The sequence below is a fragment of the Bradyrhizobium tropiciagri genome, assembly GCF_018130545.1.
GTDB classification, from domain to species: Bacteria; Pseudomonadota; Alphaproteobacteria; order Rhizobiales; family Xanthobacteraceae; genus Bradyrhizobium; species Bradyrhizobium tropiciagri_A.
This window is the reverse complement of sequence record NZ_JAFCKF010000008.1, coordinates 170,692-396,809: the sequence shown is the minus strand read 5'-3', so window position 1 is coordinate 396,809 and position 226,118 is coordinate 170,692. Positions and strand designations below refer to the sequence as shown.

Sequence of the window (226,118 nt, the reverse complement as noted above, 5' to 3'; positions counted from 1 at the left end):
GTGCGGAGTGGCAGGAACTGGGCCTCCGGCCAGACCAGGAAATAGCTCAACCGCAACGCCGCGTGATCGGTCAGAACCGGCACCAGGCGACCAGCCTCCAGCCGATCCTCGACAATCCACCGCGGCAAACAGGCGAAGCCCATTCCGGCCTCGGTGGCGTCGACGATACTCTGGAGATCGTCGAGCAACAGCCGTTTGCGTGGCATGACCTCGAGCTCAGCCCCACCCTCGCGCGGGAAGCGCCACGGTCTTGGCCGGCCCGAGCGGCTGTAGAAGATGCCATGATGGTCGGCGAGCTGCGCCGGTTCCTGCAGCGGCCGCGTACTGGCGTAGTCAGGCGCGGCACACACGACCATCGGATATTCCGCAAGCTTCCGGCTGATCAGACCACCGCCGTCGGCCGGAAGTCCGCTTCGCACACTCAGATCGTAGCCCTCGCGGAGCAGATCGCTCGGCCGGTCGCTGAACGACAGCACGAGATCGAGCGTGGGATGTTTGGTCGCGAGCTGGACCAGCAACGGCGCGATCAGCATGCGCCCGTAGATCACGGGGAGCGTGATGCGCAGCGTTCCCCTGACCGCGCCGAGATGGTCCTTGACCATGGCATCGGCCGCATGCGCCTCCGAAAGCACCGCCTTGCAACGCTCGAAATAGGCGCGGCCGAGATCGCTGAGCGCCATCTTGCGGGTCGTACGATGCACGAGGGTCGCGCCCAGATGCGCCTCCAGGGAACGGATGTGTTTGCCGGCCATCGGCGCCGAGATGCCGCAGGCAGTGGCGGCGGCTGCGAACGAGCCGAGCTCGACGGCCTTGACGAACACTCCCATGCTGAGAAGGCGGTCCATTGCAAACCCCTGGTTCATTCTGACGTGCCGAACGGCGTGTTTTTCTCTCAATGAAGCGGGCTCATGAATGAGGCAATCGAATGCTCTGCGCCGGCGGACCGTCTCCAATGCGACAGAGCGGCGATCGCACCTCAACAGGAGATCCGCATGTCCAGCCGTCCAACCTCGCAGGCCCTGGGCCTCAACCGCCGCCGCGTCGGAGACACCGTCGTCACGGTGTTGAACGACGGCTACCTCGATCTCAGCTTCGAGCTGCTGGCCGACATCACCGTGGCGGAGACCGAGGCGATGCTGGCGGCCGCACATCGCCCGCCCGATCCGCGCTTCAGCGTCAGCGCATTCCTCGTGCAGGACGGCAGGCGCACCGTGCTGATCGACAGCGGCGGTGGCGGCTTCAACGGCTGGGGCGGCAGGCTGCCGGACGCACTCGCCGCCGCCGGCGTTGCTCCCGGCGAGATCGACGCGGTGCTGTTGACCCACGCGCATCCCGACCACATCGGCGGCCTTGTCGGCACAGACGGCGCGCCGGTGTTCGCGAATGCCGAACTGATCCTGTCGGACGTCGAGCTGGCTTTCTGGTCGGATATGGCCCGGGCCAATGCCGCGCCGGAAGCCATGCAACCGATGTTCGCGCTCGCCCGCGCAGCCTTCGCAACCCACGACAAGGCGCTGCGCCCCATCACAAGCGGCGACGTCGTGCCGGGCATCACGTTCGTCGCCCTCCCCGGCCACACGCCGGGCCATGGCGGCTACAGGATATCGTCGGGGCGCGATACGTTGCTGGTCTGGGGCGATATCACCCACGTGCCCGACGTGCAGATCAAGCGGCCGGACGTCACCATCGCGTTCGACGCCGACCCCGATCAGGCCCGCGCCACGCGCCTGAAGACGCTCGACATGGCGGCCGCAGAGCACATCCTGATCGCGGGGCCGCATCTCAACTTCCCTGGCCTGATCCGCGTCGTCCGGTCAGGCGCGGGGTTCGACTTTTATGAAGAGCCATGGTGTCCCGCGCTGATCTAGAGCTGCGTCACAAGATTGGTGTGTGACCTCAGACGGTCACTACCGTCAGACGGTCACCACCACCTTGCCGATTTGCGCATTCGCCTCCAGGAAGCGATGGGCTTCGACGATGCGCTCGAACGGAAAGGTCCGCGCGATCTTCGGACTGAACTGCCCGGAGGCGAGGCCTTCAAGCACGAACGCCTTCGCCTGGTTGAGCTTGTCATCCCGCGACGTGACCTCGAACAGCTCATAGCCGCGAATGGTGAGGTGACGACCGAGCACGGCCATCAAGGGCAGCGGCGTGGCGTCCGGGCTCAGCGCGCCATAGATGAAGATGATGCCGCCGACCGCGGTCGCTTGCGCCAGCTTCTGGAACGCCGGGCCGCCGACCGGATCGAACACGATGCGCGCGCCCTTGCCGTCGGTGATGCGCAGCAGTTCGGCCGTCACATCCTGCTCGGCGGTGGGGATGACATGCGCGGCGCCTGCGGCTTTCAATTCATCGGCCTTCGACGACGTCCGCGACAGCGCCACGGGCACGGCACCGACCGATCGCGCGACCTGGATGGCGGCGAGACCGACGCTGCTCGATGCCGCCGGGATCACGACGACGTCGCCCTTGGTGAGCCCTGCAATGTCGATCAATGCACCCCAGACGGTGACGAACGGCATCCAGATGGCCGCGGCCATCTCCCAGCTCAGCGAGCGCGGATGCTTCACGACTGCCCGGGCCGGCGCGATCACATCCTCACCGTACATGCCGTATTCGGCAAAGCTGAATGCCGGGATCACGCTCACGGCGTCACCGATCTCGAATCCGTCGACGCCATCGCCGACGGCGTCGATGATGCCGGCGGCTTCGTAGCCGAGCTGCGCGGGAAATACGGGGGCCGACACATAGGCACCGGACCGGTACATTACCTCTGCCCGGTTCAGCCCGATCGCCCTGGTCTTGATGCGCACCTCGCCGGCGCCGGGCACCGGGACCGGAATGGTTTCGATTGTCAGCACCTCCGGAACGCCGACCTGATGGAACCTGACGCTCTTCGACACACCTATCTCCTCATGGTCATGGCCGACTGACTGGAGGTCAGCGGCCTGATCCATCTGGAGAGCAGTACCCGGGTGCGCTATACTGTAAAAATTGGCCGGTACTATCCTAAAGCGTAGTGTCAACGATATGCAGAAGCAGAGGCGATACGATCTGGTTCCCGGCTGCTCGATGGAAGCAGCGGTCAACCTGATCAATGGCAAGTGGAAGTCGGTGATCCTCTATCACCTGCTCGACGGAACGCAGCGATTCAACGAACTGCACCGCCATCTGGCCGGATGCACGCCGCGCTTGCTGACCAAGCAATTGCGCGAGCTGGAGGAGGACGGGCTGATCCAGCGGACCGCCTATCCGGTGATTCCGCCGAAGGTGGAATACAGCCTGACCGACGAGGGCCGCTCGCTTGGTCCGCTCTTGCTGCAGCTCCGCGATTGGGGCCAGGGTTGGCTGAACCGGCGCGGCCGCAAGACGCTCGCCGATCAGGTTCACGAGCAATCCGGCGCGCTCACGAGCTGATGCAGTGAGCTAGTCGGGTCGCAGGACGTGCTTCAATGCGCCAGCAGCGCACCCGCCCCACCGATCATCAGCACGACGTAGAACGCGAACACACTGCCGACCCATTTCCAATCGATCTGTCCGTGTTCGGGGCTGAGGCTTTCGATGATGCCGTGCATGATGATTTCCTTGAGACGCATGCACGGCGTATAGACCGCACCCCGAGCACATCATGTGACTCACTTCACACTTCAAAAGTCGCGGAGCGGACCCAGGCGTGACCGGCCCAGAATTAAGAAAATTGCGCGAACATCTCGGCGAGGCGCTCGGCCTGAAGCTGACGGCGGCGGATATGGCGAAGCTGTGCGGACTGCCGGCGGCCGGCGGTGCCGAGAAGCTGCGCAAGTGGGAAGTCACCGGCCCGACCCCAAAGGTCGCCGGCCTGCTGCGCGTGCTGGCGATGGCGAGCGAGCACTATCCGATCCTGGAGAAGTTCGACGTGTTCGATCGCCACGACGTTCCGGTTGGGGATCGCGCCGCGCGCCGCGAGGCGTTCCGCCAACAGATGCGCGACGACGTGCGCAAGCGGCTCACCTAGCAGACGGCTTGGTCAGCGGGACATGCGTGTCGCACGCAGCGCATTAAGCCTTCCTTCATCCCGGCTTAAGCGTTCGTTAGGCACAACAAAACGTTTCGCCGCAAAGGGTGCGACTTAACGCTCCAAACCGCCTTTCGGTGAGAGATTTTATTCAAATGCGGGCTACCCCCTCGGCCATGGATGGCGCCATTCACGCTGCGCCTCATGACTTGTCCGGAGACTGCCCCATGAAGAAGTTCCTGCTCGCAACCGCAGCCGCAGCTGTTGCCGTCGCTGCCCTTGGCGCGACCGCTCACGCCGCCGACTTCAACCGCGGCTATTATCAGAAGGCGCCCGCGCCTGTTTACGCCGCGCCGCTCTACAACTGGACCGGCTTCTATCTCGGCGGCCATCTCGGCGGCGTGTTCTCGGGCAACAACAATTTCAACGGCCTCGCGCTGACCGATTCCGACGCCCGTTTCATGGGCGGCGTGCAGGCCGGCTACGACTGGCAGCTGTCGCCGATGTGGGTGATCGGCCTCGAAGGCCAGTATTCCTGGGTCGGCGGCCATCAGCTCAACGCGATCTTTCCGGGCGGCTATGTCTACAACAACAACCAGCGCGGCATCGGCTCGATCACCGGCCGCGTCGGCTACACCTGGGGTCCGGGCCTGATCTATGTGAAGGGCGGTTACGCCTATTCCGACAACAATGAGTCGGTGACCCTTGGCGGCGTGCCGGCGGGCTTCGCGCTCACCGACAACCACAGCAACGGCTGGACCATCGGCGGCGGCGCCGAATACATGTTCGCACCGAATTGGTCGGCCAAGGTCGAGTATCAGTACTACGACTTCGGCGACAGCCGCTTCACCGCGCCGGGCGCGCTGGCGCAGTACGGCAGCTTCCACAATGACGAGCACACGGTGAAGGCGGGCCTCAACTACCGCTTCAACCTCGGCAACCTTGGTGGCCCCGCTTACGGCCGCTACTGAGGTTACGGACGATCACAACCAAAAGTGGAAAGGCCGGCTCGCGCCGGCCTTTTTGCGTCCGATCGCGTGCATCGATTCCGCACAGCGAACCAGAACGGCGACTGTGCACGGCAGCCCCTAAAAATCCTGCAGATCGTCGCAATTTTCCCGATTTTGTTAACCCGCCGCACCGATACTCCCGCGCCGGGGAAACATCCAAGAGTAGTGGCCGGGGTAGTTGGCCAGGGGGTACAGGGGCAATGGCGTTTCGGTTCAAGCTCGGCAAACCAAATCTCAAGCGCATCCGCCTGCCGCAGATGGGCGTCAGGGGCAGCCTGTTCGCGGCCTTCGCCGTGATCGCAGGCATGGCGCTGGTGATCAGTGCAGGCGCCGGCATCGTACTGCATCAGCTCGGCGGCACCATGAGTGATCTCTCCGGCCGCGACATTCCGCGGCTTGCCGCCAGCCTGCAACTGTCCGCGCAGAGCGCCTCGCTCGCAGCCCAGGGGCCCGGCCTGCTCGCGGTGCAGAGCGAGGATGCGCTGAACGAGCGCACCAAGAAAGTGCAGGAGGTCGCGCAGCAGACCAATGCCAAGCTTGGCGAGATCATCGAGCTCGGCGCCGACAAATCCGTCGTCAGCGCGCTGCAGGAGAACGTCAAGAACACCGACGAGGCCACCAAGAGCCTGATCTCGGCGGCACATGAGCGGCTCGACATCGGCGCGCTGCGCGACAAGCAGTACAATGCGCTGCGCAAGGCGCAGAACGCCTTCGTCTCCGCCGCCGGTCCCGCAATGCTCGATGCGCAGACCCGGCTCAACGCCATCCTCGCCTCGGCCGAAGTCTCCGCCGACGATGCCACCGAAGCGGCTCGTACCGTCGGCCAGATCAGCAATGTGCTCTCCGTCGGCAATTTGATCGCCGCCGACATGACCGCGGCGCTGTCGGCCACATCCAGCGAGACGCTCGATGCGATCGAAGCCGAGTTCAAGAACGGCCGCGAGCGCGTCAAGTCGAACCTCGAGGACCTGCCGAACAATCCGGCGATCGTTGCCGTGCGCGACACCGCCGCGAAGCTGCTCGCGCTCGGCGAAGGCAAGACCGGCGTGTTCAAGGTCCGCCAGAAGGAACTCGACTCGATCGATTACGGCCAGACCATCCTGGAAGAGACCCGCAAGCTCAATGTCGGGCTCGGCATCAGCGTGCAGCAGCTGGTCGACGCCGTGCAGAAGGAGACCGATACGGCGACCTTCCAGGCACGGCAGCAGATCTCGCTCGCAACCACGGTCATGATCGGCCTCGGCGCGCTGACGCTGGTCGGCTCGTTCCTGTTCGTCTGGCTCTATGTCGGGCGCAACATCCTGCGCCGCATCCGTGGCCTGCAGCGCTCGATGCAGCTGCTGTCCGACGGCGACCTCGACACCGAGATCCCGCAGAGCCGCCAGCGCGACGAGATCGCCGTGATGGCCGATTCGCTACAGGTGTTCCGCGAGAGCATGATCGAAAGCCGCGAGCTCACCGACAACCAGAACAAGGACCGCTCCGCCAAAGCCGAGCGCGCCTCGCGCATGGAGACCCAGATCGCAGCGTTCGAGTCCAACGTCCAGAGCGCGCTCGGCAGCCTGCAGACCGCGGCGAACTCGATGCAGTCGACCGCGCAGAGCATGTCGGCGACCGCCGACCAGTCGAGCGCGTTGGTCAACGCGGTGGCCTCCGCCGCCGAGGAGACCTCGGTCAACGTCCAGACGGTGTCGGCCGGCACCGAGGAGCTGTCGTCGTCGATCTCCGAGATCGGCCGTCAGGTCGTCACCTCGGCGGAGATCGCCCGCAAGGCGGTCGAGGAGGCCAGCGCCACCGACACCACGATGCAGGGGCTCGCCGACAACGCTGCGCGCATCAGCGTCGTGGTCGATCTGATCCAGACCATCGCCTCGCAGACCAATCTCTTGGCGCTCAACGCCACCATCGAGGCGGCGCGCGCCGGCGAGGCCGGCCGCGGCTTTGCCGTCGTCGCCTCCGAGGTGAAGAACCTGGCGAGCCAGACCGCCAAGGCGACCGAGGAGATCCGCCAGCAGATCGTCAGCATGCAGGAGGTGACGACCACGGCCGTCTCCGCGATCCGCAACATCTCGAGCACGATCGGCGAGATCAACGACGTCACCACCGCGATCGCCGCCGCCGTCGAGGAACAGGGCGCGGCAACCCGCGAGATCGCCCGCAACATCCAGCATGCGGCGGGCGGCACCAGCGAGGTGTCGAGCAACATCGTCGGCGTCTCCACCGCTTCGGCCGAGGCCGGCGCGGCGGCCGGTGAGGTGCTGAGCGCCTCCGACGCGCTGCGCCGCGAGGCCGATGTGCTGCGCTCGGAGATCGACGGCTTCCTGTCGAACATCCGCGCCGCCTAGCAAGGCCCCCAAACGATCCGTAGCCCGGTTTGATCCGGGCTACGGAATTCGGGTGCCACGGCACCCATTCTCCGGACGACTATCTGATTTTTCGGCTGGCGCGGCGGGCAATGTGCCGCTAAGCCGGTAGCATGCATACGAAAACCGACAGCCTTCCCTCCTCCGCGGAAGCACTGCGATACCCGTGGGAAAATCATCCCGGCCACGACCAGGTCGTCGAGGTGGCGCCCGGCGTGCTGTGGGCGCGGCTGAAGCTGCCATTCCGCCTCAACCATGTGAACATCTACCTGCTCGCCGACGGCGACGGCTGGACCATGGTGGATGCCGGTTTCGGCAATGAGGAATCGATCGCGGCCTGGACCACGCTGTTCGAGGGACCGCTGAAGCACGTCAAGGTCAAGCGGCTGATCGTGACGCATTCGCACCCCGACCATGTCGGTCTCGCCGGCTGGATCACCGAGCGCTTCGACTGCCCGCTGTTCATGTCGCAGGTGGAATATCTGCAATCGGTCTATCACCAGAACCGCGGCACCGAAGAGCGGCGCAGCGCGCAGCGGTTGTTCTTCCGCCGCCACGGCATGGACGAGGATTTGACCGAGAAGCTGCTCGGCCGCGGCCAGGACTATTTGAAGCGCGTCTCGGTGCTGCCGCCGTCCTATCACCGCCTCACCCATGGCGACGAGGTCGTGATCGGCACGCGGCGCTTCAAGGTGATCACCGGCGGCGGGCATGCGCTCGACCAGGTGATGCTGTATTGCGCCGCCGACAAGCTGTTCCTGTCCGCCGACCAGGTGCTGAGCAAGATCTCGCCCAATGTCAGCGTCTGGGCGGTCGAGCCCGAGCAGAACTCGCTCGGCGAATATCTGGCCTCGCTGGCGAGCCTGACCACCACTTTGCCCTATGACGTGATGGTGCTGCCGGGCCACGGCGTGCCGTTCTACGGGCTGAAGACCCGGATCAAGCAGCTCGCCGATCACCATGAGGAGCGCTGCCGACTGATCGCCGATGCCTGCCGGCAAGTTCCGCAGACCTCGCGGCAGTTGGTGCCGGTGGTGTTCAACAAGTACCCGCTCGATGTGCACCAGATGGGCTTCGCGTCGGGCGAACTGATTGCCCACGTCAATTACATGCTGGTCGAGGGCCGCCTGACGGCCGAGATGGCCGACGACGGCGTGCTGCGCTTCAGGACCACCTGAGCCTGGCGGGGCGGCAGGCCCCCCGGCGATTTGAGCAAAAGCAGACCGATATGACCGGCTAGGGCAATTTGCCCAACTGAGCCGCATGCCCAGATGTGGGCCAATGCATAGACATTAGAGCTGGAAAAGCTCTAAGAAGAGGCAGTCGTTCCGGTCAGGTTCCGCTTTCTGGGTTTGCCGATGGATTACAACCAGTTTTTCAACACCGCCCTCAACCGCCTGCATGACGAGCGGCGCTACCGGGTGTTCGCCGACCTCGAGCGGATCGCGGGACGCTTCCCGCACGCGACCTGGCACTCGCCGAAGGGCAGCCGCAACGTCGTGATCTGGTGCTCCAACGACTATCTCGGCATGGGCCAGCACCCCAAGGTGGTCGGCGCCATGGTCGAGACCGCGACCCGGGTCGGCACCGGCGCCGGCGGCACCCGCAACATCGCGGGCACCCATCATCCGCTGGTGCAGCTCGAGGCCGAGCTCGCCGACCTGCACGGCAAGGAAGCCTCGCTGCTGTTCACCTCGGGCTATGTCTCGAACCAGACCGGCATCTCGACGCTCGCCAAGCTGATCCCGAACTGCCTGATCCTGTCGGACGCGCTGAACCACAATTCGATGATCGAAGGCGTGCGGCAGGCCGGCTGCGACCGCCAGATATTCCGCCACAACGACGTTGCCCATCTCGAAGAGCTCCTGATCGCCGCCGGTCCCGACCGGCCGAAGCTGATCGTTTGCGAGAGCCTCTATTCGATGGACGGCGACGTCGCGCCGCTCGCGAAAATCTGCGATCTCGCCGAGAAATACGGCGCCATGACCTATGTCGACGAGGTGCATGCGGTCGGCATGTACGGCCCGCGCGGCGGCGGCATTGCCGAGCGCGACGGCGTGATGCACCGGATCGATATCCTCGAAGGCACGCTGGCCAAGGCGTTCGGCTGCCTCGGCGGCTACATCGCGGGCAAGGCCGCCGTGATCGACGCTGTGCGCTCCTATGCGCCGGGCTTCATCTTCACGACCGCGCTGCCGCCGGCGATCTGCTCGGCCGCAACCGCCGCGATCCGCCACCTCAAGACCTCGAACTGGGAGCGCGAGCGCCACCAGGACCGCGCCGCCCGCACCAAGGCGATCCTCACCGCCGCCGGGCTGCCCGTGATGTCGAGCGACACCCATATCGTGCCGCTGTTCGTCGGCGACCCCGAGAAGTGCAAGCGCGCCTCCGACCTGCTGCTTGAGGACCACGGCATCTACATCCAGCCGATCAACTACCCGACGGTCGCCAAGGGCACCGAGCGGCTGCGCATCACGCCCTCGCCCTACCATGACGACGGCCTGATCGACGCGCTGGCGGAAGCCCTGCTCCAGGTCTGGGACCGCCTCGGCCTGCCGCTGCACCAGAAGACGCTGGCCGCCGAGTAACCTTATCCGTTTCCGACCCCGAATTCGGGCCGGCCGTGCATCGCGCGGCCGGCCCTTTGCGTTATAATCCTGACACCCGGCCCTCCCGGCGGCCGGGACAGGAGATGAGCAGCGATGCTGCACGACTGGGGCGTTATCGCCACGGCGTTCGCCTACATCGGATTGTTGTTCTTCATTGCCAGCCGCGGCGACCGGATGTCGCCGGGTGCGCGCGGCCGCGCCAGCCAGTGGATCTATCCGCTGTCGCTGGCGATCTACTGCACCTCCTGGACCTTCTTCGGCTCGGTCGGCTTCGCCACCCGCACCAGCATCGACTTCCTGGCGATCTATGTCGGCCCGATCGTGATGGTCGGGCTGTGCACGCCGCTGCTCCGCCGCGTGATCGCCCTGACCAAGTCGCAGAACATCACCTCGATCGCCGACTTCATCGCCGCGCGCTACGGCAAGAGCCAGGCGGTCGCGGCCACCGTGGCGCTGATCGCGATCATCGGATCGGTGCCCTATATCGCGCTCCAGCTGAAGGCGATGGCCTCCTCGCTCGAGACCATCTTGAGCGAGGATCAGGCGTTCTCGAAAATTCCGGTGATCGGCGACATCGCGTTGATGGTGACGCTGGCGATGGCGGTGTTCGCGGTGCTGTTCGGTACCCGCCACACCGACGCCACCGAACACCAGCACGGCCTGATCCTGGCGATCGCCGCTGAATCTATCGTCAAGCTGGTCGCCTTCATCGCCGCCGGCGCCTTCGTCACCTTCTGGATGTTCTCCCCGGTCGAGCTCTATGAGCGCGCCCTGAAGACGCCGGAGGCGGTGCGCGCGATCGAATACGTGCCGTCGATCGGCAATTTCCTGATCATGACGCTATTGTCGTTCTGCGCGATCATGCTGCTGCCGCGCCAGTTCCATGTCAGCGTGGTGGAGAACTCGACGCCCGCCGAGGTGACACGGGCGCGCTGGCTGTTCCCGCTCTATCTCGTCGTGATCAATATCTTCGTGATCCCGATCGCGATCGCGGGCCTCGTGATCTTCCCGTTCGGCGCCGTCGACGCCGACATGTTCGTGCTGGCGCTGCCGATCGAGGGCAATTCGCAATTGCTCAGCCTTGCGGTGTTCGTCGGCGGCCTGTCGGCGGCGACCGCGATGGTGATCGTCGAATGCGTCGCGCTGTCGATCATGGTCTCCAACGACATCGTGCTGCCGCTGGTGCTGCCGCGCAGCGACGACGCCCGCGCCGGCCAGAAGGATTTCGCCGACTTCCTGCTCAAGGCGCGCCGCTTCTCGATCTTCGCCATCATGGTGCTGGCGTATTTCTACTACCGCGCGCTCGGCAACACCCAGCTGGTCGCGATCGGCCTGTTGTCCTTTGCCGCGATCACCCAGCTCGCGCCGGCCTTTTTCGGCGGCCTGTTCTGGCGCAGGGCCACCGCACGCGGCGCCATGGCGGGCATGCTGGTCGGCTTCGCGATGTGGCTCTACACGCTGTTCATCCCGAGCTTCCTGGAGAACTCCACCGCCGGCCTGATGCTGCTGCAGCACGGGCCGTTCGGGATCGAGGCGCTGCGGCCGCAGGCGCTGTTCGGTGCCGACCTGCCGCCGCTGCTGCACGGCGTGCTGTGGAGCCTTGCGCTCAACATCCTCACCTATGTGCTGTTCTCGCTGGCGCGCGCGCCGTCCGCGATCGAGCTGTTGCAGGCCGACGTGTTCGTGCCCAACGCGCTGGCCCCGATCGCGCCGAGCTTCCGGCGCTGGCGCACCACGGTGACGGTGCAGGACATCCAGAGCACGGTGACGCAATATCTCGGCCCCGACCGCACCCGGGAGGCCTTCGCCTCGTTCGCCGCCGACCGCAACATCGTGCTGCAGACCGCAGCACCGGCCGATTTCGAGCTGCTGCAGCACGCCGAGCGGCTGATCGCCTCGTCGATCGGCGCGGCGTCCTCGCGCCTCGTGATGTCGCTGTTGCTGCAACGGCGGACGGTGTCGGCCAAGGCCGCGTTGAAACTGCTCGACGACTCCCACGCCGCGCTGCATTTCAACCGCGAGATCCTGCAGACCGCGCTCAACCATGTGCGCCAGGGCATCGCGGTGTTCGACGCCGATCTGCAGCTGATCTGCTCCAACCGCCAGTTCTCCGAATTGCTGGCGCTGCCGTCGCATCTGGTGCAGCTCGGCATCCCCTTGCCCGAGATCCTCGAATTCATGGGGGCGATCAGTCCGCCGGCGGCCGGCGACGGCGAAAGCCTGCTGCAGCTGCGGCTGCGTGCCTACACCACCGAGGGCGAGCCCTATCTGGAACGCTTCACCGACCGCCATCTGGTGATCGAGGTGCGCGCCAACCGGATGCCGGGCGGCGGCCTCGTCATCACTTTCTCCGACGTCACGCCGAGCTTCGAGGCCGCAGAGGCGCTGGAGCGCGCCAATGCGACACTGGAAAAGCGGGTGCGCGACCGCACCGAGGAGCTGACGCGACTGAACTCGGAGCTCGCGCTCGCCAAGGGCATCGCGGAAGACGCCAACGCCTCCAAGACGCGGTTCCTGGCGGCGGCCAGCCACGACATCCTGCAGCCGCTGAACGCGGCGCGGCTCTATGTCACGAGCCTGGTCGAGCGCCAGAACGGCGGCGAGGATTCGCGCCTGGTGGAGAACATCGACGACTCGCTCGAGGCGATCGAGGACATCCTGGGCGCGCTGCTCGATATCTCCAGACTCGATGCCGGCGCCATGACGCCGGCGATCACGAGCTTCCGGATGGCGGACCTGATGCGCTCGCTGGAGATCGAGTTCATGCCGATCGCCCGCGACAAGGGCCTCGACCTGCGCTTCGTCGCCTGCTCGCTGCCGGTCGAATCCGACCGCTCGCTGCTGCGCCGGCTGTTGCAGAACTTCATCTCCAACGCGATCAAATATACCCCGCGCGGCCGCGTGCTGATCGGCTGCCGCCGCCGCGGCGACACGCTGCAGATCAGCATCTTCGACACCGGCGTCGGCATTCCCGTGCAGAAGCGCGGCGAGATCTTCAAGGAGTTCCACCGCCTCGAACAGGGCGCCCGGATCGCCCGCGGCCTCGGCCTGGGCCTGTCGATCGTCGAGCGGCTGGCGCGCGTGCTCAATCACCGCATCGCAATCTCGGCCAATGTCAGCGGCGGCTCGGCGTTTTCGGTCACCGTGCCGGTCGCGACCGCGGTCAACCACACCGCGGCCGTCACCAGCGCCACCCCGCTGTCGAAGACGCCGATGAGCGGCTCGCTGATCGTCTGCATCGAGAACGACCCCGCCATTCTCGACGGCATGAAGACGCTGCTGACGGCGTGGGATGCCGAGGTGATCGCGGTGCTCGATGCCGACGGCGCGATCAGCGCGATCGAGGCCGCCGGCGGCCGCGTCACCGGCGTGCTGGTCGACTACCATCTCGACCGCGGCAACGGCGTCGCCGCGATCCGCGAGATCCGCCGCCGCTTCGGCGACGGCATCCCGGCGATCCTGATCACCGCCGACCGCAGCCCGGCGGTGCGCGCCGCCGCGCGCGAAGAAAACATCGCGGTGCTGAACAAGCCGGTGAAGCCCGCCTCGCTGCGTGCCCTGCTCGGGCAGTGGCGAACGCAGCAGATGGTGGCTGCGGAATAGGCTTACGACGGGCCGGCTTGAGGTCTGCGCAGCGCGCGCAGCCGGAGCCCGGCTGCAACGGCGAGCATGGCCGGCACCACGAAGCTCACCGGCACCCAGAACGCGGCACGCGCCATCGTCGCATCGGCAATCGCAGCCGACAGGCCGCTGGCATTGGCGATCAGCCCCGCGATCGCCGCGCCAAACGCAAAGCCCATCTGCTGGATGGTCGGCACCGATGACGCCGCAACCACTTCGTCGCCCGCCTTGGCGCTGTCCATGATGCGATGCGCGACCAGCGGCCAGCACTGACCGATGCCGGCGCCGAGCATGGCGATCGCCACGACCAGCAGGATGATGGACGCGGTGCCGTTCGGACCGAGCAGCCCGATCGCGACAAGGCTCGCCGCCATGATTGCCGGACCGATCAGCATCAGGCGGTCCGCCCGGCGGGCCGACACGCCGGCGGTCAGCAGCGAGGCGACGCTCCAGCCCAGCGAGGCGCAGGCGACGGTGAAACCAGCCGAAAGCGGATCGAAGCCATGCAGTTGCTGAAGGAACATCGGAACGTAGATCTGCAACGGACTGAAGCTGATGCAGAGCAAGAGGGCGAGCCACAGGCCGACACCCGTGCCGGTGCGCCAGGAGAATGCATCGCCGGGCAGCAGCCGGGGTGACGCCAGGCGATCAAGCCGCAACATCGCAGCGAACGAGACGATCGCGGTGACGATCAGACCGAGCTTCAGCAACGACGATCCGGCAGCGGAGGTGACCGACGTCGCGGCGATCGCAAGACAGATCAGCGCGACACGGCCGAGCGGCACGCGCGCCGACGATGCGGGCCGCGCCGCCGTGACCGGCGACAGGACGAAGAACGCTGCGATCGCCAGCATGACGGCGATCGCAGCGCTGGCGACAAAGGCGCCGCGCCAGCTCGCGAAATGCGCGAACATCCCGCCGACCAGCGGACCGACCAGCACCGACATGCTCCAGCTCGTCGACATCAGCGCGATGGTTCGCGACCACATGTGCTCGGGAAACGTGCCGCGCACCAGCACATAGGCGACCGCGGCCTCCAGGCCGCCGCCGAATCCCTGAATCAGCCGGCCGGCCACGATCCAGCCCATGGCGGGGGCCAGCGAACACAGCACGGCGCCGACGCCGAAGATCGCAACGCCCATGCAGTAGACCTGCCGAGCGCCGAGCGCCGTGGAGAGCACGCCGACACAGCTTGCCGCGACAATGGAAGATGCCAGATAGGCGGTGGTCGGCCAACTCAGCATGGCGACGCCGCCGAGTTCACCGACGATCGACGGCAGCACCGTCGTCAGCATCAGCACGTTCATGGATTGCAGCAGCACGCCGCCGAGCAGGATGGCCAGTGTCGGGATCCACTCGCGCTTGAGCAGCGATTGCCACCCCTCGCGAACTTCTTGTTGCTCCATGTCGGAGTTCTCCTTCCGGACTGGCGCCAAGGGCAGTTGCCTGCGGCCGCATCTCCGGTTATTTTAGATAGCATCTTGTTTCTAAAATAGGCCAATGAGTCAAGACGACACAAACAGCCAGGATCGCATCCTGTTCGAACTGAAGACGCGCGGCCGGCAGACCGCCGGCGAGGTCGGATCTCGCCTCGACATGACGCCCGCGGGTGCACGCCAGCACCTGCTCAAACTCGAAGCGGCTGGCCTTGTCGAAAGCAGCGACCAACGCGAAGGACGCGGACGGCCGCGGAAATATTGGCTTCTGACGGAACAAGGCCACGCGCGCTTCCCGGACCGCCACTCCGACCTCACGCTGGACCTTTTGCGGTCGATGCACGAGGTGTTCGGCGAGCGCGGTCTGGAGACCCTGATCGCGCATCGCGAACGCGCCAGCATTGCCGACTATCGCGAGGCGATCGGAACGGAGGGTTCACTCCGACAGAAGCTCACGGCACTCGCCCGGATCCGGAGCCGCGAAGGCTACATGGCAAGCGTGGTCAGGGATGCCGGCGGCTTCCTGCTGATCGAGAACCACTGCCCGATCTGCGCGGCGGCAACCGCCTGTCAGGGCCTCTGCCGCTCCGAGCTTGCCGTGTTTCGCGCCGTGCTCGGCAAGAATGTCATGGTCGAGCGCGTCGACCACATCCTGGCCGGTGCCCGGCGCTGTGCGTATCGGATCATGCCGGCCGCATAAGTCAGCTCGACGGCGTGCCCTGGCGCCACTGGCCGCCGGCGATCTTGGCGGCGGCGATCACGGCTTGCGTCCGGCTTTCGACGCCGAGCTTCTGCAGGATGGCCGAGACATGGGCCTTGATGGTCGCCTCGGAGACGCCGAGCTCATAGGCGATCTGCTTGTTCAGCAGCCCCTCGGACAACATCATCAGCACCCGCACCTGCTGCGGGGTCAGCGTCACCAGGCGGTCGCGCAACCGCGTCATGTCGGGATCGCCGGCCGCCGACAGGTCGGTATCCGGCGGAACCCAGACGTCGCCCTCCATCACCTTCATGATGGCATCGCGCAGCGTCTCGACGCCAAAGCGCTTGGGGATGAAACCGGAGGCACCGAAATCCAGCGAACGGCGGATGGTTCCGGCATCGTCACTGGCGGAGACGATGACCACCGGGATCGCCGGATATTGCGCCCGCAGATAGATCAGGCCGGAAAAGCCGCTGATCCCAGGCATGCTCAGATCGAGCAGGATCAGGTCGACCTCGGAGTCCCGTTCCAACAGCGCGGTCAGGTCCTCGAACGATCCGGCCTCGCTGATCGTGGCCGAGCTCACGACGCTTCCCACCGCCTGGCGCAACGCATCGCGGAACAGCGGATGGTCGTCGGCGATGACAAGATGAGTATTGGCAGCAGCAGTCATCTCAGTCCCACAAGCGGGTCTTGGCAAACCCGCGCCATTCGGTTGTCGCCCGCGCGGCAGTATCACGCAAGTGCTTGATAATGCCAGATGCCAACGCAGTTAACCCGCCGAGCTTGTGCGCCGCAACAGACGCACGCGGGGGCGTTCCATTCAATTCTCTCCCTTGAAGATAAGTTCAAGCGTGCAAAAGCCAAAAGTCTTATTGGGGCGGGTTTCGCAGCAATGTTACCTTGAAATGAAGCTTCGGGCTCATTCGAGCCTGGCCAGGCGGGGCTCGCGTGGCAGCAATAATTCGGGGGGAGCTATCCAGATGTCCACAATGACTGCAACTTCGGCGCGGCCCGCCGGCATGACCAAGGATGAGCGTTTCGTCATCCTCGCGTCGTCGCTCGGCACCGTGTTCGAGTGGTACGACTTCTATCTTTACGGTTCGCTGGCCGGCATCATCGGCGCGCAGTTCTTCTCCGACTATCCGCCGGCAACCCGCGATATCTTCGCACTGCTGGCCTTCGCCGCCGGCTTCCTGGTGCGTCCGTTCGGCGCGATCGTGTTCGGCCGGGTCGGCGACATCGTCGGCCGCAAATACACCTTCCTCGTCACCATCCTGATCATGGGCCTGTCGACCTTCATCGTCGGCCTGCTGCCCAACGCCAAGACCATCGGCATCGCGGCGCCGATCATCCTGATCTCGCTGCGCCTGCTGCAGGGCCTCGCGCTCGGCGGCGAATATGGCGGTGCCGCGACCTATGTCGCCGAGCATGCGCCGCAGGGCAAGCGCGGCTACTACACCTCGTTCATCCAGACCACGGCAACGCTCGGCCTGTTCCTGTCGCTGCTGGTGATCCTGTTCACCCGAAGCTTCACCGGTGAGAAGGACTTCGCGGAATGGGGCTGGCGCATTCCGTTCCTGGTGTCGGTGCTGCTGCTCGGCATCTCGGTCTGGATTCGTCTGCGGTTGAATGAATCGCCGGTGTTCCAGCGGATGAAGGACGAGGGCAAGACCTCCAAGGCGCCGCTGACCGAAGCCTTCGGGACCTGGAGCAACGCCAAGATCGTGATCCTCGCGCTGCTCGGCTTGACCATGGGCCAGGCGGTGATCTGGTACACGGGCCAGTTCTATGCGCTGTTCTTCCTGCAAGCGATCCTCAAGGTCGACGGCTACACCGCCAACCTCTTGATCGCCTGGTCGCTCCTGCTCGGCACCGGCTTCTTCCTGGTGTTCGGCGCGCTGTCGGACAAGATCGGCCGCAAGCCGATCATCCTGGCGGGCTGCCTGATCGGTGCACTCACGCTGTTCCCGATCTTCAAGATGATCACGACCAACGCCAATCCGGCGCTGGAAAAGGCCTATGAGACGGTCAAGGTGCAGGTCGTTGCGGATCCCGCCGGCTGCGGCGATCTGTTCAACCCGGTCGGCACCCGTGTCTTCACGGCGCCCTGCGACACCGCCCGCGCCTTCCTCGCCCAGTCGTCGGTGAAGTACTCCACCGTGCCTGGCCCGGCCGGCTCGCCGGTGAAGGTCATGGTCAACGACAAGGAGGTGCCGTACACGGACGCCAAGACGTCGAACCCCGCCATCCTCGCGGCGGTGCAGGCGGCGGGCTATCCGAAGCCGGGTGACGCCGGCATCGTGAAGATGTCGCATCCGTTCGACGTGTTCCGTCCGCAGGTGGCTGCGATCATCGGACTGCTGTTCATCCTGGTGCTCTACGTCACCATGGTCTACGGCCCGATCGCCGCCATGCTGGTCGAGCTGTTCCCGACCCGCATCCGCTACACCTCGATGTCGCTGCCCTATCATATCGGCAACGGCTGGTTCGGCGGCCTGCTCCCGGCGACCGCGTTCGCGATCACCGCCTCGACCGGCGATATCTACTCCGGTCTCTGGTATCCGATCATCTTCGCGGCAATCACCGTCGTGGTCGGCGCGCTGTTCATTCCGGAAACCAAGGACGTCGACATCACCAAGACCTGACCGTCGACATCTCGGTCAACATGCATCGGCCGCGGAGCGATCCGCGGCCGATGTCGTTTTTAAGCGACGACGCGACCGCGTCAGCGTGTGGCGCCGATGAATTGCAGCACGATCTCGCGCCGGTGCGGCCGGGCGCGATGTTCGATCAGATAGATGCCCTGCCAGGTGCCGAGCGCCATCTCGCCGCCGAGCACGGGGACCTGCAGCGAGGTCGCCGTCAGCATGGTCTTGATGTGCGCCGGCATGTCGTCGGGGCCTTCGGTGTCGTGACGCCAGCCGCCGTCTTCGGGGGCCGCGCGATCGAGCGCCGTCATCAGGTCGACCAGTACCGTCGGGTCGGCATTCTCCTGGATCGTCAGCGAAGCCGAGGTGTGACGGATGAACAGCGTCACCGCCCCCTCGCCGGCGCGCGCCTCGCGCAGGAATTTCGCGACCTCGCGCGTGATGTCGGTAAAGCCTGCGCCCGGGGTTTCGATCGTCAGGCGAGAGGAGACAACGCTTGTTGCCGCGACGGAGGATAGCGCCGAGCGGACCGTTTTTCTCGGTGAGTTCATCTGTACTTTCTCACGTCGTCCCGGCGAAGGCCGGGACCCATACGCCGCGGCCCTTCAAGTTCGAAGACTCGGAGTTGATATCTTTCGCAGTCAATGTGCATCGGTGGTTATGGGTCCCGGCCTTCGCCGGGACGACACTGCGCAAGCAGCCTCAAATCTTGCCGCCATTGACGTCACGCTGCACGCGGTTGGCCATCTCGATCAGCCGCCGCCATGCCCGCTCCACGAACGACATCATGCGGTCCATGTCGCGGTCGCTCGGCAGCGGGATCTCGATCTTGCGTTCGCCTTCGGCGACTTTCGGCTCCGGCTTCTTCAGCTGATCGGATTTCGGCAACGCCTCGTCGGCCTTGGCCGACGGTGCGCGCGCCGCAAGCTCGCCCTTCAGCTTTTCATTGTCGGCTTGCAGGCGCCCGATCTCGGCATCCAGCGCGGCGCGCTCGTCCGGCACCATGTAACAGGCCCAGCCGGCGCTGGAATTGGTGCAGGTCGACACTGCGCCGGTGCGCGTATCGAGCCGCAGGAATCCCTCGCCGGCCGGAGACAACGCGTAGCGGCCATTCTCGGTATCGGGCGCGGTTTGCGCGGAGCCCGCGCCGCTCGAGATCAGCAGGGCAACAATTGCGATGGACAATTTCGACGGCGACATCGCGATGGGCATGGCCTGCTCCGCCTCAACCTGAATTCCTGCCCTAGACCACAGAGCTATAGGGCTTGCGGCCTGACTTCAACGCGTCCTCGAGCAATTCGATCCGGTCCTGGCCCCAGAATACCTCGCCGTCGAGCACATATCCGGGCGAGCCAAAAACGTCGGTGTCCAGTGCATTCTGGCGATTCTGCTCATAGGCCGCGCCGATCGCATCGGAGCCCGAGCGCTCCACCAGTTGCCGGCCAGGCAGGCCCACATCGTCGGCGAGCTTCACCAGCGTCGCTGGATCGGCAAGGTTCAGCTCAAGCTCCCACACCGCGGGATAGGCGCGTTGCAAGAACGGCTCAGGATCAAGCCCGGCTTCGAGCATCGCGATCACCACGCCATCGGCGAGGCGCCCATTGAACGGCCAGTTGGCCGGCTGCAGGTGGAAATTCAGTCCGCGCTTGTCGCGCCAGCGCTGCAACTCGATCATCCGGTAGCGCTGCCGCACCGGATGGCGCTGGGCGAGCGGCAGCCCACCGGTCTCCGAGAACAAATCGACCAGCAGCACGGGCCGGTAATTTACCTTGAGATCGTAAGTGCTTACGAGCCGAGTGAAAGGCTTGTGGCCGATATAGGCCCAGGGTGATTGCAGCGAGAAGTAGTAGTCGATCTGGCGCGGCATGCGGAACCTTGACTGCATAAGAGGTTGGGACTTTCGCTGATCCCAGCAGAGCACGAGAAGCCAGGCAATATCGCTCAATGCCACGCAAGCTGTTGCACTGCGATCACTGCGTCACTCTGACATTGAATATCTTCAAATAAAATCAGCAAAATCAAAGCAATAACTGGTTACGACGCAATCTTGACTTGATTAGACGCGGTAAGTATGGTCCGCGCGGCTTTTGACGGGGACGGGCGCAATTTCCATCATCCGCGGCATCGGTTAGTGTTTGCAGCATGGCTGAGAACACCAACCACGGCGCAGGTGGAAGTCGCGATCAATCGCCTCCTGACGAAGCTGCGCTTTCCGCAAGGCTCGGAAGTCTCGATCATCGGTTGTCAGAAATTCGCGACAGCCGCAGGAGCAAGACTGATCAATCCGATAATGAAAGCGGGGACAGTGCGGCCAGAGCTTCGGCGATGGCGCTCGGTTTTCGTCTTTCCTCGGAGCTGATCGCGGGCGTTGCCGTCGGAGCGGCGCTTGGCTGGGGGGTCGACCGTTTGCTGTCGACGTCGCCATTCGGATTCATCGTGTTAACGCTGCTCGGCTTTGTCGCCGGCGTGGTCAACGTGGTGAGGTCCGCGGGCGTGGCCTCGGGTAAGCGTTGAGCGCTGACGGAAGTCACGACATTTGAAATTCGATTACCGGCACGATGGCCGGTGGACCAAGAGCCGCGCGGATGAAAATCGACCCGATCCACCAGTTCAATATCGAGCCCCTCTTCACGCTCGGCCACATCGGCAATCACACGATCGCCTTCACCAATTCGTCGCTCTACATGTTCATCGCGGTGCTCTTGATTGCGCTGCTGATGCTGGCGAGCGGCCGGGACCTGGTTCCGGGACGGCTGCAGTCGGTCGCCGAGATCTCCTACGAATTCGTGGCCACCACGATTCGCAGCACGGCCGGCGCGGAAGGCATGAAGTTCTTCCCGCTGATCTTCTCGATCTTCATGTTCCTTTGCGTCTCGAACCTCGTGGGTGTCATCCCCTACACCTTCACGATCTCGAGCCATCTGATCGTCACCGCAGCTCTTGCGCTGCTGGTGTTCTTCACCGTCCTGATCTACGGCCTCTACAAGAACGGTCTGAAATTCTTCAAGATCTTCGTCCCCTCCGGCGTTCCGATCTACATCCTGCCGCTGGTCATGTTCATCGAGGTCCTGTCGTTCTTCCTGCGGCCGGTTTCCCATAGCGTTCGTCTGTTCGCCAACATGCTGGCCGGCCACATCGCACTCAAGGTGTTCGCGGGCTTCGTCGCGATGCTCGGCTTCTCGCTGGGCGCGCTCGGCTGGGTCGGCGGCGTGCTGCCGCTGGCGCTCACGATTGCGCTGTATGCGCTCGAACTGCTGGTCGCGTTCCTGCAGGCCTACGTGTTCGCGATCCTGACCTGCATCTACCTCAACGACGCCATTCATCCGGGACACTAAGCGGTCCGGGGAATCTCCACCCACCAATCTGTCTATCTTTCTCAAGGAGCTACAAATGGAACCGGCAGCAGCAAAACTTATCGGCGCGGGCATCGCGTGCATCGGCATGGGCGGCGCGGGCGTCGGCGTCGGCATCATCTTCGGCAACTACCTCGCCGCTGCGGTGCGTAACCCCTCGGCCGCTCAGGGCCAGTTCGGCAACCTGATCTTCGGCTTCGCCGTGACCGAAGCGCTCGGCATCTTCTCGCTGCTGATCGCGCTGCTTCTGCTGTTCGTTCCGCTCTGAGCGGCACCCCGGTTCCGCTTTAGCGGTAACCTGTCGCGCCGCCCAAAGGTCATACCAAGGGCGGCGCGCATGACAGCAACAGGAGAACACCATGGCTGAGAGTCATGGCGAGGCAAAAGGCCAGGCGGCCGGCGCCCACACCGAGGCTGAAGGCGGACATCACGGCGGAGCCTTTCCGCCGTTCGACTCGTCCAACTACGCCTCGCAGCTGGTGTCGCTGGCGATTGCATTTGTCGCGCTCTATCTGATCGTGTCGCGTATCGCTTTGCCGCGGGTCGGCGGGACGATCGATGCACGCCAGAACAAGATCGAGGGCGATCTGGCCGAGGCGCAGAAGCTGAAGGACGAGTCCGACGCGGCGCTGAAGGCCTATGAAACCGAGCTGGCGAATGCGCGCGCCAACGCGCAGGCGATCGGCAACGAGACCCGCGAGAAGCTGAACGCGGCCTCGGAAGCCGAGCGCAAGGCGCTGGAAGAGAAGCTGGCGGCCAAGCTCGCCGACGCCGAGAAGCAGATCGCAACGACCCGGACCAATGCCATGAGCAACGTCCGCGGCATCGCGGCGGATGCGGCCGGCGCCATCGTCCAGCAACTTTCCGGCGTCACGCCGGACGCCAATGCGGTCAACAGCGCCGTCGACGCGTCGCTGAAGGGATAGACGGATGTTTTACGAACCGGAAACCTGGGTTGCGATCGCCTTCGTCATTCTGCTGGTCGTGTTCGGCTATCTCGGCGTCCATCGCACCCTGCTGACGGCGCTCGACCACCGTGCCGAGCGGATCAAGGCCGAACTCGAGGACGCCCGCCGTCTGAAGGACGAAGCCAACAAGCTGCTCGGCGAATACAAGGCGCGTCGCGCCAGCGCGGAACGCGAGGCCCAGGAGATCATCTCCGGCGCCAAGGCCGAAGCCGAGCGGATCGCGGCCGAGGCCAAGACCAAGATGGAAGATTTTGTCGCCCGGCGGACCAAGACCGCCGAGAGCAAGATCGCCCAGGCCGAGGCTCAGGCCGTGGCCGATGTCCGCGCCGCCGCGGCCAACGCCGCCGTGACCGCCGCCTCGACCATCCTGTCGCAGTCGGTCAAGGGCTCGGTCGCCGACGACCTCGTCGGCAAGGGCATCGCCGAAGTCCGCTCCAAGCTGAACTGACACGATCAACTGCTTCAAAAAAGGCCGGCGCGAGATCATCGCGCCGGCCTTTTTCTTTGTCCCAACCAGTTCTTTATTCCCGCGACCTCATCACGGCGGAGGCACTACTTCTTCTTGTGCGGCGCGCGGGGCTTGGGCTCCGGCTTCAGGGCCTGCGGGTCGAAGCCGATATAGAATACGTAATTGTCGTTGTCGGCCGGCGACGGCGCCGGATAGACCACATCCTCGGCGACCAGGCTGAACGGCACGCTGCCGCTGTCGTCCATCTGCACCGTGGTCGTGTAGGCCTTGGTCATGATGGTCTTCTCGCCGACGCCACCCTGCACCACGGCGACGCGGAGCGGCACCTGGATCGACGGCGGCGCGCCCTGGGGACCGACGATGATCCGCCCCTGGATTCCGATCTTGGCCGTGATCTGGCCGCTGTTCAGATTGCATTGCCGCGCCGTGCGCGTGATCGAGGCCAGGAACTTGACGTCGTTGCCGACCGCTTCCTTGCCGGTCGCAGCCACCGAATAGGTCGACGCGCCGGAGCGGATCTGCACCGGCGGACAGGTCAGTGCGGCGTCGGCGTCGTCGAGCTGCTGCGGCGCGGCGGGCGCGGCCGGCTTGTCCGAGTCCGACGAGCCGCCGCCGAACAGGCTCTTGAAGCGGTCGCTGAGCGACTGCGCGGAAGCCGCTGACGGCAGCATGGAGGCCCCGAGCCCGATCGATACCGCCGCCGCAAGCGCGAACCTGATCACCCTGTCACCCATGCGATATCCCTACACTCTCCAAATCCGGGTTCCCCGTTTCGCGGGCGTTATAGCAAGCCAATGGCGGCGAACCCAAGGCATCTAACAAGGCATCTGACAAGGCATCTCAGCGGCTCCGGGGGCGGCCTGTCATCAGCCAATGGGCTTACGATCTCAGCCGCGGAAATCCTCGTGCAGCAGGCCGAACAGGAGATGGTCCTGCCAGATGCCGTTGATGCAGAGATAGCGCCGCGCCAGGCCCTCGCGGCTGAAGCCGCACTTCTCCAGCACCCGGATCGACGACGCGTTGGACGGGATGCAGGCCGCTTCGATGCGATGCAGGTTGAGCTCGCCGAACAGCGAGGGCAGCAGCACCCGCAGCGCGGTGGTCATGTAGCCGCGATGGGCGTGCGGCAGGCCGACCCAATAGCCGATCGTGCCGGCCTGCACGATGCCACGGCGGACATTGGCGAGCGTGATACCGCCGATCATCACCCCATCCGATTCGCGGAAGATGATGAACGGATAGGACCGGTCGGCGGCGATATCCTCGGTGTAGCGGCGCAAACGGCGGCGGAAGCCGGCCCGGGTCAGGTCGTCGGACGGCCAGATCGGCTCCCATGGCGTCAGATAGGCGCGGCTGAATTCGCGCAATTGCGCCCATTGCGGGAAGTCCGACATTTGCGGCGCGCGCAGCAACAGCCCGTGACCGCGCGGCATCAATGCAGCGGGTCCACTAGACGGCAAACGAAACAGGGCCATGGCCCAACACTCCCCCGCCCATTCAGGGCGTGACGCCTGCCCGCGAGCCTTGCGGCTCCCTAGTGCAGCAGCGTCTTTGCCTTCGACTTCGTCAATCCTTCCGCAAAAGCCACCGCCGTGTCCAGACCTCTTCCGCTGCCGAGAGCGACAACGGCGGGCCGGCTGCGTGCCAGCAGGGCGCGGGCGGCGTTGCGGCTCGATTCGACGCTGACCGCGTCAATCCGTGCCACCAGCTCTTCCACCGTCTGCGGCCGTCCATAGGCTAGCACATGCCGTGCCAGTTGTTCGGCCCGGGATGAGCAGCTCTCCAGCGCCATCAACAGGCCGGCCTTCATCTGCGCCTTGGCGCGGGCGACCTCGGCCTCGGTCAGGGTTTCCACCGCGTCATTGATGACGTCGACGATGACTTCCATCATTTCCGGCGCGTCGGCCGGATCGGTCCCGGTGTAGAGGCCGAAGAAGCCGGTGTCGCTGTAGGGGGCGTGGAAAGTATAGATCGAGTAGCACAGCCCGCGCTTCTCACGGACCTCCTGGAACAGCCGCGACGACATCCCGCCGCCGAGCGTGTTGGTGAACACCTGCAGCGAGAACAGCGACAGATCGGTCTGCGGTACACCTTCGAGCGCCAGCGTCAGATGCGCCTGCTCGAGGTCGCGATGCACGACGCGGGAGCCGCCCTTGCCGAACATCGCAACTTGCGGCTTCGGCGCCGGCGTGGCGTCGAAGCTCGCAAATTTCTGCGTGACATCCTCGACGACGCGCTTGTGATCGACCGCGCCGGCCGCGGCGACCACCATGTCCGGCGCACGGTAATGCGTGCCGAGATAGCCGCGCAGCATGTCGCGGTCGAACGCCTTCAGTGTCTTGGCGGTGCCGAGCAGCGAGCGGCCCATCGGCTGGTCCGGATAGCAGAGCTCGTTGAGATGCTCGAACACGACGTCGTCGGGCGTATCCTGCGCCGCGCCGATCTCCTGCACGATGACGCTCTTCTCGCGCTCCAACTCATCCGGCACGAAGGACGGGTTGGCGAGGATGTCGGAGAGCACGTCGAGCGCCAGCGGCACATCCGCCTTCATCACCCGCGCATAATAGGCCGTGGTCTCGGTCGAGGTGCCGGCATTGAGGTCGCCGCCGACCGCCTCGATCTCCTCGACGATCTCGCGCGAAGAGCGCCGCGCGGTACCCTTGAACGCCATGTGTTCGAGCAGATGCGAGATGCCGTGCTCGTTCGGCTTCTCGTCGCGGCCGCCGACCCCGGCCCAGACCCCAAGCGCCGCAGTCTCCAGATGCGGCATGGTGTCGGTGACGACGGTCAGGCCGCTCGGCAGCTTGGTGATTTCAACGCTCATTCAGGCAACTCCCTGCTTGGCAGCACGGCTGACCGACAGCACGAAGCGCTCGACCTCGGCGGAATCATTCTTCATGACCGTCATGTGTTCGGACTTGGTCATCAACCCGCCGAGCCAGGCCGGCAGCTGCGGACGCACCCCGCAGGCGGCCTCGACCGCGTCGGGGAATTTGGCCGCATGGGCGGTCGACAACACGATATTGGGGATCTTGGAATCCGAGGTGTCGCGGTCGGCGACCGCAAGCGCCACCGCGGTGTGCGGATCGACCAGGTCGCCGGCCTCGCGCCAGGCGGCGCGGATCGCAGCCGCGGTCTCGGTCTCGTCGGCACGGCCGGCGTCGAAATCGCGGCGTACCGCGGCCAGCGTCGCATCGGGCAGCACGAAGCGGCCGGACTGCTTCAGCGAAGCCATCAGGCGGCGAACCTGATCGGCGTCGCGGCCGCTCGCCTCGAACAACAGCCGCTCGAAATTCGAGGACACCTGGATGTCCATCGACGGCGAGGTAGTCGAATGAACCTCGCGTACCTCGTAAATGCCGGTCTTCAGCGTGCGTGCCAGGATGTCGTTGACGTTGGCGGCAATCCGCAAGTTCCGGATCGGCAGTCCCATCCGCTTCGCGACATAGCCGGCGAAGATGTCGCCGAAATTGCCGGTCGGCACCGTGAAATCCACCGTGCGCTGCGGCGAACCGAGCGCGACGGCCGAGGTGAAATAATAGACCACCTGCGCCACGATGCGCGCCCAGTTGATCGAGTTGACGCCCGACAGCGCCACCTGATCGCGGAAGCGATGGTTGTTGAACATCTCCTTCACCAGCGCCTGGCAATCGTCGAAGGTGCCTTCGATCGCCAGCGCGTGGACGTTGGCGGCGCCCGCCGTCGTCATCATCCGGCGCTGCACCTCGGAGATGCGCCCGTTAGGGAACAGCACCACGAGGTCGACATTGTCGAGATTGGCAAACGCCTCGACCGCGGCGCCGCCCGTATCACCGGAGGTCGCGACCACGATGGTGGTGCGCTGCGCGCGCTTGGCCAGCACGTGATCCATCAGCCGCGAGATCAGCTGCATCGCGACGTCCTTGAACGCCAGCGTCGGCCCGTGGAACAGCTCGAGCAGGAACTGGTTCGGCCCGGCCTGGTCGAGCGGCACCACCGCGGGATGACGGAAGGTGGCATAGGCCTCGTTGGCCATGCGGCCGAGCTCGGCATCGGAAATCTCGCCGGCGACGAACGGGCGGATGATCTCGACCGCGACCTCCCAATAGGGACGGCCGAACAAGCCGGCGATGGTCTCGTGCGAAAGCTGCGGCCAGGTCTCGGGCACGTAGAGCCCGCCGTCACGGGCCAGCCCGGTCAGCATCACATCGCAGAAGCCAAGCACCGGGGCCTCGCCCCTGGTCGAAATATACCGCGTCAAACCGCCCTCCAAAGGCCTCGATCCGAGCCTTAAGCCTTTGATATCATGTATTTATCGAGTTCACCGCATGCGAACAGGATAGGCTCACCATAGAAGATCGGACCAGCAATGGGTAGCCCGTAGCATGCGCTGCGGGGCCGTGTGGCGTGACAGGGCTCGTGATGGAATGGACTACGCGGGCCACTCTCAGTTCGTCGTCCCGGCCTTCGCCGGGACGGCGGTGGGGATGGTGCGCGATACGCCCTACCCCTTCGGCGGCGCCAGCGGCTGCACGATCTCCTGGAACGGCGGCAGCGCTTCGCAGCGCGCGGCGTGGGCCTTGAGCGCCGGATAGCGCGCATCGAACAGATGCGGATGCGCCTCACCGGTGAAGCGCAGCGCGCAGGCCACCGCGATATCGGCATGGCCGATGCGATTCTCCAGCCAATACGGCGACGGCACCGCCGCGCGCTCCTGCTCCAGCACCGCGAGCACGCGGGAAATCTGCCCCTCGCAGCGCTCGACCCACAGCTTGAGCTGCTCCTTGCGCAGCACGCGCTCGTAGACCAAGCTGACCGCCTTGTCGGCGAGCCCGGTCGCCAGCGCCATGATGCGCAGATGCCGGCGCCGCTCGATGCCCGACCGCGCGATCATCGCCCGCTCCGGCCCGACCAGCTCGTCGAGATAATCCAGGATCGCGCTGCTCTCGATCAGCGCCTCGTCGTCATCGAGCACCAGCGTCGGCACCCGCTGCACCGGATTATAGGCCGCGACCTTCTCCGCATCGCCGAAGGTCGACCACGGCTTGTGCTCGAACGGCAATCCATAAAGCCGCATCGCGATCGCGGTGCGCCGGACAAAGGGCGAGTCGTACTGGCCGATCAAAAACATCCGTCATCTCGTCGGTCATGCCGCGGCAGGCCGCTACCCGCGAAAGCAGGGCTTTCGAGGTTGTGCGGCCAAGCCGGGGTCAAGGGTTGCGCTTTGCACCATCCTAGATGGCCTGCGTTGCGTTGCAACCGGATCATGATCCGATCTGCGTGATGAGCTATGCAATCACCGGCACATGCCTCGCCGCCTCGCGCGGCAATTTGCCGTCGAGCCTCGGATCATCGGCCACCTCGATCTGGCGCAGGAACGGGCGGAAGCCGGAGCGTTGGTAGAACGCGACCGCCTTGGGATGATCGAAGGTACAGGTGTGCACCCAGAAGCGGCCGATATCGCGCGACCAGGCGATCTCGAGCGCGCGGTTCATCAGGAAGCGCGCGGCGCCGGTGCCGATGAATTTTGCGGTGACACCAAAATAGAGCAGCTGGCATTCGCCGGGCTCGCTGAAATCGAGCTCGAGCAGACCTTCGTCCCGGCCGTCGACGACGAGCCCGTAGAGCTCGTTACCGGGCCCGTGGATCCTCGAGGCGAGATCGGCGTCGCCGAGCCCGGTGCGGGTGAACCACAGCCACTCCTCGCCGACGCGGCGGTAGAGATCGCGATACCAGTCGAGCGCCGGCGGATCGACCTTGCGCAGCCGCCACGCGCCGGGCGGATCGTCGCGCAGCGGCGGGCGTGCAGTCATTTCCAGATGTGTGACGATGGCAGCGATCTTGCCGTGGGGAACGTCGGAGGAGCCGTCAGGCAGCAGCATTCAGCGACCTTTGTTTCTGCGTGTCGGCCGGAGATATTCGCATGTCGCGGCAGATGCAATGCAACGCCGCGTAACAATGTTACCGATTTGTCAGTGGGTCTTTTGGCGAATCAGCGGCTCCATGTGCAGAGGCCACCGGAGCAACGACCGTGTCGCGCCATCACACACTGCCGCCGATCATCTATACGCCGCCACCGAAGCCAAAGCCCACGCGGCGGCGGCGCGGCGTGGGTTACGCTTATGGTGCGAGCGCGGCTGATGAGGCCGCCGACATCGAGGACGATGCACCAGTGCGCAGTGGTCCGGTCGTTCCGCAGCATGCGCAACTGGTCGAGACTGTTGCGCGGCGCACGCCGTCGCCGAACGGCAAGCTCAGCGACGACACGTTGCGCGCGATGCTTGAGATGCAGGAGAAGCAGACGGGGTAGCCAGCCACATCCGCTGTGGTTCATTCGAACGCCCGAGTCCAATGAGCGGGTGGCCAGGGTGATTTCGCGTTGAGGGAGGGCTCCCCATACCCTCCCGTATTCCGTTAATTGCCAACCCACACATTGCCGTAAGGATCGAAATCGTCCTTCGGCTTGTAGCCGGAATCGTGCAGGTTCCGCATATGCATCGCGTGGTCACTGACATCGCCGCTGAGACTGGCGTTGGCGTTGAGCACGGCAGGGCTCAGCGCGGTCCCCATCACGAGGTGGCGATGGTGAGTCCGGTGTCCTGCCGTTCGTGCATCAGCGAGGGCCGCTGTAGAGAGAGAAGCAACTGCGATCGAAACAAGAATGATTTTCGTCATGGTCAGCTCCTGTGAATTAACCAGCTGAGCTTTCAATCGCTTCCAGAAAATTCGCGCTCGCGCCGAATGTGAAAATCGCCACAGCCCGACGTCGATCACGATCGATCAGACTAGCAGACGAAGGCCATCGCTTCTTGGACCCCCGCGCACAGCGGGACGGAGGTCCATTCGCAAACCGCAAACACTCGTTGTGTGCCGCCGAGTTGGCGGCACAAAGTGAATAGTGGCTGACAAGCGCAACGCTCGTTGGCGTTCGCGCTGATGAGTCCCGGGTCGCGCTTCCGCCTTATCTCTTCCGAGCTTCGGCGAGACAGGTCGCAGCCCCGGGACGACCGTGGAGTTTGCGGCGCGCTCCCCTCACCTCGGCGTCAGCAAGATCGCCTCGGCGGTTGCTGCTTCCACGGCGCCGCGGCTGTAGAGCAGCGGCACATATTGGCCTGTCGCCCACAGCGGCGCGAGGTCGCGGTAGTGGCCGTTGAAGGGATCGCCGGATTGGCCTGGCGTGTTGATGGTGCGGCTCGCATCCCAATTGCCGACATCGAGCACCATGCGGAACGAGGCGCCCGCGGTGAGATGATAGTCGGAGCGGCGATAGGTGGCGGCGCGCGGCACGTTGGCGGCACCGCCATAGGCGAGCGGGCCGACCGACATCTGCGCCGCGGTCGCCTTGTCGGCGAGCGGCATCAGCGCGTGATCGAACTTCGCGACATGGAGGCGACCCCAACGCCAGGTCGAGGCATCGGGCCCGAGCTTGTCGGTGACGTCGGCGACGGCCGAACCGAGGCTGTCGCGCAGCACGCGGTCGCGTTCGCCCGAGGGATTGCTGCCGAGCGCGGCGTCGGGCTTTTCGAGATAGCCGACGATGGCGGAAATGCTCGAAGCCTCCGGCGCGATCAGCTCGGCTGCCTTCGGCACCGTGGTCTTGAGCAGCACCGGGCCGAGATGGTTGGCGATCCAGACCTCGTAGACCGCAGCCGCGGCGCTGTCCTCGGTGTCGCGGGCGTCCCATGCCTTGAGCAGATCGAGACCCTTCCTGACGTTGGCATCGTCAGACGTGAGCGGCTTCAGCAGCGCGACGAGGCGCCGCGCCAGCATGCCGGTGTCGTCGTTCTGCAGCGCCATTGCGTCCGCCAGCGTCACCTTGGTATTGGCCTGCAGCACCTCGGTGATACGCTGCCAGCGCGCGCTATCGGACCATTCGAAGCCGACCCGGCGCTCGTTGACCGGATAATCTGCCGGCAGGTTCATCTGGTTGGCGGTGGCGATGAAGCCCTGCTTCGGCTGGTAGAGCTTCGGCAACTCGTCGAGCGACAGAAAACCCTGCCACTCGTAGCGGCCGTCGCCGGGCACCGGCATCAGGCCGTCGAAGCTGGTACGGCGCGGCGTCTTGCCGGCGGCGACCCAGCCGATGTTGCCACTCACGTCAGCATAGACCTGGTTCTCCGACGGCGCGCCCCAGCGCCGCATCGCGCCGAGGAAGCCGTTCCAGCTTTTCGCGGTCATGTAGTCCGACGAGCCGAAATAGGCCGAGGTGCCCGGCTCGAACCAGATCGAGCGCACGGCGAAGGCGTGCTTCTTGTCGGCGTCGACGAAGATCACCGGACCGTGGCGGGTGAACTTCAGCTCGAAGTCGCGGTCGGCTTCGCCCTTGACCTGCTCCTTCTCGTGCACGATCCGCATGTCCTCCCAGCCGGTGCCGTAGCGGTACTGGTTCGGATTGTCGGGGTTGAGCTCGTAGACGTAGAGGTCTTCCTGGTCGACGTTGAAGATGGTGAGGCCGAAGGCGATGGTGTCGTTGTGGCCGATCGAGATGCCCGGCAGCGCCGGCTCGCCGGCGCCGATCACCGAGATGCCGGGCGCGTTGAGGCCGACGATGTAGCGCAACGACGGCACCGAGTGCTCGCGATGCGGATCGTTGGCGAGGATCGGGCGCCCAGTCGCGGTGCGCGAGGCCGCGATCACCCAGTTGTTGGAGCCGATGGTGTCGCGCTGCTGATCGGCCTCGGCAAGATACGTATCGGGATCATGCGCCAGCGCCGCCTTCTGGTCCTTCGGGCTTGCGAACTTGACCGGGCGGGTGGCGAGGTCGTAGGCCGCGAGCACGCCCTTCGGCACGCTGCACGGATCGAGGCCGTCCGGGATCTTCGTGGTCCAGTCCGGCTCCAGCTTGACGCGGAAGCGATCGGCATCGAGGCCGGCAGCGCAGGCCACCAGCGCGCGCTTCACCTCGGAGGCGACGTTGCGCGTCAGGCCATGGCTGCGGACGCGCACGACATCCTCAGCCGACCAGAGGTCCGGCTTCGTGCCCGCGATCCGAAACTCGATCGGCAGCGGACGCTTGCCCGCATTGACGTCGGCGACATAGGCGTTGACGCCGGCGACAAACGCCTCGGCATAGGTTTTCGCCTTCGGGCCATAGGCGGTCCATTCCGCGTTCATGTCGCCGCGATAGAGGAACAGGCGCAGCGCCTTGTCCTGCTCGGCATAAGCAGGGCCGAAGTCTTTCGCCAGCAGGCCGAGGCCGCGCTTGCGCCAGAGATCGATCTGCCAGAGCCGGTCGCGCGCGGCGTTGAAGCCCTGCAGGAAGAACAGGTCGTGCTCGTTGCCGGCATAGATGTGCGGGATGCCCCAGACATCGACCAGGATCTGGCCCGGCGCCTTCAGCCCGGCGACGTCGCTCTTGACCTCGCGCGCCGCGACCAGCGCGCTCGGCTTCTCGCGTGCGGCGGCGGGAGCTGCGAGCATCGCGGTGCAGAGTGCGGCGGTGAGTAGCTTGGTGACGCGGTTGAAATCCGTGTTCATGTTGTTCTCCGGTGGTTGTTGTTTTTAGTTGCGAGACTTGAGCCGGAATTTTCCTGCCCGCGCGCTACTCCCCCTCGTCGCTCGCCAGCACGCCCTTCACCGCGCGGGCCCAGCCGGCGAGCTTGCGATCGCGCGTCGCCTCGCTCATCGCCGGCCGGAAGCGATGCTCGAGCCGCCAATTGTCGGCGAATTTCGCGGGCTCCGGGTAGACGCCGGCCTCGAGACCGGCGAGATAGGCCGCGCCCAGCGCCGTCGTCTCCTGGATCATCGGGCGATCGACCGGCGCGTTGAGCAGATCGGCGAGCCGCTGCATGGTCCAGTCGGATGCGGTCATGCCGCCGTCGACGCGCAGCACGGTGTTGGCGGCATTCGCCTCCGGCCAGTCGGTGCGCATCGCGGCCCACAGATCGAAGGTCTGGTAGCAGACGCTCTCCAAGGTCGCATGCGCGAGCTCGGCCGGACCGGTGTTGCGGGTCAGCCCGAACAGCGCACCACGCACGCGCGGATTCCAGTACGGCGCGCCCATGCCGACGAAGGCCGGCACCAGATAGACGCTCTGCATCGAGTCGGATTTGTCGGCAAGCGGGCCGGTCTCGGCGGCGTGCTTGATGATGCCGAGCCCGTCGCGCAGCCACTGCACCGCAGAGCCGGCGACGAAGATCGAGCCTTCGAGCGCATAGGTGCGCTCACCGCCGAGCTGATAGGCGATGGTGGTCAGCAGCTTGTTCTTGGAGGCCACCGGCGTGGTGCCGGTGTTGAGCAGCGCGAAGCAGCCGGTGCCGTAGGTCGACTTCATCATGCCGGGCTCGAAGCAGGCCTGGCCGATGGTCGCGGCCTGCTGGTCGCCGGCGATGCCTGAGATCGCGATCGGGCCGCCGAACAGGTCCGCGGTGCTCTCGCCGAACCGGGCGGAGGAATCCTTCACCTCGGGGAGCATCGAGCGCGGCACGCGCAAGAGATTGATGAGGTCGTCGTCCCAGGCGCCGGTGTGGATGTTGAACAGCAGCGTGCGTGAGGCGTTGGTGGCGTCGGTCGCATGCACCCGGCCGCCGGTGAGCCGCCACAGCAGGTAGCAGTCGACGGTGCCGAACAAGAGCTCGCCGCGCTCGGCGCGTTCGCGCGCGCCGGGCACGTGGTCGAGGATCCAGGCAACCTTGGTGCCGGAGAAATAGGGATCGATGATCAGGCCCGTTTTCGCCGAGATCGCCGGCTCATGGCCCTCGGCCTTCAGCTTGGCGCAGATGTCGGCGGTGCGGCGGTCCTGCCAGACGATGGCGCGGTGCACGGCCTGGCCGGTGGCGCGGTCCCACACCACGGTGGTCTCGCGCTGGTTGGTGATGCCGATCGCGGCGATGTCTTTCGCCTTCAGGCCGGCCTTCTCCAGCGCCTCGCGGCACACCATCACGGTCGAGGTCCAGATGTCCTCCGGCTCATGCTCGACCCAGCCGGAGGCCGGGAAATGCTGCGGAAACTCCTGCTGCGCGACCGCGGCGATGGAAATGTCGCTGCGAAACACCATGGCGCGCGACGAAGTGGTGCCCTGATCAATGGCCAGCACGAAAGACATGAGCGTTTCCCTTGAGGCTTGGTAACAGGCGCCAAGGGAGCGGATTACCGCGGTGGCGTCAAGCTTGGGGTAACGCCGTTCGCGGCGAGGCTATCAATCCCGTCATCCTGAGGTGCGAGCGGAGCGAGCCTCGAAGGATGCACGGCCCGGCTAGTGGCCGTCGACCCTTCGAGGGCCGCTGAAGAAGCGGCCACCTCAGGGTGACGGTGATAGAGCTAACACACACGAGCGTAACAGAAGACCGCCCGATCACATCGGCCGATAGGTCCGCACGTCCGCCGGGACGTTGACGCCGATCTTGATCGCGCCGACCGAGCGGATGATGTCGTCGCCGAGCAGCTGGGCGAAGCAGGCATAGCCCCAGTCGTTCATGTGCAGGCCATCGGCGATGACGAAATCGTCGATCGGGATCGCCTGTTTCTCATGCCAGTCGCGCATCACCTCGAAGCGCGGGAAGATGCCGACATGGCGCAGCGCGGCGATGCGGCCGAGCAACTTCACCATGCCGCGCGCGCTCTCGGGACGCTCAGTGACACGCGGCGAATATTGCGGATCGACCAGCACGAGATCGGCACCGTCGGCCTGGATGCGCGCGACGCCGTCCTCGATCTCCTTGGCGGTCTCGGTGGGATCGAGGTTGCGCAGCACCGCATTGGTGCCGACCTGCCAGATCACCATGTCGGGATGCATGTCGATCACTTCGGTCTGCAGCCGCTTCATCATCTCGGGCGCGTCCTCGCCGCCCCTGCCGCGGTTGACCACGGTGATGTCGGCAGACGGGTATTGCCGGCGCAGCTGCGCAGCGAGGCGGTTCGGGTAGTTGAATTCCGGCGACGAGGACCCGTAGCCCTGGGTCGAGGACGAGCCGAACGCGATGATGACGACCGGCTTGCCGGCGGCGAGCTTGGCCGCGACGTGCGGCAGCGAGCCGGTGGTGTTCGGCACGCCGGTGGGTTGATGACAGGGCACGCGGTGGAAGATGTCCGAGGCCGACTTCGCGACCTGCTTCATCTTGTCGAACGCCTTGGCAGCGACGCCCGGTTGCTGACCAGAGGTATCGTCGGCGATCACGGCGGGCTTCGCGGAATCGGGCTTTGCGAGCTCAGCCTTGGCACCGGGCGACAGCGCCGCGTGCTGGTCGGCCTGGCCGGTCTGCGCGTGCGACAGCACGACCGCAAGCGGCGCGAGCAGCGCCAGCACTGCCGCGACGCACAGGCTCCGCGCTAGCGAAGCGCGAAAAGGGAAGGCAAAACGCTTCACAACTCTGCTTCCTCTAATTCTGCTGCACCGGGCCCAGATGGGCCGCATCGATCACGAATTTCGCAAGGGCACGGCCGAGACAGGCATGAACCTTCTTGGCCAGATCGACCCCATGCGAGGTGCTGAACAGGTCAAAATATCCGGCGTCGCTCCACTGCTTCATAATCGCGAACCGGTCGAACAGCGGAACGTCGTGCTGCTGCGCCACCACCTTCATGTTGTCGAGATATGGCGGTGCAGAGATCATCGTCTCCGTACGCGGGCTGTATTGCAGGTTGACCAGCACCACGTCGGTCCCGGCGCCCCGCAACGCAACAACGCCGTCGTTGATGGCGGTACGGAAATCGTCGGGATCGACTGCTCGCATAGCATCGACCGTTCCGGTCTGCCAGATAACCAAAGTAGGCTTTTTTGCTTCAACAAGCTTAACAAGGGTTCCTGCGGTCTCCTCCGCAGTGCTCTTTCCCTGTAATTCTACGGACAGATCGATCACAGCCGACGGAAATGCCTCTTTCAGCGCCGCCTGCATCGTCGCCGGATAGGCGCTCGCCTCGTTGCCCGGAATGGTCGAGGAACGGCTGCCGACGACGAGCACGCTCAGCGGCTGGTTGGCCTTCACCGCATCGGTGACCTTCGGCAGCAAGCTCTCGCTCGACAAGAGATAGGCGGGCACGTCGCAGGGCGGTGCCGGTGGTGCCGGCTCGGGGTTGTCGCCGGCGCGCGCGGGCGCCGCCGCCAAACAGGCGGCCAGCAGCAGCAGGCCCAGCGTCGTCCGCGCGGACTTCATGCTCCCCCTCCCGCCAGATCGGCGTTGCCGGCGGCACCTCTTTTCGAGGCGCCTTTGTCGGCGGAGTGCTTGTACCACGAGATAATCCACGCCATGCCGCACATGATGAGGATGCCGCAGACGCTGATCAAGGCGTGCAGTGCGGCACCGCCAGAGACTTCGGCAAGCACGAAGTGACCGGCAAAGGCAAGGAAAACCCCGAGACAGAATATCTCAAGCGAATGCTGGCCACACAGGATCAAAGGTCGCAGCCAGCGCGATTTCAAGCCCGGCCAATCCCGGGGCAGGAAGCGCACGGTGAGGGCTGCGAGCGCCAGGAAGTGCGCGAACCGCAACACGTCCAGGTCGGTCTTGTTGATCGGATACATCCATTGCTCGATGACCTTCGGCATGATGTGGCCGAGCTGCGGCACGTACCAGGTCAGCGTCACGAAGAACGCCGCGACCAGATAGACGATGCAGATCCACATCGTGATGTTCGACGACAGGATGCGCGACATCCGCCGCGCGCCGCCGAGCGCGCACCAGGCCCCGAACACGAACAGCAATTGCCAGGCGAACGGATTGAACGCCCAGAAGCCGTTCGGATAGGCCGAGAGATACAGGTCGAACTGCCATGTCAACGCGTAGAGCAAGACCGACAGGCCGAGCGTGACGTCGGGCTTCCACTTCATCAGCCACAGGATCAGCGGCAGGAACAGCATCAGCACGATATAAAGCGGCAGTACGTCCATATTGACCGGGCGGAAGCGCAGCAGCAGCGCCTGCACGATGGTGACGTCGGGCTGCTTGAGGAAATCCATGATCCCCATCTCTTCGCTATAGAGCGGGTTCTCGAACGAGGTCGCCACATAGGAGATCTCGGCCAGGAAGATCGTGAACAGGAAGACATGCGCGACATAGATCTGCCAGACCCGGCGCAGGATGCGCGCGGTCGCGATCACGAAGCCGCCCTCCAGCATCGCCCGGCCGTAGACGAAGGCCGCGGTGTAACCGGAGATGAAGATGAAGATCTCGGTGGCGTCGGAGAAGCCGTAATTGCGGATCGTCAGCCAGGTCAAAAGATTGGTCGGCAGGTGATCGATGAAGATCAGCCACAGCGCGAGCCCGCGGAACAGGTCGAGCCGGAGCTCGCGCTCGCCGGTCACCGGCAGCGTGATCGCGGGTGCGGCAACCTTCGCCTTGACCTCGCTCTTGGCCTCGGTTTTGGCGTCAGCCGCCGGCGAACCGGCTATGGGATCGGCAATCGAGCTCATCAAGCACCGTGTCGGCCGCGGACGCCCCGCCTGCCCAGCTGAAAAGATAATATCGGTCCGCGACTTGCTGAGAAAGCCTTGCCGACAAAGCGCGCGGCGACATGCCGCCGTGCTTTAGAGCGGAACTATGTTGAAACCGCGATGAACGGACGGCCCCAACTCCGGCTTTTCTCGGCCCCGGCTTTCAAGTCCTGCAGACGATTGGTTCCGGCTGACCAATTGGCTATGATAGGCACCTGTTTGCGCATCATCCGATCGAAAGCGGATCTTGCACTGAGACCCTTGGATTGAGCCGTATGTACCGCGCCGTTACCCGTCAGATCGAAGTCACCGTCGAACCCAACTTCATGCCGGAGCGCTCGTCGATCGACCGGCGCGAATATTTCTGGTCGTACAAGATCGTGATCGTCAATTCGGGAGCAGAAACGGTGCAGCTGCGGACGCGGCACTGGATCATCACCGACGCCACCGGCCGCCGCCAGGAGGTGCGTGGCGAGGGCGTGGTCGGCGAGCAGCCGGTGCTCGCGCCCGGCGAGCGCTTCGAATACACCTCCGGCGTGCCGCTGCCGACCGCCTCCGGCTTCATGACCGGCAGCTATCAGATGGTCACCGAGGGCGGCGAGCGTTTTGACATCGAGGTGCCGACGTTCTCGCTGGACAGCCCGAGCCCGGATGGGAAAAGGGTGCTGAACTGACGCGCACAATACGCGTCATCGCCGGGCCTGACCCGGCGATCCATCAAACGAAGTTTTCCTGAAGCGATGGATGGCCGGGTCGAGCCCGGCCATGACAGACCTGTTATTCGACGCCGGCTTCCTGTGGCGTGAACTCATACACCGACGAGCAGAACTCGCAGGTCACGACGACCTTGCCGTCCTTGACCATCTCGGCGCGATCGTTCGGCGCAAAACTCTTCAGCATCGAGGACACCGCATCGCGCGAACAGGAGCATTGCGCGCGCAGCGGTTGCGGGTTGAAGACGCGGACGCCGCGTTCGTGGAACAGGCGGTACAAGAGCCGCTCGCCGGAGAGGTCGGGATCGATCAGCTCGACATCCTCGACGGTCGAGATCAGCGACTGGCCCTCGACCCAGGCATCGTCGTCCGGCACGGAATGCGTGACCGTGCCCTCCGGCGCATCACCGGGATGCAGGTCGGCCTGCTTGGCCCGCTCGGGCGCCTTGGGCAGGAATTGCAGCAGGATGCCGCCGGCGCGCCAGTGCAGCTTGCCGCCCTCGCCGCCGCGCATCTCCTCGCCGACCGCAAGCCGCACCCGCGTCGGGATCTGCTCCGAGCGCAGGAAATATTCGTGCGCCGCCTCTTCGAGGCCGCCGCCGTCGAGCGCGACCAAGCCCTGGTAGCGGCTGGTGTTGGAGCCCTGATCGATCGTCATCGCAAGGTGGCCCTTGCCGAGCAGCTCGCCCGAGGTCTGCCCCGGCTTGAGCTGCGCCGCGTCGTAACGCGCATAGGCACGCAGCCGGTCGGGCGCCTGGAAATCGACGATCAGGAGCGACACCGGACCTTCGGTCCGGGTCTGCAGGATGAAGCGGCCCTCGAACTTGACGGACGAGCCAAGCAGCGTGGTCAGCACGATCGCCTCGCCGAGCAGCTTGCCCACCGCAGGCGGATAATCGTGCTTGTGCAGGATCTCGTCGAGCGCCGGGCCGAGCCGGGTCAGCCGGCCGCGCAGATCCAGCGCGCCGACCTCGAAGGCCAGCACGGCATCGTCGACAGGAACTGCTGACGGCGCGCGAACCGGCGCCTCGGTGGTGATTTTGATGTCGGGGGATTGTGAAACCATGGCGCTCTATCTGGGGTCTCGGACCGTGAAATAAAGGGGTTCACTCAACGAGCGATCGTCGTCCCGGCGAAGGCCGGGACCCATAACCACAGGACTTGTCGCAGCACAAGACGTCTCCCCTTGTGCCTTTTCATGGGCCACGGCGTATCGGTCCCGGCCTTCGCCGGGACGACGGCGTTAGTGGTTACGCGACTTCGTTAAAACACCAGGCCAGAATGCCCTTCTGCGCGTGCAGGCGGTTTTCCGCCTCGTCGAACACCACGGATTGCGGCCCGTCGATCACCTCGTCGGTGACCTCCTCGCCGCGATGCGCGGGCAGGCAGTGCATGAACAGGGCGTCCCGCTTGGCAAGCGACATCAGCTTGGCATTGACCTGATAGGGCCGCAGCACGTTGTGGCGGTGCTCGCCCTCCTTGTCGCCCATCGACACCCAGGTGTCGGTGACGACGCAGTCGGCGCCGCGCACGGCGGCTTCCGGATCGGTGCCGAGCATGATCGGGGCATTGGTCGCCTTGATCCAGTCGCGCATCGGCTTCTTCGGCGACAGCTCCGGCGGGGTCGCGACATTGAGCTGGAACTTGAACCGCTCGGCGGCATGCGCCCAGGACGCCAGCACGTTGTTGTCGTCGCCGGTCCAGGCCACCGTCTTGCCCTCGATCGAGCCGCGGTTTTCCTCGTAGGTCATGAGGTCCGCCATCACCTGGCAGGGATGCGAGCGCCGGGTCAGGCCGTTGATGACGGGAACGGTGGCGTGGGCGGCGAGCTCGAGCAGCGCGTCATGGTTGAGGATGCGGATCATGATCGCATCGACATAGCGCGACAGCACGCGCGCGGTGTCGGCGATGGTCTCGCCGCGACCAAGCTGCATCTCGGCGCCGGTCAGCATGATGGATTCACCGCCGAGCTGGCGCATGCCGACGTCGAACGACACCCGGGTGCGGGTCGACGGGCGCTCGAAGATCATCGCGAGCGTCTTGCCTTCGAGCGGCTTCTTGCCCTTCTCGTGCGCCTTCAGCTTCGCCTTCATGGCGGCGCCGGCTGAGAGCATGTTGCGCAGCTCGGCGAGCGGCAGTTCGTTGATGTCGAGGAAGTGACGGACAGGCTTGCTCATCACCCCGCCTTCTTAGGCTGTGCCGCCGACAGCGTCGCGCAGGCGCGCTCGAGCGCGGTGATCGACTGGTCGATCTCGGCCTCGGTGACGATCAGGGGCGCCAGGAACCGGACCACATTGTCGCCGGCACCGACGGTGAGCAGCTTCTCGTTGCGCAGCGTGGCGATCAGATCGCCCGACGGCACCACGGCCTTGACGCCGATCAGCAGCCCTTCGCCGCGCACTTCAGACAGCACCCCGGGATATCGGTCAACGACGGAGGCAAGCTTCTGCTTCAGCAGCAGCGACATCTTCTGCACATGCTCGAAGAAGCCGGGCTTCAGCATGACATCGAGCACGGCATTGGCGGCGGCGACCGCCAGCGGATTGCCGCCGAAGGTCGAACCGTGCGAGCCCGGCGCCATGCCGGCGGCAGCCTGCGCAGTCGCCAGCACCGCACCGATCGGGAAGCCGCCGCCGAGCGCCTTGGCCAGCGACATCACGTCCGGCGTCACGCCGGTGCGCTTGTAGGCGAACAGGTCACCGGTACGGCCCATGCCGGTCTGCACCTCGTCGAAGGCCAGCAGCAGGCCATGTTCGTCGCACAGCGCGCGCAGCGCCTTGAAGAACGCCTGCGGCGCCGAGCGCACGCCGCCCTCGCCCTGCACCGGCTCGATCAGGATGCCGGCGGTATGCGGGCCGATCGCCTTCTTCACCGCCTCGATGTCGCCATGCGGCACCTGGTCGAAGCCGTCCATCGGCGGGCCGAAGCCTTCGAGGTATTTCGCCGAGCCGGTCGCAGCCAGCGTACCCAGCGTGCGGCCGTGGAAGGCGCCTTCGAAGGTGATGATGCGGTAGCGCTCGGGATGGCCCTTGGAGAAGTGATAGTGGCGGACCAGCTTGATCACGCCCTCCATCGCTTCCGCGCCGGAATTGCAGAAGAACACGAAGTCGGCAAAGCTCTGCTGGCACAGCCGCGCGGCCAGCACCTCGCCGTCCGGGCTCTTGAACAGGTTGGACATGTGCCAGAGCTTGGTCGCCTGTTCCTGCAGCGCCTTCACCAGATGCGGATGCGCATGCCCGAGCGCGTTCACCGCGACTCCCGAGGTGAAATCGAGATAGCGGTCGCCGTTGGTTGCGATCAGCCAGGCGCCCTCACCGCGCTCGAAGCCGAGGTCGACCCTGGCGAAGACGGGGAGCAGATGCGACGAGGCATTGGTCATGGCGTTCACTGCCGGTTTGAAGCCGACAATTGCCGCGCGCCTTGACGCCAGCGCAGCAACGGCCAGCTTCGGAAAACAAAACGGCCGCCTTTGCGGGCGGCACGTGGGCAACATTCTATGCTGCGGCGGGTCCGTGTCAATCGCCAGGAGCCGGCCTTTGGCGGGCTTCCTGCGATGCGAAACGAGCGCAATCCGGAGCATTCCGGTGCGGTGGAAAAGCCTCACAACAATGCTTAACTTTGTGGGAACATGTGGACGCACGGCCGCGGACTCTTGCGCCTGAGTCACGCCATATTGTAGCGTTTGGCCTGTCGGGTACGACATCTCGTGCGGCAGTACTGGACCCTCTAAGTAGCCTTTGTGTCTCGCGTAAACGTTCGGGCGCAGCACCGCGCCCGGCGAGGGCTAAGGGATTCTGGCCGCAGGGATATTTGTCCAGATTTGGCTCGCAGCGCCGCTCCAATGACTGGCCGGCGCCATGCGAAAGGAAGAATGCGATGACGGTATTGACCTGGTCCGACGATCGCGTCGAGCAGCTGAAGAAGCTCTGGGAGTCTGGCCTTTCTGCCAGCCAGATCGCAGCGGAACTTGGCAATGTGACGCGAAACGCCGTGATCGGCAAAGTGCACCGGCTCGGCCTCTCCGGCCGCGCCAAGGCACCCTCCACGGCGGCGCCGCGGCAGCGCAAGGCGCGCCCCGCCCAGCACATGATGCGGGTGGCGCGGCCGGTCTCGCGCGGCAACACCGCGCTCGCGCATGCCTTCGAGGTCGAGATGGAGCCCGATCCGATCTCGTTCGACAATGTGGTGCCGATGAGCCAGCGGCTGTCGCTGCTCGAGCTCAACGAAGCGACCTGCCACTGGCCGGTCGGCGATCCCTCGAGCCCGGAATTCTTCTTCTGCGGCGGCAAGGCGCTCGCCGGCCTGCCCTATTGCGCACATCATTCGCGCGTCGCCTACCAGCCCGCCGCCGATCGGCGCCGGCCATCGGCGAAGCCACAGATCAAGTAGCACTCGGGAAAAACTAGCCTGGACTGCAAAAACAAATCCCCGCGGAAGCGGGGATTTTTTTGTGTGACGCGTAGCTCGCAATCATCCCCAGCGTCGTCCCGGCGAAGGCCGGGACCCATAACCACAAATGGGCGTTGTTAGAAAGCCGTCTGGCCGCTTGCCGATTACACTGGCCGCGGCGTATGGGTCCCGGCTCCCGTGCGCAATTGCGCACTAGGCCGGGACGACGCCGTGTTGTGGTGTGTGATCGCGACGCAGCCGTTACGGCTGCGGCTCGGCCTTGGCGAAGCGGTCGTCGAGCGCATAGCCGGCGCCGCGCACGGTGCGGATCGGATCCTGCTCGCGGCCTGGATTGAGCAGCTTGCGCAGGCGGCCGATATGCACGTCGACGGTGCGCTCATCGATGTAGATGTCGCGACCCCAGACGCTGTCGAGCAACTGCTCGCGGCTGAACACGCGGCCGGGATGCTCGAGGAAGAATTCGAGCAGCCGATACTCGGTCGGCCCGAGGTCGATCGGACGGCCGGAGCGCGCCACGCGGCGCTTCTCGCGGTCGAGCTCGATGTCGCCATAAGTCAGGACGGTGGCGAGCCGCTCCGGGCTGGCGCGGCGCAGCAGGCCCTTCACCCGCGCCAGCAATTCCGGCACCGAGAACGGCTTGACGATGTAGTCGTCGGCACCGGTGGCAAGCCCGCGCACGCGCTCGCTCTCCTCGCCGCGCGCGGTCAGCATGATGATCGGAAGCTGCTTGGTCTCGGGCCGCGCCCGCAGGCGGCGGCACAGCTCGATGCCGGACAGGCCCGGCAGCATCCAGTCGAGGACCACGAGGTCGGGAACGCGCTCCTTCAGGCGGGTATCGGCATCGTCGCCGCGTCCCACCGTTTCGACATCGTAGCCTTCGGCATCGAGGTTGTAGCGCAACAGCGTCGTCAGCGCTTCCTCGTCTTCGACTACCAGAATGCGTGCGCTCATCGGTCTAAGTTCTTTCTCTGTGGTGATCCGTTGCTCTGACGCAAACCGAAACGCCTGCTATCGTGCCCTTAGGTGCCCGGCACCGTGGTGGCAAAATTGGTCATGTCGCCCTTCGGGCGCTTGTCGGTGATCTGCTGGCCTTCGATCATGTAGAACACGGTCTCGGCGATGTTGGTGGCATGATCGCCGATCCGCTCGATGTTCTTGGCGCAGAACATCAGATGGATGCAGAACGAGATGTTGCGCGGATCTTCCATCATGTAGGTCAGCAGCTCGCGGAACAGCGAGGTGCAGATCGCATCGACCTCCTCGTCACCCTTCCAGACGTTCATCGCCGCCGGCAGATCGTGCGCAGCATAGGCGTCGAGCACCGACTTGACCTGCGACAGCACGAGATCGGTCATGTGCTCCAGGCCGCGGATCAGCTTCAGCGGCTGGAAATCGCTCTCCAGCGCTGCGACCCGCTTGCCCATATTCTTGGCGAGGTCGCCGATCCGCTCGAGGTCGGTGGCAACGCGCATCGCGCTGACGATCTCGCGCAAGTCGATCGCCATCGGCTGGCGGCGGGCGATCGTCAGCACCGCGCGCTCTTCGATAACGCGCTGCAGATTGTCGATCTCGATGTCGGCGGCGACCACGCGCTTGCCGAGCGCGACGTCGCGCCGGATCAGTGCGTCGACCGACTCGGTGATCATCCGCTCGACGAGGCCGCCCATCTCGGCGACCAGGCGGGTCAATTCCTGCAGGTCGCTGTCGAATGCCTTGGCGGTATGTTCAGAAGCCATCGTCCCTCTCCTCAGCCGAACCGGCCGGTGATGTAGTCCTGAGTCCGTCGATCGCTCGGCGAGGTGAAGATCTTGTTGGTGTCGTCAAACTCGATCAGTTCGCCGAGATACATGAAGGCGGTCTTGTCGGAGACGCGCGCCGCCTGCTGCATGTTGTGGGTGACGATCGCGATCGTGTAGTCCTCGGAGAGCTCCTGGATCAGCTCCTCGACCTTGGCGGTCGAGATCGGATCGAGCGCCGAGCACGGCTCGTCGAACAGGATCACTTCGGGACGCACTGCGACGGTGCGCGCGATGCACAGGCGCTGCTGCTGGCCACCGGACAGCGACAGGCCGGAGGCGTTCAGCTTGTCCTTGACCTCGTTCCACAGTGCGCCGCCGCGCAGTGCCTTCTCGACCCGGTCGTCCATCTCGGACTTCGAGATCTTCTCGTAGAGGCGGATACCGAAGGCGATATTCTCGTAGATCGTCATCGGGAACGGCGTCGGCTTCTGGAACACCATGCCGACCCGCGCGCGGAGCAGATTGAGGTCGAGCTTGGGATCGAGGATGTTGGTCTGGTCCAGCATCAGCTGGCCGACCGCGCGCTGGCCCGGATAGAGGTCGTACATCCGGTTGAAGATGCGCAGCAGGGTCGACTTGCCGCAGCCCGACGGGCCGATGAACGCCGTGACGCGGTTGGTACCCAGCGTCAGGTTGATGTTCTTCAGCGCGTGGTGCTCGCCGTAATAGAAGTTGAGGTTGCGCACCGTGACTTTCGGCGGCGCTTCCGGAAGCGGAACCTGGGGAACGTGGCCCGCGACAGTCGTGGAGACGGAAAGCTCGGTCATTTTGCGGCCCTTTCGGCACCAAGGATACGCGCGCCGATATTCAACGCGAGCACGGTGAAGGTGATGAGCAGCGCGCCGCTCCACGCCAGTTCTTTCCAGTAGGCGTAGGGGCTCTGCACGAAGTTGTTGATGGTCACCGGCAGGTTGGCCATCGTCTTGGTCAAGTCCCAGCTGAAGAACTGGTTCGACAGCGCGGTAAACAGCAGCGGCGCGGTTTCGCCGGCGACACGCGCGGTCGCCAGCAGCACGCCGGTGATCAGCCCCGATCGCGCGGCACGATAAGCGATCCGCTTGATCACCAGCGAACGCGGCAGGCCGAGCGCGGAGGCCGCCTCGCGCAGCGGATTGGGCACCAGCAGCAGCATGTCCTCGGTGGTGCGCAACACGACCGGGATCACGATCACGGCGAGCGCGAGCGCGCCGGCAATCGCCGAGAAGCCGCGCATCGGCACCACCACCGCACCGTAGATGAACAGGCCGATGATGATCGACGGCGCGCTGAGCAGGATGTCGTTGATGAAGCGGATCACCGAGGTGAGCTTGTCGTGCTTGCCGTATTCGGCGAGGTAGGTGCCGGCAAACAGGCCGAGCGGCGCGCCGATGCCGACGCCGATCACCGTCATGATCACCGAGCCGACGATGGCGTTGAGCAGGCCGCCATCGGTCGAGCCAGGCGGCGGCGTGTTCTGGGTGAACAGCTGCACGCTGAGGCCGGCAAGGCCGTTGTAGAGCAGCGTGAACAGGATCAGCGCCAGCCAGGTGACGCCGAACAGCGCGGCGCCTACGCAAAGTGCGCGGATGACGATGTCGCTGCGACGGCGGGATCTGTAAATCGGGTTCATGGCGTCACTTCCCCGCCTTCTTCTCGAGCCGCATCAGCATCAGCCGCGCGCCGGCCAGCACGAAGAAGGTCAGCACGAACAGCAAGAGGCCGAGCAGGATCAGGCCGGACTGGTGCAGGCCGTCGCTCTCGGCGAATTCGGACGCGATCGCGGCCGAGATCGTGGTGCCCGGCGCGAAGATCGACGACGAGATGCGGAACGAGTTGCCGATGATGAAGGTCACCGCCATGGTCTCGCCGAGCGCGCGGCCGAGCGCCAGCATGATGCCGCCGATCACGCCGACCCTTGTGTAGGGGATCACGACGTTGCGGACGACTTCCCAGGTGGTGCAGCCCATGCCGTAGGCGGCTTCCTTGAGCACCGACGGTACGGTCTTGAACACGTCGACCGAGATCGCGGTGATGAAGGGCAGCACCATGATGGCGAGGATCAGCGCCGCGTTGAACAGGCTGAGATAGGACGGCGGGCCGGCGAACACCGCGCCCAGCACCGGAACACCTTCGAAGATCCGGATCATGAACGGCTGGAAGGTGTTGGCCAGGAACGGGCCCAGCACGAAGAAGCCCCACATGCCGTAGATGATGGAGGGGATGCCGGCGAGCAGCTCGATGGCGATGCCGATGGGGCGGCGCAGCATCTGCGGGCACAGCTCGGTGAGGAACACGGCGATGCCGATGCCGACCGGGATCGCGATCAGCATGGCGATGATCGAGGTGATCAGCGTGCCGTAGATCGGGCCGAGCGCGCCGAGCACCGGCGGATCGGCTGAGGGCGCCCAGCGCTGGGTCCAGAGGAAGGCGAAGCCGTATTCCTTCATCGCCGGCCAGGCGCCGACGATCAGCGACAGGATGATGCCGCCGAGGATCAAGAGGACCGAGATCGCCGAGACGCGGGTGATCCAATAGAAGGTGAGATCACCGAGCTTGAAGGCACTGAGGGCCTTGGCGCGATCGTAAGGTCCCGCGGCTTCCATCACATCGCCCTGAACAGCCATGTCTGCCACGCCAATTCCCTCTTTACTATGTGAAAGCCACGCAAACCGCTACGCCCCGAAGCGATCCTCAGTGACGCCTGTGACCGGGCGCCGTTCCGGCCGCGCCTGCCGGAGGCGCGAACCCCGGGTCCCTCCCGCGCTTGTTGCCGCGGTGATTGGATGGAGCCCGGATTTAGTCGCTTAACGTCTTGATCGTTCAACCTGTGCCGCCTTGAGAGGCGGCACAGGCGTTGTTCGATGCGTCGGACTTAGCTCTTGATGTCCGAGGACCAGGTCTTCTCGATCAGCTTGACGACCGAGTCCGGCATCGGGATGTAGTCGAGCTCTTCGGCCGCCTTGCCACCCTTCTCGAAGGCGTACTTGAAGAACTTGATCGCTTCCTGCGAGGCCGCCTTGTCGGTCGAATCCTTGTGCATCAGGATGAAGGTCGCCGCGGTGATCGGCCAGGAGGCTTCGCCCGGCTGGTCGGTCAGGATCACGTAGTAGCCGGGAGCCTTGGACCAGTCGGCATTCGAGGCGGCAGCCTGGAAGGCGGCGATGGTCGGCTGCACGGTCTTGCCGGCCTTGTTGACCAGCGCGGTGTAGGTCAGCTTGTTCTGCTTGGCGTAGGCGTATTCGACGTAGCCGATCGCGTTCTTGGTCTGGCTGATGTTGCCGGCAACGCCTTCGTTGCCCTTGGCGCCAACGCCGACCGGCCACTCGACCGCGGTGCCGGAACCGACCTTGGACTTCCAGTCGGCGTTCGACTTGGAGAGGTAGTCGGTGAAGTTGAAGGTGGTGCCCGAACCATCCGAACGGCGCACGACGGTGATCGCGTCGGCCGGCAGGGTCAGCTTCGGATTGAGCTTGGCGATCGCCGCGTCATTCCACTTGGTGATCTTGCCGAGATAGATGTCGCCGAGCACTTCGCCCGAGAGCACGAGATCGCCCGACTTGATGCCTTCGACGTTCACGACCGGAACGATCGCGCCCATCACCATCGGCCACTGGACGAGGCCGTCCTTCTCGAGCTGCTCGGCCTTGAGCGGCGCGTCGGTGGCGCCGAAGGTCACGGTCTTGGCCTGGATCTGCTTGATGCCGGCGCCCGAACCGATCGACTGATAGTTCAGGCCATTGCCGGTGTCCTTCTTGTAGGCGTCAGCCCACTTGGAATAGATCGGGAACGGAAACGTCGCGCCCGCGCCGGTAATATCGGCAGCGAAGGCCGACGTCGAAGCGGCCACCATGCCGGCAACGACGATTGCTTTGATGAAATTCATGGGGTGGTCTCCATCTTGTGAGCGAAGCGCCGAATGCGCCCGATCGCGCTCACGCCGGTCCATCTAGGAGCGGTCGGTGCTGCTTTTACGAAGGTTGGATGACAGTTGGATGACAGAGCTAAGCGACTGAAAACGCTCAGCTATGGGTCGGCAACGGGGTCTTCGGCCGGGGAAAACAGGCGGTAAAAGTCGCGCCATTGTTCGGCACGCTCTCGATCACAAGACGCCCGCGATGACGGTTAAGAATATGTTTCACCAGCGATAATCCGAGGCCCGTTCCGCCCTGGTTCCGGCTGTCGCCGACGTCCACCCGGTAGAACCGCTCGGTCAGCCGCGGCAGGTGCTCCGGCGCGATGCCAGGGCCGAAATCCCGTACCATGACACGGATTTCGGGGGTCCCCTCGCCCGATGCGCCCGAAACGGCCTGATTGAGCGACACTATGACGCGCCCCCCGGAGGCGCCGTATTTGAGGGCGTTCTCGATCAGGTTCTCGAACAGGCGCAGCAGTTCCTCGCGGTCGCCGGCGATCGTGACCGGGGTCTGGGGCAGGTCGACGTCGATCTCGACCTGGCGCTCGCTGGCCAGCGCCTCGAGCCCGTCGGCCACCTGGCGGATGATCGGCACGATGTCGATCGAGGCCTCGGGCCGCACATGGGCCGACAGCTCGACCCGCGACAGCGACAACAGATCGTCGATCAGGCGGGCCATGCGGGTGGCCTGGGTGTGCATGATGCCGAGGAAGCGTTCGCGCGCTCGCGCGTCCTCGCGCGCCGGCCCCTGCAGCGTGTCGATGAAGCCGGACAGCGCGGCGAGCGGGGTACGCAGCTCGTGGCTGGCATTGGCGACGAAGTCGGCACGCATCTCCTCGACCCGGCGCAGCGGCGTCAGATCGTGGAACGTCATCAGCATGCACTTCTCGGTGCCGCCGAACTGGGTCGGCACCGGCACCGGCGTGATCACCAATTCCATCCAGCGATCGACCGGGACGTGGTCGGTGTAGGTGGCGCGGCGCGGCTCGGTGGTCGCGATCGCCTCGCGCAGCGCGGTGATAATCTCCGGCGAACGCAGGGCAAATTGCGCCAGTTCGTTCCGCCTCAGCGCCGGCGCTAGCTCGGCCGCGGCGGCGTTGAGATGGATGACGCGGCCGGCGCGATCGAGCAGCACGGCGGGGTCCGGCATGCCGGCGACGACGGCGCTGACGGCGGCGGCCTCCACCGGATTGACGCCGCGGACATCCTCGCGCGAGGTCCCGGCATCATGCAGCCGCCACGGCACCAGCGCTGCGGCCGCGATGCAGACAAACACCGCGCAGGCACGCACCAGCGACAATTCGCCGAGCGCGACCACCACGCTCAGCGCCAGCGCGGCGGCAAGCAGGATCAGCGCAGAATGGCGCAGCCGGTCGGGCCAGGGCGAGAAGATGGATTGCGGCGTATCGTCAATTGCCATCGCGGCGGCTTTCATCCCGTCGGTTCATGTCTCCCCCAGGCGCGGTCATAACGACCTTCCCTCGGGAGGCATCGGGCCGCTTCGTCAGACGCCGGAGTCACCACGCTTACGGACCAGAACCGCCTCATGATGCGGCTCGGCGCGGGGACCCGAATCAGCCTGCGGCAGCCGTTTGAGTCGGGCGCCGACGATAACCTCCCGAAACGTCAGCAAGATTACAGATATGACGAACGGCGCAATATAGTAGAGCAGGCGGAACAGCAGCATACCGCCGAGCAGGTCCTCGCGGTCCATCTGCCACAGGCCGACCAGCATGGCGGCATCGAACACCCCGAGCCCGCCGGGGGAGTGGCTGGCGAAGCCGAGCAGGGTCGCCGACACGAAGATGACCGCGACCACGACGAAGCCGAGATTGGGCTCATCCGGCACCAGCACGTACATCGCCAGCGCACAGAAGCCGAGGTCGACGATGCCGATCGCGATCTGCAGCAGCGTCAACGGACCGCCCGGCAGGGTCACCGTCCAGGGACCGCGGCCGACCACCCGCGGCTGGGTCCAGACCCAGACCACATAGGCGACCAGCGCGATGATGATCGCAAACGCCAGCACCCTGTTGAGCCAAGGCGGGAGCTGGTCGATGTTGGCGGCAGCCTCCGGATGATAGGCGATGCCGAGTCCAAGCACCGCGGCATTGCCGAGCCAGAAAGTAAGCCCGGCGAGAAAGCAGATCTTGGCGACGTCGATCGCGTTCAGTCCGCAGGCCGAATAGATCCGGTAGCGCACCGCGCCGCCGGTGAAGACGCTGGCGCCGACATTGTGGCCGATCGAATAGGAGGTGAACGCTGCGAGCGCGTTGACGCGGTAGGGCACGTGGGAGTGACCGATCGCGCGCACCGCGAACAGGTCGTAGAAGGTCAGCGTGAAATAGCCCGCTGCGACGAACAGTCCTGCCAGCGCGATTTGCCGCGGCTCGGTGCTCTTTATGGCCTCGAGCACCTCGTTGGTGTCGATGCCGCGCAGCATGTGATAGAGGACGTAGCAGGCGATGCCGATGACGGCGATGCTGATGACAACACCCAGCCGATGCAGGATTTGCTTCTGGCGCAGAAACGCCATCGCCCTGCCTGTTGCTTCCAGCATCTAGACCTCGAATTGCGATCCCGCGACGACGGCACCCGGGCGAACTCCGCCGGCGCTTCGCTGTACCCCGCCCCGTGTAGCGCGTTTTAGACCGGAGTGGAATTCGTCAAAAGACAATAAAACGCGCATCTTCAAGATATTAGGGATGATTCATGACAGCGGATGCACAAATATGCGCGTTTCTCGCCACCTTCGACAAGCCTGACGTGCAACGTGCGGCAGTTAGCCCAGTGAACGGCCCGCAGGGCCATCCGGTAAACTACGGGACGACTGCTCAACGCGCCGTGATGAAGCGCCATGTCAGCTCGCCGGCTTGCTGCGCGAGACCACCCAGTCGCGCAACCAGGAGCCGATCGCGCAGCCGACGAGATAGAGCGCGAACATGATCAGGAAGAGGTCGAGCCAGTAGCCGAAGCGGCCGGGCACGATCCGCGCGAACGACGCCGCGATCAGCGCAACCGCGAGCAACGCCAGCCAGCGCATCCAGACTTTCGAGACTCCCTGCGCCCGATGCACCACCGCGATCCAGCCCATACAAAAGCCGAGCAGCGCGGCGCCGAGCAGCCAACCCCAGAAGAATGTCGCGAGCACGGTCATCGCTACTTCACCACGAATTCGATGCGGCGGTTCTGCGCCTTGCCGTCTTCACTCTCGTTGCCGGCGAGCGGCTGCGTGCTTCCATAGCCGATCGGCGTGAAGCGGTTGGCAGGCAGACCGGCGCGCACCAGGTAATCGACCACGGCCTGCGCGCGCCGCTCCGACAGTGCCTGGTTGGCCGCCTCCTCGCCGTCGCTGTCGGTATGGCCGGCAACCTCGATCGTCGCATTGGGGCAGCGCATCGCGGTCTCGATCAGGCGGTCGAGCAGCCCGGCGGAATCCGGAACGATGTCAGCCTTCCCTGACTCGAAGCGGATCTTGCCCTTCGAGAGGATCTCGGAAAACAACTGCTGGCACACGGTCGGATCGACCGGCGCGGCGGCGGGCTTCACCGTGACCTCCGCCTTGTACTGCCAGCCCTGCGGAAAGTCCTTGCCGAGCCCGTCGCGGATCTGGCCGGCCGCGGCATCATAGAGCGCATCGCCGGACAGCTTCACCTCGCGGTCCGACACCACAAGCGTGCCGGTCGACAGCCGCGACAGCGCGCCCAGCGCCGGCACCACCGCTGCCGCAAACCCCGACGGCGCTCCGATGCTGGCCTTGAGATTGTCGACCACCTTCTCGCTGAAGAACTTGCGGCCGGCCGCGGCGACCAGCGCGGCGTGCACGTTGTTGTCGGGCACGTAGCCGGTCAGCGTCAGCGTCACCGCGACCGGGTCCTTGTAGGCCTGGAACACGTAAGGCGGCGCTTTGATGTCGTTGGCGGCGATCGAATAGCCGTCCGGCAGGTTCTTCAGCGCGGCGGCAACCGCTTCGCGTCCGCCGAGTTCGCGCGCCATGCCCGCGAGATTGACCTTGTTGTCGGTCAGCGTGATCTTGCCTTCCTTCAGCTTGCCGATCTGGTCGAGCAGCAACAGCGCCGCCGTGTCGAACCGCGGCGGCGCGCCGCGGGCGAGCGCCATCTGATCGGCCACCTCGACCCCGCCGAGACCGGCCTTGGCGGCCTCGGTCAGCTTGCTCTTGCTCGCCGGCAGCGGCGCGTTGCCGCCGAGCGTGACCCGCACCACGTCGCGTTCGGCGGACCAGACAAAGGGCTTGGCTTCGGGAACGAGGCGGGTCTCGTCATTGACCAGCCGCACGCCGGGCACGACCTCAACCGAGGCCACCGCGCTGAGCCGGCCGTCTTCGGAGAAGGCGTTGGCGGCAAAGGTCACGTCGCGGCCGTCGACGCTGATGCGGCGCTTGTCGAGGACGGTGTCCTTGAGTGCGGCATTAGAACGCGCGGCGAGATCCGCTTCGACCGTTGCCGTTGAGCTCCAGGCAGCGAGACCCCACAGGACGACCAGTGGAATCACCCCCGGCCACCACTTGCTACTCCACTTGAAAAGTCCGTGCATTCAGCGTCCTGCGGGTCGGGAACCAGAGAGAAAACAAACCCTTGGCCGACTGTCAAACCCCAAATCAGGCGCCCAAATCAAGTGCCATGGCGGGGGTGCCATGTCGGACCGGGATAACAGTTTCTTCAGTGGTCTTTCGCTAAGTTTGCGGCGGAATGCAAATCGGCCGGCCCGCGCCCTCATGAAACAACTCCGCAACACCGTGATCCGTGCCGGGCTCGAGGCGTTGTATTTCTCCGGCGCACACCATCTGTTGCGGCCGATTTTCGCCGGTGTCGGCGCCATCTTCATGCTGCACCACGTCCGGCCGCGGCGCGGCGACGTGTTCCAGCCCAACCATCATCTCGAGGTCACACCGGATTTCCTGCGTGCGATGCTGACGCATCTGCGCGCGCTCGACGTCGACGTCGTCAGCATGGACGAGGCGCATCGCCGCCTCACCGAACGGAATTTCGCGCGGCGCTTCGCCTGCTTCACCTGTGACGACGGCTATCGCGACAACCGCGACTTCGCGCTGCCCGTGATGCGCGAGTTCGGTGCGCCGTTCACCGTCTATGTCGCGAGCGACTTCGCCGAGGGCTGCGGCAAATTGTGGTGGATCGCGCTGGAGCGGGTGATCGCGAGCGCCTCCGCAATCGAGGTGCCGATCGATGGCACGACGACGATCGACACGTCGACGCCGCAGGCCAAGCGCGCCGCCTTCGGCCGCATGCATGACTGGCTCCGTTCGCTGCCGGGCGAGCAGGAGATGCAGGCCGCGATCTCCGCGCTGTGCGTCCGCCATGGCGTCGACGAGGCCGGCATCGCGCGCGAGCTCTGCATGTCATGGGACGAGCTGCGCGGCTTCGCCGACGATCCGCTGGTCACCATCGGCGCGCACACCATCAGCCATTGCAATCTCGCCAGGCAGACTGAGACCATCGCCTCGTTCGAGCTTGCCACCAGCCGGGCGCGGATCGAGGACGCGCTGCAGCGGCCGGTCGCGCACCTCGCCTATCCCTATGGCGACCGGATCGCCGCAGGCCAGCGCGAATTCGCGCTCGCGAGGTCGATCGGCTTCAAGACCGCGGTGACGACGCGGCCGGGCATGCTGTTTCCCGAAAGCGCCGACCACATGACCGCGCTGCAGCGGGTCTCGCTAAATGGCAACTACCAGGACGCGCGCCTGTTGCCGGTCTTGACCTCCGGCGCCGCCACCGCGGTGTGGAACGGTTTTCGCCGCATCGACGCGGCCTAGGCCAGCTGTTCGTAGCCCGGATTTTGCTACGCTCCATCCGGGCTACAGATTCCTTCCCTCTTCTTGACTCGGTCCTCCGCCGCGCCCAGAACCACGGGCAACGCAAATGGAGGAGCGCATGTTCAAGGATCTGTTCTCACTGAAGGGCCGCGTCGCCGTGGTGACCGGGGGATCGCGCGGCATCGGCAAGATGATCGCGGCCGGTTTCCTCGCGCAGGGCGCCGCCAGGGTCTACATCACCGCGCGCAAGGCAGGCCCCTGCGAGGCTACCGCCCAGGAGCTGTCAGCCGCCTATGACGGCGAATGCATCGCGCTGCCGATCGACATCTCGACCGTCGAGGGCTGCGACAAGCTCGCGGGCGAGATCATCAAGCGCGAGCCGAAGCTCGACATCCTGGTCAACAACGCCGGCGCGGCATGGGGCGCGGATTTCGACGAATTCCCGGAGAGCGGCTGGGATAAGGTGATGAACCTCAACGTCAAGTCGATCTTCTTCCTGACTAAGGCGCTGGCCAAGCCGCTGCGCGCCGCAGCGTCCCATGACAGACCGGGCAAGGTGATCAACATCGCCTCGATCGACGGCATCTTCGTCAACCCGATGGAGACCTACTCCTATGCCGCCAGCAAGGCTGCGGTGATTCATCTGACGCGGCGGATGGCGACGCGCCTGATCAAGGACAACATCAACGTCACCGCGATCGCGCCGGGCGCCTTCAAGTCGGACATGAACCGTGCCGCGCGCGATCACGCCGACGAAGTCGCGCAACGCGTACCGTCGCGGCGGGTCGGCACCGACGAAGACATGGCGGGCACCGCGATCTATCTCGCCTCGCGCGCCGGCGACTATGTGGTCGGCAACACCATTGCCGTCGATGGCGGCGTGGTCTACGCGACCGCGGGGCTTGAGATCGCGGGGTAAGCGCCGCATCTGGACAAAAGAAGGGGCGAGCCTTTGGGCTCACCCCTCTCCTTCCTCTCCCCAAAGGAGAGAAACGGTCAGAGCTCAGATACTCGACGCGAATGCGTCGACGAGGTGGTCGAACGTGTCGGCCTTTTCCCATTGCGTGGCATGACCGGCGCCGTCGACCACCTGAACCTGGCCGCGCCACAATGTCGGCGCGGACAGCCGTTGCAGATAGCCGAGATCGACCATCTGCTCCTCGCTGCCATGCACGATCGCGAGCGGGATCCTGAGGCCGCGCACGATCTCGGCCTCATCGGCGAAGCGGCCAGCCTGCACGCTGGCACCGAGATAGCCGCGCGCATTGCCGTCGGTGCGGCGGAAATCACCGTCGACGAACGGGGGCTGCGGCGTATAGTCCGGCGCGAACAGCGTTTTCAGCCACTCCGCGATCGCGGCATCATCCGGCGCCGGCGTGAAGGTGGTCGCCGACAGTCCCTTGAAGCCGGAAAATCCGTCCGGCGTCTTGGCGATCGGCGGCGTGCCGAAGATCATTAGCCCGGCCGCCATCGGCAATGACGGCGCGGCGTTGAGCACGGCGTGCCCGCCGAGGCTCCAGCCCACCACCACCGCGTCCTTCAGACCGAGTTCTCGTGCGGCGGCGGCAATGCAGCCGGCATAGCCTGCACCGGAATAGCCATGCTCAGGATCGGGCGCCGGCGATGAGTCGCCATGACCGGGAAGGTCGATCGCGATCAGCCGGTATTTGGCGCCGAGCGGTCCCTGAAGTTGCTTCTGCCAGATATGGGACGACGACGAATTGCCGTGGATCAGCAGGATGTCGCGGCCGGTGCCCGCGCTCTCGACGCCCGCAATCGCCTGCCCGCCGAGTTGGAGCTTGAACGAACGCAATGTCGGCCCCGGAAAAATCTCTTCACCCATGATAGCCCCGCCAAATTCCTGAACCGCGACAACAGATGCAAGCGAACATCGCGGTTCATGTGTTGAGTAGGTGAACTCCGCGCGAACCCATCGCACTTGTCAAGCGGGACGCGCGAGCGCTTGGCCACGCATGAGCGAACGCACTCCTCAAATAGAAAAGGGGCGAGCCAGGACCTTATCGGCTCACCCCTTTCCAGCCCCTCCGGGAGGAGAGGAACTTTCAGGTCACGATGCGAACCCGCATCATGACCTTCTTTGTTGACTGAGCATGATCTTTTCGGAGAACCGCTTCACACTTTTCCGGATCATGCTCAAGACAATCAGCTCTCGATCCTCACATATTCGAAGTCGCCGGGCTTGTTGTCGATGCCGACCTTGGGCGCCGAGATCCAGGAGGCGAACTCGCCGGGCTCGGTGACCGGCTTCATCAGCGAAGCGATGAAGTCGCCGTCCGCGGTCGAGGGCAGCCAGTCGTTCTTGCGCTTGGCCCAGGTGGCGTCGTCGATCAGCAGGCCATCGGGCGTCGCATGGATGTCCTTGAACTCGCCGATCTGGCGGTGGAAGGCGGTGTGCGGCACCGCGAGCTTGTAATCGATGCCCGCAGTCGAGATCACCTTGTTCCAGCGCAGCATGCCCTTGACGCAATCCTGCGTGTAGTCGTCGCGCAGCCGCATGTTGAGTGCGGTCAGCGCCGGCTCGTCGACCAGCTTGATCTGGCCGTCCACCATCTTCATGACCGGATAGGTCGAGCTCTTGAGTTGGTGATCGTCCTCGATCGTGGTTTCCTTGTAGCGGCCCTTGATGCCGGCGTTGAAGGCGTTGGCAGCGTTGGTCGACACTTCTGAGCCGAACAGATCAAGCGACAGCGAATAGTGCAGGTTCAGCTTCTTCTGGATCGTCGGCAGGTCGATCACGCCGAGCGCGCGGATCCTGGCGATATCGTTCGGATCGGTGATGCCGGCTTCGTTCATCGCATCGCAGGTGCGCTGCACGACGCGGGTGATGCCGGTCTCGCCGACGAACATGTGGTGGGCTTCTTCGGTCAGCATGAAGCGGCAGGTGCGCGACAGCGGGTCGAAGCCCGACTGCGCCAGCGAGTGCAGCTGCATCTTGCCGTCGCGATCGGTGAAGTAGGTGAACATGAAGAACGACAGCCAGTCCGGCGTCGCCTCGTTGAAGGCGCCGAGCATGCGCGGGCTATCCGCGTCACCCGAGCGGCGGCGCAGCAAATCATCGGCCTCCTCGCGGCCGTCGCGGCCGAAATATTTCTGCAACAAGTAAACCATCGCCCAGAGATGGCGGCCTTCCTCGACATTAACCTGGAACAGATTGCGCATGTCGTAGAGCGACGGCGCGGTCTTGCCGAGGTGGCGCTGTTGTTCGACCGAGGCCGGCTCGGTGTCGCCCTGGATCACGATCAGCCGGCGCAGCGTGGCGCGATGCTCACCGGGAACTTCCTGCCAGGCCGGCTTGCCGAAATCCTCGCCGAACGGAATGACACGGTTCTCTTCCTGCGGAGCAAGGAGAATGCCCCAACGATATTCCGGCATCCGCACGTAGTCGAACTTGGCCCAGCCGCGCGGATCGACCGAATAGGCGGTGCGCAGATAGACCAGCGACTCCTGGAAGCCGTCCGGCCCCATGTCCTTCCACCAGTCCATGTAGCCGGGATGCCAGCCCTCCAGCGCCTTCAGCACCTGGCGGTCCTCGGCGAGATTCACATTGTTCGGAATCTTGGTCGAGTAATCGACGTTCATGATGTTCATGTTCATGGCCGTGCTCCCTTAAACTCGCGTCATGTCGAATTGCGCCTTCTGGCCGGTGCCGTAGCGGCGCAGCGCGCCGTCCTCACCGACCGCGTTGGGCCGCTGGAAGATCCAGTTCTGCCACGCGGTGAGGCGCGAGAAGATCTTCGATTCCATGGTCTCCGGACCGACGAAGCGCAGATTGGCTTCCATGCCGGTGAGGCCGTCGGGCGAGAACGAGGTGCGCTCCTCGAAGAACACGCGGACCTCGTCGTCCCAGTCGATGTCGTCGAGCGCGAAGGTGACGAGGCCGAGCTCCTCGGCCTCCTCCGCATCGAGCGCCTTGCCGATCGAGGCTTGCGCGCGCTCCAGATCCGACCGATCGGCCTGGAAACGCGATTGCAGCCGGGTCAGGCCGTGGCTCATCGGATAGGGCCCGAAATTCATCGCCGTCAGCTCGATCGCCGGCGGCGGGCGGTTGTCGCCCTGCTTCTGGCCGATCAGCATGTAGGAGCGGTCGGCGGCGAACACGAGCTCGGCCAAAGTGCCGACGAAGCAGGAGCCCGGCTCGACCAGCGTCACCAGCGTGCGCGAGGTGACGTCGATGCGCTTGAGCACGCGTTTCCAGTAATGCCTGACCTCGTTGACCAGCCAGTGCGCCTTGTTGGCCTCCAGGAACGCGTCATAGGACACGACATTGGCGCGATCGCCGTGGCTCTTGAACACCAGCATCGCGATCTCGAGCTCGTTGATGCGCAGATGCAGGATCGCATCGTCGAGTTCGCGCGCGACCTGCAGCGGCCAGAACGACGCGCCCTGGGCGATCATGCCGTCGATGTCAGCGGGTGCGGTGGTTTCCGGCGCCTTGATCGAGATGGTCGCGATCCGCGCCGCGCGATCGATGTCGACGCTGACGAAGCCGTAGCGGATCGCGCTGTCGTCGATGGTGCGCGCGAGCGGCGTCAGTGCGAGGCCCTTGCCCGCGCCGTTGCGCTTCGACTTCGCGGCGAATTCCTTGACGCGCTCGGCAAGCTTGCCCTCGAGCTTGGAGTTCGGCGCGATCTCGTCGACCAGCCGCCACTGCACCGCGCGCTTGCCCTTGATGCCTTCCTCGATGGTGCAGAAGAAGTCGGCGTGGTCGCGGCGCACCTTGCGCTTGTCGACAACGCGCGTCAGCCCGCCGGTGCCCGGCAGCACCGCAAGCAGCGGCACTTCCGGCAACGCGACGGCGGCGGCGCCGTCATCGGCCATCATGATGTGATCGGTCGCGAGCGCCAACTCATAGCCGCCGCCGGCCGCGGTGCCGTTGACGACGGTGATGAAGCTCTGGCCGGAATTCTCGCTGGAGTCTTCCAGGCCGTTGCGGGTCTCGTTGGTGAACTTGCAGAAGTTGACCTTGTGGGCGTGGGTGGAGCCCGCCAGCATGCGGATGTTGGCGCCGGCGCAGAACACGCGGTTCTTGCCCGAGCGCATCACCACGACCTTCACCTCGGGATGCTCGAAGCGCAGCCGCTGCACGGCGTCCGCAAGCTCGATGTCGACGCCGAGGTCATAGGAATTGAGCTTGAGCTGATAGCCCTCGAACAGGCCGGCGTTCTCGTCGACGTCCATGGTCAGCGTCGCGACGTCGCCGGCGACGTCGATCTTCCAGTGCCGGTAACGCGACGGCTCGGTCTGGAAGTCGATGTACTTCGCCCCGCCCGCAAGGACGCGATCGTCACCAGCCATGGGCCACCCTTATCTGTTGTCTTGCTGTTGTTCGTTCGAAGGTTCGTCTTGTCTTTATGCACAATAATGCATGTTTTCGATCTAGTCCAGTTCAAAACGCAAAAACATGCATTTTGTTTCATGTTCGGGAAATTCACTCGCTCGGCCAATGACCTGGCACCGGCACCAAATGTCAGGCCGCCAGCACCGGGTCGTCGCGCAGCGCCGCCCGGGCGAATTCGGTGACGGCTTCCAGCGTCACCTCGGGCGCCTCGCGGTGCGGCGAGTGGCCGGCGCCGGGGACGATGGTGACATCGACCGGGCAGTAGCATTCGTCCTGTGCGATCTCGACCTGGCGCATCGTGCCGTATTGATCCTCCGCACCCTGCACGATCAGCACCGGCACGCGGATATAGGCGAGATAGTCCGAGATATCCCAATTGCGGAAGGCTGGGTCGAGCCAAGCCTTGTTCCAGCCATAGAAGGTGCTGTCGACATCCTTGTGCCAGCGCGCCAGCTTCTCTCTCAGATTGGTCGCCTCATAGGCCGTCTTGGTCTCGGCGATCGAGGCGACCGAGACGTCCTCGACGATGAAGTGTGGCGCGACCAGCGCGATGCCGTGCAGGCGATGATCCTGATGCGAACCGGCATAGATCGCCGCGATCGAGCCACCATCGGAATGTCCGAGCAGGAGACCGCGGCGCAAGCCGATCCTCTCCAGCACCTTCGGCAGCACGTCGAGCGCCTCGCGGTGCATGTAGTCGGGCTGACGCGGCAGAACAGCCGGCGACGAGGCGCCGTAGCCCGCACGCGAATAGGCGAACACGCCAGCGCCGGTGGCGGCTTGCAGCTTCTCGGGGAAATCACCCCACAGCCCGACGCAGCCGAGGCCTTCGTGCAGCATCACGATGGTCGGCGCCGTCTCGGGCGACGGGCCGATCATGCGATATTCGAGCTCGGCGCCATCGATGCTGAGGAAGCCTGTGGGATTCAAGTTCGTCATGGTCGGGCCTTCCTCACTCGTCGTCCCAGCGAAGGCCGGGACCCATACGCCGCGGCGCCTGTTTTGAGAGACGCTGTTCGACGGCTTTCGCGCAACAACTGACGCCTGTGGTTATGGGTCCCGGCTCCCGTGCGCAATTGCGCACTAGGCCGGGACGACGGAGAGCTAGTGCTCGTGTTCGCGCAATTTGAACCGCTGGATCTTGCCCGTCGCCGTCTTCGGCAGATTGTCGACCACGTCGATCCAGCGCGGATATTTCCACGGGCCGATCTTCTGCTTGACGTGCTCCTTCAGCGCCTCGTGCAAGCCTTCGGCCGAGCTCTCTGGCCGCAGCACCACATAGGCCTTCGGCTTCAGCAGCCCTTCCGGATCGGCTTCCGGCACGACGGCGGCTTCCAGCACCGAGGGATGGGTGATCAGCGCGCTCTCGACCTCGAACGGCGACACCCAGATGCCCGACACCTTGAACATGTCGTCAGCGCGGCCACAGAAGGTGTAACGGCCATCGCTGTCGCGTGTGTATTTGTCGCCGGTGCGGGTCCAGGCGCCTTCGAAGGTGGCGCGGCTCTTGGCGCGCTGATTCCAGTAGCTCTCGCCGGCCGAGGGTGCATCGACCAAGAGCTCGCCGACCTCGCCGTCGGCGACGTCGGCGCCGAGCTCGTTGACCAGCCGCACCTTGTAGCCCGGCACCGGACGGCCGGACGAGCCGTATTTGATGTCGCCGGGCGCATTCGACAGGAAGATGTGCAGCAGTTCGGTCGAGCCGACGCCGTCGAGAATGTCGACGCCGAACCGCGCGCGCCAGGCATTGCCGACCGATTCCGGCAGCGCCTCGCCGGCCGAGGTGCAGACCCGCAGGCGCTTGCCGCCGGACTGCGCCTTGGTCGCCTCGTCGTTCAGCATTGCCGCGAACAAGGTCGGCACGCCGAAGAAGATGCTGGGATGATATTTGTTCATCAGCGCGAACATCACCGCCGGCGTCGGACGCTCCGAATTCAGGATCGTCGATGCGCCGACCGACATCGGGAAGGTCAGCGCATTGCCGAGCCCATAGGCGAAGAACAGCTTTGCCGCCGACAGGCCGACATCGTCCTCGCGGATGCCGAGCACCTTGCTGGCATAGGTCTCCGCGGTCGCGGCGAGATTGGAATGCAGATGGCGCACGCCCTTCGGCATGCCGGTCGAGCCCGACGAATAGAGCCAGAATGCCGGCTCATCGGCATGGGTCGGTGCGGTCGCGAACACATCGCTCTCGCGTGCGATCTCATCCGACAGCTTGTTGTGACCGTGCGCATCCTTGCCGGAGACCACGACATGCTCGAGGTCGGGCATCCGCGCGATGATGTCCTTCACGATCGGCAGCAGCGCTTCGGAGACGAACAGCACGCGCGCGCGGCAATCGCTGAGGATGTAGGCGTACTGCTCGGCGGTCAGCAGCGTGTTGAGCGGCACCGGCACCACGCCGGCGCGGATCGCACCGAGGAACACGACCGGGAAATCGACCGTGTCCAGCATGATCATGGCGACCCGCTCCTCGCGGCGGACGCCGAGCCGGCGCAGCATGTTGCCGACCCGTCGGGTCTGCTGCTGCAACTGGCCATAGGTGATTTGCGACACCGTGTCGTCGAACACGACCTTGTCGCCGCGGCCTTCGTCGACGTTGCGGTCGAGCAGCCAGGAGACTGCGTTATAAGTCATGCTCCGTTCCTTGGACCTTCCTTGGGACCCAGACGCGCCACGCTTCCCTCTCCTGTGAATTTAAGAATTATAATTCATACAAAGCCACTCCATTGGCTTGCTGTCAATCCTTATCGGCACTATGTTTCCTAGACCTCGGTCTGATTCAGGCAGGACCGCGCGCGTCGCACAGGGATCATGACCACAGCCAACGATCCGGAAACCGACTTCCTCGAACAGCTCGGCCAGCGTGTGCGCACCATGCGCGCGCTGCGCGGCATGTCGCGCAAGGTGCTCGCCAAGGTCTCCGGCATTTCCGAACGCTACATCGCCCAGCTCGAGAGCGGCAAAGGCAATGTCTCGATCGTGCTGCTGCGCCGTGTCGCAGGCGCGATGGGCGCGCATCTCGAGGATCTGATCCCCACGAGCGAGCCCATCCCGGACTGGCCCGTGATCCGAGATCTGCTGCGGAAGGCGTCGCCGAGCCAGATCGCGCAGGCCAAGGACATGCTCGCCGGCAGCAGCCCGCTGGCGCCACGCCGCGCCTCGTTCTCCGGCATCGCGCTGATCGGCCTGCGCGGCGCCGGCAAGACCACGCTCGGGCGAATGCTGGCGAAGAAGATCGGCTGGAGTTTTGTCGAGCTCAACAAGGAGATCGAGGCGCAGAACGGCCTCTCGGTCGCCGAGATCATCGCGCTGTACGGCCAGGAAGGCTTTCGCCGCATGGAGCAGGCCGCGCTGACGCAGTTGCTCACGCGCAAGGAATTGATGGTGTTGGCGACCGGCGGCGGCATCGTCTCCGAGGCGCTGACCTTCGATTTGATCCTGTCGTCGTTCTACACGATCTGGCTGAAGGCCGAGCCTGAAGAGCACATGGCCCGCGTGCGCCGCCAGGGCGATCTGCGCCCGATGGCCGACGACCGCTCGGCGATGGCCGAACTGCGCAACATCCTGGTCAGCCGCGAGCCGCTTTACGCGCGCGCGTCCGCGGTGGTCGACACTGCAGGGCTTTCAGTCGATGCCGCCGCGGCACGGCTGATCGATTCGGTGCGGCCGGTGTTGCAGAACGAGGCGCGGAGCTTCGGGCTGCGCAGCGTGGCGCTTTAAAAACCGATCACGTCAGGTTCAGTCGATCCAACCGCGGGTCTCGCGGCACCTCTCCCGCTTGCGGGGGTGGTCGTCGCGCGCGGCGGGTGGGGGCTCTCTCCACGAAGCGACTCGTGGAGAGAACCCCCACCCTAACCCTCCCCCGCAAGCGGGAGAGGGGACCGCAATTCCGATGCCGCCGCTACTCGACCTACGTTACGCCGCAGACACGCTACAGCAACCGGCTCTTTACATCATCAGCCCCTTCCCGCAGCAACGGCAGGAAGCGGCCGATCAATTCCGTGACCGGCACGCGATCGACATGCGCGCCCATGTTGATGGCGGCGACGATGGTGCCGTCGTAGCGGCGCACCGGCACCGAGATCGAGCGGAAATGCGGCTCGGCCTCGCGATCGACCAGTGAATAGCCCTGCGCGCGATCGGCGATGATGGTAGCGAGCAGCTTCTTCGGATCGGTGATGGTCTGCGGCGTCACGGCTTCGCGACGCATCGCCTTGAGCCGCGCCGCGAGCTCGGCATCATCGAGCCGGCCGAGCATCGCGCGACCGACCGAGGTGCAGAACGCCGGCAGCCGGTAGCCGATGTCGAGACCGGCGGAGAACACCCGCGTCGGGCTCGAACGCGCGACGAACACGACGTCGTCGCCGTCGAGCAGCGCGAGCGAGGCGATCTCCTGTGCCGCGGTCGCGATGCGATCGAGCACCGGCTGCAGCACGGTCACCACCTGGTTCGATTGCAGGAACGAGCCGGCCAGCGTCAACACATGCGGCGTCAGCGTAAACAGCTTGCCGTCGGTCGCGACAAAACCGCCATGCGCCAGCGTGAACAGGATGCGGCGCGCGGTGGCGCGCGGCAGGTCGGCGGCGCGCGCGAGGTCGCTCAGCGTCGCGGGACCCGTCACGGTGCCGAACACCTGCAACAGGCGCAGGCCGCGATCGAGCGCCTCGACGAAGTCGGTGGCGCGTTCGTCCTGATCGGTCCGCTTGAGCTTGGGCATATGGGTTCGGCTTTGAACGGTTCAAAAATTGCGCTTGCTGTCCTGACCAGACATGGCATAATTCGCACATTCGTTCAATAGGCGAACAAATCCAAATCCGGGAGACGCCGCCATGATGAGCCAGGAAGCGAACGATCTGATCACCCGCACCAACCGCAAGGACCCCTGCGGGAAGCTGATGCGGATGTACTGGCAGCCGGCTGCGCTGGTCGACGAGCTCGAAGGACCGCGCCCGGTTCGACCCGTGCGCCTGCTCGGCGAGAACCTGGTGCTGTTCCGCGGCGAGGACGGCAGCTACGGGCTGATCGATCGCCACTGCGCGCATCGCGGCGCCGACCTCGCCTTCGGCCGGCTCGAGAATGGCGGCTTGCGCTGTGCCTTCCATGGCTGGCTGTTCGACACATCAGGTCAGTGCATCGAGACGCCGGCGGAGCCGGCCGGCTCGCAGCTCTGCAAGGGCATCAAGCAGCGCTCCTATCCGGTGGTGGAGAAGAGCGGCATCCTGTGGGCCTATCTCGGCGAAGGCGCCCCACCCGCCTTTCCGGAGCTCGACTGCTTCGTCGCGCCCGGTACGCATACGTTTGCGTTCAAGGGCCATATGAACTGCAACTGGCTGCAGGCGCTCGAGGTCGGCATCGATCCGGCGCACGCCTCCTTCCTGCATCGCTTCTTCGAGGACGAGGACACTTCGGCCGCTTACGGCAAGCAATTCCGCGGCGCCTCGGCCGGCAGCGACATGCCGATGACCAAGATCCTGCGTGAATATGATCGCCCGATCATCAACGTCGAGCACACCGAATACGGCCTGCGGCTGATCGCGCTGCGCCAGCTCGACGAGGAGCGCACCCATGTGCGCGTCACCAACCAGCTGTTTCCGCACGGCTTCGTGATTCCGATGTCGACCGAGATGACCATCACGCAGTGGCACGTGCCGGTCGATGACGAGAATTGCTACTGGTACGCGATCTTCACCAGCTACGCGGCGCCGGTCGACAAGCAAAAGATGCGCGACCAGCGGCTCGAGCTCTACACCCTGCCCGACTACAAGTCGCGCAAGAACAGGAGCAACGATTACGGCTTCGATCCGCACGAGCAGGCGACCGAGACCTATACCGGCATGGGCACCGACATCAACGTCCACGACCAGTGGGCGGTGGAATCGATGGGTGCGATCCAGGACCGCACCAACGAGCATCTCGGCCAGAGCGACAAGGCGATCGTGCAGTATCGCCGCCTGCTGCGGCAGGAGATCGAGAAGGTCGGCGGCGGCGAGAAGCCGATGCTGTTCCTCGACGAGGCCTCCGCGCGCAGCATTCAGGGCCCGGCGACGATGGACGGCATCGGGCCAACGCTGGGCTGGGAGCTCTACTGGATGGAAGTCGACGTCAAGCGCCGCCGCGGCGCGCCGTGGGCGGCTCCCGTGCCGCACGAGATCGCCGGCAAGGTGCATCATCTGACGGCGGCCGAGTGATGATGGCTTCGGTCGCGCAGCGTTCAAACAAGGAGTGACGCGGTGAGCTTTGTCGAGCGTCATGGCCTGTGGTCGGATGAGCAGAAGGAGGCGGCAAACCGCCTCCGCCGCATCGTCGAGGAGAAGAACCTCGAAGTCATCCGCCTGTCGTTTCCCGACCAGCACGGCATCCTGCGCGGCAAGACCCTGATCGCGAGCGAAGCGGTGCGCTCGCTCGAAGGCGGCTGCTCGATCACCACGACGATGCTCGCCAAGGATACCTCGCACAAGACGGTGTTTCCGGTGTTCACGTCAGGCGGCGGCTTCGGCATGAAGGAGATGGAGGGCGCGGCCGACGTGCTGATGGTCGCCGACCCCACCACATTCCGGGTGCTGCCCTGGGCCGAGAATACCGGCTGGCTGCTGTGCGATCTCTATTTCAGCGACGGCCGGCCGGTGCCGTTCGCGACCCGCAACCTCTATCGCAAGGTGCTCGATCAGCTCGCTGGCCGCGGCTACGATTTCGTCGCGGGCCTCGAGGTCGAATTCCATCTGTTCAAGCTCGATGACGCGCATATGGCGCCGGAGGATGCCGGCCAACCCGGGCGGCCGCCGTCGGTCAGCCTGCTGTCGCATGGCTATCAGTACCTCACCGAGCAGCGCTACGACCTGATGGAGCCGGCGCTCGAGATCATCCGCCGCGACATCATCGCGCTCGATTTGCCGCTGCGCTCGGTCGAGGTCGAGTTCGGTCCGAGCCAGTGCGAATTCACCTTCGCGCCGACCGTGGGGCTTGCGCCCGCCGACACCATGGTGCTGTTTCGCTCGGCAGTGAAGCAGATCGCGCGCCGCCATGGCTATCACGCCACCTTCATGTGCCGGCCGAAGCTGCCGAACGTGTTCGCGAGCGGCTGGCATTTGCATCAGTCTCTGGTGTCGCGCGCGAGTGGTGAGAACGTCTTCACGGCCAAGGAGAGCGGCGAGCCGCTCAGCCCGCTCGGCCGCGCCTGGCTGGCGGGCCTGATTGAGCATGCGCGGGCGTCGACCGTGTTTACGACGCCGACCATCAACGGCTACAAGCGCTACCGCTCCTATTCGCTGGCGCCGGATCGCGCGATCTGGGGCCGCGACAACCGCGGCGTGATGATCCGCGTGCTCGGCGGCACGAATGATCCGGCGACGCGGCTGGAGAACCGGATCGGCGAGCCGGCCGCCAATCCCTATCTCTACATGGCTTCGCAAATCCTCTCCGGCCTCGACGGCGTCGACCGCAAGCTCGATCCCGGCCCGTCCGCCGACACGCCCTACGAGACCAAGGCTGCGCTGCTGCCGAAATCGCTGCGCGAAGCGGTGTTCGCGCTCAACGACGATCCTTTCTTCCGCGGGGCGATGGGGCCTGAGTTCGTGGACTATTACGTCTTCATCAAGAACGCGGAGATCGAGCGTTTCCAGGCCGAGGTGTCGGACTGGGAGCAGCGCGAATATTTCGAGATGTTTTGACGGCCCCTTGTCGTCCCGGCGAAGGCCGGGACCGATTACCCCGAATATTGATTGTTGACTACGTCTGGGGCCACAGCCGGCCTTAACAACCGGACTCGGTGGTAATGGGTCGCGGCCTTCGCCGGGACGACGTTGGATATGGTGCGCACACGGCGCCCTGCCTCAAATCCCCAGATACTTGTGCTGCAAATCCGGCTCGGCGATCAGCTGCTCGCTGGTCCCGCTCCACACCGTCTTGCCGCGCTCGATGATGTAGTGGCGGTCGGCGATGCGGGCGAGGTTGCCGACGTTCTTGTCGATCACGAGCACCGATTGCCCGCGGCCCTTCAGCATCGACAGGCAACTCCAGATCTCGTCGCGGATCAGAGGCGCGAGGCCTTCAGTGGCCTCGTCGAGGATCAGGAGCTTCGGGTTGGTCATCAGCGCGCGGCCGATCGCCAGCATCTGCTGCTCGCCGCCGGACAGCGTGACGCCCATATTGCTGGTGCGTTCGGCGAGCCGCGGGAACAGTGCGTGGATCTTGTCGATCGTCCAGGGATCGGAAGCGCCGAGCCGATTGCCAGAGGCGGCGACGAGGTTTTCGCGCACCGTGAGGTTCGGAAAAATCTGGCGGCCCTCCGGCACCAGGCCGATGCCGAGTTTTGCGATTCGGTACGACGGCAGGCCGCGCACCGCCTCGCCGGCAAAACGGATCGCACCTGATCGCGCCGGCGTCAGACCCATGATCGAACGGATGGTCGTGGTCTTGCCCATGCCGTTGCGGCCCATCAGCGCGACCATCTCGCCCGACTTGATCTGCAATGACAGGCCGAACAGCACCTGGCTCAACCCGTAGCAGGTCTCGATGCCGTCGACTTCGAGCAATGTTTCAGCACTCTTCGATTCAGCCGATTTTACTTCAGCCATGGCGCGTCACCGCATGCTGCTCGCCGAGATAGGCGCGCTTGACCTCTTCATCCCTGCGGATCGCGTCCGGTACGTCGCAGGCGATGACCCGGCCATAGACCAGCACTGTGATGCGGTCGGCCAGCGCGAACACCGCTTCCATGTCGTGCTCGACCAGCACGATGGTGACTTCCTTGCGCAGCTCCTTCAGCAGCGCGACCATCCGCGCCGACTCGGTGACGCCGAGCCCGGCCATCGGCTCGTCGAGCAGCAGAAGCTGCGGCTTGGTGGCGAGCGCGACCGCGAGCTCGAGCTCGCGCTGCTCGCCATGGCTCAATTGCGACACCACGATATCGGCGCGCTTGCCGAGGCCGACGCGCTCCAGCGCCGCACACGCGGTGTCGCGCAGATGCCGTTCCTTGCGCGCATTGCCCCAGAACCGGAAGGAGTGGCCGTCATGCGCCTGCGCCGCCAGCGCGACATTGTCGATCGCGGAGAAATCCTTGAGCAGCGAGGTGATCTGGAACGAACGCGCCAGCCCGAGCCTGGAGCGCTTGTAGGATGGCAAGCCCGTGACGTCGCGGCCGGCGAAGCGGATGGTGCCGGAATTCGGCATCACCTGCCCGGTGAGCTGACTGATCAGCGTCGTCTTGCCGGCGCCGTTGGGGCCGATGATGGCGTGCAGCTCGCCCGGGATCACTTCCATCGAGAGGTTGTCGGTCGCGGTGATGCCGCCATAGCGGCGGACCAGATTGTCGACGCGCAGCAACGGCTCAGACACGGCGCATCCTCCCGAGCAGGCCCATGATGCCACCACGCGCGAACAGCACGATCAGCAGCAGCACCGGGCCGAGGATCAGTCCCGAGAACTCGGTGAACTGCGACAGCAGCTCCTCGAGCAAGAGATAGACGATCGCGCCGATAACGGGGCCGAACAACGAACCCATGCCGCCGAGGATCACCATCACCATCAGGTCACCGGAGCGGGTCCAGTACATCACCGCGGGGCTGACGAAATCGGTGTTGTTGGCCAGCAGTGCGCCGGCGAGGCCGCAGATCGTGCCTGATATCACGAAGCACACCAGGCGATAGCGGTTGGCGTGGAAGCCAATCGCCTGCATGCGCTGCTCGTTGGAGCGGACGCCCTGCACCACCAACCCGAAGCGCGAATTGACGATGCGCCAGATCAGATAGAGGCCGCCGAACAGGCAGGCGAGGCAGAGATAATAGAACTGGTTGCGGTCCGACAGGTTGATCAGGCCGGCGAAATCGCTGCGCTTGTAGACGGTGAGCCCGTCGTCGCCGCCGTAGCGCGACAGCGCGGACGCGACGTAGTAGGCCATCTGCGCAAAGGCCAGCGTGATCATGATGAAATAGACGCCGCGGGTGCGCAGGCTGAGCGAGCCGATCAACAGCGCAAACAGCGCGGAGACCGCGAGCGCCACCGGCCACTGGATGAAGCCGGAGCCGATGCCCTCGGCGGCGAGGATGCCGACGGCATAACCACCGATGCCGAGATAGGCGGCATGGCCGAAGCTCATCATGCCCCCATAGCCCATGATCAGATTGAGGCTCGCGGCGGCGAGCGCATAGATCGTGATGCGGGTGAACAGCGTGAGGATGAAGATGTTGCCCGTAGCCGCCGAATAGACCGGCAGCAGAATGAGCGCGGCGCAGATCAGCGCCGCGACCGCATTGGAGACGTTGAGCTTAGGCATCATCGTTTGGCCGCCGGGAACAGCCCCTCGGGCCGCAATACAAGGATGATCGCCATCAGGAGATAGATCAGCATCGAGGACAGCGCCGGCGCCGCGGTCGAGGCGGCAGCCCCGCTCAGCACCTTGCGCAGGAGGTCGGGCAGGAATGCGCGGCCCATCGTGTCGATGATGCCGACGAAGATCGCGGCCATGAAGGCGCCGCGGATCGATCCGATGCCGCCGATCACGATGATGACGAAAGCCAGGATCAGGATGTTCTCGCCCATGCCGATCTGCACGGTGAGGATCGGCGCCTGCATCAGCCCGGCGAGGCCGGCGAGCGCCGCGCCAAGGCCGAACACCAGCGTGAACAGCAGCTTGATGTTGATGCCGAGCGCCCCGATCATCTCGCGGTTGGAGGCACCGGCGCGGATCAGCATGCCGACGCGGGTGCGCATCACGACCAGATAGAGCATCGCGGCAACCGCCAGCGCAACCACGATGATCATCAGCCGGTAGGCCGGATAGTACACCCCGGGAATGATTTGCACCGGCACGGTGAGCCAGGTCGGCAGCGGCAGCGCGAGACCGGCCGGGCCCCAGATCAGCCGGACCGCGTCGTTGAAGAACAGGATCAGGCCGAACGTCGCCAGCACCTGGTCGAGATGGTCGCGGCCATAGAGATGCCTGAGCGCGACATATTCGAGCGCGATGCCGAGCAGCAGCGTGGCGCCCAGCGCCATCAGCGCACCAAGCACGAAGCTGCCGGTCCATGCCACGAAGGTCGCCGCGAAATAGGCGCCCATCATGTAGAGCGAGCCGTGCGCCAGGTTGACGAAATCCATGATGCCGAACACCAGCGTCAGTCCGGCTGCCAGCAGGAACAGCAGCAGGCCGAATTGCAGGCCGTTCAGCAGTTGTTCGACGACGAGATACATCGTGAGGCTATATCACCTTGAGCGAAGCGGGGATGGGCGCACGCCGACGCATTGCACGCTGCGTGTTCTCCCTCGCCCCGCTCTTGCGGGGAGAGGGTTGGGGTGAGGGGCTGCTTCCGCGAGTCGAATTCGCGGGAAGAGCCCCTCACCCAATCGCTTCGCGATTGACCTCTCCCCGCAAGAGCGGGGCGAGGTGAAACAAAAAGCAAGGCTCGGGCCAAGATTGCCCGAAGATCACTTCATCGAACACTTGTCGTGGAATTTGTCCTGGTCGTCCTTGACGATGGTCGCGACCGTCTTCAGCGAGAGCTGGCCGTCGGCGTCCTTGACCACGTCCTGAAGATAGAAGTTCTGGATCGGGATGTGGTTGTTGCCATACTTGAACGGGCCGCGCAGCGACTTGAAGTTGGCCTTCTCCATCTCCGCCTTCATCGCGTCCTTCTTGGTGAGGTCGCCCTTCACCGCGACGACGGCGCTGTTGATCAGTTGGGCGGCGTCATAGGCCTGGGCGCCGTAATAGGTCGGACGCAGGCCGGGATACTTCTTGCGGTAGTCCTCGACGAACTTCTTGTTCTCGGCGTTCGGCAGGTCGTTGACCCATTCCTGCGCGCCGGGAATGCCGATCGCGTTGTCCTTCTGCAGCGGCAGCGACAATTCGTCGATCGTGAAGGCGGTATAGAGCGGGATCTGCGCCTTGATGCCGGCCTGGGCGTACTGGTTCAGGAACTGGACGCCGGCGGCGCCCGGATAGAACACGAAGATCGACTCGGCCTTGGAGTTGCGTGCCTTGGTCAATTCGGCGGAGAAGTCGAGCTGGCTCGGCCACACCGTGTATTCCTCACCGACCACCTCGCCCTTGAAGGTGCTCTTCACACCCGCGAGCATGTCCTTGCCGGCGGCGTAGTTCGGGCCGATCAGGAACACCGACTTGACGCCCTTCTGGTTCATGTAGAGGCCCATCGCGGCGGGCGTCTGGTCGTTCTGCCAGGAGGTCGAGAACACGTAAGGCGAGCACAGTTCGCCGGCGAGCTGCGACGGACCGGCATTGGCCGAGATCAGGAAGGTTTTCGAATCGACCGCGGTCTTCAGCGACGCCAGCAGCACGTTCGACCAGATATAGCCGACGATGAAATCGACCTTGTCGGACTGCACCAGCTTCTCGGTCTTCTGCTTGCCGACATCGGGCTTCTGCTGGTCGTCCTCGTAGATCACCTCGACCGGCTTGCCGTCGATCTTGCGGCCGAGATGGTCGAGCGCGAGCTCGAACGAATTGCGCATGTCGTTGCCGATCACGGCGGTCGGACCGCTGAAGGTCGAGACGAATCCGATCTTGACGCTGTCAGCCGCCGTCGCGGGCTGCGCCAGCGCCAAAGCCATGGCGCCTGCCAGCCAAAATGCCTTTTTCATATTCACTCCCCTCCTCAACCAAAGATCCCGCCAGGCCCAATCGAGGCCGGGGGTCACGCTTTGCGCGCGCCGTTCTGTGACGTGTTTTGTGCGCGATATCGCAAGTCTGCAGCAAGCATGAACCGACAGCCCTCGATTAGAACCTTCGGCGCATACCCCAGCACCTTGCATCATAATTCGTCCAAATCAGCCATGGCAAGAAATATAATGCCGGTTGCGTAGGCAACGATTGTCGCAGGCCCGGGCTTCCTCCCGACAACCCGCCCCCCCGCAATGCAGCAGGCTTTAACGATCCGGTAAAGCCCGCGGAAACCACAGGCCGGCAGGCGCCCGCGGGCTTCATGGTCCGGAAAGCATCGCCGGGCGAGGCTGCCGCCAAAGGGGTGCGTCACATGCTGAATTACATCTTCGGCTTCAATGCCCGGATGGGCCGGTTGGCCTTCTTCTTCTGCGGCTTCGTGGCGGGCATCGGCTTCCTGTTGCTGGTCTACGGCATCACCGGCAATGCGCCGGCAAGTGGCAGGACCGACGTGCTGCTGGCGCAGGCGGCGAACAGCCCCGCGTTGATCTTTTCCTTCTATGGCATGCTCGTCGTCTGCTTCATGCTGCAGTCGATGCGGGTGCGCGACATCGGATGGGATCCGGTCTGCGTGATGGCGGCATGGATCGCACTCATGGTCCTCGACAGGGCCGTTGCCGGACGATTTCCCGAATACGCGCTGACCTATCAGCACACCACAACGGTGGTCGGAGCGGCCGTCAATGGCGTGATGAACCTGGTGTTGATGTTCTGGCCGGGCAACGGCCATTCCGATGAAGGGTCGCCAATGCCGCGCGAAAGCGGCGGCGACGGCATGTTTGAACGAAACAGCGCACCGGCCGCGGCCGGCAGCCGCGTCGCGCGGATCGCCAGCGGCGAATTCGGCGGCAAGACGCGGTAGGCACGCTGTCTCAGCATCGTCGTCCCTGCGAAAGCAGGGACCCATAACCACCGCTTTAATTTGTTGAAGTGCGCTGGGGCCCCAGCATCGCAAACCAATTCCCATTCGTGGTTATGGGTCCCGGATCGCGCTTCGCTTGTCCGGGACGACACTGAGTTTGTCGCGCGATCACGGTTCCACGACCACTACCCCTGATCCACCGCCCATTCGGCGCCATCGATCGCATAGGGCGCGTGGCGGAAATCCCTGATCGTCGCGACCTTGTCGACCGACCAGTCGAGCAGCATGAACGATCGCGGCGGCGCGTCCAACGCGTTCGGATCGAACACCAGGATCGCCGGACGTCCCTCGACCTGTCCGGTCACCAGGTGCCAGTCGTCGATCTTCGCATAATTGCCGAAGTAGCGCGACACCTCGGCCTTGCCATTCAGCCGCGTCCGGTTGACGAGCTCGAGCCTGATGTCATCGGCGATCATGGCGCGGATGGCATCGAAATCGCGGGCATTGAAGCGACTGACATAGGCGTTAAGCCTCATACGATCATCCGGCGACAGGCCGGGCGGCGGCGCATCGTCAGGCTCGCTGGCGAACGCGCGCAATTGCGTGCGTCCGCGATGCAGCGCCGCCTTCACTGCGGGCAGGCTGAAATCCATGATGCCGCAGACCTCCTGCAGCGAGCAGCCGAGCACGTCCATCAGGATCACGCTGGAGCGTTGCGCCACCGGCAGCCGCATGAAGGTGCGCAAACTGCTTGCCGCGATCTCGCGACGGCTGACATCATCGAGCTCTGCAGCCATCATGTCCACATCCTCCGAAGCGTGGAGCGCGTCCTGGCGGTTGCGCCGCCTGAGGAAATCGAGCGCGGTGTTGTGCGCGATCCGGAACAGCCAGGCTTCCGGGTTCTGGATCGGGGCTGCGGACGCGAAAGCCTGCATCGCCTTGATCAGCGCATCCTGCAGCACATCCTCGCCGTCGATCACGGAGCCGACCATGCGGGCGCAGTAGCGATGCAGCCTCGGCCGCATCGCCGCCAGCAGCGCCTCGACGTCGGTTGCGGCCGGCACTTGGGGTGGTGACGTCATGATGGCTCCGCCAGATCGATCCACTGCGCGCCGGTTCACGGCTCGTCCAGCATACGATAATTGCCGACAATCACCGCACTGCGAACCAGCGGCGGCTCGGCGCAACGATCCCGAATGCCGTCCTGGAAAGCCTGGAACGCGGCCAGCTTCGGGATCGGGCTCGAGCCGTCGTCGGCCGCGGTCTCGACCATGTGGATGAAGGTGTCGTCCTCCAGCCGCAAGGTCATGTAGCGCACGCCATCCGGGCTTGCCGCCTTCAGCTCGGCAAATACCGCAGCAACCAGCGCGGCATTCTTCTCGGCCAGCTCCGGCTTGGTCTTGTACCTGATCAGGGTCCGTCTCATCGCAACCTCCTTGGCTCGCTTCCCGCGGCCTGAGGCGGCCGCGTCAGACCCAAGGACGTTTGCGAACCGCCAAAGGATGCGGTCCGGCAAAAATAATTCTCCGACCGCATCCTTTGCCCATTCCGGTTCGTCCTTGCCGGCGAAGCGCCGCAGCCTGCGGCACGTCAACGGAGAACCACCATGCAAACCCCGGAACAGCGCACCGAGCAGCGCTGGGTGCTCGGCCTCACCGCGCTGGCATCCTTCATGATGGCGCTGGACGCCATGATCATGACCACGGCCTTCGCCACCATCCGCGCCGATTTCGGCAGCCGGGTGGAGACCCTGCAATGGACCGTCAACGCCTTCAACCTGACCTTCGCGGTGCTGCTCTTGACCGGTGCTGCGCTCGGCGACCGTTTCGGACGGCGCCGGATGTTCGCGGCCGGGATCGGCCTGTTCGTCGTGGCATCGGCGGCGTGTGCGCTGGCCGGCGACGCTGTTTCACTGATCGCCGCCCGCGCTTTGCAGGGCGCCGGTGCGGCGCTGGTGATGCCGCTGGCGATGGCGATCCTGAGCGGCGCATTCGGCCGCGAAGAGCGTGCCCGCGCGCTCGGCATCTTCAGCGGCATCACCGGCTGCGCCCTGATCATCGGTCCCGCAATCGGCGGCTTCATCACCGAGCATCTCGGCTGGCGCTGGATCTTCTGGATCAATCTGCCGATCGGCCTGATCGCGATTGCGCTCGTGATCGCGCGGCTGCGCGAAAGTTTTGGCCCGAGAGCGCCGCTCGACATCACAGGACTGTCGCTGGTCGCGCTTGCGGCGCTGGCCCTGGTCTGGGGGCTGCTGCGCGGCAACAGCGTCGGTTGGGCCAGTGCGGAAGTTACGAGCGCGTTGATCGCCGGCGTCGCGCTGACTGTCATGTTCGTGCTGTGGGAGCTGCGTGCGACGAACCCGATGGTGCCGATGCGGCTGTTCGCGGCAAGGCCTTTTGCGTCCGGCATGGCGGCGAGCGTGCTGTTCTACGCCGCGATGTATGGCGTGCTGTTCCTGCTGCCGCAGTTCCTGCAGATCGCGCTCGGCTTCGACGCCTTCGGTGCCGGGCTCCGCCTGATCCCGTGGACCGCGACATTGTTCGTCACCGCGCCGATCGCCGGCGCCGTCGTCAACCGGTTCGGCGAGCGCACGCTTGTCGTCACCGGCCTGCTGATGCAGGCAGTTGGGCTCGGCTGGATCAGCGAGATCGTCAGCCCCACGGTGGCCTATTCCGCGCTGGTCGCCCCGCTGGTGCTCGCCGGCGTCGGCGTGTCGATGGCAATGCCGGCCGCGCAGAACGCGGTGCTCAGCGCGGTTGCGATCAACGAGATGGGCAAGGCATCGGGCATCTTCAACATGGGCCGCTTCCTCGGCGGGATGTTCGGAATCGCCGCGCTGGTGGCGAGCTTTTCGGCCAATGGCGCGGCCGATTCATCCGGACATTTCAGCAGCGGATTCGCCGCGGCGATGAGCCTAGCGGCGACGCTGTCATTCGCCGGCGCGGTTGCGGGATTGTTCCTGCCGATGCGGCGACGGGTGGTCGCGACGGCGGCGCCACAAGACGCGTGAGACATGCAGCGATTGGGTTTCGCTATCGGGCGATCGGGCATTTCGTGTTGGAATGAGGCCGCGAATGATTACATAATCAGGCGACGAAGCCGTTCGAAACCGAGGGCGACATTAGATGACGCAAGCGCCGGCCAAACCTCATCGCGTGGTGATCGTCGGCGCCGGCTTCGGCGGGCTGGAAACGGCCTTCGGTCTCGCAGGCGCGCCGGTCGAAATCACGCTGATCGACCGCCGCAACCACCATCTGTTCCAGCCGCTGCTCTACCAGGTGGCGACCGCGTCGCTTGCGACCAGCGAGATCGCCTGGCCGATCCGCTATCTCCTGCGCGACCGGCCCGAGGTGACGACACTGTTCGCCAATGTCTGCGGCGTCGATGCGGCGGCGACGCAGGTCGAGCTCGATGACGGCGGCAGCATTCCCTACGACACGCTGGTCCTCGCCACCGGCGCGCGCCACGCCTATTTCGGCCATGACGAATGGGAGCCGTTCGCGCCCGGTCTGAAGACGCTGGAGGACGCCACCACCTTGCGGCGGCGCATCCTGGTCGCCTTCGAGCGCGCCGAGCGCGAGACCGATCCCGACAAGCGCGCGGCGCTGCTCACCTTCGTCATCATCGGCGCCGGGCCGACCGGCGTCGAGATGGCCGGCACCATCGCCGACCTCGCCAAGGACACATTGGCTCCGGACTTCCGCCACATCGACACGCGCAAGGCGCGGGTGGTGCTGATCGAGGCCGGGCCGCGCGTGCTGGCCGGCTTCCCCGACGATCTCTCGGCCTATGCGCAGGCGTCGCTGGAAAAAATCGGCGTCGAGGTGATGCTGGGCGAGCCGGTCACCGAATGCTCGGCCGATGGCGTGGTGTTCGGCGGCAAGCGGCTGGAGGCGCGCACCATCGTCTGGGCCGCCGGCGTGCGCGCCTCGCGTGCCGCCGAGTGGCTGAACGCGCCGGCCGATCGCGCCCACCGGCTGCAGGTCGAGCCGGATCTCACCGTGCCCGGCCATCCCGATGTCTTCGCGGTCGGCGACACCGTCACGATCAAGGGCCCCGACGGCAATCCGGTGCCCGGCATCGCGCCGGCCGCCAAGCAGGAAGGGCGCTACGTCGCCGCGCTGATCAAGGCCCGGCTCGACGGCAAGACGCTGCCGCCGTTCCGCTACAAGCATGCCGGCAGCCTTGCGCAGATCGGCAAGAAGAAAGCGGTGATCGATTTCGGCTGGCTCAAGCTGCGCGGCTCGCTGGCATGGTGGATCTGGGGCCTCGCCCACATCTACTTCCTGATCGGCGTGCGTCACCGGATTGCCGTGGCGATGAACTGGCTCTGGATCCACACCCGCGACCAGCGCGCCGCACGACTGATCACCCAAGGCAGCAGCAAGGTCGCGCAGTAGCGTTCACGCGACATCCGACCGTCACCTTGAGGTGGCCGCTTCTTCAGCGGCCCTCGAAGGGCGACGCCCGGTTGTGGCCGCGCATCCTTCGAGGCTCGCTCCGCTCGCACCTCAGGATGACGGAACTGCTGCACGCATACGCGGCCATTCGGTCGTTGTGTATCGACGCATCGCGTGAAATACTTGCCATAGCAACAATATGTGTATGGGAGGAAATGATGCGGATCCATGCGCGCGCATGGGCGATCGCGGCTTCGCTTGTCGCGCTGACGACATGCGCCCCGGCCGCATTCGCTGCGGGAATGACCGGCGATCCCGCGGCGACCTGCAGCAGCCTTGCCGGTCCCGCCGACGGCGCCGTCAAGATCGACACGGCCACGCTGCAGACCCCGACGCCGCTTTCTGTCGCAGAGAAGGGGCCGACACCTTCCGGCCGCATCATCCCGGCCAATCCTGCCTTCTGCAAGGTGCTCGGGCAGATCACGCCGACCGATCCTGCCGCGCCGCCGATCAAGTTCGAGGTCAACCTGCCGGTCGAATGGAACAACCGCTCGCTGCAGTATGGCGGCGGCGGCTTCAACGGCGTGCTGATATCAGGCCTCGGCCTGCCGCCGGCCTATCCATTCGACAAGGCTTCGCCGCTGGCGCTCGGCTTCGTGACCTATGGCACCGACTCCGGCCACGAGCAGAAGCCCGGCGAGCCGCCTCAGCTGTTCGCGCTGAACGACGAGGCGTTCGAGAATTTCTCGCACAAGGCCTACAAGAAGGTGCGCGACGCCGCGCGGGCGCTGATCGTGCGCGCCTACGGCAAGCCGCCGGCGAAGATGTATTTCATGGGATCGTCCGAAGGCGGCCGTGAAGCGCTGACCATGGCGCAGCGCTACCCCGACGATTTCGACGGCATTTTCGCGCGCGTGCCTGTCATCAACTGGGTCGGGTTGCAGCATGCCGGCACCCGTTCCGGGCTCGTGACGATGGGCGACGGCTGGATCAGGCCGGCGCAGGTCAAGCTGGTGGCCGACGCCGTGCTCAGGGCTTGCGACACCCAGGACGGCTCCGACGACGCGCTGGTGCAGGACCCCGTCGGCTGCAAGGCCGCGTTCAAGCCCGCCACGCTGGCATGTGCGGCGGGGAAGAGCGGCGACGACTGCCTGACCGAAAAGCAGATCGCCGCGATCGAAACGCTGCATTCGCCGTACAAATTTCCGTTTCCGCTCGCCAACGGCCTCGACGACTATCCGGGCTGGGGCGTGTCGGGCGAGAACACGCCGGCGTTCGGCCCGACCGGCGGCTGGAAGGCCTGGTGGCTCGGCAGCACGGCGCCGGCGCAGCCGCCGGCTCCGACCAACGGCATCGCCTGGATCTACGGCGCCGGCGGCATGCAATATGTCTTCGCCCGCGATCCGAAACTCGACGTCACCACCTACAAGCCCGAGGACCACAAGGCGCGCGTGCTGCAAGTCTCCGCACTGATGGATTCGACCGATCCGGATCTCAGCCGCTTCCACGCCCGCGGCGGCAAGCTCGTGATGCTCGAACACATGGCCGACTACGCGCAAAGCCCCTATGCCGGCATCCGCTACTTCGAGAACGTCGAGAAGAAACTCGGCAAGGACAAGGTCGCGGAATTCGCCCGGCTCTACACCGCGCCCGGCGTCGACCATGTCGGCTCCGGCGCCCCTGCCAATGTCGACATGCTGGCGGTGCTGGTCGACTGGGTTGAGAATGGCAAGGCGCCCGGCGATCTCGAGGTGCGTGAGCAGAAGACCGAGGCGCCCGCCTTCGACACCATCCGCGCGCTGCCATTGTGCCGCTGGCCGGCATGGCCGCACTACAAGTCAGGACCGGTCATCGCGGCGGCGAGTTTTGCCTGCGCGCCGTGAGGTGAGTTTCATTGCAACCTCGGATCATCTCTCCCTGCGTGGGGCGAGCGCAGCGGCGCATGCGGCGATCATGGAGCCGCGCGCCTCCGCCAGCGGAGCTACCCCCTCTTAGCCAACGGCATTGCCGTATCGCGACGCGCGCGCGGCTCTCACCGATGGCTGGTGTGCTACACCATCGCGGTCCCGGCTGACCGAGACAGATAGTCAACAATGATTTTAAGGAGGGAATGCAATGCGAATGTCTTCCGCCTTATGTCTGTTCATTGCGTTGCTCGCGATGCCTGCGGCCGCGACCGCTGGCGACGAAAACCTGAAGCAACAGGTCGAAAAGGTCGCGGCGGCCTACGCCGACAGCTTCAACAAGCAGAATGGCGCCGGTATCGCCGCGCTCTATGCGCCGGGCGGCATGATGGTCAATGCGACGGGGTCGCACACCGATATCGCGCAGACCTACGAAGGCGCCTTCAAGGCCGGGTTCAACCACAATGAAATAACGGTCCACGAGGCCATGCCGCTGGGCGCCGATACGGCTCTCGCGACCGGCGAATATCACATCACCGGCAAGAACCAGAATGGCGAGCCGCTTGATGTGACCGGGCGCTGGACCGGGGCATATATCAACCAGGGCGGAAACTGGAAGATCCGGATGGTGTCGGCCTTCCCGAAGGCGCCTCCGCCGAAATGACATCTTTGGTGCTGCACACGCAGCGTTGGTGCTGCCGAGCCCTGTTCGCCTCTCGCCTTGTGCGCGAGGCGGGCCGGATAGGCTGCACTCACGGATACAGCGTCAGCCGATCACCTGATGCGGCGAGCGGCCGAACGCGGCCTTGAAGGCGCGGCTGAAATGCGAGACGTCGCTGAAGCCGAAGCTCAGCGCGGCATCGGTCACATGGCTGACGCGCCGCTCAGCCAGCGCCTGGTAGGCACCGGCGAGGCGCTGCTGCCAGAGCCAGCGGATCGGCGTCGTGCCCTCGCGTGCGAACAGGCGATTGAGCGTGCGCGGCGCCATGTGCTGCGCGGTCGCGATCGCATCGAGATCGAGCTTGGGGTCGTCGAGCTTGGCCAGCATGTAGGCCTTCACCCGCGCCAGCCGTTCGTCGCCGCGCAATGGCGCATCGTCGGTCAGTTCGGTCTGGAGGGTGGTCGCGAAAATGTCGAGCGCTGCGGCGCCAAGCCTGATCGCAGCGGGACCGGCCGCGTCGTCGAGCCGGGTCAGCCGGCGGATCAGCGAGCCCGCCAGCGCGCCGACTTTCGACGCGTTGCCGACCCGCCGTGCGGTCAGGCGCTGCGCATCCGGCAGGCGCGCGAGCAGCAGCGGCCGCGGGATCGACACCATGATCGACCGCGCGCTAGGGGCGAATTCCAGCGTGAAGGGCTGCGCCTGGTCATGCAGCATGAGGTCGCCGCGGCGCATCCGCACCTCGCGTCCGCCCTGTGCGAAGCCGACCTCGCCGCGCAGCGTGAGCCACAGCATGAAATAGTCGCGCGGGTCCCTGCGGACGTCGCTCGCGCTGCGCATCACCCGGATGCGGTCGGCGGCCGGTGTCGACGACCAGATGTCGTTGATCGCGAGCGGGCCAAGATGGCGGATCGAGATCGACGCGGCAAATGCCTCGTCGGCGACGCGGCGGCATTCGGTCAGCGAGAATTCGCGGCAGGTGACGCGATGCCAGCGATCGAAACCGTCACCCGGCGCGACGAGCGTTTGCGCAACGACTGTGTGATCTGGGGTCTGCATCGGACCTTGCTCCTGCCCAACCCGACAGCGGGATAGTCTGCGTCGATCTCCCCGGTCTGGCAAGCAGAGCCCAGCGAATGGCCGGCCCAGCCAAGAACGGTTGCCGCGACGGATGTAGAAATGCCCCGCGTCAGGAGAGGAGACACCACATGGGCTATCAATGCGACATCATCGATCCCGCCCGCACGGTCATGATCGTTGTCGACATGCAGAACGATTTCGTGGCCGAGGGCGCCAAGCTGCGCTCCGCACAGGCTGCCGCCATGGTACCCCGGCTGGCGCAGACCCTGAAGGCTTGCCGCGACAAGGGCATCCGCGTCATCTACACCGCCCATGTGCATCGCCGCGACGGCAGCGATATGGGACTTTATGACGATCTTTACTCGCCGATCGCCGACCGCTCGTCGCTGGTCGACGGCACCGCTGGCGTCGAGATCTTCAACGACCTTGCGCCTGCACCGGGCGAGCACGTCATCAAGAAGCACCGCTACAGCGCTTTCTTCGCCACCGATCTCGACCTGATCCTGCGCGAATGGGGCATCACGACGGTGATCATCTCGGGAACGACGACCGAGAACTGCTGCCACGCCACCGCGCGGGACGCCATGTTCCACAATTACAAAGTGGTCTTCCTGTCGGACGCGACCGGCACCTTCGACTATCCCGATGTCGGCCAGGGCGCGCTGTCGGCCGAAGAGGTGCACCGCGCCACGCTGACGATCCTCGCGTTCTCCACAGCGCATGTGATGACGGCGGCCGAGATGCTGGGGCGGGTGAAGGCAACGAGTTCGAAGGCGGCGTAGCGAGTTCACCAGCAGCGCGCTACGAAACTCGATCCGCCTCTCCCCTTGTGGGAGAGGCGGATCGCATGAAGCAAAGCGCAATGCGATCCGGGTGAGGGGTTGCGGTCTATCCAGGCAGCACGCCGTATGGAGAGAGCCCCCTCACCCCAACCCTCTCCCACAAGGAGAGAGGGGCGCAGTAGTGCGCGCGGCGCCGTCCTCACTTCACCAGCGAGCACCCGCCATCGGCCAGCGGCCGGAACGCCTGGTCGGCCGGGATGGTCGCGATCAGCTTGTAATAGTCGTAGGGGTATTTCGACTCCTCCGGCTTCTTCACCTCGAACAGATACATCGGGTGGATGACGCGGCCGTCCTGGCGAATCGTGGTGTCGCCGAACAGCTTGTCCTTGCCCTTGAAGGTCTTCATCTGCGGCACCACCACCTTGGCATCGTCACTGCCGGTGGCAGCAACGGCCTTGAGGTAGGCGAGCGTCGAAGCGTAGACGCCGGCCTGGTTGCCGCTCGGCATCTTGCCGTTCATGCCGGGACGCGCGGCAAAGCGCTTGGCGAAGGCGCGGGTGTCGTCATTCATGTCCCAGTAGAAGGCTTCCAGCAATTGCAGGCCCTGCGCGACCTTCAGGCCCATGCCGTGGACGTCATTCACGAACAGCAGGAACGCGACCATGGTCTGGCCGCCCTCCTGGATACCGAACTCGGCCGCCTGCTTCACCGCGTTGATGGTGTCGCCACCGGCGTTGGCAAGGCCGATCACCTTTGCTTTCGAATTCTGCGCCTGCAGCAGGAAGGAGGCGAAGTCGGAGGTGCCGAGCGGATGCTTGCTCGATCCCAGTACCTTGCCGCCGTGCTTCTCGATGTAATTGGTCGCCTCGGCTTCAATGCCCTTGCCGAGTGCGTAGTCGACCGTCACAAAATACCAGTCCTTGCCGCCGCGCTGCATCATCGCGGCCGCGGTGGTGTTGCCGGTCGCCCAGGCATCGTTGACCCATTGGATGGTGTTGGGCGAACAGGCCTTGCCGGTGAGATCGGAACTCGCGGTCGAGGACGCCAGGAACGTCATCCTGGAATCGCGCAGCACGGTGTTGATGGCGAGGCCGACCGCCGAGTTCGGCACGTCGACGATGGCGTCGACCCCCTCGACATCGAGCCATTTGCGCGCGATCGCAGAGCCGACGTCGGCCTTGTTCTGGTGATCGGCATAGACGATCTCGACCTTGATGCCCTTGCCGCCGCCGTTGAAATCCTCCGCAGCCATCCGCGCGGCTTCCACCGACCCCATGCCGTTGGTGTCCTGGAAGATGCCGGAAATGTCGTTGAGCACGCCGACGCGCACGACATTGTCGGATATCTCCGCGCGTGCGCTGCCCGCGGCGCACGCCAATGCCAGCGCAAGTCCAATCCTTCGCCCAACCCCGAAGCCCTTCATCGATCGCATCCCCTGTTTTTCCTCAGCTAATCCGTTGCCGACCTCAAGCGTCCGGTCAGGCCGGCGTGATCTCGATCGGCAGGCTGTTCAGCCCGCGCAGCGTGTTGTTGAAGAGCCGCTTCGGCTCGCCAGTGATTTCGATCTTTGCGACGCGGCGCGCCAGCGCCGCCATCATCACCTCGCCTTCGAGGCGGGCGACCAACTGGCCGACGCACATGTGGATGCCCGAGCCGTAGCCGACATGCCCCGACGTGCGGCGCGTGATGTCGTAGCTGTCGGGGTTTTCCCAACGGCGCGGATCGCGGTTCGCCGCGGCCAGGAACATCAGCACCTTCTCGCCTTCGGGAATGCTTTCACCGCTGAGCTCGACGTCGCGGGTGGTGGTGCGGAAGAAGGTCTGGACCGGGCTTTCGAACCGCACCGCTTCCTCAAACGCGTTGCGCGCCAGCGTCGGATCGCCGCGCAGCTTCTCGAACTGGTCGGGGAAGCGCGCGAGGCAGTAGACCGCGGCGCCGATGCCGTTGACGGTGGTGTCGAGACCGGCCGACAGCAGCGAACGCACCAGCAGCGGCGCCTCGGTCGCTGTGATGACGCCGCTATCGACATGGGCGTGGATGCAGGCGCCGATGCCGCCCGGGGTAAGGTTGTCGCGCTGGCACTGCTCGGCGACATAGGCCTGATGCGGCGCCGAGCGCTCGATCGCCTCCTTGCGGAGCTCGTTCGGCGGGCCGAAGGCGTTGAACACCAGGCTCGCATAGGGCAGCAAATTCTCGCGGCCCTCGGGCCTCAGGCCCAGCGCATCCGGGAAGATCGACAACGGATAGGCTTCGGCAAGGTCCGCGATCGCGTCGAACCTGCGCTTCTCCAGCAGCACATCGAGGCGGGCCTCGGCGGCCGCGGCAAACTGCCCGCGAAGCTGCTTCATCACGGTCGCCGACAGCACCGTGCTCAGCACGGTGCGGGTCCGGGTATGGGCGGGCGGGTCGGCCTCCAGGATCAGGCTCGGCGGCCGCCACGGCTTCTCCTTGGAGAAGTCGCTGAGGCCGACGCCGCGACTGGAGCAGAAGGTCGCAGGATCATTCAGGACCGCGTGGACCTCGGCGTAGCGCGCCACGCCATAGACATTCCACTTGTCGAGATAGACCACCGGCCCGGCCTCGCGCAGCCGCTCATGGGTCGGGAATGGATTGGCGAAGAAGTCGAGCGCGAACGGATCGACGTCGAGATGCGGGACGGATGTCCCCACTGTTGCAGTCATCGGGACCTCCCGAGGTTTGATCTTGTCAATACGGGCCGCATGTCTATTGCTCCCGAGCAGTTTCGCAGCGATGATTTGAGAGATGAGCAGTCAGCCCCTCCCCCGAAAGCCCCGCCGGCCCAGACCGGCCGACCCCGCAGAAGCCACCGATGGCCCGCTGCTGGACCTCAATCGCTATGTGCCGGCGTTCATCACCTTCATCGGCAACAAGCTGTCGAACAGCGCCACCGCATTTTACCAGAAGAATTTCGGCGTCAACGTCACCGAGTGGCGAATCATCTCGCAACTGGCGATCGAGCCGGGGATTCCGGCCTCCCGGATCTGCCAGGTAATCGGCTTCGACAAGGGGCCGGTCAGCCGCAACCTCGCGGCGCTGCAGAAGCGCGGCCTGCTGACGATCCGCACCGCGCCGGACGACGGGCGCACCCATTCGATCACCCTCACCGCGCGCGGCCGCGCCATCCACGACAAGGTCATCGTCGCGGCGCTGGAGCGCGAACGGCGGCTGCTGTCGTGCCTGAAGAAGGATGAGCGCGAGGTGCTGATCGACCTGCTGCGCCGGCTGCACGAGAATCTCGGCGCCGTGACCGGGCAAGGCACGACCTGACGGCGCGGCCGGGCCACGGGCGGCGCCCTGCGCCACCGCGGTATTTGCCCAATCTTCCATGCGTGTCGTCCGCGCGCTGCTGCGCAACATCGTCCTCCCAAATGCGAGGCCGTTGACCGGCCCTGTCCCTATGGATGCAGAAACTCGCACAGCTTAGTTGCCATGGCAACTATAAAGGTGGGCGAGTGCGGCGTCAGGTCCCATGCCGAGACTTGTAACGTCGCCCTCAGGTCAGGTGAGCACGCCGCTCAGGCTCCCTCCCCCCCTTGCGGGGGAGGGTTGGGGAGAGGGGTAAGCCCCGGGCTCAACTCGCGACATTGCGCAACGTCGCATCAACGACCGCACTCACCGACCAGCGCGTGTTTTTGTGTTCAATCGACAGCGGAGCAAGTGGTACCCCTCTCCCTAACCCTCCCCCGCAAGGGGGGAGGGAACCCATCACCCCGTGCAGGCGATCGGCTCGGACGACGCGTCGTCCTCCAGTACCGCCACTGCTGCAGCGCGGCGGGTCAGCACGGCGCGCTGGTTGATGTAGCCCTTGTCGGTGATCTCCCCGCCGTCCACCGAGGCGGGCTCGGCCAGCAGCAGCGCCCGAGTGGCGTGGCCGGAGGAATGACCGCCCTGCGCCTTCAGCCGCGCTAGCCCCTGCCCGATCGCGGAACGGACCGCCGGATGCCCGATCACCTCGCGCACATCAGCACTCTCGGGCAACCCAGCCAGCGAACGGCAGGCCGCAAGGTTCGGGAACACCAGGAAGCGCACCTCGTCGCGGCCATGGCCCGCGACGACGATGTCCTGCGCGAGCGGCGCCAGCGCCGCGATTCCGGCGACACGCAAAGTGCCGACGCTGACCCAGGTGCCGGAATTGAGCTTGAAATCCTCCGCCACGCGGCCATCGAAGAACAGGCCGAGATCGGGCCGGTCGAGATCGGCAAAGGTGACGGCGTCGCCGATCCTGTAGAAGCCCTCGTCATCGAAAGCCTGCGCGGTCAGCTCGGGCGCTTTCCAGTAACCCGGCGTGACATTGGGTCCGCGCACGCGCACCTCGAGCTTGTCACCCGACGGCACGAGCTTGAGGTCGGTGCCCGGGATCGGCACGCCGATATTGCCGGAGCGCTTGGCAAGGAAGTGGCAATCGGTCGCCAGCGGCGAGGTCTCGGTCGAGCCCCAGGCCGACACCATCGGCAGCCGGCGGCCGACGGTGGCAAGCGACAATTCCTCCAGCGCGTCCCACAAATTCTGCGGCAGCGCCGCGCCGGCATAGAAGGCGAATTTGGTACCCTCGAAGAATTTGCGGCGCAGCTCGTCGTCGGTGCGCAGCGCTGCGATCAGCATGTCGAAGCCGCGCGGCACGTTGAAATAGACCGTCGGCACCACGCTGCGCAGATTGGCGAGCGAGGTCGAAAACAGCCCGGGTGCCGGCTTGCCGCCGTCGATGTAGAGCGTACCGCCGTTGCGCAGCACCAGGTTGAAATTGTGGTTGGCCCCGAAGGTGTGGCTCCATGGCAGCCAGTCGAGGATCACAAGATCATCACCGGCGGATTCGAGGAACGTCCAGGTTTGCGCCTTGGCCTGCTGGCTCGAGGTCAGCATGCGCTGGGTGTTGATCACGGCCTTCGGCGTGCCGGTCGAGCCCGAGGTGAACAGGAATTTTGCAATCGTGTCCGGCGTCACCGCGGCGAACGCCGTGGCGACCTCTGGCGATTCTGACGTCGCTGCGATGGTGCGAAACGCCAGTGCATCCGCATCATCGGGATTGCCGCTGACGATCGTCGCCCGATGCAGCGGCTCGATCGCGGCAAGCGCCGCCGCGAACGGCTTTGTACCCGCGACATAGATTGCGCCGGGATCGAGCAGGCTGATCATGCTCTTCAGCTTGTCGAAGTCTTTCGACATCAGGGAATAGGCCGGCGAGATGGCGGCCGAGGGCACACCGACATGCTGGGCGGCGAGCGCGAACAGCGCGTGGTCGATACCATTGTCGGAGAGGATGACGAGTGGCCGCTCGCTGCTCAGCCCTTGCGCCAGGACCCACGATGCGGCGCGGCGGACGATGCCGAGCGCATCGCGATAGTTCACGGTGCTCCAGGGCGCCTCCGTGCCGGCGCGCTCGCCGAGGAAGATGCGATCCGGCGCCTGCCGCGCCCAGTGCTCCAGCCAGTCGCCGACGCAGCGGGCGCTGTCTTGCAGCGGCGTGGTGGAACGGACCAGGATGCTGCCGTCGTCGCGCCTGATGGCAACGATCGCGGGCATCGCAAACAGGCTGTTCGGATTGTCACCGCTGGCGGTGGCGATCGTCATGGTCTCCTCCTTGCCCGCGTTTTGCGGGATCGCGCTGCAACATGGTGCGGCGGCGCGCTCCCGGCCGGGCTCTTGGCGATAATGTTGCGGACATCAATTGTTGTCGTCAACAACAATCTTTCCCTCCCGCCTCAATCGCGCTAGCCTTGCGTTCATGGCAACCCGTCAAAAGACCTCGCGCAAGGCAGCAGCGGCAATCCGACGCCCCCGCGCGCGGGCGATCAATGGCGCGGCGCATGCCGGCGATGACATCGGCCTCGATGCGCTGGTCGGCCACGCCGGCTATGCGGTGCGGCGCTTCCAGCTCTGGATCTTCCAGGACTTCATTAAGACGCTGGCAACCGTCGATATCCGCCCGACCCAATATTCGGTCATGACCGTGATCGGGGCCAATCCGGGCTTGAGCCAGATGGCGGTCGCCAAGCGGCTCGGGATCGAGCGCGCGCGGCTGGTGCATCTGCTCGACAGCCTGGAGGAACGTGACTTGGTCAGCCGCATCCCCTCGGCCACCGACCGCCGCTCCCACGCCCTGCATCTGACCGCGCGCGGCAAGACCGCACTGGCGCAGTTCAAGCGGCTCGCCGCCGAGCATGAGCGGCATGTCGCCGACAAGATCGGCAAGGACAACCGCGAGCGGTTGCTGCAAATCCTCGCCTGCTTCACCTGATCTGTCGGGTCGATTTTGACTTGGTCACACCTGCCTGAAGATTAGGCAGACACGTTCTCAAGCTGGCCTACGCCGGCTACCGACGACTATTTCAAGCAACTGATATTGTGTAATAATTTGACGCACTGCGGCTGCGGACGAATTGTACACAATGGCACATTGCTTGCTTCGATCGGGCTGCAATTCCCTCGCGGCGGTGCCGCACCAGAGACGAGGCCAACCACGTGACTGAAACTGTCGCCACGATCGTTGCCGCACACCGCGCCGGGACCATGACCCCCGCGCAAACCGTGGCACGCAGCTACCAGCGCATCCGCGAGCACAACGACCCCGCCATCTTCATCAGCCTGCGCGACGAGCAGGACGCGTTCGCCGAGGCTGGGCGGCTCGCGGATCCAACGCTGCCGCTCTATGGCGTGCCGGTCGCGGTGAAGGACAATATCGACGTCGCGGGGCTGCCGACCACCGCGGCCTGCCCGGCGTTCGCTTACACGCCGACGAAGGATTCCACCGCGGTCGCCAGGCTGCGTGCGGCCGGCGCGATCATCATCGGCAAGACCAATCTCGACCAGTTCGCCACCGGCCTGGTCGGCGTGCGCTCGCCCTACGGCATTCCCAAAAATCCGGTGCGCGGCGATCTGGTGCCGGGTGGATCGAGCTCGGGCTCCGCGGTCGCGGTCTCAGCAGGATTGGTGCCGCTGTCGCTCGGGACCGACACTGCCGGCAGCGGCCGCGTGCCGGCGATGCTCAACAACATCGTCGGGCTCAAGCCGAGCCTCGGACTGATCCCGAATACCGGGCTGGTGCCGGCCTGCCGCACGCTCGACTGCATCTCAGTGTTCTCGCTCACCGTCGACGACGCGCTGGCGGCGCTTGGCGTGATGGCCGGGCCGGATGACGCGGACCCGTATTCGCGCGACCGGCCGCTGGCGCCGCGCGCGACTTTCCCGGCGAAGCTGAAGCTCGGCATTCCCAAGAGCGGCCAACTGATCTTCTTCGGCGACCGCGAGGCCGAGAGGGCCTATGGCGAGGCATTAAAGCGCTGGCAGTCGCTCGGCGCCGAGCTCGTCGAATTCGATCTCGAGCCGTTCTATGAGACGGCGCGGCTGCTCTATGAAGGCCCCTGGGTCGCCGAGCGCTATCTCGTGATCCGCGACCTGCTGGCGTCGGCGCCGGACGCGATCCATCCGGTGACCCGCGAGATCACCATCGGTGGCGCGCGGCTCACGGCGGCCGATACGTTCTCGGCGCTGTACCGTCTGCAGGCGCTGCGTCGTGTCGCCGTGCGCACCTTCGCGCAGTGCGACGCGATCGTGCTGCCGACCGCGCCGACGGTCTATTCCACCGCCGACGTGCTGGCCAACCCTATCGAGCTCAACTCGCGGCTCGGCACCTACACCAATTTCGTCAACCTGCTCGATCTCTGCGGCCTGGCGCTGCCGGCGACGATGCGGCCTGACGGCGCGCCGTTCGGCATCACGCTGCTCGCGCCTGCCGGCCGCGACGCCGAACTTGCCGGCATCGGCCGCGTCTTCCACGCCGACACCGGACTTGGCCTCGGCGCCAAGGCGCTGCCGCAACCGTCACTCGCCGCCGTGCCGGCGCAGGCCGCATCCAGCGAGATCACGATCGCGGTGGTCGGCGCGCATCTCTCCGGCATGGCGCTGAACCACGAATTGACGACGCTCGATGCGCGCCTGCTGGAAGAGGCCGTCACCGCCGCGGACTACAAGCTCTATGCGCTCGACACCACGCCGCCGAAGCCCGGCATGCTGCGCATCGAAGCCGGCGCGGGCCATGCGATCAAGCTCGAGCTGTGGGCGATGTCGCCGTCTGCGTTCGGCACATTCGTCGCCGCGATCCCGCCGCCGCTGTCGATCGGCACCATCAGGCTCGCCGACGGGCGGCAAGCGAAAGGCTTCATCGTCGAGCCCGCCGCGATCACGAGCGCGAAGGATATCTCGGGCTATGGCGGCTGGCGGGCGTTCATGGCGGAGCGAGCGAAGGCGTAGCCGCAACGTCAGTGCGCTCCCTCGCCCCGCTCTTGCGGGGAGAGGTAAGAAGACTTACACCGACACCGCGTAGGTCTCGTATTCGCCGCGCACCTGCTCGATATGGGCGCGCATCGCGGCCGCAGCGCCTTGCTTGTCGCCGCGCAGGATGGCGACGACGACGCGGTCGTGCTCGGCGTGCGACTTCGCCAAACGCCCGAGGTTGCGGAACTGGGCGCGGCGGAACGGCTGCACCCGCACCCGCGTCGCCAGGGTGATCTCGGCGATATAGGCGTTCTGCGAGCCGGCATAGATCGCGTTGTGGAACCGCTCATTGACCTCGTGGAAGCGCTCGGGATTGCCGGTGTAGCTCAACACCCGCAGCTCCTCATGGATCGCTTCCAGCGCGTGACGCTCGGCCGGTGTCATCCGCTCGGCGGCAAGGCCGGCGCACATCGCTTCCAGCTCGGCCATCGCCTCGAACATGCCGGTGAGCCGCTCCAGCGAGGGCCGCGCCACCACCGCGCCACGATGCGCGCGGGCATCAATGAGCCCGCTGGCGGCAAGCTGTCGCAGCGCCTCCCGCACCGGCGTGCGCGACACATTGAACCGGCGCGCAAGATCGGTCTCGTCGAGGCCTGCACCGGGCGGCAGTGTGCCGCGCACGATCTCGTCGGCGAGTTGCAGGCGCAGCTCTTCGGCGCGGGTGATCTTGTCGACCAGCGACGACGGGCGATCGACGCGCGGCACCACCGGCTCGGACTCGGCCGGCTGTGGCGGGCGGGTCGGAAGATCGTCCAGGCTCATGGTTCAAGCGCTCGTGTTCAAACGCCTTTGGGCTCGTCGATGACGCTGACATGGGCCGCGACGATTCTCCAGCCCTCAGGGAAGCGAATCCAGGTCTGCATCTGCCGCCCCACCCTACCCGGAGTGCTGTCCCGGTAGAACAGCGTCGAGGCGATCGCGGTGTCGCGGCCATAGGCCGTGATCACGGTGCGGTCGATCTTGCGCATCAGACCGACCGGAGAGCGCCCGGCGCGAAACGCCATGATCTCGGCGTAGCCATAAAGGTTCTCGCCGATGCCGTAACGCAGCGTGCGGCTATCGTTGCGGAACAGCTCGTCGAGCACGGCGACGTCGTTCGACACCAGCGCCTTTTCATAGCGCTGGAACTGGGCGGTGACCTCGGCGACCACGTCGGGAAGATCGATTTCCATATCAGAGTCCTCTCGGCGCCGGCGCGGCCGCAACGCCCATCTGTTCCAGAGCATAGGCGACCCGCAGCGCGATGTCCTCACGCCAGGGCGCGGCGATGATCTGCACGCCGATCGGCAACGGCTCGAGCGGCACCGGCACGGCCACGACGGGCAGGCCGATGAAGGAGATCGGCTGGGTATGGATGCCGATATTGGCGCGCACCGGAAGCTCGACGCCATCGAGCGTGAAATTGACCTGACCGAGCTTCGGTGCCGTACACGGCGTCGCCGGCGCCAGGATCACGTCGACCGACTGGAACAGCTCCAGCATCCTGGTGCGGAACCAACGGCGAAATTTCTGCGCCTTGTCGACATAGACCGCCGGCACCATCGCGCCCGCAATGAAGCGATCACGCACCGCGGGATCGAAATCATTCGGACGCTTGCGCAACCGGTCGAGATGCAGCGCGGCGCCTTCGGTCGTGGTGATGATGTAGGCCGCAGCGCGGGCACGCGCGGCTTCCGGCAATTCGACGGTCCGCGTGGCACCGAGCGCCTTGGCGACGCGCGCGACCGCTTCGACCGCCTCCGGAAACAGGTTCTGCTGGAAATAGCCGCCGGCGATCGCGATCCGCAGCCCGCGGACATCATTCGCCAGCAACGGCACGGTCGGCTCGACCGACTGCACGATGCAGCCTGGATCATCGCCATCAGGTCCCTGCATCGCGTCATAGGCGAGCGCGAGATCCTTCACGCTGCGCGCCAGCGGACCGAGATGATCGAGGCTCGCGACGAACGGATAGGAGCGCGCGCGCGATAGCCTTCCATAGGTCGGCTTCAGGCCGAACGTGCCGCAGAACGACGACGGCACCCGGATCGAGCCGTTGGTGTCGGAGCCGAGCGCGATCGGCACCAGCGCGCCGCCGACGGCGCTGCCGGAGCCGCCCGACGAGCCTCCGGTCATCCGCGTCGGATCGTGCGGATTGCGCGACGGGCCGTCATGCACGTTCTCGCCCGTGAAGTCGTAGGCGTATTCGCCCATGTTGAGCGCGCCGACCAATACGGCGCCGGCCGCTTCCATCCGCTCGATCAGCGCGGCGTCGCGCGACGACGGCGGCAGGTCGCGGTTGATCTTCGAGCCGGCGCGGGTCGAGAGCCCCTGCACGTCGAACAGGTTCTTCACCGCGAAGGGCACGCCGGCGAGCGGGCCGACCGATTGCCCCGCCGCAATGGCGGCGTCGATCGCCTTCGCCTTGGCGCGCGCGCGATCGGCGGTGACGTCGGTGAAGGCGTTGAGCACCTTGTCGTGCGCCGCGATGCGCGCGAGCGCAGCCTCGGTCGCGGCAAGTGCTGACATTTTGCGGCTTGATACGGCCTGCGCGATCTCGGCGGCCGACATGAAAGCGGGAGTTTCAGGCATCGCGATCTCAGGTCGAATAGACGGCGGCCGAGACGACGTCATCGGGCAGCGGGAGGTCATCGACCAGCTTTGCCAGCCGCAGCGAGACCTCGAGATTGGCACGCACCGCGGGACGCCAGGCGTCTTCCAGCGGCAGCGCCATCGCGCGGGCAACCGCGTTCATGTAGTCGTCGAGATGATCCGTCATTTCGCTCCCAATGAGTTTCTCAGGCCACCGGCAACGGCGGATGCGGGATCGCCGTCAGCAGCTCCTTTGTATAGGCATCCTGCGGATTGCCCAAGACGTGTTCGGATGTGCCCTGCTCGACGATGCGGCCGGCGCGCATCACGATGACGCGATCACACAGCAGGCGCACCACGTTGAGATCGTGCGACACGAACAGATAGCTCATGCCCATCGACTGCTTGAGATCCTGCAACAGATTGAGCACCACCGCCTGCACCGACACATCGAGCGCCGCGGTCGGCTCGTCGAGGATCACGAGCTTCGGGTGCAGCGCGATCGCGCGTGCGATGCCGACGCGGGCCTTCTGGCCGCCGGACAGCTGATGCGGAAAGCGGTCGAGCAGATTGACCGGCAGGCCGACCAGCCGCGCCAGCTCCTCGCAGCGGTCGCGCAGCGCATCACGCCCCCTGATGTCGCCGAGCTGCATGATCGGGTCGGCGATGGCGCGCGCCGCGGTGAAGCGCGGGTTGAGGCTGTCTGTCGGATCCTGGAACACCATCTGGATTTGGCTGCGCCGCGGCAGCCGCGCAAAGGACTGCGGCAGGATGCCGCCGATGTCCTCGCCGTCGAACACGATGCGGCCGGAGGTCTGGTCCAACAGCCGCATCACCATCATCGACGTCGTCGACTTGCCGCAGCCGGATTCGCCGACCAGGCCGACGCTCTCGCCATGGTCGATCTGGAAACTGATGCGGTCGACGGCGCGGAAGAGCTCCTCTTCGACCGGCGGCTTGCGGCCGAACAGTTTTGTGAGCACCGAGCCGGCGCCCTGGCGAGGATATTCCTTGACGAGCTTTTCGACTGACAGGAGGGGTTGCCTCTTCTCGTCGCCCCCGGGGTCCATCGACGAAGATGCTTGTTGCGAAGATTGATGGATGGCCGGGTCAGGCCCGGCCATGACGGGTGTTTGCCGCGGAGAGTTTGACACCTCCTCCTCCGGCAGCAGATCCCTTAGCGACACCCCGAGCCGCGGCGTCGCGCGCATCAGTTTCTTCGTATAGTCGTGCTGTGGCGCGGCGAAGATGTCGGCCGACTTCGCGGTCTCGACCACGCGGCCCTTCTCCATCACCACCACGCGGTCGCAATAGGCGGCGGCGAGGCCGAGATCATGCGTGATCAGGATGGTCGACATCGACCGACGTTTCGTCAGCTCGACGATCAAATCCATCACCGCTTTCTGGGTAGTGACGTCGAGGCCGGTGGTCGGCTCGTCGGCGATCAGAAGCTGCGGATTGCAGGCGAGCGCGAGTGCGATGACGACGCGCTGGCACATGCCGCCGGACAATTCGAACGGATAGGCGTGATAGCGCTCGCGCGGGCGCGCGATCTTGACCTGCTCCAGCGCTTCGATCGCGGTCTCGCCGCGATCGGTGACGACAGCCTGCTGCACATGCTGGCGCAGCACGTCCTCGATCTGGTGCCCGACCTTGCGGATCGGATTGAGCGCGGCGCGCGGATTCTGGAAGATCATCGAGACTTCGCGGCCACGCAGATCGCGCATCTGGCTTTCGGTCGCCGCCTTGACGTCGATGCCGGAGAACATCACCGAGCCGTCGGCGATGCGGCCGGCGCGATCGAGGATGCGCATCACCGCGTAAGAGGTCACCGACTTGCCGGAGCCGGACTCGCCGACGATGCCGACGGTCTCGCCTTTGCCGACGGAGATGTTGACGTGCTGCACCGCCTTGACGATGCCGCGGCGGGTGGTGAATTCGACGGTGAGGTCCTGGACGTCGAGCAAGGGTTGGGCGGTCATGCACGCCTCCCCTGATGCGCGGCGTCATCGAAAAATCCGTAAAACAACCCCATGCAAAGTAGAAAAGAGGTAGCATGACACCGTAACGATCCAGCCATCACGTCCTCCGCTGCGGGTCGACGATGTCGCGCAGGCCGTCGCCGAGCAGGTTGAAGCAGAACACCGCGATCATCAGCGCGAGGCCGGGGAATAGCGCGATCCACCATTCGCCCGAGACCATGAAGCCCGCGCCCTCGGCGACCATGATGCCCCACTCCGCGGTCGGCGGCCGGACGCCGAGGCCGATGAAGGACAGGCCCGCGGCATTGAGGATCGCATAGCCCATGGTCAACGACATCTGCACGATCATGATCGGCATGATGTTCGGCAGGATGTGCCCGAGCAGGATGCGGTACTCGCCATTGCCGGAGAGCCGCGCCGCCTGCACGAAGCCGGCATTGCGACGAACATTGGCTTCTGCGCGCGCGACGCGGGCATAGAGCGGAAAGTTCACGATCGCGGTCGCGATGATGATGTTCTGCACGGTGTTGCCGAGCGCCGCGACGATGCCCATCGCCAGCACGAACAGCGGGAACGCCATGATGGTGTCGGCGATGCGGCCGACGATGCGGTCGGTCCAGCCGCCGAAATAACCGGCGGCGATGCCGGCGAGTCCGCCCATCAGGAACACCAGCACGACGGAGGCGACCGCGATGAAGGTGTCGAGCCTGGTTGCGACGATGACGCGGCTGAAGATGTCGCGGCCGAGCTGATCGGTGCCGAACCAGTGCGCGGCCGATGGCGGCTTCAATGCTGCCGCGGTGTCGGAGGCGAGCGGATCGTAGGGCACGACGTAGGGCCCGAACAGCGCGGCAAACAGAATCAGCAACAGCAGCGCGAAGGCAAAGCCGGTGACCTTGTTCTCGCCCAGCACATAGCGGGTCTGCTCCAGCACCGCGGCAAGCCCCGATGTGCGAGCGGGACCTGCGGGTTCAATTGTCGGCGCAACGCTGCTCATGGCTCTACCCTTCCAGCCTGACGCGCGGATCGATCACGCCGTAGAGGATGTCGATCAGGAGATTCAGCAGCACGTACATGACCGCCATGGTCAGCACGAAGCCCTGCACGGGCGCGAAGTCGGAGGCGATCAGCGCCTCGACCGCATAGGAGCCGATGCCGGGCCAGGCGAACACCTTCTCCACCAGCACGTTGGCCCCCAGCAGGAACGAGAACACCATGCTGAGCGTGGTGATCACAGGCAGCATCGCGTTGCGGAACGCGTAGGTGACGATCACCTTGCCGGGCGATAGGCCGCTGGCGCGCGCGGTGCGGACGAAATCGGACGCCAGCACGGCCAGCATCGAGGCCCGCGTCATGCGCGCGATCGGCGCCAGCGAGAAGATCGCAAGCGTCACCGCCGGCAGGATCAATTGACTCAGCGCAGAACGAAACGCCTCGAAGTCGCGCGCGATCAACGTGTCGATCAGATAGAAGCCGGTGACCGTCGGCGGCGCGCTGTAGAACACGTCGAGCCGGCCGAGCGGCGCGGGCGCCCAGCCGAGCCGGAAATAGAACACGTAAACCAGCACCAGCCCGGTGAAGAACACCGGCAGCGAGACGCCGGCCGTCGTGGTGACGCGGCAGAGATGATCGATCCAGGAGCCTGGCCGCGTCGCCGCCAGCACGCCGAGCGGGATCGCGATCACGATCGAGACGACGAGACCAAGCAGCGTGAGCTCGGCCGATGCGGGCAAGCGGTTGCGCAGTTCGGCGGCCACCGGCTGTCCCGTGGTCAGCGAGGTCCCGAGATCGCCATGGGCGAGATCGCCCGTGTAGCGGACGAACTGCTCGATCAGCGGCTTGTCGAAGCCGAGCTTCTTCCTGATCTGGTCGACGGCTTCCTTCGTCGCCGCCGGACCCGCGAAATACGCCGCCGGATCGCCCGGCAGCGCACGCGTCAAGAGGAACGTCACGATCACCACCCCGATCAGCGACGGAATCGCGAACAGCAGCCGCTTGCCGATCAGGGACAGCATGAGCGCCTCACCCCTTCGCCATCGCGCGATAGTCCAGCCGGCGGTGGAACCAGTACTGGTAGCCCGAGATGTTCTTCTGCATCGCGACGTTGACGAAGGGCTGATAGAGCGGGATGCGCGGGATGTCGGTAAACGCAAGGTCGACGAAGCCCTTGACGTCGGCGTCGTAGGCCGCAGTGTCGCCATTGGCGGCCGCGATGCGCGCGCCGTCGATGAGCTTGTCCATCTCGGGCGACTTGTAGCTCATCGTGTTGAAGATCGAATTGTTGCCGTGATAGCACCAGTAGAAGAAGTACTCGGGGTAATCGAGCCAGCCCGAGAACACGTTGGTGAACAGCGGCATTTCCTTCTTGGTGAGCTCGGTGCGCCAGTTGGCGCCGGGCACCTTGTTGATTGTGGTCTTGATGCCGAGCTGCGCCAGGCTCTCCTGCACCAACACGCAGAGCGGCTCATTAACGCCTGCGAAATTCAGGTCGAACGAGATCGTGGTCTCGAAGCCGTTGGCGTAGCCGGCTTCGGCGAGCAGCGCCTTGGCCTTCTCCATGTCGGTGAAATACTTCGTCGGCTGCGGCCAGGCGACCTCGGTCGGCTTGTCCTTCGGTGCGCCGAACATCGGGTTGGCGAGACCGAACAGCACCGCATCCATGATCTTCTGATACGGCATTGCGTAGGCCATCGCCTGCCGTACCTTCGGATTGTCGAACGGCGGCTTGGTGACGTTCATGCCGATATACTGGATGCCGTTGGAGAACGGCAGCGAGACCACGTTGAGCTTGCCGTTGGCCTTCATCTCCTGAAAATCCTTGAACGGCAGCTCGTAGGAGATGTCGGCATCACCGCGTTCGAGCAGCGCACGGCGATTGCCGGCCTGCGGGACCATGCGCCAGATCACGCGCCTGATCTTCGGCATCGGGCCCGAGACCCACTCGTCGTTGCGCTCCATGACGACTTCGGTGCCGGCGGTCCATTTGGTCACCTTGTAGGCGCCGGAGCCTGCGGTCTGCTGCTTGGTGAATTCGAGACCCCAGGGATCCTTCTCGCTGGCATTCTTCTTGACTAGCTCGGAGTTGACGACGCAGGGCACGATCACAGCGAGGTCGGGGATCGTCAGTCTGTCCTTCTTCAGGAAGTCGACCCGCACCGTATGGTCATCGACGACGACGAACTGCTCGGGCTTGGTCAGCGAGCCCGCGCTCATCTGGAAGGTCGGGAAGCCGCCGACGCTGACGGCGCGATCGAGCGACCATTTGACGTCCTTCGCCGTCACCGGTGCGCCGTCGTGGAATTTGGCGTTCTTGCGCAGTTTGAAGGTGACCGACATGTCGCCGATGTTGAAGTCCTCGGCGAGCTCGGGCTTGAACTTGTCGCGGTCGTAATAGGGCACGCCGCCCGGACCGCTCTTCATCTCGTGGCTGATCAGCCGGTCGTAGCAATTCCACGACACCTCATAGCCGGGCACGTTGGTGCCGACGCCGTGGATGTCGAGATTGTTGGGACCGCCTTCGGAGACGATCAGCAGCGTCTCGGAGCGGGCGTCGGCTTTGGCAGGCGACCAGATCGCCGGCGCGGTCGGCGCCAGCGCCCCCGCGGCCAGTCCGGACACCGATTTGAGGAAGTCTCGACGCTTCATGTGATGCTCCAACGCCCTGGGAACGGGCCTTGGAACTCAGTTCGCAAGGATTGTGCCAACCCTTAACGAAACCTTATGAGGCAGCTAACCAGCTGTAGAGATGGCAGAAATCGTCATAGGTATCTTGATCTGGCGCTGCCGACGACGTCAGCCATTGCATACAAAGGACAGCTTGTTGCTCAATCAATGAGCAGCTCAACGGTGCTGCTCGCTTTCTGGCCGACGCTCGATTCAGACCGCTAGTCCGGCCAGATCAGCTCCTGCAACTGGACGAGATCATCGACCCGGTCCGGCCAGCCCGCGATGCAGATGTGCCGGAGCGGATCGCTGGCCGAGTGCAGCATCATCAGCGCCATCAGCCGCCGCTTCAGCGTGAAATTCACCTCGCTGCGCGGGATGCCGAAGCCGTCGAACAGGCTCTGCACCCGACGCGGATGCCCGGCGGCCATGAAGGCGCTGGGGCCGAGCAGGTCGTACTCGCCCCATCCGGTTCGGACGTCACCGAAGTCGAACAGGCCGGCGACATGCCAGCCGTCGGCCCGGCGCCCGAGCAGGAAATTTTCCGGAATGTACTCGCCGGTCAGGATCACCGGCGGCGCTTTCATCGGGATCAGCTCAGTGGCGTCGCGCAGGAGATCGTCGAGCGAGGTGAGGAATTTCGCCGGTAGACCGAGCCGCTGGTGCCGCGCCCGGCACTGCGCGATCTGCCCGCGCAGGAAGGCCTCCCAGGGCTGCCCGAACGTCCGCAGGCTGCCGGGCGGCACGCGCTGCACGTCGGCGATCACGGCGCCGATCTCGGCCAGCACGCGCTCCCGCTCGGCTTCCGACAGCGATGGCCAGACCTCCGAGCCGACGGTGCCGCCGAGGTGCGTGATGACGAGATACGGCCAGCCGTCACGCTCGCCCTCCGCGACGAGGTCGGGAATCGGAATGCCGAGCCTTCCATGCAGCTCCGCCAGCGCACCGCGTTCGGAGATGAATTGCGGGCGCAGGAATGGCGGGAACAGCTTCAGGATCAGGTTGCCATCAAGCCCGACGACGAGATTGGTGCCGGTCGCGAACACATGCGGCGTGCCCCACGACAGCCCGTGGCCATCGGCGATCTCGCGCGCGACCGGCAGCCAGCGCGAGCTGTCGCCGCGCCAGGCGCGGTAGGTGTCGTAGTCGGTCAGCGGGGGAAGGTGCATGTGCGCGCGGCCTCTCAACGCTGTCGTCCTGGCGAAAGCCAGGACCCATAACCACCGAATTTGATTGTGAGCAGGATCGTGGCTCCAGCATCGCGCAACAACAAAGGGCTGGGGTAATGGGTCCTGGCATTCGCCAGGACGACGCTGAATGCTTGGCCCCGCGTATGAGTCACCGGTTCATATGCCGTCAGGACGATGGGGAAGCAGTTGAGCAAACCAGACGGCCCCCTCACCGGTCCGGATTGGCGCGCTCGAACTGGCGCAGCAGGCGGTTGCCGCGCTCGACGGCGTTGTCCATCGCGGCCTGCGCCGAGCGCTTGCCGGCGAACACCTGTTCGAGCTCCTCCTCGATCACGTCGCGAACCAGCACGAACGAGCCGAGGCGAATGCCCTTGGAATTGTCGGTCGGCGGCTTCAGCGTGACCTCCTCGATCGAGATCGAGGCGCCAGGATTGCCATCATAGAAGCCCTGCGCGCGGGTGAGATCGAACGCGGCGCGGGTGATCGGCAGATAGCCCGTGTTCTGGTGCCAGGCGGCCTGCACCTCGGGCCGCGACAGATAGGCGAAGAACTTTGCCACGCCGGCATATTCGGCGCGCGGCCGGTCGCGCAGCACCCACAGCGTCGCGCCGCCGATGATCGAGTTCTGCGGCGCGCCCTGGACGTCGGGATCGTACGGCATCATGCCGTAGCCGACTTCGAATTTGGAATTGGCCTTGATGTCGGCGCGCGTGCCCGACGAGCCGATGAAGATGCCGCACTCGCCCTTCTGGAAGCGCGGCTCGGCCGCCTGCCCGCGGCCGCTATAGTCGAAGGTCTTGTCGGCCTGCCATTGCGCGAGCTGCGCGATGTGGCGGATCACCAGCGGATTGTTGAAGATCAGCTGCGCATCGAGCCCGGCAAAGCCGTTGGCCTTGGTTGCGAGCGGCAGATTGTGGAACGCGGAAAAATTCTCGACATTGATCCAGGACGGCCATGACGTCGTCACGCCGCACATCGCACCGGCCGCGCGCAGCCGTTTCGCCATCGTGCCGAGCTCCGGCCAGGTCTTCGGCGGCTGGCTCGGATCGAGCCCGGCCGAGCGGAACATATCCTTGTTGTAGTACAGGATCGGCGTCGAGGCATTGAACGGGAACGACAGCATGTTGCCGTCGACATCGGCATAATAGCCGGCCACCGCGGGCAGATAGGCTTGTGGGTTGAACGCCTCCGATTGGTCGCGCATCAGCTCGTACACCGGATAGATCGCGCCACGCGCCGCCATCATGGTTGCGGTGGCAATCTCGTTGACCTGGACGATTGCCGGCTGGCTGCGCGAGCGGAAGGCGAAGATCGCCGCGGTGACGGTCTCGGTGTAATTGCCCTTGTAGGTGGGCACGATCCGGTAGTCCGATTGCGAGGCGTTGAAGTCGGCGGCGAGCTTCTCGAGCTGCTTGCCGAGCTCGCCCGACATCGCATGCCACCACATGATCTCGGTTGCCGCGCGCGCCGGCGAGATCAGCAGAAGGGCTGCGACGACGAGATGCAGGAGCTTGGAGGCGAGCTTGAAAGTGAATTTCACGACGAGCTGTTCCCGGGTGCCAACACGCCCTCATACGGCGCTACAACCACAGATTCAATCGACACCGCAGGTTGCAGGGCCAGATTAACGTTTTAGCCGATGGGCGAACCAGCGCCATTCTGCTAAAAAAGCGCTGAACCTTTTGCGCCCGCCCTGGACACACATCACAAGGGGAATTGTAGCCTGTGTACCGCCGCGCCGGCCTTTCGCGGATCGTCACGCTTGCCGTCGCGCTGTTGTGCACAGCGGTCTCGGCGAGCGCTTTGGCGCGCGAATTCCGCACCGCCGATACCCAGAATGAGGACTATCCGACCGTCCAGGCGCTGAACTACATGGGCCGCCTGATCACTGAGCGCACCGGCGGCAAGCACCGCGTCGTGGTCTTCCATTCCCGCCAGCTCGGCGAGGAAAAGGAGACGCTGGAACAGACCCGGGTCGGCGCGATCGATCTGAACCGGACCAATGTCGCGCTGATCGGAACCATGGTGCCCTCCGTGAACGTGCTGGCGATGCCGTTCCTGTTTCGATCGCTTGAGCACCTGCAACATGTGCTGGACGGACCGATCGGCAACGAGATCCTGAACAGCTTCGAGCCCTACGGCTTTGTCGGGCTGGCTTTCTACGATTCCGGCGCCCGCTCGATCTACAACAGCGTCCGCCCGGTGCGCTCGCTCGACGACCTCAAGGGATTGCGGATACGCGTGCAGCAATCGGCGCAGATGTCGGACATGATCCGCGCGCTCGGCGCCCAGCCGGTCGAGATGGCCTACGGCCAGGTGCTGACCGGCCTTGCCAACCGGTTGATCGACGGCGCGGAGAACAACTGGCCGTCTTTCGTCACCACCGGTCACTACAAATACGCCGGCTACTACACCCTGACCCAGCATACCGTGAGCCCGGAGGTGCTGGTGATGTCGCAGAAAGCCTGGGCCAGTCTCACGCCGGATGAGCAGACCATCTTCCGCGAAGCCGCGCAGCGCTCCAGCCTCTACATGCGCGAGAAATGGCGGGAGCTCGAGGAACGTTCGCGCAAGCAGGCCGAGCAGGCCGGCGTCAAGGTCGTGACCGATTTCGACCGCAAGCCGTTCGAGGCGGCGATGGCCGGCGTCTATGCCAAGGCGGAAAGCGATCCGGCGATGGCAGCACTGATCGAACGCATCCGCAACATGGAGTAACCGGATCTTGGACACACCAAAGCAGAACGGAACGATGCGACGGCGGGCGGCCTTCGGGCCGCAGGGCCGCTTCCGCATCGTCCAGTTGCTGCGTGCGGTGCCGATCCGCTGGCGTATCCTGTCGATCGCGCTGCTCAACTCCGCGGTCGTGATCGTGCTGGCGGTGCTGATCTGGAACGGCGCGAAGGTGCTCGGGTCGGCCTGGGAGGACGTCCGCCAGGTGCGGGAATCCGACAAGATCCTGGCCAAGCTGGAAAGCGAGACCAGTCGGCTGCAGAACCTGATCCACCGCTACATCAACCAGCCGAGCCCGGACCTGTTCGCGGAAATCCTGCTGCTGCGCGAGGCGGTGCTCGGCACCCTGACCAACCGGGCCTCGACCGACCCGATGCTGTCGGGCTCGGTCGAGCAGCTGGAGCGCGTCACCAGCCGCTTCCTCGACGGCTTCGGCGAATTGCGCACCGTGCAGACCCAGATCGCCAAGACCTATGACGAGCAGGTGCTGTCGCCGACCAAGGACATGGCCGGGCTGTATTCGATCATCGAGGGCGCCACCGGCCATCGCGACGCGCTGATCTGGCCCGCGCTCGGCAAATCGCGCGAAGCCTTCACCTCGCTCTTGGTTGCCGCCAACGCCTACTACCTCTCGCTTGCCTCGTCGTCGGCCGAGGAAGCCCGCCGCAACATCGATACGATCGAGCGGACGATTCCCGTCATGACCGATCTGGCCGAGAACGATTTGCAGCGCATGGCTCTGGCGCGGCTCAAGGTCAAGACCGCCGAGCTGCGCGACGGGCTCGGCAAGCTCAGCGACCAGCTCACCAACCGCACCGATCTGTTGCGCAACTCGATCGACGCCAGCCAGGCCGATGCGATCGGCGCGATCGACGATCTCTCGGTGAAGATGCGCCAGCGCGAGCAAAAGGCGCAGGAGACCTTCGACCGGACGCTGGCGTCGATCTCGCGCCGCGTGATGTCGATCGCCGTGATCTTCCTCGGCGTCATCATGTCGGCCGGCGTCATGATAGCGCTCTCGATCCGGCTGCCGCTGGCGCAGATCATGGCGGCGATGCGCAACATCACCTCGGGCGATCTCGACCGTCCCGTGCAGGGCACCTCGGCCAAGGACGAGGTCGGCGCCATGGCGCGCGCGGTGGAAGTCTTCCGCGAAAACGCGATCGCCAAGCGCAAGACCGAGGACGAGCTGCGCACCGCCAAGGAAAAGGCCGAGAGCGCGCTGCTCGAGCTCAACGCCGCGCAGCAGAACCTGATCGATGCCGAGCGCCTCGCCGCGCTCGGCGGCCTGGTCGCCGGCGTCGCCCACGAGGTCAACAACCCGATCGGCATCAGCCTGACGGTGGCCTCGAGCTTTGCCCGCCGCAGCGAGATCTTCGAGAGCGACCTCAGGACCGAGCCGCTGCGCCGCTCCAAGCTCGACGAATTCGTGCGCGCCTCGCGTGACGCATCGCAGCAACTGGTCTCCAACCTGCAGCGCGCCGGCGAGCTGATCCAGTCGTTCAAGCAGGTCGCGGTCGACCGCTCGCATGCCGAGCGGCGGCAGTTCGCCTTGAGTGAATCGACCGACCAGATCGTGGCGAGCCTGCGGCCGGTGCTGAAGAAGGCCTCGATCGCGCTGTCCGTCGACGTGCCCGAGGGGCTCATGATCGACGGCTATCCCGGCGCCTATGGCCAGATCTTAACCAATCTTTTCCTGAACGCCGTCAATCATGCCTTTGCCGATGGCCGCTCCGGCAACATCACGATCTCGGCGCGCGGGCGCGGCGCTGATGATGTCGAGATCATCTTCGCGGACGACGGGGCTGGCATGACGCCGGACGTGCAGCGACAGGCGTTCGACCCGTTCTTTACGACGCGGCGCAACGAAGGTGGTACGGGCCTCGGCCTGCATATCGTCTATAACCTGGTCACCCAGCAGCTCGGCGGACGCATGATGCTGGAGTCAAGGGTAGGACAAGGCACAACTTTTCGCATTATCATGCCCAGGATCGCCAAGGGGGCTGCCATCGGACAGCCCACGATCACTGACGCAGCAGCCGACGGAAGCAGTCAATGGCCGAACAGGACGATGTCCTCCAACTGATCGACGATACCGAGAGCCCCCCGGAGGACTCGTCGGCCCGCAAATGGAAGATCGCCGTCATCGACGACGATCATGCCGTCCATGAAGGCACCCGTTTCGCGCTCAGCGACTACAACCTGAACGGCGCGACGCTCGAAATCCTGTCGGCCTACTCCGCGGCCGAAGGCCGCACGCTGATGCGGGACAATCCCGACATCGCGGCCGTGCTGCTCGACGTCATCATGGAGACCGACGTCGCCGGCCTCGAGCTCGTCGAATACATCCGCAACGAGATCAGGAACGAGACCGTCCGCATCATCCTGCGCACCGGCCAGCCCGGCCAGGCGCCCGAGCGCCGCGTCATCGTGCAGTACGACATCAACGACTACAAGGCGAAGACCGAGCTCACCGCCGACAAGCTGTTCACCTCGCTGACCGCAGCGCTGCGCAGCTACCAGCAGCTCGAGCGCATGGTGCAGACGCGGCGCGGGCTCGAGATCATCATCGACGCCGCCTCGACGCTGTACGACTTCAAGTCGATGCAGCGGCTCGCCGAGGGCGTGCTGACCCAGCTCGCCTCGCTGCTCAACGTCGATTGCGCCGGCATCCTGGTGCTGCGCGACGACGGCAACGGCAACGCCGCCGCCTGCGATTTCTCGGTGCTGGCCTGTTCGGGCTGCTACAGCCGCTTCATCGGCACCACCTCGTCGAAGGCGCTCGATCCCGATCTGCGCCACATGGTGGAGGCCGCCTTCCAGGCCCGCAAGAACGAGTTCGCCGACCATCGCAGCGTGCTCTATTCGCGCACCGGCAGCGGCCGCGAGGTCGTGGTGCTGCTGCAGGCCGAGCGCCAGCTCTCCGACACCGACCGCGCGCTGGTCGAGATCTTCTCGAGCCGGCTGTCGATCGCGTTCGACAATGTGATCCTCTACCAGCAGCTGCACGAGGCCAACACCCAGCTCGAGGACCGCGTCGTGCAGCGTACCCGCGCGCTGATGCAGGCCAACCGGCGGCTGTCGGCGCAGTGGCTGCGGCTGCAACGCGCCAACGGCTTCAAGAACGAGATCCTCGGCACCGTCGCCCACGATCTGAAGAACCCACTCGGCGTGATCCTCGGCCGCACCGAGATGCTGACCGAACTGATCGGCGCCGGCTCGCCGAAGGAAAACGTCACCGCGCAGGTCGAGCACATCCGCGATGCCACCAAGCGGCTGACCTCGATGGTCGACCATCTGATCTCGGACGCGATGGCCGACGCGTTCGACATCACCATCCGCCGCGAGCCGGTCGATGTCGCGGCGCTGGTCAACGAGGTCACCGAGGCCAATCTGCCCTCGGCCGTCAACAAGCAGCAGAGCATCTCGGTCTCGGGGCCGCAGCAGTTCGTCACGATGTGCGACGCCGACCGGATCCGCGAGGCGATCGACAATCTGGTCAGCAACGCCATCAAATATTCGCCGATCGGCGGCAAGATCACGGTCTCGGTCAACCATGAGGGCGACGACACGGTGATCCGGATCGTCGATCAGGGCCCCGGCCTCAGCCCCGAGGATCTCAGCCGGCTGTTCGGCCGGTTCCAGCGGCTGTCGGCCAAGCCGACCGCGGGCGAGAGCTCGACCGGCCTCGGCCTCTCCATCGTCAAGCGCATCATCGACATGCATGGCGGCCATGTGACCGCAGAGAGCCCGGGCCCCGGACAGGGGTCGACCTTTACGGTTACACTGCCGGCGACAGAGACATGAACCAGAACCCGCATATCTTCATCGTCGACGACGAGGCGCCGGCCCGCGAGATGGTCGGCGATTACCTCAAGATGCACGGCTTCGGCGTGACGCTGTGCGACGGCGGCAAGAGCCTGCGCAAGGAGATCGAGAGCAGCACGCCCGATCTGGTGGTGCTGGACCTCAACATGCCCGAGGAAGACGGGCTGTCGATCATTCGCGACCTCAAGAGCAAGATCAACGTCCCCGTCATCATGCTGACAGCTACTGCCAGCCCGATCGACCGGGTGGTCGGGCTCGAGCTCGGCGCTGACGATTACGTCGCCAAGCCCTGCGAATTGCGGGAGCTGATGGCGCGGATCCGCTCGGTGCTGCGGCGGAGCGGGCCGGCCAAATCAGCCGCGCCGGAACCGGCTGGTAGCAAGGCCGAGAAGGAGCAGCTGGTGCGGTTCGGCACCAAATGGCTCGACCTCGAGGCCCAGGCGCTGCGCGACGACGAAGGCAACGAGCATCCGCTGACCGCCTCCGAATTCGGCCTGCTCAAGGTGTTCGCGGCCAACCCGAAGCGGGTGCTGTCGCGAGAGCGGCTTTTGGAACTCGCCAATGCGCGCGACGCTGAAGCCTTCGACCGCGCCGTCGACCTGCGCATCATGCGGATCCGCCGCAAGATCGAATTCGATCCGACCAAGCCATCCGTGATCCGCACCATCCGCGGCGGCGGCTATCTGTTCTCGCCGACCGGGGATAAGGCTTAATCATCCTCGATGTCGTCCTGGCGAAAGCCAGGACCCATAACCACGACCGCTCGGGTTGGAAAAGGCTGGGGCCACAGCGAGCTCAAACAATACCCATTTGGGGTAATGGGTCCTGGCTTTCGCCAGGACGACAAATGGCTGTGCGGCACACCCAGAATCCACACACCAAAGGCTGTCAATCCGCGCAAAAATCCCTAAGTTTCGGCCATGCCGAAAACAGCCTCCAAAGACCCCGCCAAGCCAGCTGAAAAGCCCGCTCCGAAGACCGAACCCAAACCCGTTGCCGCCAAGGCGGCGGCGAAGGGCGACCATATCTTCCTGGTCGACGGCTCGGGCTACATCTTCCGCGCCTATCACGCGCTGCCGCCGCTGAACCGCAAGTCCGACGGGCTGCAGGTCAATGCCGTGCTCGGCTTCTGCAACATGCTGTGGAAGCTGTTGCGCGACATGCCGGACGATAACCGGCCGACGCATCTGGCGATCGTGTTCGACAAGTCGGAGATCACCTTCCGCAACAAGCTCTATCCGGATTACAAGGCGCACCGGCCGCCGGCGCCCGACGATCTGATCCCGCAATTCGCGCTGATCCGCGAGGCGGTGCGCGCCTTCGATCTGCCGAGCCTCGAGCAGGCCGGTTTCGAGGCGGATGATCTGATCGCGACCTATGCGCGGCAGGCGACCGAGCGCGGCGCGACCACGACGATCGTGTCGTCCGACAAGGACCTGATGCAGCTCGTCAACGACAAGGTCGTGATGTTCGACACCATGAAGGATCGCCGCATCGGCCGCGACGAGGTGATCGAGAAATTCGGCGTGCCGCCGGAGAAGGTGGTCGAGGTGCAGGCGCTGGCCGGCGATTCCACCGACAACGTGCCCGGCGTGCCCGGCATCGGCATCAAGACCGCAGCCCAGCTGATCATCGAATATGGCGATCTCGACCAGCTGTTGTTCCGCGCCACCGAGATCAAGCAGCCGAAGCGGCGCGAGGCGCTGCTCGAGAATGCCGAGAAGGCGCGGATCTCGCGCCAGCTCGTGCTGCTCGACGACAAGGTCGATCTCGAAGTGCCGCTCGACGACCTCGCCGTGCATGAGCCCGATGCGCGCAAGCTGGTCGCCTTCCTCAAGGCGATGGAGTTCACCACCCTCACCCGCCGCGTCGCCGACTATGCGCAGATCGATCCCGCCAATGTCGACGCCGATCCCGGCAACAAGAGCGGCGCCAGCGTGTTCTCGCCGCTGCCGCCGTCCGTTGTGACGCCGGCACCGGGAGATGCAACCGCATCGTCCGCAGCACCGGCTGCGAAGGCCAAGCCGACCGGCGCGCGCGACGACAAGAATTCCAACCGCAGGGGCACTCCGGCCGCACTGGCCGAGGCCCGCGGCGAAGCCGTCCGCAAGACCGGCTTCGATCGCAAGGCCTACCAGGCGATCGGCAGTCTCGAACAGCTCAACGCCCTGCTCGCACGCGCGCACGACACCGGCTATCTCGCGATCGAAGCGATGTCGGAATCGATCGACCCGATGCAGGCCGAGCTGGCGGGACTGGCGCTCGCCGTGGCGCCGAACGACGCCGCCTACATCCCGCTCGGCCACCGCGAGCCCGGCGGCGGTGCCGGCCTGTTCGATGCCGGCCTCGCGCCCGGCCAGATCAAGACCGCCGATGCACTGAAGACGCTGAAGCCGCTGCTGGAGTCCGCCGGCATCCAGAAGGTCGGCTTCAACGTCAAATTTACCTCGGTGACCTTGGCGCAGCACGGCGTCACGCTGCGCAACATCGATGATGCGCAGTTGATGTCCTACGCGCTCGATGCCGGCCGCGGCTCGCATGCGATCGAGTCGCTCGCCGAGCGCTGGTTCGGCCATGCCGTCGTCAATTACGGCGGCCTCGTCGGCAGCGGCAAGGGCAAGCTGACCTTCGATCAGGTCACGATCGACAAGGCGACCGAATATGCCGCCGAAAGCGCCGACGTGATCCTGCGGCTGTGGCGGGTGCTGAAGCCGCGTCTCGTCGCCGAGCGGATGACGACGGTCTACGAGACGCTGGAGCGGCCGCTGGTCTCGGTGCTGGCGCGGATGGAGCGCCGCGGCATCTCGATCGACCGCCAGGTGTTGTCGCGGCTGTCGGGCGATTTCGCCCAGACCGCGGCGCGCGTCGAGGCCGAGATCCAGGAGATCGCCGGCGAGCCGGTCAATGTCGGCAGCCCAAAGCAGATCGGCGACATCATTTTCGGCAAGATGGGATTGCCCGGCGGCACCAAGACCAAGACCGGCGCATGGTCGACCACCGCGCAGGTGCTCGACGATCTCGCCGAGCAGGGCCACGACTTCCCGAAGAAGATTTTGGAATGGCGCCAGGTCTCGAAGCTGAAATCGACCTACACCGATGCGCTGCCGACCTACGTCAATCCGCAGACCCATCGCGTCCACACCACCTACGCGCTGGCCGCGACCACGACGGGCCGGCTGTCGTCGAACGAGCCGAATTTGCAGAACATCCCGGTTCGCACCGAGGACGGCCGCAAGATCCGCCGCGCCTTCATCGCGACGCCCGGCCACAAGCTGGTGTCGGCGGATTACTCGCAGATCGAATTGCGGCTGCTCGCGGAGATCGCCGACGTGCCGGTGCTGCGCCAGGCATTCCGCGACGGGCTCGACATTCACGCGATGACCGCGTCGGAAATGTTCGGCGTGCCGATCAAGGACATGCCGAGCGAGGTACGGCGCCGCGCCAAGGCGATCAATTTCGGCATCATCTACGGCATCTCGGCGTTCGGCCTCGCCAACCAGCTCGGCATCGCGCGCGAGGAAGCCTCGGCCTACATCAAGAAATACTTCGAGCGCTTCCCCGGCATCCGCGCCTACATGGACGAGACCAAGGATTCTTGCCGAAGGAACGGCTACGTCACCACGCTGTTCGGCCGAAAAATGTACTACCCCGACATCAAGGCCTCCAACGCCTCGGTGCGCGCGTTCAACGAACGCGCTGCGATCAATGCGCGCTTGCAGGGCACCGCCGCCGACATCATCCGCCGCGCCATGATCCGGGTCGAGGACGCGCTCGCCGAGAAAAAGCTCACCGCGCAGATGCTGCTGCAGGTGCATGACGAACTGATCTTCGAGGTGCCCGACGGCGAAGTCGCGGCGACGCTGCCAGTGGTGCAGAAGGTGATGCAGGACGCGCCGTTCCCGGCGGTGATCCTGTCGCTGCCGCTCCAGGTCGACGCCCGCGCCGCCAACAATTGGGACGAGGCGCATTGATTGTCCCTTCGCCTCTCCCGCTTGCGGGGGAGGGAGCCCTTCCACCGCCGCGACATCGACAATCGACATTGCTCCGAGAGCAATTCCAGCATGGCCGCGCCTTGGATCACACGCTAGAACTGCGTGCATCCCCTCGCGAGATCCGTCATGCCCCACACATCCGCTTTGCTCGGCTTTGCGCTCGTCTGCCTCGGCATGGTGCTGACGCCGGGACCGAACATGATGTACCTGATCTCGCGTTCGATCACGCAGGGGCCGGCGGCCGGCATCGTCTCGCTCGGCGGCGTCGCGCTCGGCTTCGTGTTCTACATGCTGTGCGCGGCGTTCGGCATCACCGCGCTGCTGTTCGCGATCCCCTACGCCTATGACGCGCTGCGCTTCGCCGGTGCCGGCTATCTGCTGTGGCTGGCGTGGCAGGCGTTGAAGCCGGGCGGCCGCTCACCGTTCCAGGTCAAGGCGCTGAAGGTCGACGGCCCGCGCAAGTTGTTCGCGATGGGCTTTCTCACCAACCTGCTGAACCCGAAGATCGCGATGCTCTATCTCGCGCTGCTGCCGCAGTTCATCGATCCCACCGGCGGCAGCGTGCTGACGCAGTCGCTCGCGCTCGGCTCGATCCAGATCGTGATCAGCGTCAGCGTCAACGCGATGATCGCGCTCGCCGCCGGCTCGATCGCCGTGTTTCTCGGCACCCGCCCGACCTGGCTCTTGGTACAGCGCTGGCTGATGGGCACGGTGCTAGCAGGACTTGCGATGAAGATGGCGCTCGAGGCGAGGAAGGCCTAGTGAGTACCCTCTCCCCTTGTGGGAGAGGGTGGCTTCGATGCAAAGCATCGAAGCCGGGTGAGGGGTCTCTCTCCACGAGCGCGTCTGCGGAGACACCCCCTCATCCGGCGCTGCGCGCCACCTTCTCCCACAAGGGGAGAAGGGAAGAAGGTGCGGACTGAATCTTCAATCCAGCTTCGCTTCCATACCGCGCTTCGTCGCGTGGCGGGCCATCAGCGTCTCGTACCAGCGTTTGACGTTGGGGAAGTCGGCGAGATCGACCTTGTGGCGCGGGTGGCGCCAGGCCCAGCCGAGGATGGCGAAATCGGCCACCGAGAGATCGCCGGCGACGAAATCGCGGCCATCGAGCCGGCGGTCCAGCACGCCGTAGAGCCGCCGCGTCTCGGCCATGTAGCGCTTCAGGCCGTAGGCGCGGTCCTGCTCGTTCTCCAGCGCGATGAAATGGTGCACCTGGCCCGGCATCGGGCCGAAACCGCCCATCTGCCACATCAGCCACTCATAGACCGGGATCCGTTCCGCCAGCGGCTGCGGCAGGAACTTGCCGGTCTTCTCGCCGAGATAGAGCAGGATCGCGCCGGACTCGAAGATGCTGACCGGCTTGCCGCCGGGGCCATCGGGATCGACGATCGCCGGGATCTTGTTGTTCGGGCTGATCGCGAGGAAGCCGGGCGCCATCTGCTCGCCCTTGCCGATATTCACCGGGATCACCTTGTAGGGCAGCCCCATTTCCTCCAGCGCCACCGAGATCTTGCGGCCATTGGGCGTGTTCCAGGTGTGCAGCTCGATGGTCATTTCCGCTTCCCGTGCAAATGTTTGGCGCTTGCTTTAGGGGGAAGCCGGGAGCCGCACAACCGCGCTTTCCGCACACCGCTGCGCTGAAATGGCGGCACGCCCACTGTTGACGGCGGGATTTACCCGCTGGAATGTGCCGGAAACCGCCGATAGATTGCCGGCCGCCTCGAAGCCCCCAAAGAACCCCCAGAGGGAAAACGCCTTGTCCAAATCAGCCTCCCGCGCCCGCCTCGCCGAGATCATCCGCAAGCGTTCGTTCGGCCGCGGCGAGATCACCTTGGCGTCGGGCCGCAAGAGCGATTTCTATTTCAACCTGAAGCCGACGATGCTCGATCCCGAGGGCGCAGCACTGCTCGCCGAGCTGACCTATGAGGCGCTGAAGGACGACAAGCTCGATCTCGTCGGCGGGCTCGAAATGGGCGCGGTGCCGCTCGCCGGTGCCATCGCGCAGCTGTCCTGGCTGAAGGGCCACCCGATCGCGGCGTTCTTCGTGCGCAAGAAGCCGAAGGAGCACGGCGCGCGACTCTCGGTCGAAGGGCTCGCCAAGGGCGAGACGCTGGCGGGCAAGCGCATCGTGATCGTCGAGGACGTCACCACGACGGGCGGCTCGGCGCTGAAGGCTGCGGAAGCCGTGCGCGAGGCCGGCGGCGAGATCGCGCTGGTCTTCACCATGGTCGACCGCGAGGAAGGCGCCACCGAGACGTTCGCCGAAGCCGGCTTGCCGTTCCGCGCGCTGTACAAGGCCGGCGAGTTCTTGAAGGACTGACGGTCTCTCTCTTCTCCCTCGCCCCGTTCTTACGGGGAGAGGGTCGGGGTGAGGGGCTGCTTCCACGAGCCGTGAGTGCGGTGCGACCTGTACCCCCTCACCCGGATCGCATTTCGCTGCGCTCCATGCGATCCGACCTCTCCCCGCAAGCGGGGCGAGGTGAAGAGAAGTCCGCGCGGCCGCGCCCGTTTCTTGTGACGCCGTCACGGTCAATCAATCGCTCGTTTACCATCCCATCCTATGGTGGATCCGCCGAGGCACCGTGTCGCCGCGGCGCGTCGGGTGGAGTTGGCGTTGCGTACAGAGTTGAGTGATCGGCGCATGCGGCGCCGCGTGGTGCTGGCCGCCGCGGCCTTTGCGGGTTCCATCCTGGTCGTGCCCGCTCCCGTCTCGGCCGAAGGGCTGTTCGATTTCTTCTTCGGCAGCGCCCAGAAGCAGCAGGGCCGGCAGGCCCCGCCGCAGGCCAATTTCTTCGCCGATCCGTTCGGCCTCAACCAGCAGCCGGAACGCCAGACATCCGCCCCCTCCTCGGCGCCGCGCGTCGCCGGTTCCGGACCGGCCTATTGCGTGCGCACCTGCGACGGCAAGTACTTTCCGCTGACGATGCGCGGCAATGCCACGCCGGCGCAGCTCTGCCAGGCATTCTGTCCGGCGAGCGCCACCAAGGTCTATTACGGCGGCCATATCGACAGCTCCGCCTCGAGCACCGGCGAGCGCTACGCCGACAGCGAGAACGCCTTCGCGTACCGCAAGGCGCTGCGCGCCGACTGCACCTGCAACGGCCGCGACCCGGCAGGCCTCGCGCCGGTCGACCTCGCGCTCGACGCCTCGCTGAAGGCCGGCGACGTGATCGCGACCACCGACGGCCTGGTCGCCTATACCGGCGTCCGGGTCGGCAACGAGCAGTCGTTCGACTTCACGCCGGTCGCCTCCTATCCCGGATTGACCGCGGCGGTCCGCGCGCGGCTCGGCGAAATGAAGGTTGCGCCGGTCAGCGCCGAGCTCGCAAGCGACGCGCCGCTGGCGGAAACCAGAAGCGATGTCGCGCCGTCTGCACCGGCCTCCGTTGTGCCGAAGAGCAATGCCGCAAAGCCCGCCAAGCGGGCCGAGGCGAACTGACCGCTTTGAGCGGGCGCGCCGGTCAGCGCGCCACGATCACGCCGATCACGTTCGGCGCGGCGAGGTATTTCTCCTCGATCGCAGCCCGCGCGGCGGCGCGGTTCTCCGGATTGAGGATGCCGCGCTTCTCGGCGAGGATCATCCAGCAATAGCCCCACCAGTCGGTCAGCATGCCCTGATCATCGACGAGATCGTAGCCCTGCTCGCCGGCGAAGATCCGCGCATGCGCTTCGTCGAGCGAGTCGAGCCAGGCGTGATCTTCGAGCGAGAACAGCTCGTCGCTGAAATCATCCGTGGTGTAGCCCCAGATCGACATGCAGACCGCATTGAACTCGCGATCGAGCTGGTCGTCGTCGATCGGCTGGCGCCGCGAGGCCTGGTGCAGCCGCGACAGCGAGCGGGCGAAATCCGCGATGCGGGTGAGAGCGAACTGATCGAAGGCGATGGTGGACATGTAGTCCTCGCAGAGGCTGGGAGACCCTAGATATTGTATCGGCGCAGCGCCGAATCATAATGATATATCAAAGACTTGCTAAAGTGTTCTTAATTCGTTCTAGCTGGTTTACAAGTCCTCATCCATGGACGTCGTCCCGGCGAAAGCCAGGACCCATTACCCCGACAGGCCGACATATCGCGAGCTTTGGCCACGCATGAGCACCGCCGGCAGCTACTACGTCTATATTCTCGCGAGCCAGCACCACGGCACGATCTACGTCGGCGTGACGAACGATGTTCGCCTGCGGCTCGAACTACATCGTTCGGGCCGAGGCTCCAGGTTTGTGTACAAATACCAAGTCTTCCGGCTCGTTCACGTCGAGGAATTCGCCACGCCGCAGGAAGCGATCGCCCGCGAGAAACAGCTGAAGTTCTGGAAGCGCGATTGGAAGATCAAGCTGATCGAAGCGGACAATCCGGATTGGAACGACCGGTCCGACCTCATCTGGCAGTTGGGGTAATGGGTCCTGGCTTACGCCAGGACGACGATGTGGCGCGAGCGAGCGCCGCCTCGCCACGCGCGCACGCTCCCCCTAAACGCAATTCGGGCCGCTGACTTAAGTCAGCGGCCCGTTGAAAATTGCTTCGGAATGAAATGCGTCGGAGCTAAAAAATGTGCCCGCCCCACGAGCGACAGGTGTGGTTGTAAAGGACTTGTTAAACCTTGCAAATCCGTATCACCACGGTGTTCCCAAACAGCGCATGAAGCTGCGTTGCGCGGCGTCCAATTCGCGGCCGACAGCAGTCTGTCGCCGCGTTGAACTTGCCGCGGCGCAGGCTCCGCTCGTCGCCGTGATGCACACCGCGCGCAACGCTGCGGCCGCGATCTCGATCAACGGTCTCATCGCGTTCGTTCCGGCAAAACTGCCGCAAAATCTCGGCGTTCGCAGCCGATGATGGCGCGGCAAGCGGCAGGCCCGAATGCCTGAAATCGGCCCGGTCCTTGCATAAAATCGCGGCAGGTACGGTGCGTAACGGCTCTCGACGGTTTCGGTTGCAGCGCAACGCGCGTATCATTGCGGTGAGTTTGAACGGCGGGGATTGGCGTTGCAGGAACAAACAAACTATCCGGCCCTGAATCAGCCGGTCGATGAGCTGGCGCTGACCGAGATCAAGGGCGCGATCCTGGCCAAGCTGCGGCTTGCGATCGGCAAGGACGCCACCGTTGCCACGCGGCGCGACTGGTACAAGGCGGCGGCGCTGGCGCTGCGCGACCGCATCGTGCACCACTGGCTGACCGCCGAGAAGCAGACCTACGACGCCGGCGCCAAGCGCGTCTATTATCTCTCGCTGGAGTTCCTGATCGGCCGCCTGTTCACTGATGCGCTGAACAATATGGGGCTGCTGCCGCTGTTCGAGGCGGCGCTCGGCGACCTCGGCGTCGATCTCTCCGACCTGCGCAAATGCGAGCCGGATGCGGCGCTCGGCAATGGCGGCCTCGGGCGGCTCGCGGCGTGCTTCATGGAGAGCATGGCGACGCTGGCGATCCCCGCGACCGGCTACGGCATCCGCTACGATTTCGGCCTGTTCCGCCAGATCATGAACCAGGGCTGGCAGCAGGAATATCCCGACGAGTGGCTGGCCTTCGGCAACCCCTGGGAATTCCAGCGGCCCGAGGTGGTCTACAACGTCCATTTCGGCGGCCATGTCGAGCATGTCGACGATCGCGGCCGTGACCGCGCCACCTGGCATCCGGCGGAAACCGTCGAGGCGATGGCCTATGACACGCCGATCGTCGGCTGGCGCGGCCAGCACGTCAACGCGCTGCGGCTGTGGTCGGCGCATGCGCCCGACCCACTCAAGCTCGACGTCTTCAACTCAGGCGACTACGTCTCGGCCAGCGCCGAGCAGGCGCGCGCGGAGGCGATCTGCAAATTCCTCTATCCGAACGACGAGAGCGCGGCGGGCCGCGAGCTGCGGCTGCGCCAGGAATATTTCTTCGTCTCGGCCTCGTTGCAGGATCTCATCAACCGCCATCTCGCCTCCGACGGCGGCCTGCGCAACCTCGCGCAGAAGGCGGCCGTTCAGCTCAACGACACCCATCCGAGCCTTGCGGTCACCGAGCTGATGCGCATCCTGGTCGACCTGCACAATTTCCGCTGGGACGAGGCCTGGAAGATCACGGTCGCGACGTTGTCCTACACCAACCACACGCTGCTGCCGGAAGCGCTCGAGACCTGGCCGGTCGAGCTGTTCGAGCGGCTGCTGCCGCGGCACCTCGAGATCATCTACCGCATCAATGTCGCGCATCTCGCGCTCGCCGAGGAGCGCTTCCCCGGCGACATCGAATATCGCGCCTCGGTGTCACTGATCGACGAGCGCAGCGGCCGCCGCGTGCGGATGGGCCAGCTCGCCTTCGTCGGCTCGCACCGCATCAACGGCGTCTCCGCGATGCACTCCGATTTGATGAAGGAGACCGTGTTCCACGACCTCCATCATCTCTATCCCCAGCGCATCACCAACAAGACCAACGGCATCACCTTCCGCCGCTGGCTGATGCTGGCCAACCCGCGACTGACCGCGCTGCTGCGCGAGACCTGCGGCGAGGCCGTGCTCGACGATTTCTCGCTGCTCGAACGGCTGGAGACCCATTCCAGCGACCTGGAATTCCAGAAGCGCTTCCGCGACGTCAAGCATCACAACAAGCTGGCGCTGGCGCGGCTGATCGGCGAGCGCAACAACATCAAGGTCGATCCGTCGGCGCTGTTCGACGTGCAGATCAAGCGCATCCACGAATACAAGCGGCAGCTGCTCAACATCCTGGAGACGATCGCGCTGTATCACGCGATGAAGGACGATCCGGGTGCGAACTGGGTGCCACGCGTGAAGATTTTCGCGGGCAAGGCGGCGGCGAGCTACCGCTACGCCAAGCTGATCATCAAGCTGATCAACGACGTCGCCGAGGTCGTCAACAATGACGCCTCGCTCGGCGGCAGGCTGAAGGTCGCCTTCCTCGCTGACTACAATGTCAGCCTCGCCGAGGTGATCATCCCGGCCGCCGATCTCTCCGAGCAGATTTCGACCGCCGGCATGGAGGCTTCCGGCACCGGCAACATGAAGCTGGCGCTGAACGGTGCGCTGACCATCGGCACGCTCGACGGCGCCAATATCGAGATCCGCGACGCGGTCGGACCCGAGAACATCGCGATCTTCGGCCTCGAGGCTGGCGACGTCATGGTCCGCCGCAAGCAGGGGCTCGACGCCAGCGACGTGATCCGCAAGTCGCCGCGGCTCGAGCGCGCGATCCGCGCCGTCGAGAGCGGCGAATTCTCGCCCGGCGATGCCGCGCGCTTCGCCTCGATCGGGCACGCGCTGCGCTATCTCGATCACTACATGGTCTCGACCGATTTCGATTCCTATTACGAGGCACAGCGCGGCATCGACGCACGCTGGCAGGTGGTCCCGGCCTGGACCCGCGCCTCGATCCTCAACGTGGCGCGGATGGCGTGGTTCTCCTCCGACCGCACCATCCGCGAATATGCCGAGGACATCTGGCACGTGCCGGTGCATCCGACCGCGCCGCCGCTGTTGGGCACCCAGCGCGAGGCGAAGGGCTGACGGAGGTAATTCCCGGGGCGCGGAAATCGATGACGTCCGACGTCATTGAATTCCGCCGCTTTGCCGGGATATTGCTTGTCCAGATAAGAGCGTCATTGCGAGGAGCAGAGCGACGAAGCAATCCAGACTTGCTTTGCGGCTTTGGATTGCTTCGCTTCGCTCGCAATGACGGAACCGAAGAACATGCTCACCAAGACGCCGCACCTCTTTGACGAAGCCACCGCCGTGACCGCCGGCGACAGCCGCTGGCAGGGACGGACCAGCCCGGACTACTGGGCCTTCGTCGGCCCGTTCGGCGGCTGCACCGCCGCGACCATCCTGCGCGCGCTGATGCAGCACCCGCAGCGCGCGGGCGATCCGCTGGCGCTGACGGTCAATTACTGCGCGCCGGTCGCAGAGGGTGTGTTCGATCTCGATGTCCGCCTGGTCAAGGCCAACCGCTCGAGCCAGCACTGGTCGGTCGAGATGACGCAAGGCGGTGGCGAGGTCGCGACCTTGGCAACCGCCGTGTTCGCCGAACGCCGGCCCTCGTGGTCGCACCAGCCGGCGGAGTTTCCCGGCGCCGCGCCGTTCGAGCAGCTCCGCTCCTTTCCGAAGCTCAAGATGACCTGGGCCAACCAGTACGACTTCCGCTTCGTCGAGGGCGAGCCGACATTCGGCGACGGCACGGCGAAGCAGCCCTCGAGCCCCTATTCGAAGCTCTGGATCGCCGATCGCGTGCCGCGCAAGCTCGATGCGCTGTCGCTGATGTCGATGTCGGATGCGTTCTTCGGCCGCGTCTTCCACGCGCGGGGTGAACTGGTGCCATTCGGCACGGTGTCGCTGACGACCTATTTCCATGCCGACGCGGCCGATCTCGACACCGAGGATACCACCCGCGTGTTGGCGACCGCCGACGCCAAGAACTTCCACAAGAGCTACGGCGACCAGCACGGCGAATTGTGGTCGCCGTCCGGCCGCCTGCTCGCCACCACGACGCAGATCGCCTATTTCAAGGCGTAGGCGTTTCGCGGCGTAGGGTGGGCAAAGCGAAAGCGTGCCCACCGTCAAGAGCACGGCTGGGAATGGTGGGCACGCGGAGCCTGTCATCGGGCGCGCGTTCGCGCGACCCGTTGGCTTTGCCCACCCTACGAGACCTACGAGGCCTCGCGTCAAGGCGTAGCCAAATATCCACATTGCTCTGCACCGACCGCATTGCCTATTTCAGGGGTTGAGGGAACATTGGCGCGTCGCTTCTGTTCCACACCTTTGGGAGCATTGCTGCATGTCCGAAGCCGACACTTCAAAGCCCGCGCGCATCGCGCTGCTCGGCGTTCCCATCGAGATCGGCGCCTCGCAGGCCGGCCCGCTGATGGGACCGGATGCGCTACGCACCGCGGGAATCGCCCGCCTGCTCGAGCAGCTCGACTTCCACGTTGACGACCACGGCAACCTTGCGATCCCGCAGGTCGTCGCCGACGGCCCGGTGCCGGCCAACACCAGATTCTACGACGAGGTGAAGACCTGGACCCGCGCGCTGTCCGAGCGCGCCTACTGGCTGGCGCATTCCGGCGCGATCCCGATCTTCATGGGCGGCGATCACTCGCTGTCGATGGGCTCGATCAACGGCGTCGCGCGCTACTGGAAGGAAAAAGGCCGGCCGTTGTTTGCGCTGTGGGTCGACGCGCATGCCGACTACAACACGCCGACCACCACCATCACCGGCAACATGCACGGCATGTCGGCGGCCTTCCTCTGCGGCGAGCCGGGCCTCGACGATCTGCTCGGCGGGCTGCCGCGCGCCTCGATCCCGCCCGATCAGCTCGACCTGATCGGCACGCGCTCGGTCGACCCGCTGGAGCGCAAGCTGCTGCGGCAACGCAACGTCTCGATCGCCGACATGCGCCAGATCGACGAGTTCGGCGTCGCCGTACTGACCCGCCGCGTCATCGACCGGGTGAGAGCGAAGAACGGCGTGCTGCATGTCTCGTTCGACGTCGACTTCCTCGATCCGGATATCGCGCCCGGCGTCGGCACCACGGTGCCCGGCGGCGCGACCTATCGGGAAGCCCATCTCATCATGGAGCTGCTGCACGATTCCGGGCTGGTGCGCTCGCTCGATATCGTCGAGCTCAATCCGTTCCTCGACGAGCGCGGCCGCACCGCGCGCGTCGCGGTGGAGTTGATCGGCAGCCTGTTCGGTTTGCAGATCACGGACCGGCAGACGCCGAGCAACGCGGTGCTGCCGGAGATGGGGGAGTAGCGACACGCGGACCACGCCAGTCCCGTCACCCTGAGGTGGCCGCTTCTTCAGCGGCCCTCGAAGGGTCGACGGCCACGGGCCGGGCCGCTCATCCTTCGAGGCTCGCAAGTGCTCGCACCTCAGGATGACGGGGAGAGATATCGCCGCGCGGCGATAGAGACATCGAAACAAAAAAGGCGGCCACGAGGGCCGCCTTTTCAAATCGCATACGTTGGCGCGGCTTACTCCGCCGCGAGCTTCACTTCCGGCGCGGCGGCGCGGACTTCGGCGTCGACCTGCGCTTCGAACTTGGCGAAGTTCTTCTGGAACATGCCGACGAGCGCACGCGCGGTCTTGTCGAACTCGGCCTTGTCGGCCCAGGTCTTGATCGGATCGAGGATGTGCGGCTCGACGCCCGGCAGCGAAGTCGGCACCGCGAAGCCGAAATACTTGTCGGTGCGGAAGTCGGCGTTGCGGAGCGAGCCGTTCAGCGCCGCGGTGAGCAGCGCGCGCGTCACCTTGATCGGCATGCGGCGACCGGTGCCGTACTTGCCGCCGGTCCAGCCGGTGTTGACCAGCCAGCAATCGACATTGTGCTTGGCGATCAGCTCGCGGAGCAGATTGCCATAGACCGACGGATCGCGCGGCAGGAACGGCGAACCGAAGCAGGTCGAGAATTCCGGCTGTGGCTCGTTGCCGAGACCACGCTCGGTGCCGGCGACCTTCGCGGTGTAGCCGGACAGGAAGTGATACATCGCCTGCGCCGGCGTCAGCTTGGCGATCGGCGGCATCACGCCGAAGGCGTCGGCGGCGAGCATCACCACGTTCTTCGGATGCGGCGCGCGGCCGGTGCGCGAGGCGTTCGGAATGAAATCGAGCGGATAGGCCGAGCGGGTGTTCTCGGTCTTCGAGCCGTCGTCGAAATCGGGCACACGGTCATTGGCGCCGAGCACGACGTTCTCCAGCACCGCGCCGAAGCGCTTGCTGGCGGCATAGATTTCCGGTTCGGCTTCGCCCGACAGCTTGATGCACTTGGCGTAGCAGCCGCCTTCGAAGTTGAAGACGCCGTCCTCGCTCCAGCCATGCTCGTCATCGCCGATCAGCGTGCGCTTGGGATCGGCGGAGAGCGTGGTCTTGCCGGTGCCGGACAGGCCGAAGAAGATCGCGGTGTCGCCGTCGGGACCGACGTTGGCCGAGCAATGCATCGGCATCACGCCCTTCTCGGGCAGATAGAAGTTCAGCGTAGTGAACACGCTCTTCTTCATTTCGCCGGCATAATAAGACCCGCCGATCAGGACGATCTTGCGGGCGAAATCGATCGCAACGACGTTCTCCGACTTGCAGCCGTGACGTTTGGGATCGGCGCGGAAGCTCGGCAGATCGATGATCGTGAGCTCGGGCACGAAGCCCGCGAGCTCCGAGGTCTCCGGGCGAATGAGCAGCGTGCGGATGAACAGCGAGTGCCAGGCGAGCTCGGTGAAGACGCGCGTCTTGATGCGATGCGTCGGATCGGCGCCGCCATAGAGATCCTGCGCGAACAGCGTCATGCCTTCGGCATGCTTGAGGAAGTCGGCATGCAGCGTCGCGAACTGCTCCGAGGTGATCGACTGGTTGCCGGCCCACCACATGCTCTTGTCGGTCAGGCCGTCGCGAACCGTGAACTTGTCCTTCGGGCTGCGGCCGGTGAACTCACCGGTGTCAGCGCAAAGCGCGCCATCGGCCGAGAGCACCGCTTCGCCATTGCGCAACGAATGCTCATAGAGCTGCGGCGCACCATAGTTCCAGTGCACGCCCTTGAGATTTTTTAAGCCGAATTTGTCGGCGCCGAAGGCACCGTTATGCACGCCCGTCTCTTGCACGAAGAACCTCCTCGAACCCGCGTATCCTTGTTCGCGCGAATGTCGCTAGTCGCGCCCCGCCGCGGTGACCGTTATCAGAATATAGCCTCTCGGCTCCGGTCCGGCGACCTAATAGTGGGGATCGCCGGGCTTGCCAAGCCAGTCGAACGGCTTTTGGTTTATTCCAAGACGGGCACATCATTGGGCGCGAATACCGCAGCGCGAAACGCTTTCGCTTTGCTTTCGTTTTCTCGTTCGTTTCACTGCGCTCAGGCGACGTTTCGCCGCCTTTCCCGTTGCGAACAAGCCATTGCGATGCACAAAGGGTGCCAGCGATCGAGGTGTGCCCCGCACCGTGCCGAGCAAAAGGCACCGAGAATGCCGGGTATGCATTTCGCGCTGAGGATGTGTCGTTGAGGGAGGCTGCCGCGAGTTGATGCAGCACTGCAAAGCGCCCGGCATATCGTCCACGATCGCGTTGCACGCGGCTAGCACCATTGTCGACGTTGAGCTGCAGACCAGCAGGTTCGATCGGGCTCGACATGCCATCGTCGAAGCTGGGTGCTTTCAATGCACGGCAGCGTCGAATGTTCCGCAACGACTTTCTCGTTCGTAGTCGACGCGATCGCTGAACCATCATGATCGATGGTAACGCAATCAGTGCATCGTGCCTGCGCATCATCGAGGCGCCAACGCGAAATGATCGCGCTATCAAACGCCCCCTACGCCGATCGACGCGTGATCGGATGACACCATCAGCAAATGCGCACGCAGCCGCAGCCATGCGACACCATGCCTCGTCGGGCACCGCGCCGTTAGTATCCCCTGGTCTATGCCTTGGCGTCCAAGCCTTGGCGTCTAAGCCCTGGTGTCTAAGCCCTGGCGTCTAGGACTTGGCGCGCGCCTCGCCGGCGAGCCGCACCAGCATCTTGCGCAGCTCGGTGCCGTTGGCCACCCGCTCGGGGAAATCGAGCCGCAGCGTGGCGCGGCCGGCCTGCATGTCCATGCCGTCGGGATCGCAGCCGGTGCAAAGCCACTCAGCACTGTCAACGCCAAGCAGCCGCGTGGCGTAGAGGTTCATGGCCTCGCGGTGGTCCTCATTCATATGCGCCACCGCGCCCGGCTCGGCCTCCAGCAGCGCCTCGGCCCCAGCGAGATCGGTCAGAACTTGCGCGGGCTTGAGGTCGACGATGCGGCCGAATCCGGCGACCAGATGGGCGCCACCCGGCCGGATCACGAAAAACGAGAAATCCTTAAATTCTACAAAGGCTTCTGCCGATGGCTGGGCGGCGAGATAGCGCCGTTGGACAAGCTCGCGCCCGGCGTCTGCGACCTCCTCTGCCCGTCCCGCCAGCATGATCCGGGCACCCTCCAGCGGATCGCCCTCGGCGCGCTCGTCCAGCATCAGCGACACCCGGCTGTCGGCCAGGATATTCCTGGTGTGCAGCGCCAGCCGGGAAATCAGCAGGATCGGCGAGCCGTCCGGATGGCTCGCCAGATTGACCAGCGAGCAATAGGGATCGCCGGAGCCCGCCATCAACGTGGCGAGCGCACCCTGCCGGCTGCGGCGCAGCAGCGAGCGGGCAAGGTGGGCAGGATCGAAGTCGACGGTCGGTTGCATGGGTCTATCGGGTCATTTTGAGGGCAAAACGGGCCGGTTCCGCATGAAAAAAGGGCCTGTTTTCATGGTCTCAGGGTGGTATATGGGGTCCATCGCATGGGTCGCAGAAGCGTATTTTTTGCGGAACTCGGTCACACTTCAGCCCAGCTTGCATTGCTCGTTGACCGCGTTCGAAGCCCATTTCCACGGCGCGTTGCCTGAGTGCCCGCCGTTTAAGCCACTCTCATTGTGAAAGCAGCTCATGCCCACAATCGCCTTGGTCGACGACGACCGCAACATTCTCACTTCGGTCTCGATCGCGCTCGAAGCCGAAGGCTACCGCATCATGACCTACACGGACGGTGCGTCGGCGCTGGATGGCTTTCGCACGTCGCCGCCCGATCTTGCGATCCTCGATATCAAGATGCCGCGCATGGACGGCATGGAAACGCTGCGCCGGCTGCGCCAGAAGTCCGATTTGCCGGTGATCTTCCTCACCTCGAAGGATGAAGAGATCGACGAATTGTTCGGCCTGAAAATGGGCGCGGACGATTTCATCCGCAAGCCGTTCTCGCAGCGCCTGCTGGTCGAACGCGTCAAGGCCGTGCTCCGCCGCGGCCAGCCGAAGGATCCGGCCGCCGCGCCGAAGGAGCCGGACGCCCGCGCGCTTGACCGCGGCCTGCTGCGGATGGATCCGGAGCGCCACACCTGCACCTGGAAGAACGAGCCGGTGACGCTGACCGTGACCGAATTCCTGATCCTGCAGGCACTCGCCACCCGCCCCGGCGTGGTGAAGAGCCGCAACGCGCTGATGGACGCGGCCTATGACGACCAGGTCTATGTCGACGACCGCACCATCGACAGCCACATCAAGCGGCTGCGCAAGAAGTTCAAGGTGGTCGACGACGACTTCGAAATGATCGAGACGCTTTACGGCGTCGGCTATCGCTTCAAGGAAGCCTGATCTGCACTTCCCGGGCGGCTTGTTAACTGACAGGCTCCGCACGGCTGGGGTAAGCTCGGGCAAACATCTGCTTCGCGGGACGACATCCATACCAACCGGCAGCTTTGCCAGTGCTTGATCGAACGCAGCTCGAGCAAGGCCAGAATGCCGAGGACGCCTCACAGCTCCTCGATCAAGAGGCCGTGGCCGACGATCTGGCGCAGGACAAGGGCTGGCGTCGGCCGCTCGGCTGGCTGCGCCGCGCCGGTCAGTTCTTCTTTGCGCTCTCGTTCTCGAGCCTGACGCGCCGCATCGTCTCGCTCAACCTCGCCGGCCTCGTCGCCCTCGTCGCAAGCATCCTCTATCTCTCGCAATTCCGCGCCGGCCTGATCGAGGCGCGCACGCAGAGCATGATGGTCTATGCCGAGATCATCTCGGAGGCGATCGCGGCATCCGCGACCGTCGAAGGCAACACCGTCACCATCGATCCCGACCGGCTGCTCGACCTCAAGCCGGGCGAGAGTTTTGGCCAGCCGGATGAATCGGCTGATTTCCCGATCAATCCCGAGCGGGTCGCGCCGATCCTGCGCCGCCTGATCGCGCCGACCAAGACGAGGGCTCGCATCTTCGACCGCGATGGCGGCCTAATCCTCGACAGCCGCAACCTGTTCGCGCGCGGCGACGTGCTGCGCATGGAGCTGCCGCCGCCGTCGGAAAAGCCGTCGCTCTATGAGAAGACCAAGGCCACCATCAAGACCTGGCTCAACCGCGGCGACCTGCCGATCTATCGCGAGCTCGGCCCCGAAGGCGGCAAGGGCTATTCCGAAGTCGCGCAATCGCTCGAGGGCATGAACAGCAGCGCCGTGCGCGTCACCGATCGCGGCGCGATCATCGTGTCGGTTGCCGTCCCGGTGCAGCACTTCCGCGCCGTGCGCGGCGCATTGATGCTGACCACGCAGGGCGACGACATCGATCAGCTCGTGATGTCCGAACGGCTCGCCATCCTGAAGATCGGCGGGGTGGCCTCCGCCGTCATGATCATGCTGTCGCTGCTCCTTGCGAGCACGATCGCAGGCCCGGTGCGGCGGCTCGCGGAAAGCGCCGAGCGGGTCCGTCATCGCATCCAGACCCGCGTCGAGATTCCCGACTTCACCGGGCGCCGCGACGAGATCGGCCATCTCTCCGGTGCGCTGCGCGACATGACCAACGCGCTCTACAGCCGCATCGAGGCGATCGAGATGTTCGCCGCCGATGTCGCCCACGAGCTGAAGAACCCGCTGACCTCGCTACGATCTGCGGTCGAGACGCTGCCGCTGGCGCGCAACGAGAACAGCCGCGCGCGGCTGCTCGCCGTGATCGAGCATGACGTCAGGCGGCTCGACCGCCTGATCTCCGACATATCAGATGCCAGCCGGCTCGATGCCGAATTGCAGCGGCAGGACATGGCGCCGGTCGACCTCCGGCGGCTGCTGACCACGCTGACCGGCGTCGCCAACGAGACCAGGCTCGGCCACGACGTCGCCGTCGAGGCCCGCTTCGAGGGCCGCGGACCGACCGACACGCTCTCGGTGCCCGGTCATGATTCCCGGCTCGGCCAGGTGATCTCGAACCTGCTGTCGAACGCGCAATCATTCTCCAAGCCGGGCGACAAGGTGCGCATCCTCTGCCGCCGCACCCGCGGCGAGGTCGAGATCGTGGTCGACGATGACGGCCCCGGCATCGGCGAGGACGCGCTGGAGCGGATCTTCGAGCGCTTCTACACCGACCGGCCGCACCAGGGCTTTGGCCAGAACTCCGGCCTCGGGCTTTCGATCTCCAAGCAGATCATCGAAGCGCATGGCGGGCGCATCTGGGCCGAGAACCGTCCGGGCCCCGCGGACGAAGATGGCAATCCCACCGTGGCCGGCGCACGTTTCGTGGTCAGGCTGCCGACACTATGAGCGACAATTCAAGCGTGCACGCCTCCGCCGTTTTGGTCGGCGAGCGTGCGGTGCTGATCCGCGGCCCGTCGGGCGCGGGCAAGTCGCGCCTCGCCTTCGATCTGATTCTCGCCGGGCGCACCGGGGCACTCCCGCCGGCCGTTTTGGTGGGGGATGACCGTGTCCATCTCGACACAGCCGGCGAACAATTGTGGGTTCGCCCGGCCCAGCAATTGGCCGGTCTGCTCGAGGTCCGAGGCCTCGGAATCCGCCATTGTCCGTTCGCAGGCGAGGCCGTGGTCGGCCTGATCGTCGACCTGGCCGCCGACGATGCCGAGCGGCTGCCGGCGCCCGAAGCGCTCACGACCCGCCTTAATGGTATTATACTGCCACGGATTCCTGTCCCGGTCGGCTTCCTACCCCTGCCGCTGGTTGTCGCTGCGCTGACGACAACCTGAAAGTTCATGGTCCCGTAATCTTGCGGCCAATTGTGGGAAGGGAATTGGTAACCATATCACATCCACAATCGCGCCGGATTTTGCCGGCGCAGCCTCCCCTCTCTACCGCCAGGAACCGGGAGACTAGCCAAGATGCCCCCTTGCGCGGGGGCTCTGGATGGTCAAAGTGGCGCGTTCGTGCGGTGCACCAAAGGGCGCCCGCGAGGAGTTTCCGATGATTGGTCTAGTGCTGGTGACCCATGGGCGCCTTGCCGACGAGTTCAGAGCGGCGCTCGAACACGTCATGGGTCCGCAGAAACAAATTGAAGCGATTACGATCGGGGCCGAGGACGATTCCGACCTCTGTCGAAGCGACATCATCGAGGCGGTGAACCGCGTCGATAGCGGCGATGGCGTTGCGATCCTCACCGACATGTTCGGCGGCACGCCGTCGAACCTCGCGATCTCCTGCATGAGCCGCCCGAAGGTGGAAGTGCTCGCGGGCATCAATCTTCCCATGCTGGTCAAGCTTGCCAAGGTTCGCGAGGAGCGTTCGCTGCCAGACGCGATCGCGATGGCGCAGGAAGCCGGCCGCAAATACGTCACCATCGCCAGCCGCGTTCTCGCAGGCAAATGAGCGACGAGGCCCCGGGCGCAAACCATGTCGGCCCGGGCGTGCCAGCGGGCGCCATCTCGCGCGAACTGCTGATCGTCAACAAGCGCGGCCTGCATGCGCGAGCCTCGGCGAAATTCGTCCAGCTGGTCGAGCGCTTCAACGCCGAAATCTGGGTGACGCGCGGCGGCGAGACGGTCGGCGGCACCTCGATCATGGGCCTGATGATGCTGGCCGCCGGGCCCGGCACCACGGTCGTGGTCTCCGCGAAGGGCGAGCAAGCGCAAGAGGCGCTGGATGCCATCGCCGAGCTTGTCGCGAGCAAGTTCAACGAGGAAGGCACGTAGGGCCATCACTCTCGCGAGCCGCAGAAGCGGCGCGCTCCCTCGCCCCGCTCTTGCGGGGAGAGGGCTGGGGTGAGGGGCTGCTTCCACGCGCGGTGAATGCGGTTACACCTGTACCCCCTCACCCGGATCGCATCTAGCGATGCAATCCGACCTCTCCCCGCAAGCGGGGCGAGGTAAGAGGAAACTACTTCGCAGGCGGCACCAGATAGACCTTCCACGCCGTCGACGGGCCGGGATGGCCGTTGAAGAAGCGCATGGTGGTCATCACCAGCGGCTCGGCATTCTTGGCATGCTCGGCCATCCACGCCTCGCAGGGCTGCAGGAACACCGGATCGGTGGTGTCGCAGACGCCGATGAAGCCGAGACGCTTGGCCTCGTCGAGCGACGTCAGCCCCGAGGTCCACGCCTCACCCGGCACCAGCGAGGCCGGATGATCCGGGCTGTAGAACGTCATCGGCTCGCCGATGTCGGAGCGTGCGACCACCACCGCCCAGCGCGAATGGAATTTCGCCTGCCAGGTCTCGGTCAGCTCGCGCGCCAGCTCGGAGCGCGCGGCGTAGGTTGAGCCGCCGACATGGTTGGACGCGATCTCCTGCGTCGCGATGCTGGGTGCTGCGATCAGCGTGACGATCGTGGCCACGAACCAGACCGCAATGACCGAGAACAGCGCCATGCGCGGGAAGCGCAGCGAGGGAATCGCAACCAGCGCAAGCGGCACCAGGAAGAACAGCGGGATGCCCCAATCGGTCTTGATATAGACGGTGAACGCCAGCGCACCGAGCGGCGGCCCGATCGCGACGATCGCCTGGATGATCCAGACGTTCAGCGCCTGCGGGAGGTTCACAGCGGGATTGGGTCCGCGCGACCAGATCCGCGCCAGCACGTCCGACGGCCGCCATGGCACCGACCCCAGCAGCAGCGCGACGAGGCCGAGCGCGGTCGGAATCGCGAGCAGCCCGAGATTGTGCACGACATAGCCGATCACGAGCTGCACGTTGAGCGCGCGGCTCGACAGCGCGTAGACGTCGCCGGCATAGGTGAACGGAACGAAGTTCACCTCCTCCAGCCAGACCAGATGCGGAATCATCGCCACGATCATGGTGCCGATCGCAACCCATGGCGCCGGCGAGCGCAGGAACTGGCTGCGCTGCGGATGGATCAGCGCGGCGAGCCCGATGGCGCCGATCATCGTCACCACCCAATATTTGGTCATCAGCGCCAGCATGCCGGCGAAGCCGAGCCACAGCCCCGATTTGAAGCTGCGCTTCTCGAACGCGTTCAGATAGGCCAGCACCAACAGCGGCAGCGGCACCAGCTGCGCAAGGTCGGCGTTGTATTTGAAGCCCTTGAAATTGAAGATCGGGTAGAGCGCGAGCATCACCACCATGAAGAACGCGCGGCGGCGATCGACCACGCGCAGCGCGATCAGCCAGCACACCACCAGCGCGAAGCTAACGGTCGCCATCGCGAGCGCATAGGTCGACCAGTTGGTGACGGGGAAGATCCTGAACCAGACGCCTGCGATCCAGCCCGACAGCGGCGGATGCTTGCCATAGCCGAGCAGGAAGCGCTGGCCCCAGGCATAGGCCTCCGCGACGTCCATATGGACGTCCTGCGCGGCCTTGAGCTTGACCAGGATCAGCGTCCACAGCACCGCGTGAACCAATGCGAAGCCGATCACGAACCACAGGCTGGTCTTGGGATCGATGGCGCGCGAGGCGATCCAGGCGGCGATCCGGCGGATCGTCAGTCTGCGGGTGGAGCGCCTTGCGGCGGGAAGCGTGGAAACGGTCGACATGGCCTGTGCCTGAAGCATGCCCCGGAAAAAGTCGAAGGTGGCTTTCCGGAGGGATCATGCCGAGTGGAAGCGGACGCGCGATGAGTGAATGCTCACCAGCACTTCAGCGCCCTTTAGCGCGTTTTTGTGGCCAGTGAAATCAGCTTGGCGTGAGAATGGCTCCAGAGCGGGATGACTTTTCTTCGAATCGCCATCCCGCTCTACCTCTTTGTTTTGAGCATGATCTTTTCGGAAAACCGCCGCACACTTTTCCGGATCATGGTCCAGCCGGCCGGTTCACTTTTCGAGAAGCTCCGGCCGGTACTCGAAATGCATGGTATCGTAGTGATACCACTTGCCGCCCCAGATGAAGCCGTGGCGCTCGAAGATATCGACGATCTGCTGCGGCATCCGGTTCCTGTAGGGGATGGTCTTGCCCTTGCCCTCCCCCTTGCCCGCCCACAGCCAGTAATCCGAGACTTTCAGGTTGAGGTCGATCGCGGCCGCATAGCCATGCATGCTCATCCGCCCGGTATCGGCGACGGCGCGACATGACAGCACACCCGCGATCGGAAACGCCGCGGCACGCAGCGCCGGATCGAGCGCCTCGATCTCGGCGGAGACCTGCTTGAGCCGCTCGGCGATGCCGTTGACCCGCGTGACCTGGACCGGCTTGCCCCAGGATTTCGGCAGCCAGCTGATCGTCACCAGGTTCCGCTTGACCTCACCCGTGTTGCAGTCGCCATACATCTTCTTGAAGAAGGCCTCATTGCGGAAGCGGCCGGGATCGACATTCACAGCCGGCGGCACCGACGGCCCGGATGGATAAGGCTGCCGCATCTGATCGAGGATCGAGGCGTTGCGTAACAGCTGATCGAACGGCTTGTCGGAGACGCCGTCATCGACCGGCATCACCGTGCCGTCGCGCCAGGTGATGCTCTTATCGTCGTGCCCGGACAGCGCATCGGGATAGGCGCGCACCAGGCGGTCGAGCAGTTCGCCGTTCGTTTCGGCACGCGCAAGCGGCGGCAGCAGCGCAAGCACGGCAACGACACAGGCGATCCCGCGCGCAGCCATTCAGCGCTTCCCGGCCTGGTCGATCAGCGCGACATTGGCCTCCTCGATCGCGCTTAATCGCGGATTCCAGCTGTTCGGCGCATACCAGGCGAAGCGCGAGAAATACGCCTTGAGATCAGCGGAATCGAAATAGCGTCCCCTGCGGGCGAAGATCTCGTTGCGCGCGATCCGCAACTCGTCCCGCGACAGCGGCCGCAGATCGGCCGGCGTCAGCAACCGCCGGTCGGAATCCGGGAAGATGAATCCGGCTGGCGCCGCACTGCCGCCGGATTCGAAGCGATCGATCAGCGCGATATTCGCGCTCTCGACCGCATTGAGCGGCGGATCCCAGGAGCGGGGCACGTACCAGGCAAACCTGCTGAACCGCGCCGTCAGGTCCGGCGCGTTGAAGTAGCGTCCGCGCCGCGCGAAGATTTCATTGCGGGCGATCCGCAGGTCTTCCTTGCTGAGCGCCCTGAGATCGCTCTCCGACAGCAGGCGGCTGTCGGAGTCCGGGATGATGAAGTCCGATTGCGTGCGAACCACTGGCGGCGCCGATGGCGGCACGCTTGGCGGCGACATGCTTTGCTGCGGCGGGATCACCGTTGCCGGCGGATCGGCGGTCGCAACCTGTGCCGGCGCGTTGCCGGCGAAATAGAATGAGCCGTCGATCGGCGAGGTCGAGACCCAGGGCTGCTGCGCACTGCCGGTTGCGCGCTTGACGACGAGGCCGACCTGGTTGAACGCCTGCAACACGTCGAGCCCGGGCTTCTGCATGGTGTCGACCAGCGCGCGCGTGTAGGGGCTGTGGCCGTCATCGCCGTCCAGCGCGACATTGCCCGGCTGGGTCGCGTAGGACAACAGCGTGCCCTCCGGCGCGCGGATCTGGGCGAGGCCGCCGTCGGCGGCGCGCAGGCCGCGGCCGCCGAACGGATTGTTCCGGCAGGCATCGAGGATGACGATGTTGAGCCGCGTGCCCGCGCCTTCCATCTGCCGCAGCACCAGGCCGACATCGACCATCTGGAAATCGACATCGGCCTCGCGGGTGGGGTTCGCCGACACCGGCACCAGGTAGTTCGTGCCGCGCACCTGGATGCCGTGGCCGGCGTAATAGAACAGCGCAACGTCGGCACCCATCAGCTGGCTGCCGAAGCGCTGGATCGCGGTATCGAAGCCGGCCTTGTCCAGATCGACCTGGGCCTGCCCGCCGACCAGCGCAAAGCCGAGCCGCTGCAACGTCTCGGCCACCAGCTGCGCATCGTTCTTCGGGTTCTGCAGCCGCGACACGTTCTGATAGGTCGAATTGCCGACGACCAGCGCCACGCGCTTGTCGGCGGCCGCCGGCGCCGCGAACAACATGGCCAGCAATCCGGCGGCGAGAAGGGTCCAGCGCATCGTCAAATCCACGAATTTCGGGCCGCCAGACCTAGCAGAAACATGCCCGGAAATCGATCATTGCAACCCTGCCGGAAATACCCCGTGATTCGCCGTCACACCGCTGCAAAATACCGCAATTTGGTTGCCCGCGCGGGGGTGTGGATGCTATCCCGCGCCCCATGACAACTGCCCCGATTTCCAACATCCGCAACTTCTCCATCGTCGCCCATATCGACCATGGCAAATCGACCCTCGCCGACCGCCTGATCCAGATGACGGGCGGCCTGTCGGATCGTGAAATGGCGGGCAAGGAGCAGGTGCTCGATTCGATGGATATCGAGCGCGAGCGCGGCATCACGATCAAGGCGCAGACCGTCCGGCTGAACTACCGCGCCAAGGACGGCAAGGATTACATCTTCAATTTGATGGACACGCCCGGCCACGTCGACTTCGCCTACGAGGTGTCGCGGTCGCTGGCGGCCTGCGAGGGCGCGCTGCTGGTGGTCGACGCCAGCCAGGGGGTCGAAGCGCAGACGCTCGCCAATGTCTACCAGGCGCTCGACAACAATCTCGAGATCGTGCCGGTCCTGAACAAGGTCGACCTGCCCGCCGCGGAACCCGACAAGGTCAAGCAGCAGATCGAGGATGTGATCGGCATCGACGCATCGGATGCGGTGATGATCTCGGCCAAGACCGGCGTCGGCGTGCCCGACGTGCTGGAGGCGATCGTCACCCGCCTGCCGCCGCCGAAGGGCGACCGCGACGCGACCTTGAAGGCGCTCTTGGTCGACAGCTGGTACGACGTCTATCTCGGCGTGGTCGTGCTGATCCGCGTGGTCGACGGCACCATGAAGAAGAACCAGCGCATCCGCATGATGGGCACCGGCGCGGCCTATGACGTCGAGCGCGTCGGCTTCTTCACGCCGAAGATGGAGCAGGTCGAGGAGCTCGGCCCCGGCGAGATCGGCTTCATCACCGCGGCGATCAAGGAAGTCGCCGACACCCGCGTCGGCGACACCATCACCGACGACCGCAAGCCGATCAGCGAGATGCTACCGGGCTTCAAGCCCGCGATCCCGGTGGTGTTCTGCGGCCTGTTCCCGGCCGACGCCAACGACTTTGAAACACTGCGCGGGGCGATGGGCAAATTGCGCCTGAACGACGCCAGCTTCTCCTACGAGATGGAAACCTCGGCGGCGCTCGGCTTCGGCTTCCGCTGCGGCTTCCTCGGCCTGCTGCATCTCGAAATCATCCAGGAGCGGCTGTCGCGCGAGTTCGACCTCAATCTGATCGCGACCGCGCCGAGCGTGATCTACAAGATGCATCTGACCGACGGCCAGGAGATTTCGATTCACAATCCCGTCGACATGCCCGACGTGGTCAAGATCGCCGAGATCGAGGAGCCGTGGATCGAGGCGACGATCCTCACCCCCGACGAATATCTCGGCAGCGTCTTGAAGCTGTGCCAGGACCGCCGCGGTTCACAGAAGGAGCTGACTTATGTCGGCTCCCGCGCGATGGTGAAATACGACCTGCCGCTCAACGAGGTGGTGTTCGACTTCTACGATCGCCTGAAGTCGGTCTCCAAGGGCTACGCCTCGTTCGATTATCACTTGACCGACTACAAAGTGGCCGATCTCGTCAAAATGCAGATCCTGGTCAACAACGAGCCGGTCGACGCGCTGTCGATGCTGGTGCACCGGACCCGCGCCGAAGGCCGCGGCCGCGCCATGGTCGAGAAGATGAAGGAGCTGATCCCGCCGCACATGTTCCAGATCCCGATCCAGGCGGCGATCGGCGGCAAGGTGATCGCGCGCGAAACCGTCCGCGCGTTGCGCAAGGACGTCACCGCGAAGTGCTACGGCGGCGACATCACGCGCAAGCGCAAGCTTCTGGAGAAGCAGAAGGAAGGCAAGAAGAAGATGCGGCAGTTCGGCAAGGTCGACATCCCGCAGGAAGCCTTCATCGCCGCGCTCAAGGTGGATAGCTGAGGCAGCGCCACGGACTGTCGCCGGCTTGACGACATCAGCGCCGGTCCAGATCTCGCCGAAAATCTCGAAAACAACCCCATGCAAAGTAGCCGGAGGTGGATGGCCGACGCGTCGCCGCTGCCGCACCTGTTGCTCCTTCTTGTCGCAGCAACAAAACGCACCATGATTTGAATCGCCATCGCAGGGCGGCCCGACTAAGCTCCGCCCATGTTGCGCATTCTCACCTTCTCGATCGTCATCCTCGCATTGCTGCAGCCGGACCTGAGCGCGGCCGCCTCCTCGAAGAAACGGCACGGCGCCACCCGCTGGCACGGCTATGGCTTCCTGCCCGGCTACCGGCAGCCGCGCAACGAAACCATTCCGGTGTTCGGCCCGCGCGGCGCCGCCCGCGGCTACCCGGACTACTCGCCGGAGTATTGGTATGGCGGCGATTGGTATTATTTCGGCCGCCCCGGATTCCATGGCGGCGGACGCTACAATGGCGGCAGCTACGGCCCGTGCTGGCGCTGGACGCCGATCGGCCGGGCCTGGCAGTGCGGCTAGCTGCGCGTCGCTGCGACATCTTGCGCACGCAACTCACAATCCACTGATCTCGGAATGAGAGGCATGTTGCCCGTCATATTGCCCCTGAGCCCCGGATAGGCCACGATCCTCCCTGCGCGCACCACAAAACACAACAGCGCCGGGGAAACGCATGAGCAAGGCCGCTCGATTCGATTATGGCTGGGTCGTCGTCGGCGCGGGCGCGCTGATGACCTGCGTCGGCTTCGGCACCATGCTGTCGCTCGCGGTGTTCCTGCAGCCGATCTCCGATGCGATGGGCTGGTCACGCGCCGGCGTCTCGGCCGCGGCGACGCTGGATTTCCTCTGCATGGGTTTTGCGGCGTTCGCCTGGGGCGCGCTATCGGACCGGTTCGGCACCCGCCTTGTGGTGCTGGCCGGCAGCCTGCTGCTCGGACTCGGCCTCGTGACAGCGAGCTACGCACAGAGCCTGTGGCAATTCCAGCTCTGCTTCGGCGTGCTGATCGGGATCGCCGTCGGCAGCTTCTATGCGCCGATGATGGCGCTTGCCAGCGCCTGGATCGACAAGCATCGCAGCCTCGCGGTCGCGCTGGTCTCGGCCGGCATGGGCGTCTCGCCGCTGACGATCGCGCCGTCGGCGAGCTGGCTGATCACCGCTTACGACTGGCGCTTCGCGATGCTCGTGATCGGCATCGCCGCATGGGCGCTCTTGATCCCCGCATCGTTCCTGGTACGCCCGGCACCGCAGGGATCGAACGTCGCGATTCCGACGGCTGCGAACGCACCGCAAACCGAATGGACCGTGGCGCAGGCGCTGCGTACGCCGCAATTCATCACGCTGGCGCTGGCACATTTCGCCTGCTGCGCGGCGCATTCGGGGCCGATCTTCCACATGGTGTCCTACGCCATGGTCTGCGGCATCGCGCCGATCACCGCGGTCACGGTCTACAGCCTCGCCGGCTTCTCCGGGCTCGGCGGCCGGTTGCTGCTCGGCGTGCTCGCCGACCGGCTCGGCGCCAAGCCGGTGCTGGTCGGCGGCCTCCTGGTGCAGGCACTGTCGATCGCGACCTATCTCGCGGTGGCGCAGCTCGGCGAATTCTACGCACTGTCTGTGGTGTTCGGCCTCGCCTATGGCGGCGTGATGCCGCTCTATGCCGTGCTGGTGCGCGAGTTCTTCGGCGCGCGCATCATGGGCACAGTGTTCGGCGCGGTGTCGGCGTTTGCAAGCCTCGGCATGGCGCTCGGGCCGTGGGCCGGCGGTTATGTGTTCGACACCTTCCATCGCTATACGTGGCTGCACGTCGGTTCCTTTGCGATCGGCCTTGCCGCCGTCGCGGTGGCGCTGAGCTTCTCGACAAAGCAGCGGCCCTCGCTCGATCTCGGCCGCGCCGCCGCCTGAGCGCGGATGCATTCGTCGTTTGCACGCGCGTCACTGACGGATAGCTGATCTGCGCCGGCGCCGTCCCGCCTTGGCGTCCCTTGCCCTCCCCTTTGGGATGGGCCACCATCGCCGAGCCTGCCCAACAAGAACGCCGGAAGCGCCGAGGAAACGCATGAACAAGCCGCAGGGAGTAGACCTTGTCGAGCGGGCGCGCGCGCTGGCGCCGCTGATCATTGCTGAAGCCGACGAGATCGAGCGGACGCGGCGGCTGACGCCTGCTGTCACATCAGGACTCGTCGAGAACGGACTGTATCGCGCACTGCTGCCGAAGCGCTTCGGCGGCGCCGAGGCGACGCTGGAATCGTTCATGCAGATGCAGGAGGAGATCGCCAAGGCCGACGCCTCGACCGCCTGGTGCCTCGGCCAGTGCAGCGTCTGCGCCATGACCGCGGCCTATCTCGAGCCCGACGTGGCCGACGAGATCTTCAACACCGCGCCCGGCATCCTGGCTTGGGGCGCGATCGCCCACGAGGTCCGTGCCGAGCCCGGCGGCTACCGCGCCAATGCGCGCTGGGATTTCGCCTCGGGCTCGCGGCAGGCGAGCTGGCTCGGCGCCCATGTCCGTGTCGTCGAGGCCGATGGCTCGCCGCGCAAGAAGCCCGACGGTTCGCCGGAGATCCGCACCATCCTGTTCCCGATGGCGTCAGCCACGATGTACGACGTCTGGGACGTGATCGGCCTGAAGGGCACCGGCACCGATTCCTACTCCGTCGACAACCTCTTCATCCCGGACAAATTCTCGGCATTGCGCGACGATCCCAGCGCGTGCCGCGAGGCAGGCCCGCTCTACAAGCTCTCCACCAACATGGTGTTCAGCATGGGCTTCGCCGCCACCTCGCTCGGCGTTGCACGCGCGATGCTGGATGCGGCGACCAAGCTTGCGCGGGCTAAGACCCCGCAAGGCCTCAAGGCGATGCGCGACAACAACGCCGTGCAAGGCCAGATCGGCCGCACTGAGGCGAGCCTGCGCGCCGCGCGCGCCTATCTGTATGCGACCGCCCACGAGGTCTGGAGCGATCTCGCCCGTGGTGACGCGATCAGCGAGGCGCACCGGATCGCGATCCGCATCGCCTCGACCTGGACCATCCACCAGTCGGCTTCCGTGGTCGATATTGCCTATCACATGTCGGGCGCGACGGCGGTGTTCGCGAAGAATCCGTTCGAGCGACGGTTTCGCGACATGCACGCGATCGCGCAACAGATCCAGGCCCGCGACACCCAATATGAGGACGCCGGCAAGGCGATCCTGGCGGGCAATCTCGCGGCGCCGCCGACGACGCGCTGAGGCGCGATGAAGCCAGGTTGAACCAGGGCGCGTAATCATCCGCCATATCGGCTCTGCTCCCTAACACCGGACATCGCCGGACGACCACGGCATGTCGGTTTTGGGCCAAGAGAAGACATATGCGGTGGCCCATGCGGAGTCGATAACGACCAATTAGGGCGCGCCTGATAGAATTGGCGCGATCGGATTATGGTGATTTCCAATGCCCCATTGGGTGATCGCATCGGTTTTCGGAGTGCTGGCCTTGTGTGCGGCCTGGGGGATCTATTCGTCTTACTCCACAGGGACCGTCTACGGACGGCTGTCGCAATATTCGGAAGATCGCGAGCCGACTGCCTTCTTCATGGTTGTGCTCGGCAAAGTGGTCGCACTCATCTTTTGTCTCGCGATCGCCTTGCATGCCGTCGGCCTACTGACCACGGACCCAATTGCAGAAATCAAGCATTGGCTTCCGTGGCTGCCGGACCGTCGATATTAGGGGCGGCGGCAGCGATTGACCTAACTCAATGAAGGCACCGCCCTGATCGCCCCAACGTCCGCTAAGGGTCGAACGCCGACCCGGACGGGGCGCTTGATCTTGGTCAGTCTCCATCTCCGAAGCAGGCAATGCAGCCTTCTGAGGGTCGGCTACGGGCCATAAGCGGAAGTGGGTAGTCAGCATCTCGCGCATTCAGGGCAGCGTTTCAGCTATGTCCTATGCGCCGGCCGATATAGATTTGCCATAACGTCGAGAAGTTCGCGCGCTGATATGCCTAGCGGGAATGCAACGACCCATAGGCCACGATTGCCAAAAAGCCCGTTCGCCGTTCGCATGAACCGGGCCACAGGACCCAGCCGCAGGTGTTTCCGAACGAAGTCAGGATCAACATCGATCACGATGCCCTTATCACGGTAATTTTTCAAAGAGAGGACCGTGGACCACGGAATCCAATCGGCGCTGATCCGAATGTCTTTGAAGCCATCGCGCGTCATGAAGAGCACTGGTTGGCGGGGACCTAACCACCTGACAAGGGCATGAATGGTAATTGATCCGAACAGGATGATGCCGGCCGTCCCGATCAGGAAGGCCAGAATAGGACCAACAAGCGCACGTTCCTTTGCTGGTGGACCAAGGAAGCCGAGAAGAACGCCAACACACGCTCCGGCCATGAACATCGCACCGGCAGTCATAACAATCCCCAAAGCAGCGAATATTGCGAGCCGGACGCGGGATTCGTAGATCTCCAAGCAGCCGCTCGCATCGAACTCGGTGGACATATTGACGATCCGATTCAGTAATGCTGCATACTCTCAATCAATAATTGTATAAGGCAATTTAACTCGCGTTCGCGAATCGAGCAACCGGCGAACATGCGATCGCGCAGCGGATCCAGGCCCGCGACACCCAATATGAGGACGCCGGCAAGGCGATCCCGGCGGGTAATCCCTCCGCCCGCTGAAGTCAGATCGAACCGGGGGCCACGCTCATACATCCGCCGTGTCGGCTCTCCTCCCTAAACCGGACATCGCCGGGTGACCACGGCATGTCGGTTTTGGGCTAGCGGCCGAAATTGATTGCCGTCGACAGATGGCCGCTCGTTGATACCCTAGTGGATGGTCGCCACGGCAGTCACCGCAATGAGTACGACGGTCACAAATGCTCCTGAGACATAGAGAATGGTTCTGATGCTGCCACCTTTGGCCGCTTTGCCACCGCGCAGATAGACCGCAACGTGGATGAGACGAATCGCGACGTAGACCCATACGAGAGTTGCAACCGTGACGGGGCTAACCCCCACCATCATGGACAGCAACGCCGGGACGACAAAAGGCGGCAGCGCTTCCACGGTGTTCAAGTGGACGCGATCTATCCGGTACAACAAGTTGTTGTCGTCCAGCGGCAGGACAGGTCCGGAGAGTGCCCCGGCCCTGCCTTTTGACGATCCTGAATAGACGGCCAGCACGATTGACAGCAAGCAAAGGGCCAGCACTCCGACGATGCCGAGAGAATAGGCTGCCATGCAGACCTCCGCAGTTGCGATCATGACGCAAGAAACACGTGAGCATCATGCCTCGCGCGCAATCCGCTCGGCGAACCGTTTCAGATAGAGCGGCCAACCCTGATCACCCTCAACTCCATCACGCACGCCTTCCCAACCTTGGCCATGACGTTCGAGGTGACGGTGCTCAAGCTCCAACCGTGTTCGGTTTGGCGTCTCGGCGATGAACCGCACTTCCCATTCGCTGGTCTTGTCTGGATCGGTCTCGATTTGCCAGCGCGGGCTGATGTCCCAGCTAAGAAGCACGCGATTAGGCGGCTCAAAAGCCAACACACGCGCCCAACGACACTCGCTGCCATCGACACCGCGATCATAAACGTGACCGCCGACCCGGGGCTCGAACACGGTCTCGGCGATGGGGACGAGGAGCAGATTGTGCTCGCGTGGCTTGAAGCTGCCGAAGTCTTCAGTGAAGACCTTGAACGCACGCTCGATAGGCGCCTCAACCACGATGGATTGTCTGATGGGCGCGGCCGATACACGTATGCTCATTGCTGGTCCTCCACTGATTTTTCGACGGCCACTTTGTAAGCTGCCAGTGTGCTGCTCCAGAACCGGTCAAGCCAGGCGCGCATCTGGCCGAGCCCCGCGGGATCGATGTGATAAACGTTGCTGGCTCCCTTCGGCTCGGCACGGACCAACCGAGATTCACGCAGCACCTTCAGATGCTGCGAGACGGCTGACTGGGAGATTGTCAGCTCACGGGTGATTTCAACGACGGTGCGAGGCCGTGTGCCCACTAGTTCGAATATTCGTCTGCGAGTTGAATCGCCAAGAGCGGCCAGTTGCACGCTGTCTTTAGCCATGGCCAGCCGACGTCCCAGGCGCGTCAATGCAAGGGCACCTTGCAGGTCGGTTACAACCTCCGCTGATTGTATAATCATTAGCCATGACTAATGATTAGTATATACTGATGATTACGTCAAGCCAGTCGGCGTGGAACTTCGGTTCAGGTCACTCTCGAACCGGTTTCAACCTGAATTCTCGACCTCCGCTTATTCTCTGGAAGCAGACGTCGGACCGCTGGTGTTAATGAGTATGCGCCGTAACGACCGCGAGAACGCTGCGCGGGGGAAGGCCCACCCGCCGTGCTCCGCGCGTCGGCCTTCCCCCGCAGGCGGGAAAGGCGATGCGGGAGAACAACGCCGTGCAGGGCTAGATCGGCCGACGCAACTTTCTGATTCAAACCGCTCGAGCGCCCGGTCTGAACTGCGTCAAGGCAACACCAGACATCGCCAGCAGTGCGCCGACAATCAACTTCGGCGTCATCGGCTCGCCAAGGAACAATGCGCTCGACATCAAGGCGAACACCGGCAGCAGCAGACCGAAGGGGGCGACGCGCCCCATGGAGCAGCGCGCGATCAGCCAGAACCAAAGGCCGAATCCGACAATTCCACCGATGAAAATCGTGTAGGCGAGCGCCAGCCACCCCCGTTGATCCGCAGCAACGAGGCTTGCCGTTTGTCCATATTCAAGGAGCAACGACATCAACATCACCTGCGGCACCGTGAACAGCGACGACCAGCCCATCAACATCAGGGGGTCGAACGGGCCGTAGCGTTTCGTCAGCACGTTGGATACCGCGAACGCAAAGGCCGCTCCAACCACCAGCAGCAGTGGCAACCCGTTTGCCGACAGGCCGGGCTCCGCCCTCAACACAAAGACGCCGGCGAATGCAAGCATCACCCCGGAGAGGGTCGTGAGCGACGGCCTCTCCGCCAGCAGCGGCCAGGCCAACAGGACCGTGAAGGGCGTGGAGAGTAGATACGCAACAGCCGTCATGCTTCCCGAGCCGAGCCCGAGACCCACGTAGAACAGCCCGAAGTTCAGCCCGCCGAGAAAAAACGAGATCGCTGCGATAGGACGCAACTGTTCACGCGTGGGCCTTTTCACGAACGGAATAAGCAGGAGCGCAGTGGCCAGGAAACGCAGCGCCAGGAAGAAGAACGGCGGAAACTCCGTAACGCCCAATTTGATGACCACGAACTGATAACCCCAGAGCAAGGGAACGGCCACCGCGCAAACCATCTGGATCGCAGACATTGTATTCTCCTTTTACGACCGATCGGTCCAGATATCGGCAAGCCGATTGTGAGAACGGGTCCCGGATTTTGCTTACCTGATGAAACGATCGAGCAGAGCGTCGGCGGCGGCGTGCGTGATGACTCCCGCGGCTGCCGTTTTGCTGATGACGCGCAGCCCCTCGACGAAACAGACGAGAATGCGGGCGGCATTTGCTGGGTCGACACCATCGGCCAACTTGCCCGCAGCCTTCGCGCGGGAAAGCGCATCCGCCACCCGCGCCTCCATGACCTTGAAAAAGTTCGCGATGCGACGATTGACGTCGGCGTCACGCCCGGCCAGTTCCATCGCTGTGGCGATCACCAGACATCCGCGCCGACCATGGGCGCCGCTGGTGCGGTCAACATATCCAGCAAGGTAGGCCCGCAGGCCATCAACCGGCTCCTTGCGGGGGTCAAGCTCGACATTCAACCGTGTCACGGCATCGTCGATGTAACGATCGAGCGCGCGCAGGAACAGCGAGTGCTTGTCGCCGAAAGCAGCGTAAAGGCTGCCACGCGAGAGCTTGGTCGCACGAAGAAGGTCCGGCAGCGCCGTTGCATGGTAGCCGCGCGACCAGAACACGCCCATCGCGCGCTCGACGGCGGCTTCCTCATCGAAACTCCGCGGGCGACCGCGGGGTAACGGGGCCGAGGTTCGGTTGCTCATTCAGGAAATATAGACCAAACGGTCTTTAAATCAAGCGACCTCCAAACGCATTCCACGTCTGTCGCGAGGGAAAGCCGCTTCGCACTTACCGGATCGCGTTTCAGCGCATGGTACGAAAGTAGGCACCGGCGACGATGGCCCCGGCACGAATTTCGGCGGCGCAACATCCGGTTGTTAAGCTTTTTCTGGGACTTTGCCGACGGCGCTAATGCCTGGAGTTCCGACGGTCCCATGTTCACGCTTCGATCGATTGCCGCTCGCCTGATTCTGGCGATTTCACTGACCGTTGCAGTCGCCTGCGCGATCCTCGGCGGCTTTTCCATCAGCCAGCAGCGGGCGCTGACCCGGCTCGCGCTCGATCAGCAGCTCAAGTTGCAATATGACAGCGTGATTGCGGCGATCGACTATGAAGGCCGCACCGCGCTCGCGGTCTCCGCTGTGATCGCCGCCCTGCCGCCGGTCGAAGACGCCATCGCCAAGGGCGACCGCGACGGCCTCGGCAAGCTGCTCGGCGCCCCCTGGGCGGCGATCAAGGCGCAGGGCATCCCGCTGATCTCGTTCTGGCAGGCGCCGGCGACGAGCTTCTACCGGGTCCATGCGCCGAAGACTTTCGGCGACGATGCCTCGGCGCGGCGCACCACGGTGGTGGAATCGATCAAGGCCGGCAAACCGATCGTCGGCGTCGAACCCGGCCGCGAGGCGCTTTCGATCTTCGGCATGACCCCGGTCGTGCATGACGGCAAGACATTGGGCAATGTCGACATCGGCGTCGCCTTCGGCAAGGAATTCGTCGACCGCGCCAAGAAGCGCTTCGGCATCGACCTTGCGGTGCATTCGTTCGACGGCCAGAGCTTCAAGCGGCTGTCGTCCACCTTCGGCGATACCGCGGTCGCGACCCCGGATGAGCTCAAGAGCGTGATGAACGGCGCAGCCGTGCTGCGCGACGCCACGCTCGATGGTCATGCCGTGGAGCTCTATCTCGGCCAGATCAAGAACTATGCCGGTCAGCCGGTCGCCGTGCTCGAGATCATCAAGGACACCAGCGACTATGCGGCCGCTGCCGCGAGCGCGCAGCGCAACCTGATCCTCGGCGTGGTCGCGATCCTGGCCGCTGCCGTGCTGCTCGCGTTCCTGCTCGGCCGCGGCCTGTCGCGGCCACTTGCCGCGATCACCGCCGTGATGAACCGGCTGTCCAGCGGCGACACCAGCGTCACGATACCCGGCAGCGAGCGCCGCGACGAGCTCGGCACCATGGCAAGGGCGGTCGACGTGTTCCGCCGCGGCATGATCGAAACCTCCTCGCTGCGCGATGCGCAGGAGGCCGACAAGGTGAAGGCGACAGCCGACAAGCAGGCATTGCAGCGACAGATGGCCGACCGTTTCGAAGCCGACGTCAAGGGCATGGTCGCCGCCGTCGCGCAATCGTCGGGCGCGATGCAGCGCGTCGCCAACGAGATCACGACCAGCGTCAACGGCACCTCGGAACGGACCTCGGCGGCAGCCGCGGCGTCCGAGGAGGCATCGGCCAGCGTCAACGCGGTCGCCGCCGCGACCGAGGAGCTGGCCTCCTCAATCACCGAGATCGGCCGCCAGGTCACCCATTCCAGCCGCGTCGCCGACAATGCCGTGGCCAAGGCGGTGGAAACCACCGAGATGGTGACGAGCCTTGCCGCGTCAGCCGAGAAGATCGGCGACGTGCTGCGCCTGATCAGCGCGATCGCGAGCCAGACCAACCTGCTGGCGCTCAACGCCACCATCGAGGCCGCCCGCGCCGGCGAGGCCGGTCGCGGCTTCGCCGTGGTCGCCGCCGAGGTGAAGGAACTGGCGAGCCAGACCGCGAAGGCGACCGACGAGATCGCCGGCCAGGTCGGCGCGATCCAGTCCGCCACCGGCAATTGCGTCAGCGCGATCGGCGACATCAGCGGCACCATCCGCGAGATCTCGGGTATCGCCACCGCGATCGCAGCCGCCGTCGAGCAGCAGGACTCGGCGACGCGGGAGATCGCCCGCAGCGTGCAGCAGGCATCCTCCGGAACGCGCGAAGTCTCCAGCAATATCGCGGGCGCAAGCGAAGCCGCCGGCCAATCGCGCGCCCTCACCGGCAATGTGCTGGAGACCTCCGGCGAGCTCGGTAATCACGCCTCCGCGCTGTCGCACAGCGTCGACACCTTCCTCGCCGGACTGCGCAACGCAGCCTAATCGGCGGCGCTGCGCCTCAAATCAGGGCCAGGGCAGCACGGGCGGCGGCGCGGATCGATCCGCCTTGTCGTCCGACCCTGCCCCGGACCGCCCCCACTCGCGCATGAACGGCATCTTCAGCAGACCGCGTAGCGACTGCTTCTCGGCGTCATCAAAACCGTCGAGGCCGTAGCACAGCTCCGCGAAGCGCGGGCCGCAGTTGTAGGTGCCGCCGAGCCGGTCCCAGATCGAGAGCAGGTTGGAATAGTTGCTGTCGGTCTCCGGCTGGTGCCGCGAATGATGCATCTTGTGCATGTTCGGTGTCACGAACAGAAGCCGCAGCCAGCGATCGAGCCGCTCAGGCAGGCGAATGTTGGCGTGCTCGAACTGCGCGTTGAGCGCCGACAGCGTCAGATAGCTCACCAGCACCCAGGCCGGCGTTCCGAACACGATCACGCCTGTGATGTGCCAGCCGATCCGCCACAACGTCTCCCCGGGATGCTCGCGGAAGGCCGTGGTGGCGTCGACGAAGCGGTCGGCGTGGTGCATGCGGTGGAAGCGCCACATCCAGCCGAGCTTGTGCATCGAGACGTGGGCGAAATAGGCGAACAGGTCGAGCCCGATGATGCCGAGCAGCAGCTGGTTCGGCGGCGACAGGCCAAGCCAGTGCGACAGGCCGAATTTCGCGTCGAGCGTCCACTGCGCCGCCAGCGGTGAGATCGGGCTGAGCAGCAGGTTCACGCCGAGGAAGATCACGGTGATCGCGGCGTTGCGGCCGATGTTGCGCATCCGGTCACCGCGCGCGTAGCTGAACAGCGGAAACGCGGCCTCGAACAGCAGCACGATCGCGAACGACGCAAACAGGAACGCAATCCGCGCGCCGATCGACGGCAGCTCGATATTGGCGATCTCGCCCGCGCCCGGATGCCACAGCAGCTTTGCAAAACCGATCATGCCGGTCGCCCCTCTTTACAAAACGAATATTCGTTCTTTATAATGACGACAGATGAACGTCAAGCCGCCCCTCTGCCGGGCGACGACCAGGGACCGACCATGCCGAAGGTGAAGCCCGAAACGCTCGCGATCCGACGCGAGGAGATCCTGCAGGCCGCGGAGATCTGCTTTGCGCGCCAGGGATTTCACCAGACCACGATCCAGGACGTGATCAAGCAGTCCGGGCTCAGCGCCGGCTGCATCTACGGGCATTTCGCCGGCAAGGAGGAGCTGATCCAGGCGATCGGCGAAAGCCGCCATGGCCGCGACAGCGCGCTGCTCGCGGTGCAGGACCCATCGGACGACGTGTTGCAGAGCCTGCGGTCGATCGCCCGCGCCTTTCTCGGCGACCTGCAGAAGGAGGAAGGCCTGCGCGCCCGCCGCGTCGCCTTGCAGCTCTGGGCGGAGGCGTTGCGCGACGACGTGGTCCGCGACCAGGTGGCGAGCGGCATCCGCCAGCCGATCGCCTTGATCGTGGACCTGCTGCGACGCGGCCAAAAGAACGGCGCGATCGACTACGGCGTGCAGCCGCGCGGCGCAGCGCGGGCGATGGTCGCGATGTTCCAGGGCATCGTGCTGCAACGGCTGTGGGGCGAGACCGTCTCGACCGCGGAGGCCATGCACGCCTTCGACATCTTCCTCGCCGGCCTTGCCGCCAAACGCTGACGGGCGGATGCGGTGATGATCCACGACCTCCTCCTCGGCATCGTCACCGGCCTTGCCGGCGGTCTGACCGCAGGCCTGCTCGGCGTCAGCCCCGGCGGCGGACTGGTCGTGTTCTCGGTGCTGTTGCTCGGCGCCGGCCAGCATGTCGCGCAGGGCATCTCGCTGGTCGCGCAGGTGCCGCCGACCAGCCTCACCGGGATCCGGCGCTATTGGCAAGGCGGCAACCGCGCGCCGCTGCGCTGGATCGCGCTGCTGACTGTCGGCTTCGTCGGCGGCGGCGCGGCCGGCGCACTCGCTGCAAATCATGTCGCCGAGCCCGCCTTGCGCTGGACCTATGTGGCCTATCTCGTCGCGCTCGACGCGATGCTGATCCTGCGCGGCGGGCGCGACGAGAAAGACGATGAGACCGATGGCGCTGCGCGCGACATATCCTCGCCGGCGCTGCTCGTCGTTGGGCTGCTGGCGGGGCTGTCGTCGGGCTTTCTCGGCATCGGCGGCGGGCTGGCAACCGTGGTGGGCTTGAGCGCGGTGCTCGGCGTGCCGCAGCATCAGGCGCAGATGGCGAGCCTCGTGATGTCGCTGATCCCGACCACGATCCCGTCGGCCTGGATCTATTGGAGCGAAGGCTCGCTCGCATCCTGGCCGGTGCTCGCAGGCGTGATCGCCGGCCTGCTCGCCGGCACCGATCTCGGCGCCCGCGCCGCCAACCGCATCGACCGCGCGACGCTGCGCAGCGCGATGATCTTCTTCGTCTCGCTGATGGCGCTCTATATGACCTTCAAGGCGCTGTGGTAGACAGGTGCGACAGTCCTCTCGCGGAGCTTCCATGCGCAAGCCGGCAAGATCGACCAGCAAGGCGACACGGCGACCGCCGACCAAATCGACCGATGCGCTGTTCGACGCCTACCCTGCCCCGGTCAAATCGAGACTGCTGGCGCTGCGGCGGCTGATTTTCGAGACCGCGAAGGCAACCAAGGGCGTCGGCGCGCTGGAAGAGACGCTGAAATGGGGCCAGCCGAGCTATCTGACGCCGGAGACCGGCAGCGGCAGCACGATCCGGATCGATCAGGTGAAACCGGCCTCCGACCAGGTCGCGGTCTACTTCCACTGCCAGACCAATCTGGTCGAGACGTTTCGCGAGCTCTATCCCGAGCTCAGCTACAGCGGCAACCGCGCGATCCTGCTCGATGTCGCCGGCAAGCTGCCGGAGCCTGCGCTGCGTCACTGCGTCGGGTTGGCGCTGACGTATCATCTGAACAAGAAGGCGTCGTAGCCTTCGCAGGGTGGGCAAAGGCGCGCCGCGACGTGCCCACCGTCAAGCATACTGCTCGTGGTGGTGGGCACGCTGGCGCTTTGCCCACCCTACGGTCACGGCGCGCCGTAGGTGCCCTACGCCACCAGCGCAGTGGCGACGCGCTGCGCCTTCAGCAAACTGATGACCTCGGCGTTGGGCCGGGCGCGGCTGAACAGAAAGCCCTGGCCCTCGTGGCAGCCTTCGGCGCGCAGACAGCTCAGCTCCGCCTCGGTCTCGACGCCCTCGGCGGTGATGGTGACGCCGAGCCCGACGCCGAGGCTGACGATCGAGCGCACGATCGCCTGCGCGTCCGGGTTGGCGCCGAGGTCGCGCACGAAGGACTGGTCGATCTTGATCTTGTCGAACGGGAAGCTGCGCAGATAGCTAAGGCTCGAATAGCCGGTGCCGAAATCGTCCATCGACATCCGCACCCCGAGCGCGCGCAGCGCATGCAGCGTCGCCAGCACCTGGCTGCTCTTCTCCAGCAGCAGCGTCTCGGTGATCTCGAGCTCGAGCCGTCGCGCCGGCAGGCCGGATCGCCGCAGCGCGTCGGTGACCAGCGCCAGCAGATTACCGGTACGGAATTGCAACGGCGACAAATTGACCGCGACGCGCACGTCATCAGGCCATTGCGCCGCGTCCATGCAGGCACGATGCAACATCAGCGAACCCAGCGGATTGATCAGGCCGGTCTCCTCGGCCACCGGAATGAACTCGCCCGGCGAGATCATGCCGCGCTCCGGATGCGGCCAGCGCACCAGCGCCTCGAAGCCGGTGATGCGCCCGCTCGCAAGATCGACCAGCGGCTGGTAATAGGGCCGCAAATCTTCGTTCTGGATCGCATCGCGCAGATCGATCTCGGTCTTGCGGCGGCTTTGCGCCCGCGCATCCATCTCCGCCTCGAAGAATGAGAAGGTGCCGCGGAATTCGCTCTTGGCGCGCGACAGCGCCATGTCGGCGCTCTTCAACAGCTTCTCGGAATCCTCGCCGTCGCCGGGCGACATCGCGATCCCGATGCTGGCGCCGATCACCACCGAATGCCCCTCGAGCAGGTATGGCTCGCCGATCGCATCAAGGATCCGGCGCGCCAGCAGCACGGCGTCCTCGGGCCGCATCACGCCGCCCTGCACGATAGTGAACTCGTCGGAGTTGAGGCGGGCCAACGCGTCTTCCTCGCGCAGCGTCGAGCGCAGCCGCTTGGCGACGGCGCGCAGCAGCTTGTCGCCGATGCCATGGCCAAGCGTGTCGTTGACCGCCTTGAAATTGTCGAGACCGAGCATCAGCACCGCGACCTTGTCGGTCGAGCGTCGGGTGTGCTGCAGCATGTCCTCCATCTGCTGGCGCAGCAGATTGCGGTTCGGCAGGCCGGTCAGGCTGTCGTGCTGGGCCATGAAGGCGAGCCGCGCCTCGGCGCGCTTGCGCTCGGTGATGTCCATCAGCGCCAGCAGCATCGCCGGCTGGTCGCCATGCATCAGCTGGCGCGAATAGATCGCAAGATCGATCAACGTGCCGTCGGCGCGCACATGCTTCCAAGTCCGCGCCGCCTGCTCGTCGCTGCTGCGGCCGGCGGCCCAGGGCAGCTCGGCATCGAACGCCTGCAGGCTCTTGATCGTCATCTTCTCGAATTCGGCACGGACATAGCCGTAATGCGCGATCGCGGCGTCGTTGACCGCGAGGATCCGTTCGCCATCGAGCGCGCACAGGATCATCGGCACCGGATTGCCGTCGAACAGCAGACGGAACGAGGCCTCGCGCTGCTTCAGCTCGGTGATGTCGACGCGCAGGCCGACGATGCCGCCATCCGAGGTCAGCCGCTCCTCGATCAGCACCACGCGGCCATCGGCCAGCACCTGCTCGTGCCGCTCGCCCGGCTGGTACATCCTCTGGAGCCGCTCGGCGATCCACTCTTCCTCGCGCCCGATCGCCTCGGGATAGTCGCCGCGCGCGACGCCGACGCGGATCGTGTCCTCGAGGCGCGCACCGTGCTCGAACAGGTCGGAGCTGCGCTTGTAGATTTCGGAGTATTTCTTGTTCCAGAGCAGATAGCGGCCTTCGGAGTCCAGGAACACGATGCCCTGCGGAAGGATGTCGACCGCCTCGCGCAACCGCGCATTGGACTTGCGCGCGTCGGCGATCGCGGCCTCGGCCTGCGCGCGCTGGCGCACCAACTCACCAATCTCGACAGCGGAGCGGCGCGAACTGCCCGACAGTCTCGGCATCGGCTTGGGCCGGCGGCCCGGCAGGCTGGCCTGCTTTGGTTTCTTGATCTTCTTTGGCCGCATCATCGGCATCGCACGCCCCACGCGCATTCCAGTACGGCGATATATCTGCGATAAGTCTCTGAAAAATTGGTATCTCTCGGCGAAGAGGTGCGCTGGATGAGAAGCCGCGGCATGCCTGCTTTGCAGGCGAATCCGCGCCAGGCCCGCCTTGCGCCGAGTGTGCAGGCGGCATGCAGCGCCAATTTGCAGCGTGGACGTGCGAGGCGTGGTGAAGGAAGCGTAAACCGGCGCGAGACTGCACAATGAATGCGCCGAAGCGCATGAATGTTTGCCAGAGTGTGACAGGGTTATCGCTGGGTTAAGGCGGCGCGGGCAACGGGACGGAGTTTCCGATGCCGCGCTAAAGCGGTTTGACCATGCGTACCGACTCCGGACGAAAGCCAGCGCGGTCATAGAATTCAAGAGCGCGTCGATTGTCAGCGAACACATCCAGGCTCAGAAACCGGTATTTCATCTCGCGCGCCCAATCTTCGGCATGGCGCATCAGTAATTTGGCGATGCCTTGGCCCTCTGCCTGCTCAGTCAGAGCAAGGATCGCGACATAGCCACATGCTTCGTCCGTTACTCCGTCCGTTCCCGGCTGCATGTGGACGTAGCCCAACCGCACGTCATTTTCCGACACCGCAATGAGCGTCCGGGAGTTTTCGGCGGCAGGAAGCAACGTGGCGGCCATGAAACGGCGTTGAAACTGCTCCATCGCAGCCAGGGTATGCCAGGCGGGACCAGGCACGCCTGAGAGGCGAGGGGAGAGCGCAAAAAGAAAGTCGTGGTCTGATTGGGAAGCTTCCCTCACTCGAACCGAACCGGCACCAGTTGGCATTGCAAATCCCGAAGATGGTTATCGCGAAGGTTGGAGAGTTACCACGGATCCTAGTTGGTGATCTCGATCCGGGTGCCACCGCGGCCGTTGCGCTCGACCAGGCCATAGAGCACCGCCGCGTGCGAGGGATTCAGGCGCACGCAACCATGCGAGGCCGGACCGCCGAGACGGGTGAGCTCATAGGTGCCATGGATGGCAAAGCCGCCATGGAAGAAGATCGAATACGGCATCGGCGAGTTGTAGTACTTCTTCGAGTACCAGCGGCGCGCCAGCATCTGCGGACGGAACACACCGTTCGGCGTGCCGTAGCCGCGGCGCCCGGTCGACACCGGCCAGTTGTAGCGCGTCGCGCCGTCGACGCTGACCGCCATGCGCTGGGATGATTTATCGATGTGAACGACGACATCGGCGCGCGCGGGAGTCAGTGCCAGTGTCGACGCGGCAATCGCGGCGGCAAACGCCAGCCGTACGCAACATACGCTTGTCATAATACCGCCTACCCTGAAATTATTGTACGCATGATGTCGCCCGCAACGTGCGCTTGTAAAGTGGCGTGGCTCACATGTGGACCGGGAAGCCGCGGGTAATCTTAATCCGCGCTGTGGGCGATCAAGCAATTGGGATGAAAGCGCGGCTTGCATGGCTCGAATCCATGTTAGCCTTGCGCAGACAGAGTGATCCGAATGACACCCCGCCTGCGTCTGATCCCGCTCCTGATCTCCGCCCTCGTCGCCTGCACCATCTCCGCGCGGGCGCAGGACAAGGGCTCGCTCAATCCGCAGCCGTTGCCGCCGCTCGCCAACCCCAATGATCCAAAGATCGGGGCGAAGCAGCTGTTCGCGCGCAAGGTGCTGCCGGCGGCGATGCCGACGCAATCGATCGGCGGCTACACCAAGGGCTGCCTCGCCGGCGCCGCGCAGATGCCGTTCGACGGCGCCACCTGGCAGGTGATGCGCCTGTCACGCAACCGCTATTGGGGTCACCCCAACATGATCGCGCTGCTGAAGCGGCTCGCGGCCGACGCGCACAAGGACGCCGGCTGGCCCGGCATCCTGGTCGGCGATATCGGCCAGCCGCGCGGCGGCCCCGCGCTGTCGGGTCACGCCAGCCACCAGATCGGGCTCGACGCCGATATCTGGCTGACGCCGATGCCGGACCGCAAATTGTCGCGCGAGGACCGCGAGGAGATGTCGGCGGTGATGATGGTGCGCGACGACCGGCTCGATGTCGATCCGCGCGTCTTCACGCCGGGGCATGTGCTGGTTCTTCGCGACGCCGCGCGGGAGCCGGCGGTGCAGCGCATCTTCGTCAACCCGGCGATCAAGAAGGCGCTGTGCCGCGAGGCCAAGGGCGATCGTAGCTGGCTGTCGAAGATCCGGCCGTGGTGGGGCCACGACTACCACTTCCACATCCGCATGCGCTGTCCGTCCGGCAGCCCCGCATGCGAGGGACAGAAGCAGCAAGCGGAGGGCGAAGGCTGCAAGCCGTCCGATCTGGCGTTCTGGTTCAAGGATTCGGTGCTGCATCCGAAGCCGCCACCAAAGCCGCCGAAACCGCGCCCGCCGATGACGCTGGCGCAGATGCCGGCGGCCTGCAAGACGGTGCTCAACGCAGCCGACGCCAAACAATAACATCTTCGTCAGGCGGCTATGCCGGCCGGCGCGAACTGCGTTATGATCTGATGTCGGCGTGCCGTAAGCGCGCTCGAGCGATGGATCGGGGCCACTGATCTATTTCTTCCGTCACAATTGGCATTGGACCAGACATGCGCAAATCGCTCCTCGCCGCATCGCTCCTGCTCGTCTCAGTTCCCGCTTTCGCCGCGGAGGAGCCGAGCGGCTGCGACAAGTTCAAATGGTCGATCGACCGTGCCCGCGCCGCGCTCACCGCGCCCGATCGCGCCAAGCTTGCCTCGGGCAGCGAGCAGACCGCATTGCCGTCGACCGCCATCACGCTGGCGCTGGTGACGCCCGCTGATGCCAAGCTGCCCTCGCCGCCGGAGCGCGCGCCAAAGGACGGCACCTTCGCCGGCTTCACCAGCTTCAAGGCCGCGCCGAAGGCCGGCCTTTATACCGTCAGCCTCTCGGCCGGGGCCTGGGTCGACCTGGTGCAGGACGGGCATTTCCTGAAGCCGAAGGCCTTCAGTGGCGCCACTGATTGCGACGGAATCCGCAAGACCATGAAGTACGACCTGGCCGCCAGTCCCTTCGTGCTGCAGGTCAGCGGCTCAAAGGACAATTCGCTGTCCATCGCGATCCAGCCGTCGGACCAATAGCCCCGCTAAAGCGCGATGAGATTGAATCGTCATCGCGCTTTAGCTCCTTGTTGCGCATGATCTTTTCGGAAAGCCGCTTCGCACCTTTCCGGATCATGCGTTAGACAAACGGTCGCCTTTACCGTAAGTCCCAGCCTGCTATGTTTGCAGTGCGATATCCCCGAGGACCGTAAGTCCTTCGGGGACCAGCGGAACAGCGCTTCCGTCCGTCGCGCCCAGACCTCACCCAACGCCTGATTTGCGCGTGCCGTTCGCGCGCGAGCTCGCACGGAGCGCTTTCCATGTCACGACTTTCGATTTCAAGGCTTGCCGGACTATTCACCGCCTTCGTCATCCTGTTCGGCGCGATCCATTCGCCCGCGCGAGCCGAGGACAAGACGCTCACCGTCTTTGCCGCCGCCTCGATGAAGAACGCGCTCGACGAGATCGATGCGGCCTATACCGCCAAGACCGGCGTCAAGATCAACGCCAGCTACGCCGCGAGCTCGGCGCTCGCCAAGCAGATCGAGCAGGGCGCGCCGGCCGACGTGTTCGTCTCCGCCGACACCGACTGGATGGACTATGCGATCAAGCAGAAGAACATCAACGAGCCGACCCGGGTCAACCTGCTCGGCAACTCGATCGTGCTGATCGCACCGAAGGATTCCAAGATCGACAACGTCAATATCGGACCTGGCTTCGATCTCGCCAAGCTCGCCGGCGACGGCAAGATCGCAACCGGCGACGTCAAGGCGGTGCCGGTCGGCAAATACGCCAAGGCCGCGCTCGAGAAGCTCGGCGCCTGGCAGGCCGCGGAGCCGAAATTCGCGATGGCCGAGAGCGTACGCGCGGCGCTGACGCTGGTGGCGCGCGGTGAGGCCGTGCTCGGCATCGTCTATTCGACCGACGCCAAGGTCGAGCCCGGCGTCAAGATCGTCGGCACCTTCCCGGCCGATACCCATCCCGCAATCATCTATCCGGTCGCGGCGACCACGACCGCGAAGCCCGAGACCACCGAGTATCTCGCCTTCCTGCGCTCGTCCGCGGCGAAGACGATCCTCGAGAAGTACGGCTTCAAGTTCCTGGTCAGCCCGACGACCTGATGTTCGAGATCTCGCCGACCGAATGGACGGCGATCCTGCTGTCGCTGCGGGTCGCCGTCATCGCAACGCTGGTGGCGACCCCGTTCGGGATCGCGCTCGCCTGGCTGCTGGCGCGGCGTGATTTCTGGGGCAAATCGCTGCTGGATGCGGCGGTGCATCTGCCGCTGGTGCTGCCGCCGGTCGTCACCGGCTATCTGCTGCTCTTGACCTTCGGCAAGCGCGGGCTGGTCGGCGGCTGGCTCGCCGATCATCTCGGCATCGTGTTCGCGTTCCGCTGGACCGGTGCTGCGCTCGCCTGCGGCGTGATGTCGTTTCCGCTGCTGGTGCGGCCGATCCGGCTCTCGATCGAGGCTGTTGACCGCCGCCTCGAGCAGGCGGCCGAGACGCTCGGCGCTGCGCCCTGGCGGGTGTTCGCGACGGTGACCTTGCCGCTCGCGCTGCCCGGCGTGCTGGCCGGCATGGTGCTCGGCTTCGCCAAGGCGATCGGTGAGTTCGGCGCGACCATCACCTTCGTCTCCAATATCCCCGGCGAAACCCAGACCATTTCGTCGGCGATCTATTCGCTGATCCAGACGCCCGACGGCGACAGCGCCGCGGCGCGGCTGGTGATCATCTCGGTGGTGCTCGCGGTCGGCGCACTGATTGCTGCCGAAGTATTCGCGCGCCGCGCCACCGCGCGCCTGCACGGGCAATAGCAATGCTGCGCGTCGACATCCAAAAGCAGCTCGGAGAATTCTCGCTCGCGGCATCGTTCACCAGCGAGGGCCGCGTCACCGGCCTGTTCGGCGCGTCGGGCTCCGGCAAGACCTCGCTGATCAACACCATCGCGGGACTGGTGCGTCCCGATCGCGGCACCATCGTGATCGACGGCGAGACCGTCGACGATACCGCGGCCGGCATCCACGTCCCGACCTGGCGCCGCCGCATCGGCTACGTGTTCCAGGACGCGCGGCTGTTTCCGCATCTCGATATCCGCCAGAACCTCGACTATGGCCGCCGCATGAACCGCCTCGCCGAGGATGGCGCGCAACACAAGCGCGTCGTCGACCTGCTCGACATCGGCGCCCTGCTCGACCGCCGTCCCGGCAAGCTCTCCGGCGGCGAGCGCCAGCGCGTCGCGCTCGGCCGGGCGCTGCTGTCCAAGCCGCGGCTGTTGCTGCTGGACGAGCCGCTGGGCGCGCTCGACGAAAGCCGCAAGCTCGAGATCCTGCCCTATCTGGTCCGGCTGCGCGACGAGGCCGGCGTGCCCATGGTCTATGTCAGCCACGACGCCGCCGAGCTGCGCCAGCTCGCCACCCAGATCGTGATGCTGCGCCGGGGCCAGGTGACCGCGTTCGGCGGTGTCAAGGTGTTGACGTCGGGCGCCTAGAGCGTTTTCGAGCGAAGTGGATACCGGTTCGCGTAAAGAAAACGCGTCACAACAAGAGTCTAGAGCCCCGTTCCGATTCTATCGGAACGGGAAAGGCTCTAGGTGCCCACTCCGCTCGAAACGCTCAGCTGGCCGTTTTTCCGAAAGTCGGCATAAGATAGCCCATCTTGTCTGCTAGGCCCGCGTCGGGACATCCCGATCGGGCATGGGGAAAGGTGCATCGTGCGACTGACTGGCTGGGTATTGCTGCTGATCGGCGGGCTCATGTGCGCCACGATTTCGTGGGCTGCGCTCGGCTTCCTGCTGATGGGCATTGGCCTGATCTCGCTGCAGGTCGCCGAGCGGCGCCGACGCGGGGCCGACGACCCGGTGCCGGCGAGCGCCACAGGATTTACACCGCCCCGCCTCAGCGCCGGGCTGCAGCCGCCCACCCTCGACCCCGTCACCGGCCAGGACACCGGGCCGCAGCGCCAGCCGCGCCGGGTGGCCTGGCCCGACAACAGGGACGACGCGCCCTACGACCGGCAGACCTGGCGCCGGCTGGTCGAGAGCGACCCCGATCTTGCCCAGCTCGCCAAGGTGCTCGCCGATTACGGCCCGCAATATGTCGACGAGCTGGCCGCCAGCTACCTCGCCGCCCCCGACAAGGGCCGCCTCGGGGCGATCGTCGACGGCATCATCGCGCGCGCCCGGGACGGCCAGCCAGTCCCGCCGCCCGCGCCCGTCGAGGCATCGCGGCCGCCGCCACTGCCGCCCCGGCCCGAGCCAAAGCAGGTGGCCGCCCCTGCCGCCAAGCCAGCGACGTCACCGACCAATCCCACCGATGCGCTGGAAGCGTCCCTGCTCGGTGCGGTCGAGGAGGCTTCCGCCAGGATCGCCGCCGAACGCGCGGGTCTGTTCAAGACTGCCAAAGAACCTAACAAGGAATCCAACAAGGAGCCCGGCAAGACCACCGACAGCCGTCCGTCGACGGCGAGCCAGCGCGAACCGCTGTTCGGCCGCGCAGCCCGCGATGTGAGGCCGGACGTGGCACCGCCGCCAGTGTCCGCTGTGCCACCGCCGATACCGGCCGCACCGCCGCCTGAAACTCCCGCTGACCTCGAAGCATCGCTGATCGCCGCTGTCAGCGAAGCCGCTGCCCGGCGGGCGGACGCATCCAAGCCTCCGTCGATGCCGGAGCCGGCACCGCCGGAGGCGAAGCCCGAGCCCGAGATCCGCACCGTCGCGCCCAGCCAACCGAACCCAGCGTCGCCGACGCCGCCTGCGAAGACATCACCTGCAAAGAGCGCCGCCGATAATCTCGACGAGACGCTGCTTGCGGCGCTGGCCGAGATTTCCGGCCAGAAGATCAAGGACGAGTCCAAGCCAGACGCTGCGAAAGGCCCGCCCGCCGACGACGGCCTGTCCGACATGATCAAGAAGTTCGCCCCGGATTCGAGCTTCCTGCGCAAGCAGTGAGGCCGCGGCTCAGACCCCCGCCACCGACGCCCAGATATCGGCGAGCTTGCGCCGCACGGTCTGCATCCGCGTCTGCGGCGCGACCTCCTCCTCTTCCTCGGGCAGGCGCAGGCCGACGACATTGACGCGGCCGCCGCTGATGCTGCGCGCCACCAGCACGATCTCGTCGAGCGCAAGCTCGGCGCCTTCCTTCGGCGCGCGGTCGAGATTGATGTCGAAATAGTCAGCCAGCGTCAGCTTGGCCTTGTCCTCGTTGACCTTGACGCCGTAGATCTCCGCGAGCTCGCCCAGCGTATGCTCGGCCGAGACCATGAAGTCGCCCAGCAGATGCGGGTCGGGCGCACTCGACGGCGCCATGTCGACGAAGAAGCGATCGAGTGCTTCGGCGCGCTCCGGCGGCGCCAGCAGATAGATGTAATCGCCGGGCGCGACCGGATCGGCTTCGGTCGGCGTCAGGATCCGCTCGTCGCGGATCACCAGCGTCGGCTTCGACCAGGACGGGATCAGACCGCGGCGGAAATACAGGCTCTTCGGCCGCACTGGATAGCCGACCAGCTGCTGCTCCAACTGGCCGGGCAGATCGAGCTCGACGCGGCGCGGGCCACGTTCGGCGCGCGGCAGCGCGACATGCAGCTTCCGCGCCGCCGGTGCCAGCGTCCAGCCCTGCAACAGCAGCGAAATGATGACGACGACGAAGGCGACGTCGAAATAGAGATAGGCCTTCGACAGGCCGACCAGCATCGGGATCGAGGCGAGGAAGATCGCGACCGCGCCGCGCAAGCCGGTCCAGGCGATGAAGACCTTCTCCCGCCAGTTGAACTTGAACGGCGCGAGGCAGATCAGCACCGCCAGCGGCCGCGCCACCAGCATCAGCGCGAATGCCACTATCACCGCGCCGCCGGCGCTGGAGAGCAGCCGATGCGGCGAGACCAGGAGGCCGAGCAGCACGAACATCACGATCTGCGCCAGCCAGGTCGCGGCGTCGAGGAATGTCACCACCGAATTATGCGCACGGGTCGGCCGGTTGCCGATGATGATACCGGCGAGATAGACCGCGAGGAATCCCGAGGCGTGCACGATCTGCGAGCCGCCGAAGATCACCAGCGCAGCTGTGGTGACGAACGGCGCATGCAGGCCCTGCGGCAGCGCCACGTGATTCAGCGCGATCACCACCAGCCGGCCGCCGATCACCCCGATGATGGCGCCCAGCACCGCCTCCTGGATGAACTCCAGTGCGATATGCGAGGCCGAGCTCTGGCCGATCGAGATGAACTCGACCAGCATCAAGGTGAGGAAGATCGCGAACGGATCGTTGGTACCGGATTCCGCCTCCAGCGTGGCGCCGACGCGCGGGCGCAGGCGCAGGCCCTGGGTGTGCACCAGCAGGAACACCGCCGCAGCATCGGTCGAGGCCACCACGGCGCCGACCAAAAGCGACTCGGTCCAGTTGAGGTCGAGCACGTAGCGGGCGACCGGCGCCGTGATCAGCGCGGTCAGCAGCACGCCGGCGGTCGCCAGCATCATCGAGGGCGCCAGCACGGTGCGGATGCTGGCAAACCGCGTCTTCAATCCGCCGTCGAACAGGATCAGCGCCAACGCCACCGAGCCGACCAGATAGGTGGTGCGGACGTCGTCAAACTGGAGGTGGCCGGGCCCGGCGTCGCCCGCCAGCATGCCGACCAGCAAGAACACCAGCAGCAAGGGGGCGCCGAACCGCAACGCCAGCAGGCTGGACAGGATGCCGGCCATCACCAGCACTGCACCGAGCAGGATCGCTATACTGACGGAGTCGAGGGATGCCATGCGTCTTTGGAGGTCTCAACGACTTGGGGGGTCTCAAATACTTGCAATTGCATCCTTATCGTCGCCACACTGGGACGCCAACCGATTTCTGCCCTCAGCGGCAATCCGCCCGGCTTTGCCTGCCCTAGGTCGCCCCGACACTGTGGTGTATCGATGGTCGCGTGAGCGCTGTTGTGGAATTCTCAGCGTGCATTCGAATCACATTTGCCTGACCCGCGCCTCGAGTTGAGACTTTGCCAATGGACATGAGCTGGAAGGACGTCCTGGAATCGATCCAATTGGCAGCGCGCTCGGTCGGCGCCGAGGTCGCCTCGCCCTGGTTCTACCTGCAATTCGGCATCATCCTCGCCGCCGCGGGCCTCGCCTACGCCGCCGATACCGCTATCCATGCGCGGGTCAACATGGCGTCGCTGGCGATGCGCTGGCCGCTGCCGCTCCGGCATTTCGTCCGCGTGGTGGTGGCGAGCGCCTCCACCGCGGTTTTCGCGGTGCTGATGGTGATCTCGCGCATCGTGATGTGGCACGCGACCTGGCCGAGCCGCAGCTATCTGATCGCGGTCTCCGCCAAGCTGGCGCTGGCCTGGCTGGTGATCCGGCTCGTCACCTCGGTGATCGACAACGCCTTCATCGTGAAGACAGTGTCGATCGCGGCCTGGGTGGTGGCGGCGCTCAGCATCATCGGCCAGCTCGATTGGGCGGCCGACATGCTGGATTCCTACGCAGTCGTGGTCGGCGGCCTCCGCCTGACCCCGCTGCTGCTGCTCAAGGCCGGCGCGCTCTTGATCGTGGCGCTGTGGCTGACCAACCTCGCCGGCAATTTCGCCGAGAGCCGGATCAACCGCGCCACCGATCTGACGCCGTCGATCCAGGTGCTGCTGGTCAAGATCATCCGCATCGGGCTGATGGTGCTGGCGATCGTGATCGCGCTCGGCGCGGTGGGCATCAACCTGTCCGCGCTCGCGGTGTTCACCGGCGCGGCCGGCGTCGGCATCGGTCTCGGTCTACAGAAGATCGTCGCCAACTTCATCAGCGGCCTGATCCTGCTGGTCGACAAATCCGTGAAGCCCGGCGACCTCGTCACGATCGGCGACAATTCGGGCCGCATCAGCGCGATGAAGACCCGCTACATCTCGGTCGCCGCCGGCGACGGCCGCGAGTTCCTGATCCCGAACGAGGATCTGGTGACGCAGAGGGTCACCAACTGGACCTACACCGACAAGAACACGCTGGTGAAGATCGCCTTCGCTACCAATTACGATGCCAATCCGCGGCAGGTCTGCAAGCTCGGGATCGAAACCGCAGCGGCCCATCCGCGCGCCACCAAGGGCCGGACGCCGAACTGCATCCTGACCGAGTTCGCCGAGGCCGGGATGAAGTTCTCCCTGACGTTCTGGATCGCCGATCCCGACGGCATGGACAATGTGAAGAGCGACGTCATGCTGTCGCTGTGGGACGCCTTCAAGCAGGACGGCATCAAGGTCCCCTACCCGGTGCGGGAACTCCGCATCCGCGGCGGCGCGCTGCCGGTCGAGAGCGTGGTCGAGGTCTCGAATTAGCTTTTTTGAGCCCGGTTTTGCGCGGTCTTGCCGCCGCTGTTCCGAAATGCGCCCTGAAATCAATCCGTGTGGACATTGTCCCCATGCTCAAGCTTGGCTTGCGCCGGGCGCGCCGATCATTAAATTAGGGCCTGAAATCAGCCCCTTGCCCGCAGAAACATCCCGCCCATGAGCTATATCGACGCCACTGACACCTCGCTTCGCAAGACCGGCCAGATCAAGCTGCACGGGCCGAGCGGCTTTGCCGGCATGCGCAAGGCCGGCGCGCTGGTGTCGAAGTGCCTCGATGCGCTCACCGACATCGTCAAGCCGGGCGTCCCGACCTCTGACATCGACGACTTCGTGCGCAAGTTCGCGTTCGACCACGGCGCCTATCCGGCGACGCTGATGTATCGCGGCTATCGCTACTCGACCTGCACCTCGATCAATCACGTGGTCTGCCACGGCATGCCGGGCGACCGTCCGCTGAAGGAAGGCGACATCGTCAATGTCGACGTCACCTTCATCGTCGACGGCTGGTACGGCGATTCCAGCCGCATGTATGCGATCGGCGCCATCGCGCGGAAGGCGGAGCGGCTGATCGAGGTGACCTATGAGGCGATGATGCGCGGCATTGCCGCAGTGAAGCCCGGCGCCACCACCGGCGACATCGGCCATGCCATCCAGAGCTTCGTCGAGCCGCAGGGCATGAGCGTGGTGCGCGACTTCTGCGGTCACGGCCTCGGCCGCCTGTTCCATGACGAGCCGAACATCATCCATATCGGCCGCCCCGGCGAAGGCGCGCCGCTGAAGCCCGGCATGTTCTTCACCATCGAGCCGATGATCAATCTCGGCAAGCCGCACGTGAAGATCCTGTCCGACGGCTGGACCGCGGTGACCCGCGACCGCTCGCTGTCGGCGCAGTTCGAGCACTCGGTCGGCGTCACCGCCGACGGCGTCGAGATCTTCACGCTGTCCGAGCGCCACGGCGAGAAGCCGTGGGTGCAGGTGTAATCCGATCGCGATCAATCAATAGTCGCTCCGCGTGCGGGCGACGATCTCCTCGGGCGTGTGGTTGTCGCCAATCGACATCGCGCAGATCCGCGACAGATGCAGATAGGACAGCCCGGTCTCCTCGGCCCAGGCGTTGAACTGCCCCTGCACCTTGGCGAGGTCGCGCTTCGACTTGACCTCTTCGGCGATATCGAGCCCGGCATCGCGCAGGCAGGCGACGACATCGCGCGAGGTGACGAAGCCGTCCCAGCCGAGAAAGCGCAGCAGCATCTGCCCGGTGTTGCCGCCGAGCCGGCTGCCGCGCTTGGCCAGCAGGTCCAGCAATCCGACCTCATCCGATGACGGCCAGGCGCCAAGGAATTTGCCGAAGCTACCGTGCTCGCGCGCGATCTCCTGCACGAAGCGGCCATTGTCGCGCACCGACATGATCTTGGCGCCGTTGCGCACGATCCTGGTGTCGCTGGTCAGCTTCTCCCAGAATTCATCTGATTTGAAGGCGAGCTTGGCGGGCGCAAAGCCGAGGAACGCCGCCTCGAAGCCCTCCCATTTGGCGTCGATCACGCTCCAGGCAAAACCGGCGCAGAACACGCGCTTGGTCATCTCGGCCAGCACGCGGTCGTCGCCGAGCTTGGCCAGCGTCTTGGCGCCTGCCGGCGGCCGCAGCAATTTCTCCAACGCTTTCGGCCCGCCCTTGCGCTTCTCGGCGCGTGCGCGGATCACCTTGAACGATGTCACGCCGCCCTCCCCTTTTTTTCGATTTCGAAATGTTGCGGCCAAACGTAGTTCGCCCGCCGCATCGTGGCAAACCGTCGCAGGCGCGCCCACATCGAGAAACCAAACCGTCCTGATGTCGCCACGCTGAGTGGGAAATGGGAAGCCTCCCGCGCCAACGACAGGAGTGATGATTGGACAAGTCCACGCGCCGCGGCTTTCTCGGCCTGATCTCGGCAACCGCAGCAGGCCTGCTGCCGGCACGGCAAGCCGCCGCCGCATCCGAGAGCCGGCCGGTCGACAGCGCGGAAGCCTGCATCCTGATGCCGCAGGCGGAGGAAGGGCCGTTCTATGCCGATCCAAAGCTAGTGCGCTCCGACGTCACCGACGGCAAGGCCGGGATTCCGCTGACCTTGCGGCTGCGCGTGATCGAGGCCGGCGTGTGCACGCCGGTCACAGCCGCGCGCGTCGACATCTGGCATTGCGACGCGCAGGGCCTCTATTCGGCATTTCCGGGCCAGGGCGACGCGCACAATATCGACGAGACCAGCAAGAGCTTCCTGCGCGGCACGCAGACGACCGACGCTGCGGGGTGGGTCGCGTTCAACACCATCTATCCCGGCTGGTATGAAGGCCGCGCCACGCATATCCATTTCAAGGTCTTCCTCGACGACAGGAACGTGCTGACCGGCCAAACCTTCCTGCCGGATGCGCTGAACGAATTCATCTACGCCAATGCGCCGGACTATACGGGCCGCCCGCGGCCGCGTAGCACGTTGAACGCAAACGACCATGTCGTCGAGATCGCCGATCCGGATCGCCGCGCGTTCTGCGCGGTGAAGGAGGAGAAGGACCGCTATGTCGCGACGCTGACGCTCGGCGTCGACAGGCGCACCGAGATCGCGATGCAGCCGCGCCGTGGCCCACCTCCGGGTATGCCGCCTGGACCGCCACCGAGCCCGCCGCCGGCCGGCATGATGCCGGGAGGCATGATACGCGGCCACCAGATCAAGGACCGGCTGGCGGCGCTGATCCCCGGCCTGAAGCGCTCGCCGTAGCGCAACGCTTGGCCCTTGCAAATCGCGGCAGGCACGGCATGGTTGTGGCCGATGCCCGCCAAGCCCGATGCCAGCAACGACGACACCGACGAGACGCCGCACTATCACGGCCATCGCGAACGGCTGCGCGAGCGCTTCTATGCGGCGGGGCCAGAGGCGCTGACCGATTATGAGCTGCTGGAGATGGCGCTGTTCGCCGCCATCCCGCGCCGCGACACCAAGCCGTTGGCCAAGGCGCTCCTGAAGAAGTTCGGCTCCTTCGCCGAGGTGGTGCATGCGCCGGTAGCGCGGCTGCGCGAGGTCGACGGCGTCAAGGATGCCTCGATCAACCAGCTCAAGCTTCTCGCCGCCGCCGCCGGGCGCATCGCCAAGGGCGAGATCAGGCGCAACATCGCGCTGTCGTCGTGGAACGACGTCATCGCCTATTGCCGCACCGGCATGGCATTCGCCGACAAGGAGCAGTTCCGCCTGCTGTTCCTCGACAAGCGTAACCAGTTGATCGCCGACGAGGTGCAGCAGACCGGCACCGTGGATCACACCCCGGTCTATCCCCGCGAGGTGATCAAGCGCGCGCTGGAATTGTCCGCGACCGCCCTGATCCTGGTGCACAATCACCCGTCCGGCGACCCGACGCCGTCGCAGGCCGACATCCAGATGACCAAAGCGATCGTCGACATCGCAAAACCGCTCGGGATCGCCGTGCATGATCACATCATCGTCGGCAAGAACGGGCATACCAGCTTCAAGGGCATGCGACTGATATAGTCTCGCTGTCGTCGCGCTCTCTCCGTCGTCCCTGCGAAAGCAGGGACCCATAACCACAAGGCTACGTTGTTGAAAGCAGGCTGTGGCACCAGCGTCGCGCAACAATCCGCATTCGTGGTAATGGGTCCCGGCCTTCGCCGGGACGACGGTGAATATGTTGCGCGCTCTGTGAGTCACACATCCGCTTCGTTCACCCTCAGATGCGCAATTGCGCATCGGCGAATGGCGATGGAGAGAGCAGCGCCGCGTTTGAAGCGTCACACGGACCATCAGCAACTGCCGCTAGAACCACCCATGCAACGTTTTTCGCGCGGCGGCGTTTGTTGCTGGTTGATTTGGCTGTTCCTAGGCTTTGGGAGACGCGATGTCCGATTATGTGATTGAGGAAGGGCTGCCCTATCCGCTCGGCGCCCATTGGGCCGGCCACGGCACCAATTTCGCGGTGTTCTCCGCCAATGCCACCAAGGTCGAGGTCTGCCTGTTCGACGGCGAGCGCGAGACGCATCGCTTCGAGCTGCCGGAATATACCGACCAGGTGTTCCACGGCTTCATCAACGGCGTGCAGCCGGGCACGTTCTACGGCTATCGCGTCTACGGCCCCTACCAACCGGACGGCGGCCACCGCTTCAATCCGAACAAGCTGCTGCTCGATCCCTATGCCCGCGCCCATGCAGGCCACCTGACCTGGAATCCGGCGGTGTTCGGCTACAAGATGGAGAGCGGCGACGACCTGACTTTCGACGAGCGCGACAGCGCGCCGTTCATGCCGAAATGCGTGGTGTGCGATCCCCATTTCGACTGGGCGCAGGAGCCGCAACGGCAGGAAGCCCATTGGGACGAGACCGTCGTCTACGAGACCCACGTCAAGGGCTTTACCAAACAGCATCCCGACATCGACGAGCACTTGCGCGGCACCTACGCGGGCTTCGGCTCGAATGCCGCGATCGACTATCTGAAGGCGCTCGGCATCACCTCGGTCGAGCTATTGCCGGTGCATTCCTTCGTCAACGACAGCAATCTTCTGGAGAAGCACCTCACCAATTACTGGGGCTACAACACGATCGGCTTCTTCGCGCCGGACCCGCGCTACGCCGCCGACGTGCCGAACAGCCTGCGCGAATTCAAGGAAATGGTGGCGCGGCTGCATGGCGCCGGGCTCGAGGTGATTCTCGACGTCGTCTACAACCACACTGCCGAAGGCAATGAGCGCGGCCCGACGCTGTCGTTGAAGGGCATCGACAATGCGAGCTATTATCGCCTGCTGCCCGACAAGCGGCGCTACTACATCAACGACACCGGCACCGGCAACACGGTGAACTTGTCGCATCCGCGGGTGATCCAGCTGGTGATGGACAGCCTGCGCTACTGGGCCGGCCACATGCATGTCGACGGCTTCCGCTTCGACCTCGGCACCATCCTGGCGCGCGAGGTCTATGGCTTCGACGAGCAGTCCGGCTTCCTCAAGGCAATGAACCAGGACCCATTGCTCGCGACCGTCAAGCTGATCGCCGAGCCCTGGGATTGCGGCCCCGGCGGCTACCAGGTCGGCGGCTTCCCGCCGGGTTGGGCGGAATGGAACGACAAGTACCGCAACACGGTGCGCGACTTCTGGCGCGGCGAGGCGGCACCGGGCAGCCTGGCCCCGCGCCTGCTCGGCTCGCACGACGTGTTCAACCGCGAGGGCCGCCGCACCTGGGCCAGCGTCAACTTCATCACCGCGCATGACGGGTTCACGCTGAACGACTGGGCGAGCTACAACAACAAGCACAACGAGGCCAACGGCGAGCACAACAATGACGGCTCGTCGGACAACCACTCCTGGAATTGCGGCGCCGAGGGGCCGACCGACAATCCCGAGATCATCGCTTTGCGCGAACGCCAGAAGCGCAACATGCTGGCGACGCTGTTGGCCTCGCAGGGCACGCCGATGCTGCTCGGCGGCGATGAGTTCGGCCGTACCCAGCGCGGCAACAACAACGCCTATTGCCAGGACAACGATATCTCCTGGTTCGATTGGAATCTGTCCGCCGACGCCAACGAACTGCTCGCCTTCACCAAACGGATGTTCAAACTCAGGCGCGACTATCCGATCCTGCGCCGCAGCCGCTTCCTATCAGGCGACCGCGATCCGCAGCTCGAAATCCGCGACGTGGTCTGGATCAGCACGTCCGGCGTGGAGATGACGCAGGCCGACTGGACCACCGGCTGGATCAAATGCTTCGGCGCCGTGCTCGACGGCCGCGCCCGCAAGACCGCGATCGCCCGCGAGGGAGAGGACGACACCGTGCTTGTGATCCTCAACAGCTATGAGGGCGAGGTCGACTTCAAGCTGCCCGCTACGTCGGCCGGCCCGCATTGGTCGCTGCTGCTCGACACCAAAACGCCGGAGCAGCCGGCGGGCGCGCAGTTCGCGTTCGAGAGCACATACAAGGCGGCTGGCCGTTCGTTTGTGTTGCTCACCGCCGGCGAACCAAAACAGGTCCCGTAGGGCGGATTAGCGCAGCGTAATCCGCCGCCACTCGATCCGACAGACGGCGGATTACGCCTTCGGCTAATCCGCCCTACTCGTCCGGGGTGCACGTCGGCTCACACCGTGCACGCCTGCACGATCTTCGGCAGATAGCCCTGGCAGAAATCCAGATAGGTTCGCACGATGGTCGATTGGTGACGGTGCGGCGGATAGAGCAAATGGAGCGACCATTCCGACAACGGGTGCTGCGGCAGCAACCGGACCAGGCGTTTCTCACGGATCGCCGCGGCTGCCAGGAAGGGCGGCAGCTCGGTAACCACGTCGCCGCGCAGCGCGCGGGTGCACAGATGATGATAGTCATTGGTGGACAGCACGGCCCTCGGTTCGATCATATGTCCACCGAGCTCCCATCGCACCTGGGTATCGATCCGCGACGCCCACACCCCGCACGGCAGATCATGAAGCGCATCCGGATGCTTCGGCATGCCGAAGCGCTTGATTAATCGCGGACTGGCGACGAGAACATTGCGGAAGGACAGCACGCGGCGTGCCACCATCGCCTCGTGAACGATCGCGCCGACCCGCAACGCCACATCGATGCCGTCCTCGACAAGGTCGACACGGCGCTCGGTCGAGTAGAGGTGAAGCTGGATGTCGGGATAGCGCTGCTGGAACGCAGCCAGCAACTCCCACCACGGCTCGAACGTCTGCGGCAACGATAGCCGCAACCGTCCTTTCAGCTGCATCTGGTCGTTGACGACGGCCTGCTTGGCCTCCAGCAGCTGCTCGATGCCCTGACCCGCGCGTTCGTACAGCCGCGCGCCGGCGTCGGTGAGTTTCGCGCCACGGGCCGATCGCTCCAGCAACTGCACCTTGAGCTGCCGTTCGAGGTCCCGGATGCGGCGACTCAAGGTCGGCAGCGGAATCTCGAGGCGGGCGGCTCCCGCCGAGAGGCTGCCGGCCTGAACGACCGCGACGAACATCCTGACCGCGTTGAGATCCATGCACGAAGCCTATCATATTCGGTAGGCCTGTTGCCATTCATGGGCGTTCATTTTCATAATTGGCTGGCTTACCTCTCCGGCCATCAGCGACCTCACCTCCGGAGAGCCCATGAAAACCAGCATCCTGGCCGCCATGACATTCGCGTTCGCGAGTTCGGCCGCATCGGCCCACGCAGCGGCAGCGCCGCAACCCGTCACCGTCGACAACTACAATCGCGCCCAGACCGACGTTTATTTCGCCGGCGTGGTCAAAGGCGGCGGCTTCGGAAAATTCCGTCATGGTCGCGAGTTGGCACCACCGATGCAGTCAGGCATCGTCCGCCCCAACCGCGACACGCTGTACTCGTTCGCGATCTTCGATCTCGATGCCGGACCGGTGACGATCACGCTACCGGACGGCGCCTGGCGCTTCATGGCGATGCAGATCGTCAATGAGGATCAATACACCACCGGCGTCTATTACGGCGCGGGCAGCCACACCCTGACGCGCGAGACGATCGGCACGCGCTACGCCATTGCGGTCGTGCGCGTCCTGGTCGATTTTTCGAGCAAGGACGAGATTCAGCAAGTCCACACCCGGCAGGATGCGATCTCATCGCAGCAGGATCGCTCCGGCACATTCGAGATTCCGAACTGGGACGAAGCCAGCCTCGGCAAAGTGAAGGCCGCGCTGCTGCAACTCGGCACCACGGTCTCCGATACACGGCGCATGTTCGGCGCAGATCAGCATCACGTCGATCCAGTGAAGCACCTGATCGGCAGCGCCATGCTGTGGGGCGGCAATCCCGAGAAGGACGCGCTGTATCTTCCGACCACGCCGGCGCGCAACGACGGCAGCACCATCCACACGCTGACGGTGACGAATATTCCTGTCGACGGTTTCTGGTCGCTTACGGTCTACAACAGTGAGGGCTATCTGCAGCCGAACCCGACCAACAGCTACGCGGTGAACAGCGTGACGGCCATGAAGGCCGCCGACGGCGCAATCACCATCCAGTTTGGCGGCTGCGACGGCGAGGTCGCCAACTGCCTGCCGATCACGCAGGGCTGGAATTACACCGTGCGGCTGTTTCAACCGCGCGCCGCGGTTCTCGACGGCAGCTGGAAATTCCCCGAGGCGCGGCCAGTGGAGTGAGGCCGTCGACGACACAGGTTCGTAGGACGGATTAGCCGAAGGCGTCATCCGCCGCAGACCCGCACGCGGAACGGCGGATTACGCTTCGCTAATCCGCCCTCCAAAGCCGTCTTCCCACTCCCAACGTCCCCTCTCCGCGACCCCGTCGGCCAATTGACATTCGGCCATGGGCTGCCAGACTTCGCCTAAAATACAGGGTGGAGACCTCTGGATGGCCAATCTTTCGGCCTCAAATCACGTCGCCCGTGTCTTATCGGCGGCCAATCAAGTGGCCGGCGTCGACACCGAGGCGCGGATTGCCGCGTCGTGGCGGCGCTGCGTGGTCAATCACAACCTCGATCCGGCCCGGCGCGGGCCGCCGCAGACCCTGACCGAATCCGAGGTCCGGCACATCGCCGAGCCGATGGAGGATCTGATCCAGGTCGCGATCCCGGAGATCGAGGATCTTGCCCGCGTGCTCCACGACGCCGGCTATTGCGTCAACCTCGCCGATCCCAACGCCACCATGCTGGTGAGCCGGCTGCCCGGGGGCGATTACGAACGGATGTTCCTGGAGTGGAAGATCTACACCGGCTCGAACTTCGCCGAGACTTTCGAGGGCACCAACGGGCTCGGTACCGCGCTCGCCGAGCAGCGGCCGATCATCGTGCATGGCGACGAGCATTTCCGCGAGCAGTGGCACATGTTCACCTGCGCGGTGTCGCCGCTGTTCGATCATGCCGGGCGACTGGCCGGCGCCGTCAACATCTCCTCCTGCCGCAGCGATCTCGGCCGTAGCGCGCATGAACTGGCGCTTGCGGTCACCACGGAGGCAACGCGGCGGATCGAGCAGTCGTTCTTCCGCCGCCGCTACCGCGCCTCCTGGATCGCGACCCTGCCCGGCGACGGGCACGGCATGCTCGCCTATGACGACGACCGCCGCGTGGTCGGCGCCTGCCGCACCGCGCGCGGCGTCTTCGGTTTGACGGATGCGATGATCGACGACGGCATCGACCTGTCGCATCTCATTCAACTCGACGATCGCGCGACGCGGGCCGCCGACGAGCCGGTCACGCTGCGCCGCGCCGACGGCACGCCATGGGGACGCGGCCGCGTGGCGCCGCCGGTGCGCACGCGCTCGCCGCGTCCGTTGCCGGCATCGCCGCGCGAACAATCGTCCGGACAGTTCAGCGCCCTGCATCGGCTGGCGGGCCGCGACCCCGTGCTGATCAAGGGCGTGAAGCGGCTGATGACGGTCGGCAATCTCGATCTGCCGATCCTGCTGCATGGCGAGACCGGCGCCGGCAAGGACGTGTTCGCGCGCGCCATCCATGCCGCGAGCAACCGCGCCGGCCGCAACTATGTCGCGCTGAACTGCGCGGCGATGCCGGAGAGCCTGATCGATGCCGAGCTGTTCGGCTACGAGGCCGGCGCCTTCACCGGCGCGCGGCGCGAAGGATCGAAGGGCCTGATCGTGCAGGCGAGCGGCGGCACGCTGTTCCTCGACGAGATCGGCGACATGCCGCTGGCGCTGCAGACAAGGCTGCTGCGCGTGCTGGAAAATCGCGAGGTCTGGCCGCTCGGCGCATTGAAGCCGGTGCCGGTCGACATCCGCCTGATCAGCGCCACGCATCGTGATCTGGCGCGGATGGCCGAGGACGGCAGCTTCCGCTCCGATCTGTATTACCGGCTGCGCGGCATGGAAATCCGCTTGCCCGCCTTGCGTGAACGCGCCGATCGCAAGGATGTGATCGCACAAATCGCCGATGAGGAAGCGCCGCACTGCCGGATCTCAACCGAGGCCTGGGCGCAGTTGATGGCCTATCCGTTCCCCGGCAACATGCGTCAGCTTCGCCACGTGCTGCGGCTCGCCGGCGCGACCGCCGAGGGCGGCGTCATCACCGAGGCCGATCTCGACCTGCCGCCGTTCGCCGCGCGCAATGTGGAGGCCGATCATACCGCGTCCGAACGCGCCGCGATCGTCGAGGCGTTGCGCGCCAATGGCGGCCGGGTGAACGACGCGGCAAAGGCGCTCAAGCTCAGCCGCGCGACCTTGTACCGGAAGATCAAGACGTTGAAGATCGGGCCGGACAGCTAGCTGACGACGCGTTGCCGTGCCATTTTTCGAGATGGCATGCCGGTCGCGAATGGAAGGATGATCCGACGTGAATGAAGCACACCACGAACAGCCGGGCGCGGAAGGATATGGCCTGGCCACAGTCGCGGATAATGGCACCGTCCTTGACACCTGGTTCCCGGCGCCGAGGCGCGGCAAGCCGGCCGGCCCATCCGGGTCAACGGTTCTCACGGCCGAGCAGGCCGGCGCTGCCCTGGATCAGAGAGCAGCGGCGTGTTTGCACACGGATGCGCGCCGCGCAGTTTCGGTGATCCCGGTCAAGACCGTCATTGAGGATCTGGCGCAACCTCCGCAAGATGCTCACGATGTCTATCTGCGCCTTCATCTCCTGAGCCACCGCCTGATCCGGCCGCACGGCGCCAATCTGGATGGACTATTCGGCATCCTTGCAAATGTTGCCTGGACGTCGATGGGGCCTTGCCTGCCCGAGCAGATTGAAGCGCTTCGCTGGGCCGCTCGCGCATCGTCCTCCACCCTGGAAGTCCGCAGCATCGACAAGCTGCCGCGCATGACCGACTACGTCGTGCCGGAGGGCATCCGCATCGCCGATGCCAACCGTGTGCGACTGGGCGCTTATCTGGGACACGGAACGACCGTGCTCCATGAGGGGTTCTGCAACTTCAACGCCGGGACTTTGGGGACCTCGATGGTGGAGGGACGCATCAGTGCGGGCGTCGTGGTTGGCGACGGCACGGATGTGGGCGGCGGCGCATCGATCATGGGCACCCTTTCCGGTGGTGGCAAGCAGGTCGTGTCGATCGGCGAGCGCTGTCTGCTCGGCGCCAATTCCGGCACCGGCATCGCGCTTGGCGACGATTGTATTGTCGAGGCCGGTTGCTACATCACCGCCGGCACGCTCGTCCGCCAGCGTTCGGGAGAGGTCGTCAAGGCGCTCGAGCTATCCGGCAAATCCAACATTCTGTTTCGACGCCATTCGCAGACAGGGGCGATCGAAGCGATTCCGCGCAACACTTCCTGGGGCAGCCTGAACCCCGCTCTTCATGCTGTCACATGAGAGCAATGACGATGCTGGCCCAACATAGGCGGCGGCCGTAGCACCTGCGGCGAGCGACGCCGGGGATCACGGGCCCGCAGCAAGCCGCTTCAGGAAGTTGATCGCGCTCCGCGCGGATCGCTCGTGCGCGCAGGCATTACGGCTAAGCGAGCCGCGCCGCTCGGACACGCCTTCGGACGTGGGTACCCCGTAAGAAGGGCTGACTTGTTCCGGCCGCGCGGGAAAGGTGGTATCGTACGGTTTTCGCCTTCAACGCCACGGAGCGGGTCCATGACACGGTTTCCCCTCGCTGTGGTCGTTGGCCTGGTTGCCGCGACCATTTCGCAGCCTGCCGCCTCGGATTCGATCGAACAACGATTGGGCAAAGTTCATTTTGCAACATCCTGCAAGCCTGAGGCACAGGAGCTGTTCGATCGCGGCATGCTGTATCAGCATTCGTTCTGGTACAGCGCATCGCGACGCACCTTCGAGGAGGTGCTCGAGGCCGACCCGCAATGCGCCATCGCCTATTGGGGGATCGCACTCAGCTATCTCTACAATCCGCACGGGCCGCCGCCACCCGAAAACCTTCCGCTCGGCCTTGAGGCCGTGAAGAAAGGCCAGGCACTGAATGCCGGCACGCCGCGCGAGCGCGAATATATCGATGCGATCGCCGCGATGTATGTCGACTATGACAAGGTCGATCACCGCACCCGGGTGAAGCGCTTCCTCGCAGCCGAAGAGCAGGTCGCGACGCACTATGCCGACGATGACGAGGCACAGATCGCCTATGCGATCACGCTCAATGTCGCGGCGTCGCCATCCGACAAGACCTATGCCAATCAGCTGAAAGGCGCGGCGCTGCTCGAGCCGATCTTCAAGCGCCAGCCCGAGCACCCGGGCATCGCCCACTATCTGATCCATCTCTACGACTACCCGGCGCTCGCCGCGAGGGGCCTCCCCGCGGCAATGCGCTATGCCAAGATCGCCGAACAGGCGCCGCATGCCCAGCACATGCCGTCGCACATCTTCACGCGCGTCGGCTACTGGAAGGAATCGATCGCCTCCAACAAGGAATCCGCGCGCATCGCCAAGGCAGACGGCGAACAGCAGGACCAGGCGCACGCGATGGACTATTTGGTCTATGCCTATCTCCAGCTCGGCCAGGACAAGGAGGCGCGGGCAGTGGTCGACGAGCTCGGCCAGCTCCAGTTCAAGCAGGATCGGTTCGCTGGCCCCTTCGCGGTGGCGGCAAGCCAGGCCCGCTATGTGTTCGAACGCGGCGACTGGAAGGGAGCCGCTGCGCTTGAAGTGCATCCGACCAAATACGCCTATGCCGATGCCATCACCTATTTCGCCCGCGCGGTCGGCGCCGCGCGCTCCGGTGACCCGGCGGCCGCCAAGCCAGATATCGCCAAGCTCGTCGAGCTGCGCGACAAGCTGAAAGACGTAAAGGATGCCTACTGGTCCAATATCGTCGACATTCAGCGGCAGATCGCGAGCGCCTGGGTGCTGTACGCCGAAGCCAAGTACGACGAGGCGCTCGGCGCGATGAACGCCGCCGCGGAAGCCGAAGACAAGACCGAGAAGCATCCCGTAACCCCCGGACCGCTGGCGCCGGCGCGCGAGCTCTACGCGGCGATGCTGCTCGATCGCGGCAAGGCCGCCGACGCACTCGCCGCCTATGAGGCCGTGCTCAAGAAGGAGCCCAACCGGCTGGCGGCCTATATGGGGATGATGAAGAGCGCCAAGGCGGCCGGCGATCAGGCCAAGACCCAGGACTGCGCAGCACAGATCGCCCGGCTCACAGCGGATTCCGATCTGTCACGGCCGGAGCTGATGGAATTGCGACAGACAACCGGAAGCAAGCTGTGATAGCGCGGATAACATGGCGCAACGGCGCGGCCGTCTCGCTCGGCGCCGTTGCGCTGTGGCTCTGCCAGACGCCGCCGCTCAGTGCGATGGAGATCCTTGGTCAGGCCGGTGTACTCGGCGAATGGGAGCTGACCGGACATCTCACCGAAAGCGGACCGGACGCGCGCAAGCAATTCTCCGGACCGCTCAAGATGAAGCATGTCGGAATCTGCACGCAGGATGGGCCGGAGGAACGCGCCGGCGAGATCAAGCTGCAAATCTCGGGGGCAGATGCGCAGGTCACGGCCGAGCTGGTGCTGGACGGCGCGCCCTGCACCTACAGCGCCCGCAAGACGCGCAATTACGAGGGCACGCTGTCCTGCGAAGGCCGCGCGCCCGTGCCGCTGCTGGTGTGGCTCAAATAGAAATTGCTATCAGGCTTTTCAGTCAGGCTGCGGACCGCGAGCGGCGCAGCCATTCGTTCAGATCGATACGGCCGATCAGCGCCTCGCCCAATGGCACCAGCGAATGCTCCTCGACGCGGCCGCCCCAGTACAGCGCGTCCGGGTCTTTCACGACCTCACGCGCGTCGCCCTTTGCTTTCAGGTAGCCGGCGACGATCTCGTTGAACGGCGCACGATCGGGACCTGCGATCTCGACGATGCCGTTGCGCGGCGGCTCGAGCGCGATATCGGCGACGAACGCGGACACGTCCTCCGCCGCGATCGGCTGGAACAAGCCAGGCGAAAGCCGGATCGTGTTTCCGACCACACTCGCATCGGCGATGGCGCCGACGAATTCCATGAACTGCGTCGCACGGATGATGGTGTAGGGAATGCCGGACGCCTTGATCAGTTTCTCCTGCGCCACTTTGGCGAGGAAATAGCCGTTCTCGGGCGTGCGGTCGGTACCGACGATCGACAGCGCGACATGGTGCTTGATACCGGCCGGCTGCTCAGCCGCCAGCAGGTTACGGCCGGAGGTTTCGAAGAACTCCATCACCGCCTTGTTCTCGAACGACGGCGAATTGGCGAGGTCGATCACGACCGACGCGCCGGCCACGGCCTGCTTCAATCCCTCACCTGTGATGGTGTTGACGCCGCTCTTGGGCGAGGCGGCGACCACGTCGTGGCCGCGTTGGTGCAGAATGGCCGTTGTCTTCGAGCCGATCAGTCCGGTGCCGCCGATCACAACGATCTTCATGACGTGTCTCCCTTGTCGATGACGAGAGATTCTGGGACGCGCTTGTTTTTCCGGTTGCTCCCGTCAAGCGCGACGAGCGCGCCGACTGATCGGCGTGTGGACGAACGCTTATACCATGCCGCTCACGCTTCCGGCGCGTTCGTCAAATTGATCGGGATTGGTCAGCAGTGCTGATTGACTTGAGCTGACGTGCTGCCCGTCAACCGCTCTACGAAAACTCGTTCCAGCTGACGCGGCGCGCGTCGACGTCTCCGAGCGTGATCGGATCGTGGATGTTGCGCACGCTCTGGAAGCCGGAGCGCAGATAGATCAGCGGATCGACCGTGGTCGCGGCGCGGACGTGCTGCACCTCGCCGATGAAGATCGAATGGGTCTTGGTCTCGAGCTCCTGGCTCAGCACGCAGTCGAACGCCGCAACGGCATCCTCCAGCACCGGGGCGCCGGTCGCGCCGGTGGTCCAGCGCCCAAACGCAAACCGGTCGTCGCCGTTGACGCCCTTCTGGCCGGAGAAGGTCAGCGCCAGAAGCGCGTGGTCCTCGTTCAGGAAGTTGATGACGAAATGGCGCTCGGCGCGGATGCGCTCATGCGCGCTGGCATTACGGTTAACGCAGACCAGCACCGACGGCGGGTTGTCCGACAGCGAGCAGGCCGAGGTCACGGTCAAGCCGGTGCGCTGCCCGGTCTCCGAGCCGACCGTCACCAGCGCGACCGCGCCGGCGCAATGGCGCATCGCCTGCTTGAAACTCTGTGCGTCGACCGTCATGCCGCAAACCCCGTCAGGAAACTCCGTTTAAGATATGCAACGGGGGGTGCGAGGCAAGCCCCGCACCCCGCGCAGCTGTCATGCGGCCTTCTCGAACTCCGCGCCGAGGTGCTTGAGCCGGGGCATCACCTCCTGCTTCAGCAGCCGTAACGAGTTGTGCCAGGCCTCCGGCTTGTGCTTGTAGTCGAAGCCGAACACGCAGAGCACGCCGAAGCCGCCGACCTCCCGGTAGATCTTCTCGATCTTCTCGGTGACCGTCGCGGGCGAGCCGACGATCCAATTCCGGCGTGCGCAATATTCGACGGTGACGTCGCTGTCGGGCACATCGGGTGCGTGCTTCAGATAGTCCTTGAAGCCGAAATGACCGAGCAGCGGCAGGAAGTACTCGCCCATCATCCGGCCCATCATGTCGCCGGTCGAGAGCCTCCATGCCTCCTCATCGGTATCCGCCACGAACACCTCGCGCACCAGCCGCCAATCCCTGCGGCTCGGCTTGCGGCCGGTCTTGGCGGCGCCGGCCTCGACCGACTCCCAGTGACTGCCGACATAGGCCGGGTTGAGGTTGAGGCTCATCGGGATGAAGCCGCGCTCGCCGGCGAGCTTCAGCGTGTCGGAATTCTTCGACAGGCCGGCAACGCCGATCGGCGGATGCGGGCCCTGCAACGGCTTGATATGCGGCTTGAGGAAGTCGAACATCGTGTCCGGCTTCGACACCGTCCAGAACTTGCCCTTGTGGGTCCAGGGTCCAGGCTCCGACCACATCTTCAGGATAATCTCGAGCGCCTCACGGGTCATGTCGCGGTTTTGCCCTGACATGCCGTCGACATTGAACATCGCCCAGTCGCTCGGCAGGCCAGAGGCTGCGACGCCGAAGTTCAAGCGTCCGTTCGAGAGATGGTCGAGCATCGCGACGCGGTTGGCGAGCTCCGCCGGGTGATGATACGGCAGCAGGAAGCCGCCGGGGCCGATGCGCAGATTCTTGGTCTGCAGCAGCGCCTGCGCCACCAGCAGATCGGGCGACGGGTGCGGCTCCCAGGGCGCGGTGTGATGCTCGCCGATCCAGGCTTCCTGATAGCCGAGCTCGTCGAGCCAGCGCAGCGTCTGCAGGTCCCAGTCGTGGCCCTCCTTCAATCCGCACTCCGGCGGGTGCGAGGGCATGGTGAAATAGCCAAGCTCCATGTGCGTTTCCTTCCTTCGCGTTGGGTTCAGTCATGCAATGCGTCTTGCCGCGCATTCGCACGTGCTTTGAGCAAGCGCTGTGCCAGCGTCGACAAGCGCTGCGCCAGAGAGGAAATCGCAGGGAATGGAAGCGAACGGCCGGATTTCGGCCGGCTGCGGCCGATCGCCAGGCTCATGAGCGCGGCGACCGTCTCACCGTCGCGAGACGTGTCGCAGCAGTGAGACGCGGCGATAGCGTCGTAGCCAATCTACTCCCTCTCCCCGTTCTTACGGGGAGAGGGTTGGGGTGAGGGGCTGCCTCCGCACATTCTGTGACGGCTGTGTTTGCGGAGACTCCCCCTCACCCGAATTCGAGCTTCGCTCGAATTCGACCTCTCCCCGCAAGCGGGGCGAGGTGAAGTGGGCCGACCGATCACCCCGCCGCGCGGCGCGGCATCGCGTTGTTGCTGTCAGGCTCCGACGGCGGCGGGAGCTGCATCAGGATGGTCTGGCCCATCGAGGCGATCTCGATGCCTTCCTCCTGGAAGCGCCGCTTCATGCGGCGGTTGAACTCGCGCTGCACCGACCAGCGGCCGCTATCGGTACAGCGGATCTGGCCGACGATGGTCACGACCGAGCCGTCGACCTTGTCGACGCCCCACAATTCGAGGTCGCCGCGTATGAATGCGCGATACGCCGTCTCCTGGCGCATCTGCGCGACGATGTCCTTCAGCACCTCGCCGGCGCGGTCGGTGTCCTCCTTGTAGGACACGTTGACGCTGACCGCCGCGTTGCCGGCGCCGCGGCTGGCATTGGTGATCGTGGTCACCGCGCTGAACGGCACGATGTGTACCGAGCCGTCGCCGGCGCGCAGCCGCATGGTGCGGATCGAGACGTTCTCGACCACGCCCGAGAGGCCGGACACCGTGACGGTGTCACCGACCTGCACGGTGTTCTCAAGCAGCAGGAACAGTCCGGTGATCAGATCCTGAACCAGCTTCTGCGAGCCGAAGCCGATCGCGATGCCGACGATGCCGGCACCGGCGAGCAGCGGCGCGACGTTGACGCCGATCTCGCTCAGCGCAGTGAGCCCGACCACCGCGACGATCATGCAGAGCAGCGCGGTGCGCAGCATCGGCTGGAAGGTGCGCAGCCGCGCGGCGCGGGCATAATGCCCCTCGCGCGACAGCGTGTCGATCTGGCGGTCCATCAGCGCATTGGCGACTTCCCAGATCACGGCCGCGGCGAGCGCGGCAATGCCGATCGTCACCAGCGCCGAGATCAGGCGCGAGCCGATCTGGCCGCCATAGAACCAGACGATGGCGTCGACGCCCCACACTTCCAGCAGCGCGATGAAGCCGATCAGGGCAATCACCGCCGTGACCACCTTGCGCAACAGCGGCAGATAGCGGTTGGCGCGGGTTTCCAGGCCGGGGAAGCGCTGCATCAGCTCCGGGCTGATGCGGAAGCCGCGATCGATCAGGCCGAGCACCACCATGGTGACGAGGCGGGTGACCAGGAGCACCGCGACGGTGCCGACGAAATATTGCAGCAGCAGCGAATAGCCGTTGCGGATGTTGAGCGCCCACACCGCCCATAGCGCGAGATCGAGCCCGATCGCCAGCACATGCCAGAGCCCGGCGAGACGGTTGCGCGTCCGCGCCGCAAGCCCGGTGCGATCGGCCGGCGCGCGGATGACGTCGGCGACCTGGCGGCGGCACTGCAGGATGATGACGACGACGAAGAGATGCACCACCAGCATCACCAGCCGCAGCAGCGCGGCATAGCCGGCGCGATGCAGCCCGAGCAGCAGCGCGACATTGGCAAAGGCGATGCCGGAGACGCCGACGGCAACGATGCGGCGCGCCCAGATCTCGATATAGGCCGCGGTCTCGGCACGGACACGGAACAGGCCAAACGGCCCTGCCAGCGCGCGCACCGCGCAGATCAGGACGCGCGAGAACACATAGGCGTTGACGACGGCGAGGATCACCAGCCGCGTGGTCGACTGATCGCCGATCTCGGTACCGAGCAGCGCGGTGGCGATGCCGCCGAACACGACGACCGGCAGCAATTCGAGCAGCAGCCGGCCGAGCACGAAAGGCAGGCGCACCAGCGACTGCCAGGCCCTCGCCAGGCTGAGCCGGTGCCGATGCAATTCCGGCTCCGGAGTGACGTCGGTAACCGACGACGGCGGATCGGCGATCGCCAGCGTCTGCACCGGCGTGCGCGCGGTCTGCGGCAGCCGCGCCTCGAGGAACGCGACCGGCCGCTTGATCAGACGGAACACCACCCATTCGGCAGCCAGCGCGCAGCCGAACACCAGTGCCAGCTTCCAGGCGATATCGATCAAGAGGCCATAGGCCTCCGGATCGTTGGCGGTGCGCACGAACCAGTAATAGAACGCCGGGAAATGCGTCAGCGTGCGCGCGACGTCGGCGACTTCGCGCGACATCTCGCCGACCTGCTCGGACACCATCAGCAGGAGTTGCGCGCCGAGGCTGTCGGCGGTGAGCGGGATCGGCGAATGCTGCTCGGGCGCCGGCTCCGCAGCCGCCGGCTGAGCAGCAGCCTGCGGCGAGGCCTTGGCGATGGCGCGCAGCGTGTTGATGATCTCGCCACGCTTCTTATCGTCCTGCAGCGTCTCGAGCGCGCGCTTCGCCTGCTCCGGCGTCAACGTGTCGCTGGTACCGGGTTGCGGCGGCGCCGGCTTGGCGGCCGGCTGCGCCAGCGCGGGAGCGACGAACAAAGTGAGGGCGAGAAGGATCGCAAAACGAAATGTGTGCGACACGAGGGCCTCTTATTAAAAGTCATTGCGCGACGGCTCATCCCTGAAAGGAATCAGCTCTCGCGCTCGCGCCATGTCGGATGCTCCTTTTCGTCCCGATGATGTGTCGGAAGTTTGCCGGTGTGGCGGCCATGTTTTGGCATTTGCCGCAACACAAACGTCACAAGTGTTGAGCGGCGTTTACGCATGCCGGTGTTCCGCGGTGCGCGCGCCGATCCGCGCACCACACGTCAGGGATGAGGCGGCGGAATCTTTCGCTTGACGCAGGCCGGCGGTCATGATGTTCTTATTTTGTTCTTTTGGTTCCGATTGCGTTTCGAGGTGATCATGCACGACGTGTTCAGCGACGACGGTCCGGTCCGGCTCTTCATTCATGATGACGACCAAACACCGCTGGAATTCATGCGCAACCTGTTGCGCACGGTATTCGGCAAATCCCGGAAAGAAGCGATTGCGATCACCGCGAGAATCGAGGCCCAGGACGGATTCGCGTGCGGTCCCTATCCCGCGATGGTCGCCAAGGCACTGCTGGAATCCGCCCAACAGCTGATCCGCAGCAATGGGCATCCATTGTTGATCACCGCATCAGCCGCCGACGCGGCCCGGCCGTGCGATCTCTGTGGCGCGTTGGAGCCCGTGACCGACGTGTTTCTGATCCGCCGGACAGTCTGCCTGTGCGGCAACTGCCTGATCGCCGCGCGGTCGAGCTCGGAAAATCTGCCTAGCGAGGAGTTCAGATATGCCTTCATGGCGCTCGATTGGCATTTTGCCGGGACGCCGCGCAATCAGATCATGACCCGGTCGCGGCAATTTCCCGGTCACATGCGAACGGACGTTCAGATCGCAATCGACAGGTTGTTCGATGCGCCGATCCATTTCTTCGGCATTCATGAGCAACACCGCTATGAGACTCTCGCGATTGCCTCGCTGATGGAGGACAGCCGCAACGCGCCACCTATCGCGCCGCCGCAGTATCACGACGTCGACGTCGGCGAGCCCGAGTCGGTGAAATGCCTGACCAATGGCTTGTGGCTATGCCAAACCGAAGAGCTGCGCTATGCGGTACTGCTCAGCTACCATCGCGATTACCAGACCGAGCCGGGCTTGCGGATCGAGCTCGCGGTGCCCGCGGGCGCCGCCGGGAATGCCCTGGTGCAGCGAACCTTCGCCGAACTGGAAGCGGCCGTGCATGCGGCGCGATCCTATCGCGGCAAGATCCTGTCGCTGGAAGATGCCGCCGACTATCGCGGCCGTGCGCGCGGCGTCACCGTGCATCGCCTGCCGACGGTCGCGCGCGATGACGTGATCCTGCCGGAACGGACGCTGCGGCTGCTCGACCGCAACGTGCTCGACTTCGTGGAAAGCCGCGATCTGCTGCGCAAGCTCGGGCAGTCGACCCGCAAGGGCATCCTGCTGTACGGCCCGCCCGGCACCGGCAAGACCCACACCATCCGCTATCTCGCCACCAATTTGCCAAACCACACCACGCTGATCATCACCGCCGAGCAGGTCGGCCTGCTCGGCGCCTATATGAGCCTGGCGCGGCTGCTGCAGCCGACCATGGTCGTGATCGAGGATGTCGATCTGATCGCGCGCGACCGCGAGGACATGGGTGGGCCGTGCGAGGAATCCCTGCTCAACAAGCTGCTCAACGAGATGGACGGCCTCAAGGAGGATTGCGACATCCTGTTCGTGCTCACCACCAACCGTCCCGAGGAGCTGGAGGGCGCGCTCGCCGGCCGGCCCGGCCGCATCGACCAGGCGATCGAGGTGCCGCTGCCCGACGAGCCCGGGCGCGGCAAGCTGATCCGGCTCTACGGCCGTGGCCTGCCGCTCGAGCCGCCCGTCATCGATGCAGCGGTGCAACGCACCGCAGGTGTCAGCGCCGCCTTCATCAAGGAGCTGATGCGCCGCATCGCCCAGGCCAGCATCGCCCGCGGCGGCGGCCAGGATGTCACCGCTGAAGACATCGACGGCGCACTCAACGAGATGCTGTTCGACGGCGGCCGGCTCAACGTGAAGCTGCTCGGCGGCGCGCAGGGAATGAGTGCGGGGTGACGGAAGGTCAGCGCGCCACAGGATGCGGCCGCAGCAACTCCCGCTCGCCGCCGGCGAGCCGGGTGAGCTCGTCCGACATCCGCGCCAGCACGTTTTCCCAGGCTTGCGGCCTGTCCTGGCGGAACAGCCGCATGGTCGGATACCACGGCGTGTCGGCACGATCGCGCAGCCAGCGCCAGTCGAGCGCATAGGGACACAGCATCCAGACCGGGCGGCCGAGCGCGCCGGCGAGATGCGCCACCGAGGTGTCGACGGCGATCACGAGATCGAGCGCGCAGACTGCCGCCGCGGTGTCGGCAAAATCGCCGAGCGTCGGCGCCAGATCGACGATATCGGGCCCGAGACTCCGCAGCACCGGCGCATCGTCGGGCCGCGGCTCCTTCTGCAGGCTGTAGAGCTGCACGCCAGGCGTGACCAGCCGCGGCAGCACGGCGTCCGCCGGCAGCGAACGCTGGCGGTCGCCCTTGTGCCTGGCATTGCCGGCCCAGACCACGCCGACCTTCAGCGCGGAAACGCCGCTGAGCGCCTCGCGCCAGCGCGCGAGCTTGGTGGCATCGGCCTGCAGATAGGACGTCGCTGCCGGAATGGTCTCGACGGTGGTGCGGAAGATCCGCGGCAGGCTGAGTAGCGGCAGCTGCAGGTCGAACGGCGGCAGCGGCTCGCCGCGAGCGAATATCGCGACATCGGGCAGCATCGACCGCAGCAACGACACCAGCGCCGGCTGCACTTGCAGGATGATCCGGCCGCCGCTGCCCGCCAGCATCGGCACATAGCGGACGAAATTGATGGCATCGCCGAGCCCGTATTCTGCAAACAGCAGCAGCGTCTGTCCCGCCAGCGGCTCACCCTGCCATTCCGGCTCGTCGAAGACGGGATCGCCGTCGCTGAGCATCTTGGATTTGCGCCGCCATTGATACTCTTCAAACCCCTCCTCGAACTCGCCGTTCATCAGGAGGAAATGCGCGTGGTTGTAATGCGCCAGCGGCTGCGTGGGATCGAGCGTGATGGCCCGGCGCGAGGCCACCAGCGCGGCGTCGATCTCGCCGGCATTGCGCAACGCGACCGCAAGATTGGCGTGGCCCTTGGCATAGAGCGGGTCGAGCTCGATGGCGCGCCGATGCGCCGCGACCGCCGCCTCGACCAGATTCTGCGCCTCGAAGATGATCCCGAGATTGGTGTGCGCGGCGGCGTAGTCCGGCTTGAGCGCCAGCGCGAGCTCGGCGCAGGCGATGGCGTCGTCGACCTGTCCGAGCTCGAACAAAGCGGCGCCGAGATTATTGAGGATGACATGGTCGGACGGGTCGCGGGCCGAGACCTGCCGGTAGATACGGACGGCCTCCTCGCGCTCGCCCAGCTCGTGCAGCACCATGGCCAGCAGGCGCTGCGGCGCGAGGTTGTCGGGATCGAGCGCGATCGCGCGGCGATAATGCACGACTGCATCCTCCAGCCGGCCCTGGCGGTAGAGCGCCGCGCCAAGGCCGCTCTGCAGCCCCGGATGGTCGGGCTCCGCGGCAAGCCCGCGGCGATAGGCGGTGACGGCGGCATCGAGCTTCTTCTGATCGGTCAACGCGTTGCCGAGGTTGAGCCAGACGCCGCGATAGGCCGGATCGCGCGCGATCACCTCGCGATAGGCCTGCTCGGCCTCGACCGGCCGCTGCAGCGCTCCCAGCGCAACGGCAAGGTTGAAGCGCGCCCGCGTCAAGCTGCCATCGAGTGCGATCGCGCGACGAAACGCCGTCTCGGCTTCGTCGAAGCGCAACAGATCGCACAACGCGACGCCGAGCTTGACCTGCAAGCCGGCATCCTGCGGCCGCAGCGTCACGCCGCGCTGGAACGCCGCCACCGCGCCTTCATGTTCGCCCTTCACCGCGAGTGCATCGCCGAGCGTAGCGAAGGCCGGTCCATGATGCGGATCGAGGCTGAACACCCGGTTCAGCAGCACTGCGCCTTCGGCGGCGCGATCGGTCACGAAGGCGATCACGGCGGACAGATGCAATGCCGGAACATGGTCGGGATTGGCGGTGAGGATATCGCCGCACAGCGTGCCGGCCTCCGTCGCGCGGCCCGCGCCATAATGCGCCACCGCGTCCTGCAACATCCGATCGACCGCCACACTGCCCACGATACCGCCCCCGCATTTCAAGACCCCGATGGGGATTAAACGGGCGGCTGCGCCAAATCCGGCACGCGAAGTTCGGATCGGCGCATCGCATCGTTTCTCACGGCGCATCGTCCCTCTTGCTTGACGTCTGCCCGATCATGTAACGTATGAAGTTACATGATACGCGATAGCCGTTTGTCCAGCGTGCTGCACGGCCTGCTCCATATGATCGGAGCGGGCGAGCCGGTCACGTCGGAGCAGCTTGCAAGAGCGATGGCCACCAATCCGGTGGTGGTGCGCCGGGTGATGGCGGGCCTGCGCGAGCAAGGCCTGGTCCGCTCGGAGAAGGGCCACGCCGGCGGCTGGACGCTGGCGCGCGATCCCACCGACATCACGCTCGCGGAGATCTATCGCGCGGTCGGCGAACCGACGATCGTCGCGATGGGTCATCGCTCGGAAAATCCCGGCTGCCTGGTCGAGCAGGCCGTCAATGATGCGCTCGGCGACACCTTTCGCGAGGTCGAGGCGCTGTTCCTGAAGCGGCTCGGCGCGGTGACGCTCGATGTGCTCGCGAAGGATTTCAAGCGCCGGCTCGCCAAGCACAAACAAAGCCTCGAGGACCAGATTCATGCAATCAAGTGAGCCGGCGAAGCCGCTGCCGTACAACGATCCCGCGCATTGGGACAAGATGGTCGCCACCTACGAGGCGCAGTCGCAGCCGTTCACCACGCTGTTCGCCGACGCCGCGGTCGCGACGCTCCCGTTGGGCCCGTCATCGAAGGTGATCGACGTCGCCACCGGCACGGGCGCGGCGGCGCTCGCCGCCGCGCGAATGGGCGCCGACGTCACCGCGATCGACTTCTCCGCCGGCATGGTGGCGCGGGTCCGCGCGCATGGCCTGCCGAATATCGAGGCGCGGCAGATGGACGGCCAGGCGCTCGATCTGCCGGATGCCGCCTTCGATGCCGCGGTGTCAGTGTTCGGCGTGATGCTGTTTCCGGACTGGCGCACTGGGCTGCGCGAGATGGCGCGGGTGACGCGGCGAGGTGGATCGGCAGCAATCGCAGTCTGGAAAAGCGCCGATGGCGCCGCCGTGCACCTGTTGCTCGCGCAAATCATCCGGCGCCTGTACCCCGACAACGTCACACCGATGCCCTGCGCAGGCCTCGCCGAGCTCGCCGATCCCTTCCGCTTCGCTGCGGAGGTCATCGCCGCCGGCTTCTCCGATCCCGCGATCGCAGAGATCACCCACGACTTCAAACTCAATGTCGGCAATCCCGCCGACGTCGACAAACTGTTCGAGTTCATGCCGCATTGGAGTGGGCTCGATGCTGACAAGAGCGCCGCAGTCGCGCGCGCCTTTCGCGCCGAGATCGAGCGCGGACGCGTCGGCGACAGTTTTGCGATTCCTTCGACCGCGTTGATCGCAACGGCGCTGCGGCCCTGACCCCGAGATCCGGCGGCAACCGCTATCAATCATCTACATTGCGTGCGCGCGGTGAGAACGATCCACCGCGCGATCACCCGATGGCAGCGGTGCTGCGCGCGACCGTCTTCTCAGATTGTGCAATGACGTAGCGGCCCGGCAACGGCGCGTTACAAAAGCTGGCGCAGGCGGAGATTCCGCCGCGTGCTCCGCGCGCCGCGTATTACAACAAACCCCATTACTTTTTGAAATGTGCGCCGGCCTGCTGCAAGCCGGCGCGACGGGGGCTTACCTTGTTGCTGATCGCAAACCTTGCGCGGACTGGTTTCCGCTTCGCCGCCTCGCGTCTTGCCTCCGACATCCGCACCAGACGACCGTCGATGGCGACCGCGCGACGCGCCGGATGCGCCCTCGCTTTGATCGCAGCCGCGCTGCTCGGCCCGGTCGCGGCGGCCAGCGCGCAGGCCCCCGCGGTGGCCTCGATCTCCCCGACATCAGGCCCCACGACCGGCGGCACCGTCGTCAGCATCGCGGGCGGCAGCTTCAGCACCGCCACTGCGGTCCGCTTCGGCGCCACCAACGCGACGAGCTTCACCATCGTTTCGAGCGAGCGAATCACCGCCGTCGCTCCGGCCGGCACCGGCACGGTCGACATCACCGTGACCAATCCCTCCGGGACATCATTCGCGTCTCCGGTGGATCAGTTCACCTATGTGGCGGCCGCGCCGACGGTGACGTCGATTTCGCCGACCGCGGGCCCGACCACGGGCGGCACGACGCTGACGATCACCGGCACCGGCTTCACCGGCGCCACCGCAGTGACGTTCGGCGCGGCCAGTGCAGTGAGCTTCACGGTCAACTCCGCCACGTCGATCACGGCGACCTCGCCGGCCGGCACCGGAACTGTCGATGTCACCGTTACGACCGCGGCCGGCACGTCGGCGACATCGGCGGCCGACCAGTTCAGCTATACGAGCGCGCCGACCGTGACCGCGATCGCGCCGGCAACGGGGCCCGCGGCAGGCGGCACCTCGGTCGCGATCACCGGCACCAACCTGACCGGCGCGACCGCGGTGAAGTTTGGCGCGACCAATGCAGCGAGCTTCACGGTCAATTCGGCGACCTCGATCACCGCGACCTCGCCCGCCGGCAGCGGCACGGTGGATATCATGGTGACGACGGCGGTCGGGACGTCAGCGACATCAGCGGCGGACCGTTTCACCTTTGCGGTGGCAACGACCCAGATCGCGCTGACCTCGTCGCAGAACCCGAGCAGCTTCGGACAGTCGGTGACCTTCACCGCCAGGGTCACAGCTGCGGGCGGCACGCCGACCGGTACGGTGATCTTCAGCGACGGCGGCTCGCCGATCGGCACCGCGACGCTCGCCGCTGGCACGGCCGCCTTCTCGATCGCGACGCTCAAGATCGGCAGCCACACCATCACGGCGAGCTATGCCGGCGACGGCGCGTTCAACGCCGGTACCTCTCCAGCGCTGGCGCAGAGCGTCGGCGTCCCATCCGACAGCGTGAAGCTGCGTGCGTTGCAGATCGACCTCACCAAGGTGGTGGCGCAGAATTCCGGCCAGGCGATCTCGGGCGCGATCGACGGTGCGATCTCCGAAGGGTTCGGCGAGGGCGTCAGCTTCATGACGCCGAGCGGCTCGGGCATACGCTTCAACTTCGCCGCCGATCCGGCAGACGGCGTGGCGCAGGCCGATGCGGGCAATCGTAGCGCCTATGCGCCGGACCGCAATTCCGCCGCGGCGGGACGCAGCGGCAGCAATCCGCGGATCGACAATGCGTTTGCCGCGATCGATCAGCAGATGCCGACCAAGGCTCCGCCCAAGACTTATCGCGAACCGCGCGACTGGCTGTTCTGGATCGATGTCAGGGGCAGCGGCATCGACCGCTGGTCGTCGCCAACCGCGCCAGGCGTCGGCACGACGGGCTCCTCGATCTATGGCAACCAGCTCAACGCGCTGATGGGACTGACCTACAAGGTCGCGCCGAATGTCCTGATCGGCGCCGTCGCCGGCTACGAGACGTTCTACTACACCGCCCAGGACATCAACGGAAAGCTCACCGGTGATGGCTGGACCGCCGGCAGCTATCTCGGCTGGATGATTGCGCCGACCTTGCGCTACGACGCCGCCGTGACCTTCTCGCAGATCGGCTACAATGGCATCGCCGGAGCCGCGCAAGGCAATTTCAACGGCGACCGCTGGATGTTCGCGACCGGCCTGACCGGCAGCTACAGGATGAGCAGCCTGCTGATCGAGCCCTCCGCGCGCCTCTACACGCTGTGGGAACACGAGAACGCCTATGTCGACACCTTGGGCACGCTGCAGACCGCACGCGACTTCGTCACCGGCCGCGCATCTGCTGGCGTCAAGCTGAGCTATCCGCTGGCATCGACCGACGCGGCGGTGGTCACGCCCTATCTCGGCGTCTACGGCGACTATTACTTCAGCCGGGATGACGCCGCGGCGCTCGCCGTCAACAACATTCCGGTCAATCCGACGCTGGTGCTGGAGGGGTGGTCGGCACGCGTCACCGGCGGGCTGAACGCCAGGGTCGCGGGCGGCGTCATGCTCGGTCTCGGCGCCGAGTATGGCGGGCTCGGTGGCACGGCGCGGATCTGGACGTTCTCGGCCAGGGCACGCGTGCCGTTCAACTGACCGGAGACCGCACCTGACCTGCGCTAGCGCTTGTCGTCATCTCGCTCGTCTGCGTCACTCGGCGGTTGCAGGCCGGGGCTGTTGGCCCAGCGGTCGAGGTCCTCGATAACCTGCCGGTGGCTCGGCCGTAGCTTGGACGGACCACCAGGCTCTTGCGAAAGCTTTCGCGGCAGCTTGACCTGTTCTGGCATGACGAGGCTCCAGAGCTGGGCAGTACGCAGGATACAAGCGGCGATCGCTACGCACGCGACTTGAGAAGATCGCGGATCTCGGTGAGCAGCTCCTGATCCCGGGTCGGCTTCGGCGGCTCGGCTGGCGCCGCGGGCGCTTCGCGCTTGAGCTGGTTCATGAGGCGAACCACGATGAACAGCACGAAGGCGACGATCAGGAAGTTGAGCGTGAGGGTGAGGAAGTTGCCCCAGGCCAGCACCGCGCCTTGCTTCTTGGCATCGGCGAGGTTGGTCGCGGTGACCGATTTCGACAGCGCGGTGAAATAGTTCGAGAAGTCGAGCCCGCCGCTGACCGCACCGATGATGGGCATGATGATATCGGCCACCATCGACGAGACGATCGCGCCGAACGCCGCGCCGATGATCACGCCGACGGCGAGATCGACGACGTTGCCCTTCATGGCGAATTCCCTGAATTCCTTCAGCATGTGATCTCCCGATTCAAGAAAAGAGTGTGCGCGACCCGGCGACGGGATCGCCGGCCGCAGCAAAGGTGCGAAGATTATTTGCGAACTTCCGACTTCGCCGGCGCTGTGACCGCTTGTGCGGGCGCCGCCTGCTCCCAGGGTGCGGGCAGGATGACCCGCGCCGGCGGCGGGAGCTGCGCAGCGCGCTGCACATTCGCATTCGCCGGATGCTGCTCGTCGCCGGAATTATCGGCGCGGGCGATGGCGATGGTGATGCCCAACGCCAGTGCTGCGAGCCCGAGGCCCGCGCCGATCGACGCGGCGGCGACGCCGATCCGCCGCCTGTTCAGGATGGCAAGATGAGATGAGGTCATCGCCACAGCTCCTCACGCAATACACATGGTTCAGAGCCGTGCGGGCGAGAACGCGCGCACGGCTCAAGGAAGATCGTCAGGTCTTGATGTCGGCCGGCAGCTTGCCGCCATTGGCGGCGAGCTTGGCCATCACCTGCTGGTGCAGCCAGACATTCATGGTGGCGGTGTTGTTGGTATCGCCGGTGTAGTGCAGCTCCTTGGCGAGCTCCTTGCGCGCCGCAAGGCTGCTGTCGAGGCCGAGCGCCTTCATCAAATCGACGATCGAGGTGCGCCAGTCGAGCTTCTCGCCGGTGGCAGCAGCCGCCTTGTCGACGATCGCCGCGACGTCAACCGTTTGCGCGGTGGGCGTGGCGGGAGCTGACGATGATGTCGATGTTGATGCCGGTGCGGCTCCGGGCGCAGCCGTCGTCGTGGTCTCAGCCGTCTTGGCCTGGGCGCTGTGGCCGAAGATTGCACCCATGATGCTTCCAAAAATGCTCATGTCTCTCACTCCGTATGCCCGGGACAGCGTCGGTCTCGTGGCTGGTTCCGGTGACGGGGCGGACGATAGGCAGGCCATTGGCCGAGCGGAAGATGACCATCGTCACTATCGGAGTGTGGGACGGCGTGATGCAGTCGGGGAGAGAATCGTGCGGTCGCGTGCCGCACGTCGCGAGCGTTTCATCGTACGCCCCACGTGCGATGAAGTCAGCCGTCCCGGCCCGATTCGCCAGCCCCGAGAAGTCGGGACGGCTGACACCAACGTTTTGTGGGCTTGCTAAACTAGAGCTGACGGCGACGAATGGTTTGCGCGAGCTCGACAAAGCTTTCGGCGATACCGACACCGGTCTTGGCGCTGACCGATTTCACGCTCGACTTCGCGAGCCCGGCAATCAGGCCGGCGCTGCCCGCGGCTTCCGGGAGATCGATCTTGTTGAGCAGCGCCCGGTAGGGCCGGCCCGGGAACCGCTCCTCGAAACCGCGAACCAGTTCGACCATGCGCGTCACGGTCTGTGGCCGCGTGACGTCGGACACGATGATGGCCGCGGAGGCGCCGGTGACATAGACGGTGTCGAAGATCTGCGTGCCGAAATCGCCGTCGGTGTCCCACAGCACGAGACGCATCGGATCGCCGCCATCCGTCGGTGTCACGTCATGGCTCAGGATCTCGACGCCCAGCGTGGATTTGTATTGGCCCTCGAACCGGTTGTAGATCAGCCGATAGAGGATCGACGTCTTGCCGACCCCCATGTCACCGAGCAGCATGACTTTTGCGGTGAGCATCAGCGGGCCACTTCGCCTCGATAGACGGTCTCGAACGCCACGCGGCGGTTGCCGCCGACGGTGGCGTCGAGCCGGTCGGTGATCGGCATCGTCGCGGCGCGCGACACCAGGATCAGCCGCGACGGATCGACCCCGAGCGCGGTCAGCCTGCGCTGCACCTGCTCCGCCCGCTTGCGTCCCAGCGTCTTGTTGGTGCCTTCGGTGCCACTCTGATCGGCGTAGCCGACGATCCGCAGCCTGAGATCGTTGTTCGCCAGCAGCCCGGCGAGCTCGCGCAGTTGTTGCTCAGCCTGATCATTGTCGAGGAATTCGTCGGCATTGTTGACGAAGAAGATCGCGGTCGTGGCGATGAAGCGTTCGAGCCTCGCCGCCGGGCCGTCGGCGACGGACTGCAGCCTGGCAACTTGCTCACCCAGTTTGGCGGACTGTTCGCCGAGCTTGTCGTACTGCTCGGTCAGCCCGGCCAATTTCTGGTCGCCCGATCTGGCCTGCGTGCTCATCGCCTCGCGCATCTGGTCGAGGCTCGCCTGCAGGCGCTTCAGGCTCTCTGCGATGCTGGCCTGCGATGCCGCAACCTGATCCGGCGCGGACACCAGCCCGATGCGGTCGACGACCTTGTACGGCGCCGCGGCCGCAGCGAGCGCATCGATCAACGGCGCGGTTTCCAACTGGCTCGGCTCGATGCCCGAGACGGCCACGCTTCGACCACGGTGATCGAAGTCGAGCCGCAATGGGAAGGTGGCCAGCAACGGCTGCTTGGCGGCGAGCTGCTCCAGCGCCGCATTCGTCCGCCGCTCCAGCAGGCCCCGTGTCACCGAGGTCGCGGCAAGGTAAAGCAACAGCGCGGCCACGGCCGCGAGCACGGCGAACAGGATCACCTTGCCGCGCCGGCTCGCGATCCGCCGCGGCGCGTCGTCGGTCTCGATGGCGGCGGCGAGCGAGGCGAGCATCGGCCCATCGCAATCCGCGCCGCGGTCGATGCGTTCGATCGCATCGAAGAACAGCGAGTTGATCCGGGCATTGTCGGCGGGACGCAGCGGACCGAGGCACTCCGCGGCCAGGATGTAGCGCGGCGAGGCGCGCAGCGCGAGCTGCCGTCCGCCGAAATCGAGCGTCTGCAGATTGCCTTCGCCGGCCAGCGCCTGCACCGAAAATTCGAGGATCGCCGCGACCATCGCGCTAAGCAGATCAGCGCGCTCGTCGGCGGTCGCTTCGCGCTTCCAGTCGGCGATCAGGCGGCCGTTGCCGCGCTCGATGATCAACAGGCGGTTGATCTGCGGCGGAGCATCCGCAAGCACGAACTCGCTGATCGGACGACCCGTCACCAGCGACTTGACGCGCCCGACCCACAGCTGCGCCGAGGTCAGGGCATTGATGCGCTGCTCGAGCGAGGCAACCAGTTCCCTGAACGCGTTGGCGACCGCAGCGCTGACCAGCCGGCCGACGATCGGATAGAGCGCCTCGATCATCTGCTCGCGCGAATTCTTGATCTCGTTGCGGATCGCAGAGACCACGACCGGCGCGATCGCACTGGCGAGCTCGCGCGGCCGGTTGACCTCGGCGCGCTCCAGCGCCTCGACCAGAATGCCGGCGGTTGCGGTCTCCAGCCGATCGGAATTACCGACATAGCGCTGCAGCGAGTCGAGATTGGCCTCCAGCGACGTCAGACGCGTCGCCTCGGGCTGAAACAGCAATGTCTTGAGCTGCTCGATCTCGCGGTTCTGGCCGGCAGCAGCTGCCATGGCTATTTGCCCGTGCGGCCCGATCCCAATCCGCTGATGACGGAACCGAGCTGGGTGATGGCCGCGCCGACATCCTTCAGCGAGTCGAGGCGCTTCTGCTCGGTATCGCGCTCAAGGTCGGACAGCCGCGCAGAAATCGCGGTGAGCTCGTTGGTGAAGTCCGCCTGCATCTGCTTCAGCGACGCCTGCATTTCCTCGCGCAGGCCCGAGAGGTTGGTCTCGAGCGAGCGTTGCGCGCCGCCGAACAGGAGGTCGCGGACCTGGTCGATCGCCGCCATGCCATGCGCTGCGGCATCCGCGCCGTTGCCGGCCGCCGCGTTTGCCAGTCCATCCGCATCCTTGGTCTGGCGCTCGATACCCTTCATGGTCTTTTCCTGCTTACTCAAAGCTGCGCAATCCGGACCTGCCGTCTCAAAAAGCAAATCCGAAACAACCCTATAGCCAATTTTACGGGCGCGGCCCAGAGAAAGGCGAGCAATTTCAGCCAGATCAGCCGCCTGGTTGTACGGACAAGGCCAATTATTTCTAGTAAGTGATTGCCTTTATTGCGAGTTCCGTACGGTTCTTGACCTGGCATTTCTCCAGGATGGTGCTGACATAGTTCTTCACCGTGCCCTCGGCCAAATGCAGCCGCTCGCCGATCTCGGTGTTGCTCTTGCCCTCGACGATCAGCGTGAGAATTTCATTCTCCCGCGCCGTCAGCCCGTCGCGCACCGGCAGCTTCGCCGAGACGCGCGGGCCGCGCAGCCGCTTGAACTCGTCGAGGATGCGGGCGGCAACACTCGGCGACAACCCGGACTGGCCGTTGATCACGGCGCGGATCGTCGAGGCGATCTCCTCCATCCTGGCGTCCTTCAACAGATACGCCTTGGCGCCGGCGCTCACCGCCTCGAAGATCAGGTCGTTGGTCTCGAACGTCGTCAGTACCACGATATGGGTCTGCGGCAGCTCACGCAGAATCCGCTGGGTCGCCGCAATGCCGTCGACACGCGGCATCTGCAGGTCCATCAGGATGACATCCGGCCGATAGCGCCGCGCGAATTCGATCGCCTGCTCGCCGTCGGCAGCGCCGGGAAGGATCTCGAAATCGTCGTTCTGCTGGGCCAGCAGCGTGGCGATCCCTTCCCTGATCAGGGTCTGATCCTCGGCGATCAGCACCCGCACCTTCTCAATCCTGCTCACGGGCTTCCGTCATCCTCTCGAGGTGTGGCGACCACATCAATCGGCCAGCACGCCGGCAGATGCTGCCGGCGGCACCGCCACGGGGAGCGATATCCGGACCAGCGTTCCCTGTCCGGGCGCGCTCTCCACCGCGCAGCTTCCGCCGACGAGTTCAGCAAATTCGGCCATTCCGATCAATCCGAAATGTCCGGGCGTCGGCACCGCAGGATCGAAGCCGCGGCCGTCATCGCGGATCTCGACGACGAGTTTCCGGCCGACCGCGGCCGGTTCGTCGAAGGCGTGAAACGAGACGCGGCGCGCGTGCGCATGGGTCTGAACATTGCGCAGCGCCTCGCTGAGGATGCGCTGGACCGTCAAGCCGCAATCGCGCAAGCCGGCCCGGGCCGCCTCGTCGATCTGGATCGACACCCTGACGCCGCTGCGGGTGGCGAAGTCGCTGAGCTGTCCCTCGACATCCGGATCGAGCTTCCAGTCGTCGGGCATGCGCAGGCGCGCGATCGCCTCGCGGGCGCGGCCGAGACCGCTTGCGGCCGCATCTTCCGCCGTTGCGAGACTGTCCGCCACGCGCGCGGGGTCGGCCGTCAGATAGTGCCTGATCAGCCTGATCTGGGTCAGCAGCGCCACAATCGAATGCACCAGCGTGTCGTGCAGATCGCGCGCCAGCCGCAGCCTTGTGCGCGCCAGCGAGGCAAAGCGCACCTCCGCGCTCGCCGCCTCGAGCTGCTGCTCCATCAGGCGCCGCGCCCGTCGCTCGCTGCCGAGCAGGGTTTCGACCTGACGGCCCGAGAAATCCGGCGTGGCGATGACGAAGTAATGCGACTGCGCGCCATTCCACAGCACGACCGCCGTCAACGGCTGCGTGATATCAGGCGATGCACCGCGCACACCCGCCAGCGCGATCATGTCCCGCTGGCCGCTTGCAAGCGCCGCCAACTCGGCCTCCATGCCGACCAGCAGCATGCATTCGCAGCAGTCGACGCCGATTGCGGGAAGCCATTCGACCAGCCGCCCGATTTTCCGCTGCATGCTCCGGTCGGGACCGATGACGGCAAGTCCGATGACGTCGGCTTCTGCGGCCGCAAGCAAATCCTTGCTCAGATCGATCATGCGTTGCCCATCAACTCAGCGAGCAGCCCACTCTGGCGTAAGCCGGCAGCGGCCGCAAACGAATATGACTTTCGTCACAACTGATCCTGACTTTCGTCAGATGCCGCCGCCGCCCGAAATGCGGTTCACTTTGCGGATGAGCAACAGCGTAAGCCATGTTGTGCCACATGCCGGCGTCCATGACGATGCCGGCCGTGCGCCGGGCTTCGCCGAAGGCCGCGCCAGTCGACCGGAATGTGAGCTGACTATGAAGCCCGCGCCACGGAGAGCGTCGCGCATCGAGCTGCGCATGTTGGCGGAAGCGGAAAAGCCCGCGCGGCGCCGGCGCCTGAGCGCGACCCAGAAGCTGGCGTTGCAGGAAGCGCTGGCCGGCCGCCTGCAGCTCTACCCACGCGGATATGCCGCGAGCAAGACCGGACCGTTCCACTCCCGGCGTGCCATTCTTGGACTGGTGCGCGCCGGCCTGATGAGCCTCAGCGCGACGGCGCGCTACGCCGCCGTGACCCGGCGCGCACGGGACATGTACGAAGCTGCGGCGGCCACCGAGAGTGAGTGAGCTGCGACGACAAGCTCCGGCTCCGGTGCAGTCCGGTCTACACGCGCTGGATTAATGTGTGTCGGCCAGGCCCTGGATCTGAATAATTGAATCGTGAAGTTGCGCACCCGCACCCAGGCGAACATAGGCGTGCGACGGGATATCCTGGATGTCCGGCCCGACGATGGCGTGATGACCTGTGGCGGTAGGAAAGAAAAAGCCAACCGGCGCGCCCTTGTTCATGGAAATCATGGCGCCCCCGGTCCAAACCAGCCCGTCCTCATCGCTGCGCACGCCGGCTTCCGAAGCACCATCGACCTCGCAGTTGGTGAACTGGATTTTGCCCCGCGTCCAGTACTCGTAACGTGGAGTCCCCCACGCGTGCACATTCGTATAGAAATTGTGGGCTGAGCCGGTATCCCGCACGTTGGCGACCGAGGCATGGGCAACGACCAGATCGCTGAAATGGCTGTCGCCAGCCGAGTTGAGGATCCCGAATAACGGCGCGCGATGCGGCATGATCGACGTCGTGTCCGCCGTGATCGTGCTGTGGTCAACCATGAACTCCCAGATATTGGTGTACCAGCCGTTCGGGCTCGCCAGCATGCCGTCCGGGTTCACGGCAACGGTCCCGAGATGCAGCCCCGCGATCCGATTGTCATTGTAGTAGAGGTTGGCGTGATGGCCACCATGGCCACCCTGGATATCTGCGCCAAAGTCGGCCACGCCGGAACCGTCGATGCCGAAGTCGAACAAGTTGGCCTGGTTGTGCTCACCGGCCGGCTCCTGGATTACCGCGCGCATCGGCGCCAATGCCACGAGCCATGATCCGCCGCGGCCGCCGCCGCGCAGCGTGACCTGCTCCATGCCGAACGCGCCTCTCTCGCGTCCGCCCGGCAACGCAATAGCCGCACCGACGCCGCATACGCCGTGCGGCAGGCGAACTTCGCCGAGATCCCATTGCGGGACCGAAGCACCCGAGAAGATCGCATTGATCGCAGGTGCATCGTCCGAGCCATAGGCAACATAGCCGTCATGTGCGTCGACCGACGTCTGCGCCGGGAGGGAGAGGACGATTTGTGATTTGGATTCGACCTGCGTGATGCTGCCTGCGAGATTGCTGCCGCCCGCGCCGGCTCCGGCTACAACCACCAGCTTGCCAACATCGCCCGGTGCAAACCAGGCGTCGGGCACTGTCAGCTGCCGCGAACCTGCGGCGATCGACACCCGATGCCACCTGAGCACGACGGTGTTGCAGACGGCACCATAGTCGAGCACGCTCGGTGTATCATGCAGCTTGTCGCCCAGGCGCCGCGAGGTCTGCGCATTCTTGATCGTCACCATGTCGCCGGAAAGATCGGGCGAGGCAGCGAACGCAGGAAACACCGTGGCCACGAAAAGACACGCTGAAAGGGTGCAGACGCCGCGCATCGTGAACTGCAAGCATGCATGTCCGACCATTTCAGAACGCTGTAGCGCCCTGAACAAACAACAAATGCGGCGCGATGCCCAAGCCATCAATCCGATCACAGCCGCAGCAAGCAATTTCATCGTACATTCTCCGAAGTCTCTCTGAAGCTAGTCCGGCAGGGGCGCGCCCCAGGTCGCCGTCACATTGCCGCCGAGCCGTGGATTGTTCAAAGGCCGCCGCGCGCGCAGAAGCGGCGGCAAGTCCGGACTGTGAAAGCGAGCGTAGTATGGCTCCATCCAGGCAAGGTCGCCCTGGAAGGTCCAAGGGAACAGCTGCTGCGGGACCTGGGTGAGCGCGCCAAAGCTCCGTTCGTCCTTGACCGCGCGAATGATCACGGCGGCGAGCCGATGGATGGCGCCATTGTTCTCCGCATAGAGGTCGATCTTGCGGCGGCTTGCGAGTTCGGCGCAGAACACCAACGGGGTGAGCGCGAAATTGTGATAGTGCAGCGCGCGCTCGCCACGCTTCAACTCGCGTTCCAGTTCGCCGTGAGGCCCGATGTCCCGGACGCCCTGACGCGCGCGGGAAAGACCCGCCTCGACCAGATCACCGCGATCCGTCAGCGTGCCGATCGACATCAGGTCGAGTCCGGCCCAATAGACCAGATTGTTGCCGAGATGGTTGATGCGATCGGCATCGCGGGTTTCCTCGGCAATCCGGATCAGCCGTGGCTTGATGTGCTGGAAGCGATGATCGGCCTTCACGGTCGCGCCGGGAAAGCGCAGCAGCGCCAGCGCGAAATCGGTCCCGGCCCAGGAACGTTCGAAATCGCCCTGGTAATTGGCGCCGATCGTCAGCAGCGCATGTCCGCTCGCCCACCCCGCGAGCAGGTCCATCAGGCAATCCAGATCGCGTTCATCGGCCGCCTTGTTGACCTCTGCAATGAACGCATGCAGCGGTTTGATCGCTTCCGCGTAGCCGCCGACATTCTGATAGAAGCCCGGCGGATCGACCGAGGTCAGCGCCGGTGGCGGTTCGCACGTCCGCGCTGCGGCCGGCTGCACGAGGGAAGCAAGGGCGATCGATCCGCAGATCGTCGTGAGGCGGATATCAAGCTTCATGGGAAGAACTCCGCGAGCCACCGCGGGAGACGAGACGCCACATCGTGAGCGCGGCGCAGTCATCGTCGACCGCAGGCAGGAAGACAACCAAATTGAAAGTGATGCGCTGCGGAACCGGGTTCAGACGCGGTTCAGATTTGGAGCGTCGTCCAGCAATGCCCGACACATGCGGCCGATCACGCAAATATGAAGGTAGTCTGCACAGCTAATCTTTACAGTTTACCTTCATATCTGCTACCGACGTGCCATGAACAATGCATCGGCAACCCGTACCGGCCCGGCACGCACCTCCGCGCTCGCCGAAGACCTTCGCCTGCTGATTGGAAAGCTGAAGCGTCGGCTGCGCGAGCAGGGCCAGCGTGAGGATCTGCCGCCATCCCAGGTCGCGGTGCTGCTTCGCCTCGAGAAGGACGGTCCTGCGACCGTGTCCAGCCTGGCGCGATCGGAAGGGATGCGTCCGCAGTCCATGAGCTCGGCGATATCAGCGCTCGAGACCGCGGGCCTGGTCCGCGGCGCGCCCGATCCGGACGACGGCCGGCAGACCATCATGTCGCTCACCGAGAGCTGCCGCGAGCGGCTACGCACCGGCCGCGCCGCGCGGCAGGATTGGCTGTCGCGTACGATCGCCGCGCGACTGTCGGCGCGCGAGCAAGACGAGCTCGCGACCGCCGTCGGCCTGCTGAAACGGCTGGTCGAGGATTGATGCCGGCTGCGCCGCGATGGTCGCGAACAGGTTCGATTGAAAGGAGACGATGATGGCCCTGACGACGTTCGATCCGATCACCGCCCTCATTGTCGTCGATCTGCAAGCAGGTCTCGTCGGCGCGCCCTTCATCCATCCGTTTGCCGACGTCGTGGCGCGCACTTGCGCCCTGCTCGCCGCGTTTCGAACGCGCGGCCTGCCGGTCGCGCTGGTCAATGTCGATGGCGCGGCGCCCGGACGAACCGAGCGGCCACGCCTCGGCGCGGCATTTCCGGACGGCTGGACCGACCTGATCCCGGAGCTCGGCCGGCAAGCGAGCGACATCGTCGTCACCAAGCGGACATGGGGCGCCCTCGCCAGCACCGATCTCGAGAAGGAGCTGCGCGCCCGCGGCGTCACCCATGTCGTGATCACCGGCGTTGCGACCGGCACCGGCGTCGAATCGACGGCACGGCAGGCTTATGAGGCCGGCTTCAACGTCACGCTCGCGATCGACGCCATGACCGATGCGCGGCCGCACGCGCATGACTACAGCATAGAGCAGGTGTTCCCGCGGCTCGGCGAAACCGGCTCGACGCAGGCGATCATCGATCTGCTTGAAAGGACCCACGCGCATGAACTGGCTTGACCTCGTCGCCTATTTCTTTGGCGGCGCTTTCCTCACCAATGCGATACCGCATGTCGTCGCCGGTATGATGGGCGAGCCGTTCCAGAGCCCGTTCGCCAAACCGCGGGGCGAAGGCCTGTCGTCATCGACCGTCAACATCGTATGGGGCTTCTTCAACCTCGCGGTCGGATATCTGCTGGTCTGCCGCGTCGGCGACTTCGGCTTGAGAACCAGCAGTGACGTGGCGGCGCTCGGTCTCGGCGGCCTCCTGATCGGTCTCTTCCTCGCGCGGCATTTCGGACGGTTTCACGGCGGGAATGAACCCCAGAAAACATGAGACGCGTCTTTCGATCACTCGCAAGCTTCAATTACCGGGTCTGGGCGGCCGGCGCGCTGGTGTCCAACATCGGCACCTGGATGCAGCGCGCCGCCCAGGATTGGCTCGTCCTCACCCAGCTGACAAATCACAGCGCCTCCGCGGTCGGCATCGTGATGGCGCTGCAATTCGGCCCGCAGCTGCTGCTGATGCCGTGGTCCGGCCTCGCCGCCGATCGCTTCAACCAGCGGCGGCTCCTGATGGCGACGCAGGCGACGATGGGCACGCTGTCGCTCATCCTCGGCATTCTCACCGTCACCGGGCTGGTGCAGCTCTGGCACGTCTATGTGTTTGCGTTTCTGTTCGGCTGCAGCGCCGCGCTTGACGCGCCGGTCCGCCAGACCTTCGTGGCCGAGCTGGTCGGCGATCGAGACCTGTCGAACGCCATCGCGCTGAACTCGACCTCGTTCAATGCCGCACGCATGGTCGGCCCGGCGATGGCCGGGCTGCTGATCGCCTCGGTCGGCACCGGCTGGGCGTTCCTGTTCAACGGGGCGTCCTTCATGGCGGTGCTGACGTCGCTCAACCTGCTGCGCAAATCCGAGCTTCGACCGAATGCGCGCGCGCTCCGCACCAGGGGCGGCATCATGGAAGGATTTCGGTATGTCTGGTCGCGCTCCGACCTCAGGGCGACCCTGGTCATGCTGTTTCTGATCGGCACCTTCGGGCTGAATTTTCCGATCTTCATCTCGACCATGGCGGTCGGCGTCTTCCATACCGACGCGCGCGGTTTTGGCCTGTTGTCATCGATGATGGCGATCGGGACGATGTCGGGAGCGTTGCTGGCCGCGACCCGCGACCAGCCGCGCTTTGCCGCGTTGATGCTGGGCTCTGCGATCTTCGGCGTCGGCTGCACGCTGGCCGCACTGGCGCCGAACTACTGGCTGTTTGCCGCCGCCCTCGTCGTGATCGGCATCGCCTCGTTGACGATCTTGAATACCTCGAATGCGCTGATGCAGCTCTCCACCGAACCGGCGATGCGCGGACGCGTGATGGCGCTGCGGCTCGGCGTTGCGCTGGGTGGCACGCCGATCGGCGCACCGATCGTCGGCTGGGTCGCCGATCACCTCGGCCCGCGCTGGGCGCTCGGCGTCGGCGCCGCCGCCGGCTTTGCCGCTGCGCTGGTCGCGCTCGGCATGCTGTCGCGATCAGGCGGCGAAGCCGAACTTCGCGGCCAGGAGGCACGAAGGAGCGAAGTCACCCTGCCGCAGCAGCGTTAGCTACGGCCTGACGTGAACCGGCAGCCACTTCGCTCGAAAACGCGCTGCGCTTTTAGTTTTGGCGCGTTTTCTTCACGCGAACCGGCGGCCACTTCGCTCGAAAACGCTCCTAGTAAGCGTAGGACGGCTTGCCCCGGCTGCACGGTCAGCCGGAAGGCAACATCGGTCGAGCCGTCCATCAGCTCGATCGTGTGGTGGCACACCAGGCAGCGAAACTCGCCGGCGACGCCGCCCTTCGACGTCAACTCGATCCGGCGATAGCCGGCCTGGCAATGGGGGCAGGTCACGTCAGATTTTCGCATCGAATCAGCAAGCCGTTGCTCTGTCCATTTTCCATATGCCCATCGTCAGAAATGTGACGGCGCTACCTCCGGCACCGGGAATTTGTGCTGAGCTTTCAGCGTGAAAAGTTCCCGAGCCCCGCCAGAGGCGCGCGCGGTTCGAGGCGGGGCCGCACGGCGCACGCCAAAAAACGAGCGAGCGCTCTCTCAGAAAATTTCGCGATCCCCCTTTTCTGATCGCCGGTTCGTGCGCTAGGAATTGAGCAAGGGCATCAAGCTCAGCCCGGACCGGCAACAAAATGAAACCGTCCGGGGACATAGCCAGGGAGGCAACGTGAGTCTCGCGCGTCAGCGGCCGGGGACGAATGTGTTCGCGATGGACGTGCTTTGCGCACGCATCCTCGAACGGCATCGCGATTCCATCCGGGTGCAGAAATCGCATCTCGCCGTTCCGAACCTCACGCGCATCATCGGCGCGACGCTGACGCTTTCCAACAAGCACGGCTTTCATGCCACCACCCTGCGCCAGCTCGCCGAAGCCTCCGGGCTCAGCATGGGCGGGCTCTACACCTATTTCGACAGCAAGCCGACGCTGCTGGCGATGATCCTCGGCGAGGTCGCGGAGACGGCCGCGGAGGTCCTCACCGCGCCGCCCGCCAGCGTGAAGCAGGATGCGCGCAAGCATCTGCACTGGATCATCGCAACCCATGTCCGCATGAGCGAGGCGATGCAGCCCTGGTTCGTGTTCTCCTTCATGGAAGCGAAGTCGTTTCCGCCGGCGGAGCGCCAGCGCGCCATCGAGATGGAGGTGATGACCGAGAAGATCATCGCCGACGTGCTCAAGCAGGGCGTCGCCAGCGGGGTGTTCACGATCGATCAGGTGACACTCACCGCCTCTTTGATCAAGCCGCTGCTGCAGGACTGGTACGTCAAGCGTGCCAAGTACCGCAGACGCGGCACCTCGATCGAAGCCTACATCAACGCCGTCGGTGCGTTCGTCGACGCCGCAGTCGCAGCCAGGACGCGGCCCGGCCGCGCCGCGACCGGCTCCCGCACGAAATCCAGGCCGACGGCGCACCCATAGAAGCAGGAAGGACGAGGCAATGAAGCGGCTGCGATTCAATCAACAGGAGATCGTCTTCGCCGTCTTTGCCGTGCTGTTCCTGGCCTTCTCGATTTTCCTGCGCGGCTTCCTGACGCCGGAGAACATGCTGACGCTGCTGCAGAACGTCGCGGTGCTTGGCATCCTCGGGCTTGCCATGGCGATCGTCGTGATCGGGCGCGGCATCGATATCTCGCTGATCGCAGCACTCGCGGTCCCGCCAGGGCTCGTGCTGCAGATGGTGCAGAACGGCCATTCGCTGCCGGCCTCGCTGTTCACCGCCGTGCTGCTCACGATCGCCTTCGGCCTGGTCAATGGCTGGCTGATCGCCTACGCCGAGGTGCCTTCACTGTTTGCAACGCTGGCGACCGGCCTGCTGCTCGCCGGCCTCGGCCAGGCCGCGCTGTTTCAGCTCGACGTCGTACAATGGAGCGACGGCATGAAGGGTTTTGAGCGGCTCGGACAGGGCACCATTCTCGGCATCCCGACCTCGATCGTGATGTTCGCGATCGCCTGCATCGTGGTCGCGTTCCTGCTGCGCCAGACGCGCTGGGGCGCCTATATCTACGCGATCGGCGACAATCCCTACGCGGCCCGCGTCACCGGCATCCCCTCGCGGCCGATCATCGTGCTGCAATATGTCGTGGCGGCGCTGATCGGCTGCTTCGCGGGCCTCGTGATGGCAGCCTCCGTCAATTCGATGCCGACTCGCATCTTCAATTCGACCCTGATCTACGACGTCATCCTGGTCGTCGTGCTCGGCGGCATCGGCCTGTCGGGCGGCCGCGGCGGCGTGCTCAACGTCATCATCGGCACGCTGCTGATCGGCACCATGCTGAACGGCATGACCATCATGGACATCTCCTATGCCGGACAAAACCTCGTCAAGGGTGTCGTCCTGCTGCTCGCCGTCATCACGGATTCATTCCTGAACCCGCGCAACGAAGAAACGGCACAGCAGGGCGACATCTGAACCAGCCACACAAGATCAACACGACCAAGGAGGAAGCAATGAAATACGCTGTCAGGACTGCAAAGGTGATCGCCGCAGCGCTCGGGCTCGCGGCCATTGCCGCCCCGGCTCTGGCCCAGCAGGGCCTCGACGAGCCGTTCCAGAAGCCGTTCAAGGAATCGCTCGCCGGCAAGACGGTGGCCTACGTGCCGGTCGCCATGAACTTCGACCTCACCGAAGGCTGGTACGCCGGCCTGAAGAAGGAGCTCGAACCCTACGGCGTCAAGTTCGAGATCCGCGATCCCAACTGGAACACCAATGCCGGCGCACAGGCGGTGACCTCGCTGATCTCCGAGAAGCCCGCCGTGATGGTGATCCACAATCCGGACGTGCAGACCTACGCCAAGCTGCTGCAGCGCGCCGAGAACGAAGGCATCTACGTCATCCAGATCAACATGGGATCGGCCTATCGCTCTTCGGCCTTCGTCGGCGCCAACTGGATCGAGATCGGCGAGAAAGACACTGACGCCGTGGTCAAGGCCTGCCAGGGCAAGTCGAACAAGATCGCCATCGTGCAGGGTGCGCTCTCGGCCGCCGCCAGCGCCTACACGCTGAAGGGCGTCGAGAACGTGCTCGCCAAGCATCCCGAGATCAAGGTGGTCTCGAGCCAAGCGGCCGACTGGGATGCCGCGAAGGCCAAGGCGATCACCCAGACGGTGCTGAAGCAGAACCCCGATCTCTGTGGCATCGTCGGCTTCTGGGACGGCATGGACATCGGCACCGCGGCTGCGGTGAAGGAAGCCGGCCTGACCGGCAAGGTGTTCGTCGCGACCTCCGGCGGCGGCGAACGCAAGGGCGCCTGTGAGCTCGTGAAGTCCGGCGCCTTCGATCTCAACCTGAGCTACGACGTGCCGACCCAGGCCGCGCAGATGGCCGGCACCATCAAGTGGCTGCTGTCGTCCGGCGCCAAGGCCGGCTCGATCAAGGGTTCGGAATACACCACCCTGATTCCGATCACCAAGGAGAACGCGGACAGCCAGACCTCGTGCTGGAATCTCAGCGACCTGAAGAAATAACCACAACCATTCCCGCTTGACGTCCCGGGCACAACTTGCCCGGGACGTCGCCCCCTAAATCCAACGCCTTGCTGGAATGCCGATGCGCGACACCTTGACGAGCCTGCGTTACCGCTACTGGCCGGACCATCTCCTCGGCGAGATCCTGTCCAAGCGTTGGACCGAGACCGCAATTCCGGTGATCCTGCTGTTGATCGTCGGCTTCGCGCTCAGCCGTTCCATCGATCACTTCCTGTCACCGGCAAGCCTTGCCGACACCGCACGGCAGGCCGGCGAGATTGGCTTCATCGGCCTCGGCATGGCGCTGGTGGTCATCGTCGGCGGCATCGACCTGTCGGTCGGCTCGATCTTCGCGCTGACGGATTTCTGCGCGCTCTATCTGCTCGACGTGCTGAACTGGCCGGTGCCCGCGGTGGTGGTGGCAACGCTTGCCTGCGGCGCACTGCTCGGCGCCGTCAACGGCATCCTGATCGGCTACTTGCGGCTACGCGCGTTCATCACCACGCTGATCACCCTGATCATCTACCGGTCGGCATTCGATCTCCTGATCCAGCGCTACTCCAATTCGATCGCCGCGGCCTTTCCCGACATCCCGTCGTGGAATTTCATCGGCGGCGGCGACGTGTTCGGCATTCCGAGCGTCGCGCTGGTCTATATCGCGATCGCGATCTTCGGCCATATCTTCATGACCCGGCTGCGCCCGGGCTGGCACATCACCGCGATCGGCGGCTCTCGTCGCTCGGCCTATAATTCCGGCATTCCGGTTCGTCGCACCATCGCGCTCTGCTATGTCGCAAGCGGCGCGCTGACCAGCATCGCTGCGCTGTTCTTTGCCGCAAGGCTCGGCACCGTCGGCGGCGATATCGGCGTCGGCCTCGAGGTCATCGTGCTGACCGCGACCGTGCTCGGCGGCATCACGCTCGGCGGCGGCAAGGGCTCGGTCGCCAAATCGCTGGTCGGCGTGCTGATCGTGCTCCTCATCACCAACGGCCTGACCACGCTCAATGCGCGAGGCGGCATCAACCGCATGGCCCTCGCGGGTATCCTGCTGGTCGCGGCGATGGTCGATATCCGCTGGCAGAAGAACCGCACCCGCATCATCAGCAAGGTCTATGTCGCGCCGACCTATCACGCGCTACCGCCGCCGGCCACTGAGATCGGCCAAGGCGGCCCGTTCGAGCAGAACGACAAGCTGCGCGACGTCGAATTGATCGGGCTCGGCCGCATCGAGGCGCCGGAGGACGTGATCCTCGATCGCAACAACAATCTCTACGCCGGCTCGCGCCATGGCGACATCATGCGCTTCTTCGCGCCGGACTATCAGCGGATGGAGGTGTTCGCCCATATCGGCGGCCAGCCGCTCGGCATGGCGTTCGACCGGCAGGACAATCTCTATGTCTGCATCGGCGGCATGGGCCTCTATCGCATCACGCCCGACGGCACCGTGGAGAAGGCGACCGACGAGACCAACCGCAGCATGCATTCGGTGAACGACGACAGCCGGCTGCGGCTGGCCGACGACCTCGACATCACCGATGACGGCCTGATCTTCTTCTCGGAAGCGACCGTGCGCTACGAGATGGACGAATGGCCGATCGACGGCCTCGAGGCCCGCGGCAACGGCCGCATCATCTGCTACGACACCAAGACCGGCGCCACGCACACCGCGCTGCGCGGCCTCAAATTCCCGAACGGCATCTGCGTCGCCAGCGACGGCCAGTCGATCCTGTTCGCCGAAACCTTCGGCTGCTCGATCAAGCGGCTGTGGTTCGCGGGACCGAAGAAGGGCCAGGTCGAGGTGGTGATGGACAATCTGCCGGGCTATCCCGACAACATCAATCTCGCCTCCGACGGCAATTACTGGCTGGCGCTGGTCGGCATGCGCAGCCCCTCGCTGGATCTCGCCTGGAAGATGCCCGGCTTCCGCCGCCGCATGGCCAAGCGCGTGCCGGTCGACGAATGGCTGTTCCCGAACATCAACACCGGCTGTGTCGTCAAGTTCAACGAGCAGGGCAAGATCCTCGAATCGTTCTGGGACCTGCGCGGCGAGAACCATCCGATGATCACCTCGATGCGCGAGCATCGCGGCTATCTCTATCTCGGCGGCATCATGAACAACCGGATCGGCCGGTACAAGCTTGATAACGCCGACCCGAACTTCGTGCAGTATGACAAGCGCTGGGGGAAAGCGTCGTGATCGCGGCCGTCAGGGAATTCGCCAACCGCTTTCTCGGCCGCGGCGAGGCCACCATCACCGTGCCGTCGTTCGATGGCGCGCTCAAGCCCAACCAAAAATTGGAGGCAGCGACCACCCTGCTGGAATGCGAGGCGCCCGAGGACCTCGCAACCGACGGCCGCAACCTCTATGTCGCCGACGGCCGGCGCCTGCTGCGCCTCGACGGCAGCGCGGCGACCGAGCTGCGCAGCTTCGAGCAGCCGATCTCGGCGCTGTGCGCGCTCGTCGATGGCGGCATCGCCGTCGCGCTCGGCGGACGCGAGGTGCGCCTCTACGCCAATCCGTCCTCGGGCGAGCCGAGTCTGACGTTCAGCGACGTCGCCTTCAATGCAATCAACGCGCTGACGCTGGCGGGCGACGGCACCTTGATCGCGACCGACGGCTCGGCGACCTGCGGCGTTGACGACTGGGCGCGCGACCTGATGGAGCTCAACCGGAGCGGCCGCGTGTTCCGGCTCGATCCCAAGACGAGGTCGGTGAAACCGCTGGCCTCGAAGCTCGGCTACGCCTTCGGCGCCTGCGTGCGCGGCGATGGCGTGCTGGTCAGCGAGAGCTGGCGGCATCGTCTGGTACTCGTCGCGGACGGCAGGGCGCCGCAGATCGTGCTCGGCCGCCTGCCCGTCTATCCGTCGCGGCTGTCAAAGGCCACAGGCGGCGGCTATTGGCTCACCGCGTTCACCGCGCGCACCCAGCTGATCGAGTTCGTGCTGCGCGAGCCGGCCTACCGGCGTCGCATGATGGCCGAGATCGATCCGGCCTATTGGGTGGCGCCGCGGCTGCGCTCGGGCTTCTCGTTCAAGGAGCCGATGCAGGGCGCGCATATCAAGACGATGGGCGTCATCAAGCCATGGGCGCCGCCGCGCTCCTACGGCCTCGTTATCCGGCTGGGTGAAGACGGCAAGCCGCTCTATTCGCTGCACAGCCGGGTCGACGGCGTCAATCACGGCGTCGTCGCCGCGCTCGAGCTGGGCAGCGACCTCATACTGATCGCCAAGGGACCAGGCCGCGTGCTGAAACTGCCCCTCGCCGGGCTTGCCGAGGAGACAGGCTCATGAGCGACACCGTACTGTCCCTGCGCAAGGCCACCAAGCTCTACGCCGGCGTCCCCGCGATCGAGGGCGTGGACTTCGACCTTCGCCGTGGCGAGATCCACGCGCTGGTCGGCGAGAACGGCGCCGGCAAGTCGACGCTGACCAAGGTGATGGCCGGGGTCGTGACGCTGACCTCGGGCGACATGACGGTCGATGGCGCAGCGGTTGCGCCGCGCACGCCGCTCGAGGCCCGCAATCTCGGCATCGCCATGGTGTTCCAGGAGAACAGCCTGGTGCCGACCATGACCGTGGCGCAGAACCTGTTTCTCGGGCAGGAGAAGTTCTACAACCGGCTGCGCGGCATCTACATCGCCGCCCAGCAATTCCTGCAATCGCTCAATTTCGACGTGACGCCGACCGCCACCGTAAGCGGGCTCGGCGCGGCCAAGAAGCAGATGGTGGAGATCGCGCGCGCCGTCCTGCACAAGGCCAAGGTCATCATCTTCGACGAGCCGACCGCATCGCTGACGCCGGAAGAGAAGAAGTACTTCTTCGATCTGGTCCGCGACCTCAAGAAGCGCGGCGTTTCGATCGTCTTCATCTCGCACGCGCTGGAAGAGGCCTTGCTGCTCGCCGACCGCATCACCGTGCTGCGCGACGGCAAGCACGTCATCACCGATGATGCCGCGAAATTTGACCGTGCGGCGATCGTGCAGGCGATGGTCGGCCGCGATTTGTCCAACACGCTGTATGGCGCCCGGAAGAGCAACGTCCGGCCGGCCGGAGCGCGCGTGCTGACGGTGCAGAACCTCAAGATGGCGCCGATGGTGAAGAATAATTCGCTGTCGGTGTTTGCAGGGCAGATCACCGGCGTGTTCGGTCTGGTCGGCGCCGGCCGTACCGAGACCTTCAAGATCGTGTCCGGCGTCTTGAAGCGCGACTTCTTTCACGGCGGCGAGATCCTGCTGCATGACAAGCCGGTGCGCTACCGAGTGCCGGCGCCGGCGGTCAAGGCCGGCATCGCCTATGTCACCGAGGATCGCAAGGTCGAGGGCTTCTTCGAGACCGCCTCGATCGCCCGCAACATCTATCTCGGTTTGCTCTCGAAGTTTCCCGGCGGCCGGATGATGTTGTCGCGGCGCGAGACCAACACGGTCGGCAAGACCTGGACCCAGCGGCTGAAGGTGCGCGCCATCGGCGACGAGGCCAAGGTGGTCGAGCTATCGGGCGGCAACCAGCAGAAGGTCGTGATCGCCAAGTCGCTGGTGCAGGAGCCCGAGCTGATCATCTTCGACGAGCCGACCCGCGGCGTCGACGTCGGCGCCATCGTCGAGATCCACGAACTGATCAACCAGCTCGCCGATGAGGGCAAGGCGGTGGTGGTGATCTCGTCCTATCTGCCCGAGATCATGGCACTCTCCGACCGCATCCTGGTCTCGCGCCAGGGCAAGGTGGTCGAGGAATTCTCCGCGCTCGAAGCGACCGAGGAGAAGATCATGTACGCGGCAATCCACTGATCGCCGCAAGAGACATGCGTCGTGGCCTACCGGCCACGCCATGGAAGCCGTGTCTGCGGCGATCCCACTTCGCGCGTTACTGCTTTGGACCGACGGTTCCGGTCGCCTTCAATCTCGCCGACCTCACCCAGCCAGAGACGTCGTCGCCACCCCGTGGATTGAGGTACATCACCGACGACCAGCCATCATTGGTCTGCGCATAGGCGACGAGCTCGTCGTTCGGAATGACGAACACCCCTTTGATCGGGCAGTGCAGATTCGGCGCCGAGTAGAACTGCAGCCGCCCGCTGCCCGTCACCACATTGGCGAGCGGCGGCGAGAATATCGGCACGCGATCGGTGCCGGTCTTCGGCTCCTTGCAGCTCGACGGTGTCTGTGCGTGCCCGGATGCGCCGAGCGCACCGAGCATCACGGCGGCGCAGACCACGCAGGCGAGTATCGATCTGTCCGACATCATTCACACTCCCGGACCGCATTGACGGCGACCACCGCTGTTTGTCGCCGGACATGCCGAGCAGGTTCTACCTATGCAAGCGAGATTGCATGTTCAGACCACACCCGCGCGCGTTCACCCGATCGCCCTGTTGGAAGCGCCGTTCAGTCCCAGGCAACGGCCAACGACCGACATTTGCGCTGCTCCCGACGGTCCGGCGCATGGGACGCGGCAAACGGCATCGCCGCAACTGTGCCACGATCGGCCGGCGGAACGGTGGAGAGTGATGGCCCGGCATTCACCTTTATGCCATTGAGATATTGGTATGATTTGCTCGCCGCCGCCTCGGGCAAATCCGGAACTCTTCGGGAAGCACAACACGCGGACTGACCGGGCCGCACGTTGATTGGTTGAATTCACGACGCCGGAGTCTTATGCGTGGTCGCCATGAACAGCCTTGCCACCGCCGAACTGTCCCTGACGTCATGGCCGCGCCACCAGGCGCGCCCCGACAAGCCCGCGCCATTCCTGCCGATGAACCGCGCCGAGATGACGGCGCTCGGCTGGGACCAATGCGACATCGTGCTGGTGACCGGCGATGCCTATGTCGACCATCCGAGCTTCGGCATGGCGATCATCGGCCGATTGCTGGAGGCCCAGGGCTTCAGGGTCGGCATCATCGCGCAGCCCGACTGGCAGTCGGCCGAACCGTTCAAGGCGCTGGGAAAGCCGCGCGTGTTCTTCGGCGTCACCGGTGGCAACATGGATTCGATGGTCAACCGCTACACGGCGGACCGACGGCTGCGCCACGATGACGCCTACACGCCGAACGGCGAAGGCGGCCGCCGGCCGGACCGCTGCACGATCGTCTATGCGCAACGCTGCCGCGAAGCATTCAAGGACGTGCCGATTGTGCTCGGCGGCATCGAGGCGTCGCTGCGCCGCATCGCGCATTTCGACTATTGGTCCGACAAGGTGCGCCGCTCGATACTGGCGGACGCCAAGGCCGACCTGCTGCTCTACGGCAACGCCGAACGTGCCGTCGTCGAGGTGGCGCATCGGCTCGCCAATGGCGAAGCGCCGCGCGACCTCGACTCGATCAGGGGCGTCGCGCTGTTCCGCCGCGTGCCCGAGGATTATGCCGAGCTGCATGCCGACGATCTCGACTCCGCCGACGAGGGTGCCGCGCGCCAGGCGGGCAACGTCGTGATCCGCCTGCCGGCCTGCGAGCAGGTCGAGCAGGACCGCGACGCCTATGCCCGCGCCTCGCGCGTGCTGCATCGGGAGAGCAATCCCGGCAATGCGCGGCCGCTCGTGCAGCGTCATGGCGACCGCGATCTGTGGCTCAATCCGCCGCCGATCCCGCTGTCGACGGCCGAGATGGACTCCGTCTACGACCTGCCCTACGCGCGCGCGCCGCATCCTTCCTACAAGGACGCCAAGATCCCGGCCTGGGAGATGATCCGCTTCTCGGTGACGATCATGCGCGGCTGCTTCGGCGGCTGCACCTTCTGCTCGATCACCGAGCATGAGGGCCGCATCATCCAGAACCGCTCCGAGGGCTCGATCCTGCGCGAGATCGAGCGCATCAGAGACAAGACGCCGGGCTTCACCGGCGTGATCTCCGACATCGGCGGGCCGACCGCCAACATGTACCGGATGGCGTGCAAGGATCCGAAGATCGAGGCGGCATGCCGGCGGCCGTCCTGCGTGTTCCCCGAGATCTGCCCGAACCTCAACACCTCGCATGACGACCTGATCCGGCTCTATCGCAAGGTGCGCGAGGTAAAGGGCGTCAAGCGGGTGATGGTCGCCTCGGGCGTGCGCTACGACCTCGCGGTGGAGAGCCCCGAATACATCAAGGAGCTCGTCACCCATCACGTCGGCGGCTACTTGAAGATCGCGCCCGAGCACACCGAGCGCGGCCCGCTCGACAAGATGATGAAGCCCGGCATCGGCGCCTACAATCGCTTCAAGAAGATGTTCGATGCCGCGGCCGAGCAGGCCGGCAAGAAATACTATCTGATCCCGTATTTCATCGCCGCGCATCCGGGCACGACCGACGAGGACATGATGAACCTCGCGCTCTGGCTCAAGAAGAATCGCTACCGCGCCGATCAGGTGCAGACGTTCCTGCCCTCACCGATGGCGACCGCCACGGCGATGTACCACACCGGCGTCAACCCGCTGCGCGGCGTGCGCCGCGGCGCGAGCGACAAGGTCGAGGCCATCAAGGGGCTCAGGCAACGCCGGCTGCACAAAGCGTTCCTGCGCTATCACGACCCGGACAACTGGCCGGTGCTGCGCGAGGCGCTGAAGCAGATGGGCCGCGCCGATCTGATCGGCTCGCGCCCCGAACAGCTCGTGCCCGCACACCAGCCACCCGGCACCGGCAAGGCCGCCGGCACACGACGGCCGCTGCGCGAGGGCGGCCGAGCACAGCGCTTCACCACCAAAGGCCTGCGGATGGGCAAGTGAGAAGCTATCGGCGGCCGGAAGTCAGATCCGGCCAAGCCCGGCGACGCGGCCAGCGATAAGTTTGGCTGGATCAGTTCGTGCCGGCGATGATGGCGATGTTGTTCAGCACGGGCGTCGAGCAGAACGCGACGACGAGCGCGATGTTGTAGACGTTGTTGCTGCGCCAAAGCAGCCACGTGATGAGGAAGGTCAGGCCGAGCTTCGGCACCAGCCACCATACGCCGAACCAGGTCTGGGCCAGATGCATGAACGGGTTCAGCTCGCCAAGCCCAAGGCTCAGGATCACATTCGTCGACTCGAGGTCGGCGTATCCCAGCAACAGGACGAACAGCACCAAGAGACCTTTAACCCAATTCATTCCGAGACTCCCGTTGCCGAACATGCCGGAGATGCCGTATCGGCCAGATCACGCTGTTGATGATGTCCACCCGCTCGGCAGGCACGAGGCCCGTTGCGGGATACTCGTCCGGTTTCGGTATCCAGGCCGTACCAAACAGAATGTCCAGGAGCGGAAAGAAAGCGGCGAAGTTCTTGTCCCGATGCTCGATATGGACCGAGTGATGGATCCGGTGCCATTGCGGATTGTTGACCCAGGTTACGAACCGGCCGAGCGGGATGCGGACGTTGAGATGGGCACATGCATCGGGGATGAAGAAGATGAATCCCACCGTGATTGCCATATCCGGCGGGATGCGAAACAGGATCGCCATGATCGGAAGAAAGGCGTCAGACAGCACTCGCTCCAGCCAAAAATGCCGACCGCCGGTAATGAACGTGATGCCGTTCGCGCTGTGATGGAACGAGTGCATCGCCCAGAGAAACGGGACTGCGTGCTGCAGGCGATGGAAGATGTACTTGTAGAGATCGAGCACCACCACGACGATCACGAGAGAGACGTACCACCAGTAGCCTTCGGTCGGTAACTTGATCCAGCCAACCCCGGCATAGGTCGCAATCGCACCCGCGCTGATCGCTGCGAGCGGAGCGAGCAGGTTCTCCAACCCGACGCTCACGATCACCGCGAGCCAATCGTCGCGAAATTCACCGCGGGACACCTCCGCAATGGGCCATCGCTTCTCCAGGATACGGCTGGTGTAGACGACTCCCAGAAATATCGCCGCGTACAAAACGGCGTGGGCGATCCCGTCCGACATGAAAATCAACTCGCCGATTCAATAGGAAGCATAAAAGGAATAAAAACATTCCTGCTTCCTATAAGCTGAAAAGCCTTATTTTTTCTCAACGGTCGGACTGGCGCAAGCAGGGTTTTTACGGGACGTTCCTCGCTTTCGCCGCTGATTTTCTCGTTAATTTTTCGGTGCCGGTTGCCCGTACCGGATCAAGCATTCACCCGGAGCGATGGCAGGAACGGCCAAGCCGGAGGCAGGCCTTGCGCGGGCGCAAATGAAAAAGCCCGCGACACCGTCGCGGGCCTTTTCCTGAGCGACGGCTATGCCGGTCAGTGCAGCGAACGATCGGTGCGGACCGAAGCCCGTGCGGTCGTAAGCTTGTTTCGCGGCGTCAGCACGCTGAGCTGGTGCGGCGTAGCCGACGTCGCGGCGACCGGCGCCTGCTCGTGGACATTGGCGGCGCCAAGCGCGCCAGCCTGCACCGGCGAGATCGGCAGGCCCGCGGCTTCATAGGTCGGAAGCTCCGCGGCCGATGCGGTCGAGGCACTCGCGATCGCGAGAGTGGCGGCGATGATGGAGAGGGAAATCTTGGTCACGTGAAGGCTCCTCGATTGAATCGAGAAGCAGATTTAGGCTCACTTTGTTGCAATGCAATAAAACGAATACCGCATTGCACAAATAGTTGAACGCTGCGGCCCGGCGGCAACGGAAGCCGCAGCGCGGCAGGCGGTTTCGCCCAGCACGCCCCGGAAAAATCCAATGAAAACAAAGACGAATGGCGCGCCCGGAACGATTCGAACGTCCGACCCTCAGATTCGTAGTCTGATGCTCTATCCAGCTGAGCTACGGGCGCATTTTCGCGGGTGGGCTTGAAGCCCGCAAGGTTCCGGGAAGCCCGGAACGTCGCGAAAGAGCGCTCTAGCTACAGGCTCCCGGTCCGGTTGGCAAGCTCTGGAAGCGCCAATTTCGGCGACCGAATTCAGCAGGGCGCCTACGCCCTCGCCCGCTCGCTGCGGATCGACAGCAGCTCCACCGGGCGATCCGGGATCGAGATCCGGAAGGTGGCGCCGATGGTGCCTTCGACCAGATGGATATGACCGCCATGGGCGCGGATCAGTTCGGCGGCGATCGCAAGGCCCAACCCGCTGCCGCCGGGGCGGCCGGAGGTCTGGAATGCCTCGAACAGATGCTCGCGCGCCTTGGCCGGCACGCCGGGGCCGGTATCGGAGACCTCGATGATCGCAACCGTCCCCTCGCGGCGGCCGGTGATGCGGATCTGCTGGGCACCGCCGTCGCTGTCCTGCCGGGTCTCCAGTGCCTGGGTCGCGTTGCGCACCAGATTGAGCAGCACGCGGAACAGCTGGTCCGGATCGGCGTCGATGGTCAGCCCGCGCTCGATCGCGCTGATCCAGGTGACCGAGACATCGGTTGCAAGCCCGGCCGATTCCCGGACCTCGGCAACGGCGGGCTCGACCATGATGACACGCCGGTCGGGTGCCGCCTCCTGCGCGCGGCCATAAGACAGCGTCGACTGGCAGAACGCGATGGCGCGCTCCAGCGAACGCAGCAGTTTCGGCGCGAAGCGCTGCACCCGGGGGTCAGGCACGCTGGCGAGCTGGTCCGACAGCAATTGCGAGGACGCCAGCAGATTGCGCAGATCGTGGTTGATCTTGGAGACGGCGAGCCCGAGCGCGGCGAGCCGGCTCTTCTGATGCAGCATCGAGACGAGGTCGCGCTGCATGTCCGACAGCTCGCGCTCGGCAACGCCGATCTCGTCGCCGCGTTGGCTGGGCACGATGATTCGCGCCGAACTCTCCGGATTCTCGTGGAAGCCGACCAGACTCGCGGTCAATCGCCGCATCGGCCGGACGAACAGATAATGCAGCGCCAGATAGACCAGGCCCGCGGTCAGGCCGGCAATCAGCAGCGCGACGACCAGCACGTTGCGCGAGAAACGATACATCGCCTGCCGCAGCGGCTTCTCGTCGATCACCACCTCGATGAATTGGGCCTGGCCCGGCGCCGGGCCGACCACGCGGATGGTCTGGTCGCCGTGCTCTAGCATGATCTCGAAGGCATCGACGATCGCCGACCACACCGTCATGGCCCGCATGTCGACGTCATGGTCGATCGAGGCCGGCAAATCGGCGCTGGCGAGCAGGCGGCGCTGCTGGCCGAGCTTGATGGCGACGGCACGGGCGCCGATGCTGGTCAGGATCTGCCGCGCCAGCGAATCCGGCACCAGGCCGGAGGGGGCGGCATCCAGCACCAGCGCCGCGGTGTTGGCGGCGGCCAGGCGGTCATTGAGCCGATTCATCCGGAAGTTGGCGATCGCCGGCACGTAGATCAGGAGCCCGGCGATCATCACCAGGGGGATCGTCAGCAGCAACAGCTTGCCCGACAACCCGAGCCGAAGGGTCGGCTTGGGCCGCTGCTTCTGCGCGGTCGCCTGATCGTCAGTTAGAGCCACAAGATAAGGCCTTGTTTGGCTTAGGGGTCGGAAGATGCGGCCCGGCCCCCAAGCCGGTCAAATTACGGATCGCTAATGTCGGCGGTTCCCCGAACGCCCCAAAGCGTACCCTTACCGTCAAATACCCCGCGAAATCAGATATATTCGCTCCAATTGCGACGTTTCAAAGAACCCTTTTTGCGACGCCCTGTGACATTGACGAAAACAGGGCGCTCCCTTATAAGCCGCGCCAACTGTCCGCGGTGGCCCGGTTCTTGACCGGGGGCGGCTCTTTGGGGCCGCAAACGGCTCGTTCGGGCCCGCCAGCATCATCGGACTCCATCTCAATACAACGGCAAATTGCCCGGTCAGCGGAGAATTACCCGTGAAGCGGACTTATCAACCCAGCAAACTGGTGCGCAAGCGCCGTCACGGCTTCCGCGCCCGTCTCGCCACGGCCGGCGGCCGCAAGGTCCTCGCTGCGCGTCGCGCGCGCGGCCGCAAGCGCCTGAGCGCCTGAGCCCGGACGTCTCCTCTCCGGAGATACCCATTATGGATCGGCTGAGGCAGCGGGCGGATTTCCTCGCCGTTGCCAATGGCGCACGGGCGAATGCCGCAGCTTTTGTGCTGCAGGGCCGCTGCCGTGACGATCAGGGCCCGATCCGCGTCGGCTATACCGTCACCAAGAAGAATGGCACCGCGACCGAGCGCAACCGCATCCGCCGCCGGCTTCGCGAAGTGATGAGACGGGTCGATGCCGTATTCATGCGGCCGCACCATGATTATGTGCTAGTCGGCCGCCGTGACGCGCTGACCCGCGACTTTGCGACCATGATTGACGACCTGCGGTCGGCGCTGCGCCGCCTCGACCGGCCTGCGCAAAAGGCGGGTAACAAAAGCGCGCCCAATCCGAATGGAATGACGAGACCCTAAGAGATGTCCGACAACCGCAACACGATCCTTGCCGTCATTCTGTCCGGCCTCGTCCTGATCGCCTGGCAATATTTCTACAACGTGCCGCAGATGGAGAAGCAGCGCGAGGCGCAGAAACAGGCCGAATTGCTGAAGCCGTCGCCGCAGGCAACCCCGGGGGCCGCACCAGGCGCTGCTCCTGGCGCCGCTCCGGGTGCTTCGACCACGCCCTCACCGGCACCGGGCGCGCCTGCTGCTGACGCTCCGGTGGCAAGCCGCGAGGCCGTGCTTGCAGCCGGCCCGCGCATCAAGATCGAGACCCCGCGCGTCATCGGCAGCATCGCGTTGAAGGGCGCCCGGATCGACGATCTGGCGCTGGTCCAGTTCCGCGAGACGGTCGATCCCAAATCGCCGGCCGTCGTGCTGCTGTCGCCGTCCGGCACGGCCGAGCCTTATTACGCCGAGTTCCTTTGGCTGACCGCCAATGGCGCGTCGGTGAAGACGCCGGACGCCGAAACGGTCTGGCAGCAGGAGGGATCGAACAGCCTGTCGCCGAGCACCCCGGTGGTTCTGAAATACGAGAATGGCCAGGGCCTGACCTTCCGCCGCACCATCTCGGTCGACGATCGCTACCTCTTCAGCATCAAGGACGAGGTCAACAATCAAGGCAGCGCGCCGGTGACGCTGTATCCGTTCGGGCTGATCTCGCGCGGCGGCAAGCCGCCGGTCTCCGGTTACGCGATCCTGCACGAAGGCCCGATCGGCTATCTCGGCGAGCAGGGCCTGCAGGAATTCACCTACAAGAACCTCGACGAAGCCAAGACCCCGACCGGCGGCAATTCGCGCGGCATCGTGTTCTCGAAGGTCACCGACGGCTGGCTCGGCATCACCGACAAATATTGGGCCACCGCGCTGCTGCCGGAAACCAACGCGACGCTGGACAGCGCCCGCTTCACCACCGGCGACAAGCGCTACCAGGCCGACTACATGCTCGGCGCGCAGACGATTCCGATCGGCGGCACCGGCGTTGCCAATGCGCGGCTGTTCGCCGGCGCCAAGGAAGCCGCAACCGTCGGCCTCAACTTCCCGCTGGTCGGCTTCGGCGGCTACAACAAGCAGCTCGGCCTCAACCATTTCGATCTCCTGATCGACTGGGGCCACTTCTACTTCATCACCAAGCCGATGTTCCTGGCGCTCGACTGGTTCTATCGCCTGGTCGGCAATTTCGGCATCGCGATCCTGCTCGTGACCGTGATCGTGAAGCTCTTGTTCTTCCCGCTCGCCAACAAGTCCTACGCCTCGATGGCGAAGATGAAGTCGGTGCAGCCGCAGCTGCAGGCGCTGAAGGAACGCTATCCTGACGACCGCGTGAAGCAGCAGCAGGAGATGATGGAGATCTACAAGAAGGAGAAGATCAACCCGATCGCCGGTTGTCTTCCCGTCGCCTTGCAGATCCCGGTGTTCTTCTCGCTCTACAAGGTGCTGTTCATCACCATCGAGATGCGGCACGCACCGTTCTTCGGCTGGATCAAGGATCTCTCCGCGCCCGATCCGACCAATCTGTTCACGCTGTTCGGCCTCGTCCCATTCGATCCGATCGCGCTGCTCGGACCGCATTTCGGCGCCTATCTGGTGATGGGCATCTGGCCGATCATCATGGGCATCACGATGTGGGTCCAGATGAAGCTCAACCCGGCGCCGCCGGATCCGACCCAGAAGATCATCTTCGACTGGATGCCGCTGATCTTCACCTTCATGCTGGCCGGCTTCCCGGCGGGTCTCGTGATCTACTGGGCCTGGAACAACACGCTCTCGGTGCTGCAGCAGAGCTTCATCATGCGCAAGAACGGCGTGAAGGTGGAGTTGTTCGACAATCTGAAGTCGACGTTCGCCAAGAAGCCGACATAGCTTCCGGCAATCCGCCCGATCACTGCGTCATGCCCGGCCTCGTGCCGGGCATCGACATTTTGGAGACCAGCAAGACAAGACGTTGACGGGGATGGCCGGGTCGTCTTACGCCAAAGCTGCGCCTTGGGCTTTTGCCCGACCACGATGAAATGGGATCCTTCGCATATGACCGCCGAACCCAATGCGGAGCTGATCGAGCAGGGGCGAAAGCTGTTCGCCGGCGACTGGCGCTTCATCTGGGCTTCGCCCTCGATCGAGACGCTGCCGCCGATGGCCGGCCTCGAGGTCGCGTTTGCCGGCCGCTCCAATGTCGGCAAGTCGAGCCTGATCAACGCGCTGACCGGCCGCAGCAACCTCGCGCGCACCTCGCACACGCCCGGCCGCACCCAGGAATTGATCTTCTTCGAGGGGCCCGAGAACGCAGCCTTCCGCCTGGTCGACATGCCCGGCTACGGCTACGCCTCGGCGCCGAAGACCAAGGTCGCGTCATGGACGGCGCTGATCCATAAATTCCTGCTCGGACGCGCCACGCTGGCGCGGGTCTATGTGCTGATCGACGCGCGCCACGGCATCAAGGACGTCGATCTCGACGTGCTGAAGACGCTGGACAAGTCCGCGGTCAGCTACCAGGTCGTGCTGACCAAGGCCGACCAGGTCAAACCCGGCGAACTGAAGACCGTCACCGCCGACACCATCGCCAAGCTCGCCAAGCATCCCGCTGCCTTCCCCGAAATTCTGGTGACCTCGTCGCGTACCGGCGACGGCATGCCGGAGCTGCGCGCCGCCATGGTGCGCCTGATCGAGGAGCGGCGCTGATGAACGGCGTGCATCGCCTCCTGATTGGGCTAGCCGCGATCATGGGCGCCTGCGGGGTGATGCTGGCGGCCGGTGCTGCCCATTTGCCTGACGCCACGCGGCTGGCGGCGGCGTCCTCGATGCTGCTGTTCCATGCATCCGCCGCGATCGCGACGATTGCGGTCGCCGACCGCGCGGTCATCCATGCCAAGCTCGGAGTGGCGGCGGCGGCGGGTTTCGTCATCGCGGCGTCATTGTTCGCCGGCGACCTGGTGCTGCGCCAATATGCCGGCCATGGATTGTTTCCGATGGCCGCGCCGACTGGCGGAACGCTGCTGATCCTGAGCTGGCTGGTGCTGGTGGTTTCGGCGATGTGGCCGAAGCAGGGATAGGCTGCCCTTTCCCTCTCCCCTCGTGGCAGAGGGGGCCTTCGCGGAGCGAAGGTGGGTGAGGGGTCTCTATCCGCGGAGACAAACCCCTCATCCGGCGCGGATTGCATCCGCGCCACCTTCTCCCACAAGGGGAGAAGGCAGAGGGGCCACAGTCTGACAGCCCTGCATCAACCCGCTTTGCGCCGCGCCCGGCAATCAGATAGAACCGCGCCCGTCCCTCCGCTGACGATGAGACCAGCCCCATGACCGACCAGCACATCAGCCCGCTCGATCAGGCCCGCATCCTGTCCGAGGCGCTGCCGCACATGCAGGAATATGACGAGGAAACCATCGTCATCAAGTACGGCGGCCATGCCATGGGCGCCGAGGAGACCGCCAAGGCGTTCGCGCGCGACATCGTGCTGCTCGAGCAGACCGCGATCAATCCGGTGGTCGTGCATGGCGGCGGGCCGCAGATCGCGACCATGCTGAAGCGTCTTGGCATCCAGTCGGAATTCGCGGCCGGCCTGCGCATCACCGACGCTGCGACCATCGAGATCGTCGAGATGGTGCTGGCCGGCTCGGTCAACAAGCAGATCGTCGGCTACATCAACGAAGCCGGCGGCAAGGCCGTCGGCCTGTCCGGCAAGGACGGCAACATGGTGAAGGCGTCGAAGACGACGCGCACCATGGTCGATCCCGATTCCAACATCGAGAAGGCGGTCGATCTCGGCTTCGTCGGCGATCCTGAAAAGGTCGACCTGACGCTGCTCAACCAGCTGATCGGCTATGAGCTGATCCCGGTGCTGGCGCCGCTCGCGACCTCGCAGGACGGCCAGACGCTGAACATCAACGCCGACACCTTTGCCGGTGCGATCGCCGGCGCGCTGAAGGCCAAGCGCCTGCTGCTGCTGACCGACGTGCCCGGCGTGCTCGACAAGTCCAAGAAGCTGATTCCGGACCTGTCGATCAAGGAAGCCCGCAAGCTGATCGCCGACGGCACGATCTCCGGCGGCATGATCCCGAAGGTCGAGACCTGCATCTATGCGCTCGAACAGGGCGTGCAGGGCGTCGTGATCATCGACGGCAAGACCCAGCACGCGGTGCTGCTCGAGCTGTTCACCAACCAGGGCACCGGCACGCTGATCCATAAGTAATGGCAGACGCGGGACACACGGCGAGGAAACCTCGCCGGTCACCGGCGGCGCGGCTGGCGATGGCGCTGCCGGGCGCGCTGGTGTCGTTCCTGTTCTCGTCGGCGCCGGCGCATGCCGACCTCAAGCTCTGCAATCGCATGAGCTATGTGATCGAGGCCGCGATCGGCATCGACGACAAGGCCGCAACCGCGACGCGCGGCTGGTTCCGGATCGATCCCGCGACCTGCCGCGTCGTCGTGCAGGGCGCGCTCACCGCCGATCGCGTGCTGCTCAACGCCCGCGCGCTCGGGGTCTATGGCGCCTCGCCGATCCCGCAGAACGGCACCGATACGCTGTGCGTCGCGCAGGACAATTTCGTCATCGCCGCCGCGCGTCAGTGCCGCTCCGGCCAGACCCCGGCGCAGTTCACCCAGATCACGCCGACGCAGGCCGATGACGGCAATCTCGTCGCCTATCTCGCCGAGGACAGCGAATATGACGACGAGCAGGCGCGGCTCGCCGGCATCCAGCGGCTGCTGGTGATCGCGGGCTACGACGCCGCGCCGATCGATGGCGTCGACGGGCCGAAGACCCAGAGCGCGCTGTCGGCCTTCCTCAAGAGCCGCGGGCTTGGCAGCGACATCGTGCAGTCGCCGAACTTCTTCACCGCCATGGTCGACGCCGTGCAGAAGCCGTCCGCGTCAGGACTGACCTGGTGCAACGACACCCAGTACAAGGTGATGGCCTCAGTTGCGACCGACGACGGCAAGGCGGTGACCAGCCGCGGCTGGTATCGCATCGACCCCGGCAAATGCCTGCATCCCGACGTCACGGGCACGCCGAAGCAGATCTATTCCTTTGCCGAAGCGGTCGATGGCGATAACCGCACCATCCGCATCAAGGACAGGCCGCTGAACTGGGGCGGCGCGGTGCAGCTCTGCACCCGCGACAGCAAGTTCGAGGTCAACGAGCAGGGCGATTGCGCCACCCGCGGCCTCACCGCGCTCGGTTTCACCACCGTCGACATGACCAGCGGCGGCAAGACGCTGCGCTTCGCGGTGCCGTGATGAAGATGATGGCGCCACAAATATCGACGTCGTCCCGGCCTAGTGCGCAATTGCGCACGGGGCCGGGACCCATAACCACCGCGCCATGTGTCGTTCACCGGCGACACACCCACAACGAAAGGCAACGCTCACCACGGCCCCAATTGCAGCCGCGGCGTATGGGTCCTGGCCTTCGCCGGGACGACGCGTTGAGAGAGCCATGACCAAAACTCCCCGCAGCTTCAGCCATGTCGAGACCTGGGTGTTCGACCTCGACAACACGCTGTACCCGCATCACGTCAATCTGTGGCAGCAGGTCGATGCGCGGATCGGCGAGTTTGTCGGCAACTGGCTGAAGATCTCGCCCGAGGAAGCACGTCGGCTGCAGAAGGATTATTATCTGCGCTACGGCACCACGATGCGCGGCATGATGACCGAGCACGGCGTGCAGGCCGACGACTATCTCGCCTATGTGCACAAGATCGATCACTCGCCGTTGCAACCGAATCCCGCGATGGGCGCTGCGATCGAGAAGCTGCCGGGACGCAAGCTGATCCTGACCAACGGCTCGGTCGACCATGTCGATGCGGTGCTCGGCCGGCTCGGCATCGGCCATCATTTCGACGGCGTGTTCGACATCATTGCCGCCGATCTCGAACCGAAACCGGCGCCTCAGACCTATCAGAAATTCCTCAGGCTGCACGACGTCGACCCGGCGAAGGCCGCGATGTTCGAGGACCTCGCGCGCAATCTGGTGGTGCCGCATGAGCTCGGCATGACCACCGTGCTGGTCGTGCCCGACGGCAGCCAGGAGGTGGTGCGCGAGACCTGGGAGCTGGAGGGCCGCGACGCGGCTTATGTCGACCATGTCACGGATGATCTCACCGGGTTCTTGCAGCGGCTGAAACCCTGATCCCTCCGTTCGTCGTCCCGGCGGAGCTGAGAGATCGCTCAGCGGCGGACTTTGCCTTGACTCCGCGGCCCCAAATTCCGAAAAAGCCCTGCAAAATTCCCGTCATATCCCCGATACGCCCAAGGATCGTCCCGATGTCGCTGTCCGCCCTCGAAACCACCGTCAACACCGCGTTCGACGCCCGCGAAGGCATCTCGACCTCGACCAAGGGCGAGGTCCGCGAGGCGGTCGACCACGCGCTGGACCTGCTCGACAAGGGTGAGGCCCGCGTCGCCGAGCGCGAGACCAGCGGCAAGTGGAAGGTCAATCAGTGGCTGAAGAAGGCGGTGCTGCTCTCGTTCCGCCTCAACGACATGGGCCAGATCGCGGGCGGTCCGGGCAAGGCCTCGTGGTGGGACAAGGTGCCCTCCAAGTTCGAGGGCTGGGGCGAGAACCGTTTTCGCGACGCCGGCTTCCGCGCCGTGCCGGGCGCGATCGTGCGCCGCTCGGCCTTCATCGCCAGGAACGTCGTGCTGATGCCCTCCTTCGTCAATCTCGGCGCCTATGTCGATGAAGCCACCATGATCGACACCTGGTCGACGGTCGGCTCCTGCGCCCAGATCGGCAAGCGCGTGCACATCTCCGGCGGCGTCGGCATCGGCGGCGTGCTCGAGCCGCTGCAGGCCGAGCCCGTGATCGTCGAGGACGACTGCTTCATCGGCGCGCGCTCGGAGGTCGCCGAGGGCGTCATCGTGCGCAAGGGCGCGGTGCTGTCGATGGGCGTGTTCCTCGGCGCCTCGACCAAGATCGTCGACCGCGAGACCGGCGAGATCTTCGTCGGCGAGGTCCCGGAATATGCCGTCGTGGTGCCGGGCACCCTGCCGGCCAAGCCGCTGAAGAACGGCCAGCCCGGCCCGGCCACCGCCTGCGCCGTGATCGTCAAGCGCGTCGACGAGCGCACCCGCGCCAAGACCAGCATCAACGAGCTGCTGCGGGACTGAAGAAGCGCCCGCAGAGGCCGATCCATCCCCGTCGCCCTGAGGTGCTCGCGCAAGCGAGCCTCGAAGGGTCGACGGCCCGGCTGGTGGCCGATTCATCCTTCGAGACGCGCTTCGCGCTCCTCAGGATGACGGGACCCAAAGTATCGAACCAATTTCTGCCTGACGCCGACAAAACTCCGGGCCGCGAAACATTGCCGCTGCCCGGAGTTTTTTCATGGACTGGGCCAATTACCTGTTCGGCTTCAAGGGCCGCGTCAACCGGGGCAAATTCTGGCTCGGAGCGCTGATCATCGTCTGCTGGATGATGTTCCTGGCCGCGCTGGTGATCTTGGCAGGCCTCGGCGGCAAGGGCGGGTTCGGCTTCAATGTCGACGACATCTTCCGCGCCTTCGACCCCGACAGCTACAGATCGCTGAGCTGGGCTGGATTGCCGGCGCTGCTGGTCAAGGCCAGCGGAACGGTGTTGTTCGTCTGGGTCTATATCGCGGTCTCGATCAAGCGGCTGCACGACCGCGACAAGAGTGGCTGGTGGATGGTCCCTTACTTCGCGATCCCCGGTCTCATGAGCCAGTTCTCGGGCCGGCTTCCCGACGAATCCTATTGGGTGATGGCTGCGGGCACGATCGTGTTCGTGCTCTACATCTGGGGCTTCATCGAACTGGCGTTTCTGCGCGGCACCTCTTACCCCAATCGCTACGGTCCCAATCCGCTGGGCAAAACCCATGTGAGCCGTGGCGGCAGCCGCGGCACTGGGTCGCGCTCGACGCAGGGCTGGGATCAGCAAAGCGAGATCGATATCGTGCCGCACAAAGCTGGTCCACCTGCGCTGTGACGTGTTAAGCGAGGCGCATGACCGATGCCGTCTCGATTACCCGCGATCTGGTTCGCTGCCCCTCCGTCACCCCGGCCGATGCCGGCGCGCTTGGCGTTCTCGAAAATTTGCTGAAAACCGCAGGCTTCGAGGTCCACCGCGTGACCTTCTCCGAGCCCGGCACCGCCGACGTCGACAACCTCTATGCGCGCATCGGCTCTGCGGCGCCGCACATCACCTTCGCCGGCCACACCGACGTGGTGCCGCCCGGCGATGAAGCGGCGTGGTCGCTCGGCGCATTCTCCGGCGAGGTGAAGGACGGCTATCTCTACGGCCGCGGCGCCGTCGACATGAAGGGCGGCATCGCCTGCAGCGTCGCCGCCGTGCTGCAATATCTCAGCGACCATGGCGGCAAAGCACAAGAGAATGGCAGCGGCTCGATCTCTTTCCTGATCACTGGTGACGAGGAAGACGTCTCGATCAACGGCACCGTCAAGCTGTTGAAATGGTGTGCCGAGCGCGGCGAAAAATTCGATCACTGCGTGCTCGGCGAACCGTCGAATGTCGAGGTGCTCGGCGACATGATCAAGATCGGCCGGCGCGGCTCGCAATCCGGCACGCTGATTGTCGATGGCATGCAGGGCCACGTCGCCTATCCGCACCGCGCCGCGAACCCGGTGCCGGATATCTCGCGGCTGATCGTGGCGCTGAGCGACGAGCCGCTCGATCACGGCAGCGCGCAATTCCAGGCGAGCAACCTCGAATTCACCACGGTCGATGTCGGCAACACAGCAACCAATGTGATCCCCGGCCAGGCACGGGCGAAGTTCAACATCCGCTACAACGACAATCACACCCAGGAGAGCCTGCGGCAGCTGGTCGATGCGCGGCTGGCAAAAGCCTGCGGCAACCGCATCCGCGCCCATATCGACTGGATGCCGTCGAACTCCAACGTGTTCGTCACCCAGCCCGGCCCGTTCACCGATCTCGCGGTCGCCGCGATCGAGGAGGTCACCGGCCGCAAGCCAGAGCTGTCGACCTCAGGCGGCACCTCGGATGCGCGCTTCATCTCGAGCTATTGCCCGGTGATCGAATTCGGCCTGGTCGGACAGACCATGCACCAGATCGACGAGCGCACGCCGGTGGCTGACCTCGAGAAGCTGACGAAGATTTATCGCGGCGTGCTGGACCGGTATTTTGCGTAATCCAGCCGCTCGGCCGGAAAAACATCGAAAACAACCCCATGCACAGTAGGGATTGGGGTCACCGGCAATCCGCCCATACCAGATACAGTCCGTAGGATGGTTAGAGCGTAGCGAAACCCATCCTACGAGACCATTCAGGCGGCCTAGTAGTCCACCCGCATCAGATAGAGCCCGTCCGGCGGCGCGACGGGGCCGCAGGCGGCGCGGTTGCGGGCGGCGAGCGCCCCGGCGAGATCGTCCGCGCTCCAGCGGCCTTCGCCGACCCAGACCAGCGAACCCACCATCGAGCGCACCTGGCTGTGCAGGAACGAGCGCGCCGAGGTCACGATGTTGATCGCACTGCCCTCGCGCGTGACGTCGAGCTGGTCGAGCGTCTTCTCCGGCGACTTGGCCTGGCACTCGGTGTCGCGGAAGGTGGTGAAATCATGCTTGCCGAGCAGGCGCTGCGCGGCCTCGTGCATCGCGTCGGCATCGAGCGCGCGCGGCACCCGCCAGACCCGGCCGATGTCGAGCGCGAGGTTCGCGCGGGTGTTGGTGATGCGATAGAGATAGTGCCGCTTGATCGCCGAGAACCGCGCCTCGAAATCGTCGGGCACGATATCGGCCGCGAGCACGGCGATCGGATTGGGCCGCAGATGCGCGTTGAGCCCGTCGCGAAAGCGGCCGGGCGGAAAATGCTTGGCGATGTCGCAATGCGCGACCTGGCCGCGTGCATGCACGCCGGCATCGGTACGGCCGGCACCATGGACCCGCACCTCCTCGCCGCAGATCGCCTTGACCGCCGTCTCCAGCGCGCCCTGCACGGTCGGCGCGGTATCCTGGATCTGCCAGCCGGAGAACGGCGTGCCGTCATATTCGATGGTGAGCTTGTAGCGGGGCATCAGCTGAGCTGCGCGGGCGGCTTCAACGGCGTGCCGCGCAAGAAGTCCGCCGCCTTCATCGGCCCCTTGCCGGCGCGCTGCAATTCGAGAATCCGGATCGCGCCGTCGCCGCAGGCGATCGCAAAATTATCGTCGAGCACATCCCCCGGCGCGCCCGTGCCTTTCGCCAATTCGCAGCGCAGGATCTTCAGCCGCACCGGCTCGCCTTCGCCCGCGAGCTCGCACCAGGCGCCGGGGAACGGCGATAGCCCGTGAATATGCCGCAACACCGCGTGCGCCGGCTGCTTCCAGTCGATTCGCGCCTCGGCCTTCTCGATCTTGGCGGCGTAAGTAACACCGTCCGCGCTCTGCCTGGTCAGCTGCAAGCCGCCGCGCTGCAGCCCGCCCATCGCGCGCACCATCAGATCGGCGCCGAGCGGCGCCAGCGCGTCGTGCAGGTCGGACGCCGTCATGCTGTCCGTGATCGGCAGCCGCTCGGCCATCGTGACGTCGCCGGTGTCGAGGCCGACATCCATCTTCATCACCATCACGCCGCTCTCGGCATCACCAGCCATGATGGCGCGGTTGATCGGCGCAGCGCCGCGCCAGCGCGGCAATAGCGACGCATGCAGGTTGAAGCAGCCGAGCTTCGGCGCGTCGAGAATCGCCTGCGGCAGGATCATGCCGTAGGCGACGACGACGGCGGCGTCCGCGTCATGCGCGCGAAACTCCGCGAGCGCTTCATCTGTCTTCAGCGTCTTCGGCGTCAATACGGGAATGCCGAGGCGACGCGCCTCCTGCTCGACCGGCGTCGGCTGCAATTGCAGGCCGCGCCGCCCGCCCGGCTTCGGCGCGCGGGTGTAGACGGCCGCGACCTCATGGCCGTGGGCCACGAGTTCCAGCAGCGTCGGCACCGCGAAATCGGGCGTGCCCATGAAGATCAGGCGGAGAGGCATCAGGCAGGGCTCGATGATAGTTGGAGTGCTCCGTCATGCCCGGGCTTGTCCCGGGCATCCACGTTTTCGGCCACAGCGAAGCAAGACGTGGATGGCCGGGTCAAGCCCGGCCATGATGCGAGAGCAACCGCGCCTACTCCGCCGCGCGTTTGGCGGCCTTCTCGAACTTCTTGAACACGCGGTCGCGCTTCAGCTTCGACAGATAGTCGACGAACAGCACGCCGTTGAGATGGTCGATCTCGTGCTGGATGCAGGTGGCGTAGAGCCCCTCAGCATCCTCCTCGTGCAGCTTGCCGTCGAGGTCGGTGAAGCGCAGGCGCACCCGCGCCGGGCGCTCGACCTCCTCGTAATATTCGGGGATCGACAGGCAGCCTTCTTCGTAGACCGACAGCTCGTCCGAATGCGACACGATCTCCGGATTGATGAACACCCGCGGCTGCGGCGTGGTCTCGCCGTTCTCGTCGCGCTTGGCGAGGTCCATG

Annotated in this window: 206 protein-coding genes, 1 tRNA gene and 1 pseudogene (2 of these 208 only partly in view); 101 read left to right on the top strand and 107 right to left on the bottom strand. The window is 65.1% G+C overall.

Features of this window, described 5'->3' with window-relative positions; all coding sequences use genetic code 11:
• Positions 1-845 carry the 5' portion of a LysR family transcriptional regulator gene (locus tag JQ616_RS31795; RefSeq protein ID WP_212021596.1) on the bottom strand. Its footprint begins 43 nt before the window's first position, so the window shows 845 of its 888 coding nt (coding positions 1-845); it begins with the start codon at positions 843-845; its stop codon lies off the left edge, out of view.
• Between the two features lie 147 nt (positions 846-992).
• Here JQ616_RS31795 and JQ616_RS31790 point away from each other — a divergent pair, with 147 nt between their 5' ends.
• A complete protein-coding gene (locus tag JQ616_RS31790; RefSeq protein ID WP_212021593.1) occupies positions 993-1,868 on the top strand; it encodes an MBL fold metallo-hydrolase in 876 nt (291 codons plus the stop codon).
• A gap of 45 nt (positions 1,869-1,913) precedes the next feature.
• Here the strand turns inward: JQ616_RS31790 and JQ616_RS31785 are convergent, their stop codons facing one another.
• Entirely contained in the window at positions 1,914-2,903 is a 990-nt protein-coding gene (locus JQ616_RS31785) for a zinc-dependent alcohol dehydrogenase family protein (protein WP_212021592.1), read from the bottom strand.
• A gap of 127 nt (positions 2,904-3,030) precedes the next feature.
• On the opposite strand from JQ616_RS31785, the gene JQ616_RS31780 reads away from it, so the two are divergent.
• Positions 3,031-3,417 carry a winged helix-turn-helix transcriptional regulator gene (locus JQ616_RS31780; RefSeq protein ID WP_212021591.1) on the top strand — a complete coding sequence of 129 codons (387 nt, stop codon included), beginning with the start codon at positions 3,031-3,033 and terminating at the stop codon, positions 3,415-3,417.
• Positions 3,418-3,449: 32 nt separating this feature from the next.
• Here the strand turns inward: JQ616_RS31780 and JQ616_RS39705 are convergent, their stop codons facing one another.
• Positions 3,450-3,575, bottom strand: coding sequence for a hypothetical protein (locus JQ616_RS39705; protein WP_283812690.1), 126 nt, complete (start codon positions 3,573-3,575; stop codon positions 3,450-3,452).
• 98 nt (positions 3,576-3,673) lie between these two features.
• Between JQ616_RS39705 and JQ616_RS31775 the strand changes: the two genes are divergently transcribed.
• From JQ616_RS31775 to JQ616_RS31750, 6 genes are all read left to right on the top strand, one after another.
• A complete protein-coding gene (locus JQ616_RS31775) occupies positions 3,674-3,994 on the top strand; it encodes a hypothetical protein (protein WP_212021589.1) in 321 nt (106 codons plus the stop codon).
• A gap of 227 nt (positions 3,995-4,221) precedes the next feature.
• A complete protein-coding gene (locus JQ616_RS31770) occupies positions 4,222-4,965 on the top strand; it encodes an outer membrane protein (protein WP_212021587.1) in 744 nt (247 codons plus the stop codon).
• Positions 4,966-5,204: 239 nt separating this feature from the next.
• Positions 5,205-7,349, top strand: a complete 2,145-nt coding sequence (locus tag JQ616_RS31765) for a methyl-accepting chemotaxis protein (protein WP_212021585.1) — start codon at positions 5,205-5,207, stop codon at positions 7,347-7,349.
• Positions 7,350-7,480: 131 nt separating this feature from the next.
• A complete protein-coding gene (locus JQ616_RS31760) occupies positions 7,481-8,545 on the top strand; it encodes an MBL fold metallo-hydrolase (protein ID WP_212021582.1) in 1,065 nt (354 codons plus the stop codon).
• A 180-nt stretch (positions 8,546-8,725) separates the two neighbouring features.
• The gene (gene hemA / locus JQ616_RS31755; RefSeq protein WP_212021580.1) at positions 8,726-9,955 is read left to right on the top strand and encodes a 5-aminolevulinate synthase; all 1,230 of its coding nucleotides are present in this window, start codon (positions 8,726-8,728) and stop codon (positions 9,953-9,955) included.
• A 114-nt stretch (positions 9,956-10,069) separates the two neighbouring features.
• The gene (locus JQ616_RS31750; protein WP_212021578.1) at positions 10,070-13,579 is read left to right on the top strand and encodes a PAS domain-containing hybrid sensor histidine kinase/response regulator; all 3,510 of its coding nucleotides are present in this window, start codon (positions 10,070-10,072) and stop codon (positions 13,577-13,579) included.
• Positions 13,580-13,581: 2 nt separating this feature from the next.
• Here the strand turns inward: JQ616_RS31750 and JQ616_RS31745 are convergent, their stop codons facing one another.
• Complete coding sequence (locus JQ616_RS31745; RefSeq protein WP_212021576.1) at positions 13,582-15,003, bottom strand: MFS transporter; 1,422 nt, start codon at positions 15,001-15,003, stop codon at positions 13,582-13,584.
• A gap of 94 nt (positions 15,004-15,097) precedes the next feature.
• On the opposite strand from JQ616_RS31745, the gene JQ616_RS31740 reads away from it, so the two are divergent.
• Positions 15,098-15,733, top strand: coding sequence for a helix-turn-helix transcriptional regulator (locus JQ616_RS31740; RefSeq protein ID WP_212021574.1), 636 nt, complete (start codon positions 15,098-15,100; stop codon positions 15,731-15,733).
• Between the two features lies 1 nt (position 15,734).
• Here JQ616_RS31740 and JQ616_RS31735 read toward each other — a convergent pair whose 3' ends face one another.
• Positions 15,735-16,409 (bottom strand): response regulator, encoded by a 675-nt coding sequence (locus JQ616_RS31735; RefSeq protein WP_212021572.1) that lies wholly within the window; start codon positions 16,407-16,409, stop codon positions 15,735-15,737.
• 349 nt (positions 16,410-16,758) lie between these two features.
• On the opposite strand from JQ616_RS31735, the gene JQ616_RS31730 reads away from it, so the two are divergent.
• Complete coding sequence (locus JQ616_RS31730) at positions 16,759-18,384, top strand: MFS transporter (RefSeq protein ID WP_212021718.1); 1,626 nt, start codon at positions 16,759-16,761, stop codon at positions 18,382-18,384.
• An 80-nt stretch (positions 18,385-18,464) separates the two neighbouring features.
• Here JQ616_RS31730 and JQ616_RS31725 read toward each other — a convergent pair whose 3' ends face one another.
• The 3 genes from JQ616_RS31725 to JQ616_RS31715 form a co-directional block, all read right to left on the bottom strand.
• Positions 18,465-18,938, bottom strand: a complete 474-nt coding sequence (locus JQ616_RS31725) for a secondary thiamine-phosphate synthase enzyme YjbQ (protein ID WP_212021570.1) — start codon at positions 18,936-18,938, stop codon at positions 18,465-18,467.
• Between the two features lie 151 nt (positions 18,939-19,089).
• Positions 19,090-19,599: a hypothetical protein gene (locus JQ616_RS31720; RefSeq protein ID WP_212021562.1), complete on the bottom strand. Its 510-nt coding sequence runs from the start codon at positions 19,597-19,599 to the stop codon at positions 19,090-19,092.
• A gap of 31 nt (positions 19,600-19,630) precedes the next feature.
• Positions 19,631-20,254, bottom strand: a complete 624-nt coding sequence (locus JQ616_RS31715) for a 2-hydroxychromene-2-carboxylate isomerase (RefSeq protein ID WP_212021560.1) — start codon at positions 20,252-20,254, stop codon at positions 19,631-19,633.
• A gap of 275 nt (positions 20,255-20,529) precedes the next feature.
• Between JQ616_RS31715 and JQ616_RS31710 the strand changes: the two genes are divergently transcribed.
• The 5 genes from JQ616_RS31710 (at position 20,530) to JQ616_RS31690 (ending at position 23,156) form a co-directional block, all read left to right on the top strand.
• Positions 20,530-20,901, top strand: a complete 372-nt coding sequence (locus tag JQ616_RS31710; RefSeq protein ID WP_212021558.1) for an AtpZ/AtpI family protein — start codon at positions 20,530-20,532, stop codon at positions 20,899-20,901.
• Positions 20,902-20,972: 71 nt separating this feature from the next.
• Positions 20,973-21,722: a F0F1 ATP synthase subunit A gene (locus tag JQ616_RS31705; RefSeq protein WP_212021556.1), complete on the top strand. Its 750-nt coding sequence runs from the start codon at positions 20,973-20,975 to the stop codon at positions 21,720-21,722.
• Positions 21,723-21,777: 55 nt separating this feature from the next.
• Positions 21,778-22,008, top strand: a complete 231-nt coding sequence (locus JQ616_RS31700) for a F0F1 ATP synthase subunit C (RefSeq protein WP_016847054.1) — start codon at positions 21,778-21,780, stop codon at positions 22,006-22,008.
• Between the two features lie 91 nt (positions 22,009-22,099).
• Complete coding sequence (locus JQ616_RS31695) at positions 22,100-22,666, top strand: F0F1 ATP synthase subunit B (protein ID WP_212021554.1); 567 nt, start codon at positions 22,100-22,102, stop codon at positions 22,664-22,666.
• A 4-nt stretch (positions 22,667-22,670) separates the two neighbouring features.
• The gene (locus JQ616_RS31690) at positions 22,671-23,156 is read left to right on the top strand and encodes an ATP F0F1 synthase subunit B (protein WP_212021552.1); all 486 of its coding nucleotides are present in this window, start codon (positions 22,671-22,673) and stop codon (positions 23,154-23,156) included.
• Positions 23,157-23,260: 104 nt separating this feature from the next.
• Here the strand turns inward: JQ616_RS31690 and JQ616_RS31685 are convergent, their stop codons facing one another.
• The 6 genes from JQ616_RS31685 to JQ616_RS31660 all read right to left on the bottom strand — a co-directional run bounded on the left by JQ616_RS31685 (position 23,261) and on the right by JQ616_RS31660 (position 29,038).
• Positions 23,261-23,911, bottom strand: a complete 651-nt coding sequence (locus JQ616_RS31685; RefSeq protein WP_212021551.1) for a hypothetical protein — start codon at positions 23,909-23,911, stop codon at positions 23,261-23,263.
• 153 nt (positions 23,912-24,064) lie between these two features.
• On the bottom strand, positions 24,065-24,652 hold the full coding sequence (locus JQ616_RS31680; protein WP_212021549.1) for a GNAT family N-acetyltransferase: 588 nt from the start codon (positions 24,650-24,652) through the stop codon (positions 24,065-24,067).
• 59 nt (positions 24,653-24,711) lie between these two features.
• Positions 24,712-26,001: a M16 family metallopeptidase gene (locus tag JQ616_RS31675; protein ID WP_212021547.1), complete on the bottom strand. Its 1,290-nt coding sequence runs from the start codon at positions 25,999-26,001 to the stop codon at positions 24,712-24,714.
• Entirely contained in the window at positions 26,002-27,417 is a 1,416-nt protein-coding gene (gene thrC, locus JQ616_RS31670) for a threonine synthase (protein ID WP_212021545.1), read from the bottom strand. It abuts the gene before it with no gap.
• Positions 27,418-27,660: 243 nt separating this feature from the next.
• On the bottom strand, positions 27,661-28,287 hold the full coding sequence (locus JQ616_RS31665) for a glutathione S-transferase family protein (RefSeq protein ID WP_212021543.1): 627 nt from the start codon (positions 28,285-28,287) through the stop codon (positions 27,661-27,663).
• A 157-nt stretch (positions 28,288-28,444) separates the two neighbouring features.
• Complete coding sequence (locus tag JQ616_RS31660; protein ID WP_212021541.1) at positions 28,445-29,038, bottom strand: GNAT family N-acetyltransferase; 594 nt, start codon at positions 29,036-29,038, stop codon at positions 28,445-28,447.
• A gap of 149 nt (positions 29,039-29,187) precedes the next feature.
• Here JQ616_RS31660 and JQ616_RS31655 point away from each other — a divergent pair, with 149 nt between their 5' ends.
• Entirely contained in the window at positions 29,188-29,466 is a 279-nt protein-coding gene (locus JQ616_RS31655; protein ID WP_212021539.1) for a hypothetical protein, read from the top strand.
• Positions 29,467-29,570: 104 nt separating this feature from the next.
• On the opposite strand, the gene JQ616_RS31650 is transcribed toward JQ616_RS31655, so the two are convergent.
• The 6 genes from JQ616_RS31650 to JQ616_RS31625 form a co-directional block, all read right to left on the bottom strand.
• Positions 29,571-29,831 carry a hypothetical protein gene (locus tag JQ616_RS31650; protein WP_212021537.1) on the bottom strand — a complete coding sequence of 87 codons (261 nt, stop codon included), beginning with the start codon at positions 29,829-29,831 and terminating at the stop codon, positions 29,571-29,573.
• 357 nt (positions 29,832-30,188) lie between these two features.
• Positions 30,189-32,633 carry a penicillin acylase family protein gene (locus JQ616_RS31645; RefSeq protein ID WP_212021535.1) on the bottom strand — a complete coding sequence of 815 codons (2,445 nt, stop codon included), beginning with the start codon at positions 32,631-32,633 and terminating at the stop codon, positions 30,189-30,191.
• A gap of 64 nt (positions 32,634-32,697) precedes the next feature.
• Positions 32,698-34,200, bottom strand: a complete 1,503-nt coding sequence (gene glpK, locus JQ616_RS31640; protein ID WP_212021533.1) for a glycerol kinase GlpK — start codon at positions 34,198-34,200, stop codon at positions 32,698-32,700.
• Between the two features lie 249 nt (positions 34,201-34,449).
• Complete coding sequence (locus JQ616_RS31635) at positions 34,450-35,460, bottom strand: SGNH/GDSL hydrolase family protein (protein ID WP_349630074.1); 1,011 nt, start codon at positions 35,458-35,460, stop codon at positions 34,450-34,452.
• A gap of 13 nt (positions 35,461-35,473) precedes the next feature.
• Positions 35,474-36,247 (bottom strand): SGNH/GDSL hydrolase family protein, encoded by a 774-nt coding sequence (locus JQ616_RS31630; RefSeq protein ID WP_212021523.1) that lies wholly within the window; start codon positions 36,245-36,247, stop codon positions 35,474-35,476.
• The gene (locus JQ616_RS31625) at positions 36,244-37,503 is read right to left on the bottom strand and encodes an OpgC domain-containing protein (RefSeq protein ID WP_212021521.1); all 1,260 of its coding nucleotides are present in this window, start codon (positions 37,501-37,503) and stop codon (positions 36,244-36,246) included. The genes JQ616_RS31630 and JQ616_RS31625 overlap by 4 nt, the downstream gene beginning before the upstream one ends.
• Positions 37,504-37,799: 296 nt before the next feature.
• On the opposite strand from JQ616_RS31625, the gene apaG reads away from it, so the two are divergent.
• The gene (gene apaG / locus JQ616_RS31620) at positions 37,800-38,198 is read left to right on the top strand and encodes a Co2+/Mg2+ efflux protein ApaG (RefSeq protein ID WP_212021519.1); all 399 of its coding nucleotides are present in this window, start codon (positions 37,800-37,802) and stop codon (positions 38,196-38,198) included.
• 103 nt (positions 38,199-38,301) lie between these two features.
• Here apaG and JQ616_RS31615 read toward each other — a convergent pair whose 3' ends face one another.
• The 3 genes from JQ616_RS31615 to JQ616_RS31605 all read right to left on the bottom strand — a co-directional run bounded on the left by JQ616_RS31615 (position 38,302) and on the right by JQ616_RS31605 (position 41,616).
• Positions 38,302-39,303, bottom strand: coding sequence for an Hsp33 family molecular chaperone (locus JQ616_RS31615; protein WP_212021518.1), 1,002 nt, complete (start codon positions 39,301-39,303; stop codon positions 38,302-38,304).
• A gap of 184 nt (positions 39,304-39,487) precedes the next feature.
• Positions 39,488-40,414, bottom strand: coding sequence for an ornithine carbamoyltransferase (gene argF / locus JQ616_RS31610; protein WP_212021517.1), 927 nt, complete (start codon positions 40,412-40,414; stop codon positions 39,488-39,490).
• Positions 40,414-41,616 carry an aspartate aminotransferase family protein gene (locus JQ616_RS31605; RefSeq protein WP_212021515.1) on the bottom strand — a complete coding sequence of 401 codons (1,203 nt, stop codon included), beginning with the start codon at positions 41,614-41,616 and terminating at the stop codon, positions 40,414-40,416. The genes argF and JQ616_RS31605 overlap by 1 nt, the downstream gene beginning before the upstream one ends.
• Positions 41,617-42,113: 497 nt before the next feature.
• On the opposite strand from JQ616_RS31605, the gene JQ616_RS31600 reads away from it, so the two are divergent.
• The gene (locus JQ616_RS31600) at positions 42,114-42,626 is read left to right on the top strand and encodes a GcrA family cell cycle regulator (RefSeq protein ID WP_021076557.1); all 513 of its coding nucleotides are present in this window, start codon (positions 42,114-42,116) and stop codon (positions 42,624-42,626) included.
• Between the two features lie 261 nt (positions 42,627-42,887).
• On the opposite strand, the gene phoB is transcribed toward JQ616_RS31600, so the two are convergent.
• From phoB to JQ616_RS31550, 10 genes are all read right to left on the bottom strand, one after another.
• Complete coding sequence (phoB, locus tag JQ616_RS31595) at positions 42,888-43,598, bottom strand: phosphate regulon transcriptional regulator PhoB (RefSeq protein WP_016844067.1); 711 nt, start codon at positions 43,596-43,598, stop codon at positions 42,888-42,890.
• Positions 43,599-43,666: 68 nt separating this feature from the next.
• The gene (gene phoU / locus JQ616_RS31590; RefSeq protein WP_050403109.1) at positions 43,667-44,383 is read right to left on the bottom strand and encodes a phosphate signaling complex protein PhoU; all 717 of its coding nucleotides are present in this window, start codon (positions 44,381-44,383) and stop codon (positions 43,667-43,669) included.
• 11 nt (positions 44,384-44,394) lie between these two features.
• Entirely contained in the window at positions 44,395-45,213 is an 819-nt protein-coding gene (pstB, locus tag JQ616_RS31585) for a phosphate ABC transporter ATP-binding protein PstB (RefSeq protein ID WP_212021514.1), read from the bottom strand.
• Positions 45,210-46,055 carry a phosphate ABC transporter permease PstA gene (gene pstA / locus JQ616_RS31580; protein ID WP_212021513.1) on the bottom strand — a complete coding sequence of 282 codons (846 nt, stop codon included), beginning with the start codon at positions 46,053-46,055 and terminating at the stop codon, positions 45,210-45,212. Before pstA ends, pstB begins: the two co-directional genes overlap by 4 nt.
• Before the next feature lie 4 nt (positions 46,056-46,059).
• The gene (gene pstC, locus JQ616_RS31575) at positions 46,060-47,049 is read right to left on the bottom strand and encodes a phosphate ABC transporter permease subunit PstC (protein ID WP_212021512.1); all 990 of its coding nucleotides are present in this window, start codon (positions 47,047-47,049) and stop codon (positions 46,060-46,062) included.
• A 248-nt stretch (positions 47,050-47,297) separates the two neighbouring features.
• Positions 47,298-48,308 carry a phosphate ABC transporter substrate-binding protein PstS gene (gene pstS, locus JQ616_RS31570; protein WP_212021511.1) on the bottom strand — a complete coding sequence of 337 codons (1,011 nt, stop codon included), beginning with the start codon at positions 48,306-48,308 and terminating at the stop codon, positions 47,298-47,300.
• Positions 48,309-48,444: 136 nt separating this feature from the next.
• Entirely contained in the window at positions 48,445-49,758 is a 1,314-nt protein-coding gene (locus JQ616_RS31565) for an ATP-binding protein (RefSeq protein ID WP_212021510.1), read from the bottom strand.
• An 84-nt stretch (positions 49,759-49,842) separates the two neighbouring features.
• Complete coding sequence (locus tag JQ616_RS31560) at positions 49,843-50,898, bottom strand: lysylphosphatidylglycerol synthase domain-containing protein (RefSeq protein WP_249137505.1); 1,056 nt, start codon at positions 50,896-50,898, stop codon at positions 49,843-49,845.
• A gap of 300 nt (positions 50,899-51,198) precedes the next feature.
• Entirely contained in the window at positions 51,199-51,495 is a 297-nt protein-coding gene (locus JQ616_RS31555; RefSeq protein WP_212021509.1) for a hypothetical protein, read from the bottom strand.
• A gap of 2 nt (positions 51,496-51,497) precedes the next feature.
• Positions 51,498-52,892, bottom strand: a complete 1,395-nt coding sequence (locus JQ616_RS31550) for an OmpA family protein (protein WP_212021507.1) — start codon at positions 52,890-52,892, stop codon at positions 51,498-51,500.
• A 181-nt stretch (positions 52,893-53,073) separates the two neighbouring features.
• On the opposite strand from JQ616_RS31550, the gene JQ616_RS31545 reads away from it, so the two are divergent.
• Both JQ616_RS31545 and JQ616_RS31540 read left to right on the top strand, forming a co-directional pair.
• Positions 53,074-54,129 carry a polysaccharide deacetylase family protein gene (locus JQ616_RS31545; RefSeq protein WP_212021506.1) on the top strand — a complete coding sequence of 352 codons (1,056 nt, stop codon included), beginning with the start codon at positions 53,074-53,076 and terminating at the stop codon, positions 54,127-54,129.
• 118 nt (positions 54,130-54,247) lie between these two features.
• Positions 54,248-55,048: an SDR family NAD(P)-dependent oxidoreductase gene (locus tag JQ616_RS31540; RefSeq protein WP_212021504.1), complete on the top strand. Its 801-nt coding sequence runs from the start codon at positions 54,248-54,250 to the stop codon at positions 55,046-55,048.
• A gap of 84 nt (positions 55,049-55,132) precedes the next feature.
• On the opposite strand, the gene JQ616_RS31535 is transcribed toward JQ616_RS31540, so the two are convergent.
• The 5 genes from JQ616_RS31535 to JQ616_RS31515 all read right to left on the bottom strand — a co-directional run bounded on the left by JQ616_RS31535 (position 55,133) and on the right by JQ616_RS31515 (position 62,125).
• Positions 55,133-55,972 (bottom strand): alpha/beta fold hydrolase, encoded by an 840-nt coding sequence (locus JQ616_RS31535; protein ID WP_212021502.1) that lies wholly within the window; start codon positions 55,970-55,972, stop codon positions 55,133-55,135.
• Positions 55,973-56,292: 320 nt separating this feature from the next.
• Complete coding sequence (gene boxB, locus JQ616_RS31530) at positions 56,293-57,744, bottom strand: benzoyl-CoA 2,3-epoxidase subunit BoxB (protein WP_212021499.1); 1,452 nt, start codon at positions 57,742-57,744, stop codon at positions 56,293-56,295.
• Between the two features lie 12 nt (positions 57,745-57,756).
• Positions 57,757-59,445, bottom strand: a complete 1,689-nt coding sequence (gene boxC, locus JQ616_RS31525; protein WP_212021497.1) for a 2,3-epoxybenzoyl-CoA dihydrolase — start codon at positions 59,443-59,445, stop codon at positions 57,757-57,759.
• Between the two features lie 172 nt (positions 59,446-59,617).
• On the bottom strand, positions 59,618-60,427 hold the full coding sequence (locus JQ616_RS31520) for an alpha/beta fold hydrolase (RefSeq protein ID WP_212021495.1): 810 nt from the start codon (positions 60,425-60,427) through the stop codon (positions 59,618-59,620).
• A gap of 165 nt (positions 60,428-60,592) precedes the next feature.
• Positions 60,593-62,125: a benzoate-CoA ligase family protein gene (locus JQ616_RS31515; RefSeq protein WP_212021493.1), complete on the bottom strand. Its 1,533-nt coding sequence runs from the start codon at positions 62,123-62,125 to the stop codon at positions 60,593-60,595.
• 168 nt (positions 62,126-62,293) lie between these two features.
• Here JQ616_RS31515 and JQ616_RS31510 point away from each other — a divergent pair.
• A pseudogene (locus tag JQ616_RS31510) lies at positions 62,294-63,211 on the top strand (helix-turn-helix transcriptional regulator); the annotation flags it as partial.
• A gap of 211 nt (positions 63,212-63,422) precedes the next feature.
• Here the strand turns inward: JQ616_RS31510 and JQ616_RS31505 are convergent.
• Positions 63,423-64,208, bottom strand: a complete 786-nt coding sequence (locus JQ616_RS31505) for an IclR family transcriptional regulator domain-containing protein (protein WP_212021490.1) — start codon at positions 64,206-64,208, stop codon at positions 63,423-63,425.
• Between the two features lie 112 nt (positions 64,209-64,320).
• Between JQ616_RS31505 and JQ616_RS31500 the strand changes: the two genes are divergently transcribed.
• Both JQ616_RS31500 and JQ616_RS31495 read left to right on the top strand, forming a co-directional pair.
• Positions 64,321-65,679 (top strand): aromatic ring-hydroxylating dioxygenase subunit alpha, encoded by a 1,359-nt coding sequence (locus tag JQ616_RS31500; protein WP_212021488.1) that lies wholly within the window; start codon positions 64,321-64,323, stop codon positions 65,677-65,679.
• 42 nt (positions 65,680-65,721) lie between these two features.
• Positions 65,722-67,158: a glutamine synthetase family protein gene (locus JQ616_RS31495; protein WP_212021486.1), complete on the top strand. Its 1,437-nt coding sequence runs from the start codon at positions 65,722-65,724 to the stop codon at positions 67,156-67,158.
• A gap of 162 nt (positions 67,159-67,320) precedes the next feature.
• Here JQ616_RS31495 and JQ616_RS31490 read toward each other — a convergent pair whose 3' ends face one another.
• From JQ616_RS31490 to JQ616_RS31470, 5 genes are all read right to left on the bottom strand, one after another.
• A complete protein-coding gene (locus JQ616_RS31490) occupies positions 67,321-68,064 on the bottom strand; it encodes an ABC transporter ATP-binding protein (RefSeq protein ID WP_212021484.1) in 744 nt (247 codons plus the stop codon).
• Positions 68,057-68,824 (bottom strand): ABC transporter ATP-binding protein, encoded by a 768-nt coding sequence (locus JQ616_RS31485; protein ID WP_212021482.1) that lies wholly within the window; start codon positions 68,822-68,824, stop codon positions 68,057-68,059. The genes JQ616_RS31490 and JQ616_RS31485 overlap by 8 nt, the downstream gene beginning before the upstream one ends.
• Complete coding sequence (locus JQ616_RS31480; protein ID WP_212021480.1) at positions 68,817-69,764, bottom strand: branched-chain amino acid ABC transporter permease; 948 nt, start codon at positions 69,762-69,764, stop codon at positions 68,817-68,819. The genes JQ616_RS31485 and JQ616_RS31480 overlap by 8 nt, the downstream gene beginning before the upstream one ends.
• Positions 69,761-70,678, bottom strand: coding sequence for a branched-chain amino acid ABC transporter permease (locus JQ616_RS31475; RefSeq protein ID WP_212021478.1), 918 nt, complete (start codon positions 70,676-70,678; stop codon positions 69,761-69,763). Before JQ616_RS31475 ends, JQ616_RS31480 begins: the two co-directional genes overlap by 4 nt.
• 234 nt (positions 70,679-70,912) lie before the next feature.
• Positions 70,913-72,085, bottom strand: coding sequence for an ABC transporter substrate-binding protein (locus tag JQ616_RS31470; protein ID WP_021076588.1), 1,173 nt, complete (start codon positions 72,083-72,085; stop codon positions 70,913-70,915).
• Between the two features lie 392 nt (positions 72,086-72,477).
• Between JQ616_RS31470 and JQ616_RS31465 the strand changes: the two genes are divergently transcribed.
• The gene (locus JQ616_RS31465; RefSeq protein ID WP_212021476.1) at positions 72,478-73,026 is read left to right on the top strand and encodes a hypothetical protein; all 549 of its coding nucleotides are present in this window, start codon (positions 72,478-72,480) and stop codon (positions 73,024-73,026) included.
• Positions 73,027-73,211: 185 nt separating this feature from the next.
• On the opposite strand, the gene JQ616_RS31460 is transcribed toward JQ616_RS31465, so the two are convergent.
• On the bottom strand, positions 73,212-74,108 hold the full coding sequence (locus JQ616_RS31460; protein ID WP_212021474.1) for a sigma-70 family RNA polymerase sigma factor: 897 nt from the start codon (positions 74,106-74,108) through the stop codon (positions 73,212-73,214).
• A 35-nt stretch (positions 74,109-74,143) separates the two neighbouring features.
• Positions 74,144-74,452, bottom strand: coding sequence for a hypothetical protein (locus JQ616_RS31455; protein ID WP_095731156.1), 309 nt, complete (start codon positions 74,450-74,452; stop codon positions 74,144-74,146).
• 180 nt (positions 74,453-74,632) lie between these two features.
• Between JQ616_RS31455 and JQ616_RS31450 the strand changes: the two genes are divergently transcribed.
• From JQ616_RS31450 to JQ616_RS31435, 4 genes are all read left to right on the top strand, one after another.
• On the top strand, positions 74,633-76,039 hold the full coding sequence (locus JQ616_RS31450; RefSeq protein ID WP_212021472.1) for an MFS transporter: 1,407 nt from the start codon (positions 74,633-74,635) through the stop codon (positions 76,037-76,039).
• A gap of 115 nt (positions 76,040-76,154) precedes the next feature.
• A complete protein-coding gene (locus tag JQ616_RS31445) occupies positions 76,155-77,429 on the top strand; it encodes an NAD(P)/FAD-dependent oxidoreductase (protein ID WP_212021470.1) in 1,275 nt (424 codons plus the stop codon).
• 218 nt (positions 77,430-77,647) lie between these two features.
• The gene (locus JQ616_RS31440) at positions 77,648-79,312 is read left to right on the top strand and encodes a tannase/feruloyl esterase family alpha/beta hydrolase (RefSeq protein WP_433996019.1); all 1,665 of its coding nucleotides are present in this window, start codon (positions 77,648-77,650) and stop codon (positions 79,310-79,312) included.
• Positions 79,313-79,544: 232 nt separating this feature from the next.
• Entirely contained in the window at positions 79,545-79,997 is a 453-nt protein-coding gene (locus tag JQ616_RS31435; RefSeq protein ID WP_249137503.1) for a YybH family protein, read from the top strand.
• Positions 79,998-80,099: 102 nt separating this feature from the next.
• On the opposite strand, the gene JQ616_RS31430 is transcribed toward JQ616_RS31435, so the two are convergent.
• Positions 80,100-81,050 (bottom strand): helix-turn-helix domain-containing protein, encoded by a 951-nt coding sequence (locus JQ616_RS31430; RefSeq protein WP_212021466.1) that lies wholly within the window; start codon positions 81,048-81,050, stop codon positions 80,100-80,102.
• Positions 81,051-81,199: 149 nt separating this feature from the next.
• Here JQ616_RS31430 and JQ616_RS31425 point away from each other — a divergent pair, with 149 nt between their 5' ends.
• Entirely contained in the window at positions 81,200-81,853 is a 654-nt protein-coding gene (locus JQ616_RS31425; RefSeq protein WP_212021464.1) for an isochorismatase family protein, read from the top strand.
• A gap of 199 nt (positions 81,854-82,052) precedes the next feature.
• On the opposite strand, the gene JQ616_RS31420 is transcribed toward JQ616_RS31425, so the two are convergent.
• Together JQ616_RS31420 and JQ616_RS31415 are read right to left on the bottom strand one after the other, a co-directional pair.
• On the bottom strand, positions 82,053-83,276 hold the full coding sequence (locus JQ616_RS31420) for an ABC transporter substrate-binding protein (protein WP_212021715.1): 1,224 nt from the start codon (positions 83,274-83,276) through the stop codon (positions 82,053-82,055).
• A gap of 55 nt (positions 83,277-83,331) precedes the next feature.
• Complete coding sequence (locus JQ616_RS31415; protein ID WP_212021462.1) at positions 83,332-84,534, bottom strand: cytochrome P450; 1,203 nt, start codon at positions 84,532-84,534, stop codon at positions 83,332-83,334.
• Positions 84,535-84,616: 82 nt separating this feature from the next.
• Here JQ616_RS31415 and JQ616_RS31410 point away from each other — a divergent pair, with 82 nt between their 5' ends.
• Positions 84,617-85,141: a MarR family winged helix-turn-helix transcriptional regulator gene (locus tag JQ616_RS31410; RefSeq protein ID WP_249137501.1), complete on the top strand. Its 525-nt coding sequence runs from the start codon at positions 84,617-84,619 to the stop codon at positions 85,139-85,141.
• A 438-nt stretch (positions 85,142-85,579) separates the two neighbouring features.
• Here JQ616_RS31410 and JQ616_RS31405 read toward each other — a convergent pair whose 3' ends face one another.
• Positions 85,580-87,442, bottom strand: a complete 1,863-nt coding sequence (locus JQ616_RS31405; protein ID WP_212021460.1) for a feruloyl-CoA synthase — start codon at positions 87,440-87,442, stop codon at positions 85,580-85,582.
• A 154-nt stretch (positions 87,443-87,596) separates the two neighbouring features.
• Here JQ616_RS31405 and JQ616_RS31400 point away from each other — a divergent pair, with 154 nt between their 5' ends.
• Positions 87,597-88,109: a MarR family winged helix-turn-helix transcriptional regulator gene (locus JQ616_RS31400; RefSeq protein ID WP_212021458.1), complete on the top strand. Its 513-nt coding sequence runs from the start codon at positions 87,597-87,599 to the stop codon at positions 88,107-88,109.
• Positions 88,110-88,333: 224 nt separating this feature from the next.
• Positions 88,334-90,121: an allophanate hydrolase gene (gene atzF / locus JQ616_RS31395; RefSeq protein WP_212021456.1), complete on the top strand. Its 1,788-nt coding sequence runs from the start codon at positions 88,334-88,336 to the stop codon at positions 90,119-90,121.
• A gap of 54 nt (positions 90,122-90,175) precedes the next feature.
• Here atzF and JQ616_RS31390 read toward each other — a convergent pair whose 3' ends face one another.
• The 10 genes from JQ616_RS31390 to ugpB all read right to left on the bottom strand — a co-directional run bounded on the left by JQ616_RS31390 (position 90,176) and on the right by ugpB (position 101,058).
• Positions 90,176-90,907 carry a GntR family transcriptional regulator gene (locus JQ616_RS31390; RefSeq protein ID WP_212021454.1) on the bottom strand — a complete coding sequence of 244 codons (732 nt, stop codon included), beginning with the start codon at positions 90,905-90,907 and terminating at the stop codon, positions 90,176-90,178.
• A 17-nt stretch (positions 90,908-90,924) separates the two neighbouring features.
• Entirely contained in the window at positions 90,925-91,317 is a 393-nt protein-coding gene (gene hpxZ / locus JQ616_RS31385; protein ID WP_212021452.1) for an oxalurate catabolism protein HpxZ, read from the bottom strand.
• A 1-nt stretch (position 91,318) separates the two neighbouring features.
• Positions 91,319-92,716, bottom strand: coding sequence for an AtzE family amidohydrolase (locus tag JQ616_RS31380; RefSeq protein ID WP_249137500.1), 1,398 nt, complete (start codon positions 92,714-92,716; stop codon positions 91,319-91,321).
• A 7-nt stretch (positions 92,717-92,723) separates the two neighbouring features.
• Positions 92,724-92,903 (bottom strand): DUF4089 domain-containing protein, encoded by a 180-nt coding sequence (locus tag JQ616_RS31375; protein ID WP_212021450.1) that lies wholly within the window; start codon positions 92,901-92,903, stop codon positions 92,724-92,726.
• A 19-nt stretch (positions 92,904-92,922) separates the two neighbouring features.
• Positions 92,923-94,698, bottom strand: a complete 1,776-nt coding sequence (locus JQ616_RS31370; protein WP_212021448.1) for a dipeptide ABC transporter ATP-binding protein — start codon at positions 94,696-94,698, stop codon at positions 92,923-92,925.
• 97 nt (positions 94,699-94,795) lie between these two features.
• Complete coding sequence (locus JQ616_RS31365) at positions 94,796-95,695, bottom strand: ABC transporter permease (protein WP_212021446.1); 900 nt, start codon at positions 95,693-95,695, stop codon at positions 94,796-94,798.
• A gap of 4 nt (positions 95,696-95,699) precedes the next feature.
• On the bottom strand, positions 95,700-96,713 hold the full coding sequence (locus JQ616_RS31360; RefSeq protein WP_050626897.1) for an ABC transporter permease: 1,014 nt from the start codon (positions 96,711-96,713) through the stop codon (positions 95,700-95,702).
• Positions 96,714-96,720: 7 nt separating this feature from the next.
• On the bottom strand, positions 96,721-98,343 hold the full coding sequence (locus JQ616_RS31355) for an ABC transporter substrate-binding protein (RefSeq protein WP_212021444.1): 1,623 nt from the start codon (positions 98,341-98,343) through the stop codon (positions 96,721-96,723).
• A 239-nt stretch (positions 98,344-98,582) separates the two neighbouring features.
• Positions 98,583-99,530, bottom strand: coding sequence for an aminoglycoside phosphotransferase family protein (locus tag JQ616_RS31350; RefSeq protein ID WP_212021442.1), 948 nt, complete (start codon positions 99,528-99,530; stop codon positions 98,583-98,585).
• Positions 99,531-99,759: 229 nt separating this feature from the next.
• Complete coding sequence (gene ugpB / locus JQ616_RS31345; RefSeq protein ID WP_283812692.1) at positions 99,760-101,058, bottom strand: sn-glycerol-3-phosphate ABC transporter substrate-binding protein UgpB; 1,299 nt, start codon at positions 101,056-101,058, stop codon at positions 99,760-99,762.
• A gap of 218 nt (positions 101,059-101,276) precedes the next feature.
• On the opposite strand from ugpB, the gene JQ616_RS31340 reads away from it, so the two are divergent.
• The 6 genes from JQ616_RS31340 to JQ616_RS31315 all read left to right on the top strand — a co-directional run bounded on the left by JQ616_RS31340 (position 101,277) and on the right by JQ616_RS31315 (position 110,863).
• Entirely contained in the window at positions 101,277-102,266 is a 990-nt protein-coding gene (locus JQ616_RS31340) for a TRAP transporter substrate-binding protein (RefSeq protein WP_212021439.1), read from the top strand.
• 34 nt (positions 102,267-102,300) lie between these two features.
• Positions 102,301-104,367 (top strand): sensor histidine kinase, encoded by a 2,067-nt coding sequence (locus JQ616_RS31335; RefSeq protein ID WP_212021711.1) that lies wholly within the window; start codon positions 102,301-102,303, stop codon positions 104,365-104,367.
• A complete protein-coding gene (locus tag JQ616_RS31330; RefSeq protein ID WP_212021437.1) occupies positions 104,337-106,088 on the top strand; it encodes an ATP-binding response regulator in 1,752 nt (583 codons plus the stop codon). Before JQ616_RS31335 ends, JQ616_RS31330 begins: the two co-directional genes overlap by 31 nt.
• Positions 106,085-106,822: a response regulator gene (locus tag JQ616_RS31325; RefSeq protein ID WP_212021435.1), complete on the top strand. Its 738-nt coding sequence runs from the start codon at positions 106,085-106,087 to the stop codon at positions 106,820-106,822. Before JQ616_RS31330 ends, JQ616_RS31325 begins: the two co-directional genes overlap by 4 nt.
• Before the next feature lie 207 nt (positions 106,823-107,029).
• Positions 107,030-110,080, top strand: a complete 3,051-nt coding sequence (gene polA / locus JQ616_RS31320) for a DNA polymerase I (protein ID WP_212021433.1) — start codon at positions 107,030-107,032, stop codon at positions 110,078-110,080.
• 147 nt (positions 110,081-110,227) lie between these two features.
• On the top strand, positions 110,228-110,863 hold the full coding sequence (locus tag JQ616_RS31315; RefSeq protein ID WP_212021431.1) for a LysE family translocator: 636 nt from the start codon (positions 110,228-110,230) through the stop codon (positions 110,861-110,863).
• Positions 110,864-111,028: 165 nt separating this feature from the next.
• On the opposite strand, the gene JQ616_RS31310 is transcribed toward JQ616_RS31315, so the two are convergent.
• Entirely contained in the window at positions 111,029-111,655 is a 627-nt protein-coding gene (locus tag JQ616_RS31310; protein WP_212021429.1) for a glutathione S-transferase family protein, read from the bottom strand.
• A 202-nt stretch (positions 111,656-111,857) separates the two neighbouring features.
• Between JQ616_RS31310 and pyrE the strand changes: the two genes are divergently transcribed.
• Positions 111,858-112,421, top strand: a complete 564-nt coding sequence (pyrE, locus tag JQ616_RS31305) for an orotate phosphoribosyltransferase (RefSeq protein WP_212021427.1) — start codon at positions 111,858-111,860, stop codon at positions 112,419-112,421.
• A 321-nt stretch (positions 112,422-112,742) separates the two neighbouring features.
• Positions 112,743-113,540: a DUF2865 domain-containing protein gene (locus tag JQ616_RS31300; protein ID WP_212021425.1), complete on the top strand. Its 798-nt coding sequence runs from the start codon at positions 112,743-112,745 to the stop codon at positions 113,538-113,540.
• A gap of 22 nt (positions 113,541-113,562) precedes the next feature.
• On the opposite strand, the gene JQ616_RS31295 is transcribed toward JQ616_RS31300, so the two are convergent.
• Positions 113,563-113,994, bottom strand: a complete 432-nt coding sequence (locus JQ616_RS31295) for a hypothetical protein (RefSeq protein WP_212021423.1) — start codon at positions 113,992-113,994, stop codon at positions 113,563-113,565.
• A 196-nt stretch (positions 113,995-114,190) separates the two neighbouring features.
• Between JQ616_RS31295 and JQ616_RS31290 the strand changes: the two genes are divergently transcribed.
• Positions 114,191-114,496: a GIY-YIG nuclease family protein gene (locus JQ616_RS31290; protein WP_212021421.1), complete on the top strand. Its 306-nt coding sequence runs from the start codon at positions 114,191-114,193 to the stop codon at positions 114,494-114,496.
• 196 nt (positions 114,497-114,692) lie between these two features.
• Here the strand turns inward: JQ616_RS31290 and JQ616_RS31285 are convergent, their stop codons facing one another.
• Positions 114,693-115,094: a hypothetical protein gene (locus JQ616_RS31285; RefSeq protein WP_212021419.1), complete on the bottom strand. Its 402-nt coding sequence runs from the start codon at positions 115,092-115,094 to the stop codon at positions 114,693-114,695.
• Between JQ616_RS31285 and JQ616_RS31280 the strand changes: the two genes are divergently transcribed.
• From JQ616_RS31280 to rocF, 3 genes are all read left to right on the top strand, one after another.
• Complete coding sequence (locus tag JQ616_RS31280; protein ID WP_433996018.1) at positions 115,077-117,593, top strand: glycogen/starch/alpha-glucan phosphorylase; 2,517 nt, start codon at positions 115,077-115,079, stop codon at positions 117,591-117,593. The genes JQ616_RS31285 and JQ616_RS31280 overlap by 18 nt on opposite strands.
• Before the next feature lie 183 nt (positions 117,594-117,776).
• A complete protein-coding gene (locus JQ616_RS31275; RefSeq protein ID WP_212021415.1) occupies positions 117,777-118,595 on the top strand; it encodes an acyl-CoA thioesterase in 819 nt (272 codons plus the stop codon).
• Between the two features lie 262 nt (positions 118,596-118,857).
• Complete coding sequence (gene rocF, locus JQ616_RS31270; protein ID WP_212021413.1) at positions 118,858-119,835, top strand: arginase; 978 nt, start codon at positions 118,858-118,860, stop codon at positions 119,833-119,835.
• 221 nt (positions 119,836-120,056) lie between these two features.
• Here rocF and JQ616_RS31265 read toward each other — a convergent pair whose 3' ends face one another.
• Positions 120,057-121,673 (bottom strand): phosphoenolpyruvate carboxykinase, encoded by a 1,617-nt coding sequence (locus JQ616_RS31265; RefSeq protein ID WP_212021411.1) that lies wholly within the window; start codon positions 121,671-121,673, stop codon positions 120,057-120,059.
• Positions 121,674-122,538: 865 nt separating this feature from the next.
• Complete coding sequence (locus JQ616_RS31260; protein ID WP_212021409.1) at positions 122,539-123,273, bottom strand: HugZ family protein; 735 nt, start codon at positions 123,271-123,273, stop codon at positions 122,539-122,541.
• A 241-nt stretch (positions 123,274-123,514) separates the two neighbouring features.
• Between JQ616_RS31260 and JQ616_RS31255 the strand changes: the two genes are divergently transcribed.
• From JQ616_RS31255 to JQ616_RS31235, 5 genes are all read left to right on the top strand, one after another.
• Positions 123,515-124,216, top strand: coding sequence for a response regulator transcription factor (locus tag JQ616_RS31255; RefSeq protein WP_024578921.1), 702 nt, complete (start codon positions 123,515-123,517; stop codon positions 124,214-124,216).
• Positions 124,217-124,326: 110 nt separating this feature from the next.
• Positions 124,327-126,135, top strand: coding sequence for a stimulus-sensing domain-containing protein (locus tag JQ616_RS31250; RefSeq protein WP_212021408.1), 1,809 nt, complete (start codon positions 124,327-124,329; stop codon positions 126,133-126,135).
• Positions 126,132-126,572 carry an HPr kinase/phosphorylase gene (locus JQ616_RS31245; protein ID WP_212021407.1) on the top strand — a complete coding sequence of 147 codons (441 nt, stop codon included), beginning with the start codon at positions 126,132-126,134 and terminating at the stop codon, positions 126,570-126,572. Before JQ616_RS31250 ends, JQ616_RS31245 begins: the two co-directional genes overlap by 4 nt.
• 214 nt (positions 126,573-126,786) lie before the next feature.
• Positions 126,787-127,188: a PTS sugar transporter subunit IIA gene (locus JQ616_RS31240; RefSeq protein WP_021076632.1), complete on the top strand. Its 402-nt coding sequence runs from the start codon at positions 126,787-126,789 to the stop codon at positions 127,186-127,188.
• Positions 127,185-127,511: an HPr family phosphocarrier protein gene (locus tag JQ616_RS31235; RefSeq protein ID WP_212021406.1), complete on the top strand. Its 327-nt coding sequence runs from the start codon at positions 127,185-127,187 to the stop codon at positions 127,509-127,511. The genes JQ616_RS31240 and JQ616_RS31235 overlap by 4 nt, the downstream gene beginning before the upstream one ends.
• 184 nt (positions 127,512-127,695) lie before the next feature.
• Here the strand turns inward: JQ616_RS31235 and JQ616_RS31230 are convergent, their stop codons facing one another.
• From JQ616_RS31230 to JQ616_RS31220, 3 genes are all read right to left on the bottom strand, one after another.
• Entirely contained in the window at positions 127,696-129,309 is a 1,614-nt protein-coding gene (locus JQ616_RS31230; protein ID WP_212021405.1) for a glycosyltransferase family 39 protein, read from the bottom strand.
• Between the two features lie 276 nt (positions 129,310-129,585).
• Positions 129,586-130,365, bottom strand: a complete 780-nt coding sequence (locus tag JQ616_RS31225) for a M15 family metallopeptidase (RefSeq protein WP_212021404.1) — start codon at positions 130,363-130,365, stop codon at positions 129,586-129,588.
• The gene (locus JQ616_RS31220) at positions 130,366-131,739 is read right to left on the bottom strand and encodes a YARHG domain-containing protein (RefSeq protein ID WP_212021403.1); all 1,374 of its coding nucleotides are present in this window, start codon (positions 131,737-131,739) and stop codon (positions 130,366-130,368) included.
• 161 nt (positions 131,740-131,900) lie between these two features.
• Between JQ616_RS31220 and lepA the strand changes: the two genes are divergently transcribed.
• From lepA to JQ616_RS31195, 5 genes are all read left to right on the top strand, one after another.
• Positions 131,901-133,712 carry a translation elongation factor 4 gene (lepA, locus tag JQ616_RS31215; protein WP_212021401.1) on the top strand — a complete coding sequence of 604 codons (1,812 nt, stop codon included), beginning with the start codon at positions 131,901-131,903 and terminating at the stop codon, positions 133,710-133,712.
• 207 nt (positions 133,713-133,919) lie between these two features.
• Positions 133,920-134,255, top strand: a complete 336-nt coding sequence (locus tag JQ616_RS31210) for a hypothetical protein (protein WP_212021391.1) — start codon at positions 133,920-133,922, stop codon at positions 134,253-134,255.
• A gap of 151 nt (positions 134,256-134,406) precedes the next feature.
• Positions 134,407-135,633: an MFS transporter gene (locus tag JQ616_RS31205; protein WP_212021389.1), complete on the top strand. Its 1,227-nt coding sequence runs from the start codon at positions 134,407-134,409 to the stop codon at positions 135,631-135,633.
• A 154-nt stretch (positions 135,634-135,787) separates the two neighbouring features.
• Entirely contained in the window at positions 135,788-136,960 is a 1,173-nt protein-coding gene (locus tag JQ616_RS31200; RefSeq protein WP_212021387.1) for an acyl-CoA dehydrogenase family protein, read from the top strand.
• 202 nt (positions 136,961-137,162) lie between these two features.
• Positions 137,163-137,438 carry a hypothetical protein gene (locus JQ616_RS31195; RefSeq protein WP_212021385.1) on the top strand — a complete coding sequence of 92 codons (276 nt, stop codon included), beginning with the start codon at positions 137,163-137,165 and terminating at the stop codon, positions 137,436-137,438.
• 209 nt (positions 137,439-137,647) lie between these two features.
• On the opposite strand, the gene JQ616_RS31190 is transcribed toward JQ616_RS31195, so the two are convergent.
• The 6 genes from JQ616_RS31190 to JQ616_RS31165 form a co-directional block, all read right to left on the bottom strand.
• Positions 137,648-138,217: a hypothetical protein gene (locus JQ616_RS31190; protein WP_212021383.1), complete on the bottom strand. Its 570-nt coding sequence runs from the start codon at positions 138,215-138,217 to the stop codon at positions 137,648-137,650.
• 329 nt (positions 138,218-138,546) lie between these two features.
• On the bottom strand, positions 138,547-138,960 hold the full coding sequence (locus JQ616_RS31185; protein ID WP_212021382.1) for an MAPEG family protein: 414 nt from the start codon (positions 138,958-138,960) through the stop codon (positions 138,547-138,549).
• A 45-nt stretch (positions 138,961-139,005) separates the two neighbouring features.
• On the bottom strand, positions 139,006-139,491 hold the full coding sequence (locus JQ616_RS31180) for an SRPBCC family protein (RefSeq protein ID WP_212021380.1): 486 nt from the start codon (positions 139,489-139,491) through the stop codon (positions 139,006-139,008).
• Positions 139,488-139,805 (bottom strand): ArsR/SmtB family transcription factor, encoded by a 318-nt coding sequence (locus tag JQ616_RS31175; protein ID WP_212021378.1) that lies wholly within the window; start codon positions 139,803-139,805, stop codon positions 139,488-139,490. Before JQ616_RS31175 ends, JQ616_RS31180 begins: the two co-directional genes overlap by 4 nt.
• 376 nt (positions 139,806-140,181) lie before the next feature.
• Complete coding sequence (locus tag JQ616_RS31170) at positions 140,182-141,042, bottom strand: DMT family transporter (protein ID WP_212021376.1); 861 nt, start codon at positions 141,040-141,042, stop codon at positions 140,182-140,184.
• 72 nt (positions 141,043-141,114) lie between these two features.
• A complete protein-coding gene (locus JQ616_RS31165) occupies positions 141,115-141,651 on the bottom strand; it encodes a TetR/AcrR family transcriptional regulator (RefSeq protein WP_249137498.1) in 537 nt (178 codons plus the stop codon).
• Positions 141,652-141,960: 309 nt separating this feature from the next.
• Here JQ616_RS31165 and JQ616_RS31160 point away from each other — a divergent pair, with 309 nt between their 5' ends.
• Positions 141,961-143,928 carry a methyl-accepting chemotaxis protein gene (locus tag JQ616_RS31160; RefSeq protein ID WP_212021373.1) on the top strand — a complete coding sequence of 656 codons (1,968 nt, stop codon included), beginning with the start codon at positions 141,961-141,963 and terminating at the stop codon, positions 143,926-143,928.
• Between the two features lie 21 nt (positions 143,929-143,949).
• Here the strand turns inward: JQ616_RS31160 and JQ616_RS31155 are convergent, their stop codons facing one another.
• Positions 143,950-144,861 carry a sterol desaturase family protein gene (locus JQ616_RS31155; RefSeq protein ID WP_212021371.1) on the bottom strand — a complete coding sequence of 304 codons (912 nt, stop codon included), beginning with the start codon at positions 144,859-144,861 and terminating at the stop codon, positions 143,950-143,952.
• A 99-nt stretch (positions 144,862-144,960) separates the two neighbouring features.
• Here JQ616_RS31155 and JQ616_RS31150 point away from each other — a divergent pair, with 99 nt between their 5' ends.
• Genes JQ616_RS31150 through JQ616_RS31140 form a run of 3 tightly spaced genes read left to right on the top strand, consistent with a single transcriptional unit; the run spans position 144,961 to position 146,839 of the window.
• On the top strand, positions 144,961-145,566 hold the full coding sequence (locus tag JQ616_RS31150; RefSeq protein WP_212021368.1) for a TetR/AcrR family transcriptional regulator: 606 nt from the start codon (positions 144,961-144,963) through the stop codon (positions 145,564-145,566).
• Between the two features lie 15 nt (positions 145,567-145,581).
• On the top strand, positions 145,582-146,361 hold the full coding sequence (locus JQ616_RS31145; RefSeq protein ID WP_212021361.1) for a sulfite exporter TauE/SafE family protein: 780 nt from the start codon (positions 145,582-145,584) through the stop codon (positions 146,359-146,361).
• 31 nt (positions 146,362-146,392) lie between these two features.
• The gene (locus tag JQ616_RS31140; protein ID WP_212021359.1) at positions 146,393-146,839 is read left to right on the top strand and encodes a DUF1801 domain-containing protein; all 447 of its coding nucleotides are present in this window, start codon (positions 146,393-146,395) and stop codon (positions 146,837-146,839) included.
• A 116-nt stretch (positions 146,840-146,955) separates the two neighbouring features.
• Here JQ616_RS31140 and JQ616_RS31135 read toward each other — a convergent pair whose 3' ends face one another.
• The 3 genes from JQ616_RS31135 to JQ616_RS31125 form a co-directional block, all read right to left on the bottom strand.
• On the bottom strand, positions 146,956-149,151 hold the full coding sequence (locus tag JQ616_RS31135) for a putative bifunctional diguanylate cyclase/phosphodiesterase (RefSeq protein ID WP_212021358.1): 2,196 nt from the start codon (positions 149,149-149,151) through the stop codon (positions 146,956-146,958).
• Between the two features lie 331 nt (positions 149,152-149,482).
• Entirely contained in the window at positions 149,483-149,962 is a 480-nt protein-coding gene (locus JQ616_RS31130) for a GNAT family N-acetyltransferase (protein ID WP_212021356.1), read from the bottom strand.
• 50 nt (positions 149,963-150,012) lie between these two features.
• The gene (locus JQ616_RS31125) at positions 150,013-150,450 is read right to left on the bottom strand and encodes a L,D-transpeptidase (protein ID WP_249137495.1); all 438 of its coding nucleotides are present in this window, start codon (positions 150,448-150,450) and stop codon (positions 150,013-150,015) included.
• A 195-nt stretch (positions 150,451-150,645) separates the two neighbouring features.
• Here JQ616_RS31125 and mepA point away from each other — a divergent pair, with 195 nt between their 5' ends.
• The 6 genes from mepA (at position 150,646) to JQ616_RS31095 (ending at position 156,146) form a co-directional block, all read left to right on the top strand.
• Complete coding sequence (gene mepA, locus JQ616_RS31120; RefSeq protein ID WP_212021355.1) at positions 150,646-151,593, top strand: penicillin-insensitive murein endopeptidase; 948 nt, start codon at positions 150,646-150,648, stop codon at positions 151,591-151,593.
• 134 nt (positions 151,594-151,727) lie between these two features.
• Positions 151,728-152,237: a hypothetical protein gene (locus JQ616_RS31115; RefSeq protein WP_212021354.1), complete on the top strand. Its 510-nt coding sequence runs from the start codon at positions 151,728-151,730 to the stop codon at positions 152,235-152,237.
• 296 nt (positions 152,238-152,533) lie between these two features.
• The gene (gene modA / locus JQ616_RS31110; RefSeq protein ID WP_212021708.1) at positions 152,534-153,319 is read left to right on the top strand and encodes a molybdate ABC transporter substrate-binding protein; all 786 of its coding nucleotides are present in this window, start codon (positions 152,534-152,536) and stop codon (positions 153,317-153,319) included.
• On the top strand, positions 153,319-154,014 hold the full coding sequence (gene modB, locus JQ616_RS31105; protein ID WP_212021353.1) for a molybdate ABC transporter permease subunit: 696 nt from the start codon (positions 153,319-153,321) through the stop codon (positions 154,012-154,014). Before modA ends, modB begins: the two co-directional genes overlap by 1 nt.
• Before the next feature lie 2 nt (positions 154,015-154,016).
• Positions 154,017-154,688 (top strand): molybdenum ABC transporter ATP-binding protein, encoded by a 672-nt coding sequence (gene modC / locus JQ616_RS31100; RefSeq protein ID WP_212021347.1) that lies wholly within the window; start codon positions 154,017-154,019, stop codon positions 154,686-154,688.
• Positions 154,689-154,910: 222 nt separating this feature from the next.
• Positions 154,911-156,146: a hypothetical protein gene (locus JQ616_RS31095; protein WP_212021345.1), complete on the top strand. Its 1,236-nt coding sequence runs from the start codon at positions 154,911-154,913 to the stop codon at positions 156,144-156,146.
• Between the two features lie 9 nt (positions 156,147-156,155).
• Here the strand turns inward: JQ616_RS31095 and JQ616_RS31090 are convergent, their stop codons facing one another.
• On the bottom strand, positions 156,156-157,949 hold the full coding sequence (locus tag JQ616_RS31090) for a potassium/proton antiporter (RefSeq protein ID WP_212021343.1): 1,794 nt from the start codon (positions 157,947-157,949) through the stop codon (positions 156,156-156,158).
• Positions 157,950-158,188: 239 nt separating this feature from the next.
• On the opposite strand from JQ616_RS31090, the gene JQ616_RS31085 reads away from it, so the two are divergent.
• A complete protein-coding gene (locus JQ616_RS31085) occupies positions 158,189-159,505 on the top strand; it encodes a mechanosensitive ion channel family protein (protein WP_212021341.1) in 1,317 nt (438 codons plus the stop codon).
• Between the two features lie 168 nt (positions 159,506-159,673).
• Positions 159,674-160,498, top strand: a complete 825-nt coding sequence (gene map, locus JQ616_RS31080; RefSeq protein WP_212021332.1) for a type I methionyl aminopeptidase — start codon at positions 159,674-159,676, stop codon at positions 160,496-160,498.
• A gap of 15 nt (positions 160,499-160,513) precedes the next feature.
• Here the strand turns inward: map and JQ616_RS31075 are convergent, their stop codons facing one another.
• Positions 160,514-161,233, bottom strand: a complete 720-nt coding sequence (locus tag JQ616_RS31075; protein ID WP_212021330.1) for a DNA-3-methyladenine glycosylase I — start codon at positions 161,231-161,233, stop codon at positions 160,514-160,516.
• Between the two features lie 170 nt (positions 161,234-161,403).
• On the opposite strand from JQ616_RS31075, the gene JQ616_RS31070 reads away from it, so the two are divergent.
• The 3 genes from JQ616_RS31070 (at position 161,404) to glgX (ending at position 165,520) form a co-directional block, all read left to right on the top strand.
• A complete protein-coding gene (locus JQ616_RS31070; protein WP_212021328.1) occupies positions 161,404-162,267 on the top strand; it encodes an intradiol ring-cleavage dioxygenase in 864 nt (287 codons plus the stop codon).
• A 51-nt stretch (positions 162,268-162,318) separates the two neighbouring features.
• Complete coding sequence (gene radC / locus JQ616_RS31065; protein WP_212021326.1) at positions 162,319-163,032, top strand: RadC family protein; 714 nt, start codon at positions 162,319-162,321, stop codon at positions 163,030-163,032.
• 364 nt (positions 163,033-163,396) lie between these two features.
• Positions 163,397-165,520, top strand: coding sequence for a glycogen debranching protein GlgX (gene glgX, locus JQ616_RS31060; protein ID WP_212021324.1), 2,124 nt, complete (start codon positions 163,397-163,399; stop codon positions 165,518-165,520).
• A 98-nt stretch (positions 165,521-165,618) separates the two neighbouring features.
• Here the strand turns inward: glgX and JQ616_RS31055 are convergent, their stop codons facing one another.
• A complete protein-coding gene (locus tag JQ616_RS31055) occupies positions 165,619-166,506 on the bottom strand; it encodes a LysR family transcriptional regulator (RefSeq protein WP_212021322.1) in 888 nt (295 codons plus the stop codon).
• Between the two features lie 109 nt (positions 166,507-166,615).
• On the opposite strand from JQ616_RS31055, the gene JQ616_RS31050 reads away from it, so the two are divergent.
• From JQ616_RS31050 to JQ616_RS31030, 5 genes are all read left to right on the top strand, one after another.
• The gene (locus tag JQ616_RS31050) at positions 166,616-167,641 is read left to right on the top strand and encodes a DUF1254 domain-containing protein (protein ID WP_212021320.1); all 1,026 of its coding nucleotides are present in this window, start codon (positions 166,616-166,618) and stop codon (positions 167,639-167,641) included.
• 211 nt (positions 167,642-167,852) lie between these two features.
• On the top strand, positions 167,853-169,718 hold the full coding sequence (locus JQ616_RS31045) for a sigma-54-dependent Fis family transcriptional regulator (protein WP_212021318.1): 1,866 nt from the start codon (positions 167,853-167,855) through the stop codon (positions 169,716-169,718).
• A 67-nt stretch (positions 169,719-169,785) separates the two neighbouring features.
• Complete coding sequence (gene dapD / locus JQ616_RS31040) at positions 169,786-170,772, top strand: 2,3,4,5-tetrahydropyridine-2,6-dicarboxylate N-succinyltransferase (protein ID WP_212021316.1); 987 nt, start codon at positions 169,786-169,788, stop codon at positions 170,770-170,772.
• A gap of 270 nt (positions 170,773-171,042) precedes the next feature.
• Positions 171,043-172,626, top strand: coding sequence for a hypothetical protein (locus JQ616_RS31035; protein ID WP_249137488.1), 1,584 nt, complete (start codon positions 171,043-171,045; stop codon positions 172,624-172,626).
• Positions 172,623-173,030 carry a hypothetical protein gene (locus JQ616_RS31030; RefSeq protein WP_349630073.1) on the top strand — a complete coding sequence of 136 codons (408 nt, stop codon included), beginning with the start codon at positions 172,623-172,625 and terminating at the stop codon, positions 173,028-173,030. Before JQ616_RS31035 ends, JQ616_RS31030 begins: the two co-directional genes overlap by 4 nt.
• 22 nt (positions 173,031-173,052) lie before the next feature.
• Here the strand turns inward: JQ616_RS31030 and JQ616_RS31025 are convergent, their stop codons facing one another.
• From JQ616_RS31025 to JQ616_RS31010, 4 genes are all read right to left on the bottom strand, one after another.
• Entirely contained in the window at positions 173,053-173,808 is a 756-nt protein-coding gene (locus JQ616_RS31025; protein WP_212021314.1) for an SDR family oxidoreductase, read from the bottom strand.
• 208 nt (positions 173,809-174,016) lie between these two features.
• On the bottom strand, positions 174,017-174,571 hold the full coding sequence (locus JQ616_RS31020) for a flavin reductase family protein (protein WP_212021312.1): 555 nt from the start codon (positions 174,569-174,571) through the stop codon (positions 174,017-174,019).
• 78 nt (positions 174,572-174,649) lie between these two features.
• On the bottom strand, positions 174,650-175,750 hold the full coding sequence (locus JQ616_RS31015; protein WP_212021310.1) for an LLM class flavin-dependent oxidoreductase: 1,101 nt from the start codon (positions 175,748-175,750) through the stop codon (positions 174,650-174,652).
• 412 nt (positions 175,751-176,162) lie between these two features.
• Entirely contained in the window at positions 176,163-178,520 is a 2,358-nt protein-coding gene (locus JQ616_RS31010) for a mechanosensitive ion channel family protein (RefSeq protein ID WP_212021308.1), read from the bottom strand.
• Between the two features lie 324 nt (positions 178,521-178,844).
• Between JQ616_RS31010 and JQ616_RS31005 the strand changes: the two genes are divergently transcribed.
• A complete protein-coding gene (locus JQ616_RS31005) occupies positions 178,845-180,575 on the top strand; it encodes an ATP-dependent Clp protease adaptor ClpS (protein ID WP_212021304.1) in 1,731 nt (576 codons plus the stop codon).
• A gap of 7 nt (positions 180,576-180,582) precedes the next feature.
• Here the strand turns inward: JQ616_RS31005 and JQ616_RS31000 are convergent, their stop codons facing one another.
• Entirely contained in the window at positions 180,583-182,673 is a 2,091-nt protein-coding gene (locus tag JQ616_RS31000; protein ID WP_212021702.1) for a tetratricopeptide repeat protein, read from the bottom strand.
• Between the two features lie 180 nt (positions 182,674-182,853).
• On the opposite strand from JQ616_RS31000, the gene JQ616_RS30995 reads away from it, so the two are divergent.
• The 3 genes from JQ616_RS30995 (at position 182,854) to JQ616_RS30985 (ending at position 186,780) form a co-directional block, all read left to right on the top strand.
• On the top strand, positions 182,854-183,318 hold the full coding sequence (locus JQ616_RS30995; protein WP_212021295.1) for an Rrf2 family transcriptional regulator: 465 nt from the start codon (positions 182,854-182,856) through the stop codon (positions 183,316-183,318).
• Positions 183,305-184,123, top strand: coding sequence for a class I SAM-dependent methyltransferase (locus tag JQ616_RS30990; protein WP_249137487.1), 819 nt, complete (start codon positions 183,305-183,307; stop codon positions 184,121-184,123). The genes JQ616_RS30995 and JQ616_RS30990 overlap by 14 nt, the downstream gene beginning before the upstream one ends.
• Positions 184,124-184,395: 272 nt before the next feature.
• Positions 184,396-186,780, top strand: coding sequence for an IPT/TIG domain-containing protein (locus JQ616_RS30985; protein ID WP_249137486.1), 2,385 nt, complete (start codon positions 184,396-184,398; stop codon positions 186,778-186,780).
• 23 nt (positions 186,781-186,803) lie between these two features.
• On the opposite strand, the gene JQ616_RS30980 is transcribed toward JQ616_RS30985, so the two are convergent.
• The 9 genes from JQ616_RS30980 to JQ616_RS30940 all read right to left on the bottom strand — a co-directional run bounded on the left by JQ616_RS30980 (position 186,804) and on the right by JQ616_RS30940 (position 193,085).
• Positions 186,804-186,971, bottom strand: coding sequence for a hypothetical protein (locus JQ616_RS30980; protein WP_212021292.1), 168 nt, complete (start codon positions 186,969-186,971; stop codon positions 186,804-186,806).
• A 47-nt stretch (positions 186,972-187,018) separates the two neighbouring features.
• Positions 187,019-187,438 (bottom strand): large conductance mechanosensitive channel protein MscL, encoded by a 420-nt coding sequence (gene mscL / locus JQ616_RS30975; protein WP_024578876.1) that lies wholly within the window; start codon positions 187,436-187,438, stop codon positions 187,019-187,021.
• A 74-nt stretch (positions 187,439-187,512) separates the two neighbouring features.
• Positions 187,513-187,791 (bottom strand): hypothetical protein, encoded by a 279-nt coding sequence (locus tag JQ616_RS30970; RefSeq protein WP_212021290.1) that lies wholly within the window; start codon positions 187,789-187,791, stop codon positions 187,513-187,515.
• Positions 187,792-187,867: 76 nt separating this feature from the next.
• Entirely contained in the window at positions 187,868-188,272 is a 405-nt protein-coding gene (locus tag JQ616_RS30965) for a DUF3597 domain-containing protein (protein ID WP_212021288.1), read from the bottom strand.
• Between the two features lie 281 nt (positions 188,273-188,553).
• The gene (locus JQ616_RS30960) at positions 188,554-189,054 is read right to left on the bottom strand and encodes a Rab family GTPase (RefSeq protein ID WP_212021286.1); all 501 of its coding nucleotides are present in this window, start codon (positions 189,052-189,054) and stop codon (positions 188,554-188,556) included.
• A complete protein-coding gene (locus tag JQ616_RS30955) occupies positions 189,054-190,796 on the bottom strand; it encodes an OmpA family protein (protein ID WP_212021284.1) in 1,743 nt (580 codons plus the stop codon). Before JQ616_RS30955 ends, JQ616_RS30960 begins: the two co-directional genes overlap by 1 nt.
• Before the next feature lie 2 nt (positions 190,797-190,798).
• On the bottom strand, positions 190,799-191,161 hold the full coding sequence (locus JQ616_RS30950; RefSeq protein WP_212021282.1) for a hypothetical protein: 363 nt from the start codon (positions 191,159-191,161) through the stop codon (positions 190,799-190,801).
• Between the two features lie 160 nt (positions 191,162-191,321).
• Positions 191,322-191,978 (bottom strand): response regulator transcription factor, encoded by a 657-nt coding sequence (locus JQ616_RS30945; protein WP_212021280.1) that lies wholly within the window; start codon positions 191,976-191,978, stop codon positions 191,322-191,324.
• Positions 191,979-192,014: 36 nt separating this feature from the next.
• Positions 192,015-193,085 (bottom strand): sensor histidine kinase, encoded by a 1,071-nt coding sequence (locus tag JQ616_RS30940; protein ID WP_212021272.1) that lies wholly within the window; start codon positions 193,083-193,085, stop codon positions 192,015-192,017.
• 136 nt (positions 193,086-193,221) lie between these two features.
• Between JQ616_RS30940 and JQ616_RS30935 the strand changes: the two genes are divergently transcribed.
• The gene (locus JQ616_RS30935; protein WP_212021270.1) at positions 193,222-193,641 is read left to right on the top strand and encodes a hypothetical protein; all 420 of its coding nucleotides are present in this window, start codon (positions 193,222-193,224) and stop codon (positions 193,639-193,641) included.
• A gap of 51 nt (positions 193,642-193,692) precedes the next feature.
• On the opposite strand, the gene JQ616_RS30930 is transcribed toward JQ616_RS30935, so the two are convergent.
• Both JQ616_RS30930 and JQ616_RS30925 read right to left on the bottom strand, forming a co-directional pair.
• Positions 193,693-195,171: a hypothetical protein gene (locus tag JQ616_RS30930; protein WP_212021268.1), complete on the bottom strand. Its 1,479-nt coding sequence runs from the start codon at positions 195,169-195,171 to the stop codon at positions 193,693-193,695.
• Positions 195,172-195,198: 27 nt separating this feature from the next.
• On the bottom strand, positions 195,199-196,152 hold the full coding sequence (locus tag JQ616_RS30925; RefSeq protein WP_212021266.1) for an alginate lyase family protein: 954 nt from the start codon (positions 196,150-196,152) through the stop codon (positions 195,199-195,201).
• Positions 196,153-196,399: 247 nt separating this feature from the next.
• On the opposite strand from JQ616_RS30925, the gene JQ616_RS30920 reads away from it, so the two are divergent.
• Genes JQ616_RS30920 through JQ616_RS30905 form a run of 4 tightly spaced genes read left to right on the top strand, consistent with a single transcriptional unit; the run spans position 196,400 to position 199,058 of the window.
• Positions 196,400-196,855, top strand: coding sequence for a MarR family winged helix-turn-helix transcriptional regulator (locus JQ616_RS30920; RefSeq protein ID WP_212021264.1), 456 nt, complete (start codon positions 196,400-196,402; stop codon positions 196,853-196,855).
• 52 nt (positions 196,856-196,907) lie between these two features.
• Entirely contained in the window at positions 196,908-197,483 is a 576-nt protein-coding gene (locus tag JQ616_RS30915) for an isochorismatase family protein (RefSeq protein ID WP_212021262.1), read from the top strand.
• A complete protein-coding gene (locus tag JQ616_RS30910) occupies positions 197,470-197,799 on the top strand; it encodes a hypothetical protein (RefSeq protein WP_212021260.1) in 330 nt (109 codons plus the stop codon). The genes JQ616_RS30915 and JQ616_RS30910 overlap by 14 nt, the downstream gene beginning before the upstream one ends.
• Positions 197,796-199,058: an MFS transporter gene (locus JQ616_RS30905; protein ID WP_212021258.1), complete on the top strand. Its 1,263-nt coding sequence runs from the start codon at positions 197,796-197,798 to the stop codon at positions 199,056-199,058. The genes JQ616_RS30910 and JQ616_RS30905 overlap by 4 nt, the downstream gene beginning before the upstream one ends.
• Here JQ616_RS30905 and JQ616_RS39490 read toward each other — a convergent pair.
• Positions 199,055-199,345, bottom strand: coding sequence for an MJ0042-type zinc finger domain-containing protein (locus JQ616_RS39490; protein WP_349630072.1), 291 nt, complete (start codon positions 199,343-199,345; stop codon positions 199,055-199,057). The genes JQ616_RS30905 and JQ616_RS39490 overlap by 4 nt on opposite strands.
• 370 nt (positions 199,346-199,715) lie before the next feature.
• On the opposite strand from JQ616_RS39490, the gene JQ616_RS30895 reads away from it, so the two are divergent.
• The 6 genes from JQ616_RS30895 to JQ616_RS30870 all read left to right on the top strand — a co-directional run bounded on the left by JQ616_RS30895 (position 199,716) and on the right by JQ616_RS30870 (position 207,253).
• Positions 199,716-200,423 (top strand): TetR/AcrR family transcriptional regulator, encoded by a 708-nt coding sequence (locus JQ616_RS30895; RefSeq protein ID WP_212021696.1) that lies wholly within the window; start codon positions 199,716-199,718, stop codon positions 200,421-200,423.
• Positions 200,424-200,442: 19 nt separating this feature from the next.
• A complete protein-coding gene (locus tag JQ616_RS30890; protein WP_212021256.1) occupies positions 200,443-201,414 on the top strand; it encodes an ABC transporter permease in 972 nt (323 codons plus the stop codon).
• 38 nt (positions 201,415-201,452) lie between these two features.
• Positions 201,453-202,469: a sugar ABC transporter substrate-binding protein gene (locus tag JQ616_RS30885; RefSeq protein ID WP_212021254.1), complete on the top strand. Its 1,017-nt coding sequence runs from the start codon at positions 201,453-201,455 to the stop codon at positions 202,467-202,469.
• Between the two features lie 76 nt (positions 202,470-202,545).
• The gene (locus JQ616_RS30880; protein ID WP_212021252.1) at positions 202,546-204,666 is read left to right on the top strand and encodes an ABC transporter permease; all 2,121 of its coding nucleotides are present in this window, start codon (positions 202,546-202,548) and stop codon (positions 204,664-204,666) included.
• Positions 204,663-205,760 carry a hypothetical protein gene (locus JQ616_RS30875; RefSeq protein WP_212021250.1) on the top strand — a complete coding sequence of 366 codons (1,098 nt, stop codon included), beginning with the start codon at positions 204,663-204,665 and terminating at the stop codon, positions 205,758-205,760. The genes JQ616_RS30880 and JQ616_RS30875 overlap by 4 nt, the downstream gene beginning before the upstream one ends.
• Entirely contained in the window at positions 205,757-207,253 is a 1,497-nt protein-coding gene (locus tag JQ616_RS30870; RefSeq protein ID WP_212021248.1) for a sugar ABC transporter ATP-binding protein, read from the top strand. Before JQ616_RS30875 ends, JQ616_RS30870 begins: the two co-directional genes overlap by 4 nt.
• Before the next feature lie 76 nt (positions 207,254-207,329).
• Here JQ616_RS30870 and JQ616_RS30865 read toward each other — a convergent pair whose 3' ends face one another.
• On the bottom strand, positions 207,330-207,710 hold the full coding sequence (locus JQ616_RS30865; protein ID WP_249137484.1) for a hypothetical protein: 381 nt from the start codon (positions 207,708-207,710) through the stop codon (positions 207,330-207,332).
• Positions 207,711-208,133: 423 nt separating this feature from the next.
• Between JQ616_RS30865 and JQ616_RS30860 the strand changes: the two genes are divergently transcribed.
• Positions 208,134-210,164 carry a YgiQ family radical SAM protein gene (locus tag JQ616_RS30860; RefSeq protein WP_212021246.1) on the top strand — a complete coding sequence of 677 codons (2,031 nt, stop codon included), beginning with the start codon at positions 208,134-208,136 and terminating at the stop codon, positions 210,162-210,164.
• Between the two features lie 70 nt (positions 210,165-210,234).
• Here JQ616_RS30860 and JQ616_RS30855 read toward each other — a convergent pair whose 3' ends face one another.
• The 5 genes from JQ616_RS30855 to JQ616_RS30835 all read right to left on the bottom strand — a co-directional run bounded on the left by JQ616_RS30855 (position 210,235) and on the right by JQ616_RS30835 (position 213,764).
• Positions 210,235-210,522, bottom strand: coding sequence for a DUF5658 family protein (locus JQ616_RS30855; protein ID WP_249137483.1), 288 nt, complete (start codon positions 210,520-210,522; stop codon positions 210,235-210,237).
• The gene (locus JQ616_RS30850) at positions 210,509-211,318 is read right to left on the bottom strand and encodes a sterol desaturase family protein (RefSeq protein WP_212021244.1); all 810 of its coding nucleotides are present in this window, start codon (positions 211,316-211,318) and stop codon (positions 210,509-210,511) included. The genes JQ616_RS30855 and JQ616_RS30850 overlap by 14 nt, the downstream gene beginning before the upstream one ends.
• Before the next feature lie 305 nt (positions 211,319-211,623).
• On the bottom strand, positions 211,624-211,890 hold the full coding sequence (locus JQ616_RS30845; protein WP_212021242.1) for a hypothetical protein: 267 nt from the start codon (positions 211,888-211,890) through the stop codon (positions 211,624-211,626).
• Between the two features lie 180 nt (positions 211,891-212,070).
• Positions 212,071-212,147, bottom strand: a tRNA-Arg gene (locus JQ616_RS30840).
• Positions 212,148-212,285: 138 nt separating this feature from the next.
• Positions 212,286-213,764 carry a sensor histidine kinase gene (locus JQ616_RS30835; RefSeq protein WP_212021240.1) on the bottom strand — a complete coding sequence of 493 codons (1,479 nt, stop codon included), beginning with the start codon at positions 213,762-213,764 and terminating at the stop codon, positions 212,286-212,288.
• 364 nt (positions 213,765-214,128) lie between these two features.
• On the opposite strand from JQ616_RS30835, the gene rpmH reads away from it, so the two are divergent.
• The 11 genes from rpmH to dapE all read left to right on the top strand — a co-directional run bounded on the left by rpmH (position 214,129) and on the right by dapE (position 223,820).
• Positions 214,129-214,263, top strand: a complete 135-nt coding sequence (rpmH, locus tag JQ616_RS30830) for a 50S ribosomal protein L34 (RefSeq protein WP_008542748.1) — start codon at positions 214,129-214,131, stop codon at positions 214,261-214,263.
• Positions 214,264-214,295: 32 nt separating this feature from the next.
• Positions 214,296-214,676: a ribonuclease P protein component gene (gene rnpA, locus JQ616_RS30825; protein ID WP_212021238.1), complete on the top strand. Its 381-nt coding sequence runs from the start codon at positions 214,296-214,298 to the stop codon at positions 214,674-214,676.
• Positions 214,677-214,679: 3 nt separating this feature from the next.
• On the top strand, positions 214,680-216,563 hold the full coding sequence (gene yidC / locus JQ616_RS30820) for a membrane protein insertase YidC (RefSeq protein WP_212021236.1): 1,884 nt from the start codon (positions 214,680-214,682) through the stop codon (positions 216,561-216,563).
• A gap of 165 nt (positions 216,564-216,728) precedes the next feature.
• A complete protein-coding gene (gene yihA, locus JQ616_RS30815) occupies positions 216,729-217,379 on the top strand; it encodes a ribosome biogenesis GTP-binding protein YihA/YsxC (RefSeq protein WP_212021234.1) in 651 nt (216 codons plus the stop codon).
• Positions 217,379-217,750 carry a DUF423 domain-containing protein gene (locus JQ616_RS30810; protein ID WP_212021232.1) on the top strand — a complete coding sequence of 124 codons (372 nt, stop codon included), beginning with the start codon at positions 217,379-217,381 and terminating at the stop codon, positions 217,748-217,750. Before yihA ends, JQ616_RS30810 begins: the two co-directional genes overlap by 1 nt.
• A 242-nt stretch (positions 217,751-217,992) precedes the next feature.
• Entirely contained in the window at positions 217,993-218,886 is an 894-nt protein-coding gene (gene argB, locus JQ616_RS30805) for an acetylglutamate kinase (RefSeq protein ID WP_212021231.1), read from the top strand.
• Positions 218,887-218,945: 59 nt separating this feature from the next.
• The gene (locus JQ616_RS30800) at positions 218,946-219,932 is read left to right on the top strand and encodes a DUF1036 domain-containing protein (RefSeq protein ID WP_212021690.1); all 987 of its coding nucleotides are present in this window, start codon (positions 218,946-218,948) and stop codon (positions 219,930-219,932) included.
• Between the two features lie 199 nt (positions 219,933-220,131).
• Positions 220,132-220,824, top strand: coding sequence for a pyrimidine 5'-nucleotidase (locus tag JQ616_RS30795; protein WP_212021230.1), 693 nt, complete (start codon positions 220,132-220,134; stop codon positions 220,822-220,824).
• A 134-nt stretch (positions 220,825-220,958) separates the two neighbouring features.
• Positions 220,959-221,804, top strand: coding sequence for a 2,3,4,5-tetrahydropyridine-2,6-dicarboxylate N-succinyltransferase (gene dapD / locus JQ616_RS30790; protein ID WP_212021229.1), 846 nt, complete (start codon positions 220,959-220,961; stop codon positions 221,802-221,804).
• A 214-nt stretch (positions 221,805-222,018) separates the two neighbouring features.
• Positions 222,019-222,636 carry a DUF805 domain-containing protein gene (locus JQ616_RS30785; RefSeq protein ID WP_212021228.1) on the top strand — a complete coding sequence of 206 codons (618 nt, stop codon included), beginning with the start codon at positions 222,019-222,021 and terminating at the stop codon, positions 222,634-222,636.
• A 17-nt stretch (positions 222,637-222,653) separates the two neighbouring features.
• A complete protein-coding gene (gene dapE / locus JQ616_RS30780) occupies positions 222,654-223,820 on the top strand; it encodes a succinyl-diaminopimelate desuccinylase (RefSeq protein ID WP_212021227.1) in 1,167 nt (388 codons plus the stop codon).
• A 143-nt stretch (positions 223,821-223,963) separates the two neighbouring features.
• On the opposite strand, the gene truA is transcribed toward dapE, so the two are convergent.
• From truA to def, 3 genes are all read right to left on the bottom strand, one after another.
• Positions 223,964-224,701 carry a tRNA pseudouridine(38-40) synthase TruA gene (truA, locus tag JQ616_RS30775; protein ID WP_212021226.1) on the bottom strand — a complete coding sequence of 246 codons (738 nt, stop codon included), beginning with the start codon at positions 224,699-224,701 and terminating at the stop codon, positions 223,964-223,966.
• A complete protein-coding gene (gene fmt / locus JQ616_RS30770; RefSeq protein WP_212021218.1) occupies positions 224,701-225,636 on the bottom strand; it encodes a methionyl-tRNA formyltransferase in 936 nt (311 codons plus the stop codon). Before fmt ends, truA begins: the two co-directional genes overlap by 1 nt.
• Positions 225,637-225,769: 133 nt before the next feature.
• A protein-coding gene (gene def, locus JQ616_RS30765; protein ID WP_212021217.1) for a peptide deformylase crosses the window boundary here: on the bottom strand, positions 225,770-226,118 show its 3' portion. Its footprint extends 179 nt past the window's final position; only the last 349 of its 528 coding nucleotides appear in the window; the start codon falls outside the window, past its right edge; it ends in the stop codon at positions 225,770-225,772.

What these genes read in the sequence shown, in the direction of transcription:
- apaG (WP_212021519.1), top strand. Translation starts at nt 37,800, where the DNA reads ATGTACCGCGCCGTTACCCGTCAGATCGAAGTCACCGTCGAACCCAAC.
- JQ616_RS30950 (WP_212021282.1), bottom strand. Translation starts at nt 191,161, where the DNA reads ATGAAGGGTATCGAGCGCCAGACCAAGGATGCGGATGGACTGGCAAAC.
- JQ616_RS30885 (WP_212021254.1), top strand. Translation starts at nt 201,453, where the DNA reads ATGAAATACGCTGTCAGGACTGCAAAGGTGATCGCCGCAGCGCTCGGG.
- JQ616_RS31115 (WP_212021354.1), top strand. Translation starts at nt 151,728, where the DNA reads ATGCGCAAATCGCTCCTCGCCGCATCGCTCCTGCTCGTCTCAGTTCCC.
- JQ616_RS31535 (WP_212021502.1), bottom strand. Translation starts at nt 55,972, where the DNA reads ATGGGTGAAGAGATTTTTCCGGGGCCGACATTGCGTTCGTTCAAGCTC.
- JQ616_RS31290 (WP_212021421.1), top strand. Translation starts at nt 114,191, where the DNA reads ATGAGCACCGCCGGCAGCTACTACGTCTATATTCTCGCGAGCCAGCAC.
- dapD (WP_212021229.1), top strand. Translation starts at nt 220,959, where the DNA reads ATGTCGCTGTCCGCCCTCGAAACCACCGTCAACACCGCGTTCGACGCC.
- JQ616_RS31325 (WP_212021435.1), top strand. Translation starts at nt 106,085, where the DNA reads ATGAACCAGAACCCGCATATCTTCATCGTCGACGACGAGGCGCCGGCC.
- JQ616_RS39705 (WP_283812690.1), bottom strand. Translation starts at nt 3,575, where the DNA reads ATGCACGGCATCATCGAAAGCCTCAGCCCCGAACACGGACAGATCGAT.
- JQ616_RS30970 (WP_212021290.1), bottom strand. Translation starts at nt 187,791, where the DNA reads ATGACCTCATCTCATCTTGCCATCCTGAACAGGCGGCGGATCGGCGTC.
- JQ616_RS30980 (WP_212021292.1), bottom strand. Translation starts at nt 186,971, where the DNA reads ATGCCAGAACAGGTCAAGCTGCCGCGAAAGCTTTCGCAAGAGCCTGGT.
- JQ616_RS31220 (WP_212021403.1), bottom strand. Translation starts at nt 131,739, where the DNA reads ATGCGCTGGACCCTTCTCGCCGCCGGATTGCTGGCCATGTTGTTCGCG.
- JQ616_RS31335 (WP_212021711.1), top strand. Translation starts at nt 102,301, where the DNA reads ATGCGACGGCGGGCGGCCTTCGGGCCGCAGGGCCGCTTCCGCATCGTC.
- JQ616_RS31690 (WP_212021552.1), top strand. Translation starts at nt 22,671, where the DNA reads ATGTTTTACGAACCGGAAACCTGGGTTGCGATCGCCTTCGTCATTCTG.
- JQ616_RS31770 (WP_212021587.1), top strand. Translation starts at nt 4,222, where the DNA reads ATGAAGAAGTTCCTGCTCGCAACCGCAGCCGCAGCTGTTGCCGTCGCT.
- JQ616_RS31715 (WP_212021560.1), bottom strand. Translation starts at nt 20,254, where the DNA reads ATGCCGCGCCAGATCGACTACTACTTCTCGCTGCAATCACCCTGGGCC.
- JQ616_RS30920 (WP_212021264.1), top strand. Translation starts at nt 196,400, where the DNA reads ATGAACAATGCATCGGCAACCCGTACCGGCCCGGCACGCACCTCCGCG.
- JQ616_RS31315 (WP_212021431.1), top strand. Translation starts at nt 110,228, where the DNA reads ATGCCCCACACATCCGCTTTGCTCGGCTTTGCGCTCGTCTGCCTCGGC.
- JQ616_RS30935 (WP_212021270.1), top strand. Translation starts at nt 193,222, where the DNA reads ATGAGCAACAGCGTAAGCCATGTTGTGCCACATGCCGGCGTCCATGAC.
- JQ616_RS31260 (WP_212021409.1), bottom strand. Translation starts at nt 123,273, where the DNA reads ATGCAACCGACCGTCGACTTCGATCCTGCCCACCTTGCCCGCTCGCTG.
- JQ616_RS31090 (WP_212021343.1), bottom strand. Translation starts at nt 157,949, where the DNA reads ATGGCATCCCTCGACTCCGTCAGTATAGCGATCCTGCTCGGTGCAGTG.
- JQ616_RS31780 (WP_212021591.1), top strand. Translation starts at nt 3,031, where the DNA reads ATGCAGAAGCAGAGGCGATACGATCTGGTTCCCGGCTGCTCGATGGAA.
- JQ616_RS31165 (WP_249137498.1), bottom strand. Translation starts at nt 141,651, where the DNA reads ATGGGCGTGTTCTGGTCGCGCGGCTACCATGCAACGGCGCTGCCGGAC.
- glgX (WP_212021324.1), top strand. Translation starts at nt 163,397, where the DNA reads ATGTCCGATTATGTGATTGAGGAAGGGCTGCCCTATCCGCTCGGCGCC.
- JQ616_RS31470 (WP_021076588.1), bottom strand. Translation starts at nt 72,085, where the DNA reads ATGAAAAAGGCATTTTGGCTGGCAGGCGCCATGGCTTTGGCGCTGGCG.
- JQ616_RS31240 (WP_021076632.1), top strand. Translation starts at nt 126,787, where the DNA reads ATGATTGGTCTAGTGCTGGTGACCCATGGGCGCCTTGCCGACGAGTTC.
- JQ616_RS30930 (WP_212021268.1), bottom strand. Translation starts at nt 195,171, where the DNA reads ATGAAATTGCTTGCTGCGGCTGTGATCGGATTGATGGCTTGGGCATCG.
- mscL (WP_024578876.1), bottom strand. Translation starts at nt 187,438, where the DNA reads ATGCTGAAGGAATTCAGGGAATTCGCCATGAAGGGCAACGTCGTCGAT.
- JQ616_RS31210 (WP_212021391.1), top strand. Translation starts at nt 133,920, where the DNA reads ATGTTGCGCATTCTCACCTTCTCGATCGTCATCCTCGCATTGCTGCAG.
- JQ616_RS30895 (WP_212021696.1), top strand. Translation starts at nt 199,716, where the DNA reads ATGGACGTGCTTTGCGCACGCATCCTCGAACGGCATCGCGATTCCATC.
- JQ616_RS31355 (WP_212021444.1), bottom strand. Translation starts at nt 98,343, where the DNA reads ATGAAGCGTCGAGACTTCCTCAAATCGGTGTCCGGACTGGCCGCGGGG.
- JQ616_RS31300 (WP_212021425.1), top strand. Translation starts at nt 112,743, where the DNA reads ATGCGGCGCCGCGTGGTGCTGGCCGCCGCGGCCTTTGCGGGTTCCATC.
- JQ616_RS31700 (WP_016847054.1), top strand. Translation starts at nt 21,778, where the DNA reads ATGGAACCGGCAGCAGCAAAACTTATCGGCGCGGGCATCGCGTGCATC.
- phoB (WP_016844067.1), bottom strand. Translation starts at nt 43,598, where the DNA reads ATGAGCGCACGCATTCTGGTAGTCGAAGACGAGGAAGCGCTGACGACG.
- JQ616_RS30965 (WP_212021288.1), bottom strand. Translation starts at nt 188,272, where the DNA reads ATGAGCATTTTTGGAAGCATCATGGGTGCAATCTTCGGCCACAGCGCC.
- JQ616_RS31765 (WP_212021585.1), top strand. Translation starts at nt 5,205, where the DNA reads ATGGCGTTTCGGTTCAAGCTCGGCAAACCAAATCTCAAGCGCATCCGC.
- JQ616_RS31515 (WP_212021493.1), bottom strand. Translation starts at nt 62,125, where the DNA reads ATGACTTATAACGCAGTCTCCTGGCTGCTCGACCGCAACGTCGACGAA.
- JQ616_RS31500 (WP_212021488.1), top strand. Translation starts at nt 64,321, where the DNA reads ATGATGAGCCAGGAAGCGAACGATCTGATCACCCGCACCAACCGCAAG.
- JQ616_RS31625 (WP_212021521.1), bottom strand. Translation starts at nt 37,503, where the DNA reads ATGAGCTCGATTGCCGATCCCATAGCCGGTTCGCCGGCGGCTGACGCC.
- mepA (WP_212021355.1), top strand. Translation starts at nt 150,646, where the DNA reads ATGACACCCCGCCTGCGTCTGATCCCGCTCCTGATCTCCGCCCTCGTC.
- JQ616_RS31630 (WP_212021523.1), bottom strand. Translation starts at nt 36,247, where the DNA reads ATGAAGTCCGCGCGGACGACGCTGGGCCTGCTGCTGCTGGCCGCCTGT.
- JQ616_RS30850 (WP_212021244.1), bottom strand. Translation starts at nt 211,318, where the DNA reads ATGTCGGACGGGATCGCCCACGCCGTTTTGTACGCGGCGATATTTCTG.
- JQ616_RS31370 (WP_212021448.1), bottom strand. Translation starts at nt 94,698, where the DNA reads ATGACCGCCCAACCCTTGCTCGACGTCCAGGACCTCACCGTCGAATTC.
- JQ616_RS30960 (WP_212021286.1), bottom strand. Translation starts at nt 189,054, where the DNA reads ATGCTCACCGCAAAAGTCATGCTGCTCGGTGACATGGGGGTCGGCAAG.
- JQ616_RS31520 (WP_212021495.1), bottom strand. Translation starts at nt 60,427, where the DNA reads ATGACGAACTTGAATCCCACAGGCTTCCTCAGCATCGATGGCGCCGAG.
- JQ616_RS31125 (WP_249137495.1), bottom strand. Translation starts at nt 150,450, where the DNA reads ATGACAAGCGTATGTTGCGTACGGCTGGCGTTTGCCGCCGCGATTGCC.
- JQ616_RS31440 (WP_433996019.1), top strand. Translation starts at nt 77,648, where the DNA reads ATGCGGATCCATGCGCGCGCATGGGCGATCGCGGCTTCGCTTGTCGCG.
- JQ616_RS31540 (WP_212021504.1), top strand. Translation starts at nt 54,248, where the DNA reads ATGTTCAAGGATCTGTTCTCACTGAAGGGCCGCGTCGCCGTGGTGACC.
- JQ616_RS30995 (WP_212021295.1), top strand. Translation starts at nt 182,854, where the DNA reads ATGATACGCGATAGCCGTTTGTCCAGCGTGCTGCACGGCCTGCTCCAT.
- JQ616_RS30910 (WP_212021260.1), top strand. Translation starts at nt 197,470, where the DNA reads ATGAACTGGCTTGACCTCGTCGCCTATTTCTTTGGCGGCGCTTTCCTC.
- JQ616_RS31475 (WP_212021478.1), bottom strand. Translation starts at nt 70,678, where the DNA reads ATGTATCTCGTCGTCGAACAACTGCTGAACGGCCTGCAATTCGGCCTG.
- JQ616_RS31660 (WP_212021541.1), bottom strand. Translation starts at nt 29,038, where the DNA reads ATGCTGCTGCCTGACGGCTCCTCCGACGTTCCCCACGGCAAGATCGCT.
- JQ616_RS31455 (WP_095731156.1), bottom strand. Translation starts at nt 74,452, where the DNA reads ATGAGACGGACCCTGATCAGGTACAAGACCAAGCCGGAGCTGGCCGAG.
- JQ616_RS30905 (WP_212021258.1), top strand. Translation starts at nt 197,796, where the DNA reads ATGAGACGCGTCTTTCGATCACTCGCAAGCTTCAATTACCGGGTCTGG.
- JQ616_RS31200 (WP_212021387.1), top strand. Translation starts at nt 135,788, where the DNA reads ATGAACAAGCCGCAGGGAGTAGACCTTGTCGAGCGGGCGCGCGCGCTG.
- JQ616_RS31410 (WP_249137501.1), top strand. Translation starts at nt 84,617, where the DNA reads ATGAGCAGTCAGCCCCTCCCCCGAAAGCCCCGCCGGCCCAGACCGGCC.
- JQ616_RS31150 (WP_212021368.1), top strand. Translation starts at nt 144,961, where the DNA reads ATGCCGAAGGTGAAGCCCGAAACGCTCGCGATCCGACGCGAGGAGATC.
- JQ616_RS31615 (WP_212021518.1), bottom strand. Translation starts at nt 39,303, where the DNA reads ATGGTTTCACAATCCCCCGACATCAAAATCACCACCGAGGCGCCGGTT.
- JQ616_RS31085 (WP_212021341.1), top strand. Translation starts at nt 158,189, where the DNA reads ATGGACATGAGCTGGAAGGACGTCCTGGAATCGATCCAATTGGCAGCG.
- JQ616_RS31185 (WP_212021382.1), bottom strand. Translation starts at nt 138,960, where the DNA reads ATGGCAGCCTATTCTCTCGGCATCGTCGGAGTGCTGGCCCTTTGCTTG.
- JQ616_RS31005 (WP_212021304.1), top strand. Translation starts at nt 178,845, where the DNA reads ATGCACGACGTGTTCAGCGACGACGGTCCGGTCCGGCTCTTCATTCAT.
- truA (WP_212021226.1), bottom strand. Translation starts at nt 224,701, where the DNA reads ATGCCCCGCTACAAGCTCACCATCGAATATGACGGCACGCCGTTCTCC.
- JQ616_RS31445 (WP_212021470.1), top strand. Translation starts at nt 76,155, where the DNA reads ATGACGCAAGCGCCGGCCAAACCTCATCGCGTGGTGATCGTCGGCGCC.
- JQ616_RS31490 (WP_212021484.1), bottom strand. Translation starts at nt 68,064, where the DNA reads ATGGCTGAAGTAAAATCGGCTGAATCGAAGAGTGCTGAAACATTGCTC.
- JQ616_RS31025 (WP_212021314.1), bottom strand. Translation starts at nt 173,808, where the DNA reads ATGAAGATCGTTGTGATCGGCGGCACCGGACTGATCGGCTCGAAGACA.
- JQ616_RS31130 (WP_212021356.1), bottom strand. Translation starts at nt 149,962, where the DNA reads ATGCCAACTGGTGCCGGTTCGGTTCGAGTGAGGGAAGCTTCCCAATCA.
- JQ616_RS30915 (WP_212021262.1), top strand. Translation starts at nt 196,908, where the DNA reads ATGGCCCTGACGACGTTCGATCCGATCACCGCCCTCATTGTCGTCGAT.
- modC (WP_212021347.1), top strand. Translation starts at nt 154,017, where the DNA reads ATGCTGCGCGTCGACATCCAAAAGCAGCTCGGAGAATTCTCGCTCGCG.
- JQ616_RS31680 (WP_212021549.1), bottom strand. Translation starts at nt 24,652, where the DNA reads ATGGCCCTGTTTCGTTTGCCGTCTAGTGGACCCGCTGCATTGATGCCG.
- JQ616_RS31145 (WP_212021361.1), top strand. Translation starts at nt 145,582, where the DNA reads ATGATCCACGACCTCCTCCTCGGCATCGTCACCGGCCTTGCCGGCGGT.
- JQ616_RS31555 (WP_212021509.1), bottom strand. Translation starts at nt 51,495, where the DNA reads ATGACCGTGCTCGCGACATTCTTCTGGGGTTGGCTGCTCGGCGCCGCG.
- glpK (WP_212021533.1), bottom strand. Translation starts at nt 34,200, where the DNA reads ATGTCTTTCGTGCTGGCCATTGATCAGGGCACCACTTCGTCGCGCGCC.
- phoU (WP_050403109.1), bottom strand. Translation starts at nt 44,383, where the DNA reads ATGGCTTCTGAACATACCGCCAAGGCATTCGACAGCGACCTGCAGGAA.
- JQ616_RS31255 (WP_024578921.1), top strand. Translation starts at nt 123,515, where the DNA reads ATGCCCACAATCGCCTTGGTCGACGACGACCGCAACATTCTCACTTCG.
- yihA (WP_212021234.1), top strand. Translation starts at nt 216,729, where the DNA reads ATGACCGCCGAACCCAATGCGGAGCTGATCGAGCAGGGGCGAAAGCTG.
- dapE (WP_212021227.1), top strand. Translation starts at nt 222,654, where the DNA reads ATGACCGATGCCGTCTCGATTACCCGCGATCTGGTTCGCTGCCCCTCC.
- JQ616_RS31665 (WP_212021543.1), bottom strand. Translation starts at nt 28,287, where the DNA reads ATGTTTTTGATCGGCCAGTACGACTCGCCCTTTGTCCGGCGCACCGCG.
- JQ616_RS31160 (WP_212021373.1), top strand. Translation starts at nt 141,961, where the DNA reads ATGTTCACGCTTCGATCGATTGCCGCTCGCCTGATTCTGGCGATTTCA.
- pstS (WP_212021511.1), bottom strand. Translation starts at nt 48,308, where the DNA reads ATGAATTTCATCAAAGCAATCGTCGTTGCCGGCATGGTGGCCGCTTCG.
- pstB (WP_212021514.1), bottom strand. Translation starts at nt 45,213, where the DNA reads ATGACCGAGCTTTCCGTCTCCACGACTGTCGCGGGCCACGTTCCCCAG.
- JQ616_RS31465 (WP_212021476.1), top strand. Translation starts at nt 72,478, where the DNA reads ATGCTGAATTACATCTTCGGCTTCAATGCCCGGATGGGCCGGTTGGCC.
- modB (WP_212021353.1), top strand. Translation starts at nt 153,319, where the DNA reads ATGTTCGAGATCTCGCCGACCGAATGGACGGCGATCCTGCTGTCGCTG.
- JQ616_RS31015 (WP_212021310.1), bottom strand. Translation starts at nt 175,750, where the DNA reads ATGGAGCTTGGCTATTTCACCATGCCCTCGCACCCGCCGGAGTGCGGA.
- JQ616_RS31550 (WP_212021507.1), bottom strand. Translation starts at nt 52,892, where the DNA reads ATGCACGGACTTTTCAAGTGGAGTAGCAAGTGGTGGCCGGGGGTGATT.
- JQ616_RS31205 (WP_212021389.1), top strand. Translation starts at nt 134,407, where the DNA reads ATGAGCAAGGCCGCTCGATTCGATTATGGCTGGGTCGTCGTCGGCGCG.
- JQ616_RS31720 (WP_212021562.1), bottom strand. Translation starts at nt 19,599, where the DNA reads ATGCCCATCGCGATGTCGCCGTCGAAATTGTCCATCGCAATTGTTGCC.
- JQ616_RS31730 (WP_212021718.1), top strand. Translation starts at nt 16,759, where the DNA reads ATGACCAAGGATGAGCGTTTCGTCATCCTCGCGTCGTCGCTCGGCACC.
- JQ616_RS31685 (WP_212021551.1), bottom strand. Translation starts at nt 23,911, where the DNA reads ATGGGTGACAGGGTGATCAGGTTCGCGCTTGCGGCGGCGGTATCGATC.
- JQ616_RS30785 (WP_212021228.1), top strand. Translation starts at nt 222,019, where the DNA reads ATGGACTGGGCCAATTACCTGTTCGGCTTCAAGGGCCGCGTCAACCGG.
- JQ616_RS31450 (WP_212021472.1), top strand. Translation starts at nt 74,633, where the DNA reads ATGCAAACCCCGGAACAGCGCACCGAGCAGCGCTGGGTGCTCGGCCTC.
- JQ616_RS31545 (WP_212021506.1), top strand. Translation starts at nt 53,074, where the DNA reads ATGAAACAACTCCGCAACACCGTGATCCGTGCCGGGCTCGAGGCGTTG.
- JQ616_RS31710 (WP_212021558.1), top strand. Translation starts at nt 20,530, where the DNA reads ATGGCTGAGAACACCAACCACGGCGCAGGTGGAAGTCGCGATCAATCG.
- JQ616_RS31135 (WP_212021358.1), bottom strand. Translation starts at nt 149,151, where the DNA reads ATGCCGATGATGCGGCCAAAGAAGATCAAGAAACCAAAGCAGGCCAGC.
- map (WP_212021332.1), top strand. Translation starts at nt 159,674, where the DNA reads ATGAGCTATATCGACGCCACTGACACCTCGCTTCGCAAGACCGGCCAG.
- JQ616_RS31310 (WP_212021429.1), bottom strand. Translation starts at nt 111,655, where the DNA reads ATGACCATCGAGCTGCACACCTGGAACACGCCCAATGGCCGCAAGATC.
- JQ616_RS31360 (WP_050626897.1), bottom strand. Translation starts at nt 96,713, where the DNA reads ATGCTGTCCCTGATCGGCAAGCGGCTGCTGTTCGCGATTCCGTCGCTG.
- JQ616_RS31480 (WP_212021480.1), bottom strand. Translation starts at nt 69,764, where the DNA reads ATGATGCCTAAGCTCAACGTCTCCAATGCGGTCGCGGCGCTGATCTGC.
- JQ616_RS31000 (WP_212021702.1), bottom strand. Translation starts at nt 182,673, where the DNA reads ATGTTGCAGGACGCGGTGGCGCATTATGGCGCGGGCCGCGCGACGGAG.
- JQ616_RS31155 (WP_212021371.1), bottom strand. Translation starts at nt 144,861, where the DNA reads ATGATCGGTTTTGCAAAGCTGCTGTGGCATCCGGGCGCGGGCGAGATC.
- JQ616_RS31055 (WP_212021322.1), bottom strand. Translation starts at nt 166,506, where the DNA reads ATGGATCTCAACGCGGTCAGGATGTTCGTCGCGGTCGTTCAGGCCGGC.
- JQ616_RS31175 (WP_212021378.1), bottom strand. Translation starts at nt 139,805, where the DNA reads ATGGCTAAAGACAGCGTGCAACTGGCCGCTCTTGGCGATTCAACTCGC.
- JQ616_RS31190 (WP_212021383.1), bottom strand. Translation starts at nt 138,217, where the DNA reads ATGTCCACCGAGTTCGATGCGAGCGGCTGCTTGGAGATCTACGAATCC.
- JQ616_RS31790 (WP_212021593.1), top strand. Translation starts at nt 993, where the DNA reads ATGTCCAGCCGTCCAACCTCGCAGGCCCTGGGCCTCAACCGCCGCCGC.
- JQ616_RS31650 (WP_212021537.1), bottom strand. Translation starts at nt 29,831, where the DNA reads ATGACGAAAATCATTCTTGTTTCGATCGCAGTTGCTTCTCTCTCTACA.
- JQ616_RS31460 (WP_212021474.1), bottom strand. Translation starts at nt 74,108, where the DNA reads ATGACGTCACCACCCCAAGTGCCGGCCGCAACCGACGTCGAGGCGCTG.
- JQ616_RS31735 (WP_212021572.1), bottom strand. Translation starts at nt 16,409, where the DNA reads ATGACTGCTGCTGCCAATACTCATCTTGTCATCGCCGACGACCATCCG.
- JQ616_RS31725 (WP_212021570.1), bottom strand. Translation starts at nt 18,938, where the DNA reads ATGAACTCACCGAGAAAAACGGTCCGCTCGGCGCTATCCTCCGTCGCG.
- JQ616_RS31230 (WP_212021405.1), bottom strand. Translation starts at nt 129,309, where the DNA reads ATGTCGACCGTTTCCACGCTTCCCGCCGCAAGGCGCTCCACCCGCAGA.
- JQ616_RS31380 (WP_249137500.1), bottom strand. Translation starts at nt 92,716, where the DNA reads ATGCCTGAAACTCCCGCTTTCATGTCGGCCGCCGAGATCGCGCAGGCC.
- JQ616_RS31295 (WP_212021423.1), bottom strand. Translation starts at nt 113,994, where the DNA reads ATGTCCACCATCGCCTTCGATCAGTTCGCTCTCACCCGCATCGCGGAT.
- JQ616_RS30810 (WP_212021232.1), top strand. Translation starts at nt 217,379, where the DNA reads ATGAACGGCGTGCATCGCCTCCTGATTGGGCTAGCCGCGATCATGGGC.
- JQ616_RS31140 (WP_212021359.1), top strand. Translation starts at nt 146,393, where the DNA reads ATGCGCAAGCCGGCAAGATCGACCAGCAAGGCGACACGGCGACCGCCG.
- argF (WP_212021517.1), bottom strand. Translation starts at nt 40,414, where the DNA reads ATGAGCAAGCCTGTCCGTCACTTCCTCGACATCAACGAACTGCCGCTC.
- JQ616_RS31415 (WP_212021462.1), bottom strand. Translation starts at nt 84,534, where the DNA reads ATGACTGCAACAGTGGGGACATCCGTCCCGCATCTCGACGTCGATCCG.
- JQ616_RS31740 (WP_212021574.1), top strand. Translation starts at nt 15,098, where the DNA reads ATGAGTCAAGACGACACAAACAGCCAGGATCGCATCCTGTTCGAACTG.
- JQ616_RS31565 (WP_212021510.1), bottom strand. Translation starts at nt 49,758, where the DNA reads ATGGCAATTGACGATACGCCGCAATCCATCTTCTCGCCCTGGCCCGAC.
- yidC (WP_212021236.1), top strand. Translation starts at nt 214,680, where the DNA reads ATGTCCGACAACCGCAACACGATCCTTGCCGTCATTCTGTCCGGCCTC.
- JQ616_RS31430 (WP_212021466.1), bottom strand. Translation starts at nt 81,050, where the DNA reads ATGCAGACCCCAGATCACACAGTCGTTGCGCAAACGCTCGTCGCGCCG.
- JQ616_RS31365 (WP_212021446.1), bottom strand. Translation starts at nt 95,695, where the DNA reads ATGAGCAGCGTTGCGCCGACAATTGAACCCGCAGGTCCCGCTCGCACA.
- JQ616_RS31350 (WP_212021442.1), bottom strand. Translation starts at nt 99,530, where the DNA reads ATGCACCTTCCCCCGCTGACCGACTACGACACCTACCGCGCCTGGCGC.
- boxB (WP_212021499.1), bottom strand. Translation starts at nt 57,744, where the DNA reads ATGAACATGAACATCATGAACGTCGATTACTCGACCAAGATTCCGAAC.
- JQ616_RS31435 (WP_249137503.1), top strand. Translation starts at nt 79,545, where the DNA reads ATGCGAATGTCTTCCGCCTTATGTCTGTTCATTGCGTTGCTCGCGATG.
- JQ616_RS31390 (WP_212021454.1), bottom strand. Translation starts at nt 90,907, where the DNA reads ATGAGCCTGGACGATCTTCCGACCCGCCCGCCACAGCCGGCCGAGTCC.
- hpxZ (WP_212021452.1), bottom strand. Translation starts at nt 91,317, where the DNA reads ATGGAAATCGATCTTCCCGACGTGGTCGCCGAGGTCACCGCCCAGTTC.
- JQ616_RS31400 (WP_212021458.1), top strand. Translation starts at nt 87,597, where the DNA reads ATGGCAACCCGTCAAAAGACCTCGCGCAAGGCAGCAGCGGCAATCCGA.
- JQ616_RS31745 (WP_212021576.1), bottom strand. Translation starts at nt 15,003, where the DNA reads ATGGAGCAACAAGAAGTTCGCGAGGGGTGGCAATCGCTGCTCAAGCGC.
- JQ616_RS30855 (WP_249137483.1), bottom strand. Translation starts at nt 210,522, where the DNA reads ATGAATTGGGTTAAAGGTCTCTTGGTGCTGTTCGTCCTGTTGCTGGGA.
- JQ616_RS31035 (WP_249137488.1), top strand. Translation starts at nt 171,043, where the DNA reads ATGACACGGTTTCCCCTCGCTGTGGTCGTTGGCCTGGTTGCCGCGACC.
- JQ616_RS31195 (WP_212021385.1), top strand. Translation starts at nt 137,163, where the DNA reads ATGCCCCATTGGGTGATCGCATCGGTTTTCGGAGTGCTGGCCTTGTGT.
- JQ616_RS31050 (WP_212021320.1), top strand. Translation starts at nt 166,616, where the DNA reads ATGAAAACCAGCATCCTGGCCGCCATGACATTCGCGTTCGCGAGTTCG.
- JQ616_RS31645 (WP_212021535.1), bottom strand. Translation starts at nt 32,633, where the DNA reads ATGAACACGGATTTCAACCGCGTCACCAAGCTACTCACCGCCGCACTC.
- JQ616_RS31330 (WP_212021437.1), top strand. Translation starts at nt 104,337, where the DNA reads ATGGCCGAACAGGACGATGTCCTCCAACTGATCGACGATACCGAGAGC.
- pstC (WP_212021512.1), bottom strand. Translation starts at nt 47,049, where the DNA reads ATGGCTGTTCAGGGCGATGTGATGGAAGCCGCGGGACCTTACGATCGC.
- JQ616_RS30870 (WP_212021248.1), top strand. Translation starts at nt 205,757, where the DNA reads ATGAGCGACACCGTACTGTCCCTGCGCAAGGCCACCAAGCTCTACGCC.
- JQ616_RS31560 (WP_249137505.1), bottom strand. Translation starts at nt 50,898, where the DNA reads ATGCTGGAAGCAACAGGCAGGGCGATGGCGTTTCTGCGCCAGAAGCAA.
- JQ616_RS31170 (WP_212021376.1), bottom strand. Translation starts at nt 141,042, where the DNA reads ATGTCTGCGATCCAGATGGTTTGCGCGGTGGCCGTTCCCTTGCTCTGG.
- polA (WP_212021433.1), top strand. Translation starts at nt 107,030, where the DNA reads ATGCCGAAAACAGCCTCCAAAGACCCCGCCAAGCCAGCTGAAAAGCCC.
- JQ616_RS31235 (WP_212021406.1), top strand. Translation starts at nt 127,185, where the DNA reads ATGAGCGACGAGGCCCCGGGCGCAAACCATGTCGGCCCGGGCGTGCCA.
- JQ616_RS30880 (WP_212021252.1), top strand. Translation starts at nt 202,546, where the DNA reads ATGCCGATGCGCGACACCTTGACGAGCCTGCGTTACCGCTACTGGCCG.
- JQ616_RS30890 (WP_212021256.1), top strand. Translation starts at nt 200,443, where the DNA reads ATGAAGCGGCTGCGATTCAATCAACAGGAGATCGTCTTCGCCGTCTTT.
- JQ616_RS31275 (WP_212021415.1), top strand. Translation starts at nt 117,777, where the DNA reads ATGCTCACCAAGACGCCGCACCTCTTTGACGAAGCCACCGCCGTGACC.
- radC (WP_212021326.1), top strand. Translation starts at nt 162,319, where the DNA reads ATGCCCGCCAAGCCCGATGCCAGCAACGACGACACCGACGAGACGCCG.
- JQ616_RS30955 (WP_212021284.1), bottom strand. Translation starts at nt 190,796, where the DNA reads ATGGCAGCTGCTGCCGGCCAGAACCGCGAGATCGAGCAGCTCAAGACA.
- lepA (WP_212021401.1), top strand. Translation starts at nt 131,901, where the DNA reads ATGACAACTGCCCCGATTTCCAACATCCGCAACTTCTCCATCGTCGCC.
- JQ616_RS31600 (WP_021076557.1), top strand. Translation starts at nt 42,114, where the DNA reads ATGACGGTATTGACCTGGTCCGACGATCGCGTCGAGCAGCTGAAGAAG.
- rnpA (WP_212021238.1), top strand. Translation starts at nt 214,296, where the DNA reads ATGGATCGGCTGAGGCAGCGGGCGGATTTCCTCGCCGTTGCCAATGGC.
- JQ616_RS30860 (WP_212021246.1), top strand. Translation starts at nt 208,134, where the DNA reads ATGAACAGCCTTGCCACCGCCGAACTGTCCCTGACGTCATGGCCGCGC.
- pstA (WP_212021513.1), bottom strand. Translation starts at nt 46,055, where the DNA reads ATGAACCCGATTTACAGATCCCGCCGTCGCAGCGACATCGTCATCCGC.
- JQ616_RS30795 (WP_212021230.1), top strand. Translation starts at nt 220,132, where the DNA reads ATGACCAAAACTCCCCGCAGCTTCAGCCATGTCGAGACCTGGGTGTTC.
- JQ616_RS31225 (WP_212021404.1), bottom strand. Translation starts at nt 130,365, where the DNA reads ATGGCTGCGCGCGGGATCGCCTGTGTCGTTGCCGTGCTTGCGCTGCTG.
- JQ616_RS31245 (WP_212021407.1), top strand. Translation starts at nt 126,132, where the DNA reads ATGAGCGACAATTCAAGCGTGCACGCCTCCGCCGTTTTGGTCGGCGAG.
- JQ616_RS31760 (WP_212021582.1), top strand. Translation starts at nt 7,481, where the DNA reads ATGCATACGAAAACCGACAGCCTTCCCTCCTCCGCGGAAGCACTGCGA.
- boxC (WP_212021497.1), bottom strand. Translation starts at nt 59,445, where the DNA reads ATGGCTGGTGACGATCGCGTCCTTGCGGGCGGGGCGAAGTACATCGAC.
- JQ616_RS30940 (WP_212021272.1), bottom strand. Translation starts at nt 193,085, where the DNA reads ATGATCGATCTGAGCAAGGATTTGCTTGCGGCCGCAGAAGCCGACGTC.
- JQ616_RS31180 (WP_212021380.1), bottom strand. Translation starts at nt 139,491, where the DNA reads ATGAGCATACGTGTATCGGCCGCGCCCATCAGACAATCCATCGTGGTT.
- JQ616_RS31605 (WP_212021515.1), bottom strand. Translation starts at nt 41,616, where the DNA reads ATGACCAATGCCTCGTCGCATCTGCTCCCCGTCTTCGCCAGGGTCGAC.
- hemA (WP_212021580.1), top strand. Translation starts at nt 8,726, where the DNA reads ATGGATTACAACCAGTTTTTCAACACCGCCCTCAACCGCCTGCATGAC.
- JQ616_RS31045 (WP_212021318.1), top strand. Translation starts at nt 167,853, where the DNA reads ATGGCCAATCTTTCGGCCTCAAATCACGTCGCCCGTGTCTTATCGGCG.
- JQ616_RS30800 (WP_212021690.1), top strand. Translation starts at nt 218,946, where the DNA reads ATGGCGCTGCCGGGCGCGCTGGTGTCGTTCCTGTTCTCGTCGGCGCCG.
- JQ616_RS31750 (WP_212021578.1), top strand. Translation starts at nt 10,070, where the DNA reads ATGCTGCACGACTGGGGCGTTATCGCCACGGCGTTCGCCTACATCGGA.
- fmt (WP_212021218.1), bottom strand. Translation starts at nt 225,636, where the DNA reads ATGCCTCTCCGCCTGATCTTCATGGGCACGCCCGATTTCGCGGTGCCG.
- JQ616_RS31405 (WP_212021460.1), bottom strand. Translation starts at nt 87,442, where the DNA reads ATGACGATCGCCACCGCCAGCGGTGACAATCCGAACAGCCTGTTTGCG.
- JQ616_RS31420 (WP_212021715.1), bottom strand. Translation starts at nt 83,276, where the DNA reads ATGAAGGGCTTCGGGGTTGGGCGAAGGATTGGACTTGCGCTGGCATTG.
- JQ616_RS31505 (WP_212021490.1), bottom strand. Translation starts at nt 64,208, where the DNA reads ATGCCCAAGCTCAAGCGGACCGATCAGGACGAACGCGCCACCGACTTC.
- JQ616_RS30925 (WP_212021266.1), bottom strand. Translation starts at nt 196,152, where the DNA reads ATGAAGCTTGATATCCGCCTCACGACGATCTGCGGATCGATCGCCCTT.
- JQ616_RS31375 (WP_212021450.1), bottom strand. Translation starts at nt 92,903, where the DNA reads ATGACGGATCATCTCGACGACTACATGAACGCGGTTGCCCGCGCGATG.
- JQ616_RS31705 (WP_212021556.1), top strand. Translation starts at nt 20,973, where the DNA reads ATGAAAATCGACCCGATCCACCAGTTCAATATCGAGCCCCTCTTCACG.
- JQ616_RS31675 (WP_212021547.1), bottom strand. Translation starts at nt 26,001, where the DNA reads ATGAGCGTTGAAATCACCAAGCTGCCGAGCGGCCTGACCGTCGTCACC.
- JQ616_RS30865 (WP_249137484.1), bottom strand. Translation starts at nt 207,710, where the DNA reads ATGATGTCGGACAGATCGATACTCGCCTGCGTGGTCTGCGCCGCCGTG.
- JQ616_RS31425 (WP_212021464.1), top strand. Translation starts at nt 81,200, where the DNA reads ATGGGCTATCAATGCGACATCATCGATCCCGCCCGCACGGTCATGATC.
- argB (WP_212021231.1), top strand. Translation starts at nt 217,993, where the DNA reads ATGACCGACCAGCACATCAGCCCGCTCGATCAGGCCCGCATCCTGTCC.
- JQ616_RS31695 (WP_212021554.1), top strand. Translation starts at nt 22,100, where the DNA reads ATGGCTGAGAGTCATGGCGAGGCAAAAGGCCAGGCGGCCGGCGCCCAC.
- JQ616_RS30990 (WP_249137487.1), top strand. Translation starts at nt 183,305, where the DNA reads ATGCAATCAAGTGAGCCGGCGAAGCCGCTGCCGTACAACGATCCCGCG.
- JQ616_RS31020 (WP_212021312.1), bottom strand. Translation starts at nt 174,571, where the DNA reads ATGACGGTCGACGCACAGAGTTTCAAGCAGGCGATGCGCCATTGCGCC.
- rocF (WP_212021413.1), top strand. Translation starts at nt 118,858, where the DNA reads ATGTCCGAAGCCGACACTTCAAAGCCCGCGCGCATCGCGCTGCTCGGC.